Source organism: Scandinavium sp. UTDF21-P1B, from assembly GCF_040750395.1.
GTDB lineage: Bacteria > Pseudomonadota > Gammaproteobacteria > Enterobacterales > Enterobacteriaceae > Scandinavium.
In genome coordinates this window covers 1-170,146 of sequence record NZ_JBFLVD010000002.1, presented here as the reverse complement: position 1 = coordinate 170,146, position 170,146 = coordinate 1, and the positions used below count along the sequence as shown (strand labels likewise).

General features: G+C 55.7%; 150 protein-coding genes, 3 tRNA genes, 1 pseudogene, 1 riboswitch and 1 other annotated feature. Of the genes and pseudogenes, 77 read left to right on the top strand and 77 right to left on the bottom strand.

From position 1 onward, the window contains the following. The 4 genes from AB1287_RS01685 to AB1287_RS01670 all read right to left on the bottom strand — a co-directional run. Positions 1 to 2,364, bottom strand: a 2,364-nt coding sequence (locus AB1287_RS01685; protein ID WP_435616754.1) for an Ig-like domain-containing protein, incomplete at its 3' end; no start/stop codon positions are given. 9 nt (positions 2,365 to 2,373) lie between these two features. Beyond that, complete coding sequence (locus tag AB1287_RS01680; protein ID WP_435616753.1) at positions 2,374 to 3,255, bottom strand: OmpA family protein; 882 nt, start codon at positions 3,253 to 3,255, stop codon at positions 2,374 to 2,376. A 152-nt stretch (positions 3,256 to 3,407) separates the two neighbouring features. Next, complete coding sequence (locus AB1287_RS01675; protein WP_435616752.1) at positions 3,408 to 4,022, bottom strand: LuxR C-terminal-related transcriptional regulator; 615 nt, start codon at positions 4,020 to 4,022, stop codon at positions 3,408 to 3,410. After that, positions 4,019 to 4,435, bottom strand: a complete 417-nt coding sequence (locus tag AB1287_RS01670; protein ID WP_435616751.1) for a transcriptional regulator — start codon at positions 4,433 to 4,435, stop codon at positions 4,019 to 4,021. The genes AB1287_RS01675 and AB1287_RS01670 overlap by 4 nt, the downstream gene beginning before the upstream one ends. A 769-nt stretch (positions 4,436 to 5,204) precedes the next feature. On the opposite strand from AB1287_RS01670, the gene AB1287_RS01665 reads away from it, so the two are divergent. Beyond that, positions 5,205 to 5,990 (top strand): transcriptional regulator, encoded by a 786-nt coding sequence (locus AB1287_RS01665; protein ID WP_435616750.1) that lies wholly within the window; start codon positions 5,205 to 5,207, stop codon positions 5,988 to 5,990. Here AB1287_RS01665 and AB1287_RS01660 read toward each other — a convergent pair. The 5 genes from AB1287_RS01660 to leuO form a co-directional block, all read right to left on the bottom strand. Continuing rightward, the gene (locus tag AB1287_RS01660) at positions 5,948 to 6,535 is read right to left on the bottom strand and encodes a hypothetical protein (protein WP_435616749.1); all 588 of its coding nucleotides are present in this window, start codon (positions 6,533 to 6,535) and stop codon (positions 5,948 to 5,950) included. The genes AB1287_RS01665 and AB1287_RS01660 overlap by 43 nt on opposite strands. Before the next feature lie 19 nt (positions 6,536 to 6,554). Continuing rightward, the gene (gene cra / locus AB1287_RS01655; RefSeq protein ID WP_435616748.1) at positions 6,555 to 7,559 is read right to left on the bottom strand and encodes a catabolite repressor/activator; all 1,005 of its coding nucleotides are present in this window, start codon (positions 7,557 to 7,559) and stop codon (positions 6,555 to 6,557) included. A gap of 180 nt (positions 7,560 to 7,739) precedes the next feature. Beyond that, positions 7,740 to 8,231 (bottom strand): acetolactate synthase small subunit, encoded by a 492-nt coding sequence (ilvN, locus tag AB1287_RS01650; protein WP_097162857.1) that lies wholly within the window; start codon positions 8,229 to 8,231, stop codon positions 7,740 to 7,742. Between the two features lie 2 nt (positions 8,232 to 8,233). Continuing rightward, the gene (ilvI, locus tag AB1287_RS01645; protein WP_435616747.1) at positions 8,234 to 9,958 is read right to left on the bottom strand and encodes an acetolactate synthase 3 large subunit; all 1,725 of its coding nucleotides are present in this window, start codon (positions 9,956 to 9,958) and stop codon (positions 8,234 to 8,236) included. A gap of 384 nt (positions 9,959 to 10,342) precedes the next feature. Beyond that, positions 10,343 to 11,311 carry a transcriptional regulator LeuO gene (gene leuO, locus AB1287_RS01640; protein WP_312626126.1) on the bottom strand — a complete coding sequence of 323 codons (969 nt, stop codon included), beginning with the start codon at positions 11,309 to 11,311 and terminating at the stop codon, positions 10,343 to 10,345. A gap of 611 nt (positions 11,312 to 11,922) precedes the next feature. On the opposite strand from leuO, the gene leuL reads away from it, so the two are divergent. The 5 genes from leuL to leuD all read left to right on the top strand — a co-directional run bounded on the left by leuL (position 11,923) and on the right by leuD (position 16,783). Continuing rightward, positions 11,923 to 12,009 (top strand): leu operon leader peptide, encoded by an 87-nt coding sequence (leuL, locus tag AB1287_RS01635; protein WP_101706271.1) that lies wholly within the window; start codon positions 11,923 to 11,925, stop codon positions 12,007 to 12,009. Positions 12,010 to 12,101: 92 nt separating this feature from the next. Further along, a complete protein-coding gene (gene leuA, locus AB1287_RS01630; protein WP_312626125.1) occupies positions 12,102 to 13,673 on the top strand; it encodes a 2-isopropylmalate synthase in 1,572 nt (523 codons plus the stop codon). Beyond that, the gene (leuB, locus tag AB1287_RS01625) at positions 13,673 to 14,764 is read left to right on the top strand and encodes a 3-isopropylmalate dehydrogenase (RefSeq protein ID WP_435616746.1); all 1,092 of its coding nucleotides are present in this window, start codon (positions 13,673 to 13,675) and stop codon (positions 14,762 to 14,764) included. The genes leuA and leuB overlap by 1 nt, the downstream gene beginning before the upstream one ends. Positions 14,765 to 14,766: 2 nt before the next feature. After that, positions 14,767 to 16,167, top strand: coding sequence for a 3-isopropylmalate dehydratase large subunit (leuC, locus tag AB1287_RS01620; RefSeq protein ID WP_435616745.1), 1,401 nt, complete (start codon positions 14,767 to 14,769; stop codon positions 16,165 to 16,167). Positions 16,168 to 16,177: 10 nt separating this feature from the next. Next, positions 16,178 to 16,783 (top strand): 3-isopropylmalate dehydratase small subunit, encoded by a 606-nt coding sequence (gene leuD, locus AB1287_RS01615; protein WP_435616744.1) that lies wholly within the window; start codon positions 16,178 to 16,180, stop codon positions 16,781 to 16,783. Between the two features lie 93 nt (positions 16,784 to 16,876). Here the strand turns inward: leuD and AB1287_RS01610 are convergent, their stop codons facing one another. Then, entirely contained in the window at positions 16,877 to 18,055 is a 1,179-nt protein-coding gene (locus AB1287_RS01610; protein ID WP_435616743.1) for a sugar efflux transporter, read from the bottom strand. A gap of 110 nt (positions 18,056 to 18,165) precedes the next feature. Next, the gene (sgrT, locus tag AB1287_RS01605; RefSeq protein ID WP_435616742.1) at positions 18,166 to 18,312 is read right to left on the bottom strand and encodes a glucose uptake inhibitor SgrT; all 147 of its coding nucleotides are present in this window, start codon (positions 18,310 to 18,312) and stop codon (positions 18,166 to 18,168) included. A gap of 87 nt (positions 18,313 to 18,399) precedes the next feature. Here sgrT and sgrR point away from each other — a divergent pair, with 87 nt between their 5' ends. The 4 genes from sgrR to thiQ all read left to right on the top strand — a co-directional run bounded on the left by sgrR (position 18,400) and on the right by thiQ (position 23,489). Continuing rightward, positions 18,400 to 20,061 (top strand): HTH-type transcriptional regulator SgrR, encoded by a 1,662-nt coding sequence (gene sgrR, locus AB1287_RS01600; RefSeq protein ID WP_435616741.1) that lies wholly within the window; start codon positions 18,400 to 18,402, stop codon positions 20,059 to 20,061. 48 nt (positions 20,062 to 20,109) lie between these two features. After that, a riboswitch (TPP riboswitch) is annotated at positions 20,110 to 20,205 on the top strand. A 32-nt stretch (positions 20,206 to 20,237) separates the two neighbouring features. After that, on the top strand, positions 20,238 to 21,221 hold the full coding sequence (gene thiB / locus AB1287_RS01595) for a thiamine ABC transporter substrate binding subunit (protein WP_312626117.1): 984 nt from the start codon (positions 20,238 to 20,240) through the stop codon (positions 21,219 to 21,221). Then, entirely contained in the window at positions 21,197 to 22,807 is a 1,611-nt protein-coding gene (thiP, locus tag AB1287_RS01590) for a thiamine/thiamine pyrophosphate ABC transporter permease ThiP (RefSeq protein ID WP_435616740.1), read from the top strand. The genes thiB and thiP overlap by 25 nt, the downstream gene beginning before the upstream one ends. Then, positions 22,791 to 23,489: a thiamine ABC transporter ATP-binding protein ThiQ gene (gene thiQ / locus AB1287_RS01585; protein WP_312626113.1), complete on the top strand. Its 699-nt coding sequence runs from the start codon at positions 22,791 to 22,793 to the stop codon at positions 23,487 to 23,489. The genes thiP and thiQ overlap by 17 nt, the downstream gene beginning before the upstream one ends. A gap of 102 nt (positions 23,490 to 23,591) precedes the next feature. Here thiQ and AB1287_RS01580 read toward each other — a convergent pair whose 3' ends face one another. Beyond that, positions 23,592 to 24,359 carry a DedA family protein gene (locus AB1287_RS01580; RefSeq protein ID WP_312626111.1) on the bottom strand — a complete coding sequence of 256 codons (768 nt, stop codon included), beginning with the start codon at positions 24,357 to 24,359 and terminating at the stop codon, positions 23,592 to 23,594. A gap of 122 nt (positions 24,360 to 24,481) precedes the next feature. Then, on the bottom strand, positions 24,482 to 25,333 hold the full coding sequence (araC, locus tag AB1287_RS01575) for an arabinose operon transcriptional regulator AraC (protein ID WP_435616739.1): 852 nt from the start codon (positions 25,331 to 25,333) through the stop codon (positions 24,482 to 24,484). Positions 25,334 to 25,548: 215 nt separating this feature from the next. Here araC and araB point away from each other — a divergent pair, with 215 nt between their 5' ends. From araB to rluA, 6 genes are all read left to right on the top strand, one after another. Beyond that, complete coding sequence (araB, locus tag AB1287_RS01570; protein WP_435616738.1) at positions 25,549 to 27,246, top strand: ribulokinase; 1,698 nt, start codon at positions 25,549 to 25,551, stop codon at positions 27,244 to 27,246. A gap of 10 nt (positions 27,247 to 27,256) precedes the next feature. Beyond that, positions 27,257 to 28,759: an L-arabinose isomerase gene (gene araA / locus AB1287_RS01565; RefSeq protein WP_435616737.1), complete on the top strand. Its 1,503-nt coding sequence runs from the start codon at positions 27,257 to 27,259 to the stop codon at positions 28,757 to 28,759. 83 nt (positions 28,760 to 28,842) lie between these two features. Then, the gene (araD, locus tag AB1287_RS01560) at positions 28,843 to 29,538 is read left to right on the top strand and encodes an L-ribulose-5-phosphate 4-epimerase (RefSeq protein ID WP_435616736.1); all 696 of its coding nucleotides are present in this window, start codon (positions 28,843 to 28,845) and stop codon (positions 29,536 to 29,538) included. Positions 29,539 to 29,613: 75 nt separating this feature from the next. Then, positions 29,614 to 31,971 (top strand): DNA polymerase II, encoded by a 2,358-nt coding sequence (gene polB / locus AB1287_RS01555; protein WP_435616735.1) that lies wholly within the window; start codon positions 29,614 to 29,616, stop codon positions 31,969 to 31,971. A gap of 130 nt (positions 31,972 to 32,101) precedes the next feature. Beyond that, positions 32,102 to 35,008 (top strand): RNA polymerase-associated protein RapA, encoded by a 2,907-nt coding sequence (gene rapA, locus AB1287_RS01550; RefSeq protein WP_312626101.1) that lies wholly within the window; start codon positions 32,102 to 32,104, stop codon positions 35,006 to 35,008. Positions 35,009 to 35,018: 10 nt separating this feature from the next. Next, the gene (gene rluA, locus AB1287_RS01545; protein WP_435616734.1) at positions 35,019 to 35,678 is read left to right on the top strand and encodes a bifunctional tRNA pseudouridine(32) synthase/23S rRNA pseudouridine(746) synthase RluA; all 660 of its coding nucleotides are present in this window, start codon (positions 35,019 to 35,021) and stop codon (positions 35,676 to 35,678) included. Between the two features lie 97 nt (positions 35,679 to 35,775). Here the strand turns inward: rluA and djlA are convergent, their stop codons facing one another. Continuing rightward, positions 35,776 to 36,594, bottom strand: a complete 819-nt coding sequence (djlA, locus tag AB1287_RS01540) for a co-chaperone DjlA (RefSeq protein ID WP_312626097.1) — start codon at positions 36,592 to 36,594, stop codon at positions 35,776 to 35,778. A 261-nt stretch (positions 36,595 to 36,855) separates the two neighbouring features. Here djlA and lptD point away from each other — a divergent pair, with 261 nt between their 5' ends. Genes lptD through apaH form a run of 6 tightly spaced genes read left to right on the top strand, consistent with a single transcriptional unit; the run spans position 36,856 to position 43,589 of the window. After that, positions 36,856 to 39,207 carry an LPS assembly protein LptD gene (gene lptD / locus AB1287_RS01535; RefSeq protein ID WP_312626272.1) on the top strand — a complete coding sequence of 784 codons (2,352 nt, stop codon included), beginning with the start codon at positions 36,856 to 36,858 and terminating at the stop codon, positions 39,205 to 39,207. Positions 39,208 to 39,261: 54 nt separating this feature from the next. Next, positions 39,262 to 40,548, top strand: coding sequence for a peptidylprolyl isomerase SurA (gene surA, locus AB1287_RS01530; protein WP_435616733.1), 1,287 nt, complete (start codon positions 39,262 to 39,264; stop codon positions 40,546 to 40,548). Beyond that, positions 40,548 to 41,537 carry a 4-hydroxythreonine-4-phosphate dehydrogenase PdxA gene (gene pdxA / locus AB1287_RS01525; RefSeq protein ID WP_435616732.1) on the top strand — a complete coding sequence of 330 codons (990 nt, stop codon included), beginning with the start codon at positions 40,548 to 40,550 and terminating at the stop codon, positions 41,535 to 41,537. Before surA ends, pdxA begins: the two co-directional genes overlap by 1 nt. Next, the gene (gene rsmA, locus AB1287_RS01520) at positions 41,534 to 42,355 is read left to right on the top strand and encodes a 16S rRNA (adenine(1518)-N(6)/adenine(1519)-N(6))-dimethyltransferase RsmA (RefSeq protein WP_435616731.1); all 822 of its coding nucleotides are present in this window, start codon (positions 41,534 to 41,536) and stop codon (positions 42,353 to 42,355) included. Before pdxA ends, rsmA begins: the two co-directional genes overlap by 4 nt. 3 nt (positions 42,356 to 42,358) lie before the next feature. Further along, on the top strand, positions 42,359 to 42,736 hold the full coding sequence (apaG, locus tag AB1287_RS01515) for a Co2+/Mg2+ efflux protein ApaG (protein WP_312626090.1): 378 nt from the start codon (positions 42,359 to 42,361) through the stop codon (positions 42,734 to 42,736). A 4-nt stretch (positions 42,737 to 42,740) separates the two neighbouring features. Continuing rightward, a complete protein-coding gene (gene apaH, locus AB1287_RS01510) occupies positions 42,741 to 43,589 on the top strand; it encodes a bis(5'-nucleosyl)-tetraphosphatase (symmetrical) ApaH (protein ID WP_312626089.1) in 849 nt (282 codons plus the stop codon). Between the two features lie 114 nt (positions 43,590 to 43,703). On the opposite strand, the gene folA is transcribed toward apaH, so the two are convergent. The 8 genes from folA to AB1287_RS01470 all read right to left on the bottom strand — a co-directional run bounded on the left by folA (position 43,704) and on the right by AB1287_RS01470 (position 54,026). After that, complete coding sequence (gene folA / locus AB1287_RS01505; RefSeq protein ID WP_312626087.1) at positions 43,704 to 44,183, bottom strand: type 3 dihydrofolate reductase; 480 nt, start codon at positions 44,181 to 44,183, stop codon at positions 43,704 to 43,706. 113 nt (positions 44,184 to 44,296) lie between these two features. Further along, positions 44,297 to 46,162, bottom strand: coding sequence for a glutathione-regulated potassium-efflux system protein KefC (gene kefC, locus AB1287_RS01500; RefSeq protein ID WP_312626085.1), 1,866 nt, complete (start codon positions 46,160 to 46,162; stop codon positions 44,297 to 44,299). Then, positions 46,155 to 46,685 (bottom strand): glutathione-regulated potassium-efflux system oxidoreductase KefF, encoded by a 531-nt coding sequence (gene kefF, locus AB1287_RS01495; RefSeq protein WP_435616730.1) that lies wholly within the window; start codon positions 46,683 to 46,685, stop codon positions 46,155 to 46,157. The genes kefC and kefF overlap by 8 nt, the downstream gene beginning before the upstream one ends. A 104-nt stretch (positions 46,686 to 46,789) precedes the next feature. Beyond that, positions 46,790 to 47,023, bottom strand: a complete 234-nt coding sequence (locus AB1287_RS01490) for a YgdI/YgdR family lipoprotein (RefSeq protein ID WP_312626082.1) — start codon at positions 47,021 to 47,023, stop codon at positions 46,790 to 46,792. Positions 47,024 to 47,217: 194 nt separating this feature from the next. Further along, positions 47,218 to 50,442, bottom strand: coding sequence for a carbamoyl-phosphate synthase large subunit (gene carB / locus AB1287_RS01485; RefSeq protein WP_312626081.1), 3,225 nt, complete (start codon positions 50,440 to 50,442; stop codon positions 47,218 to 47,220). 18 nt (positions 50,443 to 50,460) lie between these two features. Further along, the gene (gene carA / locus AB1287_RS01480) at positions 50,461 to 51,609 is read right to left on the bottom strand and encodes a glutamine-hydrolyzing carbamoyl-phosphate synthase small subunit (RefSeq protein ID WP_312626080.1); all 1,149 of its coding nucleotides are present in this window, start codon (positions 51,607 to 51,609) and stop codon (positions 50,461 to 50,463) included. 455 nt (positions 51,610 to 52,064) lie between these two features. Further along, a complete protein-coding gene (gene dapB / locus AB1287_RS01475; protein ID WP_435616729.1) occupies positions 52,065 to 52,886 on the bottom strand; it encodes a 4-hydroxy-tetrahydrodipicolinate reductase in 822 nt (273 codons plus the stop codon). 132 nt (positions 52,887 to 53,018) lie between these two features. Continuing rightward, complete coding sequence (locus AB1287_RS01470) at positions 53,019 to 54,026, bottom strand: LacI family DNA-binding transcriptional regulator (protein WP_435616728.1); 1,008 nt, start codon at positions 54,024 to 54,026, stop codon at positions 53,019 to 53,021. 187 nt (positions 54,027 to 54,213) lie between these two features. On the opposite strand from AB1287_RS01470, the gene AB1287_RS01465 reads away from it, so the two are divergent. The 5 genes from AB1287_RS01465 to AB1287_RS01445 are packed head-to-tail and all read left to right on the top strand — an operon-like array spanning position 54,214 to position 58,519. Next, positions 54,214 to 55,959, top strand: a complete 1,746-nt coding sequence (locus tag AB1287_RS01465; protein WP_435616727.1) for a class I mannose-6-phosphate isomerase — start codon at positions 54,214 to 54,216, stop codon at positions 55,957 to 55,959. Between the two features lie 3 nt (positions 55,960 to 55,962). Continuing rightward, positions 55,963 to 56,391: a PTS sugar transporter subunit IIA gene (locus tag AB1287_RS01460; RefSeq protein WP_435616726.1), complete on the top strand. Its 429-nt coding sequence runs from the start codon at positions 55,963 to 55,965 to the stop codon at positions 56,389 to 56,391. Between the two features lie 10 nt (positions 56,392 to 56,401). After that, positions 56,402 to 56,896 (top strand): PTS system mannose/fructose/N-acetylgalactosamine-transporter subunit IIB, encoded by a 495-nt coding sequence (locus AB1287_RS01455; RefSeq protein WP_312626070.1) that lies wholly within the window; start codon positions 56,402 to 56,404, stop codon positions 56,894 to 56,896. Between the two features lie 10 nt (positions 56,897 to 56,906). Next, complete coding sequence (locus AB1287_RS01450) at positions 56,907 to 57,704, top strand: PTS mannose/fructose/sorbose/N-acetylgalactosamine transporter subunit IIC (protein ID WP_435616758.1); 798 nt, start codon at positions 56,907 to 56,909, stop codon at positions 57,702 to 57,704. Further along, a complete protein-coding gene (locus AB1287_RS01445) occupies positions 57,704 to 58,519 on the top strand; it encodes a PTS system mannose/fructose/sorbose family transporter subunit IID (protein ID WP_312626068.1) in 816 nt (271 codons plus the stop codon). The genes AB1287_RS01450 and AB1287_RS01445 overlap by 1 nt, the downstream gene beginning before the upstream one ends. Positions 58,520 to 58,598: 79 nt before the next feature. Here AB1287_RS01445 and AB1287_RS01440 read toward each other — a convergent pair whose 3' ends face one another. From AB1287_RS01440 to AB1287_RS01400, 9 genes and pseudogenes are all read right to left on the bottom strand, one after another. Continuing rightward, a complete protein-coding gene (locus tag AB1287_RS01440) occupies positions 58,599 to 59,381 on the bottom strand; it encodes a glucose-6-phosphate isomerase family protein (RefSeq protein ID WP_312626066.1) in 783 nt (260 codons plus the stop codon). Then, positions 59,374 to 59,937 carry a glucose-6-phosphate isomerase family protein gene (locus AB1287_RS01435; RefSeq protein ID WP_435616725.1) on the bottom strand — a complete coding sequence of 188 codons (564 nt, stop codon included), beginning with the start codon at positions 59,935 to 59,937 and terminating at the stop codon, positions 59,374 to 59,376. The genes AB1287_RS01440 and AB1287_RS01435 overlap by 8 nt, the downstream gene beginning before the upstream one ends. A 103-nt stretch (positions 59,938 to 60,040) precedes the next feature. After that, on the bottom strand, positions 60,041 to 60,955 hold the full coding sequence (gene rihC, locus AB1287_RS01430; RefSeq protein WP_435616757.1) for a ribonucleoside hydrolase RihC: 915 nt from the start codon (positions 60,953 to 60,955) through the stop codon (positions 60,041 to 60,043). 65 nt (positions 60,956 to 61,020) lie between these two features. Continuing rightward, complete coding sequence (gene ispH, locus AB1287_RS01425; protein WP_312626060.1) at positions 61,021 to 61,971, bottom strand: 4-hydroxy-3-methylbut-2-enyl diphosphate reductase; 951 nt, start codon at positions 61,969 to 61,971, stop codon at positions 61,021 to 61,023. Position 61,972: 1 nt separating this feature from the next. Then, positions 61,973 to 62,422 (bottom strand): FKBP-type peptidyl-prolyl cis-trans isomerase, encoded by a 450-nt coding sequence (gene fkpB / locus AB1287_RS01420; protein WP_312626058.1) that lies wholly within the window; start codon positions 62,420 to 62,422, stop codon positions 61,973 to 61,975. 114 nt (positions 62,423 to 62,536) lie between these two features. Then, positions 62,537 to 63,034, bottom strand: coding sequence for a signal peptidase II (gene lspA / locus AB1287_RS01415; RefSeq protein WP_312626056.1), 498 nt, complete (start codon positions 63,032 to 63,034; stop codon positions 62,537 to 62,539). After that, complete coding sequence (gene ileS / locus AB1287_RS01410; RefSeq protein ID WP_435616724.1) at positions 63,034 to 65,850, bottom strand: isoleucine--tRNA ligase; 2,817 nt, start codon at positions 65,848 to 65,850, stop codon at positions 63,034 to 63,036. The genes lspA and ileS overlap by 1 nt, the downstream gene beginning before the upstream one ends. Positions 65,851 to 65,882: 32 nt before the next feature. Continuing rightward, positions 65,883 to 66,821 (bottom strand): bifunctional riboflavin kinase/FAD synthetase, encoded by a 939-nt coding sequence (gene ribF, locus AB1287_RS01405; protein WP_312584546.1) that lies wholly within the window; start codon positions 66,819 to 66,821, stop codon positions 65,883 to 65,885. Continuing rightward, positions 66,818 to 67,020, bottom strand: a pseudogene (locus AB1287_RS01400) (DUF2575 domain-containing protein); the annotation flags it as partial. The pseudogene AB1287_RS01400 and the gene ribF, both read right to left, overlap by 4 nt. A gap of 118 nt (positions 67,021 to 67,138) precedes the next feature. On the opposite strand from AB1287_RS01400, the gene rpsT reads away from it, so the two are divergent. After that, complete coding sequence (rpsT, locus tag AB1287_RS01395) at positions 67,139 to 67,402, top strand: 30S ribosomal protein S20 (protein WP_312626051.1); 264 nt, start codon at positions 67,139 to 67,141, stop codon at positions 67,400 to 67,402. A 62-nt stretch (positions 67,403 to 67,464) separates the two neighbouring features. Here the strand turns inward: rpsT and nhaR are convergent, their stop codons facing one another. The 4 genes from nhaR to dnaK all read right to left on the bottom strand — a co-directional run bounded on the left by nhaR (position 67,465) and on the right by dnaK (position 72,914). Next, the gene (nhaR, locus tag AB1287_RS01390) at positions 67,465 to 68,361 is read right to left on the bottom strand and encodes a transcriptional activator NhaR (RefSeq protein ID WP_435616723.1); all 897 of its coding nucleotides are present in this window, start codon (positions 68,359 to 68,361) and stop codon (positions 67,465 to 67,467) included. A 57-nt stretch (positions 68,362 to 68,418) separates the two neighbouring features. Next, positions 68,419 to 69,597 carry a Na+/H+ antiporter NhaA gene (gene nhaA, locus AB1287_RS01385; RefSeq protein ID WP_435616722.1) on the bottom strand — a complete coding sequence of 393 codons (1,179 nt, stop codon included), beginning with the start codon at positions 69,595 to 69,597 and terminating at the stop codon, positions 68,419 to 68,421. Between the two features lie 180 nt (positions 69,598 to 69,777). After that, entirely contained in the window at positions 69,778 to 70,911 is a 1,134-nt protein-coding gene (gene dnaJ / locus AB1287_RS01380) for a molecular chaperone DnaJ (RefSeq protein WP_312626045.1), read from the bottom strand. Between the two features lie 86 nt (positions 70,912 to 70,997). Then, entirely contained in the window at positions 70,998 to 72,914 is a 1,917-nt protein-coding gene (gene dnaK / locus AB1287_RS01375) for a molecular chaperone DnaK (protein WP_312626043.1), read from the bottom strand. A gap of 296 nt (positions 72,915 to 73,210) precedes the next feature. Here dnaK and satP point away from each other — a divergent pair, with 296 nt between their 5' ends. The 3 genes from satP (at position 73,211) to AB1287_RS01360 (ending at position 75,753) form a co-directional block, all read left to right on the top strand. Then, a complete protein-coding gene (satP, locus tag AB1287_RS01370) occupies positions 73,211 to 73,777 on the top strand; it encodes an acetate uptake transporter (protein WP_312626041.1) in 567 nt (188 codons plus the stop codon). Positions 73,778 to 74,068: 291 nt separating this feature from the next. Beyond that, positions 74,069 to 74,983, top strand: coding sequence for an extracellular solute-binding protein (locus AB1287_RS01365; protein ID WP_435616756.1), 915 nt, complete (start codon positions 74,069 to 74,071; stop codon positions 74,981 to 74,983). A 14-nt stretch (positions 74,984 to 74,997) separates the two neighbouring features. Beyond that, on the top strand, positions 74,998 to 75,753 hold the full coding sequence (locus tag AB1287_RS01360) for a molybdate ABC transporter permease subunit (protein ID WP_312626268.1): 756 nt from the start codon (positions 74,998 to 75,000) through the stop codon (positions 75,751 to 75,753). Here the strand turns inward: AB1287_RS01360 and AB1287_RS01355 are convergent. The 3 genes from AB1287_RS01355 to tal all read right to left on the bottom strand — a co-directional run bounded on the left by AB1287_RS01355 (position 75,750) and on the right by tal (position 78,803). Beyond that, positions 75,750 to 77,039 carry an MFS transporter gene (locus AB1287_RS01355; RefSeq protein ID WP_435616721.1) on the bottom strand — a complete coding sequence of 430 codons (1,290 nt, stop codon included), beginning with the start codon at positions 77,037 to 77,039 and terminating at the stop codon, positions 75,750 to 75,752. The two genes, AB1287_RS01360 and AB1287_RS01355, sit on opposite strands and share 4 nt — an antisense overlap. A 112-nt stretch (positions 77,040 to 77,151) precedes the next feature. After that, positions 77,152 to 77,739, bottom strand: a complete 588-nt coding sequence (gene mog / locus AB1287_RS01350) for a molybdopterin adenylyltransferase (RefSeq protein WP_312626037.1) — start codon at positions 77,737 to 77,739, stop codon at positions 77,152 to 77,154. Between the two features lie 110 nt (positions 77,740 to 77,849). Next, entirely contained in the window at positions 77,850 to 78,803 is a 954-nt protein-coding gene (gene tal, locus AB1287_RS01345; RefSeq protein WP_312626035.1) for a transaldolase, read from the bottom strand. A 203-nt stretch (positions 78,804 to 79,006) separates the two neighbouring features. On the opposite strand from tal, the gene AB1287_RS01340 reads away from it, so the two are divergent. Both AB1287_RS01340 and yaaA read left to right on the top strand, forming a co-directional pair. Then, entirely contained in the window at positions 79,007 to 80,437 is a 1,431-nt protein-coding gene (locus AB1287_RS01340; protein WP_435616720.1) for an alanine/glycine:cation symporter family protein, read from the top strand. A 65-nt stretch (positions 80,438 to 80,502) separates the two neighbouring features. Then, positions 80,503 to 81,279, top strand: a complete 777-nt coding sequence (gene yaaA, locus AB1287_RS01335) for a peroxide stress protein YaaA (protein ID WP_435616719.1) — start codon at positions 80,503 to 80,505, stop codon at positions 81,277 to 81,279. 38 nt (positions 81,280 to 81,317) lie between these two features. Here the strand turns inward: yaaA and AB1287_RS01330 are convergent, their stop codons facing one another. The 7 genes from AB1287_RS01330 to yjjY all read right to left on the bottom strand — a co-directional run bounded on the left by AB1287_RS01330 (position 81,318) and on the right by yjjY (position 88,105). Continuing rightward, a complete protein-coding gene (locus AB1287_RS01330; RefSeq protein ID WP_312626030.1) occupies positions 81,318 to 81,611 on the bottom strand; it encodes a DUF2502 domain-containing protein in 294 nt (97 codons plus the stop codon). Positions 81,612 to 81,838: 227 nt separating this feature from the next. Continuing rightward, complete coding sequence (gene thrC, locus AB1287_RS01325; protein WP_435616718.1) at positions 81,839 to 83,125, bottom strand: threonine synthase; 1,287 nt, start codon at positions 83,123 to 83,125, stop codon at positions 81,839 to 81,841. A 3-nt stretch (positions 83,126 to 83,128) separates the two neighbouring features. After that, a complete protein-coding gene (thrB, locus tag AB1287_RS01320; RefSeq protein WP_435616717.1) occupies positions 83,129 to 84,058 on the bottom strand; it encodes a homoserine kinase in 930 nt (309 codons plus the stop codon). Between the two features lies 1 nt (position 84,059). Next, positions 84,060 to 86,522, bottom strand: a complete 2,463-nt coding sequence (gene thrA / locus AB1287_RS01315; protein WP_435616716.1) for a bifunctional aspartate kinase/homoserine dehydrogenase I — start codon at positions 86,520 to 86,522, stop codon at positions 84,060 to 84,062. Positions 86,523 to 86,545: 23 nt separating this feature from the next. Beyond that, positions 86,546 to 86,663 (bottom strand) — a sequence feature (Thr leader region). Beyond that, positions 86,602 to 86,670 (bottom strand): thr operon leader peptide, encoded by a 69-nt coding sequence (locus tag AB1287_RS01310; RefSeq protein ID WP_110510873.1) that lies wholly within the window; start codon positions 86,668 to 86,670, stop codon positions 86,602 to 86,604. (Overlaps the previous feature by 62 nt.) A 208-nt stretch (positions 86,671 to 86,878) precedes the next feature. Beyond that, positions 86,879 to 87,565, bottom strand: coding sequence for a tRNA/rRNA methyltransferase (locus AB1287_RS01305; protein WP_435616715.1), 687 nt, complete (start codon positions 87,563 to 87,565; stop codon positions 86,879 to 86,881). A gap of 399 nt (positions 87,566 to 87,964) precedes the next feature. Next, a complete protein-coding gene (yjjY, locus tag AB1287_RS01300; protein ID WP_086870418.1) occupies positions 87,965 to 88,105 on the bottom strand; it encodes a protein YjjY in 141 nt (46 codons plus the stop codon). A gap of 96 nt (positions 88,106 to 88,201) precedes the next feature. Between yjjY and arcA the strand changes: the two genes are divergently transcribed. Then, on the top strand, positions 88,202 to 88,918 hold the full coding sequence (gene arcA / locus AB1287_RS01295; protein ID WP_312626023.1) for a two-component system response regulator ArcA: 717 nt from the start codon (positions 88,202 to 88,204) through the stop codon (positions 88,916 to 88,918). Positions 88,919 to 88,971: 53 nt separating this feature from the next. On the opposite strand, the gene creA is transcribed toward arcA, so the two are convergent. Continuing rightward, positions 88,972 to 89,445: a protein CreA gene (gene creA / locus AB1287_RS01290; protein ID WP_435616714.1), complete on the bottom strand. Its 474-nt coding sequence runs from the start codon at positions 89,443 to 89,445 to the stop codon at positions 88,972 to 88,974. A 207-nt stretch (positions 89,446 to 89,652) separates the two neighbouring features. Between creA and robA the strand changes: the two genes are divergently transcribed. Continuing rightward, positions 89,653 to 90,522, top strand: coding sequence for an MDR efflux pump AcrAB transcriptional activator RobA (robA, locus tag AB1287_RS01285; protein WP_312626020.1), 870 nt, complete (start codon positions 89,653 to 89,655; stop codon positions 90,520 to 90,522). On the opposite strand, the gene gpmB is transcribed toward robA, so the two are convergent. Beyond that, a complete protein-coding gene (gpmB, locus tag AB1287_RS01280; protein ID WP_312626019.1) occupies positions 90,519 to 91,166 on the bottom strand; it encodes a 2,3-diphosphoglycerate-dependent phosphoglycerate mutase GpmB in 648 nt (215 codons plus the stop codon). The two genes, robA and gpmB, sit on opposite strands and share 4 nt — an antisense overlap. A 53-nt stretch (positions 91,167 to 91,219) precedes the next feature. Between gpmB and yjjX the strand changes: the two genes are divergently transcribed. Next, complete coding sequence (yjjX, locus tag AB1287_RS01275) at positions 91,220 to 91,735, top strand: inosine/xanthosine triphosphatase (protein ID WP_435616713.1); 516 nt, start codon at positions 91,220 to 91,222, stop codon at positions 91,733 to 91,735. Here the strand turns inward: yjjX and trpR are convergent. Both trpR and sltY read right to left on the bottom strand, forming a co-directional pair. Continuing rightward, entirely contained in the window at positions 91,726 to 92,055 is a 330-nt protein-coding gene (trpR, locus tag AB1287_RS01270) for a trp operon repressor (RefSeq protein ID WP_312626016.1), read from the bottom strand. The two genes, yjjX and trpR, sit on opposite strands and share 10 nt — an antisense overlap. 87 nt (positions 92,056 to 92,142) lie before the next feature. Further along, positions 92,143 to 94,080 carry a murein transglycosylase gene (sltY, locus tag AB1287_RS01265; RefSeq protein WP_435616712.1) on the bottom strand — a complete coding sequence of 646 codons (1,938 nt, stop codon included), beginning with the start codon at positions 94,078 to 94,080 and terminating at the stop codon, positions 92,143 to 92,145. 254 nt (positions 94,081 to 94,334) lie between these two features. Between sltY and ettA the strand changes: the two genes are divergently transcribed. Beyond that, positions 94,335 to 96,002, top strand: coding sequence for an energy-dependent translational throttle protein EttA (ettA, locus tag AB1287_RS01260; protein ID WP_312626012.1), 1,668 nt, complete (start codon positions 94,335 to 94,337; stop codon positions 96,000 to 96,002). Positions 96,003 to 96,539: 537 nt separating this feature from the next. Continuing rightward, entirely contained in the window at positions 96,540 to 97,148 is a 609-nt protein-coding gene (locus AB1287_RS01255) for a helix-turn-helix domain-containing protein (protein ID WP_312626011.1), read from the top strand. A gap of 42 nt (positions 97,149 to 97,190) precedes the next feature. Here AB1287_RS01255 and AB1287_RS01250 read toward each other — a convergent pair whose 3' ends face one another. From AB1287_RS01250 to tssF, 8 genes are read right to left on the bottom strand one after another with little or no spacing between them, the layout of a single operon-like run. After that, positions 97,191 to 97,667: a DcrB-related protein gene (locus tag AB1287_RS01250; RefSeq protein ID WP_312626010.1), complete on the bottom strand. Its 477-nt coding sequence runs from the start codon at positions 97,665 to 97,667 to the stop codon at positions 97,191 to 97,193. Between the two features lie 9 nt (positions 97,668 to 97,676). After that, positions 97,677 to 99,275: an OmpA family protein gene (locus tag AB1287_RS01245; protein ID WP_435616711.1), complete on the bottom strand. Its 1,599-nt coding sequence runs from the start codon at positions 99,273 to 99,275 to the stop codon at positions 97,677 to 97,679. A gap of 2 nt (positions 99,276 to 99,277) precedes the next feature. Then, positions 99,278 to 99,865 (bottom strand): hypothetical protein, encoded by a 588-nt coding sequence (locus tag AB1287_RS01240; protein ID WP_312626008.1) that lies wholly within the window; start codon positions 99,863 to 99,865, stop codon positions 99,278 to 99,280. Further along, entirely contained in the window at positions 99,859 to 101,205 is a 1,347-nt protein-coding gene (locus tag AB1287_RS01235) for a GlcNAc-transferase family protein (protein ID WP_435616710.1), read from the bottom strand. Before AB1287_RS01235 ends, AB1287_RS01240 begins: the two co-directional genes overlap by 7 nt. A gap of 18 nt (positions 101,206 to 101,223) precedes the next feature. After that, positions 101,224 to 102,249, bottom strand: a complete 1,026-nt coding sequence (locus tag AB1287_RS01230; protein WP_435616709.1) for a fimbrial protein — start codon at positions 102,247 to 102,249, stop codon at positions 101,224 to 101,226. 1 nt (position 102,250) lies between these two features. Further along, on the bottom strand, positions 102,251 to 103,285 hold the full coding sequence (locus tag AB1287_RS01225) for an ImpA family type VI secretion system protein (RefSeq protein WP_435616708.1): 1,035 nt from the start codon (positions 103,283 to 103,285) through the stop codon (positions 102,251 to 102,253). A 45-nt stretch (positions 103,286 to 103,330) separates the two neighbouring features. Continuing rightward, positions 103,331 to 104,350 (bottom strand): type VI secretion system baseplate subunit TssG, encoded by a 1,020-nt coding sequence (gene tssG / locus AB1287_RS01220; RefSeq protein WP_435616707.1) that lies wholly within the window; start codon positions 104,348 to 104,350, stop codon positions 103,331 to 103,333. After that, complete coding sequence (tssF, locus tag AB1287_RS01215) at positions 104,350 to 106,230, bottom strand: type VI secretion system baseplate subunit TssF (protein ID WP_312626003.1); 1,881 nt, start codon at positions 106,228 to 106,230, stop codon at positions 104,350 to 104,352. The genes tssG and tssF overlap by 1 nt, the downstream gene beginning before the upstream one ends. A gap of 302 nt (positions 106,231 to 106,532) precedes the next feature. Between tssF and tssH the strand changes: the two genes are divergently transcribed. From tssH to AB1287_RS01125, 18 genes are all read left to right on the top strand, one after another. Beyond that, the gene (gene tssH / locus AB1287_RS01210) at positions 106,533 to 109,181 is read left to right on the top strand and encodes a type VI secretion system ATPase TssH (RefSeq protein WP_435616706.1); all 2,649 of its coding nucleotides are present in this window, start codon (positions 106,533 to 106,535) and stop codon (positions 109,179 to 109,181) included. A gap of 98 nt (positions 109,182 to 109,279) precedes the next feature. Then, complete coding sequence (locus tag AB1287_RS01205) at positions 109,280 to 109,837, top strand: fimbrial protein (protein WP_435616705.1); 558 nt, start codon at positions 109,280 to 109,282, stop codon at positions 109,835 to 109,837. A 115-nt stretch (positions 109,838 to 109,952) separates the two neighbouring features. Beyond that, complete coding sequence (locus AB1287_RS01200; RefSeq protein ID WP_435616704.1) at positions 109,953 to 110,711, top strand: molecular chaperone; 759 nt, start codon at positions 109,953 to 109,955, stop codon at positions 110,709 to 110,711. 72 nt (positions 110,712 to 110,783) lie between these two features. Beyond that, positions 110,784 to 113,366: a fimbria/pilus outer membrane usher protein gene (locus tag AB1287_RS01195; RefSeq protein WP_435616703.1), complete on the top strand. Its 2,583-nt coding sequence runs from the start codon at positions 110,784 to 110,786 to the stop codon at positions 113,364 to 113,366. Continuing rightward, a complete protein-coding gene (locus AB1287_RS01190) occupies positions 113,351 to 113,917 on the top strand; it encodes a fimbrial protein (RefSeq protein WP_435616702.1) in 567 nt (188 codons plus the stop codon). Before AB1287_RS01195 ends, AB1287_RS01190 begins: the two co-directional genes overlap by 16 nt. Positions 113,918 to 114,042: 125 nt before the next feature. Continuing rightward, positions 114,043 to 114,576, top strand: coding sequence for a type VI secretion system contractile sheath small subunit (gene tssB, locus AB1287_RS01185; protein ID WP_312625996.1), 534 nt, complete (start codon positions 114,043 to 114,045; stop codon positions 114,574 to 114,576). Positions 114,577 to 114,605: 29 nt separating this feature from the next. Beyond that, the gene (gene tssC, locus AB1287_RS01180; protein ID WP_312626267.1) at positions 114,606 to 116,096 is read left to right on the top strand and encodes a type VI secretion system contractile sheath large subunit; all 1,491 of its coding nucleotides are present in this window, start codon (positions 114,606 to 114,608) and stop codon (positions 116,094 to 116,096) included. A gap of 133 nt (positions 116,097 to 116,229) precedes the next feature. Further along, positions 116,230 to 116,715, top strand: coding sequence for an Hcp family type VI secretion system effector (locus tag AB1287_RS01175; RefSeq protein WP_435616701.1), 486 nt, complete (start codon positions 116,230 to 116,232; stop codon positions 116,713 to 116,715). Positions 116,716 to 116,842: 127 nt separating this feature from the next. Next, entirely contained in the window at positions 116,843 to 117,361 is a 519-nt protein-coding gene (tssJ, locus tag AB1287_RS01170) for a type VI secretion system lipoprotein TssJ (protein WP_435616700.1), read from the top strand. A gap of 3 nt (positions 117,362 to 117,364) precedes the next feature. Next, positions 117,365 to 118,711, top strand: a complete 1,347-nt coding sequence (gene tssK, locus AB1287_RS01165) for a type VI secretion system baseplate subunit TssK (RefSeq protein ID WP_312625993.1) — start codon at positions 117,365 to 117,367, stop codon at positions 118,709 to 118,711. Next, positions 118,693 to 120,057: a type VI secretion system protein TssL, long form gene (tssL, locus tag AB1287_RS01160; protein WP_435616699.1), complete on the top strand. Its 1,365-nt coding sequence runs from the start codon at positions 118,693 to 118,695 to the stop codon at positions 120,055 to 120,057. The genes tssK and tssL overlap by 19 nt, the downstream gene beginning before the upstream one ends. Positions 120,058 to 120,079: 22 nt before the next feature. Beyond that, the gene (gene tssM, locus AB1287_RS01155; protein WP_435616698.1) at positions 120,080 to 123,886 is read left to right on the top strand and encodes a type VI secretion system membrane subunit TssM; all 3,807 of its coding nucleotides are present in this window, start codon (positions 120,080 to 120,082) and stop codon (positions 123,884 to 123,886) included. 151 nt (positions 123,887 to 124,037) lie between these two features. Continuing rightward, on the top strand, positions 124,038 to 126,716 hold the full coding sequence (locus AB1287_RS01150; protein ID WP_435616697.1) for a type VI secretion system Vgr family protein: 2,679 nt from the start codon (positions 124,038 to 124,040) through the stop codon (positions 126,714 to 126,716). Positions 126,717 to 126,783: 67 nt separating this feature from the next. Further along, positions 126,784 to 127,041 (top strand): PAAR domain-containing protein, encoded by a 258-nt coding sequence (locus AB1287_RS01145; protein ID WP_312629893.1) that lies wholly within the window; start codon positions 126,784 to 126,786, stop codon positions 127,039 to 127,041. Between the two features lie 2 nt (positions 127,042 to 127,043). Beyond that, positions 127,044 to 127,841 carry a TagK domain-containing protein gene (locus tag AB1287_RS01140; RefSeq protein ID WP_435616696.1) on the top strand — a complete coding sequence of 266 codons (798 nt, stop codon included), beginning with the start codon at positions 127,044 to 127,046 and terminating at the stop codon, positions 127,839 to 127,841. A 14-nt stretch (positions 127,842 to 127,855) separates the two neighbouring features. Next, a complete protein-coding gene (locus AB1287_RS01135) occupies positions 127,856 to 128,662 on the top strand; it encodes a type VI secretion system accessory protein TagJ (protein ID WP_312629897.1) in 807 nt (268 codons plus the stop codon). Between the two features lie 5 nt (positions 128,663 to 128,667). Next, positions 128,668 to 129,162, top strand: a complete 495-nt coding sequence (locus AB1287_RS01130) for a type VI secretion system baseplate subunit TssE (RefSeq protein ID WP_312629899.1) — start codon at positions 128,668 to 128,670, stop codon at positions 129,160 to 129,162. Positions 129,163 to 129,222: 60 nt separating this feature from the next. Then, positions 129,223 to 129,888 carry a hypothetical protein gene (locus AB1287_RS01125; RefSeq protein WP_435616695.1) on the top strand — a complete coding sequence of 222 codons (666 nt, stop codon included), beginning with the start codon at positions 129,223 to 129,225 and terminating at the stop codon, positions 129,886 to 129,888. 45 nt (positions 129,889 to 129,933) lie between these two features. Here AB1287_RS01125 and nadR read toward each other — a convergent pair whose 3' ends face one another. The 3 genes from nadR to serB form a co-directional block, all read right to left on the bottom strand. Continuing rightward, complete coding sequence (nadR, locus tag AB1287_RS01120) at positions 129,934 to 131,166, bottom strand: multifunctional transcriptional regulator/nicotinamide-nucleotide adenylyltransferase/ribosylnicotinamide kinase NadR (protein WP_312629902.1); 1,233 nt, start codon at positions 131,164 to 131,166, stop codon at positions 129,934 to 129,936. A gap of 110 nt (positions 131,167 to 131,276) precedes the next feature. Next, the gene (radA, locus tag AB1287_RS01115; protein ID WP_312629904.1) at positions 131,277 to 132,659 is read right to left on the bottom strand and encodes a DNA repair protein RadA; all 1,383 of its coding nucleotides are present in this window, start codon (positions 132,657 to 132,659) and stop codon (positions 131,277 to 131,279) included. 14 nt (positions 132,660 to 132,673) lie between these two features. Continuing rightward, on the bottom strand, positions 132,674 to 133,645 hold the full coding sequence (gene serB / locus AB1287_RS01110) for a phosphoserine phosphatase (protein WP_435616694.1): 972 nt from the start codon (positions 133,643 to 133,645) through the stop codon (positions 132,674 to 132,676). Positions 133,646 to 133,749: 104 nt separating this feature from the next. Here serB and AB1287_RS01105 point away from each other — a divergent pair, with 104 nt between their 5' ends. Together AB1287_RS01105 and lplA are read left to right on the top strand one after the other, a co-directional pair. Further along, positions 133,750 to 134,397: a YtjB family periplasmic protein gene (locus tag AB1287_RS01105; RefSeq protein WP_435616693.1), complete on the top strand. Its 648-nt coding sequence runs from the start codon at positions 133,750 to 133,752 to the stop codon at positions 134,395 to 134,397. Positions 134,398 to 134,433: 36 nt separating this feature from the next. Next, positions 134,434 to 135,450, top strand: coding sequence for a lipoate--protein ligase LplA (lplA, locus tag AB1287_RS01100; protein WP_435616692.1), 1,017 nt, complete (start codon positions 134,434 to 134,436; stop codon positions 135,448 to 135,450). A 90-nt stretch (positions 135,451 to 135,540) separates the two neighbouring features. Here lplA and deoD read toward each other — a convergent pair whose 3' ends face one another. The 4 genes from deoD to deoC form a co-directional block, all read right to left on the bottom strand. Continuing rightward, positions 135,541 to 136,260 (bottom strand): purine-nucleoside phosphorylase, encoded by a 720-nt coding sequence (deoD, locus tag AB1287_RS01095; RefSeq protein WP_014882458.1) that lies wholly within the window; start codon positions 136,258 to 136,260, stop codon positions 135,541 to 135,543. A 102-nt stretch (positions 136,261 to 136,362) separates the two neighbouring features. Further along, the gene (deoB, locus tag AB1287_RS01090) at positions 136,363 to 137,586 is read right to left on the bottom strand and encodes a phosphopentomutase (protein WP_312629909.1); all 1,224 of its coding nucleotides are present in this window, start codon (positions 137,584 to 137,586) and stop codon (positions 136,363 to 136,365) included. Positions 137,587 to 137,637: 51 nt separating this feature from the next. After that, positions 137,638 to 138,960, bottom strand: a complete 1,323-nt coding sequence (deoA, locus tag AB1287_RS01085; RefSeq protein ID WP_435616691.1) for a thymidine phosphorylase — start codon at positions 138,958 to 138,960, stop codon at positions 137,638 to 137,640. 132 nt (positions 138,961 to 139,092) lie between these two features. Next, the gene (gene deoC, locus AB1287_RS01080; RefSeq protein WP_312629911.1) at positions 139,093 to 139,872 is read right to left on the bottom strand and encodes a deoxyribose-phosphate aldolase; all 780 of its coding nucleotides are present in this window, start codon (positions 139,870 to 139,872) and stop codon (positions 139,093 to 139,095) included. Positions 139,873 to 140,099: 227 nt separating this feature from the next. Here deoC and AB1287_RS01075 point away from each other — a divergent pair, with 227 nt between their 5' ends. Both AB1287_RS01075 and AB1287_RS01070 read left to right on the top strand, forming a co-directional pair. After that, complete coding sequence (locus AB1287_RS01075) at positions 140,100 to 141,638, top strand: YjjI family glycine radical enzyme (RefSeq protein ID WP_435616690.1); 1,539 nt, start codon at positions 140,100 to 140,102, stop codon at positions 141,636 to 141,638. Beyond that, positions 141,610 to 142,473 carry a YjjW family glycine radical enzyme activase gene (locus AB1287_RS01070; protein WP_435616689.1) on the top strand — a complete coding sequence of 288 codons (864 nt, stop codon included), beginning with the start codon at positions 141,610 to 141,612 and terminating at the stop codon, positions 142,471 to 142,473. Before AB1287_RS01075 ends, AB1287_RS01070 begins: the two co-directional genes overlap by 29 nt. On the opposite strand, the gene AB1287_RS01065 is transcribed toward AB1287_RS01070, so the two are convergent. From AB1287_RS01065 to AB1287_RS01030, 8 genes are all read right to left on the bottom strand, one after another. Beyond that, positions 142,468 to 143,247 (bottom strand): TatD family hydrolase, encoded by a 780-nt coding sequence (locus AB1287_RS01065; RefSeq protein ID WP_435616688.1) that lies wholly within the window; start codon positions 143,245 to 143,247, stop codon positions 142,468 to 142,470. The two genes, AB1287_RS01070 and AB1287_RS01065, sit on opposite strands and share 6 nt — an antisense overlap. Then, complete coding sequence (locus AB1287_RS01060) at positions 143,244 to 144,338, bottom strand: patatin-like phospholipase family protein (RefSeq protein ID WP_312629915.1); 1,095 nt, start codon at positions 144,336 to 144,338, stop codon at positions 143,244 to 143,246. The genes AB1287_RS01065 and AB1287_RS01060 overlap by 4 nt, the downstream gene beginning before the upstream one ends. 118 nt (positions 144,339 to 144,456) lie before the next feature. Continuing rightward, positions 144,457 to 144,618 (bottom strand): DUF1328 domain-containing protein, encoded by a 162-nt coding sequence (locus AB1287_RS01055; RefSeq protein WP_007373037.1) that lies wholly within the window; start codon positions 144,616 to 144,618, stop codon positions 144,457 to 144,459. A 112-nt stretch (positions 144,619 to 144,730) separates the two neighbouring features. Then, on the bottom strand, positions 144,731 to 145,339 hold the full coding sequence (gene osmY / locus AB1287_RS01050) for a molecular chaperone OsmY (protein WP_435616687.1): 609 nt from the start codon (positions 145,337 to 145,339) through the stop codon (positions 144,731 to 144,733). Positions 145,340 to 145,677: 338 nt separating this feature from the next. Next, positions 145,678 to 147,267 (bottom strand): peptide chain release factor 3, encoded by a 1,590-nt coding sequence (gene prfC, locus AB1287_RS01045; RefSeq protein WP_312629919.1) that lies wholly within the window; start codon positions 147,265 to 147,267, stop codon positions 145,678 to 145,680. A gap of 91 nt (positions 147,268 to 147,358) precedes the next feature. Beyond that, a complete protein-coding gene (gene yjjG / locus AB1287_RS01040; RefSeq protein WP_435616686.1) occupies positions 147,359 to 148,039 on the bottom strand; it encodes a pyrimidine 5'-nucleotidase in 681 nt (226 codons plus the stop codon). Between the two features lie 14 nt (positions 148,040 to 148,053). Beyond that, positions 148,054 to 148,500: a ribosomal protein S18-alanine N-acetyltransferase gene (gene rimI / locus AB1287_RS01035; RefSeq protein ID WP_435616685.1), complete on the bottom strand. Its 447-nt coding sequence runs from the start codon at positions 148,498 to 148,500 to the stop codon at positions 148,054 to 148,056. Further along, on the bottom strand, positions 148,469 to 148,882 hold the full coding sequence (locus tag AB1287_RS01030) for a DNA polymerase III subunit psi (protein WP_312629922.1): 414 nt from the start codon (positions 148,880 to 148,882) through the stop codon (positions 148,469 to 148,471). The genes rimI and AB1287_RS01030 overlap by 32 nt, the downstream gene beginning before the upstream one ends. Positions 148,883 to 149,079: 197 nt before the next feature. On the opposite strand from AB1287_RS01030, the gene rsmC reads away from it, so the two are divergent. The 4 genes from rsmC to AB1287_RS01010 all read left to right on the top strand — a co-directional run bounded on the left by rsmC (position 149,080) and on the right by AB1287_RS01010 (position 150,604). Then, positions 149,080 to 150,108, top strand: coding sequence for a 16S rRNA (guanine(1207)-N(2))-methyltransferase RsmC (rsmC, locus tag AB1287_RS01025; protein ID WP_312629923.1), 1,029 nt, complete (start codon positions 149,080 to 149,082; stop codon positions 150,106 to 150,108). A 178-nt stretch (positions 150,109 to 150,286) separates the two neighbouring features. After that, positions 150,287 to 150,373 (top strand) — tRNA-Leu (locus AB1287_RS01020). A gap of 28 nt (positions 150,374 to 150,401) precedes the next feature. Then, a tRNA-Leu gene (locus tag AB1287_RS01015) sits at positions 150,402 to 150,488 on the top strand. A gap of 30 nt (positions 150,489 to 150,518) precedes the next feature. Further along, positions 150,519 to 150,604, top strand: a tRNA-Leu gene (locus tag AB1287_RS01010). 35 nt (positions 150,605 to 150,639) lie between these two features. Here AB1287_RS01010 and AB1287_RS01005 read toward each other — a convergent pair. After that, a complete protein-coding gene (locus AB1287_RS01005) occupies positions 150,640 to 150,921 on the bottom strand; it encodes a DUF1435 domain-containing protein (protein ID WP_435616684.1) in 282 nt (93 codons plus the stop codon). A 214-nt stretch (positions 150,922 to 151,135) separates the two neighbouring features. Here AB1287_RS01005 and AB1287_RS01000 point away from each other — a divergent pair, with 214 nt between their 5' ends. Together AB1287_RS01000 and fhuF are read left to right on the top strand one after the other, a co-directional pair. Further along, positions 151,136 to 152,200: a GGDEF domain-containing protein gene (locus AB1287_RS01000; RefSeq protein ID WP_435616683.1), complete on the top strand. Its 1,065-nt coding sequence runs from the start codon at positions 151,136 to 151,138 to the stop codon at positions 152,198 to 152,200. Between the two features lie 103 nt (positions 152,201 to 152,303). Then, positions 152,304 to 153,092, top strand: coding sequence for a siderophore-iron reductase FhuF (gene fhuF / locus AB1287_RS00995; protein ID WP_435616682.1), 789 nt, complete (start codon positions 152,304 to 152,306; stop codon positions 153,090 to 153,092). A gap of 66 nt (positions 153,093 to 153,158) precedes the next feature. On the opposite strand, the gene AB1287_RS00990 is transcribed toward fhuF, so the two are convergent. Then, positions 153,159 to 154,502, bottom strand: coding sequence for a PTS sugar transporter subunit IIC (locus AB1287_RS00990; RefSeq protein WP_312629772.1), 1,344 nt, complete (start codon positions 154,500 to 154,502; stop codon positions 153,159 to 153,161). Positions 154,503 to 154,842: 340 nt separating this feature from the next. On the opposite strand from AB1287_RS00990, the gene AB1287_RS00985 reads away from it, so the two are divergent. Then, entirely contained in the window at positions 154,843 to 155,301 is a 459-nt protein-coding gene (locus AB1287_RS00985; RefSeq protein WP_312629773.1) for a YbaK/EbsC family protein, read from the top strand. Here AB1287_RS00985 and bglJ read toward each other — a convergent pair. After that, positions 155,298 to 155,945 carry a DNA-binding transcriptional activator BglJ gene (gene bglJ, locus AB1287_RS00980; RefSeq protein WP_435616681.1) on the bottom strand — a complete coding sequence of 216 codons (648 nt, stop codon included), beginning with the start codon at positions 155,943 to 155,945 and terminating at the stop codon, positions 155,298 to 155,300. The two genes, AB1287_RS00985 and bglJ, sit on opposite strands and share 4 nt — an antisense overlap. Positions 155,946 to 156,832: 887 nt before the next feature. Between bglJ and AB1287_RS00975 the strand changes: the two genes are divergently transcribed. The 7 genes from AB1287_RS00975 to AB1287_RS00945 all read left to right on the top strand — a co-directional run bounded on the left by AB1287_RS00975 (position 156,833) and on the right by AB1287_RS00945 (position 163,032). Continuing rightward, entirely contained in the window at positions 156,833 to 157,609 is a 777-nt protein-coding gene (locus AB1287_RS00975; protein ID WP_435616680.1) for a threonine/serine exporter ThrE family protein, read from the top strand. Then, positions 157,600 to 158,073 carry a threonine/serine exporter gene (locus tag AB1287_RS00970; protein WP_312629776.1) on the top strand — a complete coding sequence of 158 codons (474 nt, stop codon included), beginning with the start codon at positions 157,600 to 157,602 and terminating at the stop codon, positions 158,071 to 158,073. Before AB1287_RS00975 ends, AB1287_RS00970 begins: the two co-directional genes overlap by 10 nt. Positions 158,074 to 158,162: 89 nt before the next feature. Beyond that, positions 158,163 to 158,702, top strand: a complete 540-nt coding sequence (dnaT, locus tag AB1287_RS00965) for a primosomal protein DnaT (RefSeq protein ID WP_312629777.1) — start codon at positions 158,163 to 158,165, stop codon at positions 158,700 to 158,702. A gap of 2 nt (positions 158,703 to 158,704) precedes the next feature. Continuing rightward, the gene (gene dnaC, locus AB1287_RS00960) at positions 158,705 to 159,442 is read left to right on the top strand and encodes a DNA replication protein DnaC (protein ID WP_435616679.1); all 738 of its coding nucleotides are present in this window, start codon (positions 158,705 to 158,707) and stop codon (positions 159,440 to 159,442) included. 61 nt (positions 159,443 to 159,503) lie between these two features. After that, positions 159,504 to 159,998 carry a DUF2501 domain-containing protein gene (locus AB1287_RS00955; RefSeq protein ID WP_312629781.1) on the top strand — a complete coding sequence of 165 codons (495 nt, stop codon included), beginning with the start codon at positions 159,504 to 159,506 and terminating at the stop codon, positions 159,996 to 159,998. A gap of 185 nt (positions 159,999 to 160,183) precedes the next feature. Further along, positions 160,184 to 162,475 carry a phosphatidylglycerol--membrane-oligosaccharide glycerophosphotransferase gene (opgB, locus tag AB1287_RS00950; RefSeq protein WP_435616678.1) on the top strand — a complete coding sequence of 764 codons (2,292 nt, stop codon included), beginning with the start codon at positions 160,184 to 160,186 and terminating at the stop codon, positions 162,473 to 162,475. Between the two features lie 41 nt (positions 162,476 to 162,516). After that, on the top strand, positions 162,517 to 163,032 hold the full coding sequence (locus tag AB1287_RS00945; RefSeq protein ID WP_435616677.1) for a GNAT family N-acetyltransferase: 516 nt from the start codon (positions 162,517 to 162,519) through the stop codon (positions 163,030 to 163,032). Positions 163,033 to 163,096: 64 nt separating this feature from the next. On the opposite strand, the gene tsr is transcribed toward AB1287_RS00945, so the two are convergent. Next, positions 163,097 to 164,764, bottom strand: coding sequence for a methyl-accepting chemotaxis protein (gene tsr, locus AB1287_RS00940; protein ID WP_435616676.1), 1,668 nt, complete (start codon positions 164,762 to 164,764; stop codon positions 163,097 to 163,099). A 339-nt stretch (positions 164,765 to 165,103) separates the two neighbouring features. On the opposite strand from tsr, the gene AB1287_RS00935 reads away from it, so the two are divergent. From AB1287_RS00935 to yjiA, 3 genes are all read left to right on the top strand, one after another. Next, positions 165,104 to 167,257 (top strand): carbon starvation CstA family protein, encoded by a 2,154-nt coding sequence (locus tag AB1287_RS00935; RefSeq protein WP_435616675.1) that lies wholly within the window; start codon positions 165,104 to 165,106, stop codon positions 167,255 to 167,257. A gap of 278 nt (positions 167,258 to 167,535) precedes the next feature. Beyond that, on the top strand, positions 167,536 to 167,739 hold the full coding sequence (locus tag AB1287_RS00930; RefSeq protein WP_312629788.1) for a YbdD/YjiX family protein: 204 nt from the start codon (positions 167,536 to 167,538) through the stop codon (positions 167,737 to 167,739). A 10-nt stretch (positions 167,740 to 167,749) separates the two neighbouring features. Further along, on the top strand, positions 167,750 to 168,706 hold the full coding sequence (gene yjiA / locus AB1287_RS00925; RefSeq protein ID WP_435616674.1) for a GTPase: 957 nt from the start codon (positions 167,750 to 167,752) through the stop codon (positions 168,704 to 168,706). Positions 168,707 to 168,775: 69 nt separating this feature from the next. Here the strand turns inward: yjiA and AB1287_RS00920 are convergent, their stop codons facing one another. Then, positions 168,776 to 170,116 carry an esterase-like activity of phytase family protein gene (locus AB1287_RS00920; RefSeq protein ID WP_435616755.1) on the bottom strand — a complete coding sequence of 447 codons (1,341 nt, stop codon included), beginning with the start codon at positions 170,114 to 170,116 and terminating at the stop codon, positions 168,776 to 168,778. Positions 170,117 to 170,146 lie beyond the last annotated feature (30 nt).

Below are 170,146 nucleotides of genomic sequence, written 5' to 3'. Positions count from 1 at the left end.
CACCGCCGCTACGGTGAACTCATGGGCTGAGCCTTCAGCCAGATCGGCCGCCGGAGTGAAGCTCCACCTGCCGTCTTCGTCCACCGGCACGCTGCCGATCAGCACGCCGTTGTCGTAGACATTAACGTGGTCAATATCTGCCGTGGCCTGACCCGCATAGGTCGGACGGAGATCGTTCGTGGTGCTGCCGTCCGCGATGGTGCCGGTGACAGGTGCCACGTCGTCGGTCAGGGTGACGGAGCCGTTTACTACACCAGAAGTCACGTTATCCGGCACGGAGGTGTCAACGGTGAAGCTCCAGCCGTCATCTTCGGTGCCGGACACCTGCGGGCCTTCATTGCCCGCTTTGTCCACGGCGGAGACGGTCAGCTCGTGATTGCCGTCGGCCAGATCGGTTTCCGGGGTGAAGCTCCACTTGCCGTCTTCGTCTACCGGTGCGCTGCCGATCAGCTCGCCGTTATCATAGATATTGACGTGATCGATATCCGGGGTAGCCTGGCCGGTCCAGGTCGGACGCGCGTCATCGGTGGTATCACCATCGGCAATCGGGCCCGTCACCGGGCCTACGTCGTCGGTCAGCTCTTCAGAACCTTTAACGATCCCGGAGGTCACGTTATCCGGCACGGAGGTGTCAACGGTGAAGCTCCAGCTACCGTCATTGGTACCGGATGTCTGCAGACCTTCATTGCCCGCCTTATCTACCGCGGAAACCGTAAACTCATGGCTGCCGTTCGCCAGATCGGTGGCAGGGGTAAAACTCCAGGTACCGTTTTTTTCCACCGGCGCGGAGCCGATAAGCTTACCGTTGTCGTAAATGTTGACGTGGTCGATATCGGCCGTCGCCTGACCGCTGTAGGTAGGACGTGCATCGTCGGTGGTGGCACCGTCGGCAATGGGGCCGGTCACCGGGCCTACGTCATCGGTCAGGGTGACAGCACCTTTAATAATGCCGGAAGTTTTATTGTCTGGCGGGAGGCTGTCGATGGTGAAGGTCCAGCTGCCGTCCTGGGTGCCGCTCATCTGTGGGCCTATGTTGCCCGCTTTATCCACCGCGGCGGCGGTGTACTCATGCGTGGAGCCTTCAGCGAGGCTGGTCGTCGGCGTATAGCTCCATTTGCCGTCCTGGCCAACCTTCGCGCTGCCCACCAGTTTGCCACCGTCGTAGATGTTGACGTGATCGATATCCGCAGTCGCTTTGCCCGAATAGAGCGGGCGCGTATCGTTGGTCAGTCCACCATCCTTGATGGTGCCGGTAATGGGCGCTACATCGTCATACAGGTTAAGCGAACCAGCCACCAGGCCTGACGTGACGTTATCCGGTGCGGTAGCATCCGGACGGCCGATGATCACAGGAGGGGAAACGTTTCCGGCGGGATCTTCTGCGACGATCGTCACGCCGCTGTCGCCTTCATGTATCGGGTTTGGGGAAATACTCCAGTTGCCTTTGTCGTCAGCGGTAACCGTGGTAGTTTCGCCAGTTTTTGGATCTGTAACGGTAACACTTGAGCCTGGCTCTGCGCTGCCGGATAGCCCCTTGTCATCATTCCCCGTCACGGTCGGCGCATCTGGCGCAGAGGTGTCTTTGTAGGTGGTATCGGCCGAACCACTGTTTCCGCTGGAATCTGTCACCGTTACGATTACAGTGCCATTGGGCTGAGAATTCGGGGCCTCAACGGACCAGTTGCCGTTGCCGTCAGTCTGGGTGGTGATCTTGCTACCGTCAGGCAGCGTAATGACCACAGTCGAGTCCGGGCTGGAGGACGAGCCAGAGAACTCCGGTCGACCGTCCTTATCCTTATCAGTCGCCGAATTAATGGTCACGGAAATACGGTGCGCGTCATCGTCATCGTGGTGGCCCTTGCCTGCTACCGCCGCCGCAATACCCGCCGCACCTGCGACGCCGCCGCCAATCAGCAGCCAGGGCAGCCAGCCAAATCCATAGCCGTCCGCCGCAGGATCGGCTACCAGGACGCCTTCGCCACCCAGTGCCAGCTCGCTACTGCCGCCGTCCGCCAGCGCTGGCGTATAGTCGGCTACGTCACCGGTAGTTGGAATAAATTCGTAATACTGACCGTTCTCAGCCCTGCCGATTAAGTGGAGCTCGTCGTTTTTATAATAATCTTCCAGAATGAGGTCAGCGTCCTCACGATCTTCACCCTCGAAGACCAGCACCAGGTCATTGCCAACGCGTTTAGTCACGATCACCTGCGGCGCATGGCCGGTCTGCTCGTCAATTAACTCAATATTAAAATGACCGCTTTGAGGCATCTGAATTTTCAGTGCAGCGTTTTTGCCAGCCTGAACCTCATGGGAGGAAACAATTCCTCCGCTTCCCCGAACATTTACCTTAATCGTCGTATCCATGTTGCTTCCTTATTTTGTCACGGAGCTGTCGAAAGCTACGTCCGTAGCCTTCCCATCCTTTGATTGTTCTGCGTTTTTGACGCCGTAAACTTCCACTTCGACTCTACGATTAGGTTGATTACAGCCAATGACATCGTCACGCTTTTTGTATTTATTGCAGTCCGTAATGGCCAGCGTCGTGCTGCCAACTCCGCGAGCGGAGAGCTTGCTGGCGGGTATTCCCGCCAGCATAAGCTGGTTCATTACCGTGCGGGCACGCTGCTCGGAAACAAACTGGTTTCGCTGCCAGTCCCCAAGCGGATCGGCGTGCCCCACCACTACAATTTTGTTAATGCTCTGATAGTCAGCATTAATTTTTCTGGCCAGCCGGTAAATGTTGTCAGTGGCTCCCGGCAGGAACCCCTCAACGTTATATTTGTCAAACATAAATAACGCCGAAACGTTAAGCATGTAGCTGGCGGAAGGACACTCCTGGTGCCCCTCTACGCGGGAAAGCGTATGCGCCTGAACTTTTACCGAAGCCAGCACCGCTTTCGCCTGCGCATCATCGACCCAGCGCCCTACGGCGTTACCTGACTCATCCATTGCAATCTGATAGAAATAGGTCTTACCGGCCTGCAGCGCCGGCGTGACCGCATTCGTTCCCTGTGCCAGGCCGACAATGCCGTGTTTACGGTTGCCCGGCGTTACCACCAGCGATGCCGCCCCCGGGCAAACAGAGACGCCCACTGCCTGATGTTCAGGATAAAGGCTGGCGTGATAGTCTTTATTAATAAAGACGTTCAACGGCAGCAGGGCGTAATTGTCATGGTTTCTTTGCAAGCGGAAAATAATGATCCGCGCACGCGTATTTTCCGCTTGCCACTGTGACGGCATAGCGGATAAATCCATTACCCACGGCGTTTCATTGACCTTTCCAGCAGCTGGTAATGCAGCGCTGGCATATCCTGTGCTCCCTGCAAAAGACAACAGGAGAAGCACGCAGAAAAATAACTTTCTGCTACCTGACATAAATTCATTCCTTATGGCTAAACATATATTATTTAAGAATGGCTGTTCCAGCCGGTATAACTTTCCTGATAATGACGCTGAGTCATTGATAAAAACACGGTCTTATTTAAATAATCGCTCACAAACAGCAACGACCTGCAGTTCATACGACAAACGCCCATTTTATTCAGAGCGTTAATTTTAATTCTGGAGATAGTTTTAACGGATAATTTCATCTTTGTGGCAATCAGCCCCGGTGGCTCACCGGCAAGCAGAGCGCGCAGAATAGCTGATTCTATCTCCGTCAGGCGATACAGCTCTCGCGACTCCTCACGCAGATACCGAAGCAGCCAGCTGACAACGCGGTTGCAGGCAATTCTGCGCGGTATAAAAATATTGAAGTAACCAAAATGGGCGTACTCTACGCTGTCATGGCGGGTAACAAACAGCAGTCGGATATTATGCGGTACGCCTTCGCTGAAAATACGGTTCAGACGCTCGCCGTCATTAATATCAATAATTGCCGTTGCACTGGCGGTTCCACAGACTTTCAGGCACGCCGGGCCGTCGCCCGGATTCAGTACCAACGCTTCATAACCCGCATTGATGAAGATTTCGCTGACGCCAAGGCTAAAAAAAGTATCATCAGATAGAATGTAAATTTTCATAGGCTACCAGCAAGATTAGCAATGGTTTTATCTTCGTTATAAAAATAAAACGGTCTGACGATGCCGGGCTTAAGGGAATAGCCCTTTACCTGAGAGGTCTCAATTCTCATTATAAAATCGTGTTCTATGCCAAAGGCCGACAGGCGGAATTTCAGAGCCTGCATAACCTGCCATAACCGCTGGTTTGATGATTTTAAGCCATGCAGATCCCACACATGATAAAGAATCTGCTCGTTACTAACGATCTGACCGTCAGCATTCTGCAGCAAGTATAAAAACAGCCTCAGCATTGTATCCCGGAAAATAAATGAACTTAGCTGACGACTTTTCGAGTCCAGGCTGCTTAATTTCTTATGAGCAATCTCAAGCTGAACGTTGCTTCCTATATAATAGCCAGCAAGTACCTTTTTCATACCAAACATTCCTATTAGAAGACAACTTCGGCATCTGGATCAATCAGGTCCATGATCGTGATGGTTACTCCGAATAATCCTATATTACCGAGAGCCAGTAAAAATTGAAGAATTTAAACCTGCAGCCAATACCTCAGCATGAATAGCTAGATTTAACTGTCCGCACAAATTTTTACACCAATTATTAACCTTGAGTGCCGCATAACATTCACATTTCAACAACAACACAAAGACTGTGGTTAAGGTTAATGCCTCAAAAAAGCATAAACATATTGAATCGTTTTTTATCAAGTTGCGGCACAATCAACTGGCAAACAGGAGTTACAATCTCATCACAGAATGAATAATAGGGATTTTGCAAAACCAGACAACCTGAAGCGTTTTATTAATAGCCTTTTATCAATTCAGAATCACCATTAAGAATGAATGCCATTTTCTTCATTAAAATCAACAAAATAAATCACCATCACCAATCTCTTAATACTGTGTATAATCCTCGTTAAGATTTTAAAGACAGGTGACAATGTTTGCTGTTTGTGTCTTTTTTTAATACAACCAGGCAAAAGTGAATTCATCTGCCGTCTGAAAGGTCTATTGCGCAACTGAAATGTAATTTCCATGTAACGGATAGCGTCTCCTACAGCGGCAGCTCAGAATATTCAAGAGAAAATTCCCAAAATAGTTGCCGTTGCCATTAATTGCATTTACCATACATTATTAATGCTAATAGTTCCCCCTCTGAATTATTTCCTCTACGGGTATTTGCGGAATGTGTTTTACCTATTTGCTAAATGACAGCGTTGAATTTCATCCCGATGAAAATTTGTTAATTAACAAACACAACACGCAGCAGCAGGTTTCTCTGTCAGCCTCAAGCGCGCGCTGTCTGCTTTTGTTGATCAAAAAAAGGGACATCGTTACACAAAATGAACTCTTCGAGTACGCATGGGGTAATAACGCCATATCCGCAACGCCTAACAATCTTTATCAAAATATCTCCTTACTACGTAAAGCGTTAAAAGGCCTGACAAGCCACAACAATAGCTGGATTGTGACGCTGCCACGTAAAGGCTTTCGCCTCGATGAAAGCGTAGTAGCAGAGGTAATAGTCGTTGAGAAGCATACTGAGACGGTATTGCCAGCAGTTAAAAACACGGTTCAGGAAAAACCGGGGAGTGGGGATTCTTTTTTTGCAAAATTCAGCCATCCGCAAACGGCTCACCTTCTCACGTATCTGGCTTTGGTTATCCTACTAATCCTTGGCGTGGTGACAGTTGATTATATGCTGTTTCCCAGAACCTCCATTGCCGAGAAATTTGTCTTTTATAAGAATGTCGGCGCCTGCAAGGTCTATTTTAATAAAGATACAAGAAGCTTCAAAACGCACTTCAAAATTCTGGACATGCTGGAGGCCAGTTGCCGTCGCAATCCATACACCTACATCACGATTTACCCTATTTTGCATACCGCCACAGTTCTCTCCTGCACGGTGCCAGTGGACAGCAAAGATCCTCAGTGTACCTCCAGCGTGATAAGAGGGTTTATATCACCATGATCCGGAAAATACTCTTTACCTTTCTGGCAATGGCGGTCTTTGGATCGGCAGGCCTCGCTATGCGGTTTTACCAGAAGCATCATTTTTCCTGCTCCGCCGAATATTATACCAATCTGAAAAGCCCCTATATGAAGGCCATATTTCGCCTTGTGTTCAATGGCGATGAGGGCGTCGCAACCCTGACAGGCGAAGTCAAGGACGAGCAGGACAGACATCTGGCATTGAGTCGACAGATTATCTTCACCTTTAAAGAGCAAAACTCGATTTACCTGATGCAGTCCGTCAAATCTATCCGAGAAAATTACGATGAGGTCGATAACAATACCCTGAGGCAGTTTATCAATGCCTTTTTCTATGAAGAACGGGCAACAATTCAGTACAGGATAACCCCGCAGCGCAACGGTGATTTCGTCATTCTTAACGGCAGACTGCCACTGGCTTATTGTCACCGATTCTAACCGAAAAACATCCGGACCTGAGCGGCCAGGTGCGTCCGCCAGTACAGGGGCTGGTATGTGTATAAGTGGAAAGGCAATCGTGAACATTGTCCTTTCCACTGGATGATTAGCGGCGGCTCAGGCTACCGCGGCGATAGAGGTTACGACGGATACGGCTCAGGCCAGGTTTTGGTTTACGCGGTTCGTCGAGGCTTGCCAGCACGATCTCCAGCACTCGCTCGGCAACGTCACGATGACGCTGAGCCACTGCCAGCACCGGACACTGAAGGAAATCGAGTAATTCATGATCGCCAAAGGTCGCAATCGCCAGTTCTGAAGGCAGCTTACCTTCACGACGTAACGTCACGTCCATCACACCCTGAAGAAGAGCAAAGGAAGTGGTAAACAGCGCCTGTGGCATTGGGTGAGTTTCCAGCCATTTTTCAAACAGCTGAGCGGCGGCTTCCCGCTCATAGCTGTTGGCATAAAGGAAATTCACTTCCCGCGGATCGTCCTTCCAGGCACTGCGAAAACCCTGTTCACGCAGGAAGCTAACCGATAGCTCAGGCAACGCGCCGAGATAGAGCACCGTATCGGCCGGGAATTTACGCAATTCAGCAGCCAGCGCTTCCGCATCTTCCTGGTCGGCACCCACAACGCTGGTGAAATGTTCACGATCCAGAGCACGATCGAGCGCAACGATTGGAAAAGAATCGTTAGCCCAACGCTGGTAGAAAGGATGTTCTGGCGGCAGCGAGGTGGATACGATAATGGCATCCACCTGGCGCTGCAAAAGGTGCTCAATGCAGCGCATTTCATTATCAGGCTGATCTTCAGAGCAGGCAATCAGCAGCTGATAACCACGCTGGCGCGCCTGACGCTCAAGATAGTTAGCAATGCGGGTATAACTGGTGTTTTCGAGATCGGGAATAACGAGGCCGATGGAGCGGGTTCGCCCCGCACGCAAGCCCGCGGCGACCGCGTTCGGATGATAGTTATGCTCACGTACAACGGCCATGACCTTTTCGACAGTTTTATCGCTGACGCGATACTGTTTCGCTTTTCCATTGATCACATAGCTCGCCGTGGTGCGTGACACGCCGGCAAGCCTGGCGATTTCATCCAGTTTCACAATTACCCCTTGCTTAAAATGTACGATCCATAACCATTGTTAAATCATGGAATAAATTCCATAACATCTAAACGCAGATTGCGTACAGCGGCAACCGCTTTTATCGGCACTGACCGACGAATTCGCAAAAAAAAGCCCGACGTCTGAGGCCGGGCTGAAATTTTCGGATGAAAGCCAGGCTTAACGCATAATTTTGTCACCACGCGACAGGCCGACGACGCCAGAGCGCGCTACTTCAACAATGCGTGCAACATCGCGCAACGAAGCCAGGAAGGCGTCGAGCTTGTCGCTGGTTCCCGCCAGTTGAACGGTATAGATAGACGGCGTGACGTCAATAATCTGGCCGCGGAAGATTTCAGTATTACGCTTCACTTCCTCACGTCCATAACCGCTGGCCTGGACTTTCACCAGCATGATCTCGCGCTCAACGTGCGCCCCCTGCCCCAGTTCACTGACGCGTAAAACATCCACTAACTTGTGCAGCTGTTTTTCGATCTGCTCGATCACTTTCTCATCCCCGACCGTCTGGATCGTCATGCGGGAAAGCGTGGGATCGTCGGTAGGCGCGACGGTAAGGCTTTCAATGTTGTATCCACGCTGGGAGAAAAGCCCGATCACGCGCGACAGCGCGCCCGATTCATTCTCCAGCAGGACTGATAAGATCCGGCGCATAATCAGGTTCTCTCCGTTTTGCTCAGCCACATTTCATCCATACCGCCGCCGCGAATATGCATCGGATAGACGTGCTCGCTGCCGTCAACGATCACATCCACGAACACCAGACGGTTGTTACGCACCTGCTCCAGCGCTTCGCCGAGTTTCGCTTCAAGCTCCGCAGGATCGCTAACGCGAATCCCCACGTGACCGTAAGCCTCTGCCAGACGAACGAAATCAGGCAGCGATGACATATAAGATTGCGAATGGCGACCAGAGTAGATCATGTCCTGCCACTGTTTCACCATCCCGAGGTAACCGTTGTTAAGGTTCAGCACCAGCACCGGCAGCTCGTACTGCAATGCGGTTGAGAGTTCCTGAATGTTCATCTGAATGCTGCCGTCGCCCGTCACACACACGACGGTTTCGTCCGGCAGTGCCATTTTTACCCCCAGCGCAGCAGGCAAGCCGAACCCCATCGTGCCCAGCCCACCTGAGTTGATCCAATGACGAGGTTTGTCGAACGGGTAATAGAGGGCGGCAAACATCTGGTGCTGACCGACATCAGAAGTCACGTAGGCTTCGCCTTTCGTCAGCTTCCAGATAGTCTCGATCACCGCCTGCGGCTTGATGTGTTCGCTTTGGGTGTCATACTTCAGGCACTGACGTGCACGCCATTGTTCAATCTGCTGCCACCAGTCACGGATATCGTCTAATGGCTGAGTCACAGTTTCCTGTTCGAGCAACTCAAGCATCTGCTCGAGTACCATTCGCGCATCGCCGACAATCGGTACATCTGCCGCCACCGTTTTGGAAATCGAAGTCGGGTCGATGTCAATGTGCAGCACCGTCGCGTTCGGACAGTATTTGGCGAGATTGTTTGTTGTGCGATCGTCAAAACGAACGCCAACGGCAAAGATCACATCGGAGTTATGCATCGTCATATTGGCTTCATAGGTGCCGTGCATCCCCAGCATACCAAGCGCCTGACGATGCGTTGCCGGGAAAGCACCCAGCCCCATTAAAGAAGAAGCCACGGGCAGATTCAGTTTTTCAATTAACGTACGCAGCTCACCTTCGCAGGCGCTATTGATCGCCCCTCCGCCGACGTACACCACCGGTTTTTTCGCCGCGACAAGCGTTTGCAAAGCACGCTTAATCTGCCCTTTATGGCCCGTGGTGGTCGGGTTGTAGGAGCGCATACTCACCGATTCCGGCCAGCTGTAAGGCAGCTTATTCGCCGGATTGAGAATATCTTTTGGTAAGTCGACAACTACCGGGCCCGGGCGCCCGCTCGCGGCGAGCCAGAATGCTTTTTTCAGTACGCCGGGAATGTCTTCAGTCTGCTTCACCAGAAAGCTATGCTTCACCACCGGTCGGGAAACGCCCACCATATCGCACTCCTGGAAAGCATCGTAACCAATCAGCGACGTGGCGACCTGGCCGGAGAGAACGACCAGAGGAACAGAATCCATATAGGCGGTAGCAATACCGGTAATGGCGTTTGTTGCACCGGGGCCAGATGTCACCAGCACGACGCCCACTTCGCCAGTCGCGCGAGCCAGGCCATCGGCCATATGCACGGCCGCCTGTTCATGACGAACCAGCACATGATCAATTCCGCCCACGGTATGCAGCGCATCGTAAATATCAAGAACTGCGCCTCCGGGATAGCCGAATACCTGTTTTACGCCCTGATCGATAAGCGATCGAACGACCATCTCGGCGCCAGACAACATCTCCATGGTTTGCCTCCAGGCTTAGTTAATGACGGCGGAACTCATTTCCGCATCGTCATACAACAGGGTGAATGTGCGCCCCGTTGATTTCAGAATGACAGCATTTCCTTAACATAACCGCTCGTCATCAGGCAGGCAATCGGCAGCCGGGCGGCACTGAAAGTGCCCGACAGCAGAAAAATGAGGCATCAGAAAGCTTATTAGTGGAATACTTCAGGAATAAGAAAAGTGAATGAAAAAAATTCGAAAGAAAAGGGACATCACAGGCGATCATGCATTTTTGATCCCTGACGCATCGACTCGCTGATTAAACATCAGTAGAAAATATTGATATGAAGATGATAATCAGAACAAACCAGATGCAAGCGCACCTGGTTTACATTCGGAAACTTAACGACGGCAAACAGAAACCAGCAACTCTTCCATCCACTGGTGTCCTTTATCGCGCCCCGCCGCTTCATGCCACGAAAGGAAACAGGTGCGGCTGTTTAATTTCATTGGCAGCGGCAGCATTTTTATATTCAGTTTTTCGGTGAATTCTTCCACCAGCCAGCGCGGAGCAATTGCTACCAGATCGGTTTGCGACACAACATTCAGTACGCTGATTAATGCCATCCCCTGGTAGGCAATGCTGGCCTGTTTTTCTGGCGTATCGTACCAGGGCTGACTAAATGAAGCATAGCGCTCCAGAGACACCACCGCGTGCTCTTCCCGGTAAATATCGCTTTCTTTCATTGGGCCCGTCAATCGTGGATGGTTTGCACTGGCAACCAACACCATCTCATCGCGGAATAATGGAAGACAGGTAAATTCAGGGCGACGGAACTCTTCATAGCCGATGACAAACTCAAGTTCCTGGTAGCGTAGCTGATGTTCAGTGTTTTGATTTAAGCAGGACTTAAATATTAAATGGATATTGGGTGCGACCTTATTCACATAATTAAGAATTGAAGAGGTCAACGCATTATCCAGAGGACTGCAAACGCAGAGATTAAACACCCGATCGCTGCTTACCGGTTCAAAACCCGAACCCGGCAGTTCATTCTGCACCAGTTGCAAGGCCTGACGAATGGAACCAAACAGCTGCGAAGCTCTGGCAGTAGGCTGAATGCCGCGGCCATAGCGTACGAACAACTCATCATTGAACATGACTTTCAGGCGCGAAACTGCATTGCTGACGGCGGGCTGTGACATCCCTAAAATATGCGCCGCTCGCGTAATATTCTGCTCCTGCATAACCGCATCAAAAACGGTCAGTAAATTCAGGTCAACTGAACGGAGCTGGGGGCAATTCTGCTCCTGGCCTGAACCTGTAGATGCGGCTTCTTTGTCAACCACCATAGTAGACTCCACTGTCATACGAACTCCCTTTTACCGGGTACAGCAACAAATATTAAGAACAGGATTTAACATGCATATACACAGGGAAGAAGATATGCAGAGATAATTAGGAATTTATAAAGGCGGGCCATTAAGTAACAAAAAAACAAGCATTCTGCCACGCTGGCTCCCCGCCAATCCATATACGAGACTTTATAGGCAAATTTTAATCATAAACCAGGAAAATAGACAACAATAGTTTGAGTCAAGAATAGTCTCAGAGATTTAAATTCTATTTCGGAAGCGATCTTATTCACATAACATTTTACTAGCAATTAACTATGAAAATTCCTAAAAATAGAAAACACACAACGTTAATTACCGCCATATCATCGCGTTACCCTTTCAGGCCTGGCATTGATGTCCTTTTCCAAATAAGAATATTCATGTTCAGCTGCTACATTTCATTAAAAAAAATAAGTATGAATTAAAACAATCTGCGAGAAAAAAAAGATTCATCAGAACAATCAGCTAAGGAATATTCTTATCTCAACAACAGAATACCTGGCATTTTCAGCAGAAAAGGTTGACATCGATCGGCATATCCAGTACCACTAAAAGCATATCGAATTCATCTGGGGCATGACGCAATGATCCGTACTACTCGTTTCACCGGTCTACTACTACTAAACGCATTCACTGTGCGCGGTAGACTGGTGGGCGACGTTTTACGTTAAGTCATCCCCTGGTAAGACTAAAAACCCGCGCCTTAGCGCGGGTTTTTTTATGCTCGTAGCAAGGCGACCTAAGACTGACAAGGACCAAAACCATGAGCCAACAAGTCGTTATCTTCGATACCACCTTACGTGACGGTGAACAGGCATTACAGGCAAGCCTGAGCGTGAAAGAGAAACTGCAGATCGCGCTGGCCCTCGAACGCATGGGTGTTGACGTGATGGAAGTCGGTTTCCCTGTCTCCTCACCGGGCGATTTCGAATCCGTTCAGACTATCGCTCGCACCGTGAAAAACAGCCGCGTCTGCGCCCTGGCTCGCTGCGTCGAGAAAGACATTGATGTGGCTGCAGAGTCCCTGAAGGTGGCTGAAGCTTTCCGTATTCACACCTTCATTGCCACTTCCCCAATGCACATCGCCACTAAGCTGCGCAGCACGCTGGACGAAGTCATTGAGCGCTCAATCTATATGATCAAGCGCGCCCGCAATTACACCGACGACGTTGAATTTTCCTGTGAAGATGCAGGCCGCACGCCGATTGAAGATTTGTCCCGCGTCGTCGAAGCCGCCATCAACGCCGGTGCGCGTACCATCAATATTCCTGATACCGTCGGCTACACCATGCCGTTCGAGTTCGCCAATATCATTTCCGGGCTGTATGAGCGCGTTCCTAACATCGACAAAGCGATTATCTCCGTTCACACCCACGACGACCTCGGCCTGGCCGTTGGCAACGCCATCGCCGCCGTACACGCAGGCGCTCGTCAGGTCGAAGGCGCAATGAACGGCATCGGAGAACGAGCGGGTAACTGTTCGCTGGAAGAAGTGATCATGGCGATCAAAGTCCGCAAAGACATCATGAACGTGCAGACGCGCATCAATCACAACGAAATCTGGCGCACCAGCCAGACCGTGAGCCAGATCTGCAGCATGCCGATCCCGGCGAACAAAGCAATTGTTGGTACCGGGGCCTTCGCCCACTCCTCCGGCATTCATCAGGACGGCGTGCTGAAAAATCGTGAAAACTACGAAATCATGACCCCGGAATCCATCGGCCTGAATCAGGTGCAGCTGAACCTGACTTCCCGCTCTGGCCGCGCGGCAGTGAAGCACCGTATGGATGAAATGGGCTACAAAGAGACCGATTACAGCCTGGATAACCTGTACGACGCGTTCCTGAAGCTGGCCGACAAAAAAGGCCAGGTCTTTGACTATGACCTGGAAGCACTGGCCTTTATTAACAAACAGCAGGAAGAGCCAGAGCATTTCCGCCTGGACTATTTCAGCGTGCAGTCCGGCTCCAACGATATCGCTACCGCCTCCGTCAAGCTCGCCTGTGGCGAAGAAGTCAAAGCCGAAGCGGCAAACGGCAACGGCCCGGTCGATGCGGTTTACCAGGCCATCAACCGTATCACCAACTTCAACATCGAGCTGGTGAAATACGGTCTGACTGCCAAAGGTCACGGTAAAGACGCGCTGGGTCAGGTGGATATCGTGGCGAACTATAACGGCCGCCGCTTCCACGGCGTAGGCCTGGCAACGGACATCGTTGAGTCCTCCGCTAAGGCGATGGTGCACGTGCTGAACAATATCTGGCGTGCAAACGAAGTCGAAAAAGAGTTGCAGCGCAAAGCGCAGAATAACGAGAACAAAAAGGAAACCGTGTAATGTCGAAGAATTACCATATTGCTGTGTTACCGGGCGACGGTATTGGCCCGGAAGTGATGGCACAAGCCCTGAAAGTCCTGGAAGCCGTGCGTAGCCGTTTTGACATGCGCATTACCACCAGCCACTACGACGTAGGCGGCATCGCTATCGATAAGCACGGTAAACCGCTGCCGCAGGCAACGGTAGAAGGCTGTGAGCAGGCCGATGCCATCCTGTTCGGCTCCGTCGGCGGCCCGAAATGGGAAAACCTGCCTCCTGCCGAGCAGCCGGAGCGTGGGGCGCTGCTGCCGCTGCGCAAGCATTTCAAACTGTTCTCTAATCTGCGCCCGGCAAAACTGTATCAGGGGCTGGAAGAGTTCTGCCCGCTGCGCGCAGATATTGCCGCCAACGGCTTCGACATTCTGTGCGTCCGTGAACTGACCGGCGGCATCTATTTTGGACAGCCAAAAGGCCGTGAAGGCAGCGGCCAGCACGAAAAAGCCTTTGATACCGAGGTGTATCACCGCTTTGAAATCGAGCGAATTGCGCGTATCGCCTTTGAGTCTGCCCGCAAGCGCCGTCATAAAGTGACGTCTATCGATAAAGCCAACGTATTGCAGACCTCCATTCTGTGGCGCGAAATCGTTAACGAAATCGCGAAAGAGTATCCCGACGTCGAGCTGGCGCACATGTACATCGATAACGCTACCATGCAACTGATTAAGGATCCGTCCCAGTTCGACGTGCTGCTTTGCTCTAACCTGTTCGGCGACATTCTCTCAGATGAGTGCGCGATGATTACCGGTTCGATGGGCATGCTGCCATCAGCAAGCCTCAATGAGCAAGGTTTTGGCCTGTACGAACCGGCTGGCGGCTCCGCGCCTGATATCGCTGGCAAAAATATCGCCAACCCGATTGCGCAGATCCTGTCGCTGGCGCTGCTGCTGCGCTACAGCCTGGACGCAAACGACGCGGCCACGGCTATTGAAAATGCGATTAACCGTGCATTAGAGCAAGGCGTACGTACCGGCGATTTGGCCCGCGGCAACGCGGCGGTCAGCACTGATGAAATGGGCGACATCATCGCCCGCTATGTTGCAGAAGGGGTGTAATCATGGCGAAGACGTTATACGAAAAATTGTTTGATGCGCACATCGTTCACGAAGCGCCAAACGAAACCCCGCTGCTGTATATCGACCGTCATCTGGTGCACGAGGTCACATCCCCGCAGGCGTTTGACGGCCTGCGCGCGCACCATCGTCCGGTGCGTCAGCCGGGCAAAACCTTCGCCACGATGGATCACAACGTGTCGACGGAGACCAAAGACATCAACGCCTCCGGTGAAATGGCGCGTATTCAGATGCAGGAGCTCATCAAGAACTGTAACGAGTTTGGCGTGGAGCTGTATGACCTGAATCACCCGTATCAGGGCATTGTGCATGTGATGGGGCCAGAGCAAGGGATTACCCTGCCGGGCATGACCATCGTCTGCGGCGATTCCCACACCGCCACCCACGGCGCGTTTGGCGCACTGGCGTTCGGTATCGGCACGTCCGAAGTGGAGCATGTACTGGCCACGCAGACCCTTAAGCAGGGCCGCGCGAAGACCATGAAAATTGAGGTTAAAGGCAAGGCTGCACCGGGCATCACGGCGAAAGATATCGTGCTGGCGATTATCGGCAAAACCGGCAGCGCGGGCGGTACCGGGCACGTGGTCGAATTCTGCGGCGACGCCATCCAGGCGCTGACGATGGAAGGCCGCATGACCCTGTGCAACATGGCGATTGAGATGGGCGCGAAAGCAGGTCTTGTTGCGCCAGATGAAACCACCTTCAACTACGTCAAAGGTCGCCTGCACGCACCGAAAGGCCAGCATTTTGACGATGCCGTTGCGTACTGGAAAACCCTGAAAACCGACGCCGACGCAAAATTCGATACCGTCGTGACCTTACAGGCCGAAGAGATCGCCCCGCAGGTCACCTGGGGCACCAACCCGGGCCAGGTGATTTCCGTCAACGACAGCATTCCGGACCCGACCTCGTTTGCCGATCCGGTTGAACGTGCAAGTGCTGAAAAAGCGCTGGCGTATATGGGCCTGAAGCCAGGCATCCCGCTGACCGAAGTGGCGATCGATAAAGTCTTTATCGGCTCCTGCACCAACTCCCGCATTGAGGATTTACGCGCAGCGGCAGAAATTGCCAAAGGGCGCAAAGTCGCACCAGGCGTTCAGGCGCTGGTCGTACCGGGTTCCGGTCCGGTAAAAGCCCAGGCGGAAGCAGAAGGCCTGGATAAGATTTTCATCGAAGCCGGTTTTGAATGGCGTTTACCGGGCTGCTCTATGTGCCTGGCAATGAACAACGACCGCCTGAATCCGGGCGAGCGCTGCGCCTCCACCAGCAACCGTAACTTTGAAGGCCGTCAGGGCCGCGGCGGTCGTACGCACCTGGTCAGTCCTGCAATGGCCGCGGCAGCCGCCGTGACCGGCCACTTCGCCGACATCCGTGGAATGAAATAAGGAGACCCTCATGGCAGAGAAATTTACCCAACATACCGGCCTGGTTGTCCCACTGGATGCGGCAAACGTCGACACCGATGCGATCATTCCGAAGCAGTTTTTACAGAAAGTGACCCGTACCGGCTTCGGTGCGCACCTGTTCAACGACTGGCGATTCCTCGATGACAAGGGAGAGCAACCGAACCCGGAATTCGTGCTGAACTTCCCGGAGTACAAGGGGGCGTCCATTCTGCTGGCGCGTGAAAACTTTGGCTGCGGTTCATCGCGTGAACACGCTCCATGGGCACTGACCGACTATGGATTCAAAGTCGTGATTGCACCGAGCTTCGCCGACATCTTCTACGGCAACAGCTTCAACAACCAGCTGCTGCCGGTCACGCTGAGCGATGAGCAGGTCGATGACCTGTTTAAGCAGGTGCAGGCGAATCCGGGCATGACTTTTGAAGTGGATCTGGAAGCGCAGGTGGTAAAAGCAGGCGATAAAGCCTACAGCTTTACGCTCGACGCCTTCCGCCGCCACTGTATGCTGAACGGTCTCGACAGCATCGGCCTGACGCTTCAGCATGAAGACGCCATCTCAGCGTACGAAAGCAAACAGCCTGCGTTTATGAGCTGAACCGGGTGCCGGATGCGGCGCCCCCTTAATCCGGCTTACAAAAAAATCAGTCCCCTGTAGGCCGGATAAGCTCTGCGCATCCGGCATTTCTACTTAAACATCCTTCACCCTGCAGGTCAGGCCAAACGCCATTAGCGAAATTACCGCAATCACCCAATAGACAAAGTGATGACCGAAGCTTTGCGCTACCGCGCCCTGAATCACGCCCGCCAGAATCACCCCCGTTGAAATGCTGTTAGTGAAAAGCGTCGTCGCGGAACCCGCTCGTCCCGGCATCAGATCCTGAAACCACAGCATGCCGATCCCGGCGATAATCCCGATAAACACCGCGTTGAATAACTGAAGGATCAGCAGCGCCTCGCGGCTGTGGAACACTATCAGCCCGGCGTAGAAAAGCACGCCTGCGGCCACGGCGGTCATCATCATCCGGCGTTTACCAAAGCGTTTGACGTAGTAGCCTGCAAGGATCATCGCCGGGATCTCAAGCCCGGCCGCCGTTCCCATCAGAATGCCCGCCAGGCTATCCGGCAGCCCCAAATCACTGCTGATCCACAAAGGCATATCGATGATATACATGGTGTTGCAGGTCCACATCAGCGTGGAAGCGATAAACAACATACGTACATTTTTATCGCCCCAGCCGCTGACCGCGGTCAGCGCCACCGTTGCGGGTTGCTCCACGCGCGCCACCGAAGGCAGCGCGAAGGCAATCAGCGCCAGACCCAGCACAAAAATCCCGGCGGCAATAGAAAACATCACGGTAAAGCCGTAATTCAGCGCCAGCATAAAGGCCAGCGGCGGACCGATTACCCACGCCAGCGAAAGTTGCGCGCGCATAACAGAGCTGAACATCACCACTTCACGGGCCGAACTGTCGGCGTATTCACGTGCCAGGGCGAAAAGCTGCGGCATAGCCGTGTTGGCGAGGGATGCCAGCAGCACGCCGCAGGTGATGAGCGTCAGATAATGGCGGTTAAAGGCGAACAGTAACGCGTTACCCACGGCCATCAGGCAGCAAAACATGATGAGCTTGCGCCTGTCGCCCTTGCGATCCGAACGTTTGGCGAGCCCAAGGCTCACGGCAATCCCGGCAATGGCGTTAACGGTGTAAAACAGGCCGACCCAGAACGGCTGTACGCCCACTTCCCGACTAAGAAACAGGCTCAGGGTCGGCGCCTGCAAAGCCCCGGCCACGCCAATCATGAACGCCACCAGCATAAAAGCCGCGTACACCCCGTTCAGGCGTCGTCCCATCGTCATCAGCCAGAGCATGATTGTTCCTTATCCACCAAAGAGAAACGAAAAAAGCCAGCAGAACGGTTCTGCTGGCGGGTGATTTTACACCAATACTCAGTCACACATGATCAGGCAAGTTAGTGGGATCAAGAAGCCGGCGTTGTAACTTCCCACTGCATCAGATCTTCCAGCATCTTCAGGCGCGTTCCTGCGACCAGGCGGGCCAGCCATGACGCTCCCTGCGTCGCCAAAAAGTACTGTTGATAAAACTGACGGACAGTTGGCTGCTTCATCGTCACCTCCTCACTTCATCGAAATGAATTATTGGCTTAATATGAGGATAAATAAATTGCTGAGTTTTCACCGGGAGTTCCCCTTTTATGTCCTCTGGTCGTCTGCAACAACAGTTCATCCGCTTATGGCAGTGCTGTGACGGAAAATCCCAGGAGACCACGCTCAACGAGCTGGCGGAATTGCTGAGTTGCTCACGCCGCCATATGCGCACGCTGCTTAACACCATGGAAGAGCGCGGCTGGCTCACCTGGCAGGCGGAGGCCGGACGCGGCAAGCGCTCACATCTCACCTTCCTTTATACAGGCCTCGCGCTTCAGCAGCAGCGGGCTGAGGACCTGCTCGAGCAGGACAGAATCGATCAGCTTGTGCAACTCGTCGGCGATAAAGCCACCGTGCGTCAGATGCTGGTGTCCCATCTGGGGCGCAGCTTCCGCCAGGGTCGGCATATTCTGCGGGTGCTCTACTACCGCCCGATGCGCAACCTGCTGCCCGGCACGCCGCTGCGCCGCTCGGAGACCCACATCGCCCGGCAGATTTTCAGCGCCCTGACGCGCATAAATGAGGAAAACGGGGAACTGGAAGCGGATATTGCGCACCACTGGCAGCAAATTTCCCCTTTACACTGGCGATTTTACCTCCGACCAGGCATCCATTTTCACCACGGACGTGAACTGGAAATGGAAGACGTTATCCATTCTTTGCAGCGCATTAACACTCTGCCGCTCTATGCGCACATCAGTCAAATTGATTCCCCGACGGCCTGGACGCTGGATATCCACCTCTCTCGTCCTGACCGCTGGCTCCCCTGGCTACTCGGCCACATTCCGGCGATGATCCTGCCGCAGGAATGGGAAACCATGCACAATTTTTCCAGCCTGCCGGTGGGCACCGGGCCTTATGCCGTTGTCCGCAACAACGAGAATCAGCTGAAGATCCACGCATTCGACGACTTCTTTGGCTTTCGTGCGCTGATCGACGAAGTGAACGTCTGGGTCTTACCAGAAATTAGCGACGAGGTGACCTGTGGCCTGACGCTGGAAGGCTCCAGTTCCACCGAGGGTGAAAAAGCGGTAGAAAGTCGCCTGGAGGAAGGGTGTTATTACCTGCTTTTCGACGCCCGAAGCCAGAAGGGCCTGGCGGACGATGTTCGTCGTTGGGTAAGCGAAATCCTCTCCCCTGCCAACCTGCTCTACCACGCCGACGAACAGTATCAGGGCTACTGGTTCCCGGCCTACGGCCTGCTACCGCGCTGGCACCACGCCCGCCCCGGCAAAGGCGAGAAGCCCCCCGGGCTGGAAACGCTCACGCTTACCTATTACCGGGAGCATCTGGAGCATAAGAACATTGCGCTAATCATGAGCCGACTGCTGGCTGAACATCAGGTGAAGCTGGTGATTCAGGAACTTGACTACGATGAATGGCACCGCGGCGAAGCGCAAAGCGATATGTGGCTCAACAGCGCCAACTTCACGCTGCCGCTGGACTTCTCGCTCTTCGCACACCTGTTTGAAGTGCCGCTGATCCAGCACTGCATTCCGCTGGACTGGCAACAGGCCGCCACCGACTGGCAGGCGGGGGAGATCAACCTCGCCAACTGGTCGCAGCAGCTGATTGCCCGGCGTGACATCGTACCGTTGATCCACCACTGGCTGCGCATCCAGGGGCAGCGCAGTATGCGTGGCCTGCGGATGAACACGCTCGGCTGGTTTGACTTTAAGTCAGCCTGGTTTGCGCCGCCCGACCCTTAATCCCCACCGCGAGGCTTCCTGAAAAGTCACAAACTCATTACAATAACGCCGTTCTCAACGGGGTGCTGCAAAACGCGGCTGAGATAATACCCGTCGAACCTGATCCGGATAACGCCGGCGAAGGGATTTGAGGCTCACTCAAAATCCTTTGCCACCCCTAATTTTTGAGGTGCAAAGTGCTGAAAAAACTCCTGCCGTTACTGGCGCTGGTTAGCGTGCCTGTTTTCGCCAAACCTGTTCTCACCGTTTATACCTACGACTCGTTCTCCGCCGACTGGGGCCCGGGCCCGGCAGTCAAAAAAGCCTTCGAAGCAGACTGTAACTGTGAGCTGAAATACGTCGCGCTGGAGGATGGTGTTTCACTGCTGAACCGTCTGCGCATGGAAGGCAAAAACAGCAAAGCCGACGTGGTGCTCGGGCTGGATAACAATCTGCTGGAGGCGGCAACGCAGACAAACCTGTTCGCCAAAAGCGGCGTGCAGACGGATGGGCTGACCGTGCCCGGCGGCTGGAAGAATGACACCTTTGTACCGTTTGATTACGGCTATTTCGCCTTTGTGTATGACAAGAACAAGCTGAAGAACCCGCCAAAGAGCCTTAAGGATCTGGTGGAAAGCCCGAATAAATGGCGCGTGATTTATGAAGATCCGCGCACCAGCACGCCGGGCCTTGGCCTGCTGCTGTGGATGCAGAAAGTGTACGGCGACAAAGCCCCGGAAGCCTGGCAGAAGCTGGCGGCGAAAACCGTCACCGTCACCAAAGGCTGGAGCGAAGCCTACGGCCTGTTCCTGAAAGGGGAAAGCGACCTGGTGCTGAGCTACACCACCTCTCCGGCCTACCACATTATCGAAGAGAAAAAAGAGAACTATGCGGCCGCTGATTTCGCTGAAGGGCACTACCTTCAGGTCGAAGTGGCTGCGCGTACGGCAGCCAGCAAGCAGCCTGCGCTTGCCGAACAGTTCCTGAAGTTTATGGTCAGCCCGGGGTTCCAGAAAGCGATCCCGACCGGCAACTGGATGTACCCGGTGACGCAGGTTGAGCTGCCGGAGGCGTTTAGCTCGCTGGTGAAACCGACAACCACGCTGGAATATACTCCGAACCAGGTCGCAACCGAACGTCAGGGCTGGATTGCTGCATGGCAACGCGCCGTCAGCCAGTAATTCCCGGCTGGCTGCTGCCGGGTATCACGGTTGCCACATTGATGGTGACCGTGGCGCTGGCCGCCTTTCTGGCCTTATGGTTAAACGCCCCGGCGGGAAGCTGGGGTGAGTTCCTGCACGACAGCTACCTGTGGCACGTAGTGAGATTCTCCTTCTGGCAGGCATTTCTCTCCGCCCTGCTGTCGGTTTTTCCCGCTATCTTCCTTTCCCGTTCACTGTACCGCCGCCGCTTTCCCGGACGTCAAACCTTGCTGCGCCTGTGTGCCATGACGTTGATCCTGCCGGTCCTTGTCGCGGTCTTCGGCATCCTGAGCGTGTATGGACGCCAGGGCTTGCTCGCGCAGCTTTTCGCGCTGCTGGGCTGGCACTGGTCGTTCTCGCCCTATGGCTTACAGGGCATTCTGCTGGCGCACGTCTTCTTCAACATGCCGATGGCAACGCGCCTGCTGCTGCAGGCGCTGGAGCAAATTCCCGGCGAGCAGCGCCAGCTGGCGGCTCAGTTAGGCATGCGTGGCTTTACCTTTTTCCGCTTTGTCGAGTGGCCGTGGATGCGTCGGCAAATTCCGGCCATCGCGGCGCTGATTTTCATGCTGTGCTTTGCCAGCTTTGCCACCGTGCTGTCGCTCGGCGGTGGACCACAGGCGACGACCATCGAACTGGCTATCTATCAGGCACTTAACTTTGACTATGATCCAGGCCGGGCGGCGATGCTGGCGATTGTCCAGATGATTTGCTGCCTTGGTTTGATGTTAATCAGCCAGCGTTTGAGCCGCGCTATTGCTCCCGGCAATACGCAGCACACGGGCTGGCGCGATCCGGACGACCGCTTGCACAGCCGAATTATCGATTCGCTGCTGATTATCCTCGCTTTGCTGTTACTCCTGCCGCCGCTTCTGGCGGTGATCGTGGATGGCCTGAATCGTAATCTTCCCCACGTTCTGACGCAGCCCGAGCTGTGGCAGGCTATCTGGACTTCGCTACGCATTGCCGTAGCCGCCGGTTTTCTCTCCGTCGTGCTAACGCTGATGCTGCTGTGGAGTAGCCGCGAACTTCGCGCCAGAAACCAGCACCTTGCCGGACAGGGGCTGGAGCTAAGCGGCATGCTGATCCTCGCCATGCCGGGTATCGTGCTGGCGACCGGCTTCTTTTTATTGCTCAGCAGCAGCGTCGGGCTGCCCACCTCCGCCGACGGAATCGTTATCTTCACCAACGCGCTGATGGCGATTCCTTATGCGCTTAAAGTGCTGGAAAACCCGATGCGCGACGCCACTTCACGCTACAGCCAGCTTTGTCAATCGCTTGGAATGCAGGGCTTCACCCGTTTTCGCGTAGTTGAAATGCGCGCGCTTAAGCGCCCGTTGGCCCAGGCGCTGGCGTTTGCCTGCGTTTTATCGATTGGCGATTTTGGCGTGGTTGCGCTGTTTGGTAATGAAGATTTCCGTACGCTGCCGTTTTATCTTTATCAGCAGATTGGCGCCTACCGCAGCCAGGACGGCGCGGTCACCGCCTTTATTCTGCTGCTACTCTGTTTCCTGTTATTTACCGTGATTGAAAAACTTCCGGGCCGCGATGCTAAAACTGAATGATGTTACCTGGCTGTACGAGCATCTGCCGATGCGTTTTACCCTCTCCGTTAAGCAGGGAGAGCAGATTGCCGTGCTTGGTCCAAGCGGCGCAGGGAAAAGCACGCTGCTGAACCTGATTGCGGGGTTCCTAACGCCTGCCAGCGGTACGCTTTTTATCGAGAACCAGCCGCATACCCTGACGCCACCCGCCAAACGCCCGGTGTCGATGCTGTTTCAGGAGAACAACCTTTTCAGCCACCTGACGATCCGCCAGAACATCGGGCTGGGGATGCATCCAGGGCTGAAGCTGAACGCCGCCCAGCAGCATAAGCTGAGCGTGATCGCCAGCCAGATGGGCATTGAGCCGCTGCTGGAAAGGCTGCCAGGGGAGTTATCAGGAGGCCAGCGTCAGCGCGCGGCGCTTGCACGCTGCCTGGTGCGGGAACAGCCAGTGCTGCTGCTCGATGAACCCTTTTCGGCCCTCGATCCCGCGCTGCGCCAGGAGATGCTCGAGCTGGTCAGTGACGTTTGTCGTCGCCAGCAGCTCACCTTACTGATGGTCTCTCACAGCGTAGAAGATGCGGCCCGTATTGCGCCGCGTTCGCTGGTGATTGCCGATGGACGTATCGCCTGGGATGGCGCAACCGATGAGCTGCTGAGCGGCAAAGCGAGCGCTTCGCATCTGTTGGGGATTCAGGCTTAAAACATAGCCGGGCGGCGCTGCGCTTATACGGCCTACAGGAGAAGTTTGTCGGCCCGGCAAACTCAGTGCCGCCGGGCAGTCTCTTGCCCAAAGAGAGAAAAACTAGCGGCTTACAACCTTACCTAAAATACCCAGATAAACCGGCATCAGCGGATGTCTGAACAGCACATACAGTGAGACCACCGTACCGATGCTCATCACGGGCATCAGCCAGAGCAGGCGAGCGCGCGGCAGGTATCTCGTCAGCCGGTCCGCGCCCGATTTGCCGCTGCGCCACAGCCGCCAGCCGAACCAGGCAGTAAGCCATACCAGTACCGCCGCCAGCAAAAGGAGCCATTTGAAGCTGCCACTTTGCGCATCAGCAGGAATGTCGATCGCGGCCCCGGCCAGAATGCCCGGCAGGAAATAGACCGGCGGCCAGAGCAGGCAGCCAATGATATTTGGCACGATAAATTTGGATACTGGTAAATCGAGCATCCCGGCAACCATCGGCACCAGAGGTCTCGTCGGGCCAACAAAGCGGCCAATCAGTACGGTAATCATGCTGTGCTGATGCAGCGCGTGTTCGGTTTTATCCAGCAGCGCTTTGTTCTTTTGCATGAACGACCAGCGGTGCAGCGGCTTTTTAAAGCGCCAGCCGATCCAGAAGGAGATCCAGTCCCCCAGCAGGCAGCCAATGATGCCCGCAAGCCACGCCTGCCAGAAGTTCACTTCCCCACTGCCAATAAGCGCGCCGAGCGCGGACATCATGATGGTGCCTGGCAGAATTAACCCCACCAGCGCCAGCGATTCCAGAAAGGCCACCAGTGCGACAGCAATCAGTGAATAGACGACCGATTGGGTAATGAAATGTTCCAGCAACGCTTGCATAGGGGTCCCGGTTGGAGAGCGAAGCAGCGATTCTGCGGAGGTGCTGCTGCTTCGTCAAGCCGACAATTGTCTGAATAGTTTACAGGTTATGACCCGCCATCACGCGCAGGGGTTCACTTTTTTCACTCATGGGTTACACCTGCCCGGAACTCGCTGGGGCTGGCGCCGGTGCATTTTTTGAAAACGCGGGAGAAGTAGAGCTGATCTTCGAAGCCTACATTCCGCCCGACGCTGGCAATCGGCATTCTCGTGGTGCTTAGCAGCAGCTTCGCCTGGCTGATTCGCTGATCTTCACGCCAGCTCAGAACGCTGACGCCGAGCTGCTGGCGGAACAGGTGCGAGAGCCGCGACGGCGACAGGCAAACGTGCTGAGCGACGCTGGCAATATCAAACTGGCTGTCCGCCAGGTGGTCGCTGATGTACTGACAGGCATCGCGCACCCGGTTATCCATCGGCGGGAGCAGCGATTCGTTAATCGCCTCCATGCGCCGCAGCAAAAGCTGCTCCAGCAGATTGATGGCCAGCAGTTCAGAATAGCGGCCCACACCCTGCCCGGCATCGATAATCTGCCCGAAAAGCTCCGCAAACCGCGACTGATGCGCTTCGTCCGGGCGGTAAAAACCGGTCTGTGCAAAAAGCGTCGGCCAGCTCAGCCACTCGTGCCAGTAAGCCCGTGGCCGGAAGTAAACCCACTGGTGATACCACTCGCTCGCCTGCGGGTGACGACCATAGTGGTGAATCTCCCCCGGTGGAAACAGCACGATATCCCCCGGACGACAGACAAACTGGTGCCCCTGATTGTTAATCACCCCTTCCCCACGCACCGTCAGGTTAAGGATATAGCCCTTCATGCCGAGCGGGCGGTCAATAAAAAAGTCGAGATAGCCGTCGGCTTCAATCGGCGTCAACCCCGCCACCAGATGGGCGTTAAAAGAGTAGCCGGGTAACAGCGGATCGTTCTGAAGTTCAGGCATAACATCGCTCGCTCAGCAGGATTATAAGGAAAGCATTTGTCCATATTGCCAGCGAAGCGAAAAAGCGATAAATAGCCTGTTATAATATTTGCACGCCGTCACACTTTGCGCTGGCACAGCATTATTGTCCATAAGATTAGCGGTTCACGCCTGACGCTTTTTTCCGCTAAAAACTACTGTTTCTCCATACCCGACCCTCTTCATGGAGCAGCACGATGGCAATAGCAATTGGCCTCGACTTTGGCAGTGATTCAGTGCGAGCGCTGGCGGTGGAGTGCGACACAGGAAAGGAAATCGCCACCCGCGTGGAGTGGTACCCACGCTGGCAGGAAGGGCGCTACTGCGACGCGCCGAACAATCGGTTTCGTCATCATCCAAGGGATTATATTGAATCCATGGAATCAGCGCTTAAAGGGGTGCTGAGCGATCTTGGCGAACGCCGGGCAGACGTCGTAGGCATCGGCGTCGACAGTACCGGCTCCACTCCGGCACCGATTGATAACGAAGGCAATGTCCTGGCTTTACGCCCGGAGTTTGCCGACAATCCCAACGCTATGTTCGTACTGTGGAAAGATCACACCGCCGTTGAAGAAGCCGAAGCCATCACGCGCCTGTGCCACCAGCCCGGAAAAACCGACTACTCCCGCTACATCGGCGGTATTTACTCCAGCGAATGGTTCTGGGCCAAAATCCTGCACGTCACCCGCGCAGACAGCCATGTTGCACAGGCCGCCGTCTCCTGGATTGAATTATGTGACTGGGTGCCCGCTCTGCTTTCCGGCACTACGCGCCCGCAGGATATTCGTCGCGGACGCTGCAGCGCCGGGCACAAATCACTGTGGCATGAAAGCTGGGGTGGCCTGCCGCCTGCCAGCTTCTTCGACGAACTCGATCCTCTTCTCAGTCAGCATCTGCCCTGCCCGTTATTTACCGAAACGTACACCGCCGATATTCCGGTTGGCACGCTTAGCGCCGAGTGGGCGCAGCGCCTGGATCTCACGCAAAGCGTGGTGATTTCCGGTGGCGCATTCGACTGCCATATGGGCGCGGTCGGTGCGGGCGCGCAGCCAAATACGCTGGTGAAAGTTATCGGCACCTCCACCTGCGACATTCTGATTGCCGATAAAACCAGCGTCGGAGAGCGCGCCGTGCAGGGAATTTGCGGCCAGGTCGACGGCAGCGTCACGCCGGGCTTTATCGGTATGGAGGCGGGACAATCTGCCTTTGGCGACATCTATGCCTGGTTTGGCCGCATCCTCGACTGGCCGCTGGAGCAGCTGGCCGCTCAGCATCCGGAGCTGAAGGAGCAGATTAAAGCCAGTCAAAAACAGCTTCTTCCGGCCTTGACCGCCGCGTGGGCGCAAAAGCCATCGCTGGAACATCTTCCGGTGGTACTCGACTGGTTTAACGGCCGCCGAACGCCGAATGCCAACCAGCGTCTGAAGGGCGTGATTACCGATCTGAATCTCGCCACCGATGCCCCTGCGCTGTTCGGCGGGCTGGTGGCGGCCACCGCTTTTGGCGCGCGCGCCATTATGGAGTGCTTCACCTCACAGGGCATTCCGGTGAACAACGTGATGGCGCTCGGCGGCATTGCCCGTAAAAACGTGGCGATTATGCAGGCCTGCTGCGACGTGCTCAATCGCCCGCTACAGATTGTGGCCTCCGATCAGTGCTGCGCGCTGGGCGCGGCAATATTCGCTGCCGTGGCCGCGGGCGTTCACGCCAACATTCCGGCCGCGCAGCAAAAGATGGCAAGCCACATCGAACACACGCTTGAGCCGCGCCCGACTCAGGCTCAACGCTTCGAACAGCTTTATCAGCGCTACCAGCAATGGGCGAAGAGCGCCGAACACCACTATCTCCCTTCTGCCACCTGCACGGAAAGACCGTCGGCAGCACTGACGCACTAAGGAAATGACAATGACGATTTTTAGCAATTATGAAGTCTGGTTTGTGATTGGCAGTCAGCATCTGTACGGCCCGGAAACCCTGCGCCAGGTGACGCAGCATGCCGAACACGTGGTGAACGCGCTGAACGCCGAGGCGAAACTGCCCTGTAAGCTGGTGCTGAAACCACTCGGCACCCGTCCCGATGAAATCACCGCCATCTGTCGCGATGCGAACTACGACGACAAATGCGCAGGTCTTGTGGTCTGGCTGCACACCTTCTCGCCCGCAAAAATGTGGATTAATGGCCTGACCATCCTCAATAAACCGCTGCTGCAGTTCCATACCCAGTTCAACGCCGCGCTACCGTGGGACAGCATCGACATGGACTTTATGAACCTGAACCAGACCGCACACGGCGGCCGCGAATTCGGCTTCATCGGCGCACGTATGCGTCAGCAGCACAGCGTGGTGACGGGCCACTGGCAGGACAAACGCGCCCACGAACGCATCGGCTCGTGGATGCGCCAGGCGATATCGAAACAGGATACCCGCCACCTGAAAGTGGTGCGCTTTGGTGACAACATGCGCGAAGTGGCGGTGACCGACGGCGATAAGGTTGCCGCGCAGATTAAATTCGGCTTCTCCGTGAATACCTGGGCCGTGGGGGATTTGGTGCAGGTGGTGAACGAAGTCAGCGATGGCGACGTCAGCGCGCTGGTCGACGAATATGAAAGCACCTACCGCCTGACTGCCGCCGCGCAGGTTCACGGCGATAAGCGCCAGAACGTGCTGGATGCAGCACGCATTGAGCTGGGCATGAAGCGCTTTCTTGAACAGGGCGGTTTCCACGCCTTCACCACCACCTTTGAAGATTTGCACGGTCTGAAGCAGCTGCCGGGCCTGGCGGTACAGCGCCTGATGCAGCAGGGCTACGGCTTTGCGGGCGAAGGCGACTGGAAAACGGCGGCGCTGCTGCGGATCATGAAGGTGATGTCGACCGGCCTCGCGGGGGGCACCTCCTTTATGGAGGATTACACCTATCACTTCGACAGCGGCAACGATCTGGTGCTGGGCTCGCACATGCTGGAGATCTGCCCAACCATCGCCACCGCCGAAAAACCGATCCTTGACGTGCAGTATCTCGGCATCGGTGGCAAAGCCGATCCGGCCCGTCTGATCTTCGACACCCAACCCGGACCGGCGCTGGTGGCAAGCCTGGTCGATCTCGGGGATCGGTTCCGCCTGCTGGTGAACACCATTGAGACCGTAAAAACACCGCACAGCCTGCCGAAGCTGCCGGTAGCGAATGCGTTGTGGAAAGCGCATCCGAATCTTGAAGTGGCTTCGGAAGCCTGGATTGTCGCGGGCGGTGCGCACCATACCGTCTTCAGCCATGCGCTGACCCTGGACGACCTGCGTCAGTTTGCCGAGCTGCACGATATCGAGCTGACCGTCATCGACAACGACACCCGCCTGCCAGCCTTTAAGGATGCGCTGCGCTGGAACGAAGTCTATTACGGGTCAAAACGTTAAGCATTGCCCGGCGACGTTCCGCTTGCCGGGCCTGCGGTTTTGTAGGCCGGATAAGCGAAGCGCCATCCGGCAGGGGGACAATAATGTTAGAAGATCTCAAACGTCAGGTGCTGGAAGCCAATCTCCAGTTACCCAAACACCACCTGGTGACCCTGACCTGGGGTAACGTCAGCGCCGTTGACCGCGAGAAAGGCCTGTTCGTGATTAAACCGTCCGGCGTGGAGTATGACGTGATGACAGCAGAAGATATGGTGGTGGTCAGCCTCGCTACGGGCGAAGTGGTGGAAGGCCGCAAAAAACCCTCCTCCGATACGCCCACGCATCGTCTGCTTTATCAGGCGTTTCCGACCATCGGAGGCATCGTCCACACCCACTCACGCCACGCGACAATATGGGCGCAGGCAGGCCAGCCCATTCCGGCGACGGGCACCACCCACGCGGACTATTTCTACGGCAGTATTCCCTGCACGCGCAAAATGACGGACGCCGAGATCAACGGTCAGTATGAATGGGAAACCGGAAACGTGATTGTCGAAACGTTTGAAAAACAGAGTATTGATGCGGCACAAATGCCCGGCGTTCTGGTGCATTCCCACGGCCCGTTTGCCTGGGGGAAAACGGCCGAAGACGCCGTGCATAACGCCATCGTGCTGGAAGAAGTTGCCTACATGGGCATTTTTTGTCGCCAGCTTTCCCCACAGCTGCCGGACATGCAAACAACGCTGCTGGACAAACACTACCTGCGCAAGCACGGTGCGAAGGCCTATTACGGGCAATGACACCTGTATAAAACCACAGCAATTCAGGGCAAACCAGGCTATACTCAGGCCTGGTTTTCTTTTTGAGTAGAGCTTGTGGCACAGGCGCGAGAAGGTTTTTTGTTAACCCGTCACTGGCGGGACACTCCGCAGGGCACTGAAGTCACCTTCTGGCTGGCAACCGACAACGGCCCGTTACAGGTCACGCTCCCGCCGCAGGAGTCTGTGGCGTTTATCCCGGAATCGCAGTGCCCGCAGGTCGAGCGCCTGCTGCGTGGGGAAAATGACGCACGCCTCGCCCCCTTAGCCCTGAAGGATTTTCACCGTCAGCCGGTGTTCGGCCTCTATTGCCGTTCGCATCGTCAGCTGATGCGGCTTGAAAAGCTGCTGCGTACCGAGGGCATCACCGTCTATGAAGCGGATATCCGCCCGCCGGAGCGCTATCTCATGGAACGCTTCATCACCGCTCCCGTATGGGTGGAAGGTGAAGCGCAGGGCAATACGCTGGTCAATGTGCGCATGAAACCCAGCCCACACTATCGCCCGCCGCTGAAGTGGGTGTCGCTGGATATCGAAACCACCCGCAACGGCGAGCTGTACTGCATTGGCCTTGAAGGCTGTGGGCAGAAAATTGTCTATATGCTCGGACCGGAAAATGGCGATGCGTCACATATTGATTTTCAGCTCGAGTACGTCGCCAGCCGCCCGCAGCTGCTGGAAAAGCTCAACGTCTGGTTTGCCGAACACGACCCTGACATCATCATCGGCTGGAACGTGGTGCAGTTTGACCTGAAAGTCCTGCAAAAACATGCCGAACGGTATCGAATTCCACTGATGCTCGGGCGTGACAATACGGAAATCGACTGGCGCGAACATGGCTTCAAAAACGGCGTGTTTTTTGCCCAGGCCACCGGTCGGTTGATTATCGACGGTATTGAAGCGCTGAAATCCGCCTTCTGGAACTTCCCGTCATTTTCTCTGGAAACCGTCTCGCAGGAGCTGCTCGGTGAAGGAAAATCCATCGACAATCCCTGGGACAGAATGGACGAAATTGACCGCCGTTTCGCCGAAGATAAGCCCGCATTAGCCAAATACAATCTGAAGGACTGTGAGCTGGTCACGCGCATTTTCCACAAAACGGAAATCATGCCGTTCCTGCTGGAACGCGCCACGGTAAACGGATTGCCGGTGGACCGCCACGGTGGCTCGGTAGCCGCTTTCGGGCACCTCTACTTCCCGCGGATGCATCGCCTTGGCTATGTCGCGCCCAACCTGGGTGAAGTACCGCCGCAGGCAAGCCCCGGCGGCTACGTCATGGACTCGCAGCCCGGTCTCTACGACTCGGTGCTGGTGCTGGATTACAAAAGCCTGTATCCGTCCATCATCCGCACTTTTCTGATAGACCCTGTCGGCCTGGTGGAAGGCATGGCGCAACCAGATGCGACACACAGCACCGAAGGTTTCCTGGGAGCGTGGTTTTCACGGGACAAACACTGCCTGCCGGATATTGTCGGGCAGATCTGGCATGGGCGAGATGAAGCCAAGCTGCATAACAACAAGCCGCTGTCACAGGCACTCAAGATCATCATGAATGCCTTTTACGGCGTGCTCGGCACCAGCGCCTGCCGTTTTTTCGATCCCCGCCTTGCCTCGTCGATCACCATGCGCGGCCACGCGATCATGCGCCAGACTAAAGCGCTGGTGGAATCGCAGGGCTACGACGTGATCTATGGCGATACCGATTCTACTTTCGTCTGGCTGAAACGCGCGCACAGCGAGGAAGAAGCGGCAAAGATTGGTCGTCAGCTGGTGACATTCGTCAACGAATGGTGGACTGAAGAGCTGCAAAAACAGGGGCTTACCAGCGCAATGGAGCTGGAGTTCGAAACCCATTTCTGCCGCTTCCTGATGCCCACCATCCGCGGCACCGAAACGGGCAGCAAAAAGCGCTACGCGGGCATGATTCAAAGCGGCGACGAGCAGCGGATGGTGTTCAAAGGGCTGGAGACGGTGCGCACCGACTGGACGCCGCTGGCGCAGGCATTCCAGCAAGAGCTGTACCGCCGCATTTTCCGCAACGAGCCGTACCAGGATTTTATTCGCGAGACGATCGCGAAGCTGATGGCGGGTGAGCTGGACGACAAACTGGTCTACCGCAAACAGCTCAGGCGCCCGCTGGCGGAGTACCAGCGCAACGTACCGCCGCACGTGCGCGCCGCCCGGCTTGCCGATGAACAGAATGCGAAGCTGGGACGGCCGTTGCAGTACCAGTCTCGTGGCAGCATTAAGTACGTCTGGACCACCAGCGGCCCGGAACCGCTGGCTTACAGGCAGTCTCCGCTGGACTATGAGCACTATCTGACGAAGCAGCTCGAACCGGTCGCCGACGGAATTTTACCCTTCGTCCACGACGATTTTGCTACACTACTGACAGGACAACTGGGGCTATTTTGACAGGTGACTAACACCCTGGCTTCCAGTACCATAGCGCCCTTTCCATTCCTGGACCCCAATTTTGCCTCTCCGTGGTTTTCTCCGCGGAGGACGATTATTGCCTGCAATTGAAGAATAGAGCTCAGAATATATGCCTTTTACACTTGGTCAACGCTGGATCAGCGATACAGAAAGCGAACTGGGATTAGGGACAGTCGTCGCGCTGGATGCGCGCATGGTGACTCTTCTCTACCCGGCAACGGGCGAAAACCGACTGTATGCCCGCAATGACTCCCCTATCACTCGCGTGATGTTCAATCCGGGCGATACCATCACCAGCCATGACGGCTGGCAGCTGCGCGTTGACGAAGTAAATGAAGAGAATGGCCTGCTGGCCTATACCGGCCTGCGTCTGGACACCGAAGAAGAAGGCGTGGTGCTGCGTGAGATCTTCCTCGACAGCAAGCTGATTTTCAGCAAGCCGCAGGACCGCCTGTTTGCCGGTCAAATTGACCGCATGGATCGCTTTGCCCTGCGCTACCGCGCCCGCAAATACCAGAGCGAAGAGTACCGCATGCCGTGGAGCGGCCTGCGCGGCCAGCGCACCAGCCTGATCCCACACCAGCTGCATATCGCTCACGACGTGGGCCGTCGTCATGCGCCGCGCGTACTGCTGGCCGATGAAGTCGGCCTCGGTAAAACCATCGAAGCCGGGATGATCCTGCATCAGCAGCTGCTCTCTGGCGCCGCCGAGCGCGTGCTGGTTATCGTTCCGGAAACCCTGCAGCACCAGTGGCTGGTGGAAATGCTGCGCCGCTTCAACCTGCGCTTTGCGCTGTTTGACGATGAGCGCTATGCCGAAGCGCAGCACGACGCCGACAACCCGTTTGAAACCGAACAGCTGGTGATTTGCTCGCTGGACTTCGTGCGCCGCAGCAAGCAGCGCCTGGAGCATCTGTGCGATGCCGAGTGGGACATCATGGTGGTCGACGAAGCGCACCACCTGGTATGGAGTGAAGATGCACCAAGCCGTGAATACCAGGCCATTGAACAGCTGGCCGAGCGCGTGCCGGGCGTACTGCTGCTGACCGCAACGCCGGAACAGCTGGGCCTCGAAAGCCACTTTGCCCGCCTGCGTCTGCTCGATCCAAACCGCTTCCACGATTTTGAGCAGTTTGTGGAGGAACAACAGAACTATCGCCCGGTCGCGGATGCCGTTTCTCTGCTGCTCAGCGGTGAAAAACTGAATAATGAGCAGATGAACGCCCTGAGCGAGCTCATTGGCGAGCAGGACATTGAGCCGTTATTGCAGGCGGCCAACAGCACCAGCGATGATGCCGAAAACGCGCGTCAGGAGCTGATTGCGATGCTGATGGACCGCCACGGTACCAGCCGCGTGCTGTTCCGTAACACCCGTCATGGCGTAAAAGGCTTCCCGAAACGCGAGCTGCACACCATCAAGCTGCCGCTACCGACTCAGTACCAGACGGCGATTAAAGTCTCCGGCATTATGGGGGCGCGTAAATCCTCGGAAGAACGCGCCCGTGACATGCTGTACCCGGAGCAGATTTATCAGGAATTTGAAGGCGATACCGGCACCTGGTGGAACTTCGATCCGCGCGTTGAGTGGCTGATGGGCTACCTGACCGCACACCGTTCCCAGAAGGTGCTGGTGATCTGCGCCAAAGCCGCCACGGCGCTTCAGCTGGAGCAGGTACTGCGCGAGCGCGAAGGCATCCGTGCCGCCGTGTTCCATGAAGGCATGTCGATTGTGGAGCGCGATCGCGCCGCAGCCTGGTTTGCCGAAGAAGATACCGGCGCACAGGTGCTGCTCTGCTCTGAAATCGGTTCCGAAGGCCGTAACTTCCAGTTCGCCAGCAACCTGGTGATGTTCGATCTGCCGTTCAACCCGGACCTGCTCGAGCAGCGAATTGGTCGTCTGGACCGTATAGGCCAGGCGCACGACATCCAGGTTCACGTGCCGTATCTGGAAAAAACCGCCCAGTCGGTGCTGGTACGCTGGTTCCATGAGGGTCTGGACGCCTTCGAGCACACCTGCCCGACGGGTCGCACCATTTATGACAGCGTTTACACCCAGCTGATTGAGTATCTGGCCGCGCCGGAAAACACTGACGGCTTCGACGATCTGATCAAAACCTGCCGCGAGCAGCACGATGCGCTCAAGGCACAGCTCGAACAGGGCCGCGATCGCCTGCTGGAGATCAACTCCAACGGCGGTGAAAAAGCGCAGCGGCTTGCCGAGAGCATTGAAGAGCAGGACGACGATACCGGGCTTATCAGCTTCTCGATGAACCTGTTCGATATCATCGGCATTAATCAGGACGATCGCGGCGAAAACCTGATCGTCCTGACGCCGTCGGATCATATGCTGGTGCCGGACTTCCCGGGCCTGCCGGAAGATGGCTGTACCGTCACCTTTGAACGTGACGTGGCGCTGTCCCGTGAAGATGCACAGTTCCTGACCTGGGAGCATCCGCTGATCCGCAACGGTCTGGATCTGATCCTCTCCGGTGACACCGGCAGCAGTACGATTTCCCTGCTGAAAAACAAAGCGTTGCCGGTCGGCACGCTGCTGCTGGAGCTGATCTACGTTGTGGAAGCCCAGGCACCGAAACAGCTTCAGCTCAACCGCTTCCTGCCGCCAACGCCGGTGCGTATGCTGGTCGATAAGAACGGCAACAATCTCGCGGCGCAGGTGGAGTTTGAAACCTTCAACCGCCAGCTGAGCGCGGTGAATCGTCATACCGGCAGCAAGCTGGTGAACGCGGTCCAGCAGGACGTGCACGCCATTCTGCAACAGGGCGAAGCGCAGGTCGAAAAAGCGGCGAAAGCCCTGATCGCTGCCGCACGCCAGGAAGCAGACGAGAAACTGACGGCGGAGCTGTCGCGTCTTGAGGCGCTGAAGGCGGTCAACCCGAACATTCGCGATGACGAACTGGAAGCCATTGAAAGCAACCGTCAGCAGGTGATGGAAGCCCTGGCGCAGGCCGGATGGCGTCTGGATGCGCTGCGACTGATCGTCGTGACGCATCAATAAGGAAAAGGTTATGGTTCTGGAGTCCTACAATCCGCCGCAGGATCCCTGGCTGGTGGTGCTGTATCAGGATGAGCACATTATGGTGGTCAACAAGCCGAGCGGCCTGTTGTCCGTGCCGGGCCGCCTTGCCGAGCACAAAGACAGCGTGATGACGCGCGTACAGCGTGATTTTCCGCAGGCCGAATCCGTGCATCGTCTCGACATGGCGACCAGCGGCGTGATTGTGGTGGCTCTCACCAAAGCGGCGGAGCGGGAGCTGAAGCGCCAGTTCCGCGAGCGTGAACCGAAAAAGCAGTATCTGGCACGCGTCTGGGGTCATCCGGAGAAGGCGGAAGGTTTAGTCGATCTTCCGCTGATTTGCGACTGGCCGAATCGCCCGAAGCAAAAAGTGTGTTTCGAAACGGGAAAGTCCGCGCAAACGGAATATGCAGTGCTGGAATACGCCGATGACAATACGGCTCGCATACAGCTGAAACCTGTCACCGGGCGCTCCCATCAGCTGCGCGTGCACATGCAGGCGCTGGGGCATCCGATTCTGGGCGACCGTTTCTATGCCACGCCGGAAGCCCTGGCGATGGCGCCGCGCCTGCTGCTTCACGCGGAGATGTTAACCATTACTCACCCGCAGTTTGGCAACAGCATGACGTTTAAGGCACCGGCGGATTTCTGATTTTTTGCCCGGTGGCGGCTGATGCCTTACCGGCCTACGAAAACGCTTCCCCGAGGGCCGGATAAGGCGCCAGCCGCATCCGGCAATTCATAGCACTTTATTTAAAACCTTTCTGATCTTTCACCAGCTCGTACGCACGCTGGATCTCCTGCGCTTTCTGCTTCGCCATTTCCATCATTTCTGGCGGCAAGCCTTTCGCAACCAGCTTATCCGGGTGATGTTCGCTCATCAGCTTGCGGTACGCACGTTTGATGGTTGTGGCATCGTCAGTGGGCTTTACGCCCAGTACGTTGCAGGCATCTTCCAGGGTCGGGCCTCGCTGTGACTGCTGCCAGCCACCGCCTGAACGTGACTGCTGCTGATAGCCGCCACCAAACTGCGCACCGCCCTGCATCATGCGTAAAAACTGATCGAACTGCGCGCGGGAGATGCCCAGCTCGTCGGCAATAACGAACAGCACTTCGCGCTCGTTCGGGTGCAGAGAGCCATCGGCAAACGCGGCCTGAATCTGAATTTCCAGAAACATCCGAATCAAATCAAAGCGGCCAAAGCAGACGCCGCGGAACTGGCGCATTTTCTCGCGCAGCGGGTAGTTATCTGCCTTACCAACGCGAAACGCCTGCTGCGCTGCAGTGCGGGAAGCACCATGCAGATTCATTCTGTCCATTAAAACGCTGGCGACCTGAATGTCCGCCTCGGTCACGCGCCCTTTGGATTTAGTCAGGTGTCCCATCACCTCAAAGGTGGTGGCAAAAAACAGCGACTGACGCTCCTGCTGACCCGCAAAAAAGTTGAGTCTTCGGCTTCGCGCCTTGTCAAACATGTGGCCAATCAGCAGGCCAAGCACCGCGCCCCAGAATCCACCGCCCATCATGAGCGCCACGGCCACACCAATCACTTTACCCCAATACTGCATAGACTCCCCGGATAGTCATTATCATCATGTCGCAGGTAATGGCTTGCGCCTTGATAAAAGGCGATTTTCACAGCACTCACCTGATGGTCAGTGCAGGACATAACCTATAATTTGCTTTATCATACTCGCCATTCTACACAGTGCCTAACGCCACTGGCTCGAAGCGGCAGGATTAACACTGGCGCGTTAACGATGAGTACGTTAGTCTCTGACCGTTTGCAAGCCGCGAAGCCACAGATGACGGAACAACAAATACAACGTATGAAAAAACGTATTCCCACCCTTCTGGCTACCCTGATCGCCAGCGCCCTGTACAGTCAGCAGAGCGCCGCCGCCGACCTCGCATCACAGTGTATGCTAGGGGTACCAAGCTATAACCGTCCGCTGGTTCAGGGGGATACTAATAGCCTGCCTGTCACCATCAACGCCGATCACGCCAAAGGGAATTACCCTGATGATGCCGTATTTACCGGCAATGTCGATATTAATCAGGCAAACAGCCGACTGCAGGCGGATGAGGTGCAGCTGCATCAGAAACAGGCACCGGGTCAGGCCGATCCTGTGCGAACTGTCGATGCTCTGGGTAATGTACACTATGACGACAACCAGGTGATCCTGAAAGGTCCTAAAGCCTGGTCAAACCTGAATACCAAAGACACTAACGTCTGGCAGGGCGATTACCAGATGGTAGGGCGTCAGGGCCGCGGTACCGCCGACGTGATGAAACAGCGTGGCGAAAATCGCTATACCATTCTGGATAACGGCACTTTCACCTCTTGTCTGCCGGGTTCAAATACCTGGAGCGTAGTGGGTAGCGAAGTTATCCATGACCGCGAAGAGCAGGTTGCTGAAATCTGGAACGCCCGCTTTAAAATTGGCCCGGTGCCGGTGTTCTACAGCCCTTACCTGCAGCTGCCGGTCGGTGACAAGCGTCGTTCAGGCTTCCTGATCCCGAATGCCAGGTACAGCAGCAACAACGGCTTTGAGTTCTATCTGCCGTACTACTGGAACATTGCGCCAAACTTCGATGCCACGATTACTCCGCACTATATGGACAAACGCGGCGGCGTCATGTGGGAAAACGAATTCCGTTATCTGACCCAGGCGGGCGCAGGCCTGTTTGAGTTTGATTATCTGAATAAAGACAAGGTCTACGAAGACGACTATCCCTCTGAAGATAACAGCCGTCGCTGGCTCTTCTACTGGAAACACTCGGGCGTAATGGACCAGGTCTGGCGATTCAATGCCGACTACACCAAAGTCAGCGATCCGCATTACTTCAATGACTTCGACTCCAAATACGGCTCCAGCACCGATGGCTATGCGACGCAGAAATTCAGCGTGGGTTACGCCGTAGAGAACTTTAACGCCACGGTTTCGAGCAAGCAGTTCCAGGTCTTCGATACGCAGAACAGCAACTCCTATGCGGCGCAACCGCAGCTGGACGTTAACTTCTATCAGAACGATGTCGGTCCATTTGACACCCGTATTTATGGCCAGGCGGTGCATTTTAAAAACACCAACGACAACATGCCGGAAGCCACGCGTGTCCACCTCGAGCCCACCATCGACCTGCCGCTGTCTAACGACTGGGGAAGCATCGATACCGAGGCCAAGCTTCTGGCCACGCACTATCAGCAGGACGATGTCGACTGGTATAACACCCGATATCGGACAGACCTGAAAGAGAACGTCAACCGCGTGCTGCCGCAGTTCAAAGTTGACGGCAAGATGGTCTTTGAACGCGATATGGACTGGTCTCAGGGCTATATCCAGACCCTGGAACCACGAGCCCAGTACCTCTATGTACCGTACAAAGATCAAAGCAATATTATGCAGTACGACTCCACGCTGCTGCAGTCGGACTACAGCGGTCTGTTCCGCGACCGCTCTTACAGCGGCCTCGATCGTATTGCCTCAGCAAACCAGGTAACGACTGGCGTGACAACCCGCGTTTATGATCAAAATGCCGTTGAACGTTTTAACGCATCCGTGGGTCAAATCTACTACTTCACGCCGTCCCGTACGGGTGATGAAAGTGATGACTGGTCTTCAAGCGATCAAAAAGGCTCGCTGGTATGGGCAGGTGATACCTACTGGCGCATGACCGATCGGTGGGGCCTGCGCGGCGGTATTCAGTACGATACTCGTCTGGATAACGTCGCTACCGGTAACGGTACGATTGAATACCGCCGTGATGAAAACCGTCTGGTTCAGCTGAACTACCGCTATGCAAGCCCGGAGTATATTAAGGCGACATTGCCGTCGAGTTACTCCACTGCGGCTCAGTATAAAGACGGGATTTCTCAGATTGGGACGACGGCAAGCTGGCCAATCGTCGACAGATGGTCAGTGGTGGGTGCGTATTACTACGACACCAACGTCAACAAGCCAGCGGATCAGATGTTGGCCGTGCAGTATAACTCCTGCTGCTACGCCATCCGCCTCGGCTATGAGCGCAAGCTCAACGGTTGGGATAACCAGAACGTGCAAGGGAAATACGACAACGTCATTGGCTTCAATATTGAACTGCGCGGCCTGAGTTCGAACTATGGCCTGGGCACTCAGCAGATGTTGCGTACGCCAATCATGCCGTATCAAAGCTCTTTGTAACGCCACAATTTAGAAACGTAATCCGCCTTTGCGGTTAATTGAAATGGAAAGAGTATGAAGAACTGGAAAACGCTGCTTCTCGGTATCGCCATGGTTGCGAATACCAGTTTCGCTGCCCCACAGGTTGTCGATAAGGTAGCAGCCGTCGTAAATAACGGCGTCGTACTGGAAAGCGACGTCGACAATATGATGCAGTCTGTGAAAGGCGGTGCCGGTCAGGCCGGACAGCAGCTGCCGGACGATGCTACGCTCCGTCACCAGATCCTGGAACGTCTGATCATGGATCAGATTGTCCTGCAGATGGGGCAAAAAATGGGCGTCAAAATCTCTGACGACCAGCTCGACCAGGCTATTGCCAACATCGCAAAACAGAACAACATGACCATGGATCAGATGCGCAGCCGTCTGGCCTATGACGGTATGAACTACAACACCTACCGCGCCCAGATCCGTAAAGAGATGATTATCTCTGAGGTGCGTAACAATGAAGTTCGCCGTCGTATCACCGTTCTGCCGCAGGAAGTGGACGCTCTGGCTTCCCAGATTGGCAACCAGAACGACGCCAGCACTGAACTGAACCTGAGCCATATCCTGATCCCGCTGCCGGAAAATCCAACGTCCGATCAGGTGAACGAAGCAGAAAGCCAGGCACGTTCTATTGTTGAACAGGCCAAAGGCGGCGCTGACTTCGGCAAGCTCGCCATCACTTATTCCGCAGACCAGCAGGCGCTGAAAGGCGGCCAGATGGGCTGGGGTCGCATTCAGGAACTGCCATCGATCTTCGCTCAGGCGTTAAGCACCGCGAAGAAAGGAGACGTGATTGGCCCAATCCGCTCCGGCGTCGGCTTCCACATCATCAAGGTGAACGATCTGCGCGGCCAGAGCCAGAGCATTTCCGTGACCGAAGTGCACTCTCGCCACATCCTGCTGAAGCCGTCACCTATCATGACGGACGATCAGGCTCGTGCGAAGCTTGAGCAGGTTGCTGCAGACATCAAGAGCGGCAAAACCACCTTTGATAAAGCCGCGAAAGAGCTCTCACAGGATCCGGGTTCTGCCAACCAGGGCGGTGACTTAGGCTGGGGCACGCCAGACATGTACGATCCGGCCTTCCGTGATGCGCTGATGAAACTCAGCAAAGGCGAAATGAGCGCCCCGGTTCACTCCTACTTCGGCTGGCATCTCATTCAGCTACTGGATACCCGCAACGTGGACCGTACCGACGCAGCGCAGAAAGATCGCGCTTACCGCATGCTGATGAACCGTAAGTTTGCCGAAGAAGCGGCCACCTGGATGCAGGAACAACGCGCCAGCGCTTACGTTAAAATTCTGAGCAACTAATGACGCAACACCAACGTGTGGTTATCACTCCCGGCGAACCCGCCGGGATTGGCCCCGACCTCGTGGTACAGCTGGCCCAGCTTGACTGGCCCGTTGAGCTGGTGGTGTGTGCCGATGAAACGCTTTTGACAGACCGGGCAGCAATGCTCGGTTTGCCTTTAACGCTCCTGCCCTATCGTGCCCACTGCGCACCTGTGCCGCAAAAAGCCGGTACGCTCACCCTGCTTTCCGTCCCGCTCCATGCCTCCGTGACGCCCGGTACGCTGAATGTGAAAAACGGTGCTTACGTCGTGGAAACGCTGGCTCGCGCCTGCGACGGTGCGACGAACGGCGAGTTTGCGGCGCTCATCACTGGCCCTGTGCAGAAAAGTATTATCAACGATGCCGGGATCCCGTTTATCGGGCATACCGAATTCTTTGAAGAGCGTTCAGGCACGCAAAAAGTGGTGATGATGCTGGCGACCGAGGAGCTTCGCGTTGCGCTGGCGACCACTCACCTGCCGCTGAAAGCCATCAGCGAGGCCATCACGGCCGATCTGTTGCGTGAGGTAATCGACATTCTCCACGACGATCTGCAAACCAAGTTTGGCATTAAAGCGCCACACATTCTGGTCTGCGGGCTGAACCCTCACGCGGGTGAAGGCGGCCACATGGGCATGGAAGAGATCGACACGATTATTCCGGTGCTAGATGAAATGCGCGCCAGAGGCATGAATCTGAGCGGGCCGCTGCCTGCTGACACCCTTTTCCAGCCTAAATATCTCGACCATGCCGACGCGGTGCTTGCGATGTACCACGATCAGGGCCTGCCCGTGCTAAAATACCAGGGTTTCGGCCGCGCAGTGAATATTACGCTCGGCTTACCTTTTATCCGTACGTCCGTTGACCATGGCACCGCGCTTGAACTGGCGGGCCAGGGGAAAGCGAACGTCGGCAGTTTTATTACGGCGCTTAATCTCGCCATCAAAATGATTGTTAACTCTCAATGAATAATCGAGTCCATCAGGGCCACTTAGCCCGTAAACGCTTCGGGCAAAACTTCCTCAACGATCAGTTTGTGATCGACAGCATTGTTTCGGCCATCAACCCACAGAAGGGTCAGGCGATGGTTGAAATCGGCCCCGGCCTTGCTGCGCTGACCGAACCGGTTGGCGAGCGCCTGGACAAACTGACCGTTATCGAGCTTGACCGCGATCTGGCTGCTCGTCTGCAAACGCACCCGTTCCTCGGGCCAAAGCTCACTATTTTTCAGCAGGATGCGATGACCATGAACTTCGGCGATCTGTCGAAGGAGATGGGTCAGCCGCTGCGCGTATTCGGCAACCTGCCGTACAACATCTCTACCCCGCTGATGTTCCACCTGTTTAGCTATACTGATGCCATCGCCGACATGCACTTCATGCTGCAAAAAGAGGTGGTTAACCGTCTGGTTGCAGGGCCAAACAGTAAGGCGTATGGTCGATTAAGCGTGATGGCACAGTACTACTGCAACATCATACCCGTGCTGGAAGTACCGCCAACCGCTTTTACGCCACCGCCGAAAGTGGATTCTGCCGTGGTGCGTCTGGTGCCACACGCCACGCTGCAGCATCCGGTGAAAGAGATTCGGGTGTTAAGCCGAATCACCACCGAAGCGTTCAACCAGCGTCGTAAAACCATTCGTAACAGCCTCGGCAATATCTTCTCCGTAGAGGTACTGACCGAGCTTGGCGTTGACCCGGCGATGCGTGCAGAAAACATCTCTGTCGCCCAGTACTGCCGCATGGCGAACTGGCTGTCAGACAATGCGCCCCCAAAGGAGAGCTAAACCATGATCAATTCGCCCCGCGTTTGTGTCCAGGTCCAGAGCGTTTACATTGAGGCGCAGTCCTCACCGGAAGATGAGCGCTATGTGTTTGCCTATACGGTCACGATCCGCAACCTGGGGCGAGGATCGGTGCAGCTGCTTGGCCGCTACTGGTTGATTACCAATGGCCACGGCCGGGAAACCGAAGTGCAGGGAGAAGGCGTCGTGGGCGTGCAACCGCACATCGCGCCTGGCAACGAATATCAGTACACCAGCGGTGCCGTACTGGAAACGCCACTCGGCACCATGCAGGGTCACTATGAAATGATCGACGCAGAGGGCAACCCTTTCAGCATCGATATTCCCGTTTTCCGTCTGGCCGTGCCAGCCCTCATCCATTGATACAATGAGCACATACCTTATTGGCGACGTTCACGGCTGCTACGATGAACTGATCGCGTTATTAAAGCAGGTGAACTTTCAGCCCGGTCAGGACGAACTCTGGCTGACGGGCGATCTCGTTGCACGCGGCCCGGCATCGCTTGACGTTCTGCGTTATGTGAAGTCGCTCGGCGAGAGCGTGCGCCTGGTACTCGGCAATCATGACCTGCATCTGCTGGCGGTATTCGCCGGGATAAGCCGTAATAAGCCGAAAGACAGATTAACCCCGCTGCTGGAAGCACCGGATGCCGACGAGCTGCTGAACTGGCTGCGCCGCCAGCCGCTGCTGCAGGTAGATAAAGAGAAAAAGCTGGTAATGGCCCATGCCGGGATCACGCCCCAGTGGGATCTGGAAACCGCAGAGCTGTGCGCCCGCGATGTTGAAGCGGTGCTGTGCAGTGACTCTTATCCTTTCTTCCTCGATGCCATGTACGGTGATTTACCCAACCACTGGTCGCCAGAGCTCTCCGGCCTGGCGCGTCTGCGCTTCATCACCAACGCTTTCACGCGCATGCGCTACTGCTTCCCGAACGGTCAGCTCGACATGTACACCAAAGAGTCGCCGGAAAACGCGCCTGCACCGCTGAAGCCGTGGTTCGCCATTCCGGGTCCGGTCACAGACGAGTACAGCGTGATTTTCGGCCACTGGGCATCGCTTGAAGGTAAGGGTACGCCGGAAGGGGTTTACGCGCTGGATACGGGCTGCTGCTGGGGTGGAGAACTGACGTGCCTGCGTTGGGAAGATAAGCAATATTTTGTGCAGCCGTCTAATCGCCATCTGGATTTAGGTGAAGACGAGGCTGTTGCTTCTTAATCGACTTGCCTGATGGCGCTGATTGCCAGGTGGCGGCTGATGCCTTACCTGGCCTACAAATCAGGCCTACAAAAAAGTAGCCCCGGTAAGCATCGCACCACCGGGGAAGACACCTTAACGCCTGTCTAAAATCTCAAAGCAGTAGCTATGTGAATTCTGCTCGTCTGCATCGTGAAACTCGCTGAACGTGGATTCCCAGTCGTCCGGATCGTAATCCGGGAAGTGAGTATCCCCTTCCACTTCCGCATCAATGTGCGTCAGATACAGTCGCTGCGCTTTCGGCAGGAACTGTTCGTACACGCGACCACCGCCGATCACCATGATCTCTTCGGCATCGCCGCAGGCCGCGATGGCTTCATCCACCGATTTGACCCACGTCACGCGATCGTCCGTACCTGCCTGACTGCTGATCACGATGTTTTTACGGCCTGGCAGCGGGCGACCAATGGATTCCCAGGTCAGACGCCCCATCACCACGGGTTTGTTTAACGTTGTACGCTTGAACCAGGCGAGATCGGCAGGAATGTCCCAGGGCATGGCGTTTTCCATGCCGATAACGCGATCCACCGCTAACGCCGCAATCAGACTGATCATTGAAAATTTCCCGGATGCAAAAATTGCCGCCACTATACGGAAAGCATAATCTTTCGTCGACTGGCGGCTGAGTAAAGAAGAGGAAATATTTTCCCCTTCTTTCTAAGTGCCCGTTAAACCGAAGGTTTCGTCTCCGGCTCGTCTGCCGGGTTGCCGGTATGTTTACCTTCTTCTGTTCCCTGCCAGCCGTGGCGCTGGATAATCGCCATATTGCTACGGTCTTCGTTGATGATATCGGTCAGCATCGCGCTGGTGCGTTTGAACGCCGCCGCGAACGACGCATCATCCTCTTCCGCCATATCCACCATCTCTTCAACCATGCGCACGTTAAAACGACGGAAAACATCCGCACGCTCACGCGCTTCATAGGCACCGAGCCCCAGCGCTTCCAGCGCCATGCGGCCTGACTTGAGTGCACCTTCGAACGTTTCACGCTCCGGTGCCTCAATGCCCGCCTGCCTCAGCTGAATATAGTGATCGATATCGCGGGCGCGGGCGATAATCCGCAGATGCGGGAAGTGCTCTTTCGCAAGCGTCGTCAGCTCGAGGTTCGATTTGGGATCGTCAATTGCGTTGATCAGTACTTCTGCTCGCGCAGCACCGGCTGACTCCAGCATATCGACCCGCGTGGCATCACCGTAAAACACCTTCATATCGAATTTACGCAGCGTATCGACATGATCCGGATCGTGATCGAGGATGACCATTTTAACGCCGCTGGAAAGCAGCATTCTCCCGGCTATCTGCCCAAAACGACCAAAGCCTGCAATGATGACGCGCGGCTGCTCCTCATCGATCTCATCGGCTTCACGCTCCTGACCACTGGCGGATTGTTCAAGGCGGGACAGCACCACCAGCAGGATCGGCGTTGATGCCATTGACAGCGCGACGGCAAGCGTCAGCGCCTTAGCCCATTCGGGATCCAGCACGTTGGCCATCTGCGCTGCGCCAAAGACCACAAACGCAAACTCACTTCCCTGCCCTAACAGCACGGCAAACCAGCGCCGCTGCGCTTTTGGCACGCCCAGAGGTCGGGCAATGAGCCACAGCATCACGGCTTTGATAATAAGGAAGCCCGCCAGCAGAATCAGAATCCGCAGCGGATGCGTAACCAGCGTCCCGAAGTCGATTGACATCCCTACGCCGATAAAGAACAGCCCCAGCAGCAGACCTTTGAACGGCTCGATATCGCTTTCCAGCGCATGACGATATTCGGAGCTTGCCAGCAGCACGCCCGCCAGGAATGCGCCCATCGCCATGGATAAACCGACTTCTTCCAGCAGCAGACCAAAGCCGAAGACCAGAAACAGCGCCACTGCGCTGAAGACCTCGCGCAGGCCGGAACGGGCGACAAAACGCAGCACCGGACGGGTGACATAGCGCCCAAGCAGAATAACCAGCACCAGCGCACCCGCCACTTTGAGCGCTGAAAGGCCAAAGGCAGCAAGCGTTGTTGAGGCCCCGCTTGTCGCCAGCAGTGGGATCATCGCTACCAGCGGAATCGCCGCAATATCCTGGAACAGCAGTACCGCAAAAGCGCTGCGCCCGAGCTGAGAAACCGTCAGATTACGCTCATTCATAGCCTGCATGGCAATCGCCGTTGAGGAAAGCGCCAGCGTCATACCGATAAGCTCCGCAACTTTCCAGTCGAGGCCAAGCAGCATGCAAAACACGCCAATAAGCGCGCCGCAGGCGACCATCTGTAATGCTCCACCGCCAAACACCGACGCGCGAAGCTTCCACAAGCGCTGTGGATCGAGCTCGAGACCAATGACGAACAGCATCAGCACCACGCCAATTTCGGCGAAGTGCAAAATAGACTCGGCATCCGTGACCAGACGTAAGCCCCACGGCCCGATAATGCAGCCAGCGATCAGATAACCGAGTACCGATCCCAGCCCCAGGCGCACCGCAATGGGCACGATTAATGCCGCCGAGCCGAGATAAATCAGCGCCTGAATGAGCGTATGACTATCCATGATGCACCTCCTGCCATTCCATCAGCCGTTGTTTATAGTGACGCGCCTGCGCAGCGAGGGTTTCATCATCGCAGATAAAGGTGCAGTGCATGGCGAACGGGGGGAGCCAGTTCAGACCGCAATAGATCGCAGTGGCCTGCAAAGGCTGGGCAAGAATGTCAAAACCTGGAAAGCTGCCAACGGCAAAGTGATCTTCCCCCCCGCCGGTGGTCACCGCCCACATCAGGCTTTTACCCTGCAGCGCCGTGCCGCCGTGCCCGTAGGCCCAGCCGTGAGAAAGGACTTTGTCGATCCAGAGTTTGAGGAGCGGCGGCACGCTGTACCACTGCATTGGGTGCTGCCAGATAACCAGGTCGGCGCGGGAAAGCGCCTCCTGCTCAGCGGCAACGTCGATGTTAAAATCGGGATAGAGGTGATAAAGAGAACGGATTTCTACGCCGTCGACTTCCCTTGCCTGCTCAAGCATCCGCTTATTCGCATGCGAGTGCTGCGGATAGGGATGTGCATAAATAATCAAAATCATCTGTTAGCCTGTTTTGCCTTACTTTGTGTTATCAGCAAAGTGTAGACAGTTCGGCCCCAGGCTAACAGTGAAGATTCGTGCCGTTAATGGTCGAGAAAACTGAATCAGTTATCTAATTCACCCATCGATTGCACCTGATCGCGGTTAATCTGTTCGGTTTTACCTGTTTCGGCGTTCTTGTAAGAGACCAGACCGGTGTCTTTATCTACCTCAGGCTTGCCATCGGTAACAATCGTTTTACCGTCGGTGGTTTTCACCGCCTGGTTTGAGGAACAGCCCGCTACGGTAAGCAAAGTGGCAGCGGCAAACAGTGAAGTGATCAGAAGGTTATTACGCATGGTGCTCTCCCGTGCTGTGTATTATTGATTCTCTCGCTAACCATTTTAGGCTAACTGACTGAACACAGATGGAAAACCAGAAGTTTCTTAAGATGAAGTGCGGAAGTGGCGGCATTTTGTCATGCCCGGCAAGCAGAACGCCGCCGGGCAATATTGCCGGGAGGCGACGACGCCTGACCCGGCCTGCTGCGAGATTACTTGTTAATCTGCGCGTGCATTTCCTGCACCGAAATCACCTTCTCGGTGGCGTCCGCGTTCAGCGCCATGGCCGTCGCGAAGCCGCCGTTCAGGGTGGTGTCGTAATGCACTTTGTACTGCAGTGCGCTGCGGCGAATCAGCTTAGAGTCTTCAATCGCCTGGCGGCCTGCGGTGGTGTTGATGATGTAGGTGTACTCGCCATTCTTGATACGGTCCTGAATGTGCGGACGGCCTTCATGCACTTTATTCACCAGACGCGGGTTGATACCGGCTTCACCCAGCACGACGGCGGTGCCGTGGGTGGCATCCAGCTCAAAGCCCTGCTTAAGCAGCTTCGCCGCCAGGTCCACCACGCGCTCTTTGTCACCTTCACGCACGGAGAGCAGCGCACGGCCCTGCTTCTTCATGGTGGAGTTGCTGCCGAGCTGCGCTTTGGCAAAGGCTTCCGCGAAGGTGCGACCAACGCCCATCACTTCCCCGGTAGAGCGCATTTCTGGCCCTAACAGCGGGTCGACGCCCGGGAACTTGTTGAACGGCAGCACAACTTCTTTCACCGAGTAGTACGGCGGGATGATTTCTTCAGTGTGGCCCTGCTGCTTCAGCGACTGGCCGACCATCACGCGCGCCGCCACTTTCGCCAGAGGCAGGCCGGTGGCTTTAGAAACGAACGGCACGGTACGCGCTGCACGCGGGTTCACTTCAATCAGGTAGACTTCGTTGTCTTTCACCGCGAACTGCACGTTCATCAGGCCGCGAACCTGCAGCTCGAAGGCCAGCTTCTGCACCTGCTCGCGCATCACGTCCTGAATCTCTTTGCTCAGGGTGTAGGCTGGCAGAGAACACGCGGAGTCACCGGAGTGAACGCCCGCCTGTTCGATATGCTCCATGATGCCGCCAATCAGCACGCTTTCGCCATCGCAGATGGCGTCAACGTCCACTTCCACCGCATCGTCCAGGAAGCGGTCCAGCAGTACTGGCGCATCGTTAGACACGCTGACCGCGGTCTGGAAGTAGCGGCGCAGGTCGGCTTCGTCATAAACGATTTCCATCGCGCGGCCGCCGAGTACGTAGGAAGGACGCACCACCAGCGGATAGCCGATGTCTTTCGCCTTCTCGACCGCCATGTCGATGGTGGTGACGGTGGCGTTCGCAGGCTGCTTCAGTTTCAGACGGTCAACCGCCTGCTGGAAGCGCTCGCGGTCTTCAGCACGGTCGATAGCGTCCGGGCTGGTGCCGATAATCGGTACGCCCGCCGCTTCCAGCGCACGCGCCAGCTTCAGCGGAGTCTGGCCGCCGTACTGCACGATAACGCCCTTCGGTTTCTCGATGCGTACGATTTCCAGCACGTCTTCAAAGGTCACTGGCTCGAAGTACAGGCGGTCAGAGGTGTCGTAGTCGGTGGAGACGGTTTCCGGGTTACAGTTGACCATGATGGTCTCATAACCATCTTCACGCAGCGCCAACGACGCGTGTACGCAGCAGTAGTCGAACTCAATACCCTGGCCGATACGGTTCGGGCCGCCGCCGAGGACCATGATTTTGTCACGGTCGGTAGACGGGTTCGCTTCGCACTCTTCTTCGTACGTGGAGTACATGTACGCGGTATCGGTAGAAAATTCTGCCGCACAGGTATCCACGCGCTTGTAAACCGGGTGCAGGTTGTACTGGTCGCGCAGTTTGCGCACTTCGGACTCGCGTACGCCGGCCAGTTTTGCCAGACGCGCATCGGCAAAGCCTTTACGCTTCAGGGCGCGCAGGAAATCAGCGTCAAGGCCGGTGATGCCGACTTCTGCCACTTTCTCTTCCAGACGCACCAGCTCTTCAATCTGCACCAGGAACCAGCGGTCAACGTTGGTCAGGTTGAAGACGCCGTCTACGGACAGGCCTGCACGGAACGCATCGGCGATGTACCAGATACGCTCGGCACCGGCGTCTTTCAGCTCGCGACGGATTTTTGTCAGCGCTTCAGGATCGTCCAGGCTCACTTTCGGGTCGAAGCCTGTTGCTCCCACTTCCAGACCGCGCAGCGCTTTCTGTAAGGACTCCTGCTGGGTACGGCCAATCGCCATCACTTCACCGACGGATTTCATCTGCGTCGTCAGGCGGTCGTTCGCGCCCACAAACTTCTCGAAGTTGAAGCGAGGGATTTTGGTCACAACGTAGTCGATGGACGGCTCGAAGGACGCCGGTGTACGCCCGCCGGTGATGTCGTTCATCAATTCGTCGAGGGTGTAACCTACCGCCAGTTTCGCCGCCACTTTGGCAATCGGGAAGCCGGTCGCTTTCGAAGCCAGCGCGGAAGAACGAGACACGCGCGGGTTCATTTCGATAACAATCAGGCGACCGTTTTTCGGGTTCACGGAGAACTGGACGTTGGAGCCGCCGGTTTCCACGCCGATTTCACGCAGCACCGCCATCGAGGCGTTACGCATGATTTGATATTCTTTGTCGGTCAGCGTCTGGGCAGGGGCAACGGTAATGGAGTCGCCGGTGTGGATGCCCATGGCGTCGAAGTTTTCGATGGAGCAGACGATGATGCAGTTGTCGTTTTTATCACGCACCACTTCCATCTCGTACTCTTTCCAGCCGATCAGCGATTCATCAATCAGCAGTTCGTTGGTTGGAGAAAGATCCAGGCCACGGGCGCAGATCTCTTCGAACTCTTCGCGGTTGTAGGCGATGCCGCCGCCGGTGCCGCCCATGGTGAAGGACGGACGGATGATGCATGGATAGCCTACGTCGGCAGCAACGGCCAGCGCTTCTTCCATCGTATGCGCGATACCGGAACGGGCGGTATCCAGGCCGATTTTCTTCATCGCCACGTCGAAGCGACGGCGGTCTTCCGCTTTATCAATCGCGTCGGCGGTAGCGCCAATCATTGTCACGCCGAATTCTTCCAGCACGCCCTGACGCTCCAGCTCCAGCGCGCAGTTCAGCGCAGTCTGGCCGCCCATGGTCGGCAGGACCGCGTCCGGACGCTCTTTTTCGATGATTTTACGTACCACTTCCCAGTGAATCGGCTCGATGTAGGTTGCATCGGCCATTTCCGGGTCGGTCATGATGGTTGCCGGGTTGGAGTTCACCAGAATGACGCGGTAGCCCTCTTCGCGCAGCGCTTTACACGCCTGGGCACCGGAGTAGTCGAACTCACAGGCCTGGCCGATAACAATCGGGCCAGCGCCGAGGATCAGGATGCTTTTTATGTCTGTACGTTTTGGCATGGTCTTCTCGGCTCCTGATTATTTAGCGGTCTTACGGTATTGCTCGATAAGTTCGATAAAGTGGTCGAACAGCGGCGCGGCATCGTGCGGGCCAGGGCTCGCTTCAGGGTGCCCCTGGAAACTGAACGCCGGTTTGTCGGTACGGTGGATGCCCTGAAGAGTGCCGTCGAACAGCGACTTATGCGTCACGCGCAGCGTGGCAGGCATTGATGCTTCGTCAACCGCAAAACCGTGGTTCTGCGCGGTGATCATCACCGTGTTGTTGTCGATGTCTTTCACCGGATGGTTGCCGCCGTGGTGGCCGAACTTCATCTTGATGGTTTTGGCTCCGCTCGCCAGCGCCAGCAGCTGATGGCCGAGGCAGATACCAAATACCGGAATATCGGTTTCGAGGAATTTCTCAATCGCGGTAATCGCGTAGTCGCACGGTGCCGGGTCGCCCGGGCCGTTGGAAAGGAAGATGCCGTCCGGGTTCATCGCCAGCACGTCTTCGGCCGGGGTTTTCGCCGGAACAACGGTCAGGCGGCAGCCGCGGTCTACCAGCATGCGCAGGATGTTGCGCTTTGCGCCGTAGTCATAGGCCACTACGTGGAACGGTAGCTCTTCTTCTTTCTTCGCTTCCGGTAGTTCACCCGCGAGCGTCCAGCTGCCCTGAGTCCAGCTGTAGGATTCCGCGGTGGTGACTTCTTTTGCCAGATCCATGCCGTTCAGGCCAGGGAAGGCTTTAGCCTTCTCCAGCGCCAGCTGAGCATCCAGGTTATCGCCTGCGATAATGCAGCCGTTCTGGGCGCCTTTTTCGCGCAGTAAACGGGTCAGCTTGCGGGTATCGATATCGGCAATCGCCACGATATTGTGACGCTTCAGGTAAGTCGAGAGGTCTTCAGTACTGCGGTAGTTGCTGGCAATCAGCGGCAGGTCGCGAATGATGAGGCCCTGAGCATGTACCTGGGAAGATTCTTCATCAGCGGCGTTGGTGCCGACATTACCGATATGGGGATAAGTGAGAGTGACGATTTGGCGGGAATAGGAAGGATCAGTGAGGATTTCTTGATAACCGGTCATTGAAGTATTGAAAACGACTTCCCCAACCGCCGAACCCGTTGCCCCTATGGCCCGACCGTGAAACTGGGTTCCGTCTTCCAGAACCAAAAGCGCTGACTTAATCAAAACATCCTCCAGAGAATATTCACTCAGTTTATCTGCATATTAATTCACTCAATACGATGAATCAATGCAAATCTGCTGCCCGCGAATTTCGTGCAAACGGCGGCATTCTGGAGATTAACGAGGAGAAAGTCAACGTAAAGACGGGTATTTTTTATGTTATTTCACGCCACTGGTGAATACGTCGCTGTAAGACAGGCAAAAAGATCATCTAACAGCCTTTCAGGAAACGCTTGCGCGCCAGGATAAGTGTAAAAATGAGGAGAGGGAAGTAAAAAAGTGGACCAGATGGTCAAAATTTACATTTACTCAACACATAATGAGATGATCACTTTATATTTTACCCTCTTAGAAATGAAAAACGATTCAAACAGATAAAATAAAAGGGCAATAAATTATTGCCCTCTGCAATCAACCAATTACGATTGCCACAACCACATCACGATGGGGTAAAACCTTTACAATCTGTTCAAATCTAGCACATCACGCATATCAAAAAGGCCATTACGTTTTTCTTTAAGCCACAAGGCCGATCTTACTGCCCCATTGGCAAAGGTCATGCGACTTGATGCTTTATGCGTGATTTCTATTCTTTCACCGATATCAGCGAACATCGCGGTATGTTCACCGACGATATCGCCTGCACGTACGGTAGCAAAACCAATTGTGCCCGGCTCGCGTTCTCCTGTGTGGCCTTCACGACTGTACACGGCACACTCTTTCAGATTTTTATCGAGCGCATGGGCAATCGCCTCGCCCATCGCCAGCGCAGTGCCGGAGGGGGCATCGACTTTATGACGGTGGTGCGCTTCAATAATTTCGATATCGGTGTAGTCGCCCATCACCTTCGCTGCCTTTTCCAGCAGCTTGAGCATGACGTTAACGCCGACGCTAAAGTTAGCCGCGAACACAATCGCAATGCTTTCTGAAGCGTCACGAATCGCCTGTTTACCCGCTTCGTCAAAACCGGTGGTGCCAATCACCATGCCTTTGCCGTGTTCGCGACAAAACGCCAGATGATGCAGGGTCCCTTCCGGGCGGGTAAAATCGATAAAGACGTCGAAATCATCCTTCACCGCGTCCAGGCTGCATTGCACCTTCACGCCTGTTACACCCATTCCCGCCAGTTCACCGGCATCTGCGCCCAGCAGAGAAGAGCCTTCACGTTCTAACGCCGCCCCGAGCTTTACGCCTTCCAGCTGCGCGGCGGCCTGAATCAGTTGCCGTCCCATACGGCCGCCCGCGCCAGCAATGGCGACGCGGATGTGTCCATCATGCATATCTATTCTCTTCGTTAATACAATGTAAATCGTTTTCAGAGTAACCAGCGCCTGAACACCCTGCCACCCAAAAACGTCGATAATTAGAATTTAACGTGAAACCACGATGAATATCAGTAAAAAGCATGGCGCTTAGCGAAAACCGCAGGAGCCCCGCACGACCAGCGTCGGCGGCAGGATCACCCGCTTCGGCGGTTCGTCGTTGCCCTGAATGCGGCTGAACAACAGCTCCCCCGCCTTGCGGCCAATCTCTTTTGCCGCCACCGATACCGTAGTCAGAGCCGGTTGCACCAGCGCAGCCTCGGTAATATCGTCAAAACCCACCAGCGCAAAATCACGCCCTGGTTCGCGCCCCGATTTGCGTAAAGCCTGCATAACGCCCAGCGCGACAATATCCTGATAGCATACGGCGGCGGTAATTTCCGGATAATGGCTTAAAAGCGCTTCCGCAACCCGCGCACCATCGCTCTGGCTCGCCTGAGAAGTGACAATCCACTCCGGCCTTGGCGAAACACCGCTTTCCAGCAGCTTGCTGGTAAAACCGCCAATACGCTGCGACCTTGTGCCGGAATTCTGACTGCCGCCGATAAAAGCGATGTTTTTGTGCCCGAGCTTCAGTAAATGCGCCGTCGCCATTTGCGTGCCAAGGAAGTTATCCGTGCCCACAAAATCAAAATCCGGATCGTCGAGCGGGCGCACCACCATAATGGCCGGAATATTGCGGCGCTTCAGGCCATCGAAAAAGGCCTGCGGCGTACCGCGCGCGGCACAGAGCACCATCCCGCAGGCGCTGTTGCGCATCAGCGAATCGACAAATTTCTGCTGCCTCTCCTCCGACTCTTCGCTGTTCGCCAGAAACAGCAGCATCTCGTGACGCTCCATTTCATGGCTCAGACCTGCGGTCATTTCACCGTAAAACGGGTTGGTGATGTCATGCAGCAGCAGGCCCACCTGGTTACTGCTGCGATTACGCAGATTCGCCGCAGTCTGGTTATAGACGTAGCCGGACTCATCCAGCGCTTTCAGCACTCTCTCCCGGGTCGCCTGCGAAATCCGCCCGCGGTTGCGCAGCACCATCGACACCGTTGCCGTAGACACTCCCGCCCGCTCGGCAACCAGGGCAAGCGTAATTGTTGTCATGGTTCCTCCTCTGTTCCGTACAGATTAATCGAATAACCTGATATTTGCATTACTCCCTGTGAGTTGCCTCACAGCCTGAATCACTAAACCCGGATTCTTGCTCCTTTTGCCGGGTTAATCGCGTTAACCACACTTTTCTCTTTCGGTTAATCGATTAATCTTAATGGACGCATTCAGGGAGATAAACATGACCGTAACCACCTATGATAAATTCCCGGAAGTCCCGGTTCAGGGCTTCGACAGCCAGGCCTGGCAGGGCTGGCGGGATATTATTGCCACGCTGAAAACCCGACTGACGCAAAAGCCCAAAATCGTGCTGGTGATTGACTGCTACCCGGGCGTGCGCCTCGCGGAGATTGAGCGAGAAATGACATCGCTGGATCCTGCACTGCTCCTCAACGCTGAAAACGCGCGCCGTGATGAGCAGTCATTACATGAGCTGCTGGCCCGCAATCTGACCGACGATCGCGTGTTTGGCGTGCTCTCCTGTCATCAGCTTCCGGAATTTTTTGACTCTGCCCGTCTGGAAACCCTACGCCGACAGGTCACCGATGTACAAGAAGGCCTGGTGATTGTTTACGGCCCCGGCGCTTCGCTGATACATCAGGGAGACGTGCTGATTTATGCCGATCTGCCGCGCTGGGAAATCCAGATGCGGATGCGCAGCGGCGAGCTTGGCAACTGGGGCGTCGAAAACCAACATGAAGATATTCTGCGCCGCTACAAGCGCGCCTTTTTCATCGAATGGCGGGTGTTCGATAAACACAAAACACCGCTGTTGAAACGTGCCGATTACCTGCTGGATACGACCCTTTCAGACGAGCCTGCGATGGTCAGCGGCGATGCGTTACGCGCAGGCCTGGCCCAAACCGCCGGACGTCCTTTCCGCGTAGTGCCGTTCTTCGACCCCGGCGTCTGGGGCGGCCAGTGGATGAAAAACCAGTTCGATCTCGATCCCTCGAAGCCTAACTACGCCTGGTGTTTTGACTGCGTGCCCGAGGAAAACAGCCTGTTGCTAAGGTTTGGCGACGTGCGGATCGAGATCCCTTCTCTCGACGTGGTTCTGCTGCACCCACGCGAACTGCTCGGTGAAAAAGTCCACGCCCGTTTTGGCGCAGAATTCCCGATTCGTTTCGATTTTCTCGACACCATCGGCGGCCAGAACCTCAGCTTCCAGGTCCATCCGCTGACCGAATACATTCAACAGCAGTTCGGCATGCACTACACCCAGGACGAGAGCTACTACATCCTGGAAGCCGAGCCGGACGCGGTCGTGTATCTCGGCACCAAAACGGGCACCGATCCCGTAGCCATGATTGACGATCTGCATCGCGCGGCGAACGGTGAAAAAGCCTTCGATGATGCGCGTTTCGTCAATCAGATCCCGGCCCGCAAGCACGATCACTTCCTGATCCCGGCGGGAACCGTCCACTGCTCCGGTTCCGGCACCATGGTGCTGGAGATCAGCGCCACGCCTTACATCTTTACCTTCAAGCTCTGGGACTGGGGCCGCCTCGGCCTCGACGGTTTGCCTCGCCCGGTGCATCTGGAGCATGGCGAACAGGTCATCGACTGGCAGCGGGACACAAAATGGGTCAATGAGCATCTGATCAACCGCATTGAGCCACTGGCCGAAGGCGAAGGCTGGCGCGAAGAGCGCACCGGATTGCATGAACGGGAATTTATCGAGACGCGCCGCCACTGGTTTACCGCCCCGGTAACGCATCACACTCACGGTGGCGTCAACGTGCTGAATCTCGTGGAAGGTGCAGAAGCCCGCGTGGAAAGCCCAACGGGGGCTTTCGATCCGTTCGTGGTGCACTACGCCGAAACCTTTATCGTCCCCGCGTCCGTCGGGGAATACCGAATTTCACCATGGGGCAAAGGCGTCGGACAACAGCTTGCCACCGTCAAAGCCTGGGTCAGGGGGTAAAAGATGATTTCCGTGATTGTCGCTTCACATGGCCCGCTGGCCGGCGCCTTACTGGAAAGCGCGAAAATGGTGTACGGCGAACTGCCGTACGTTCACGGCGTCACGCTCGGTGAAACTGCCGGAATAGAAGGCTTCCGGCATGATTTTTCCCGCACGCTGGCATCGGCAAGCGAAGGTGCAGACGGCGTGCTGGTGCTGTGCGATATGCAAAGCGGCACGCCGTGGAACGTGGCCTGTGAATACGCGTTTTCACCTCAAACCATGCCGCCCGTGGCGGTGCTGGCAGGGGTGAACTTGCCAATGTTGCTGCAAACCGACGACGTCCGGGCGCTGCAAAACGTTCATACCGCTGCTGCACTGCTGCTGGAGCTGACCCATCCGACGCTGGTGATTGCCGCTCCGGCATCGGTTACTCAATCTGATGATTTTTAAGGAGTCCGCCATGAGTCTTTCCTTTGTTCGTATCGACGACCGCGTCATTCATGGGCAGCTCGTCACGCGCTGGGCCAAAGAGCTGCCCTGCGACGGTATTGTGGCCATTGATGATGCCGTTGCGGCCGACCCCCTCCTCTCCTCAGTGATGAAAGGGGCCGTTTCCGATACCAAAGTCTGGCTGTTCGATACCGCCACGGCCATCGAAAAGCTGCCGAAGGTGATTGCGAGCGACAAGCGTTACTTCGTGATTGGTAAATCACCCGTCACCCTGCAGCGCATCGAAGAGGCCGGTATCAGCCTTAAAAACAACAACGGTAAAATCAACGTCGGCCCGATGAGCGCCCGTGCCAATACCACCACCATCGGCCCAAATCAGTCGGTGAGCGCTGAGGAAATTGCCGCATTCGAGTGGCTCAGCAACCACGGCCACCACGTTGAGTTTCGCCTGGTGCCGGACGCCAGCTGCTACAGCTGGCAGGATGCCCGGCAGAAGCTGAAATAAGGAGCCGATGATGATATTTGAAGCCACACTGATTGGCCTGCTGTGCTACCTCGGAGCGCTGAGCAGCCCCTGGCTGTTCGGCCTGACCGGCGGCTGGTACCTGATCACCCGTCCGCTGGTGTCGGGCATGCTGGTGGGCCTGATCCTTGGCGATCTCAAAACCGGGATCATGATTGGCGTTGCGGTACAGGCGGTCTATATCGCCATGGTCACGCCGGGCGGTTCGATGCCCGCCGACCTCAACTTTGTTGCATACCCGGCGATTGCACTGGGGATCCTGTCAGGTAAAGGGCCGGAAGTCGCGGTCGCGCTGGCGGCCACCATCGGCATTGCCGGAACCATTTTGTTTAACACCATGATGGTGCTGAACTCGTTCTGGAACCACCGGGCCGATAACGCGCTGGAGCGTGGCGACGAGCGAGGGCTTTACCTCAACAGCGCCATCTTCCCACAGGCGACCAACTTTCTTCTGCGCTTTGTCCCCACGTTTATTGCGGTCTACTTCGGTGCCCAGTACATCAGCGGCTTTATGGACAGCCTGCCGAAAGTCGTGATTTCGACAATGGGCGTGCTCGGCGGCATTCTGCCCGCCGTCGGCATCGCTATCCTGCTGAAGCAAATCATTAAAAACTACACCATGCTGATCTACTTCCTCGTTGGCTTCATTTGCATTGTTTTCCTGAAGCTGAACATGGTGGCGCTGGTGATCGTTGGTGCGCTGTTGGCGCTTATCCATTACAACTACAAGCCGGAAGCGCCGCAGCCCGCGGCGACCAGAGCGGCTGCGGACGATGAGGATGAATTCTGATGGAAGAACGTAAGCTGAACCGGGCCGATCTGCGCCGCTGCTGGCGGGCGTGGATGATGCACAACCTGTCGTCAATGAGCTTCGAGCGTCTGGAATCTTTTGGCTTCTGCCTGAGCATGCTGCCGGTAGCACGTAAGCTCTATCCGGACGCCACGCAGCGCACTGAAATGCTGCGCCGTCACGCCTCTTTCTACAACACCGAACCGCAAATCGGCGCGATCGTGAACGGCATGGCGCTGGGGCTCGAGGAGAAAAAAGCCAACGGTGAGCCCATCGACGGAGAGATGATCAACACCCTTAAGGTGGGGCTGATGGGGCCGATCGCGGGGATCGGCGACTCGATGATCCCCGGAATGCTGATCCCCATTCTGCTGAGCATTGGCATGGCGCTGGCAGCCGGGGGCAATATTCTTGGCCCTCTGTTTTACACCGTAGCGTGGCTGGCCATTATCTTACCCGGCTCGTGGTTCCTGTTTTTAAAAGGCTACCAGATGGGCTCGGGCTCGGTGGAAATGCTGGTCAGCAGTAAGTCTGCCCGCCTGCGCGAGGCACTGTCTCTGCTCGGCGTGTTCGTGATGGGCGGTGTGGCGGCAAGCTACGTTAAGCTCGGAACGGGACTTGAGTTCATCACCAAAGACGGCGTCAATATCCATGTGCAGCAGATGCTCGACGGCATTTTCCCGCAGCTGTTACCGCTGGTTGTCGTGCTGGGTACCTGGTATCTGATGGCGAAGCGTGGTGTATCGCCGGTAAAAGCGATGCTCCTGCTGCTGGTACTGGCGGCGATAGGTGTGGCTACAGGCGTGTTTGCCTGAGGTATTGCCCGGCAGCGTTGCATTTGCCGGGCCTGCAATATTCCGTAGGCCGGGTAAGCGTAGCGCCACCCGGCAATAATCATGGATGGAAGTTGTGCCACAGCGCAGCGGTTTTGTCCGGACGAGAGATAAACTGGAAACGCGCCGGATCGTCAATAAACTGCTGATAAATTGGCGCTTCAGTGATACCAAACTCATGGTACTGACGAGGCGTTATCGCCTGCAAACGCCCCGGCATATAGTGCGTATTATGCTGCCAGATAACCTGGTTATCCTGTAACAGCGGATACCATGCCAATCCTTTGTGCGCGCGCACAGCCTCATATTCAAAACCGTATTCCCTGTCGCACCACGCCCCAAACGTCAGTGGCTGCGACGGATCGGCAGAGATCGTGGCGTGCCCCCAGCCAGGCGGTACCAGCACCTTTTCACCAGGTCCGGCAATCACCGCAAAGCAGCGACCGGGATCGTCTGCCACGCATTCCTGCATGTAGATAATCGCCTTGCCCTGCCAGATCTCATACAGCTCCGGCGGCGACCAGCCGCTATGCTCGCTGATGCGATGAACATGCCCCTGGCTACGGATCGGCTCATCCCCTAATTTGCCCGCCGCGTAGGTCACGACCCCAAACAGCAACATCCTTTTTTTAAGCTCATCTCTGTCCTGCAGCCGGGCCACGTCCATGGCTATGGCGTAAACATCTTCCGGCCCGCCACATTCTGGATCGCGAAGGGAAGCGCGAATTTGATCGAGGTGGCGAATTTCAGGCATGGGACCCGTTACGTCTTCGCCGTAGGTGAAGCCTAATGGATCGCGATGGGCGACCATCGCCAGCCCGTAGGGCAAAACGGTCTCAGCCATTCTGCACCTCTTTCGCCATCCGCTGCAGGTTAGCCGTGGTGATACTTCTGGCAAATCCTCCCGCCAGGGATGCGTAATCATGCCCGGCGGTCGTTGGCCAGACGGCCAGCGCCGAGAGGATTTCGCTACCTGAATTAACCAAACGATGCGCAGTAAAGCCTGCGATGATATGCACGGATCCCGCCGTCACCTTTTCGAGGCGCGTCTTGCCCTGTTCGTCCTGTAGCAGCAGAAAACCTTCGCCGCACAGACCAAAGTAGACTTCGCCCTGCTCGCGGCGCGCGTGGAAATGCCCGCGGGTCATAAAAAGTTCATCGCCCACGCGCCCGGGGTTCAGATGCGTGACGCCGGTATACAGCTCGCCCGCTCCGGACGGAGAATCAAACATTTCTACGGTGTAAACGGGTAGAAGCGGGTCGCTCTGACGCCAGGCTTCATCGTCAGCAAAGACGCCAGCCAGATCGCCAAGATGTGTCGTTTTACGAATCAGCGGTTCGCCATGCAGCGCACCGGTTGCCCAGTCCACGTGACGTGGTGGGTTGTGAATTGGTTTCATGTCTATCTCCGGCCCGAGGAGAACAACACGACAAGTTTAGCAGGTTAATCGATTAAACCCGTATGATTTGCCCCGCGTTTGCAGGGCTTGTCACATTTCATTTTCAGGGAGCGAGGGCAATGACCTCCGCGACCCAGCGCCGGAAACCGTCGACGTCCAGATCCAGCGCAACCTGCGCATTTGCCGGACGCTCATAGCGGTTTTCGATATCCACAACCGTGGTGCCAGCGGTCCAGGTTCCCTGCGTTTCTACCGCCACAAAGCAAGGTTTCAACGTGAACAGCTCCGGACGCACCAGCCAGGCGATAGCACACAGGTCGTGCATCCGCAGACCACTGGTCATGCTGCCGCTGCGATAGTGGCTGAACAGCGAGTGCAGCATTTTTCCGGTTTTGTTCAGGCCTGGCAGCTGTGCGAGATATTCCGGTGTCAGCATCGCTTGATTGGTGACGTCGAGACCGCACATTACGATCTCAATCCCGCTACGGAATACACGTTCCGCGGCCTCCGGATCAATCGCGATATTAAATTCGGCATTTGGCGTGAAGTTACCGCGACCCGCCGATCCGCCCATGATCACCAGGCGGCGGATGTTGAATGTGCATTCCGGATAGTGGGTCAACAAGAGCGCTATATTCGTCAACGGGCCAATCGCCACGAGCGTCATCGGCTCCGGGGCGCTCATTAATGCATCACGAATAGCGATAAAGGCCGGCTTCGCCAGCGGCTGGCGCTGGTGTTCGACAAAATCATACCCTTCCATGCCGGATTCGCCGTGAACGTAGGCAGCATCGCGTAGCGGACGCAGCAGAGGCGTGGCGGCGCCTTGCGCCACCGACACGTCGGCCTGCCAGAAATGCAGCAGCTGCAGCGCGTTGCGGGTGGTTTTCTCCACGGAGACATTACCGGCTACGGTGGTAAGCAGCTGAAGGTTGAGCTCAGGGGCAAACAGCGCCGCCGCGATGGCAGCTGCATCATCAATGCCAGGATCGGTGTCGAGAATGAAAGATAAGGGCATCATTCCTCCATAAAAAAAGCCAAGTGTTTAGCCTGGCATTTTTTCATATCGTCGGGGGAAAAAACTTATTCCACTTCGCGAATGTCGAGACGCAGCTCTTTCGGCACTTCGAAAACGATGTTCTCTTCGCGGCCTTCCAGCGGCACCGCTTCACCGCCGCCAAGCTCCTGCAGGCGGGCAATGACGTTCTGCACCAGAATATCCGGCGCGGAAGCTCCGGCGGTGACGCCGACACAGCTCGCGGTTTTCACCCACTCTTCCTGGATATCGGTGGAATCATCAATCAGGAACGCGGATTTACCCATACGCTGGGCCAGCTCCGCCAGGCGGTTGGAGTTGGAGGAGTTTTTCGAGCCAACGACCAGCACAACGTCTGCACGCTGGGCTAAATCACGCACGGCTTCCTGACGGTTGGTGGTGGCGTAACAAATATCGTCTTTACGCGGCCCGACAATTTTCGGAAAACGGCTGCGCAGCGCGTCAATCACGTCTGAGGTATCATCGACGGAAAGTGTGGTCTGGGTCATAAACGACAGGCGAGCTTCGTTTTTCACGCTCAGCTTCCAGACATCTTCAGGCGACTCGACCAGATACATACCGCCCGCCGGATTGCTGTACTGCCCCATGGTGCCTTCCACTTCAGGGTGCCCGGCGTGGCCAATCAGAATCGATTCTTCGCCGCGACGGCTGGCGCGCGCCACTTCCATATGCACTTTCGTGACCAGCGGACAGGTGGCGTCAAACACCGTCAGGTCGCGGTTTTTGGCTTCGTTACGAACCGCCTGAGAAACGCCGTGCGCGGAAAAAATCAGGATGGTGCCGTCCGGCACTTCGCTGATTTGCTCAATGAAAATCGCACCGCGCTGGCGCAGGCTGTCTACCACGTAGCGGTTGTGCACCACTTCGTGACGAACGTAAATCGGCGCGCCAAAGATCTCCAGCGCGTTTTCAACAATGCTGATAGCGCGGTCTACGCCAGCGCAGAAGCCGCGCGGGTTGGCCAACAGGATCTGCATCTTATGCCTCCAGTGCCGGGTCTATCTCCAGCACTTCAATATCAAAATGAACGGTACGCCCCGCCAGCGGGTGGTTGAAATCGACGGTGATAGAATCGCCGTTAATTTCGCGAATAACCCCCGGCATTTCGCTGCCATCCATTGCGGTAAAGAGCATGATTGCGCCGATTTCCGGCTCGCCCGCATCCATAAACTCACGGCGTGAAAAATACTGAATCAGGTCCGGACTCGGCACGCCGAAAGCCGCGTCAGGCTCCAGCGAGAAAGTGGTTTTGTCGCCCTCTTTCAGGCCCAGCAGATGCTGCTCAAGCCCTTCGGACAGTGACGCATCGCCAAGACGGAACAGCGCTGGCTTGCCGTTGTTGCGGGTGGATTCAGCGGTGGAGCCATCGTCGAGTTTTAGCGTGAAGTGCACCAGCACCGCGCTGTTGCTCTGTACAGATTTAGACATGCAGGTTTGCTCTAAAGTTTAGGCTGTTTGCCCGGCGGCGCTAACGCTTACCGGGCCTACAAGGAGCGCAGTACATTTGTAGGCCGGATAAGCGCCAGCGCCATCCGGCCATGCTTATGCGACTTTTTTCTCTTTAGAAGGCAGGAAGCCTTCCAGCACGATCAACGCGGCACCGATACAGATGGCGGAATCCGCAAGGTTGAAGGTGGCAAAGTGCCAGTCGCCGACGTAGAAGTCGATCATATCGACCACGAAGCCGTGCCACAGGCGGTCAAACAGGTTACCCAGCGCGCCGCCAATGATCAGCGCATACGCAATGTTGTTCAGCTTCTGCGAGGCTTTCGAGCGGTACATCAGCACCGCCAGAATCACGCAGATGCCGATGGCTATTCCGGCAAAGAACCAGCGCTGCCAGCCGCCGCTGTCGGCGAGGAAGCTAAACGCCGCGCCATAGTTACGCGCATAGTGCAGATTCAGCGACGGGAACAGCGACACCGTATCCCCCAGCGCGAAATGCTGGAGGATCAGATACTTGCTGCCCAGATCGATAATCAGCACGACCACCACCAGCCACAGCCAGCGCAGACCGCTTTTACAGATTGATTGGCTCATCAGGCAAACTTACGTTTTTCACCGTCACCGGCGACGTTGCTGACACAGCGGCCGCAGATTTCTGCGTGTTCCGCCACCTGACCGACATCGGAGGTGTAATGCCAGCAGCGCGGGCATTTCTCACCTTCGGCTTTCTGCAACGCCACCTTCAGGCCTTTCAGCAGTTCGCTTGGCTGCGCGTCGGCGGTTGCCGCAGCATAATCCGCAACCGAGGCCCCGGAGGTCAACAGGACAAATCGCAATTCATCGCCCAGCGCGGTCAGCTTGGCCGCCAACTCAGGTTCAGCGTACAGGGTAACTGCCGCCTCCAGTGAGCCGCCAACTTTCTTATCCGCACGCGCCTGCTCGATGACTTTGTTCACTTCGCCGCGCACCTTCAGCAGCTCGTCCCAGAAGGCATCGTTCATCGCTTCGGTTTCACCCAGGCCAAACAGGCCGGTGTACCACTCGCCGGTGAAGACATACTTCTCACGGTCGCCTGGCAGGTAGCCCCAGATTTCGTCCGCAGTGAAGGACATGATCGGTGCCATCCAGCGAACCAGCGCTTCCGCAATGTGATACAGCGCGGTCTGGCAGCTGCGACGGGCAACGCTGTCGGCCTTCGCGGTGTACTGGCGGTCCTTGATGATGTCGAGGTAGAACGAGCCCATCTCGATGGAGCAGAAACGCATCAGGCGCTGCACCACTTCGTGGAAGTCGTAAGACTCATAGGCCTTCAGGATGTCTTCCTGCGCGGCCTGAGCACAGCCCACCGCCCAGCGATCCAACACGACCATCTCTTCCGGTTTCACCATGTCTTTTGCCGGATCGAAACCGTTAAGGTTCGCCAGCAGGAAGCGAGCGGTGTTACGGATACGGCGATAGCTGTCGGCAGCACGCTTAAGGATCTCATCGGAGACCGCCATTTCGCCGGTGTAGTCGGTAGATGCGACCCACAGACGCAGAATGTCGGCACCCAGCTTGTTCATCACGTCCTGCGGACTAACGGTGTTGCCGATGGACTTGGACATTTTGCGACCCTGACCATCGACGGTGAAGCCGTGGGTCAGTACCTGACGATAAGGCGCTTTGCCTTTCATCGCCGTGGAGATCATCAGGGAGGACATGAACCAGCCGCGATGCTGATCGGAACCTTCCAGATACATATCCGCAGCGTGACCGGCGAACTCAGGTCGCACGTCAACCACGGAGGAGTGAGTCGAGCCGGAATCGAACCAGACGTCGAGGGTATCCGGCACTTTTTCATAGGTGTCAGCGTCGTCACCCATGATGTCGCGCGGATCGAGATCCCACCACGCCTGAATGCCGTCCTGCTCAACGCGCTTCGCCACTTCTTCCATCAGCTCCAGAGTGCGCGGATGCAGCTCCTGAGTCTCTTTGTGAACGAACAGCGACATTGGTACGCCCCACGTACGCTGACGGGAGATACACCAGTCAGGACGGTTTGCGACCATGGATTCAATACGCGCCTGGCCCCAGTCCGGGATCCACTGCACGCCTTTGATCTCGCTCAGCGACTGCTCACGCAGGCCTTTCTGATCCATGCTTATAAACCACTGCGGCGTGGCGCGGAAGATAATAGGCGTTTTGTGACGCCAGCAGCACGGATAGCTGTGTACCAGCTTCTCAACGTGCAGCAGCGCGCCGCTTTCACGCAGCATGTTGACGATGACGTCGTTCGCTTTGAAGACGTTAACGCCGTCCAGAGACGGATAAGTGCCTGCCACATACGCGCCGTCCGGGCCAACCGGGTTAGCGATTTCCAGGCCGTATTTCTGGCTGATGGTGTAGTCGTCAGGACCGTGACCACCGGCGGTGTGCACCGCACCTGTACCCGCGTCGAGCGTAACGTGATCGCCAAGGATTGCCGGAACGTCGAAATCGAGGAATGGATGCTTAAAGCGCATCAGCTCCAGCTCGGAGCCTTTAACGGTGCCCAGCACGCTGTAATCAGCGATGCCTGCGCGTTTGGTGACGCTTTCCACCAGATCTTTCGCCAGGATCAGCGCCTGACCCTCGACCTGTACCAGCGCATACTCAAATTCTGGCGACAGGGAGATAGCGCGGTTAGCCGGCAGCGTCCACGGAGTGGTCGTCCAGATAACCAGCGATACCGGGCCGTTAACGGAAGTCACGCCAAATTTGGCTTTTACCGCATCCTGATCGACAGCGTGGAAAGCCACGTCGATAGACGGAGAGGTTTTGTCGTAATACTCAACTTCCGCTTCCGCCAGCGCAGAACGGCAGTCAACGCACCAGTGCACCGGCTTCGCGCCTTTGTGCAGGTGACCGTTACCGATGATTTTGCCCAGCGCGCGGATGATGTTGGCTTCGGTGTTGAAGTCCATGGTCAGGTAAGGACGAGACCAGTCGCCAAGCACACCAAGACGGATAAAGTCTTCGCGCTGCCCGTTAACCTGGGTAGCGGCATATTCACGGCATTTTGCGCGGAACTCTGCGGCGGTGAATTTCTCGCCCGGCTTGCCAAACTCCTGCTCAACCTTCAGCTCGATCGGCAGACCGTGGCAGTCCCAGCCAGGCACGTACGGCGAGTCAAAGCCCGTCAGGCCTTTGGACTTAACGATAATGTCTTTCAGAATCTTGTTTACGGAGTGACCAATATGAATGCTGCCATTCGCATAAGGAGGGCCATCATGCAGAATGAACGTCTTTTTGCCTTTTTTCGCTGCACGGATAACGCCGTAAAGGTCGTCATCAGTCCAACGGGCCAGCATTCCCGGTTCGCGTTTGGCGAGGTCGCCACGCATCGGGAACCCTGTTTCCGGCAAATTCAGGGTTGATTTATAGTCACTCATCAGATTCTCGTTTCCGTATTTTTACGTTGGCATTACGCCGGGTTTGATAGCCCGAATAACTCGCGAGCCGTTAATTCATCACGCGCAATTTGCGCTTTCAATTCGTCCAGCGACGCGAATCGCTGTTCGTTGCGTATTTTTTTACGCAGTATGACATCGATATGGCGACCGTAGAGGTCCATTACAACGTCTAGCAGATGTACTTCCAGCTGCTGGCGCACGCCCGCAACCGTCGGACGGGTACCAATATTGGCAACGCCTGGCAACAGTTTATCGCCAAGGCCCGCCACTTCCACCGCGTAGACCCCTTTCACCGGGGAAACCTGGCGACGCAGCGGCAGATTCGCCGTCGGAAAACCAATGGTGCGTCCGAGTTCATCTCCGTGAACCACTCGCCCGGCAATGCTGAAAGGGTGGCCCAACAGCGTTTCGGCGAGTTCAAGATCGTCTTCCGCCAGCGCCTGGCGCACGGCGGTGCTGCTGATGCGCAGCCCACCTTCACAGAAGGTTTGGGTGCTGGTGACGTCAAAGCCAAACTCATCACCGGCTTTCTGTAATAGCAAGAAATCCCCTTCGCGACCAGCGCCGAAGCGGAAATCATCGCCAACCGCCAGATACTGAACGCCGAGGCGTTTTACCAGCAGCTCGCTGATAAACTCTTGCGCCGTCAGCGCAGCAAAGCGGCGGTCAAAGCGCACGCAGAGCACGTAGTCCACGCCGCTTTCAGCAAGGTATCGCACTTTATCACGCAGTCGCGTCAGGCGAGCGGGCGCTTTATCGACGGCGAAAAGCTCAAGCGGCTGGGGTTCAAAAATCATCACCACTACAGGCAGCCCGCGCTCACGTCCTTCCGCAAGCAACCGCTGTAACAATGCCTGATGCCCACGATGCACACCGTCGAAATTGCCAATGGTCAGCACGCACCCATGCGGTGCCTGCCCCAGATTGTGTATGCCGCGTATCAGCTTCATGTCTGGCTCAAAACAGTGAAAATCGTCAAAGTATACCTTGTACGGCTGACGACGTTAACCGCCGATTGCACCTGAGGACGGAAAGATGCAAGGATTTCATTCACCTTGGCCAAAACCCGCCGTTCCTGACGATTTTTATCATGGAAAGGCTGTATTCGAGGGACGCAAGCTGGTAGAATCCTGCGCCATCACTACGTAACCAAGCGTTGTCACACTAACGGCGCTTATTTGCACAAATCCATTGACAAAAGAAGGCTAAGAGGGCATATTCCTCGGCCTTTGAATTGTCCATATAGATCATATTTGGGAGTTGGACCTTGGCTAATATCAAATCAGCTAAGAAGCGCGCCGTTCAGTCTGAAAAGGCCCGCAAGCACAACGCTAGCCGTCGTTCTATGATGCGTACTTTCATCAAGAAAGTATACGCAGCTGTAGAAGCTGGCGACAAAGCTGCTGCACAGAAAGCATTTAACGAAATGCAACCGATCGTGGACCGTCAGGCTTCTAAAGGTCTGATCCACAAAAACAAAGCTGCGCGTCATAAAGCCAACTTGGCTGCGCAGATCAGCAAACTGGCTTAATCGCCGCTTTGCTGTACTTTGTAGAAAAAACCCGCTTCGGCGGGTTTTTTTATGCCTGAATGTCAGCGCGGGAGCGTAAAGAGCGCCGAGTAATCCCGATTACAGATGCGCTGCACCGCCGGGTGCTGAATCATGCGCTCGGCAAAAATCGCGTGATACTCTTCCATCACGTTTTCCATCCGTCCAATCTCCACAATGTTGTCGTCCGCATATAAATCATGCGCGTAGAGCGTTGGCGCCACAAAAATCGCATTGTGCGCTGCACCGAAGGCTTTCATCAATGCCGCATCGTCAAACTCACCGAGCACTTCCACCTTCAGCCCCTGAGTGTTGATCCAGTTCAGCAGCTTGCGCCCGAGCATTGAGCGTCGGCCTGGAATCAGCAGGCGCCGCTCCTCCAGGCAGGCAGGGAATGGTTTTTCAGGCCTCGGATTCATGCACCAGAAGCTAACGCCGCATTCGCCAATCTTCACCGAAAAGAGCCCTTCCTGCTGCGTGGAATCAATGGGGCAGTCAGAGATAATCATGTCGAGCTTGTGCTGGCTAAGCTGCTCCAGCAGCATTTCATGCGTGGATTCAAAGCATCGTAAATGAATTTGTTCATCTTCCACTACCGCTGCGTCCAGCACGCCGCTGACCAGACGCTTTGACAACGCATCCGCTACGCCAACATCGAACAACAGATTCGACTCTTTGCGATAGTTGATGATGTCGAGCATCTCCTGGCTCAGGGTGAACATTTTATCCGCATAGCGAAACACCAGCTCTCCCAGCTCGCTGGGCTCAAGCCCCCTGCCCTTGCGCTTGAACAGTTTTCCCTGCAAACGTTCTTCCAGCGCCTTAATCTGTCCGGTGATAGTCTGCGGCGTCAGATACAGCGCTTCCGCCGCGCCGACCACCGAGCCCTCTTTATAGACATGCCAGAAGTAGTAAAGGTGGTTGTAGTTTATGTGCGACATAATTTCGCTCCCTGATGAATGTCAGAACGAGAGCCGCTCAGGGCTCTCTGTAAGATGTCAGACCGGGCTGGTCTGCTCCACTGAGGTACGCATCCGCAGCAAGGTATATCCAATCACCGCAGACAGCACCGACCCCGTCAGGATCCCCAGCTTAGCCCAGTTGATAAGCGCCGGGTCAACGCTGCCGAACGCCAGCGAGGCAATGAAAATCGACATGGTAAAGCCAATTCCGCACAGCACCCCCACCGCCATAATTTGCTTGCAGGTTGTGCCCACCGGCAGCGTGGCCCATTTCAGCTTCAGGGCAAGCCAGCAGAACAGGCTAATCCCCAGCGGTTTACCGATAAACAGCCCCGCGACAATCCCCAGCGGCAGCATCGACGTCAGCCCTTCCATCGTCACGCCCTGCAGCGATACGCCCGCATTGGCAAATGCAAACAGCGGCAGGATCAGGAACGCTACCCACGGATGCAGCACGTGCTCAAGCTGGGCGGCAGGCGATTTGCCATTCTGCTCTTTCAACGGAATGAAGAAGCCTACAATCACTCCGGCAAGCGTGGCATGCACGCCGGACTTCAGCACCGCCGTCCACAAAATCACACCAACCATAATGTAGATCCCGGTCCGCCGCACGCCAGTCAGATTCAGGACAGCCAGCACGGCAATGGCCGCAGCTGCGACGGCTAAAGAAAGCACGGAGAGATCGCTGGTGTAGAACAGCGCGATAATCACAATCGCCCCGAGATCGTCGATGATCGCCAGCGCCATCAGGAAAATTTTCAACGACGTCGGTACGCGACTGCCCAACAGGGCCAACACGCCGAGAGCGAAGGCAATGTCCGTCGCCGCAGGAATTGCCCAGCCGCCGCGCGCAACCGGATCCTGGTAATTAAACGCCAGATAGATCAGCGCAGGGACAATCATGCCGCCGAGCGCCGCGATAACCGGGAAAATCGCCTGGTGGCGACTGGCCAGGGAACCAACGACCAGCTCACGCTTCACTTCGAGGCCAATCAGCAGGAAAAACACCGCCATGAGCGCATCGTTGATCCACAGCAGCATGTTCTTGTTAATTTCAAGCGCCCCCACGCGCAGATGCACCGGGGTGTCCAGAAATGAGTGATAAAGTCCGCTGGTGGCCCCCATGTTCGCCAGCAGCATTGCCAGCGCGGCGGCAATAATCAGAATGATGCCTCCGGAAGCATCACCGCTAAAGAAGCGCTGTAAATGTTTCACTTTTACTCTCTCTTATTCATTAATACATCGATAAAACCATAATAACGGCCACAAAGATTCGTTAAAAACAGATTATCACTGCATTTTAGCTCGTTTTTATCGAGCAATAAAAGACAGGCATAAAAAAGCCCGGACCATACATACGACCGGGCTGTTTAGCGTAAAGCGATCTCAGACGAGTTAACGGGTTAAATCATCGAAGAATTTCTTCACACCGTCGAAAAAGCTTTTGGAACGCGGGCTGTTTTTCTCGCCCGTTGGGCCACCAAAGCTTTCCTGCAAATCTTTCAGCAGCTGTTTTTGCTTATCGTTGAGGCTGACCGGCGTCTCGACAACGACACGGCACAGCAGGTCGCCCTGTGCGCCACCGCGAACGGATTTAACACCCTTACCGCGCATGCGGAACAGCTTGCCGGTTTGCGTTTCACCCGGCACTTTCAGGTTTACACGACCGTCCAGCGTCGGGACTTCGATTTCGCCACCGAGTGCAGCCATTGCAAAGTTAATCGGCACTTCGCAGTACAGGTTATTGCCTTCGCGCTCAAAGATTGGGTGCTGTTTCACCTGCACCTGAACGTACAGATCGCCTGCTGGCGCACCGTGTTCACCTGCTTCGCCTTCGCCTGCCAGGCGAATACGGTCACCGGTATCAACGCCTGCCGGGATCTTCACAGACAGGGTTTTGTTCTTCTCGACGCGACCATGACCGTGGCATTTGTGGCACGGATCTTTAATCAGCGTGCCGCGACCCTGACAGTGTGGACAGGTCTGCTGCACGGCAAAAAAGCCCTGGCGCATCTGCACCTGACCCTGACCGTGACAGGTCGGACAGGTCTGTGGTTTGCTGCCCGCTTTCGCACCGCTGCCGTGGCACACGTCGCACTCTTCCAGCGTCGGGATGCGGATTTCTTTGGTCACGCCGCGAACGGCTTCTTCCAGCGTCAGATCCATGTTGTAGCGCAGATCCGCGCCGCGTGAAGCACGCTGACGACCACGCCCGCCGCCGAAGATATCGCCGAACACATCACCAAAGATGTCACTGAAATCAGCGCCGCCGCCAAATCCGCCGCCGCCGCCCATGCCACCTTGCTCAAAGGCCGCATGGCCGTACTGATCATAGGCCGCACGCTTCTGCGCATCGGTCAGGACCTCGTAGGCTTCTTTGATCTCTTTAAATTTGGCTTCGGCTTCTTTGTCTCCCTGGTTACGGTCCGGGTGAAACTTCATCGCCAGGCGCTTGTAAGCCTTTTTGATTTCACGCTCTTCCGCTGATTTGGAAACGCCCAAAATCTCGTAATAGTCTTTCTTCGCCATGTTTCTTTATCTGCCCTTAACATGCGAGCACGGGCGTGGAGTAAACTCCGACGCCCGTGCCAGTTAATTACCCTGCATCAGGGCGATTATTTTTTATCTTTCACTTCTTCGAACTCAGCGTCGACAACGTCGTCGTCTTTCGCGTTGTTCGCAGAAGCGTCAGCAGAACCCGCCTGCTGCTGTGCATGCTGCTGCTGAGCAATTTCCATCAGCTTCTGAGAAGCCTGGGCCAGCGCCTGCATTTTCGCTTCGATATCGGCTTTGTCTTCACCTTTCAGAGAAGTTTCCAGCTCGGTCAGCGCAGACTCGATAGCGGTTTTGTCTTCAGCCGGCAGCTGTTCGCCTGCTTCTTCAACCTGCTTACGGGTGCTGTGCAGCAGATGGTCGCCCTGATTGCGGGTCTGAACCAGCTCTTCGAACTTGCGGTCAGACTCAGCGTTGGCTTCTGCTTCGCGAACCATTTTCTGAATTTCTTCTTCATTCAGACCGGAAGACGCCTTGATGGTGATCTTCTGCTCTTTACCGCTGTTTTTATCCTTCGCGGACACGTGCAGAATACCGTCAGCATCAATGTCGAAAGTCACTTCGATCTGTGGCATACCGCGCGGAGCCGGGCTGATACCATCCAGGTTGAACTGACCCAGAGATTTGTTATCGCCGGAACGCTTACGCTCACCCTGCAGCACGTGGATGGTTACCGCAGACTGGTTATCTTCAGCAGTAGAGAACACCTGGCTGTGCTTGGTCGGGATGGTGGTATTTTTGTTGATGAGCGCTGTCATCACGCCGCCCATGGTTTCGATACCCAGCGACAGCGGGGTAACGTCCAGCAGCAGAACGTCTTTCACATCACCGGTCAGCACGCCGCCCTGAACCGCTGCGCCGATAGCAACAGCTTCGTCCGGGTTCACGTCTTTACGTGGCTCTTTACCGAAGAACTCAGCCACTTTCTTCTGCACCATTGGCATACGAGTCTGACCACCGACCAGGATAACGTCCTGGATATCGGACACGGACAGACCAGCATCCTGCAGTGCAACCTTCAGCGGCTCGATAGAACGGTTTACCAGGTCTTCGACCAGGCTTTCCAGTTTCGCGCGAGTCACTTTGATGTTCATGTGTTTTGGACCGGTCGCGTCTGCGGTGATGTACGGCAGGTTAACGTCGGTCTGCTGAGCAGAAGAAAGCTCAATTTTCGCTTTTTCTGCGGCTTCTTTCAGGCGCTGCATCGCCAGCGGGTCGTTACGCAGGTCAATGCCCTGATCTTTCTTAAATTCTTCAACAAGGTAGTTGATCAGGCGGCTGTCGAAGTCTTCACCACCGAGGTGAGTATCACCGTTGGTTGCCAGAACTTCGAAGGTTTTCTCGCCGTCAACTTCGTCGATTTCGATGATAGAGATATCGAAAGTACCACCGCCCAGGTCGTATACCGCGATGGTGCGGTTGCCGACTTCTTTATCCAGGCCGTAAGCCAGCGCGGCTGCGGTTGGTTCGTTAATGATACGTTTCACTTCCAGACCGGCGATACGGCCGGCATCTTTGGTCGCCTGACGCTGAGCATCGTTGAAGTAAGCCGGTACGGTGATAACAGCTTCAGTCACTGGCTCGCCCAGATAATCTTCAGCGGTTTTCTTCATTTTCTTCAGCACTTCAGCAGAAATCTGCGGCGGTGCAATTTTGGTGCCTTTTACGTCCAGCCATGCGTCGCCATTGTCGGCTGCCACGATTTTGTACGGCATGATAGCTTCATCACGCTGCACTTCTTCGTCCTGGAAGCGACGGCCAATCAGGCGTTTGATTGCAAACAGGGTGTTTTGCGGGTTTGTCACGGCCTGACGTTTAGCCGGCTGACCAACCAGAGTTTCACCGTCCTGGGTATAAGCAATAATAGAAGGCGTGGTGCGATCGCCCTCGGCGTTCTCCAGCACACGTGCAGTAGTGCCATCCATAATCGCTACACAAGAGTTGGTAGTACCCAGGTCGATACCAATAATTTTACCCATCTAAACGTCTCCACTAAAAATTCGATCAACATGTGGTTGTGAACCTGTAATAAGGGCGAAATGTGCTGTTTCAAGCGCCCCGCTACGTTTTTTTTCAGGCTCACCACTGCGGTTGCATACAAGATGGGGTCGTTAGATGGGGCATCAAGGGGGAGAGCGAAAAAATTTTTTAAAATCACCCTGCTCAGATCATAGACGGCAGGCACGGCTCTGATTATTATGCCGCGCCCCGCTGCCTGAGGATTGGCGCGAGGGTTTTACTTTTTCCCCTTTATTAATGAATTTTTTGAGGAAATATGGGCAACACTAAGTTGGCTAACCCGGCACCGCTGGGACTGATGGGCTTCGGCATGACCACCATTCTGCTGAACCTGACAAACAGCGGTCTTTTCCCGTTTGATACCGCCATTCTGGCGATGGGTATTTTTTACGGTGGACTGGCGCAGATTTTTGCAGGCCTGCTGGAGTACAAAAAAGGCAATACCTTCGGTCTGACCGCCTTTACCTCTTACGGTTCTTTCTGGCTGACCCTGGTCGCAATTCTGATCATGCCTAAAATGGGCCTGGCAGAAGCGTCTAACCCGCACTTCCTGGGCATGTACCTGGGCCTGTGGGGCGTGTTCACGCTGTTCATGTTCTTCGGTACCCTGACTGGCCCGCGCATGCTGCAGTTCGTGTTCCTGAGTCTGACCGTACTGTTTGCCCTGCTGGCGATTGGCCACCTGGCGGATAACGAAAGCATCGTTCACATTGCAGGCTGGATTGGTCTGGTTTGCGGCGCAAGCGCTATCTGGCTGGCGATGGGTGAAGTACTGAACGAGCAGTTTGGCCGCACCATCCTGCCGATTGGTGCAAAAGACTGATCGCCCCTCGACGTGCCTGCTCCCACAGGCGCGTCTCTCTATTCTGTAATTTGTCGCCAATAAAGATACATTGTAGAGGCTGGTCTTTTGGACGATAGGCAGCCTGGCACGCGCCTTATCCTGGGCATTTCCCTTCGCACTAACCAATAAGCCGGGAACCTCTCCGGCTTATTGCGTTTTATCAACCTAATCTCAACGATGCCCTTTCAGACATTGTCATCGCCGCCTCTTTCCAGGACACTCGTTATACAAAATAATATATAACGAGATAATTTTATGGCTAATGGAAAAATGAAATACACCCTGGCGGCGGTTGCGCTGCTGCAAATATCGTCCGTGGCGCTGGCGAAAGATATTCGCGTAACTTACGCCGGTTCAATGGGTAAGGTAATGGATCAGGGGTTAGGTCCGGCATTTGCCAAAGTGGATAACGGCGAGTACCAGGGTCAGGGACAAGGTGCCTATGGCATGGCACGCCTGCTGGCCAGCCACAAGATTGAGGCTGACGTGTTCGTCTCCATTACCCCGGGGCCGATGCAAATCCTCAAAGATGCGGGGCTCATCGATGATGCCGTCCCGGTCGCCAGCACCAGCATGGTGATAGCCTACAGCCCTAAGGGCAAACATGCCGCTCAGTTTGAACAAACCGGCCAGAAGAAAGACGGTTCATGGCTGAACCTGCTGGCGCAGAAAGATGTCTCCTTTGGCCGTACTGATCCTTACGTTGATCCTAAAGGGCAGAATATTGTCTTCAGCCTGATGCTGGCCGAGAAATACTACAAGATGCCTGGCATCGCCGATAAGATTTTAGGTTCGCTGCAAAACCCGGAACAGACACACCAGGAAGGCGGCCTGCTGGCGCGCCTTGAGAGTGGTCAGGTGGATGCCGCGGCTGGCTACGAGAGCGAAGTGCGCTCGGCTCATTTGCCTTATATTGCCCTGCCGGACGAGATCAACCTGAGCAACCCGGCGATGGCGAAACAGTGGTATGACACCGTCAGTTTCACTATCAAGGACGGCAAAGGTCAGGATCAAGTGCTCCACACCCAGCCAATGGTGTTCTACGCAGCGGTACTGAAAAATGCACCAAATGGTGTGGCACAGGGTCAGAAATTCGTGACATTTATGAAGGGTGCAGAAGGTCATAAACTGTTCAAAGAGTTTGGTTACGCTGAACCGAAAGGAGGTAGCGTATACGCGCGCTAAGACGTCCGGGCTGGATTGCGGGCTGGCTTTCGCTGCCCGCCATTCTGCTGCTGAGTATTCCCTTTATTACGCTGGTTAGCGTCACGCCCTGGCGCCATTTGCAGCTAGCCTGGCGGGACGACAACGCCATCGCGATTTCAATGGGGCTGGGGTTACTGGCGCTGGGGATCATTATCCTGATCGGCGTCCCGGTGGCGTGGTGGTTGTCGCAAGCCAGCGGACGTAAACGGATAATCGGCGAACTGCTGGTGATGATCCCACTTCTGACGCCGCCGCTAGCAATGGGGATTTTGCTGGTCTCGGCGTTCGGGCCCTACGGCGTTTTTGGTCGGTGGCTTTCAGTGCTTGGCGCAACGCTCGTCAACAACCCGGCCGCGTTTGTGCTGGCGCAGGTTTATGGTGCCCTGCCTTACTTTATCGTCGTGGCGCGATCCGCCTTTGCTACGGTACCGAAAAGCATTCTTGAAGCGGGGCAAACGCTGGGCGCATCAGGCTGGAATCGTTTTCGCTTTTTGACGCTACCGCTGGCATTACCCGGGCTGGCCTCCGCCGTAACGCTCGCCTGGGTCCGCGCGGTGGGGGAATTTGGCATAGTGATGATCTTTGCTTATTTCCCGCAGGGTATTCCGGTGAAGCTCTATACCAATCTGCAAAACGACGGCGTGGATGCGGTCTATACCCTGCTGTGGATGCTACTTATCGTGACGCTTCCCCTGCCGATGGTCTGCTTCGTACTGGGCAAACGGGCGGCAAGGGAGCAACGTCGCTAGCGAGCCAGCAACCTGACCTCTACCGGTTTCTGGCGTAGCCAGAAGCCTAACACCAACCCCACCAGCGACAACGCCAGCACGTACCAGGCAGGTGCCATCGGCGAGACGCCCATCAACAGCGTGACCGCAATAGGCGTCAGCCCGCCAAAAATCGCGTAGGAAACGTTGTATGAAAACGAGATTCCGGTAAACCGCACTTCTGCCGGAAACGATCTGACCATCACATACGGCACCGCTCCCACCACGCCGACGCACAGCCCCACTAAGCCGTACAGCATAAAAAGATGGGCAGAAGAGAGAGCTGCCAGGTGATAGAACGCCCAGCTCGAGGCCGCGAGCAGCAGGCTGCCAATAATAAAGGTACGGCTCGCACCGAATTTATCGACCGCCAGCCCCGCCAGCAAACAGCCCACACACAGCATAATGGTCGCAAGACTGTTGGCCTGAAGCGTCAGCGCAGGCGCAAAACCGTAATGCTTTTGCAGCCACACCGGCGACATCAAAATCACCACCACAATCCCCGCCGACAGCAGCCAGGTCAGCAGCATCGACACGACCACCGCCTTCTGATGCTTCACGACTACCGATTTCACGGGCAGCTCCTGCGCCAGCTGCTTGCGCTGCTGCATCTCAAGAAAGATCGGCGTCTCCTGCAGCCAGCGGCGCAGATACATCGCCACCAGGCCGAAAGCGCCGCCGAGCAGGAAAGGAATTCGCCAGCCGCCGTCATGAATAGCTTGCTGAGTCAGGCTGGTATTGATAAGCGTTGCCACGACAGATCCCAGCAAAATGCCTACCGTTAAACCAGCCGTCAGCGTGCCGCAGGCAATGCCAATACGCTGTGTGGGCACGTGCTCGGCCACAAACACCCATGCTCCAGGCACTTCACCGCCGATAGCGGCCCCCTGGAGCACGCGCATCAACAGTAAAAGCAGAGGTGCTACGATGCCCACCGAAGTGTAGGTTGGCAGCAAGCCAATCAGCAGCGTTGGCACCGCCATCAGCAGAATGCTCAGGGTGAACATTTTCTTGCGACCAACCAGATCGCCGAAGTGCGCCATGATGATGCCACCCAGCGGACGAGCCAGGTAGCCAGCTGCGAAGATGCCGAAGGTCTGCACCTGGCGTAGCCATTCCGGAATATCGGCCGGGAAGAAAAGCTCGCCGACGACCGCAGCAAAGAAAACGAAGATGATGAAATCATAAAACTCCAGCGCGCCGCCGAGGGCGGCCAGCGTCAGGGTTTTATAATCCTGTCGGTTGAGAGGTCTTGCAGAAGAGGACATAGCGGGCCATTTGTTTTAATTGATTTACAGTTTTCGTAAAGAAAAAATTACTACAGCGTAAATCATCGGTCAATCCGTGGCCCACAAAGGTTATGTCATAAATACACTATCTTCAGGAGATTGTTTCACGGCGGGCGCTTTTAGGGCGGAATGCCGCAACCACCTGCTCGTCTGTCTCCACGTACGGCCCCTCAAGAAGCTGTACACAATACGGTACACTTGCAAAAATACCGTGCACCAACACCTTGCCGTTTTCATCCTTCACGCCTTCGAGCGTTTCCTGAATGGATTTTGGCTGGCCCGGCAGATTGAGGATTAAAGCCTGTTTACGAATCACACCCACCTGGCGGGACAGGATCGCCGTCGGTACAAAGTGCAGGCTAATCTGGCGCATCTGCTCACCGAAGCCCGGCATTTCACGATCGGCAATCGCAAGCGTGGCGTCTGGCGTCACGTCGCGGCGCGCAGGCCCGGTGCCACCGGTGGTCAGCACCAGATGGCAGCTCATTTCGTCCACCAGCTCACACAGCGTCTGCTCAATGATCGCCTGCTCATCCGGGATCAGCCGCGTCTGCAATTCGAAGGGTGAAGTCAGTGCGCGAGCAAGCCAGGCTTCCAGCGCAGGGATGCCTTTATCCTGGTAAACGCCGCTTGAGGCGCGATCGGAAATGGAAACAAGGCCAATGCGAAGAGTATTCATATCAATTCCGTTAAAAAAAGGCGGTTAAGCGGAATGATACACGCAGAAAGGAAAGGGAGACAAACGAAGGCGGGAATAGGTGGCCGGGAGCCCGGCCACGCGGAATATGATTACAGCAGGTCGCCGATCATTTTTTCCAGTTTTTCCTGGTCGATAGCAAACTTACGGATACCTTCCGCCAGTTTGTCTACCGCCATTGGATCCTGGTTGTGCTGCCACAGGAACTGAGATTCAGTAATGCGTTCCGGACGCGCTTTCACTTCACCGGTGTAAACCAGTTTACGCTCGATGGCACCGTCAGCTTCGGCCAGCTCTTTCAGCAACGCAGGCGCGATGGTCAGACGATCGCAGCCAGCCAGTTCCAGGATCTCGCCAACGTTACGGAAGCTTGCGCCCATCACGACGGTTTCATAGCCGTGCTGTTTGTAGTAGCTGTAGATTTCAGATACGGATACCACGCCTGGATCTTCTGCCGGAGCATACTCTTTCTTATCCGTGTTGGCTTTGTACCAGTCGAGGATACGGCCCACAAACGGGGAGATCAGGAACACGCCCGCTTCTGCGCAAGCACGAGCCTGAGCGAAGGAGAACAGCAGGGTCAGGTTACAGTTGATGCCTTCTTTTTCCAGCTGCTCGGCGGCGCGGATGCCCTGCCAGGTGGAAGCCAGCTTGATCAGAATACGGTCGTTGCTGATGCCCGCATCGTTGTACAGCTTGATCAGGTGTTTTGCTTTGGCGATAGAGCCTTCGGTGTCGTAGGAGAGACGCGCGTCAACTTCAGTAGAGATACGGCCAGGGATCAGCTTGAGGATCTCCAGACCGATGTTCACGGCCAGCTTGTCGGTCGCGTCAACAATCTGCTGCTCGCGGTTGCTGCTCTGATCTTTCGCCCAGGCAATCGCTTCATCAATCAGCTTGCGGTATTCCGGGATCTGAGCCGCGCCCAGAATCAGAGAAGGGTTGGTTGTCGCATCCTGAGGCTGATACAGCTTCATTGCCGCGATGTCTCCGGTGTCAGCCACTACGGTTGTGTACTGACGCAGGGAGGTCAATTTATCCGTCATGATAGTGTTTCTCTTTAAACAGCTGTTAGGGGGATGTAACCGGTCTGCTCACGATGATATCACGCCCCGGTGTCAGCGCAACCGCGGACGGAACAAGAGCGCAGAGTATGATAAACTCAGATTATTCGCTGGCTACCCGATAATGGATTGTCTAAAAAATGGTAGCGCTTACACTGGTCTTTGGCATCGAAGAAGGACATTAAATGCCTGAGTTTCTCTCTTTTATCAATGACATACTCTGGGGCTCGGTAATGATTTACCTGCTGCTCGGCGCCGGGGTGTGGTTTACCTGGCGAACGGGGTATATCCAGTTTCGCTATCTTCGCCATTTTCGCAAAAGCCTTCAGCGCAGCGTCTCTCCGCAGCCAGACGGCCTGACCTCCTTTCAGGCGCTTTGCACCAGCCTTGCGGCCCGTGTCGGCAGCGGCAATCTCGCCGGGGTAGCCATAGCCATTACGGCAGGGGGTCCAGGCGCGATATTCTGGATGTGGATGTCAGCGATTATCGGCATGGCAAGCAGCTTTGCCGAGTGCTCACTCGCCCAGCTCTACAAAGAGCGCGACGCCAACGGACAATTTCGCGGCGGCCCGGCCTGGTATATGTCCCGTGGCCTCGGGATGCGCTGGATGGGCGTGATGTTCTCTATTTTCCTGCTGCTCGCCTATGGTTTGATTTTCAATGTCGTGCAGGCCAATTCCGTTTCGAAGGCCCTGCACTTCGCGTTTAATTTACCCGGGTACGTCACCGGGCTGGCGCTCATGGCCTTAACGCTGCTGATTATCGTTCGCGGGTTGCGGGGCGTGGCGAAGCTGATGCAGTGGATGGTACCGGTAATGGCACTGACCTGGGTCGCCGCCAGCGTCCTGATAAGCCTCTGGCACCTCAATGAAATTCCGGCGATTATCGAAACCATTTTTCGCAGCGCCTTTGGCTGGCAGGAAGCGGCTTCCGGTGCGGTGGGATATACCATCAGCCAGGCGCTGACCGCGGGTTTTCAGCGCGGCATGTTCTCCAACGAAGCGGGCATGGGTTCGACGCCTAACGCAGCAGCGGCAGCGGCGTCATGGCCACCACACCCGGCAGCTCAGGGTATCGTGCAGATGATTGGCGTGCTGATTGATACGCTGGTAATTTGCACGGCCACGGCAATTGTCGTATTGCTCGCCGGGAATGAATCCACTCACGCCACGGTCAATGGCATTCAGCTGGTGCAAAAGGCGATGATGAATTTTGCCGGGGGCTGGGGGGCAGAATTCGTCGCGGTTATCGTCATGCTGTTCGCGTTCACTTCTATTGTCGCCAACTATATTTACGCTGAGAACAACCTGATTTATCTGCGGATGAACACGCCTCGCAACGTCTGGCTGCTGAGGGGCATCACCCTGCTGATGATAATGCTGGGCACGCTGCTGAGCGTGTCGGTGGTGTGGCAGTTCGCGGATATCATCATGGCACTGATGGCTATCACTAACCTGACCGCCATCCTGCTGCTTTCGCCAGTGGTGCGCATCATCGCCAGCGATTACCTGCGTCAACGCAAGCTTGGGGTAAAACCGGTGTTTGACCCGGCACGCTACCCGGAAATCGAGCGGCAGCTGGCAGCCGGTAGTTGGGATGATGTGCCACGCCAATAGCAGCCATCGATCCCTTCCGGGCCATTTTTTGCTAAAGTCTCGAAAAATGCCCGGAAGGACTGACTATGCTGATTCTGATTTCTCCTGCTAAAACGCTTGATTATCAAAGCGAGCTGCCAACATCGCGCTACACCCATCCCGAGCTGCTGGACTACTCCCAGCAGCTGATTGCCGTCGCGCGCAAACTCACTGCGCCCCAGATTGGCAAGCTGATGAGCATCAGCGACAAACTCGCGGATCTCAACGCCACCCGCTTCCACGACTGGCACCCGGATTTCACGCCGCAGAACGCACGCCCGGCGATCCTCGCCTTCAAAGGCGATGTTTACACCGGTTTGCAGGCGGAAGAGTTCAGCGAAGCAGATTTCGATTTTGCCCAGCAGCATCTGCGCATGCTTTCCGGCCTGTATGGCGTGCTTCGTCCACTCGATTTGATGCAGCCGTATCGCCTTGAAATGGGCATTCGACTTGAAAATGCCAAAGGCAAAGATCTCTATCACTTCTGGGGCGAGGTCATCACGAACAAGCTGAACGAAGCGTTAAAGGCTCAGGGCGACGATATCGTCATTAACCTGGCATCCGACGAATACTTCCGCGCGGTGAAGCCGAAAGCGTTGAACGGACAGATCGTCAAGCCGGTGTTCCTCGATGAGAAAAACGGCAAGTTCAAAGTCATCAGCTTCTACGCCAAAAAGGCGCGCGGTCTGATGAGCCGTTACATCATTGAAAACCGTCTGACCACGGTGGAACAGCTGAAGGGATTTGACAGCGAAGGCTATTTCTTTGACGAAGACGCCTCAACCCACGAAGAACTGGTGTTTAAGCGCCACGAACAGAAGTGAAAACGCCCCTCACCCACAGCGGGTGAGGGGCTGAAAAGTCAGTGGTGCCAGCCGTGGTTGTCATGATGATCGTCGTGATGATCGTGGCGATCGTCATGATGGTCATAATGCGGCCCCGGGCGTGGACGCCAGTGATTGTTGTAGCGCTCGTAGTGATTGTTCCACCAGCCATGATCGCGCCAGTGGCCGCCATCCCAGTAGTTGCCGCGGTTGTCCCGATCGCCAATCTGCAGTTTCACTGCCGGCACCAGCGTAATTTCAGAGGCGTGCACCACCGCCGGAGCCACCAGCATCATTGAAAGCGCCAGTAGTACAGGTTTCAGGTTTGACATAGGTTACTCCTTTCACAACTTTGCCCGTTATGGGTCGATGGAATGAGAGTAACCGTCAGGAAGCGGACTTGTTATTCTCCGCAATCCTAATCTCTAAGTGCCCGCATTTTATGGGAATTCCTGCGCATTTCCTGCTTATTCCCTCCGTAATTTCTCCACTTTTCAGCCATAAAAAAACCGGGGTCGCGCGAGGCTAACCCGGTTTCTTTTGAGCCCTGAAACGAACGTTACGCTTTTTCCATCATCAGCTTACGCAACGCCGCAAAGTCGGCTGGCAGATGATGAGAGAGCAGCGGCAGATCTGCGCGATCCGCCAGCGCTTTTGGCAATGGCAGTTTGGTATCCAGGATCGCCTCTACGCTCTCGATGAACTTAGCCGGGTGTGCGGTACCGAGGAACAGGCCATATTCGCCTGGGTTCAGCTGGTCACGCAGCGCGCGGTAAGCAATGGCTGCGTGTGGCTCAGAAATATAGCCTTCGTCTTGCAGTTCGCGCATCGTCGCTTTGGTGGTTTCATCATCCACCGCCGCATAGCCAAGTTCGCTCAGGCGCCACACTTTACGACGGAACAATTCTTCCACTCGCGGCCAGTTGTTTGGCTGGCTGACGTCCATGGCGTTGGATAGCGTTGCCTGAGTAGCCTTCGGCTTCCAGCTGCCTTCCTGAAGGAAACGCGGCACGGTGTCGTTGGCGTTGGTGGCGGCAATAAAGCGTTTCACCGGCAGACCCAGCGATTTTGCCAGCAGGCCCGCCGTCAAATCGCCAAAGTTTCCGCTGGGGACGGAAATCACCAGCTGATTACGGGCTTCCTGCGGCAGCTGCGCAACGGCTTCGAAATAGTAGCAAATCTGCGCCAGCAGACGGCTAATATTAATCGAGTTAGCGGAGTTCAGGCCCAGCTCAGCTTTCAGCTCTTCGTCGTCGAAGGCCTGCTTGACCAGCGCCTGGCAGGCATCGAAATCGCCGTCAATCGCTACGGTTTCAATGTTGCCGCCGAGCGTACAGAACAGCTTTTCCTGCAACGGGCTGATTTTGCCGTTCGGGTAGAGGATCACAACGCGCACGTTTTTCAGGCCGTAAAACGCATGAGCAACCGCCGCGCCGGTATCACCGGAGGTAGCCGTCAGAATTGTGACAGGCTTTTCGCCGCTGATGTGCGTCAGCATTTGCGCCATAAAGCGGCCGCCGAAATCTTTAAACGCCAGCGTCGGGCCGTGGAACAGCTCCAGGCAGCCGACATCTTCCTGCACCTTTTTCACCGGAGCCGGGAAGGCAAACGCCGCACGCACGCGGGCTTCCAGCTCACTCTGCGGAATTTCATCGCCGATAAACGCCGACAGAATTTTGGCGCTGCGGGAAACGAAATCCAGCTTCAGCATCTCATCAACTTCAGTCAGGCTGAATTCTGGCAAATCGTGCGGAAAGAACAGGCCCTGATTTTTACCCAGCCCTTGCGTCACGGCCTGCGCGAAGCTGACCTGTTCGTTATGATCTTTTAAGTTATACAGTTTCATCGGTTATCCCACTACGCGTGCGCCCGCTGTATCCAGCCGACAAATATGAACGAAGCCTTCCTGATTTTGCAGATAGTGTTTACTGAGCCAGTCTGCGACTCGTTGGGCGGTGGCCGGGTTGTCGCACAGCGCGAACATCGTTGGCCCCGATCCCGAAATGCCGCTCGCCAGAGCGCCAATTTCCGCCACCGCCTGGCGCGCCTCGCCGAAGCCCGGCAGCAGTTTGGTGCGGTACGGCTCAGCGATAACATCTTTCATCAGTTTCGCTGCCAGCGCCGGCTGGCGGCTGTAACAGGCATGAATAAATCCAGCCAGATGGCGACCGTGGGCGATACAGTCCTGACGACGGTATTGCGCCGGTAGAATCGCACGAGCTTCCGCCGTTGAGACTTTGATTCCCGGATAGGCAAGCACCCACAGCCACTCGTCAAAGGCCGGAATTTGCTGGCTGATAATGCCGCTTTCCTCAAGCATGAGCTGAATGCCGCCAAGGAAGCACGGCGCGACGTTATCGTAATGCACGCTGCCGGAAATGCGCCCTTCCAGCTCGCCCATCAGCGCAAGCATTTTGTGATCGTTAAGCGGCTTGCCGCAATATTCGTTCATTGCCACCAGCGCGGCAACCACCGAGCAGGCGCTGGAGCCGAGGCCAGAGCCGATCGGCATATTCTTTTCGAGCGTCATCGCAACGGGCACGGTTTTGCCAATTTCCTGACAAAAGCGCTCCCAGCATTGATAAACAATGTTTTCCCGCGGTTCAACCGGCAGCTTGCTGGCAAAATGGCCGATGTTCTTCAGGCTGAAGGCATCTGCGGCCACCACTTCCACATTGTCACCAAGCAGCGTGCCATCCACCGGCGTTACCGCCGCACCCAGCACATCAAACCCCACGCTCATATTGGCGCTGGAGGCCGGGGCATAGACTTTCACCATCTTAAACTCCTAACTTCCAGGATAAGGTGCGTAACAGGTCAGCGAAGACCCCGGCAGCAGTCACGTCGTTACCCGCACCGTAACCGCGCAGCACGAGAGGCAACGGCTGATAATAGTGGCTGTAAAACGCCAGCGCGTTCTCGCCGTTTTTCACTTTATACAGGGGATCGTTGCCGTCCACTTCGGTAATTTTCACCCGGCACACGCCATCGTCCTCAATATTGCCGACGTAGCGCAGCACTTTACCCTCATCACGAGCTTTGGCAATGCGCGCGGCAAACTCATCGTCGAGCTGCGGCAGGCGCGCCATAAAGCTGTCGGTATCGCCGCTGTCATCGAAGCTTTCCGGCAGAACGGATTCCACAACGATGTCGCTTAGTTCAAGATGGCGGCCTGTTTCACGGGCCAGAATCAACAGCTTACGCGCCACGTCCATGCCGGACAGATCGTCCCGCGGGTCTGGCTCGGTATAACCCATCTCACGCGCCATTGTCGTCGCCTGTGAAAGGCTCATGCCTTCGTCAAGCTTACCGAAAATAAACGAAAGGGAGCCGGAGAGAATGCCGGAGAATTTTTGCAACTCGTCGCCCGCGTTCAGCAGGTTTTGCAGATTCTCAATGACCGGTAAGCCTGCGCCAACGTTGGTGTCATACAGGAATTTACGGCGCGACCCCGCCGCCGCCTGACGCAGCTCGTGATAGTAGTTCATCGACGAGGTATTCGCCTTTTTATTTGGCGTTACGACGTGGAAGCCTTCGCGCAGGAAATCAGCGTACTGATCGGCCACGGCCTGGCTGGAGGTACAGTCAACAATCACCGGGTTCAGCAGGTGATACTCTTTCACCAGGCGAATCAACCGGCCCAGATTAAACGGCTCTTTGGCTTCTGCCAGCTCGCTTTTCCACTCCTCCAGATTCAGGCCGTGGACGTTGGTCAGCAACGCGCGGGAGTTAGCCACGCCGCACACGCGCAGGTCGATGTGCTTATTCTTGAGCCAGCCCTGCTGGCGCTTCAGCTGCTCCAACAACGCACCGCCGACGCCGCCGACGCCAATCACGAACACTTCAATGACCTGATCGGTGTTGAACAGCATCTGGTGAACAACGCGTACACCGGTAACGGCATCATCGTTGTTTACCACAACGGAAATGGAACGCTCTGAAGAGCCCTGAGCAATGGCCACAATGTTGATGTTAGCGCGAGCCAGTGCCGCAAAGAATTTCGCCGAAATGCCGCGCAGAGTGCGCATACCATCGCCGACAACGGAGACAATCGCCAGACGCTCCATGATGGACAGCGGTTCCAGCAACCCTTCTTTCAGTTCGAGATAAAACTCATCTTCCATAGCCCGCTTTGCGCGTCCGCTGTCGCTTTGCGGCACGCAGAAGCTGATGCTGTATTCAGAAGAAGACTGGGTAATCAGCACGACAGAAATCCCGGCGCGAGACATGGTGGCAAAGACGCGGGCCGCCATGCCAACCATTCCCTTCATGCCCGGGCCTGAGACGTTGAACATCGCCATATTGTTCAGGTTAGAAATGCCCTTCACCGCCAGACCGTCTTCGTTGTGGCTGGCGCCGATAAGCGTGCCCGGCGCCTGTGGATTGCCGGTATTTTTAATCAGACAAGGGATCTGGAACTGAGCGATGGGCGCGATCGTGCGGGGGTGCAGCACCTTTGCGCCGAAGTAGGAAAGCTCCATTGCTTCCTGATAGGACATGGATTTCAGCAAGCGCGCGTCCGGCACCTGGCGCGGGTCGCAGGTGTATACACCGTCCACGTCGGTCCAGATTTCACAGCAGTCCGCACGCAAACAGGCCGCGAGCACGGCAGCAGAGTAATCAGACCCGTTACGGCCCAGCACCACCAGCTCGCCTTTGTCGTTCCCGGCGGTAAAGCCCGCCATCAGAATCATATGATCTGCCGGGATCTGGCTCGCTGCAATGCGACGGGTGGATTCCGTAATATCGACAGTGGATTCAAGATAGTGACCGACGGCAAGCAGTTTTTCGACCGGGTCAATCACGCTGACTTTGTGTCCGCGCGCTTCGAGCAGGCCTGCCATAATGGCGATGGACAGCTTCTCACCGCGGCAAATCAGCGCGGCGTTGACGCCATCAGGACACTGGCCCAGAAGGCTCACGCCGTGCAGCACATGTTTGATCTGGGCAAACTCCTGCTCAACAAAACCTTTGAGCTGGGCATGAGGAAAACCGGGCTGGAGATCGGCCAGCCCCTGAAGCAGGTCAGCAAAAATACGTTCACCATCAGCAATATTCGGGAGGGCATCCTGACCGCCAATGGTTTTTTCAATCATCGCGACCAGATGGTTGGTGATTTTGGCCGGGGCAGAAAGCACGGTAGCCACCTGCCCCTGCCTGGCATTACTTTCCAGAATATCGGCAACGCGCAGAAAGCGTTCTGCATTTGCCACTGATGTACCGCCGAACTTCAAGACTCGCATGGTTTACCCCTTGATCTTTGGTCGAAAAAAAAGCCCGCACTGTTCAGGTGCGGGCTTTTTTCTGTTTTTCCTGTACGCGTCAGCCCGCACCGATACCTGTGGTAATGGTGGTGGTAATAATGGTTGTCATGCGGCTGATGCGAATCATGGATGTTGTGTGCTCTGTTATTTTACTTGTCTGTCGTCTGCCTATATTGGTTAAAGGATTGGCCTGGTTAAGTCAACGAATTTTTACATTCGTCACGTTTTGTCACCCAATCAGGCTTCGCCCCTTAAGCGCTGTTAATCCCTCACATTCTCTGGCAGCAATCCAGGAGACAGCAGATATATCCATAAGAAAAACTTACGGCAGCACGTTAGTCGGCGATATTTTTTTCGATATCGTGCAGCAAACGGTGCAGCATAGCTGTGTCACGTTGGCCAAGCAGGCCAAGACGCTGCTGTAACCAGTCGGCAAGCTTCATGTCATCAGCAACCTGAAGTTTTGAGAGCAACGCCATTACTCTGAGCCGCAAAGCCTGCAGCTGGTTTTCATTATTTTCTGGCACGGGCGCAGCGGGCATTTGGGTAAGCGCCGAAAGCTGATAGCAGAAGACCATCACGGCCTGCCCCAGGTTCAGCGACGGATAATCAGCCACCATCGGCACACCGGTGAGTATATCTGCGAGAGCCAGTTCGTCGTTGGTTAACCCGGAGTCTTCACGGCCAAACACCAGCGCGGCATGGCCCATCCACTGTGACTTTTCCTGAAGGATAGGCACCAGTTCCTGCGGCGTCGCGTAATAATGGAACCGGGCACGGCTGCGGGCCGTGGTTGCGACGGTGAAATCAACGTCGTGCAAAGCATCGGCCAGCGTCGGGAAGGTTTTGATGTTATCGAGGATATCACCGGAGCCATGAGCCACCCATTGTGCCGCAGGTTCAAGGTGCGCCTCACTGTCGACGATTCGCATCTCCGTAAAGCCCATGGTTTTCATAGCCCGGGCTGCCGCACCGATATTTTCGGCTCTTGCTGGCGAAACCAGCACAATTGATAAGCGCATGTAATCTTCTCTTTTTTACTCTGTAACGACCACAATGTGATGCACATCATCATATTGCGCGCCGCGAATTTACTTAGTTGCAACAAAAAACGCCGAAATGGTGTTTCATAACATATCAATAAGACTAAACTATTACTTGAGAATCCTCTGAGGGCATATGTTAACAGAAGCTATATATCATCATGTTCTGTCAGGGTATTTGAATCCAGGTTACCACTCCTCTTTTGGATTCATTCTGCTAATCAGTTTATGATTGCAATCAATTGAGTTGTTGAAATTTTGTGACAAACGCTAGCATTTAGATGCGAGGATTTCACAAGACTGTTAACGTGCTACAATTGAACTTGATATATGTCAACGAAGCGTAGTTTTATTGGGTGTCAGCCATCTCTGAGCCTGTTATGTTGCTGTTAAAATGGTTAGGATGACAGCCGTTTTTGACACTGTCGGGTTCAGAGGGAAAGTACCCACGACCAAGCTAATGATGTTGTTGACGTTGATGGAAAGTGCATCAAGAACGCAATTACGTACTTTAGTCATGTTATGCCTGGCATGTTAATTTTCGACATGCAGCAGGCGGGTCAGGGACTTTTGTACTTCCTGTTTCGATTTTAGTTGGCAATTTAGGTAGCAAACATGCAGACCCCGCACATTCTTATCGTTGAAGACGAGTTGGTAACACGCAACACGTTAAAAAGTATTTTCGAAGCAGAAGGTTACGATGTGTTCGAAGCCACCGATGGCGCGGAAATGCATCAGATCCTGTCTGAAAATGATGTCAACCTGGTCATCATGGATATCAATTTGCCGGGCAAAAATGGCCTGCTGCTGGCGCGTGAACTGCGTGAGCAAGCCAACGTCGCCCTGATGTTCCTGACCGGTCGTGACAACGAAGTCGATAAAATCCTCGGCCTGGAAATCGGCGCAGACGATTATATCACTAAGCCATTCAACCCTCGTGAACTGACCATTCGTGCACGTAATCTGCTCTCCCGTACCATGAACCTCGGTACCGTGAGCGAAGAGCGTCGCAGCGTGGAAAGCTACAAGTTCAACGGGTGGGAGCTGGATATTAACAGCCGCTCGCTGATCAGTCCTAACGGCGAACAGTACAAGCTGCCGCGCAGTGAATTCCGCGCCATGCTGCACTTCTGCGAAAACCCGGGCAAGATCCAGTCACGCGCTGAACTGCTGAAGAAAATGACGGGCCGCGAGCTGAAGCCGCATGACCGTACGGTTGACGTGACCATTCGTCGCATCCGTAAACACTTCGAATCCACGCCGGATACGCCGGAAATCATCGCCACGATTCACGGCGAAGGTTACCGTTTCTGCGGTGAGCTGCAGGAATAATCGTTCCGAATTGTTGATGAAAAACGGCGCCAGGCGCCGTTTTTTTTCGCCCTTTACTTATTCCACGGCATGATTGGCACCGCACTGATGGCATTTTTCGGTGAACCGTCAACCACTTTGTCCGAGTAGGTCAGGTACACCAGCGCGTTCCGTTTGGCATCATAGAACCGCACCACCTGCAGTTTCTTAAACACCAGCGAAGTGCGTTTCTGGAAGACGACTTCACCTTCAGTTTTACCTTTCTTAATTTTCTCACTGAGCTCAATCGGCCCAACCTGCTGACAGGAGATTGCCGCGTCAGAGGTATCTTCCGCCAAACCCAGCCCGCCTTTAATACCGCCCGTTTTCGCCCGGCTGATATAGCAAGTGACATTCTGCACGTCCGGATCGTCAAATGCCTCGACGACAATCTTGTGATCCGGGCCGATCATCTTGAACACCGTATCGACGGAGCCAATCTGTTCCGCGTGAGCCGCGCTTCCTGCCAGCGCGAGCAGGAAACCCGTAATTAATTGCTTGTATTTCATATTGTTACCATTTCTGAACGTGCCATTAAGCCATTATTCGAGAATGAAGAAGAAAGTGTTTATAGATCACAGCTTTACAAAAATCACCCTCGTTTCGAATCTTTGATCGCACTTTTGAGCAAAAAAAACACCGAATGCTAAAACATCAAAAAGTGCTACTATCCGCTACCCTAGTTACAGGCACTTGCGAAAGGATGAGGACATTATATGGATCAGGCTGGGATTATTCGCGATCTTCTTAGTTGGCTTGAAGGGCATCTCGACCAACCTTTGTCTCTGGATAACGTGGCGGCAAAAGCGGGCTATTCCAAGTGGCACCTGCAAAGAATGTTTAAGGACGTTACCGGTCACGCTATCGGCGCCTACATTCGCGCCCGTCGTCTGTCCAAATCAGCTGTCGCCCTGCGCCTCACCGCACGTCCGATTCTGGATATTGCCCTGCAATACCGGTTTGACTCGCAGCAAACCTTCACCCGCGCGTTCAAAAAGCAGTTCAATTTGACGCCAGCGCTCTATCGTCGCTCGCCGGACTGGAATTCCTACGGCATGCGTCCGCCCTTGCGTCTGGGTGAATTTACGATGCCAAAATATGAGTTCATCACCCTGCCGGAAACCCATCTGGTCGGCGTGACCCAGAGCTATACCTGTAAGCTGGAAGAAATTTCAGCATTCCGCCAGCAAATGCGCGGCCAGTTCTGGCGCGAGTTCCTCGGCAATTCACCATCAATTCCACCGACGCTTTACGGTCTGCATGAACCCCGCCCAAGCCTTGAGCGAGACGATGAACAGGAAGTGTTCTACACCACCGCGCTGACTTCCGACATGGCTGACGGCCATTTGCAGGATGCCCAACCGGTGACGCTGGAAGGCGGTGAATACGTGATGTTCAGCTATGAAGGGCTGGGAAGCAGCTTGCAGGAATTTGTGCTGACGGTGTATGGCACATGCATGCCGATGCTCGGTCTGACGCGCCGTAAGGGTCAGGATATCGAACGCTTCTTCCCGGAGAAAGACGTGATGGATCAGGAACCGCCTATTCAGCTGCGCTGCGAATACCTGATCCCTATTCGTCGTTAACGCTGTAGCTCATCTAACGCAGGGGCGTCCAGATGCGTGACGTCACCTGCGGTCTCCACGATCCAGCCAGGCGCAAGCCACGGGCTTTGCTGATAATCCACTCGCGAAATCGAACAGTTACGCAGACGCAAACGACGCTCCGCATAAGCCGGTAAGCCGAGAATGGTGCTGACCAGACAGCCAAGCGCCATACCGTGACTCACCAACAGCGGACGGCTACCTTCCGGCAGCTCGAGGCAATCCTTCAGCGCCGCGTTCATCCTGTCGCCGAGCTCCTGCATAGATTCCCCTTCCGGGATACGTCCACCCGCCGTGCCATTGACCAGCGTACGACGCCAGCCCTCTTCTTCTTCCGTCAGGGAGTCAATAAGACGACGTTCAAGCACGCCCATATCGAGCTCGCGCAGGCGTGGATCATAGGTGACGCTACACCCGCAGGCTTCAGCGATAATCTCGGCGGTACGACGCGTACGGCCCAAATCACTTGCGATAATGTGAGTAATGCCGAGTGTGCGAACACGCTCTCCCACCTGCCAGGCCTGCTGCTCGCCCTTTTGGGTCAAAGGACTGTCAGACTGGCCCTGAATACGTCGCTCGGCGTTCCACTGCGTTTCACCGTGGCGAACAAGGTATACCTGTAACATGCTAATTATCCGTTATACTGCGATGATGATTTTTTGTCGTAAGTGTACTGATTATGCACAATGTTGTCGTAGCTACCACCAATCCCGCCAAAATTAAGGCAATTACGCAGGCTTTTGCCGAGATCTTCGGCGAAGGATCCTGCCATATTGATGCCGTTTCCGTCGAGAGCGGCGTACCGGAGCAGCCTCACGGAAGTGATGAAACGCGCGCTGGCGCACGGAACCGGGTCGAAAATGCACGTCTTGTCAGACCAGATGCGGACTTTTGGGTAGCAATAGAAGCCGGTATTGACGAAGGAAGCACCTTCAGTTGGGTGGTAATCCATAGCCGTGAACAGCGTGGCGAGGCGCGTTCGGCAACGCTGCCGCTTCCTGATGTCATCCTTGAACGCGTGCGGGCGGGCGATGCCCTCGGTCCGGTTATGTCACATTACACGGGCATTGATGAAATTGGCCGCAAGGAAGGCGCGATTGGCGTGTTTACCGCGGGCAAACTGACCCGCAGCAGCGTTTATCATCAGGCGGTGATCCTGGCGCTTAGCCCTTTTCACAACGCCGTTTATCGCTGAGTCTTCGGCAGCGCCTGCTCCAGCCACTGGCGGAGCTCCGCTGGCGCTGATTTCAGGCTGTTCGAGCCACGGGTGATTGTCGCAATCCCCGCGCCGAGCTCGCTTTTCAACTCCCTCTGGCTCATTTCACCGCGCAGCAATTCTTCGATAATACGCACGCGCGTACCCAGCGCTTCACGCTCGTCCGGGGTCATCATCAAATTTAGCAGCGGCAGATGCAGATCGGCGGCAAACGCCTGGCGCATCAGCTCCACAAAACGGAGCCACTCCTGGTGGCGCTGTTCTGCGTTTTCGGCCGAGTATGGAGATTGTTGAGTCATGTTACGCCACCCTGTTGGGGCGGACGGCACCGGCCGCCCGCTGAATGTACTCTTTAACGAGTACAAGCATAACATACCGGAAGCAAATCAGTAACGCTGCTTCCACTCAACGTCGGTGAGGATCTGCGGTTTCTCGCCCATGAAATAACGATAGTACGCATCATAGGCCAGCACGTTTTTCACGTAACCACGCGTTTCCGAGAAGGGAATACTCTCGACAAACGCGGCGGCATCAAGGCGACCGGCGCTGTTTCCCTGCCAGGTTCTTACCCTGCCAGGACCGGCGTTGTAAGCCGCTGACGCATAGATGCGGTTGTTATTAAACTGCTGGTAAACGTACTCCAGATAGCGGGTACCAATGTTGATGTTGGTTTCAGGATCCAGCAGCTGATTCGGCCCGCCGTATCCCGGAATCGCGAACATCTTCACCGTATGCGTCGCGGTGCCCGGCATGATCTGCATCAGCCCCGTGGCACCCACCGGAGAACGCACTTTCGGGTTCCACGCGCTTTCCTGGCGGGCAATCGCCATGGCGTAGCTTTTGGTGATCGCTTTATCGCCGGTATAGCGAACGAAAAGATCTTTATACGCCAGCGGGAAACGCTCCTGGAGATTATCCCACAGCTTACCGGCAATTGTGGCCTGCACGCTGAGATCCCACCAGTCCTGATCGAATGCGTATTTCGCCAGCTGCCCCTGCTCGCTGCGGGTCCGGCTGCTCACCAGGTTCGCCCACTCCGCACGCGCAGTATTATCTAGGTTCCAGTACATGAGCTCACGCACACGGTTCATTTCCGGACCGTTAACCAACAGCGGCGCAACGGTACCTTCCGGCTTCTCAACGCGAATGGGATACTCTTCCCCCAAACGCTGGGCCGCCACCATCGGGTAGAATCCGCGCTGCTGCATCAGCGAGTGCAGAATATCTTTCGCTTCCTGCTCGCGCCCGCGCTCCATCAGCAGATCGGCCTGCCAGTAGCGCCACTCGTCCTTCTCTTTGGCATCCATTGGCAAACGCGCAAGCCAGGTATTGAGGCCACGACGATCGCCGTTGCCGATAGCCATACGCACGCGGCGCTCCACCAGCGACGTCGACTGCGAACGCATGATGGCATCATCGCGCCAGCGGGCCTGATCGTCGGTCACGTCGGTACCCATCAGCCGCCAGGCCACGATATCGCGCAGCTCCTGAGTCTGATCCTCGTTCAGCTTCTGCGCCTGCACCAGCTGTGGAATAAGCAGACGGGCGTTTTCCACATCCTGGCGCGCCACGCTGGTAAACGCGACTGCCGCCATCTGGCGAGTGAAATCGGTCGCACCGGTGCTTTGAGCGAAGCTCAGCACGCTGTTTGGGTTGTTGGCGAGGCTTATCACCGCCGCAGAAATAGTCTGGTAGTCTGGCGGCATCTGATTCGCCAGCGACGTCACCAGGCGAGTATTACCGGCCTGCATCGCCAGGCGAATACGTTCAAGATACGCCAGCGGATCCTGGGTTCCTGATGCGCGCCAGGCGCTGAATAAGTTGTCACAGGCATTTGGCTGATTTTTTCCGGTTAGCCACAAATCTTTCGCACCTGCCCAGGCATCCTGAGTCTGGCCCACGCTATATTTGGCGTAGTAGTAGTTACATTGCGCTTCGGTCGTGCCGGGCTTGTCCGGGCTGAACGCCAGCAGCCCTCGCCAGTCTTCCCGGCGAGCCAGCTCGTTCACAAAACGGTTTTTGAGCGTGCGTGCTGAGGGCAGCGTTGGGTTGGCCTGCACAAACTGACTCACGCTGAGCGCAGGTTCAGTCATCAAATCATCGGTGAGTTGGCGGTATTCAAGATAGGGATAGAGCGGGTAATCTTTCAGCGTCGGCATCAGTTGAGCAACGACGTCCATCTGACGGTTGTCCCAGGCCTGTTTAATCTGTGCATAACGGTTGCGCTGCTCGTCCAGTGAATCGGCGTGGACCGCACTGCTTACGGTCAGCAGACAGACGCCCGCAGCCAGAAGACGCCACGTCATGGGTTTAGCATTTTCCACATGCGCTCCTTAAAAAGTGTGTCAATGCAGCATCATGCCGCGTAAAAAAGCCGTGTCCGGTCAATCTCTTCATCCTGAAGGCTCAACGGCCACAGCCTCTCTTTATGCTAATCAGACAACCGGAATTGCGCCACGTTGCGGACACTTTTTTACCTTTATCGTTATCACGGTCGCCTGGCTGGGATTAGCGTGTGAAAAAGGCTACACTTCGCCTCTGACTCCAATTCATCAAAATAAAAGAGGCGAAGTCCAACGTGGCTCAATTCGTTTATACCATGCATCGCGTCGGCAAAGTGGTCCCGCCGAAGCGTCATATTCTGAAAAACATCTCTCTGAGCTTCTTCCCTGGCGCAAAAATCGGTGTACTGGGCCTCAACGGTGCCGGTAAATCCACCCTGTTACGCATCATGGCCGGTATCGATACCGATATCGAAGGTGAAGCACGCCCGCAGCCGGGAACCAAAATTGGCTATCTGCCGCAGGAACCCCAGCTGAACCCGGAGCATACCGTTCGCGAATCCGTTGAAGAAGCGGTTTCGGAAGTGGTCAACGCCCTGAAGGGCCTTGAAGAAGTGTATGCACTGTACGCCGAGCCAGATGCCGATTTCGACAAGCTGGCCGCTCAGCAGGGCAAATACGAAGAGATTATCCAGGCGCACGACGGCCACAACCTGAACGTGCAGTTGGAGCGCGCCGCCGATGCGCTGCGTCTGCCAGACTGGGACGCGAAAATTGCGAACCTCTCCGGGGGTGAACGTCGCCGCGTTGCGCTCTGTCGCCTGCTGCTGGAAAAACCAGACATGCTGCTGCTCGACGAACCGACCAACCACCTGGACGCCGAGTCCGTGGCCTGGCTGGAACGCTTCCTGCACGACTTCGAAGGCACCGTTGTGGCGATTACCCACGACCGTTACTTCCTCGACAACGTGGCAGGCTGGATCCTCGAGCTGGACCGCGGCGAAGGCATTCCGTGGGAAGGCAACTACTCCTCCTGGCTTGAGCAGAAAGATCAGCGTCTGGCGCAGGAAGCTTCTCAGGAAGCGGCTCGTCGTAAGTCGATTGAAAAAGAGCTGGAGTGGGTACGTCAGGGCGCGAAAGGCCGTCAGTCGAAGGGCAAAGCCCGTCTGGCGCGCTTTGAAGAGCTCAACAACACCGAATACCAGAAACGTAACGAAACTAATGAACTCTTTATTCCACCTGGACCCCGTCTGGGCGATAAAGTCGTTGAGGTCAGCAACCTGCGTAAGTCCTATGGCGATCGCCTGCTGATTGACGACCTGAGCTTCTCCGTACCGAAAGGTGCCATCGTGGGTATCATCGGGCCGAACGGCGCGGGTAAATCGACCCTGTTCCGCATGATGTCCGGCCAGGAGAAAGCGGATGGCGGCACCATCGAGCTGGGTGAAACCGTGAAGCTGGCTTCCGTTGACCAGTTCCGTGATGCGATGGATAACAGCAAAACCGTGTGGGAAGAAGTGTCCGGCGGGCTGGACATCATGAAGATTGGCAACACCGAGATGCCAAGCCGCGCCTACGTGGGTCGCTTCAACTTCAAAGGTACCGATCAGGGTAAACGCGTGGGCGAGCTATCCGGCGGTGAGCGCGGTCGTCTGCACCTGGCGAAGCTGCTGCAGGTAGGCGGCAACATGCTGCTGCTCGATGAACCAACCAACGACCTTGACATCGAAACCCTGCGCGCGCTGGAAAACGCCCTGCTGGAATTCCCGGGCTGTGCAATGGTCATCTCGCACGACCGCTGGTTCCTCGACCGTATCGCTACCCACATTCTGGACTACCAGGATGAAGGTAAGGTGGAGTTCTTCGAAGGCAACTTTACCGAGTACGAAGAGTACAAAAAACGCACCCTCGGTGCCGATGCGCTTGAGCCAAAGCGTATCAAGTACAAGCGTATTGCCAAATAATTCGGCGGCTCTGCATATCCGCCACCCGATGGGTGGCGGATATTTTTTGTCTTTGCAGATGATTTCCCCAGGACCAGGATCGACTTCCGGCCGCGGCATCCAGCACCAAAGATTATCCTGTTCCTTTCACCCAACCGCCAGCAGGCATTAAGAATTACAAAGGAAAGACATTGATGTTCAATGCATGCATTGTTGAAGTGTAATTACGTGTAACAATTCTTAATTGTTAGTATTTATCAGAAAATCACCCTGGCAAGATTCTTATTTTTTTCATTCCGTGCAAAAGTATTTCTTTAGGCCACGCAATTATTGTTAAATACACGCAGTGATAATACTAAATCACGCAACGTAATTGTCCGAGACCGTCGCCAGGTTAATCTTTATTGCGTTGATTATTCACATCCCAGATCTTATGCAAACTGCAATTTTAGTGGACATAACAGGCTTCATTCATCTTGACGAAGCATGCGCGCCGCTACCTTAAACCTGCATCACAGTCGATCTCGAAAACGGAATAAAAGGGATAACCGTTACGATATGAAGAACATGACACACACTGTTTCACCATTGCTCAATAATGTAACCATCGTCAGCAATGACTATTTCTATAAATATGGATTACGGAAAATGATTACGCTTGTTGAACCTCCCCCAGATAATTCCTCCTCCACCTGGCACAGGAACTCACCGGCAGATATCACTTTTCGCAAGAGCGTCGTCAGCATTAATTATCATCTTAAACCGTCGCCTCCGGCAAAGCATCGACACAGCACCCCTTTTTCCATTGACATCCCTTTTAACTGTGACTCTCTGACCATTAATGAAGTCCAGGCCAAGCTTGAAAAAATTCTGTCACTGGCCCGACTTCCGCTTTCAGAAGAAAATAAAAAAGATATTTTCCAAAAAATCGGCGGCAGGCGATACCTGCAGCTCTCCGCCATGGAAAATCAGGTGCTGCACAATCTCGGCAAAGGCTACTGCGCCCAGGATATTGCGGCAATTCTCGGCTGCACCGACAAAACGGTAAGCACCCACTGCCGCAACGCCATGCGTAAGATGGGGATCACTAAAAAGTCTGAACTCTATCATTATGCTTCATGGATGGTGCAGCATATCGACAGTGAACGGATCACGCTTTGTCTTTAATATTTATTCCGTCCCCCGTCAGTGATGGGGGACGGAACCTGTTCAGACGCCAACCGAGGTATGGGGCTGGAATGTATTGATGGCCTGTACGTAATGCCGACGCTGATACTCTGTGAATTCCCCCACCGAGTGAAGGGTAAAGATAATGATTTCACGTTCGGTATGATTCATTACTGCATGCCACGGAAGCTTTATTATCGACTGAACCTGGCGAACCGTGTTTCCATCCTGCAGATAGCTATTCGATATTTGTAACACCGGCAGCTTTGCCGGACCTATTTCAGATTTCAGAGTTTTCCCTTCAATCTTAAACCCCGGGAGTTTATTTCTTAACTGTTCTATTTGTCGCTCACAGTACGCATCCAGAGACTCCTCTTCTTCCAGCGTCGCACGGTTGATCATAATGTTATATTCGTTATCTTCCGGGTCCCGAAACATAAGAACATTTACACTTCTGTCCAGCACCGGAGGGGAACTCAGGAAGTGGCCTTCAATTAATTTATAAGACAGCGAATTCATAATAAATATCTACTCATTAACGTTAAGGGAAGTAAAAGGGACAGGAATCACCTCAATCCGGCGGTTAATCTCGCGTCCTTCCACGGTACTGTTAGAAGTCAGAGGATAAAGGTCACCCACGCCCTTCAGCGTAAATCGCGACGCATCCGCATGGGCATGGGTGATTAACCAGTCGCGAACTGCGCGTGCCCGCAGCATAGACAACAGAATATTCTGCTGTCCGTCGCCGCTGTTATCGGAGTGACCGACGATCAAAAAATTCACGCCAGGATTTTGTTCGACTAACTTCGCCAGCGGTTCCAACCGATCTGCACGTTCTGGCAGAATGACGTAATTTCCCGAGGCAAATAGCGAACGGTTGCTGGCCGAAGAGAACACCACCCACCGGACATATTTTTTAAGCTGTTGCTGACTCAGAGAGAGCAGGGCATCACATTGCGCAAATCCCCAGTTCTGGAAGAAATAGCGCGTGGAACAGTGGCGAAGCGCAGCCTCAGACGCGCGGAGTTTGTCCACTGCAAGCCACTTTTTCCGGAGCGCGCTATCGTCTACCCGGTTGACCGCAAACACCTGCGCCTGAACCTCCATTTCCCGCTGCACTTCATGCCATTTTGCATAACACATCGAGCCTGCCAGCAGGCCTCCCAGAAGGCATGCAGGCCAAAGCGGCCAGCCCTTCGTTGGGTTTACTACAGCGACCCGCCCGCGCGTCTGTGGACGGGTCAGCTCCGGAAGCGCCAGCTCAATCCGTGATTTCGCCAGCCCAGGGAGCACCGCGTAGTGCTCATTCAGCCAGCGGGACCAGGCACCGTGACGGATAAACCCCCTGCCCGAATCAGCCAATAAGAAATGCGTCAACGTGAGGCTGGAACAGTTAAAAACGCTATTCATGGCGAGTAAAATCTGGGATTGCGCAAACCAGTTTCGCAAAGTGCCGAGGGTGGCCTGACGTTGCGCAAGCCAGCGATCGCCCCCGGAATTTTGTCGTGCAAACTTAAGCCACAGCGCCCCCATCAGCGCATCCAGCGATCCGCCCATCGGCAGCGAGTGCTTCTCCCCGGACCAGATGACTTCGTCCGGATCCCCGAGATAGCACTGCTCGCTACAGCGGCTGTAGAGGGCAAAAATGCAGGGCAACGGTTCCGGCAACGTGATGGTTTTCAGCGCGCTGGCCCACGACATCAGTGCTCCAATGGCCAGAGCCTCGGTATCATGCCCGTCAGGCAGGAACGGAAAAAAAAGCGTTATCCGCGTCTTTTCCGGGTTAGCGGAATGGTAATTCAGGTGCTTGACCAGCTCGCGTGCATCTCTTGCCGCCAGCCAGAGACGCTGACGGTCGTAGCGCAGCAAGCTTTCATCGTTATGGACGGTGAACCAGCTTGCGACATAAGGCCCAATCACAAGATACACATCCTGTACCTCCGTCCGATCCGGAGGAGGCGCTGGCGCTGCCGGGACTGGTCGCAAACACCAAAATGCGCAGGCTGCGACCAGCGCCAGACAAATAAACAACAGATTCCATCCCGTGGAGCTGTATATACCGCAGGCCAGCAGCAGCGCGGTAAGCATCAGCCCTCCCGCCAGCGGAAATAAATAACGTTCAGACATAATTACCAGGTCTTCAGATAGAACCACAGCAGCGTGAGTGCCATCAGCATCCCGCCGCAGACAAGAGGAAACCGCGCTTTTGAGCGAAGCGTTGGCGGAGCCACCGGCGGCGGCAGGATTTCGGCTTCCGCAGGTGGCGTCCATGCCAGCGGCAAGGGTGGCTCACACCAGTCGGCCATCAGCTTAGCCAGTTGCCCCTGCTCTTCCTCTATCGAAGGTAGCCAGACCAGCAGCATCTTGCTCAGCTTCAGTAGCTCACCCGTGGAAGTACTTAACAGCGCTTCCAGTTGCGTGCTGAACGGCTCCTGTGGCTCCTCAACGCCGTACAGATGCTGGGCAAGCGTTGGCCAGTAGCCAGGACTTCGCAGACTCCTGCCGCGAAGGCGCCAGTCGATAAGCTGGCAGAGCAGCGTGCAAAAATGCTTTACCTGAACCGGGGAGGTGGCGTTCTCACACAGCGCGGTGTCCAGCGCGACAATGATTCGCCCCATTCGATCCTGATACTGCGAGTGCGAGGGAATAATCCCGTCCATCGCCAGCAGAGAGTCGACGTAAAGCAGCTGCTGTAGCAGCGTTTCGGCGCTTACCATGGTTTCTCCAGTACCTCACCCCAGCCGCCGCTCTCGCTGAACGGACAGAGACGAACAACCGCCGGATCGAAACGTGGGGCAGTGCTGAACTGAATATCCAGCGAAAACTCGTCGTTTTTCGAGATATTGAGGGATTTTTCCAGCGCCTCAGGAGAGAGCTTTTTCTCGTCCATCAGTCGGTTGCCTGCGCTATAAACCCCCAGATACCACCAGTCAGTGGTTGGCATCAGGGCGGCAACAGTTTCCTTTTTCAACGTAACGGTTTTCCTGAACGGTGAGATAAGCCGCTGCACCCACTGCTCATCGTCAGGCCAGCTCTCAGGCGGAAATACGCTGGTTTTCTCCGCCCCCAGCACCTCTGGCAATACCGCCCGGCGCTTAAAATCCACGCCGATGAGACGCCCAAAATCACGTAAACTCCGCGCACTGCCGAGGCCGTAAATTCCGGGATCAACGGGAACGATTTCAAGATCGAACAGGCTGCGGATCCGCTTTTTCGAGATAGCATCTCTCTCCCACCACCCCATGGCCACTTCGCCGACGTTTTTGGCTTCCCGGGTGTGATCCCCCCAGATTTTGTTCGCCTGCTTGCGCCCGTAGTAGTGCCAGAGCAAAATTTTGTGCGGAGTATAGATGTCATAGCCGTGCGTCCAGGCTCGAGCGGCCATGGCGATCTCCTCCCCGGCAAAGAAGATCTGCGGATCGTTAGCGACTTCGCGAACAAAGCGGCCACCGGCAAACAAAAATCCGCCGGCAATATAGCTGCCGCGAACGGGCTGCTCGCTTTTTACCGGCACCGAGGAGAGCATCGGCAGCCCCTCCTTTGAGAATTCACGGAAAATAAGACGGCTGACAAACTGGCCCCGTTTTGCCGGATCGTCCTGCGGATCGTAGGCCGGTGGATAGGTCGACAGCACCGGTTTTTCACTGTGCCTGCGCAGCCCTTCCAGCATCGCGATCATCTCCCCATCCCAGTGGTGAATGAACCTGCAGTGCGAATCAATTTGCAGCGTGAAATCCTCATCGGCAAAGCGCGTTTCCGCCATATAACGGGCCCAGCAGGCCCCCTGGCTGTGGCGGTAGTCCACGGCAATCACCTCAAGCTGCACCTGACGCCAGTGAAAGCGAAACAGCGTGTAATCTTCCTCAACACGCTCTTCAACTAACTGCATCCCGGCGTCGGTGAACAGCGCGGACGTTGGGTTATCGTCCTGCCAGCACACCGCAATGTGCAGGTTTTGCGGGTATTGCGCCTCATCGATCAGGCTCTGCAAAGTGGGGATCAGCTCCGGATCACGGTAGCAGGCAATGCTGACAAACAGCGTACGGCTCTCAGTCATGGTCGTTATCCCTCCCACCTACTTGACCTGTAAGAGAATTTCCGCGTGCGCGGTGAAATCCCCTTCGGAAGGGTGCTTCTGCACGCCGGGCTGGGACATTAGCGCCGCCGTCCAGTGAAACTCCGCTGGCGCGTTACTGGCAAGGTTACTGAGCGTTTCGCTGCTGCTGCCATCGAGCTTAAGCCAGTTGCCGCTGCTGTCCTTGACCTTAATCGCCAGGCTGTCTTTCGCCCCGCTCTGATCCGTCACGGCGATATAGCTGGCATCGGCAGAAGCCGACTCGCTGGATAACGAAGCGGTTGAGGAATAGGAGCCGTAATCCGTGCGGCAGGTGATGGCAAAATTCAGCGGCCGCTCTACCTGCAACCCGCCGTTGATCATGTCACCGGTGACGGTGCCAAAATCCACCACTTTACTGTTTTCAAAGCGGCAGGAGGGGGTGCTGTTCACCTGGATGGTGCCGAGGTGCAGAACCTGCCCGGCATTGGCATACGAGTCGCTGGTCACCCAGTTATAGGCATAATTATTGGGCAGCAGGGCAATGTTTTGCCCCTGCGGCGTCAGGTTGAGCGTTTCGGCGGTCTTATACACTTCAACCCGATAGAAAGAGTTCGCCGGATAAACCCACGTACCCAGCGTACCACCGCCCTCTTCCGAGAAATCCATTGTCCCGGTGGTGGGAAATTGCCCATTACTGAAGGCTCCGCCGTTATTCCAGAGGATCTTGATGCCGATCCCCGGAATATTACTTGGGTAGATCCAGGCGCCCCCCTGAGGCCCGGGCATATTGATCGAACTTTTCCCGAAGAGATCGCCGGTATGGCACTGGTCAAATTTGACGTCATAGCCCTGCGGAGCGGCATCCTGAATGCTGACAGGATTAGTGGTATCGGCAGGCGCATCCGCATCGATATTGACCGTGATATCCGGGATGGAAAAGACGTGCGGCACCGGCTGACCGGACGAAGAACTGACCGTACAAACGGCCTGCGCATTCACCGCCACACCCGCCCCCAACAGCAGCAACCCTAATTGCAATTTCATTTTATTCTCTCCCGGCTGTGTTCAAATGAGAAACAATCTCGACAGGGAGCAACTGCATGAGTTCGGTAAAACTCTTCCCTGAAGTTTTAATGGCAAACTCCAGCAGCAAAATGATCGGGCTACCGGGCTCCATCGCCACGAACCACGCCTGAACTTCCCGCAGGCTGAGTAGCGCCTGGGCACGGCTATTCAGCCCCTGAACGGGCGAAGCAACGGCAGTGGAAGCAAGGGGGACCGGCAGCGATTCCTGGGACTCGGCTGGCCCGACGGTCGCTGGCACAGTAACCGGTGCGGACGTCTCGCTGGAAACCGCCTCCACAGCAGGCTGGCCCATGCTGGTAAACAGCCCCAGCAGATGCTCAAGCCGGGTGAAAACGGGTGACACATCGCCGAGCGACTCGCTCAGCATCTGGGTCAGGACCGTCAACGTCTGCTGCGCCTGCCAGGGTGCGGACATCTCCGGGTAGTTTTTCTCGCGCCACTCGTTCAGCATCGCTCTCACCGTCGCTTCCGGCAGAGCGGATTCATCGCGGGGAAACGCCAGCGCTTTTTCCAGATCCTTCACCGCGCACTGCACCCCAACCGCACGCGGCAGCATATGCTGGCGCACGTCGTTGATCAGGCCGTGCATATCCTCCAGCTCATGGAGCGCATTAGACCGCAACAGCGGTTCGAACTCGCCGTCCTCCAGCAGCTGAGGCCAGAGGTCATCGGGCCACTGTTGCAGCATAATCACGAGCGTTTTCAGCCCCTCTGCCAGCGCCGTCAGGCCGACGACGCGCAGCCTGCAGCGAATAAGCGTCACGATCAGACGAATATCCCGCGACTTTGCCAGCAGCGCCTGGCACTCCCGTTCGATTTCCGCCCAGTTCACCGGGTCGGCAACCTCGACAAATTCGCCATACTCGGCGCCGAGACGGGGTTGAAGTTTGGCCTGCAGCAGCAGAAATGCCGGGTCATAGTCCAGGTTCTCCCCGCAGGGGGAATCGCCGGACACGGGCTGCAAAAGATGTTGGTAGTAATCCATAGTGCTCATTATTCTTCCTGATACTCCTGGCGGTTCACGTCCCCGCCGCCGGGGTTAAAACTGGTAATATTCAGGTTCAAAACTCATGCCGGAGACGGCAGTGGCCTCATCATCGCGAGGCAGCCAACTGGTGTAGCCCAGCTGATGGCCACCGCTCAGGCTGGCCTGTGGGATCTCTTCGGCTTTCAGGATCAGCTGCACATCCCAGGCATACTCGTAGCCGATAAAATTCCGCACCCACTCGCACAGCACCGGCAGGTCTTCGCCCCAGGGGCTAAAGCGCTGGTACTGGGCGAGGGTCAGCGGCCCCAACGTCAGCCGGAATTTATGCTGTCGATCGGGCAATGTTTCCCCCAGCACCGCCCCATCGCCGAGCAACAGCGCTTCACCGCCTCCACCCAGTTGGCTAAGTTCATCCGGCGGAAAGCGTAGCCAGTGCGTGGCGAACTCCTCCAGCGATACCGGAATACCGAAGTAGTAATGCAAGGCGCTGATGAGTCCGTCCGGGTTGCGGGCCTCGCGGATCAGGTGCGCTGACGAAGCCAGGCGGGCGTGGATGGGCAGACGCCCTGCACGCAGCTCATCAGGATCCATACCGATCAGGCTGGCGATATAAAACGAGAAAGTCTCATCATCCGGCCTGTCCAGCGAGGCGGTATCCTGAGAAACAAACCACGAGCGCCAAATCAGCGAGAGCGCCCGGTGGTGGAAAATATCGACGAAATCGCCGAGCGCGTGATCCTGTTGTTCCGAACGGGACCAGGCCAGCTCGGAGAGGTGCAGCGGCATGGCCCCCTGCGCTCCCCAGACGCCCAGGCCGAAAAGCCGGATATCCAGCCGCGACGGCTGCAGGCTGAGGCTCGCAATTTCGCGAGGCGAAAACAGCATCTGGGCGCTCTGCCCGATGCGATGTCGCTCCTGCGACGGACGGCGGGCAGTACCAGGCACCGGCAGCGCAGGCGTGCGGGCCGCCAGAGTGCGCATCAGGCCAAAGAAGCCACTTTCCCACGGCGCATCCTCCTGACACCAGGCCCGCAGGCTATCGTGCAGCGAAGAGGGAGGCAGTTGAACCATTACAGCGCTCCCCTTTGGCCAGGGCGCGCAGGCCAGTTCGCCAGACTCCCCCTCTGCAGCGTACGCAGCTCAGTCTCGGTGAACACGTTGATCGATGCGTGGCGGGCGATATAGTTCTCCAGCACCAGGCCAAAGAGATAAGGGCTAATGCCGGAGAAATTCTCTTCATCCACTGTCAGGGTGCATTTCACTCCCCGGCCATACATCAGCAGCCCGTTTCCCGGTAGCCTGCGGATGACCGGTTCAGTCTGGCAGCCCACAAGACCGCGGATTTGGGTCAGCGTATCGTGATCGGTATTATCGACAAACAGCTGCAGCATCTGACGCAGCGCTTCACCGCCGGAGACGTGCGGCATCTCCGACAGCGGGAGGTAGTTGAAATTAAGCTGGCGGATCAGACGCCAGGCGGATTCACTGGCGACAAAAGGCGCACGCGGTGAGCCCGGCGGGGAAATAAAGCGCGCGGCCTCAACGGGAGCCGCATCCGACACCGAAAGCTCAAACTGGCCATTGCGGGAAATCAGGCGTGGCAAATCGCGATTGGTCACCATCGCCACCACAGACAAATAGCGAATATCGTCGCTGAACGGTGCTTCCTGCTGATCGACCAGCGAGATAAACACTTCTGTACCGTTATACAGCGTCTGCGAATGATATTTACGACGAGTGTGCCCCTTAATTCGCTGGCGTCGCGTCAGCGAAAAATAACGGCCGAAATTACCCTGGTCATTATGCTGGGTCTGATAGAGAGGATTAAATAGCACCTCTTTGCTGTTTTCCGCCTGTTGCCCGACAACCTGAGTCACCGAAAAAATTTCGTAATCAAGGGGGCGACTGCGGTCAGGAACAATATGCAATTCGTGGCTATTGCGTTTGACTTCCAGCTTATCCATGCGCTTTGGAAACAGATTAATCACCGGCGTACAAAAAAGCTGGAAACAGCCCGTGTCAATATGCCCGGCCATCTCCTGCGGGCTTCTGTCGAGCAGGATGATAATCTCCAGCTCATCGCTGTGATTATTTTTCGCGGCCTGCTCCAGTGCCTTCAGCGTGACGAAATAGAAGCGCTGGCGACAAGAAAAATACTCATGCACCAGATTATGCCCATGGAAAATATTCCATGCCATCGGCAACAAGCTCTGTTCTGGCAGCATCCCTTCAAAAGCCAAAGCCTCTTTACCCAATACGCAATCCTGCTGGCTTTCACCATTATGGTAACGAAGTATGGTGGCCAGACTGCCGGCATGCAGGAGTTCAAAAAGATGCGAGACAATACGTTCATCACCGTTCAAATATACCGGTAAGGAGGTAAATCCCTGAAGCTCAGAAAATTGCATGCCTTCCTTAAGACGCAGCTTAAGGCGAATAGCACCTTTAAGTTTTCCCACCGGAATACGGTGTCGCTCCAGATTAGGCAAATCCGGGGGTAAGGACGTCAGCTGAGCATCGACAATCGCCAGCGGCCACAGGCGAACCGACTGCCCGCTGCGAAACTCACAGCGCGTGGTTTCGCCGGGAAAAATGGGGGTGAAGAAGGCACTATCTTTAGCAATTTCATACCCCTGGGTGAGATCGCCCTCTTTCAGATTCGGGCGCAGCTGTACGACGCCCATTGATGGCGTCGGCGCATTATAATTGGGGTAAATAACGTCAAGCAGCCTTTGGGTAAAGGCCGGGAATTCAGCATCAAGCTTAAGCTGCATCCTCGCGGCAATAAAGCTGAATGACTCGATAAGACGTTCAACAAATGGATCGGCGACCTCGATACCATTCACGCCCAGCCGTCGGCCTATTTTAGGATGTTTTTGGGCAAACTCACTGGCCATTTCATGCATAAAAGTGAGTTCCCTGTTGTAATAATCAAGAAACTTGTGTTCCACAAATAAAGCCCCAATCCCTGCTGTTCCATTCCGCAAAAAGATACTCAACTCTTCACCGGGCGGCGACCATTAAAATTGTAATCCCCTTTTACGATTACCAATAAAAACAATGTAAATCATAAGGATATCCCTATATCGCCTTTTCCATTTAAGATAAGGACCCACGCCAAATTCCTATTTGGCCTATTATCCTCCGACAGCATATTTATTCTGACGGAAAGTTACGGTTAAATACGCTCATTCAAAAGCTCGTAATGCTATTACTGACTATTGCGAAATAACTTACCCATAAGGGAAATGGCGTGGCGATTACAAGAAAGAATCTGTTCAGTAAACTTAATAACACTCTTTTCCGCAGTATTGAAAGTGCAACCACCCTTTGCAAATTACGCGGGAATCCTTACGTTGAATTAGTTCACTGGTTTAATCAACTCTGGGCGCAGGACTCAGATAATGATTTTAAACATATCGTCCGTTATTTCGATGTCGATCCCGCGCAGATGGATAATGATCTGAACCGGGCGCTGGCTCGTTTGCCTAATGGCGCGAGCAGCATTGCTGATTTTTCTTACTGTATTGAGCTGGCGGTTGAACGTGCCTGGGTTTATTCAAGTCTCGAGTGTTCATCCGCGCGTATCCGTAGCGGTCATCTGCTGATTGCGATGCTGACCACCATGGAGCTGCGCCGCGAGCTGCTGGCTATGCTGCCAGGGCTGGACAAAATTGCGCTTGAACCGCTCACTAAAGAGCTCAGTTTTATCGTGCGGGACTCCGGCGAATCCGCTGAGGATTTACAGCTGGAGGGGTTTGCACGGGAAGACGCCCTTCCAGGTGAAGCCAGCGGTTCGCTCTCCGGCGGTGTCAACGCCAGCCTGGCCCAGTACACCACCGACCTCACCGCCCTGGCGCGGGAGGGAAAAATCGACCCGGTCGTCGGCCGTAGCCAGGAAATAGGCACGATGGTGGATATTCTGCTGCGTCGTCGGCAGAACAATCCCCTGCTGACGGGCGAAGCTGGAGTGGGTAAAACGGCGATTGTGGAAGGTCTTGCGCTGGCGATCGCAACCGGTGAAGTCCCGGCTGCACTGAGCGAAGTGCGCCTGTTGGCGCTCGATATTGTCGCGCTCTCGGCGGGTGCCAGCATGAAAGGCGAGTTCGAAGCACGTCTTAAGGCGGTGCTGGATAGCGCAATGGCTTCCCCACAGCCCGTGATCCTGTTTATCGACGAAGTGCACACCCTGGTTGGTGCGGGCGGAGCAGCAGGAACCGGCGATGCGGCGAACTTACTGAAACCCGCGCTGGCTCGCGGAAAGCTGCGCACCATCGGCGCAACCACCTGGAGTGAGTTCAAGCGCCACATTGAGAAGGATCCCGCGCTGACCCGTCGCTTCCAGGTTTTACAGGCTAATGAGCCGGACGAAAACGCGGCCGTCTCAATGCTGCGCGGGCTGGTTCCGATGCTGGAAGATCACCACGGGGTGTGGATCACCGATGGGGCACTGGTTTCTGCCGTTCGCCTGTCACACCGCTACATTCCGGCGCGTCAGCTACCCGATAAAGCCATTAGCCTGCTGGATACCGCCTGCGCGCGCGTCGCCACTGCCCAGGCTACGCCGCCGATGACGCTCCAGCTGCTGAAAGCTCAGCGCCAGGAAACCGAGGCCGAACTGGAGCAAACGCGTAAAGCGCTGAATTTCGGCAAAAGTGATGACGCCGCGATCGTGAAGCTGGAAGAGCAGATTGCCGAACTGAGCCAAAAAGAGGCTGAGTTTAGCCAGCGCTGGGAGCAGGAAAAAGCGTGCGTGGACGCCATTCAGGCACTTCGCCGCGAGCTGAGCGCTGACGACGAGATCGATGAAGAGAGCCGCAAGCAGCAGAGGGCTAAATTGCTCGAGATGGAAGAGACCCTCGCAACGTTGCAGAGTAAACCGTCGCTGGTGCCGACGGAGGTCAGCCATGACATGGTGGCTGCCATCGTGGCGGACTGGACCGGCATCCCGGTGGGGCAAATGCTTGAAGATGAAATCGATACGCTGGCCGGGCTGCCCGCTCGCCTGCAGGAGCGCGTTATTGGTCAGCCGCATGCCCTGGAACGCATTGCCGAACGAGTGATGGTTTCCCGCGCCGGGCTGGGCGATCCGAATAAACCGGTAGGCGTCTTTATGCTGGTCGGGACATCGGGCATTGGTAAAACGGAAACGGCGCTGGCGCTGGCCAGCTCGCTTTATGGCGGCGAGCAGAATCTGATCACCATCAATATGAGCGAATATCAGGAAGCGCATACGGTTTCATCATTAAAAGGTGCACCTCCGGGTTACGTAGGCTATGGCGAAGGCGGCGTATTAACCGAGGCGGTTCGCCGTAAACCCTACAGCGTGATTCTGCTGGATGAAATTGAAAAAGCCCATCCGGATATTCACGAAGTCTTCTTCCAGGTCTTTGATAAAGGCTGGATGGAAGATGGCGAAGGCCGCTATATCGATTTTAAGAACACCACGCTGCTGCTAACCAGCAACGTCGGTAGCGAATTAATCACTCAACTGTATGCCGACCCGCAAAGCGCGCCGGATCATGAAGGGCTGCTGGAAGCGCTACAGCCGGAACTCCTGAAAGCTTTCCCACCGGCGTTCGTGGGTCGTCTGGAAGTCGTGCCCTATATTCCGCTGCAGCATGCCTCACTGCTGGCCATTGTTGAGCTGCATCTGAATAAGATTGCACAGCGCCTGGACGATCACTATGGCATTAAGCTGCAGTATGAAACCACGGTAATGGAGGCCATTATCAACCACTGTGCAATTGAGCAAACAGGGGCCAGGGCACTTATCCAGTTTATTGAGAAATATATTACGCCGCAGATTGGGCGCTATGTTTTGCAGCATAAGGCGGCTATTCCGCAACAGGTTTTATATTTGAACTGTGAAGCTGAAAAACAATTCAGCGTCACATTTTAAACAATGAACTTATTTTCCTCCCTTCATTCGGGAAGGGATAAGTTCGAAAGGAAGGTCATAAGACCGATAAAGCAGTAATCAATATCTAAGGAACAGAAATGTCTAAACTGAATATTTCACTGTGCGCCATCGCTCTGGCGATGACCACATCCTCCGCGTTCGCCGCAGGCGAAGTCACTCAGGGTACCGTAACCTTTAACGGTAAGCTGATTGCCGAGACCTGTAGCATTGTCTCAGCCGACGTGGACAAGAAGGTCACTCTGCCAACCCTGTCTACCCAGACGCTGTCAACAGCAGGTGCCGTCGGTGGTTCAACCACCTTTGATATCAATGTGGAAAATTGCCCGGAGACCGGTGGCCCAGCGAGCGTCGCTGCCCACTTCGAAGCCATCAACAGCGATGGTTTCAATTCCGCAACGGGTAACCTGACCAACAGCACCGCGAAAGCCGATGGCGGCGCGGAAAACGTGGAAGTTCGCCTGTTTGATAAAGATGGCACCAGCCAGATCCCTGTAGGCGGCACCGGTGGTTTCTTCCCAATCTCGACCACCGATCACACCGCCAAGATGACCTATATCGGTGCCTACTATGCCTCAGCGGCCACCACCGCGGGTGACGTAACGGCAAAAGTACAGTACACGCTGGCCTATAAATAACAGTCAGTAAGCCATCGTTCGGCGTAATCATAATCTGTTGTCCGGATTGTCCGGTCCGACAGTGGGTTATTTTTGCGCCGAATCAGGGCCCAGGTCATTTTAACAGGATTCGGTTATGTCATTTTTCAAAAAGTTTTTTTTGTTATTGGTTTTATTTTCATACTGCCGTTTAAGTACTGCCGGGGTCACCATTTCAGGCACCCGCATTATTTTCCCGGGTAATGAAAAAGAATTAAGCATCAGAACCAACAACAAAGGAGATAAGCCTGCGCTGGTGCAAATCTGGATCGACGACGGTAAAGCCAATGCCAACCTTAATGAGGTTAAGGTCCCTTTTTTGGTGACGCCACCGGTGTACCGCGTGGAGCCGGGAAAAGGTCAGAGCCTGAGGCTTATCTATAACGGCATGGCGCTGCCGCAGGATCGTGAATCGTTGTTCTGGTTCAACCTGCTGGAAATTCCACCGGTAAATAAAAATCTTCCGGCAAAAAGCCGCCTGGAGCTGGCATTCCGCACCCGGATTAAGATTTTCTACCGACCGCAAAATTTAAAAGAGAACAGCGTCGAGGTCTTTAACCGACTGCAATGGAGCACCGTGTCGGATCCTAAAAAAGGTACCGGAATTAAAATTACCAACCCGACGCCTTACCATTTTTCGTTTGATACCGGCACGTTTACGATCGGCAATAAAAAATACTTTATGAATATGGATGTGGTTGCTCCCGGATATTCCGAAACCTTTTACGCCGATAAAAGTGCCGCACCTGGAGGCAACGTGAGTCAGCTAACGGTCTATTTACTCAATGACTACGGCGCTGCCGTGGAAAAAACGATGGTAAATCAGGCCGGCGCGTTCATTGAGAAAAAAAGCTAATTTTCTTTCGGTATTAACCACCGTACGGGATGGTTTCTGTCCGGTTCAACGGTGTCAGGGATAATAGTGATAATGGAACGATCAGCACAAAACTTTATTCACGAGAATAAGCGTTGCACGCTGCTGGCGACGTTAATTTTCGCTGCCCTGCCGGTGCACAGAGTTTGGGCTACGCAGAATAGCTCAGAGGCAGCGGAGTCCTCCTCTGAGATAGTGGATTACAACCCTGAATTTCTGCACGGCAAGGGAATTGACGTCACCCAGTTCAGCGAAGGCAATCCGGTTTCGCCAGGTGTTTATATGCTGACCGTTATCGTGAACGGCGAACAGCGCGGCCGCGAGGAGATTACCTTTGCACCAGTGAAAAATAAGCAAAACGCCGAAGCCATTTTTACACCGGAGCAGCTGCAAAAATTCGGCATTAAGACGGATAAACCCGTTGCGGACAGCGCATCGCCCTTCCGTCTGGGTGAGGTTATTCCTGACAGCCTGGTGACGTATAACGGCGGTGACCTGGAGCTGGACATCCGAGTCCCTCAGGCAAACCAGGTGAAATTCCCGCGCGGCTACACCGACCCGTCACGCTGGGAAAGCGGAATGCCTGCGGCCTTTCTGGACTACAACGCCAACTTTTATGGCAGTTCCACTGGCCCACGTAACGGTGAATCACGCAGCGATGGCCACACCAGCAATATCGGGCTGCTGTCGGGCATCAACGTCGGGCCCTGGCGATTACGTCAGCGCTCCAACGTCAGCTGGTACGACGGCAAAGACACGCCGCATACCGAAAGCCTGGCGACCTACGCTGCTACCGATATTTCGGCGCTGAAAAGCCAGCTGACGCTGGGGGACACCAACACGACCGGTAAAGTTTTTGACAGCTTTAGCCTTCGCGGGGTGCAGCTTAAATCCGACGATCGCATGCTGCCTGAAGGTCTGCGCAACTACTCTCCAATCGTGCGGGGCGTGGCGGAGTCGAACGCTAAAGTCAGCATCACCCAGCACGGGATGACCGTCTACCAGACCGTCGTACCACCGGGCCCGTTTGAGCTCACCGATATCGGGGCGATGGGTTACGGTGGCGATCTGCAGATGACCATAACCGAGGCCAACGGCTCGGTGCGCACCAGCACGGTGCCTTTCTCCGCACCGCCGATGCTGCTTCATAAAGATGTCAGCAGCTTCGAACTGCTGGCCGGTGAAATGAACGACGATACGCTCAAAGAGAAGCCAAAAGTGTTGCAGGGACTGCTGCAATACGGCCTGGGCAATAACTATACCGTTTACGGCGGGTCGCAGATCTCAAACCACTACTATGCCCTCTCCATCGGTAACGCGATCAACACCCTGATCGGCGGGCTCGGGATGGACATTACCCGCGCATGGAGTGAGGTGGAAGACGGCAGACACTCCAGCGGTAATAGCTACAACGTCAGCTTTACCAAATTCATGGAGCAAACCGCCACCAACCTGACCATGGCGGCCTATCGATACTCAACGAAAGGGTTCTATTCGCTGCGTGACGCCAGCATTGCCCGTGATGGCAGAACCAACGACGACTACGATGTGGATTATCGGACCAAAGAGCGCTTCACGGCCACCATTTCCCAGACGCTGTGGGACAACAGTACGCTCAATTTCACCGGCAGTCTTTACACCTACTGGAGCAGCGAGAGGACCGCGAAGCAGTACTCTATCAGCTGGAACAAATCGCTGCGCTATTTCTCCTTCGCGCTGACGGCGATGCGCACCAGCGATGAAAACGGCAAATATGAGAACACTTATCTGGCCTCGATCAACGTACCGATTGGGCGAAATACCAACAGCAGGCCGCTGTTTGATTCGCTCTATTCGACCTACAGCCACAGCTCGCCGAAAAGCGATCGCTTCCAGATGAACGCCAACGGCAGCCGCGGCGATCAGAATGAGCTGACCTATGGTATCGGCACTTCCGCAGAGAAGGCGTATCAGTCAGATTCTCGCGAAGCGGTATACGGCAACATGAACTATCGCAGCCCGGTCGGGCAGTTCGGGATGACCGCAGGCGTCGACAGCCAGGGCTCTTCCCGTCAGCTTTCGCTCTCGGCAATGGGCAGCGTTGTCGCGCACAAAGGCGGCGTGACGCTTGGCCCATCCGTAGGCGACATGCCATTTGCGGTCATCGGCGCGAAGGGTGCGAAGGGCGCGAAAATGTTTAACGGCCAGGGCTCGCAAATTGACGGTCGCGGCTACGCCATCGTCCCTTCCCTCACCGCGTATCGGGAAAACAACATTGCGCTGGATTACCGCAGCGTACCTGACAACGTCGACGTGCTCCAAAGCCAGCGCACCGTGGTGCCGCGCGAAGGCGCGATCGTTGGCGTGGATATGAAGACTATCGAAGGCACACCGATTGTGCTGGTGATCCGCGATGAGCAGCACAACCCGATTCCTGTGGGCAGCGAACTGGTGGATGACAAAGGGATCAATCAGGGCGTCAGCGGACAAGGCGGAATGGCCTTCGTACGCGGCTGGGACCCGGCGTCCGGCAACCTGTTCGCGGTGTCCGGGAAGGATAAGTGCCTCATTGTGCCGGCCAAAAATGCCCTGAATCAGGTCCTCGCAACGAAGAGTAACAGCGTCGTACAACTGGAGGTGACATGCTATCGTCGATAATGCCCAAAACCCTGGGATTTGCCTTCTGGCTATTGTCACCGCTGGCGCTGGCGCAATCCTGCGGCGTCTCGGACAATTGCAAAATCGATGTGCAGTTTAAAGGGTCTTATCTGGAAAATACCTGCGACCTCGCCATTAATAATGGCTCGGCTAACGAGACAATTGTTTTACCAGAGATTTCAACCACCACCTTAAATTACAACGGGGCAGAAGCAGGTAGTCAGACATTCTCCATTACGTTGAGCAACTGCCCGACGAATAAAGCAATTTCACTTTATTTTGGTTCGACGGCATCCGGCACGAATGCAGCCACGGGGAATTTACCTAATGCCACTGGCAGCGATTATAGCAAGAATGTTGAAGTGCGTTTACGTAAAGCAGATCAACAGCAAATGGTGATTGACGATCCGCTCAGTAATCAGGATTACGTCGTCAGCAGTACAGCAGGTATCAGTCATCAGTTTATTGCCAGTTATTATGCCACCGGTACCTCAGGTGCAAGCGTGGGTCTCATTAACACAGCTGCGGCGATTATAGTCGATTACAAATAAGATACTGAGTTCATTATCGGGAAAGCCAGCTATTGCTATGCGCTGAATAGCTGGCAACTTTTGTCGGGAAATATCATCACCTGATAAAAATAATATTATTCAGCGCTGAATTATTAAGGATTGATATGGCCGTAAGTAAAAGTAACTCTCAAAAATTCATTGCCAGAAATCGAGCGCCGCGCGTACAGATTGAATATGACGTGGAAATTTACGGCAGCGAAAAGAAAGTCGAATTGCCTTTTGTTATGGGCGTGCTGGCAGACCTTTCCGGTAAGCCGCTGGAGCCGCTCCCACCGATCGCCGATCGCAAATTCCTCGATATTGATATCGACAATTTCGACGAGCGCATGAAGGCAATGAAACCACGCGTGGCGTTTGCGGTGCCGAATACTCTGACGGGCGAAGGCCAGCTGATGGTCGATATCACCTTCGAAAGCATCAACGACTTTTCACCGGATGAGATCGCCCGAAAAGTGGATTCCTTATCCCAGTTGCTCGAAGCACGGTCCCAGCTTGCCAACCTGCAAACCTACATGGATGGCAAAGCTGGCGCCGAAGAGCTGGTGAGAAAGCTGCTCAAGGACAAAGCGCTGCTTAATACCCTTGCCGCTTCCCCAAAAGCCCAACCTGAAGTTGCTGACGTTCAGCCAGAAGAGTAATGAAAAAGAAAGGAACCCCTATGTCTGTTATGGATGTACAAGCCCAAAAAACGTCGAAGTCAACGGCGGAAACCAGCGATTTCAACCAGCTGCTGGCGAAAGAGTTTAAAGCCAAAACGGAACAGACCAAGGTCGCCGTCGAAGGTGCGGTAAAGACGCTCGCCGAGCAGGCGCTGGCCAATACGGTCACCATCTCGGATGACGCGTACAAAAGCATTGAGTCAATCATTGCCGGCATCGACAGCAAGCTCTCCGAGCAAATCAACCTTATCCTGCATCATCAGGAGTTTCAGGCGCTGGAAAGCGCCTGGCGCGGCCTGCAGTATCTGGTTTACAACACCGAAACCGATGAAAAGCTGAAGCTGCGCTTTATGGACATGTCCAAGGACGAGCTGCGCCGCAACATGAAGCGCTATAAGGGCATCGCCTGGGACCAGAGTCCGCTGTTTAAGAAGATCTATGAGGAAGAGTACGGCCAGCTCGGCGGCGAACCTTACGGCTGCCTGGTGGCGGATTACTACTTCGACCACACCGCACCGGACGTCGACCTGCTGGCTTCGCTCGGCAAAATCGCGGCGTCCGCACATATGCCTTTCATCTCTGGCGCATCACCGACGGTGCTACAAATGGAGTCCTGGCAGGAGCTCTCCAACCCACGCGACCTGACCAAAATCTTCACCCAGAACCTGGAATACGCCGCATGGAACTCGCTGCGTCAGGGCGAAGACTCCCGTTACATCGGCCTGGCGATGCCGCGTTTCCTCGCCCGTTTACCGTACGGTATTCGCACCAACCCGGTAGACGCCTTCCACTTTGAAGAGGTCACCGACGGCGCCGATCACAGCAAATACATCTGGTCCAACGCCGCCTATGCGATGGCGGTAAACATCAATCGCTCCTTCAAGGAGTATGGCTGGTGTACGTTGATTCGTGGCGTGGAGAGCGGCGGCGTCGTGGAAGGCCTGCCATGCCACACCTTCCCGACGGACGATGGCGGCGTGGACATGAAATGCCCGACCGAAATCGCGATTTCCGATCGCCGTGAAGCCGAGCTGGCGAAGAATGGATTTATCCCGCTGGTTCACCGCAAGAATACCGATTATGCCGCCTTTATCGGCGCACAATCCCTGCAAAAACCTGCCGAGTACTACGATGCGGACGCCACGGCCAACGCCAACCTCTCGGCACGCCTGCCGTACCTGTTTGCCTGCTCACGCTTTGCGCATTACCTGAAATGTATCGTCCGCGACAAGATCGGGACTTTCAAAGAGCGCGACGAAATGCAGCGCTGGCTGAACGACTGGGTAATGAACTACGTCGACGGCGACCCGGCCAACTCAACCGTTGAAACCAAAGCGCGCCGTCCGCTGGCGGCGGCAGAAGTGGTGGTGGAAGACGTTGAGGGCAACCCGGGTTACTACCAGGCGAAATTCTTCCTGCGCCCGCATTTCCAGCTGGAAGGGTTAACCGTTTCTCTGCGCATGGTGGCCAAACTACCTTCCGTGAAAGAAGGCGCCTGATAAAACAGGCTGACCACTCGCGCAAAACTATTTTTTGTGATGCTCACCATTACAAAAGGGAACGTTCTTCCGGGAAGGAAGAACATAATTTGTTGTTTTAAATTAGCTAAATAAGCACTGGAGAATATGCATTATGGCACAAGATATGTTTATTAAAATCGAAGGAATTGAGGGTGAATCTCCGGATGCCGTTCATAAAAATGAAATCCAGGTTTTATCCTGGAACTGGGATGTCGCACAGCATTCAAATATGCACAGCGGTTCCGGCGGCGGTTCTGGTCGTGCAACGGTTGATGATTTCTGCTTCGTCCACTATACCGACAAAGCCAGCCCGAACCTGCTGAACTACTGTCTGACCGGTAAACACATTAAGAACATTCAATTTGTGATCCGTAAAGCCGGTGGCGACCCGCTGGAATATCTGACCATTAAATTTACCGATGCCATCATCACTAAAGTAAATATGAATGGTTCTCACGATGACGAAACGCGTCCACGTGAATCCGTTCGCTTCTCATTCACCAAAATGACTCAGGATTACGTCATGCAGAATGCTGAAGGTCATAAGTCTGGCGTTATTTCCGCGACCTATGATGTGAAAGCTAACCTGCACGGTTAATTTTCATGCCCCGAAGGCTCGCTATTTGGCGAGTCTTCATTTCACCACCCAGCGTTATTACTGAATAGCCGTTTACATCGCGCAGCGGTTATTCAGGATAATACTGAAGGAAACAGGTAAGAGTTTGATGAAAAGGAAAGCTGCACAGTACGGTCTGAACCTGATCCTGGCTCTGATGCTGGCCGCATGCAGCACCAGGAATGAGCCCCAGCCCCCCCCAAAAAGGGTGGAAATGACATTCCACGCCAGCAAAAACAGCAATCCCGACCGGGACGGCCGCGCTGCACCGGTTCAGGTCATGCTCTATTCGCTCGTCAACGCGGATAATTTTGCCAACAGCGACTTTATTTCACTGACCAACGGAGCCGATCCTGCTCTCCTTAACGACATCAGGAATCAGCAGCAGCTGATCCTGAAGCCGGGCGAATCCCGCACGATCAAACTCGAGCCCCCCCGCGACGTCCATTTTTTCGGCATTGCCGCCGCTTTCCGCACGATCAATGACGCCAGGTGGAACGCCGTTTACGCCCTGCATCCACAGAATTCCCGCCCCTGGTATCACTGGCTAATCCCGTCAACGGATGAGCCTTTGAAGCTGGAGGTCGCCCTCGACAACGTATCCGTATCCATTAAAGAAGCGAACTGACCCGTGAGAACTAATAAAGTCGTGTGGAGTGAGGGACTCTTTTTGCGCCCTCAGCTCTTTCAACAGCAAGAGCGTTACCTTGAATATTACGCGCACAAAAGGGCCGCTACCCTCACCCCGTTCTTCTGGGGGTTTGCGCAATATGAGATAGATAACGAGGCGCTGGCCTATGGAAAACTGGTCCTGCGCACCTGCAAAGGCGTTCTGCCGGACGGCACGCCCTTTGATGTGCCCGCACACGCTGAACCGCCTGAACCGCTAACCATCTCCGCAGAGCACCTCGGGAAGGTGATCTGGCTGGCGGTACCGCTACGGCTCGACAACAGCGATGAGACCATTTTCGATGAGTACGATCGCAGCTCGCTGGCCCGCTTCTGCGCCTACGATGCCGAGCTGAACGACAGCAACGCCATCCGTCAGGGCGCGAAGCAGGTACAGCTTGGCCGCCTTCGCCTGAGATTAATGAGTGAAACCGAGATGACCGAATCCTGGATCGGTTTACCGCTCATGAAGGTGAAAGCCCTGCAGCCGGACGGCAGCGTGCTGCTGCACTTTGAAGATTTCATTCCACCGGTCACCGGCTACGGCGCAAGCCCGCTACTCGGCGAATGGCTGACCCACCTGAACGGGCTGGTGAAGATTCGTGCCGAAATGCTCGCCAATCGTCTGGGTAACAGCGACGGCAAGGCCAGCGCCAGTTCGGAAATCGTCGATTATCTGCTGCTGCAAATTTTCAATAAATACGAGCCGATACTCGATCACCTGCGCCATATTCCGGAGCTGCCGCCGATCGCGCTGTACCAGGAGCTGGCAAAATTTGCCGGTGAGCTGTCAACCTTCATCCGGGTTAACACCCGCAGGCCACGGCCCGCACCCGGCTACCACCACGGCGCGCTCTTCAAATCCATACGCCCGCTGGTCGAAGAGCTCAACGATCTCCTGAACCAGATTCTGGTCCGCGCCGGTCAAATGATCCCGCTACACAAAAAAGGCCAGGGCGTGTGGGCCGCATCGGTACTGCCGGAAGAACTACGCTCCTTCTCAAGCCTGGTGCTGGCGGTCAACGCGCAGATGGCCGCCGATATTCTGGCGCAACAGTTCGCCGCTCAGGCCAAGATAAGTTCTCCGCAGCAGCTGCATGAGCTGGTGCGTTCGCACCTGCCGGGCCTGGTGTTGCAAAACCTGCCGGTGCCGCCCCGCCAGATCCCGTATCACAGCGGCAGCGTCTATTTCGAACTGACCCGCAATGGCCCGTTCTGGGATCGCATTTTGCAAAGCGGGGCGCTGGCGCTGCACGTGGCGGGCGACCTGCCCGAGCTGCGGCTTGAGCTATGGGGGATTCGTCACTGATGAGCGACAGCATCGCAGAGATGACCGATGACAACGAGCAAAGCCTGCAGGCGCTGGGCAAGTTTTTGCTCGATGAGTCCGCAGAAAGTCCTCTGAACACGTCTGCCGTCAACGCCGGGTCGGGGCACGCTCCGGCGCAGCCGACCGTGAGCCTCGCCCTGAATGAAGCCAGCCTGAAGGGCGAGAGCATTCAGCAGCGGGTGCTGCGGGTAAATGCGGCCAGCAATCCGCTGCTGGAGGCCAGCCAACCGCTGCTGCGAGCGCTGAGTGAAATGCCGCTGGAGATCGCCGACAGCAGCCAGGTCGAGGTACTCAAACGTACGCTCGCCAGCGAAATCAACGTCTTCACGGTGATTTGTGAAGAGGTCGATATTCCATGGAAGAAAATGACCATCGTGCGTTACTGCCTGTGTACCGCGCTCGATGAAGCGGCGCACGCCTCTCCGTGGGGCATCAGCTCAGGCTGGGCGCGCAGCAACCTGCTTAACCATTTTGAAGGCGATAACGACGGCGGTAACAAATTCTTCCTGCTCGCCGGGCGCCTGTCGATGCAGCCTCACGACTACGCCGACGTGCTCGACATCATGTTGCGCATTCTGGCACTGGGCTTTGAGGGCCGTTACAGCATCGTCGAGGATGGCGATCGCCAGTTGATGCGCATTCGCCAGCGCCTGCTGGCCCTGCTGCAAAACACGCTCAGTAAAGTCTCGCCAGAGCTGTCGCCGCTCGGTCTGCCGGAGCGACAGGAGATCAAGCGCCGGGCGCGGATTTTCGTGCCCGTGCGGGGCACGCTGCTGCTGGTCACGTTGCTCACCGCTGGCACCTTTATCTGGTGCAAATACCATTTGCTGGTGAAAGAGCATGCGCTGACCGCGCGTATTGACGCCATGACCCGCATCGCCCCGGCAGCGCCTGTGCAACGTCTGCGCCTGGCCGTTCTGCTGAAAGCGGAGATTGCGAAAAAGCAGGTGGCGGTCGATGAAACCAGCCAGCAGAGCAAGGTCATCTTCAGCGGCGATTCAATGTTTGAATCAGGCTCCGTACAGGTGAAACCGGAAATGACGGCGATCCTCGGGCGCGTCGCCACGGAGATCCGCCGGGTCAACGGCGAAGTGTTGATCGTCGGTCATACCGACGCCATGCCGATCAACAAACCTGGCATCAGGAATAACCAGGCCCTGTCGGAGCAGAGGGCGAACAGCGTCGCTAACCTGTTGATCAGCGCGGGCATTCCTGCGAGCAAAATTCGTATTGAGGGGATGGGAGAACGGCAGCCGCTGCAAAGCAATCAGGATGCAGCCGGTCGGGCACGAAACCGTCGCGTTGAAATGTTTGTCACCTATTAAGAGCCACAACGGAATGTCTTACTTGAGTCGATTATTCTCCACCCACAACCTGAAGTTTCTGATGCTGTTGCTCTGCGCCCTGCTGGCGGCGGCGGCCATCTGGTATCTCGGCCCATTCTCCGGCTTCGGCGAGGCACATCCGCTCGAATCCGTCAGTGCGCGCTGCCTGTGTATCCTGGTGGCATGGCTTTGGATCGCCCGCCTGTGGTGGCGCATTCCGTTCTTCATCCCGCTGGCCCTGAGCGCCAGCGTGCTGGTTTGGGTGGCCGGACCGTGGCTGCTGGCCGGGAAAAGCTATCCGCTCACCGCGCCGTCGCGGCGGCTGGCGATCGTCGCCGTCATCTGGCTGGTGGTCCTGCTCTATGCCCTTTGGCTGCTGGTGGTGGCGCTTATCCACAATCCGGCGCTGTTGAATCGCCTGAAAGGCGTGGGAAAACCGGCGGTCAGTCCGGCGGAAAAATATACCTTTATTACCCGCCAAATCCGCCATGCCGTGGCGTTAACCAGCCGGGCCCGCACCCACTGGAAGCGCTGGTGGACGCTGCTGCTGCCAGGCATTCTGCCCGAAACGATCCCCTGGTATGTGCTGCTGGGCGATGAAAACTCCGGTAAGACCTCGCTGGTTATCGCCTCAGGGCAGGACTTCCCCTTGCCGGAGCAGCTCAGCCGCACCAGCCAACAGAACCCACCGACCGCCAGCTGCGAATGCTGGTTTGGCAACGACGCGCTGTTTCTGGATACCGCAGGCAAATACATCAGCAGCGAGGCCGCCGACGACGAATGGCAGCATCTGCTGAAAACGCTGCACAAATACCGCGCCCGCGACGGGATCAACGGCGCGATCGTCGCCGTTCCTGCGGCCGATCTTCTTCAGGGCTCAAAAGAGAGCAAGCTGGCGCTGGCAACGCGCCTGCGCGCCCGACTCGCCGAACTCCGCCAGCAGCTCGGCGTTCATTTCCCGGTCTACGTCACGATCACCAAAGTAGACCACTTGAGCGGCTTTGAGCCCTGGTTTCGCAGCATGACCCGCGAAGCCCGCGACCAGGTGTGGGGCGTCACTTTCCCGTGGGGTGAAATGGTCAACACCTCCACCAACGGGCTCCAGCAAAAAATTTCCAGCGAGCTGGACGTGCTGCAGCAGCGGCTGGCGAGCACCCTCCACCCTCGCCAGCAGGAGGAGTATTCACTTCAGGATCGCAAGGCGATGTACACCTTCCCGCTGGACTTTCAGCTGCTGTGCAACGAAGTGGCGGATTTTTTACAGCAGGCGTTTTTCAGCTCCCGCTATGACGAAACCCAGTTCTGCGCCAGCTTCCGCGGGGTCTACTTCAGCAGCAGCTGCCAGCAGGCTGATACCCGCCTGCACAATCACAAAACGGTGGTCTCTCGCTGGCGGCGCTATTTTGTCAGCGACCAGCCAGAAACCGCGGCGTTCAGCGCCGAGCAGGCAATCCCGGAGGAAGAGGTGCTTCAGAGTACGGTGTGGGGCAAACACTACTTCCTCAGACAGCTTTTTGCCGACGTGATCGTCAAGGACGCCACCCTCGCCACGCCAAACTTCCGCGAGGCGACGCGTTTTCGTATGCAGCGTCTGTTCAGCCATATCGCCCTGCTGCTGCTGGCGGTGATCCTGATCCGCGGGCTAACCCTGAGCTATGACAACAACTCGACTTATCTCGATGCGGTAATCGCCAAAACGCAGCAGCTGGAAAAAGCCGTCGCGCCGTTAAAACAGCTTCCGGAAGGCAAAATCCTCGCCGGCCTGCTGGCGATGGCCCGCGATTTGCCGGAGTTTGACCCCCTGAATCTGCTGGACCCGGCGCTGGACTATCGCTACGGGCTGTATACCGGTAAACCGGTGGCCGAGCACGCCAATGGTTTGTACCGCTATATGCTGGAGCGTTTTTTCCTGCCAGCGTTGCAGAACCAGGCAAGTGCATCGCTGAATGCAGCACTTCAGGATAAGAGTGAGAACGACGAACAGCTGTATCAGGCGCTCAAAATCTATCTGGGCATTTTTGGCCAGGGCCAGGCCAGCAACGAATGGCTTAGCGTAGCCTTAACTCAGCAATGGGACAGCCAGGACAAGCTGACGGCCTACGGCGATGAGAGCGTATTCCAGGCCCACCTGAGCGCCCTGTTCGCCGGAGAGAAGTGGCTGCAATATGGGCAAAAAGCGGATACCACGCTGATCGCTCAGGCCCGCGCAGCCCTGGGTCAGCGCTCGCTTAACGCCAGGCTTTACCAGCGCGTAAAGTCCGTGGAGCTCGCCCAGGCGCCAGAGCCGATGACGCTCGACAAAATGACCGGGGATAGCAGCGCGCAAATCTTTACCGTCACCGATGAGCAGCTGGCACGCGACGGTATCCCTGGTTTTTTTACCCGGGCCGGGTACCAGATGCTGATAAAAAAAAAGTTTCTCCTCCTCATCACCCAGCTACAGCGTGAAGATCAGTGGGTAATGGGTACGAAAACGGAAGCAGCACCCAATCCTTTGACGGTCCGCGAAGGAGTGCTTCGGCTCTATCTGCGTGAATACAGTAGCCTGTGGAGCCGTCTGCTGGACAGCATTCGGCTCATCCCGCTTGATGAGGTTTCCTCCGGCGGTTCCCCGCTGGCAGGCGATATCTATCTGTTGCGAATCCTCGCCTCACCGAACTCGCCGCTGGTCAACCTGGCCCGCGTCTCCGTCGAACAAACCACGCTGGTGCAGAAGGATAAAAACCTGCCGGAGCTGCTCGACGACGGTAATAACCGCCTCACCAACAACCGACTGGTCAGCCAGGCCAAAAAGCTGGATGACGCGGCCGATGCCTTAATTAAGAAGTTGACCCGGTCAGAGGTGGACGACCGTTTTCGCGCCCTGCATGAGTTCGTCAACGGCCAGGGCAACGCCCTCGCGATGGAAAGCAGTCTGCCAGGCTTGCCCGGCTCCCAGCTCAATAAGCTTTCGTCAACGCTTGGCGAGCTGTACACGCTGTTTGTTGTCACCAGCAACAACCTCAGCAACGGTGAAACGCCGGTGATGCCCGATACCAGCATGCGCATCGGCATTCAGGCGCAGACCTGGCCCACCCCGTTCCGCACGGTCGTTGAACCCTTCATTCGTGGCGCATCGCAGAAAGTGCAGGCTCAGGTGCTCGCCAGCAACAGTAAAAATGTGGACAGCAACCTCGGCGCGGTATGCCGGGAAACGCTGGCCAACCGCTATCCGTTCCGCGAGTCAGCGCAGGAAGTCACGCTTCATGATTTCAGGCAGTTCTTTGCCCGGGACGGGCTGGTCGACAGCTGGTTTAAGCAGAATCTGGCCGATAAAGTCGACACCTCGCAGCCCGTCTGGCGCTATAAGGGCACGCAGTCGGAAGGCAATCTGGCGTTTTTCCAGCAGGTAACCCGGATCCGTAACGCCTTCTTCAGCAGCGATGACGGCAAAAAGATGCAGCTGACGCCGACGCTTTCCGTTGCGTATATGGATCCCGCTATCGTGCAGCTCAATATGAACATCGGCGGCAGTCCGTTCCGCTACATTCACGGCCCGGTTGTTCCGTGGCTGTTTAACTGGCCAGGCACCAACGGCAGTACCAACATCAATATCAGCGCCCTGCCCGCGTTACCCGGCAGCGCCTCTCCGGTTTCACTAAATAGCCCATGGGCTCTGTTCCGCTGGATGGATCAGGCTGCGCTGCGCCAGACAGACGACAACGGAAATATCTTGCTGACTTATTTTGTCGATAAGCGCCGGATGGATATCACCCTCGGTGGAATGGTGTCTGATAACAGTACGCTCTCCAGCCTGTTAAAGGGTTTTGAGTGTCCCACTGATAATTAACAGGGATAGACAAGGTGATGGAAACATATTTCAGAGGGAGACGACCGCATGACGAAAAAATAGAGGCGTCGATCGCCAGTAAACAATCATCGTCCTGCTCACACGCCGTGTGCGCAGGGCTAAAATTATCTACAACGTTTCAGGTATTTACATGTCGCGTACAATCAGCCTGAGCAGCCCGGCAATGCCTTACTTGCTGGGAGAGCCTGCTCTAGTCCTGTCAAAGCTGGATGGCGAAGAAGCCTTTTCCACGCTTTATACATGGTCGATTACCGCCAAAACACCTGCTAATCCTGCGATCTCCTGGCAGTCCGCGTCCAATATTGATATCAAGGCGCTGCTCGGCAAAGAGATGACCATTGAAATCGAGCTGGATGGCAATGGGCTGGATGAAGTGAGCTATGTCGGTAAAGGCACCCGTGAAATCTCAGGAGTAGTCCAGAAAGCAAGATATATTGGCCGGGACGCCAACCAGGCCATGTATGAAATTATTCTGCGGCCCTGGTTACATATTACGGAGCTGACTTCAGACTTCAAAATATTCCAGCAGAAAAGTGTGGTGGATATTCTTGATGAGGTACTGGGTGAATATCATTATCCGGTAGAGAAACGCTTATCGGCCAATTACCCAAAACTTGATTTTCAGGTTCAGTACGGTGAAACCGATTTCGCGTTTATCGAACGGTTAATGGAAGAGTGGGGAATTTACTGGTTTTTTGAACACAGCGATCATAAGCATAAGCTTATCCTGGTCGATCACGTCGGTGCCCATCGCCCCTATTTCAGCGAGGCCTACCACACCATCAGCTACGTGCCGGACGACCCGAAGGCCGGTGAAGAGTATATCGACCACTTCCATCACCAGGAGACTATCGTCAGCGGAAGCTGGCTAACCAACGACTACGACTTCACCCGCTCCCGCGCCGATATTTCCGCCATCGACACGAAGCCGCGTAACACCGTCTACAACCAGATGGAAGTGTTCCACTGGCCCGGTGACTACGAGCAGCCCTCGGTGGGCGAAATGCTGGCCAGCGTGCGCATGGAAGAACGCGGCGCAGAAGGCTCACGGGCAACCGGCAGTGGAGAGGTTCGCGGCATCGTCTGCGGCTGCAACTTTACCCTGACGAACTATCCGCTCGAAAAGGCCAACCGGGAATATATGGTGCTGGCAAGCAGCCTGCGGATCACTGAGGTCCCGCAGGTCAGCGGCGTGGAGATATTCACCTACCACTGCGATTTTACCGTGCAGCCCACCAGCAAGATTTATCGCCACCCGTTAACCATTAAGCGTCCACGCACCCGTGGCCCGCAGACGGCCATCGTCGTTGGTCCGCCGGGCGAAGAGATCTGGACCGATGAATACGGGCGGGTCAAGGTACGCTTTGTCTGGGATCGCTATGGGCAAAACCGCGAATCGGACTCCTGCTGGCTGCGCGTCAGCCAGGCCTGGGCAGGCAATAACTTCGGAGGGATCTACATCCCGCGTATCGGCCACGAGGTGATCGTCGACTTCATCAACGGCGACCCCGATCGCCCGCTGATCATCGGCAGCCTCTACAACAACGTCACCATGCCGCCGTGGGATCTGCCGGTCAACAGCACCCAGAGCGGCATGATAAGCCGCACGGTCGGCGGCGGTCGCACCAACTACAACGGCATCCGCTTTGAAGACAAGCCTGGCCAGGAGCAGTACTGGGAACAGGCCGAGCGTAACATGGTGCGTGTGACCAAGAACGATGAGTCCCAGACCATCGGAGCAAACGCAGAAACGGTAATCGGTGCCAACCGTAACGTCAGCGTGGGGGCGAATTACGACAAAATCGTCAACGCGAACTACAGCAAAAGCGTCGGGGCTAACGCATCGGAAATCATCGGTGTCAGCCGCAGCATGAGCGTGGGGGCCGACTACTCAAAAATCATCGGTGGCGGCTACAGCAACACCATCGGGCTAACCTACGGTCTGGTCGTGGGCCTAGCACGTACAGAGGCCATTGGCGCAGCCAACAGTCTGAACGTCGGTGGGATGAATGCTACAAACGTAGGGGGCGCGAACTTAATCAACGTCGGCGGCTATCATGCCGAGTCCGTGGGAGGTGCCTGGCAGACCGCTGCCGGCGGCGCGTTAACGATGGTTGCGGGTGGCGCAATGGCCCTGGGTTCGGGCGGCATCCTGACGCTGAGCGCGAAAACCATCAAAATCATCGGCTCTGACAAAGTCATCATTCAGGGCGGTGAGGTACAAATCAACCCAGGTGACAATGACGACTGCTGCGGCAACGGCGGAGGCGGTGGTGCAGGCGGTGGCCTGGCCGCACTCTCCAGCCTGGCGGGATTAATCCCGGTCTTTGGCCTGATGGCTCTGCCGCTTCCGTTACCGCCGTTGCCGCCTGGACCACCACCTCCTCCGCCGCCTCCGCCACCAACGGATACGCCGACGGTGACGCCAACCGTTACGCCTACGGAAAGCCCAACTCAGAGCCCGACGGAAAGCCCAACCGAGAGCCCAACCGAGAGCCCGACGGAAAGCCCAACCGAAAGCCCAACCGAAAGCCCGACGGAAAGTCCGACCGAGAGCCCGACGGAAAGTCCGACCGAGAGCCCAACCGAGAGCCCGACGGAAAGCCCGACCGAGAGCCCAACCGAGAGCCCGACGGAAAGCCCGACCGAGAGCCCGACCGAGAGCCCGACGGAAAGTCCGACCGAGAGCCCAACGGAGAGTCCGACGGAGAGCCCAACGGAGAGTCCGACGGAGAGCCCAACGGAGAGTCCGACGGAGACACCGACGGAAACGCCAACCGTCACACCGACGAGGACTCCGCCACCCTGATCGTCACCCCTTTCCGCTCTCCGCTTCGGCGGGCGGATTTACCCTTAATCCATAAAGGAGAGGTTATATGCAAAATGCAGCACGCTTAGGCGATGCCATCTGTCACGGCGGCGCGGTCGTCAGCGGTTCCGGGAACGTCTTTATCAACAGCATACCCGCGGCCATGCTGGGAAGCGCCGCCGCATGCGCCCTTCATGGCGGAAGCGCCGTTGCATCCGGCTCCGGTACCGTGTTCATCAACAACAGTCCCGCGGCTCGGCTGGGTGACTGCACCGGCTGTGGTGCCGCCATCTGTAGTGGCTCGGGCGATGTGTTTATAGGCTAGGCATGATCACTTTAAACCTTTACTGGCCAGAACAGCGCTCGCGTCGGGTGCTGGGTGACAATGAAACCGTCATTTTCGATGTCGACAGCGGTCAGTTCTTCTCCCCTGCAAAAGCCCCCTGTGAGGAGGGGGTTATTTTCAGCCATGGCGCAGAGGGGCTTAGCCTGCTTAACGCTCAGCGGCTGCTGCCCTGCTATGTTGATGGCCACCCGCTGGCCTTTCAGGAACGTCATTCCCTGCGGATCCAGAGCAGCATTCAGCTTGCCCGCTATGGCATCACCGTGGAGGACGAGGAGACAGATAAAAGTCTGCTCCAGGAGCTGGGTTACGCCGACGGCTGCGGCAACGACGCCCAGTTACCGGAGCTGGTGGAGATCCTGCACAACAGCCTGCAGCACGTCACCGAGGCACCGGAAAACGAAAAAAGGGACATTCTTAAATCGCTTGAAAAAGAGTTTCGCCAGGCCCTGATCTGGGGCATCCAGCAGCCCCACGCCCGACAGTCCGGCCCGCGGCGCGACAACCGGTTCAACGAAAACGTGTTTCACTTCGACAGGGTTCAGGCGCAGGTCAAATCAGCCACCGTCACCCACTGTATTTTTGAAACGCCGGCGCTTATCCACAAAGTGTTTAACGAGCTGGAGATCGCCGAAAGTGACAGGATCCAGGCCGAAGAGCAGACAAAAACCGACGTCCTCAAGCTGCTGGCCCCTGAAGAAGTTCGCTACGACACCCAAAAACGGATCCCCGCTCTGCTGGTACAGGACATTTACCGGGCAGACCTGGACACTCTACTGTAATTAAAGGATTAACTATGATGCTGACAACTCCCCGTCTCAGGACCTTCCTGCAGGAAAATACCTTTGGTTCACTGACGGAAGACCTGCTTTCTACCCTAAAGAAACGCCCGGCCGACCGGGAATCTCGTTACGCGCTGGCAACGCTCTGGTGCATCGAAGAAGCATGGGATAAGGCGCTGACGCAGGTCGATACCCTGGCCGCCCTGTCGGATGCGACCTCCTCGCATAGCGAACTGCTGAAAAACCTGATCATGAGTGAGATGGTGCGTAAGCAGGTGCTCAACGGAGAACGCAAGGCCAGCCCGCTTGACGAGCAGGCCCCCACCTGGCTGGACATTCTGCACCAGGCAAACCAGGCCAGTGCCGCCCAGGAAATCGATAAAGCGGATGAGCTTCGCTTTCAGGCCTTCGAGCTTGCCCCGGTCACCGCAGGCCACAGCGAGCACGCCGGTGCGTTCGACTGGATTGCCGATGGCGATGGCCGTCTTGGGCCAGTGTGCGAATTTATCTGCGCCGGCGGGTATCGCTGGGTGCCGTTCGAGCAGATCCAATCGCTGACGGTGCAGCCACCTCAGTCGCTGCTTGACCTGATGTGGGCACCCGCGACGCTCGTCACCCCGTCGCGTAAATGGAGCGGCTATTTACCTGCCCGCTACCCGATCGACGCCAGCCAGAGCCTGAGCGTGAAGCTCGGCGACGAGACCCACTGGCAGCAGCAAAGCCTGGTATTGACCATCGGCGAAGGCCGTAAGATGTGGGTCACCGAGCAAAGCGAATTTTCGATCATGGAAACGGGCACCCTCACCTTTGAGACGGCCTGAACGCCATGAACAGCAAGCAGCAATATCTGCCCACCCTGCTCGATCGCCTGCTGGATGATGAGCCCAAAAAGCAGCAGGAGGCCTTTGACAAAGCCTTTTACGATGCGAGGACCCTCAGGCGTCTGGTGCAGCGGGATCTGGCATCGCTCCTCAACTGCAACAACATCGATCGCGAACTCGATCCCGTTAAGCACTGCCATGTGGCTAACACGGTGGTGAATTTCGGCATCACTCCGCTTCCGGGCATGCCGGTCAACCTGAACAACTGGCGGCAAATGGAGAAAAACATTCGTGATGCCATTCTGCGCTTCGAGCCCCGAATCATCCCCGAATCGCTGCTGGTGCATATTCTCCACGAGAAGGATAAATCCTTCAGCAGTACCAACATGCTGTTCGAAGTTCGCGGGCTGATCTACTGGGAGCCTCATCCCATCGATCTCTGTCTGAACGGCAGCTATGACCGCGAATGCGAACGCATTGAGCTATCTGGTGTGTCGTAATGTTATCCACGGGCAGCGCCAGCGCTGCCCGTGTTGTCGCCTGAATCACAAGGAAAAATCATGAAGGTGCTTTATGTTGGTAGCGGGCTTTCAGCCCAGCAGGCCACGGACGAACGCTACCGCGACCATATCAAAGTGTGTTTAAACAACGCCTGGCGAATCTTCCCCGACGAGGTATTTGATTACTGGATCCACCCCAACGACTTTCCTGCCGAAAACTATCCGCAGACGAAAAATTACCGCACGGAAATTCGGCACAAAGAGTACTCAGCCGCTCTGCATCAGGGAGCAGAAACGCTCGGTTTCGGGGAGCTAAGCGGTTTCAATCTGGAAAGAAAAATTGGCTATACCTCTTTCTTTCAGGGTCTCTACTGGATAATGCTGACCCTGGCGCCAGCGCGGATCGGGCTGCTCGGCTTCGATCACGACTATAACCCTGAGAAGGTGCAAAAATGGCGCGCCGAGGGCATGCCACAGGTCTGTAATGACTTTAATCAGAAAACGGAAAAAACCTTGCGGGAGTGGGCCGGGAACTATTTTTCCGGGCTGGAGCAGGATGCCTTTTACGGCCACGGCACGCCGGACCCATTACGCTTCGGGCCGGAGTATCTGGAGCAAAAAATGCATATTGCCGTCGCCAGCGCGAAAACGCTGGGCGTTGAAATCGTCAATTATTCGCAGCGCCCGTCGCCCTATAACATATTTGTGCGCGGTACGCCTGAGTGATCGGAGCGGGTTCGCGATCCTGAGGATGGCGAACCCCGTCACTTTTTAGCCCTGCTCGCCCATCATCTGCTTTACCAGCTCCACGCAGCGCAGGAATCGCGCGTCGTAGTCCGGTTCTTCAACATGGACATACTCGATGTTGTTCTCCTCGAGCATCTCTACCAGCATGGTCTGAAACTCTTTCCTGTCGACTGAACTGCCCAGGCTACGCAAGCCGTCGGCAACCCACGGGGTATTATTTTCCAGCACGATAACCAGGTCGAAGCGGTATTCATCAATCAGCGCCTGCACGAACGGGTGCTCGCGGCCTTCGTATTTCTTACAGAACGCCTGGGTGGTGACAAAATCGGTGTCGATAAACGCCACCTTATTGGCATATTTCACCGCAAAATCAATGTACTGTGCATGGCCAAGCGCGATTTTATCGTAGTCCGAATACTGTAACGCCATCTCGTCGCCGCCGAGATGCGAAAAGACGTAATCCCGGCCATATTCCCAGGCGCTGGTGGTATTGAAAATGTTAGCGAGCTTATTCACCAGCGTCGATTTACCGCTCGACTCGCCGCCGAGAATCGCCACCGTACGCACGAAGAACGGCTTCACTTCGGTCGGGATATATTCCCAGTAGCGCGACGGGTTTTCACGAATTTGCGCGCCGCTGATGCTCATGAACGTGCGCTGCGGGTCGATAAGCACCGTTTCGGTGCCCAGATGCTCGCGAAACTGCGGCGCATCAGCCTCTTCGGAGGTGTAAATGGTATTTGGCTGAATGCCCTTTTCTTCCATAAACGCCTTCACGCCGTTGCTCCACACGTCCCAGCCGTGGGGATACGGCTCCATGCCCTCTTCGTTAAAGGCATGAATACGAATGTTTTTCTGATATTTGAAGGTCTGCAACAGCCAGCGCAAACGATCGGATACCGTCGGCTGCTGCGACATCGCGCTGTCTTCAAACAGCTCGCGGTCGCGCTTTTCGTCATAGCCCATGATGATATGCAGCTCATCGACCTGGCTTACGGCGCGCTGGATAAGATAGATATGCCCGGTATGCAATGGGTAGAACTTACCGAACACCACGCCAACATTTTTCTGCTGGCGCGGAAACTCGAGCCCCAGGAAACGGTGCAACGCTTCGAGCTTTTGCGCACTCGGGCTTTTGATTTTGGCGTTCAGCAACTGGCTCAGATAGCCCTTCGTCATCCCGCTGGCGTCCGCCACCTGCTGCAAGGTACAGCCTTTCTGGCGAATAGCGGTTTTGATGTAATCGAATGATGACAAAGGAGCCTCCTGCCTGATGGGTTTGCCCGGCGGCGCTTAGGCTTGCCGGGCCTGGAAAAACGTAGGGCGGATAAGCAAAGCGCCACCCGCCAAAAGAGATAACGCAATGATTATAATTCGTCGAAGACGTTAAGTGCATCGGAAAGCTTTTTCACGCCAAACACCTTCATCCCTTCCGGTATTTTTTTCGGTACGTTAGCCGCGGGCACGATCGCCCGTTTAAAGCCATGCTTGGCGGCTTCAGAGATTCGCTCCTGCCCGCTTGGCACCGGGCGAATTTCACCGGAAAGCCCGACTTCGCCAAACACCACCAGATCCTGCGGCAGCGGCCTGTCGCGCAGGCTGGAGACCATCGCCATCAGCAGCGCCAGATCCGCACTGGTTTCGGTCACCTTCACGCCGCCGACCACGTTGACGAACACGTCCTGGTCGAACATCTGCAAGCCACCGTGACGATGCAGTACCGCCAGCAGAATCGACAGACGGTTCTGTTCAAGCCCCACCGCTACGCGACGCGGGTTGCCCATCATCGACTGATCGACCAGCGCCTGGATCTCGACCAACAGCGGCCGCGTGCCTTCCCAGACCACCATCACCGAGCTGCCGGAGGTGACTTCATCGCCCCGGCTCAGGAATATGGCAGAAGGGTTGCTCACTTCGCGCAGGCCCTGTTCAGTCATGGCGAAAACGCCAAGCTCATTGACCGCACCAAATCGGTTTTTGTGACTGCGCAGCGTGCGGAAACGGGAGTCCGCATCGCCGTCCAACAATACGGAACAGTCGATGCAGTGCTCCAGCACTTTAGGCCCCGCCAGCGAACCATCTTTAGTGACGTGACCGACCATGATAATCGCCACCCCGCGCGTTTTAGCAAAGCGGGTCAGGTAAGCGGCACTTTCGCGCACCTGGGCGACGCTGCCCGGCGAGGACTGTACGTCGGCCATATGCATAACCTGGATGGAGTCGATCACCATCAGCTTCGGCTGCTCTTCTTCGGCAATCTGGCAAATCTGCTCAATGCTGGTTTCTGACAGCATGTTGAGGTTAGCAGCCGGTAACCCAAGACGGTGCGCGCGCATCGCGACCTGCTGCAAAGATTCTTCGCCGGTGACGTAGAGGGTTTTCATCTGCTCGCTGAGCTTGCACAGCGTCTGCAACAGCAGGGTGGATTTCCCGGCCCCCGGATTGCCGCCAATCAAAATGGCGCTGCCCGGCACGACGCCACCGCCAAGCACGCGGTCAAACTCTTTAAAGCCGCTGGAGAAGCGCGGCAGCTCTTCGAGGCTGATTTCAGAAAGCTTCTGGACCTTCGAGCCACCAGAAGCCCCGGCGTAGCCGGTTAAGCGCTCATTGCGCGCCACGACGGGCGACGCGGCAATGCGCATTTCGGTAATGGTGTTCCAGGCATGACAGGCACTGCACTGCCCCTGCCAGCGCGGATAATCCGCGCCGCATTCGTTACAGACAAAGGCGCGTTTCGGTGCTTTCGCCACGGTTTACCTCGTTATTACTTTTGATTCAGGCTGCCGGACAGGATGCAAAATACGCCCATCAGGTCAGCGTGACGGATGGTGATTTCCGTCTGCTCGTTCACTTTCGGTTTGGCATGGTACGCAATACCGAGCCCGGCCGCTTTAATCATCGGCAGATCGTTGGCGCCGTCGCCAATCGCCACGGTTTGCGCCAGCGGAATTTCATGGCTTTCGGCCAGACGTTTCAGGGTGCTGGCCTTGTACTGTGCGTCCACGATATCGCCGGTCACGTTGCCGGTGAGCACGCCGTCGCGAATTTCCAGCTCATTCGCCACCGCGGCCGTCAGGCGCAGTTTTTCACGCAGATAATCGGCGAAGAACGTAAAGCCGCCGGAGGCAATCGCCACCTTCCAGCCCAGCGTTTCCAGCTTCAGCACCAGCGGCACCAGTCCCGGCATCAGCGGCAGCGTGTCGCGGACCTGACGCAGAATGCTTGCATCGGCGCCCTGCAGAGTGGCCACCCGCTGGCGAAGGCTGGCGGTGAAATCGAGTTCGCCGCGCATCGCACGCTCAGTGACTTCAGACACCAGCTCGCCGGTCCCCGCCAGTTTGGCGATTTCATCAATACACTCAATCTGGATAGCCGTTGAATCCATGTCCATCACCAGCAGGCCCGGCGTGCGCAGGTGCGGGATTTTCCCGAGCGGGGCGACGTCAAACCCGGCATCGTGTGCAAGGCGCGTCGCACGCGGCGTAAGCGAGCCTGCGAGGCGAATCACCTGATAATCTTCAACGCACCAGGCGGCAACAATCACCATCGCCGCCCCCAGCTTGTGCTGATAATCGGTCAGGCGCTGTTTATCGAGACGGCGGCCATACAGCAGCCAGCCGCTGCGTCCGGCGTGGTAATCCAGCGGCATCACTTCATCACCGCTCAAGGACAGCGGCAGCCCAGGCCATAAAGAGACATCGTCGGGCAGGTCGCACCAGGTCAGACTGTTCGGCATTACAGCTCCAGTTAATCGAGATTTGGCCAGGAAAATAACGCATGAGGCTACCCTGTATCCAGCGCTTCTGGCAACATTAAGCTGCAAATTTTCAAAGGTGGAATATGGTTCGCGCAAAACTGAAATTTCGGCTGCATCGTGCGGTGATCGTCCTTATCTGTCTTGCCCTGCTGGTGGCCCTGATGCAGGGCGCATCGTGGTTCAGCCAAAACCACCAGCGGCAGCGCAACCCACAGATGGAAGAGCTGGCCCGCTCCCTCGCCCATCAGGTCACGCTGAATCTTGCGCCGTTGATGCGTTCAGAAACGCCGGATGAGAAGAAGATCAATCAGTTGCTGACGCAGCTGACCACCAACAGTCGCCTGCTGGACGCCAGCGTCTATGACGAAGAAGGCAACCTGATCGCCCACAGCGGTGAGAGCGTGGACGTCCGCGACCGCCTGGCGCTCGACGGCAAAAAAGCCGGGGGCTATTTCAATCAGCAGATCGTCGAACCCATTCAGGGCAAGAATGAACCCCTTGGCTATCTGCGCCTGACGCTGGACACCCACACGCTGGCGACGGAAGCCAAACAGGTGGATAACACCACCAACATTCTGCGCCTGATGCTGCTGCTCTCCCTTGCCATCGGCGTGGTGCTGACTCGCACATTGCTTCAGGGCAAACGCACGCGCTGGCAGCAATCGCCGTTTCTGCTCACGGCGAATAAATCCGTTCCCGAAGAGGATGAGGGCGAAAACAAGGATAAGTGATAAATTGGCTGAATCATTAAAGAAAGGAAATCTGCCATGTCGACGCTGCGCCTGCTTATCTCTGATTCATACGATCCCTGGTTCAACCTGGCGGTGGAAGAGTGTATTTTCCGCCAGATGCCCGCCACCCAGCGCGTGCTGTTTTTGTGGCGCAACGCCGATACCGTCGTCATTGGTCGGGCACAAAATCCATGGAAAGAGTGCAATACCCGGCGGATGGAAGAGGATAACGTGCGCCTGGCGCGCCGCAGCAGCGGCGGCGGTGCGGTGTTTCACGATCTCGGTAACACCTGCTTTACCTTTATGGCCGGCAAGCCGGAATACGATAAAACCATCTCCACGTCGATAGTGCTTAACGCCCTGAACGCTCTTGGCGTGACGGCTGCGGCCTCCGGACGCAACGACCTGGTGGTCAAAACTCCGCAAGGCGATCGTAAGGTCTCCGGTTCGGCCTACCGTGAAACCCTGGATCGGGGATTTCATCACGGCACGCTGCTGCTGAACGCTGACCTCAGCCGTCTGGCGAACTACCTCAACCCTGATAAGAAAAAGCTTCAGGCAAAAGGGATTACCTCGGTACGCGGCCGCGTGGCAAATCTGATTGAGCTGCTGCCGGGTATCACCCATGAAAAAATCTGCGGCGCGGTAACGGAGGCGTTCTTCGCTCATTACGGCGAACGCGTTGAAGCAGAAGTGATTTCGCCAGACAAATCCCCGGATCTGCCAAACTTTGCGGAAACCTTTGCCCGCCAGAGCAGCTGGGAGTGGAACTTCGGCCAGGCGCCAGCCTTTTCACATCTGCTCGATGAACGTTTCACCTGGGGCGGCATCGAGCTGCATTTCGACGTCGAGAAAGGCCACATCACTCGCACCCAGGTTTTCACCGACAGCCTGAATCCGGCACCGCTGGAGGCGCTGGCGGCGCGCTTGCAGGGCTGCCTGTATCATCCTGACGTGCTTCAGCAAGAGTGTGATGCGCTGTTGGGGGATTTCCCGGAGCAGGAAAAAGAGTTGCGGGAACTGTCGGCGTGGATTGCGGGGGCGGTTCGATGAGGGAGAATAAAAAACGGCAACCTTTGGTTGCCGTTTTGCGTTGACTTCCCAGGCCGGGTCAGGCGAAGCCGCCACCCGGCACAACAACGTTTACTCTTTATCGCCCAGCAGAACGGATTCCAGCGCGATTTTGATCATGTCGTTGAAGGTCGTCTGACGCTCCGCAGCGGTGGTCTGCTCGTGGGTGCGGATGTGATCGGAGACGGTGCAGATGGTCAGCGCTTTTGCGCCAAATTCTGCGGCCACGCCGTAGATACCTGCCGCTTCCATTTCCACGCCCAGAATGCCGTATTTCTCCATCACGTCGAACATTTCGCCGTCCGGAGAGTAGAACAGATCGGCGGAGAAGAGGTTGCCAACGCGAGCGTCAACGCCCAGCGCTTTAGCCGCGTCAACGGCGTTACGCACCATGTCGAAGTCAGCAATCGCCGCGAAGTCGTGATCTTTGAAGCGGATACGGTTCACTTTGGAATCGGTGCAGGCACCCATGCCGATAACCACATCACGCAGCTTCACATCCATGCGCACGGCGCCACAGGAGCCCACGCGGATGATTTTCTTCACGCCGAAATCGGTGATCAGCTCTTTGGTGTAGATGGAGCAGGACGGGATACCCATACCGTGACCCATCACGGAAATCTTGCGGCCTTTGTAGGTGCCGGTGAAGCCCAGCATGCCGCGTACGTTGTTCACTTCACGCACGTCTTCGAGGAAAGTTTCAGCAATGTGCTTCGCACGCAGCGGATCGCCAGGCATCAGTACGACGTCAGCGAAATCACCCATTTCTGCGTTAATGTGTGGGGTTGCCATTTTATTTTTCCTTATTCGTTGTTGTTATGCCGGGTGGTGGCGTTGCCTTACCCGGCCTACAAATCCGTAGGCCCGGTAAGCTTGCGCCACCGGGCAATTGCATCACAGCATATTTTTGCCGTATTCCATCGGTGACGTACCAAAGTACGTTGCCAGGGTCTGACCGATATCCGCGAAGGTTTCGCGATGGCCCAGCGAACCTGCTTTCACTTTCGGGCCATAGACCAGCACCGGAATGTGTTCACGGGTGTGATCGGTCCCGGTCCAGGTCGGGTCGCAGCCGTGGTCCGCGGTGAGGATGATGATGTCATCTTCACCCACCAGCTTCAGCAGCTCCGGCAGACGGCGATCGAACAGCTCCAGACCTGCTGCATAGCCGGCAACGTCGCGGCGGTGACCCCAGGAAGAGTCGAAATCAACGAAGTTAGTGAAGACGATGGTATTGTCCCCGGCTTCTTTCATCTCTTTCACGGTTGCGTCAAACAGCGCATCCAGACCGGTCGCTTTCACCTTTTTGGTGATGCCGCAGTTGGCGTAGATATCCGCAATTTTGCCGACGGACACCACGTGACCACCCTTCTCATCGACCAGTTTCTGCAACACGGTTGGCGCTGGCGGCTCAACGGCCAGGTCGTGACGGTTGCCGGTACGCTCGAAGCTGCCCGCTTTGTCACCGATGAACGGACGCGCGATCACGCGGCCGATGTTGTAGCCGCCCTCAGTGAGCTCTTCACGGGCGATTTCGCACAGCTCATACAGCTTATCCAGGCCATAGGTGCCTTCGTGGCAGGCAATCTGGAAGACGGAGTCAGCGGAGGTGTAGAAAATCGGCTTGCCGGTTTTCATATGCTCTTCGCCGAGCTCGTCCAGGATAACGGTGCCAGATGAGTGGCAGTTGCCGAGGTAGCCCGGCAGGTTGGCGCGCTTAACCAGCTTATCCAGCAGCTCCTGTGGGAAGCTGTTGTGGTGTTCCGGGAAGTAGCCCCAGTCGAACAGCACGGGCACACCGGCAATTTCCCAGTGACCGGATGGGGTATCTTTCCCGGAAGAGAGCTCATGCGCCCAGGCGTATGCGCCAACCACTTCGGCATTACCGTCCATGCCAGCGGCAATGTTTCCGGTAGACCCTTCATGGGCTTTCACCAGACCCAGACGGGTCAGGTTTGGCAGGTTCAGCGGGCCCTGGCGGCCTTTATCGGCCTCGCCTTTCGCGCAGGCTTCTGCGATATGGCCCATCGTATCGGCACCGACATCGCCGAAACGCTCTGCGTCTTCGGTGGCGCCGATACCAAAGGAGTCCAGCACCATAATAAATGCACGTTTCATATTTTCTCCGTACGTTTTGCGCTGCAAAAAAGCGATCAGATCAGTATACCGCTATTGAGTGATTCGACGATAGACCGTTGGTGTTTCTTTTGGTGCCGTATCGTCCAGTTTAATTGCCGCTTTCACCGCTCTGGCGGCTTCCTGCCAGCTGGCTTCGTCTTTCGCGTGGACCACCGCCAACGGACGCTGCCCGTCAACGCTTTCGCCCAGGCGCGCCATGTCGGTAAAGCCGACGCTGTAATCCAGCTTATCGCTGGCCTGACGGCGACCGCCGCCCATCGCAACAACGGCCATCCCGAGCGCGCGGGTATCCATTGCGGAAACGAATCCTTCCGTATCGGCATAGACCGCTTTACTGAGCATCGCCGTTGGCAGGTATTTCGCGTAATTTTCGACGAAGTCCGCCGGGCCTTTCTGTGCCGCGACCATGCGGCCGAAGATCTCAGCGGCTTTACCGTTATCCAGCACCGCCTGCAGTTTGCTGCGCGCTTCCGCTTCGTCTTTCGCCAGATGACCGGAGATCAGCATTTCCACGCACAGCGCCATGGTGACGTCGAACAGACGCGGATTGCGGTACTCGCCGGTCAGGAACTGCACCGCCTCACGGACTTCAACGGCATTACCCGCGCTGGATGCCAGCACCTGGTTCATGTCAGTCAGCAGCGCGGTAGTCCGCACGCCTGCGCCGTTGGAGACGCCAACAATCGCTTCGGCGAGCGCTTCAGAGAGCTCGTAGGTCGGCATAAATGCGCCGCTGCCCACCTTCACGTCCATCACCAGCGCATCCAGCCCTTCGGCGAGTTTTTTCGCCAGAATGGACGCCGTAATCAGCGGAATAGAATCGACCGTGGCGGTGATGTCGCGGGTGGCATAAAAACGTTTGTCCGCAGGCGCGAGCGAGCTGGTCTGCCCGATAATTGCCACGCCTGTGTCCTTAATAATTTCGCGGAAGCGATTGTCGTCCGGGAAGATATCAAACCCCGGAATCGCTTCCAGTTTGTCGAGCGTACCGCCCGTGTGCCCGAGGCCTCGCCCGGAGATCATCGGGATGTAGCCGCCGCAGGCCGCCACCATTGGGCCAAGCATCAGGGAGGTCACATCACCCACGCCGCCGGTGGAGTGTTTGTCGACAATCGGGCCGTTTAAATTCAGGCTCTTCCAGTCGAGGACGGTGCCGGAATCCCGCATGGCCATCGTCAGCGAGACGCGCTCCGGCATGGACATATCATGGAAGAAAATGGTCATCGCCAGGGCCGCAATTTGTCCTTCGGACACGGTGTTATCACGAATGCCGTTGATGAAGAAACGGATCTCTTCGTCACTCAGCGCGTGACCATCGCGTTTTTTACGAATAATTTCTTGTGCGAGAAACACGGTAACCCCCTGAGGGAAAATCGAAAAGCCATCGTAGCTGTAGGCAGGATTTGGCGTAGCCGACATCCGGCACTTAAACAATTTGCCGGGCGGCGCTACGCTTACCCGGCCTACGTCCATTGATACGGTAAATCAGTAAGCGCTCGCGCTCTTGCCGTCGCCGTGACCCAGCGCTTTCAGCAGGCTTGCCAGCAGGCTGGACGCGCCAAAGCGGTAGTGACGGGCGTCGGCCCAGTCGGCGCCAAACAGGTCATCAGCAATCGCGAGGAATTTCTGTGCGTCTTCAGCGGTACGCACGCCGCCCGCCGGCTTAAAGCCCACGGTTTTTTCAACGCCCATATCGCGGATCACTTCCATCATGATGCGCGCGCTTTCTGGCGTGGCGTTCACCGGCACTTTACCGGTAGAGGTTTTGATGAAGTCCGCGCCCGCTTTGATGGCGATTTCAGAGGCTTTACGAATCAGTGCCTCTTCTTTCAGCTCACCGGTTTCGATGATCACTTTCAGCAGCACGTTCGCTGCCGCACAGGCGTCTTTACAGGCTTTCACCAGATCGAAACCGACCTGCTCGTTGCCCGCAATCAGCGCACGATAAGGGAACACAACGTCAACTTCATCTGCGCCGTAGGCGATAGCCGCTTTGGTTTCCGCCAGCGCGATGTCGATGTCATCGTTGCCGTGCGGGAAGTTAGTGACGGTTGCGATGCGAACGTCTGGCGTGCCCTGCTCTTTCAGCGCCTTGCGCGCGACAGGGATAAAGCGAGGGTAGATGCAGATTGCCGCGGTCGTGCCCACCGGCGTTTTCGCCTGATGGCACAGGGCGATCACTTTCGCATCAGTGTCATCGTCATTCAGGGTGGTCAGGTCCATCAGCTTTAACGCGCGCAGGCTGCTTGCAGTTAAATCAGTCATGTTATCTCCGGTGTGTAATTTTACCTTGCGGGTCTGTGACTATTTTAACACCGACCCGACGTTTCACTTCGATCCCCATCACAGTTAATGAAACGCACATGCAAATTTGCATTACCGTAATGAGATTTGAATCACTCTTTTAAGCGCCGACGAGGGATATGGATCAAGAGACTCGCCGCCGCTTTTCTCTACAATGCCCTCATCGCCAACGCGCCTGAGGAACGTCTATGTCTGACTCTTTTGCACAACGCTGCCAGAATATTGTGACAAGCAAAACGCTCAGCCCCGAGCAAAAACGCCACTTTCTGGCGCTTGAAGCGGAAAACGCTTTGCCCTATCCGACTCTGCCAGAAACCGCCCGTGCGGCGCTGGACGAGGGCGTGATCTGCGATATGTTTGAAGGCCACGCGCCGTTCAAACCGCGCTACGTTTTGCCCGACTACGCGCGTTTCCTGGCTAACGGCTCAGAATGGCTGGAGCTGGAGGGCGCAAAAGATCTGGATGACGCGCTCTCAATGCTGACCATCCTTTATCACCACGTTCCTTCGGTCACGGCGATGCCGGTTTACCTCGGGCATCTGGATGCGATCCTGGCTCCGTATGTTAAAATACTAACACAAGAAGAAGTCGATATCCGCATAAAACGTTTCTGGCGCTATCTGGACAGAACCCTGCCGGACGCTTTCACCCACGTGAATATCGGCCCGGAAGATACGCCCGTCACGCGCGCCATTTTACGCGCCGATGCTGAACTGAAGCAGGTTGCACCAAATCTGACGTTTATCTATGATCCGGACATTACACCGGATTCGCTGCTGCTGGAAGTCAGTAAAAACATCTGTGAATGCAGCAAGCCGCACATCGCTAACGGCCCGGTGAATGATAAAATTTTCACAAAAGGCCAGTATGGCGTGGTCAGCTGCTACAACTCACTGCCGCTGGCGGGCGGCGGTAGCACGCTGGTGCGTCTGAATCTGAAAGAAATTGCACGGCGCAGTGAATCGGTGGCCGACTTCTTCGACCGGGTTCTTCCGTTCTACTGCCAGCAGCAAATCGCCATCATTGATGCCCGTTGCACCTTCCTGTACCAGCAATCGCACTTCTTTGAGAATAGCTTCCTGGTGGCGGAAGGGTTGATTGACCCGCAGCGCTTTGCGCCAATGTTTGGCATTTATGCCCTGGCGGAAGCGGTGAACCTGCTCTGTGAAAAAGCCAACAGCCCTGCCCGCTATGGTCAGGATGAAGAGGCCAATGCGCTTGGCTGGCGCATCAGCGCAGAACTGGCGGCGTTTGTTGAAAGAACACCTGTGAAGTTCGGCTGGAACCAGCGCGCGATGCTGCATGCCCAATCCGGCATCAGCTCCGACAGCGGTACTACGCCCGGCGCGCGTATTCCTTACGGCAGCGAACCCGATCCGGTCAGCCACCTGCTGGCCGTTGCGCCTCACCATGCGTTTTATACCGCCGGGATCAGCGACATCCTGACGCTCGATGAAACCATAAAACGCAACCCACAGGCGATAATGCAGCTCTGCCTGGGCGCGTTTAATGCCGGAATGCGAGAGTTTTCAGCCAACGTCAGCGGCAACGATCTGGTACGCGTCACCGGGTATATGGTGCGGCTCTCAGACCTGGAAAAATTCCGTGCCGAAGGTTCACGCACCAACACCACCTGGCTTGGCGAAGAGGCCGCCCGCAACACCCGTATTCTGGAACGCCAACCGAGAGTCATCAGCCATGAGCAGCAGATGCGCTTCAGTCAGTAAAATCATCCCGTTCTCCTGCGTCGACGGCCCCGGTAGCCGTCTGACGCTGTTCCTGCAGGGCTGCAATCTGCGCTGTAAAAGCTGCCACAACCCCTGGACGATGGGGCGCTGCAACGACTGCGGAGAGTGTGCTGTTCATTGCCCACACGATGCGCTCTCCTTTCAGGCCGGGCGCGTCTACTGGCAGGAAACGCTCTGCCAGCAGTGCGACACCTGCCTGAAGATGTGCCCGCAGCAGGCCACACCGATGGCGCAAACAATGTCCGTCGAAGAGGTGATAAAGCAGGTCGCGCGCGCGGCCCCGTTCATTGAAGGCATCACCGTCAGCGGCGGCGAAGCCACCACTCAACTGCCCTTTATCTGCGAGCTATTCACGCAGCTCAAGGCCACGCCAGCGCTTTCACATCTCACCTGCCTGGTCGACAGCAACGGCGAGCTGGGCATTCCGGGCTGGGAGAAGCTGCTGCCGGTCTGCGACGGCGTGATGGTGGATTTGAAAGCCTGGAATAGCAGCGTTCACCAGCGTCTCACCGGGCGCGGGAATGAAAGGATTAAAGCCAGTATTCGCTGGCTGGCAGAACACCAGAGGCTTGCGGAGCTACGCCTGCTGACCATCCCTGAGGAGACGGACTATTTGTCATCCATTGAACCGCTGAGCGAGTTTATTCATTCCCTGGGAGAAATCACCGTGAGGCTGAATGCCTTTCATGCCCACGGCGTCTACAGTGAAGCACGAGAGTGGCGCAGCGCCCACGCCGGGGACGTTGAGCCGCTGGCACAAGCGCTGCAAAATCAGGGGATAAATCAGGTTATCCTCCCGGCGCTTTACTTATAGGGCGGTAAAAAGCTGACGGGTATTTTTCGCCAGCGCATCGGCGATATCTGCGGGTGATTCAGAACGTAGTTCACAAAGGGAGGTAAAAACGTCTGCTGCCCGTTCCGGGCGATTGGGCTGGCCCTGATAGCCGTTGAGCGGCATGTCCGGCGCATCCGTTTCCAGCAGCAGTGCGCTCAGGGGCAAACGCGCCATCACCTCACGCGTTTTGCTTGCCCGCGGGTAGGTTATCGTCCCGCCCACGCCAATTTTATACCCCAGTTGAACGAATCGTTCCGCCTGTTGCAGGCTTCCGGCAAAACCGTGGACAACGCCGGTGCAGGGTAAATTATGCCGCTTGAGGTGCATCGCCAGCTTATCGTGGGTCCGGCGTGAGTGGAGGATCACCGGAAGATCGTAGCGTTTCGCGAGCCTGAGCTGCGCATCCAGCACCGCCTGCTGTTTATCGAACTGCGGATTGTCGCGATACAGATCAAGGCCAATTTCCCCGATAGCCACAAGCTTCGGCAGCTTCAGGGCAAGCAGCGCCTCAAGCTTTGCCAGGCTTTCATCATGATGTTTTTCTATCACAATCGGATGCAGGCCCAGCGCGGCATACAGCGGGGCGTGATTTGCCGCAAGCTTCAGCACACCGTCGAAACGCGTCGCTTCGGTCGCGGGCACGATGATCTTCGATACGCCCGCGCGGGCGGCAAGGACCAGACTGTTTTCGATATCGTCGACAAAGGGCGGAAAATCAAAATGGCAATGGGTGTCGGTAAAGCTGAAGCTCACGCCAGCCCCTCGCTATCAAAACTCGCATCGTTGGCCTGTGGCGCGTCGATAAGCGGCGCATTGTGCAGATCGTTTGCCACCGCTGCGGGAGGAATAACCACCGCCGCAGGAGGGATAACAACGGCGGCAGGCGTGGCAACGCGCGGTTTGAAGCGATGCAAAGGAGGCTTATCGGCCAGCATTTTGCCCATCGTGGCAAGGAAATAGCGCCCACACTGACGGCCCACGTTGTAGTCTTCCAGCAGCGCAGGCAGGCGGCTACCGAGCGCCATACTTTTCAGTGGCTTAGGCGGGAAGATTTCCAGGATCCGCACGTTGCCCGGCGGTTTCTCAATGAACTGCTGAATGGCGTGGTAGGTTTTTTCGTGATGCTGAACCAGGTTCACAAACGGCTGCAGGCTGCTCTCTCCGAGCCAGCGTTCCATACGCTTGAACCACTGCGGGGTGTAGTACATCTGCGACGGCACGGTGCGGATCACCACGATTGTTTTCCCGCCGCGCTTCACCGCTTCCTGTACCGGAATGGCATCGCTCACGCCGCCATCCAGCCAGTTAATGCCGTCTAACGTCACGCCAGGCCGGTAAAAACCGGGGATCGCACTGGAGGCCCGAATCTGATCCATCCAGGTTTCACGCGTTGGCGAGAAGTAGCCCGGCGAGTAGTCATCCGCCCGGGAGGCACACATGTAAAACGCTTTGCCGTCATCAAACTGGCGCGCGGCCACATCCATCGCCAGCGGCATTTTGCTTGAGGTGGCCTCTACCAGCCAGTCGAGATCGATAAGATTGCCGCCGCGCACAAAGCGCATCGGATCGAAAAAATCTCGGGAAGTCGTGTAGCGGGTGATCACTTTTCGGGCATAGCCGGGCTGATTGCAAAGGTAGGCAGAAAGATTCTGTGCCCCGGCAGAGGTGCCTAAATAGAGATCGAATGGATTAAATCTGGCGCGCATAAATTCATCCAGCACGCCTGCCGTAAAGATGCCACGCTGCCCGCCGCCCTCACAGACTAATGCCAGCTCGCCTGGGTGAAAGGGTTTCACTGCAAGTGGCGCAATGTTACCGAGCGTCACCGGAATTCGCTGTCCCACACTGCTTTCCCTTTTTTGATTGTTCTGTCCTATAACCATAACGCAAACAAGGATTGTCTGAAAACAATAAAGCCAGCCCGAAGGCTGGCTTTGTGTTACGAAAATTTAACTTAGCAGGCTAAGGACGTCGGCGCCCCATAAACAGGCTGACCAGGAACAGGATGATACCGACGATGAAAACAATTTTTGCGGCACCCGCTGCCGTACCCGCCAGACCACCAAAGCCCAGAGCGGCGGCAATTAATGCGATGACCAGAAAGATAATGCCCCAACGAAACATACGATTCTCCTTTACCATAGTGAATGTCGTCCGCTTTGATGAACGCTCAGGCACTCAAAACGACAGACTCGTTTCCCCGGCGCTGGCCGGGGAAGGTAGTGTCAGAACAACGTTATTTAACTTTCAGATCGTTCTTGACACTTTTTACGCCATCAACTGCTTTGGCGATGCTCTCCGCGCGTTCACTCTGCGCATGAGAATCGACCGTACCGGAAAGCTGCACCACGCCGTCGGTGGTTTCTACTTTCACTTTGCGGGACGGTACAATATCGTCCGCCAGCAGCTTGGCTTTGATTTCACTGGTGGTTGCGGTATCACCCGCATACCCCTGCATGCTTTGCGTTTTGCTGTCACGCACGTGGAGCTTATCGCTGACTGACGCCACGCCTTCCACACCTTTCGCGACTTTCACCGCCTCTTCGGCCTGGGCCTGGCTTTCAACAAAGCCGCTCAGCGTGACGACCTTGTTATCGGTTTTCACCGAAATACCGGTACTTTTGATGGAGTCATGATCGACCAGTGCCGCTTTCACCTTCGCCGTGATGCTGCTGTCATCCATGAAGCCGCCGACTTTGCTCATTGAGCTGTCGACTTTTTGCCCTGCGCTTTCCGCAGCGGATTGGGTTTTATCCATGGTGGATTCCGCCAGAGCAGAACCGCTCATCATTGCAGTACCCAGCATGATTGCCAGCAGCGTTTTGGACATCTTATGGCTCGTCATTGTCTCGATTCCTGTAGTTTGCTCAGAATTTGAGCTCAGGCGATCTTCATGATCGCATTGCTGTAGGGGTGAATATCACCACAATTTCACAGTTTTTAATCTTGATAATGACAAATAAACCGGGCTAATTCGCTAATGAACACGCATTGAGTAGCGAGTTAAGCCAGACAACTTGTCATCACTTTGTTAAATATAGCCAACAATTTTTAACTCGCCCGGCCAACAGGTTAAAAAGTGACCTTTCCGGCGGGAATCGGGCTCATTTAAGAACTTTCTGCAAGGGAATCAAGAGGGAGGCAAAGTGACAGAGCACGGCGCGGGCCGTGCTCTGGAGAGGATTAGTGCTCGCGAGTTTTACGGAACTGAACGTCAGGGTAACGTTCCTGAGTCAGGTTCAGGTTTACCATCGTTGGGGCGATATACGTGAGGTTGTCACCACCGTCCAGCGCAAGCTGTACTTCGTTTTTGCGCTTGAACTCTTCGAATTTCTTCACATCGCTGCTTTCTACCCAGCGTGCCGTCGCCACGTTCACCGATTCGTAAATCGCTTCGACGTTGTACTCGCTCTTCAGACGCGCAACCACCACGTCGAACTGCAGCACACCGACCGCGCCAACGATCAGATCGTTGTTGGCAATCGGGCGGAAGACCTGCACGGCACCCTCTTCCGACAGCTGAACCAGCCCTTTGAGCAGTTGCTTCTGCTTGAGCGGATCCTTCAGGCGAATACGACGGAACAGCTCCGGCGCGAAGTTCGGAATGCCGGTGAACTTCATCATTTCGCCCTGGGTAAAGGTGTCACCAATCTGAATGGTGCCGTGGTTATGCAGGCCAATGATGTCGCCCGGGAAGGCTTCTTCCACGTGCGAACGGTCGCCCGCCATAAAGGTCAGCGCGTCGGAGATAACGACATCTTTCCCGGTGCGCACCTGACGCAGCTTCATGCCCTTTTCATATTTACCGGACACCACACGCATGAACGCTACGCGGTCACGGTGTTTCGGGTCCATGTTGGCCTGAATCTTAAACACGAAGCCTGAGAACTTCTCTTCTTTCGCTTCGACTTCACGGCTGTCGGTTTTACGCGGCATTGGCGCTGGCGCCCATTCCACCAGACCGTCCAGCATGTGATCCACGCCGAAGTTACCGAGTGCGGTACCGAAGAACACCGGGGTGATTTCGCCTGCCAGGAACAGTTCCTGATCGAACTCGTGAGACGCGCCCTGAACCAGCTCCAGCTCTTCACGCAGCTGTGCCGCCAGCTCTTCGCCTACGGCCGCGTCGAGATCCGGGTTGTTCAGCCCTTTAACAATGCGAACTTCCTGGATCGTATGGCCTTTACCGGTCTGGTACAGATAGGTTTCATCTTTGTAGAGATGATAAACGCCCTTAAACAGCTTGCCGCAGCCGATAGGCCAGGTGATTGGCGCACAGCCGATTTTCAGCTCGCGCTCCACTTCATCCAGCACTTCCATCGGATCGCGGATGTCACGATCGAGTTTATTCATGAAGGTCAGGATCGGCGTATCGCGCAGACGGGTCACTTCCATCAGCTTACGGGTACGATCCTCAACGCCTTTTGCGGCGTCGATAACCATCAGACAGCAGTCCACCGCCGTCAGGGTACGGTAGGTATCTTCGGAGAAGTCTTCGTGACCCGGGGTATCAAGCAGATTCACCAGGCAGTCGTGATACGGGAACTGCATCACGGAGGTGGTGATCGAGATCCCACGCTGCTTTTCCATCTCCATCCAGTCGGATTTCGCATGCTGGCTGGAGCCACGGCCTTTGACGGTACCGGCGGTCTGGATCGCCTGTCCGAACAGCAGCACTTTTTCAGTGATGGTCGTTTTACCGGCATCCGGGTGAGAAATGATGGCAAAAGTGCGGCGTTTGGCCACCTCTTGCAGATAAGGAGACAACGTCATAGTCAATTCTTCTTAAGTAAACGCGGCGTCAATCCGCGCATGTTGAATACGAAAAATGCGGCTATTTTACCCGTAAGGCGGGGCCTGACAATCAATGTTTACACAGGAGCTGCTCCAGTTCGGCAAGCGATGTCACGGTCCAGGTTGGCTGGATATGTTCCGGCAACACCTGCTGGTGCGCATTCAACCAGCAGGTTGAGAGCCCGGCGTTCATACCGCCGAGGATGTCAGAGGCGGCGGTGTCACCCACCATCAGCACCCGGGAGCGATCCGGGTTGCCCGCCTGCTCCAGCGCATAATCAAAGATGCGCGCATCCGGTTTGGCCACGCCGACTTCTTCGGAAATAATCAATAAATCAAAGTGTTCACGCAGGCCAGTGCGCTCAAGGCGAATCTGCTGAAGCGAGGTGAAGCCGTTGGTGATGATCCCCATCTTCACTTTGCCTTTGAGTGAATCCAGCAGCGAAACCGCGCCCGGCAGCGGTGCGCAAATCTCGGCCATCGCGTTCATAAAGGCGTCATTCAGATCACCCGGGTTGGCGTTCAGGCGCGCCGCCCAGCCTTCAAAACGCTGATGCTGAAGCTGCAAAGAGGTGATCGCCCCATTCTGGTAATCCACCCACAGCGGCTTATTCACGGCCTGGTAGTCCTGGAAATCTTCAGCGGTGAAGGTCACGCTATAGTCAAGAAACATCCGCTGTAGGCCGCTGAACGAGTCGAAGGTAAACAGCGTCTCGTCGGCATCAAAGAAAATCCAGTCCCACTTCTTCATCGTAAACCCTTGTCTTACATACTGACAGGCAGCGCCATGATCAGAGCATCTTCGCGCCCGTCTGCCGTTGGATAATAGTTGCGGCGAATCGTCGCTTCGTTAAAACCTACGCTTTCATACAATGCGATTGCGGCGGCGTTCGAGGCCCGAACCTCCAGCCACAGCGTCGCCACGCCACGCTGTTCCACTTCGTCGATGACCCGCTCAAGCAGCTCGCGCCCGAGCCCCCGGCGCTGAAATGCCGGGTCGACCGCGATATTGAACAACGTAGCCTCATCAAGCACGATTTGCGTGATAGCGAAGGCCGCCATTTCACCGTCGACGGTCAGCTGCAGGTTGAGATAGCGTTCGCCCTGATTGCTGGCGAGCGTCTGCTCGCTCCACGGAAACGCATGAGCGCGCTGTTCAATGCGCAATGCGCGCGGTAAATCAGTCTGACTGAGGGAAGAAATCGTGTTCATGAGCACAAATTTGTTGCCAGAGCTCAGCGCGAGCCGCCGCGCTGGTCTGTAGTTGTTCGAATACCGGGCTCGTCACCTGCGCGCCTTCCAGCGCAACGGGCTCGTCTTCGCCAAGACGCCAGCTGTTGCAGCGTCCGCCTTCCGGCAGCATCGCTACGCGATCGGGCGTCAGCTGTAATACCTGATCTGGCGTGACGGCAAACGCACGCAGAATGTCGTTCAGCAGCGGTTCGGTCAGCGCGGGCAGCGTTTGCGCCACCATCACCAGGCGGATATGTTCAGGCAGCGAGATAGCGATTTCGCCCTGCAACACCGAAGGGCGGCGCAAAGACCACTGGGTAATGCCCAGCTGCTGTAGTTGCCAGTCTCGTCGGGATGTCATCGCGGGTTTCTCCTGTCTGTCAGGCGCGGAAATATAGCAAATTCGGCGAAGTTGCGCCAACAAAGCGAGGCCGCCGCCTTGTTATATAGCCTGAATAATTCGAGTGACAGCAAGCGCAGCCAACGCAGATGTAACTTGAAGTATGACGGCTATAAACGTGTATAATCCCGCCCGTCTTTAATCAATGGTGACTTTTTATGTCTGCTTTATCTCCGGCAAGTGAAGTCTTGCTGCGCCACAGTGATGATTTCGAACAAAGCCGCATTCTGTTTGCCGGTGATCTGCAGGATGACCTGCCCGCTCGTCTGGATACCGCCTTTAGCCGCGCCCATACGCAACAGTTTCACCACTGGCAGGTGCTGAGCCGCCAGATGGGCGAGAACGTGCGCTTCAGCCTGACGGCGGAAGCCGCCGACGTGGCCGACTGTGACACGCTGATTTACTACTGGCCGAAAAACAAGCCCGAGGCGCTGTACCAGCTGACCAATATTCTGTCGCTGCTGCCGGTGGGCACCGATATTTTTGTCGTCGGTGAAAACCGCAGCGGCGTGCGCAGCGCCGAGCAAATGCTCGCGGAATTCGCTCCGTTGAATAAAGTCGACAGCGCTCGCCGCTGTGGCCTTTACCATGGTCGACTGGAAAAGCAGCCGTCGTTTAACGCCGAAGGTTACTGGGGCGAATATCAGCTCGACGGCCTGACCATTAAAACCCTGCCGGGTGTCTTCAGTCGCGATGGTCTGGACGTTGGCAGCCAGCTACTGCTTTCCACCCTGACGCCGCACACCAAAGGCAAAGTGCTGGACGTCGGCTGTGGCGCGGGCGTTCTGGCGACCGTACTGGCGAGCCATTCGCCAAAAGTTCGCCTGACGCTATGCGACGTGAGCGCACCTGCGGTAGAAGCCAGCCGTGCAACGCTTGCTGCGAACGAACTTGAAGGCGAAGTTTTTGCCAGCAACGTTTTCTCCGAAGTCACCGGCCGCTTCGATATGATCATCTCCAACCCGCCGTTCCACGACGGGCTGCAGACCAGCCTGGAAGCCGCACAGCAGCTGATTCGCGGCGCGGTGCGTCATCTGAACAGCGGCGGCGAGCTGCGAATCGTGGCCAACGCCTTCCTGCCTTACCCGAAAGTGCTGGATGAAGTCTTTGGCTTCCACGAAGTGATTGCCCAGACGGGCCGCTTCAAAGTCTACCGCACGGTAATGACCCGTCAGGCGAAAAAATAATCTTTACCCACCCTGCAGGCTCTACCCTGCGGGGATTTTCCCTCTCTTTTCTCCGTTCCGTTAAAGCGCCCAATTTTAGAGCGATCGGCAAATTCGGCTGCAATTAACTGTTGACGAAAACCCTGAATCCACTAGAATGCGCCTCCGTAGTAGCGATTCTTTACAGAGTCGATGGTATGCGAAGGTGGCGGAATTGGTAGACGCGCTAGCTTCAGGTGTTAGTGTCCTTACGGATGTGGGGGTTCGAGTCCCCCCCCTCGCACCATATACTACGAAGATATTGCTCACACTGGGCGAAGGTGGCGGAATTGGTAGACGCGCTAGCTTCAGGTGTTAGTGTCCTTACGGATGTGGGGGTTCGAGTCCCCCCCCTCGCACCAAAGAGGGCAATATCACGATAAGATTTCTGTGCGAAGGTGGCGGAATTGGTAGACGCGCTAGCTTCAGGTGTTAGTGTCCTTAGGATGTGGGGGTTCGAGTCCCCCCCCTCGCACCAGCATTCTTATCCCTCTCTCTTCTCTCCCTGTTTTCTTACTGTCCCATCAGCTTTAAATTCATCAACACCAGCATCATGCCGCCGATAAGCGCAAACGCCGATGGCAGTAAAACGAAATGCCGCAGCTGTCGATGCCAGATCATGATGCAGGAAAGCAGCAGGCCCATGGCAATCAGGCCCCGCCAGATATCGGCAGACAGGCCCGCAAAAGCCAACCCGGCCAAAACTACGCCAGGAATCAGCACCCCCCATCCACTGCCCAACGCCCGTTGCAACATGGTGTCAGCTCTCAATCCGATAATGATAACCAATATCATATGATAATTTTTATCATTTGCAAGTTCCTGCCGGAAACCGTCGCACTCTTTACTTGCATGCTGATGACAGTACTGTCGGAAGGTGATAAATTGCGAGAAAAATCCGAATAGATTAGCGATCCTGATATTTTCATGCGCCTCGTTCCCGCGTGAGAATTGTCATTCCTGATCGCCGGCATCTCTCTGACCGTATAATAAATAAAGATTTCCTCACATGACATCAAAATCCTGGCGTTCACTGCGCATTAAAAAATATCAGTTTTCACTACGCCTGTTTTTATTTCTTAATTTAACATCTTCACTATTTTCCATGCTGAGTCCGGTCTATCACGTGGCGGCGATAACCCTGCCGCTGATGCTGATCATGCTGACCAGCACCGGATTGCTGCTGGGTCATTGGGCATGGGCGGAAAGAAAAATCAATATTCCTGCCATCTCCATTCTTTTTGGCTGTTTATGGGCATGGCACATTGCAGTCAAATCCCCGTTAATGCCTCAACCCCAATTTAACTATCTGGTGATTGCGTTATTAAGCGTGCTGTTTATCGGCGCCATTGCTTTTTCTAATAATATCATTGCTTTTACGCTGCATTCATTGCCGGTGCTTATCACTTGTCTGGTGCTTGGCGACGGCGATCAGTGGCTGCGGATGATTTATTACTTCGCCCTGCCCGTTATCGGTATCGCCATTCAGAGCGTGATTCAAAAGCGTAACGACAATTTTGCCCATGGGTTGATGTACAAGCTGCTGGAAGAGCGCCAGACCCTGAACGATCTGAGTATGCTCGACCCGCTGACTGGCCTCTACAACCGCCGCGGCCTGCAAAATCGACTGGAAACGTTGATGACGCTGGATGCCAGCGATCATTACGTGCTGCTGCTCGATATCGACTACTTCAAAGCCTACAACGATCATTATGGCCATATGATGGGGGATCAGGCGCTGATTCAGGTCTCCGCGGCCATTCGAAATGCCGTGCGTTCGAGAGACGTTGTGACCCGCTATGGCGGTGAAGAATTTATGGTACTGCTGACCTCGACAACGCCCGAATGCGCAATGCAAACTGCAGAGCGCATTCGTCAGCGAGTGTACGACCTGAAAATCCCTCATATGTTTAACCACAGCGTAGCCACCAACGTGACGGTGAGCATCGGGATCGCTCCACTGGTGGGAGAAGACATTGAAGACGCGCTGACCAAAGCCGACAAAGCGCTGTATGAAGCCAAGCATCTTGGCCGCAACAACATTCTGTCGAGCGCTACGCTACAGAATGCGTAATAGCAAGCTTTGAGCGGCAGCTAGCATGAAATGTGTTGCGATTCCCTGTAGCTACAGCTAGGATTAGCAATCATTATCATTTAGATTTGTATCCCGTTCACACATGGCCTTACGTTCCGCACCGATTACCGGCGATCTTATCTGGCGAGCCCCGCTCTTCAGCCATGAGCCCGTTCTGGCACAGTCCGTGCGGGACAGCATTGCGGAGCATCGCCCGCATCTGCTCGATTTTATCCATCTTGATGAGCCTCATCCGCATCACGCCATGACGCTGGCAGAGTGGTCTCGCGGCAGCGAACTGACTTCCCTGATGGCGTGCTATGCCGATCATATCTACCGTAATCAACCCAGCCAGAAGCGTGAAAATAAGCCGCTGCTATCCCTTTGGGCACAGTGGTATATCGGTTTACAGGTTCCGCCGCTGATGCTGGCGCTGCTCACCGAAAAGCGCGCACTCAGCCTGTCTGCGGAACATTTTCACGTGGAGTTCCATGAAACCGGACGCGCCGCCAGCTTCTGGGTCGACGTCCATCAGGATCATGCCCTGACGCAGCGCTCTTCGCTGCACAGAATGGAAAGCCTCATCACGCAGACGATCATGCCCGTCATCGATGCGCTGGAAGCCACCGGGGAGATTAACGGCAAGCTCATCTGGAGCAACACCGGCTATCTCATGAACTGGTATCTTGGCGAGATGAAAACGCTTCTGGGCGATGAGCAGGTTAACGCGCTGCGTCAGCATCTGTTCTTTGCTAAACAGTTTTCAGACGGATGCGATAACCCGCTGTGGCGCACCGTGGTCCTGCGGGATGGCCTGCTGGTACGACGCACCTGCTGCCAGCGCTATCGCCTTCCCGACGTTCAGCAGTGCGGTGACTGCACGCTAAAATAACCTTCTGCTAACAGCAAAAAGCCCCGGTAACGTTACGCTACCGGGGCTTTGTTATTTCAGGACAGATTACGCCGCTTGTTCAGTCTCTTCAGACGAGCGCTGTGCTTCTTCCGCTTCCTGTGCCAGCAGCTGCTTCTCGTAGACTTTGAAGAACGGGAAGTAAATGATGGCGGAGACGCAGGCCAGCACCACCACCAGGATGACCGCACGGAAATCCCAGCCGAGGGCCCAGGCCGCACCAACTGGCGCAGGCGCAGTCCACGGCACTACGGAGATGACGCGCCCAATCAGATCAAGCTTCATTGCCGCCCAGGCAAGCGTGGCGTTCACCATCGGGGCCAGCAGGAACGGGATAAAGAAGACCGGGTTCATCACAATCGGCGTACCGAAAATAACCGGTTCGTTGATGTTAAAGATGCTTGGCACCACGCCCAGACGACCGATGGAACGCAGGTGCGCGGACTTACTGCGCAGGTAGCAGAACACCAGTCCCATGGTGGCACCAGAGCCGCCGATCACGATGAAGAAGGTCCAGAACGCTTCCATAAAAATATGCGGCAGCGGTGCGCCCTGTGCCAGCGCAGTCTGGTTCAGGCCCAGGTTTGTCAGCCAGAACATTTGCAGCATACCGGAGACGATAGCAGCGCCGTGGATCCCCGCAAACCACAGCAGGTGGCCAATCAGCACGGCCAGCAGAATGGCCGGCAGGGAATCCGCCGCGGACACCAGCGGTTTAAAGATGGACATGATCGCCTGTGGGATCAGCATATCGAACTGGCTCTGAATAAACAGGCTCAGCGGATACAGCGTCAGCACCACGACCAGCACCGGAATCAGCAGGTCGAAGGAGTTCTTAATCATCGGCGGCACCTGATCCGGCAGGCGAATACCGATATTGCGAACCTTAAGGAATCGCATCATCTCCACGCAGTAGACGGCCACCAGGATAGCGGTGAAGATCCCGGTACCACCGAGGCTATGAACGGGTAGCGTACCGTCCGTCTTCGGTGCCGCAACCAGCAGGAACGCCATGATAGACAGCATAGAGGCCATGAACGGATCAAGCTGAGCGCTCTTTTCATAATGCTTGCCGAGGTTATAGGCAATGGCGGCGCAGATGTAGATGGACATAATGCCCATCGTCATATCGAACGGCGTCAGGATACGGCCTTCAAATTGCTTAGCCATGTCCAGCCACGCGCGGGCAAAGCCCCAGGTGGTATCCGGCGAGAAAGGCGGGTAAGCAAACACCAGCAGGAAGGAGCCGACAATCATGAATGGCATCGCAGAGATAAAGCCATCACGGATTGCCATGACGTGGCGCTGGGACGAAATTCGCCCGGCGACAGGACTGACGTAGTTTTCTACAAAGCGGAATATCAGATTAAACGCAGCATGGTTAGCAGACATAGCAGCTCTCCTGACGGGCTATAGACGTTAGCACAGCAACGGTTAGTGTGCCGTGATGTGCAATCCTGAACTGTGAGTTCACTACCACGCCGGGGTGTTGGCCCGATTGACAGCAGATAACGTTACATTTCATACACGGCTCTTATTTTTTAGCGATACAGAGGAAGTTACGCATCCAGTATGAATCGGCTTCAACCGTTCCTGCAACCGGTTACTGTAACCGGTTGCAGTGAATGTGAGGGGGATCGTGAAATCCATGAAATGAAGGGATTACGCTTACTCTTATTTACAGCGGAATTCGCCTGTGACAGATTGATTTTGTCTACGTCAGGAGAGAACGATGAGTCTGCAAACCGTACGGCAATTTTTCGCTGATCGCGCGCCGGATATTGAGATTATAGAACTAAATCAGAGTACTGCGACCGTGGCGCTCGCCGCCGCAGCGCACAACGTTGCGCCGGGTCAGATAGCCAAAACGCTCTCACTCAAAGTGAAAGATGAAGTGATTCTTGTGGTCGCAAAAGGCGATGCTCGTCTCGACAATAAAAAGCTGAAATCGGCCTTTGGCGCAAAAGCCCGCATGCTGAGCAGTGACGAAGTGGTCACCTGGACCGGTCATCCGGTGGGTGGCGTCTGCCCTTTCGGTCTTGAAAACCCGCTGACGGTTTACTGCGATATCTCTTTAAAGACCTTCGATGAGGTTCTCCCGGCGGCGGGCGCTACGCACAGTGCAGTACGTATTTCCCCTGAACGCCTGGCCGAACTGACTGATGCCACCTGGATTGACGTCTGCCTTTAGGCGCCGTTCGTCAACGGCAGCGGCAGATAGTCCAGAACGTCTGCCGCACATATGAGCCAGGCGTCACTTTTTACGCCCAGCTTGCTCATGACGTTAAACTTGTGCGCGCGAATGGTTTTGATATTGCGCCCCATCTGAGCAGTAATTTCAGGTGTGGAATATCCCCTGCCCATATAATGCAGGATCCTGCGCTCCGTGGGGCTCAATCCATGAGCATTGGTGCCTTGAACCAGGGTCTGCCGGTGCTCTTGCTTCATTACCGAATGAATCTGGGCGCCAAGCTGCTCCATTGATGAGGACTGGCAGAGCACAGCATGCAGCGCAACGGGCAGCAGGGGCTGAATAAAGCTGGCTTGCCTCTCGTTCTCAGCCAGCAAAACCCTTTTGGTCTCAGGTAGCGCAGCGGCCAGTCGGGAAAGAAAGTGGCCACTTTGCTGGCGCGAATAGCGTCCTCCCGCAACGGAATAGATAACGATGTCATACGATTGATGTCCGCATTGTGAAAACCACACCTGTCCGCTGCTGAAAAATCGAAGCTTATAAATTCCCCCCTCTAAAGCGGAAAAGAGATGCTGTAAACCCAGCGTCGTCATGCCACAGCTGTCAATCACCGCAACACGCCTGCTTTTGGCATATTGTTCCATTCTTCAGCCTCTCTCCACGACGTCATCGGCTCAGTGCTTCATCTCCTGAACCGCGGCAAATCCGCAAAGAGAGGCGCTGATGAAGTAACCCCGTTCGCCCTGTTGACGAATCGCAGTAATAAGTGCTGCAACGAGATCTTTTTTCCCTGTGATTTTTACTATGCTGAGCGCATCGCGCCTTATTTAATAAATATTATGGATATGCTTTTGTGAATTATTAAATATTTCAGGAAATCTCTACCCTCAATTATTAAGAACTTTTTCCCAATACACGTGTTATATATCACCCGAACAGGCAAAGTTGCGCTGAATAAAAATCAGTACGATCAGACTAGCATAATAAACATGACTGTTTCAATAACACGCTATTCCGCCAAACACTAACAAGCATCCGTAAATACATTTAATTATTATGTATTTCCTTTATTCATTCTTTTCCTGAATATTCCAGGTGAGGTTCCGACATAGCGACGAAAAAAAACGAGAGGAGCAGGTTGCACCACTAAACCCTGACTAATCAGACCGTTGTGTGATCGGCATGCTGGCGTATTGTAAATTACACTTTCCCTCAAATATTAACCGATAATGTAACGCGTTCAATGTATTGCCGTTGTGAAATTCCCGGCATAAATATTTTTATTGCGTCACAGAAATTCCGGCCTCAAGGGCATATTCGGATGCGGAAAGGTGTTCGCGGAGGTGGTCCTCAAAGAAGGGCATAAATCGTGCTCTTTTCAACAATCTTGCAAAAGTGTGGAGCGGTTCAAAAAACGCTCAACGCGCACCTGAGGTTTGCAGATAATTTGATCTCGCCGGGCCATAGCCCGCGCGGGCTTCAGGTAAAACCGGAGATCAGGCCTGACATTGAGTGAACAAGACCCGCCGTTATGGAAGCCGATCGCACTGAGCAAAGAAAAGTCACCCGGTTATGCATTCAGTGCGCGCTGCTGCTGTTGCAACACGGAGCAGAAAGCGCGCTGGTGGAAGAACTTTCCACGCGCCTTGGGCTGGCGCTGGGCATGGACAGCGTGGAAAGCGCCATCTCTTCCAACGCCATCGTGTTGACCACGCTGCTCGACGGAGAGTGTCTGACGTCGACCCGCAAGAACAACGATCGTGGTATTAACATGCACGTCGTCACGGAGGTGCAGCACATCGTCATTATGGTGGAGCACAAACTGCTGGATGCAAGGGACATTGAAAAACGCTTCTCGCAGATCAAGCCGTTGCGCTACCCACGTTGGCTGGTGGTCACCCTGGTTGGCCTCTCCTGTGCCTGCTTCTGCAAGCTCAACAACGGCGGCTGGGACGGTGCATTTATCACCTTCTGCGCCAGCACGATCGCCATGTACATTCGTCAGGTGCTGACCCACCGATCGATGCACCCGCAAATCAACTTCTGCATCACCGCTTTTGTGGCAACGACCGTCTCCGGGCTGATGCTGCGCCTGCCGCTTTTCCAGCAAACCTCCACGGTGGCGATGGCCGCCAGCGTTCTGCTGCTGGTGCCGGGTTTCCCGCTGATCAACGCCGTCGCCGACATGTTTAAAGGCCATATCAACACCGGGCTTGCCCGCTGGGCTATCGCCAGCCTGCTGACCCTCGCCACCTGCATCGGCGTGGTGATGGCAATGACGCTGTGGGGGCTACGAGGATGGGCATAATCGAATTTGTACTGGCGCTGCTACAGGACATGCTGCTGTCCGCCATTCCCGCCGTAGGGTTTGCGATGGTCTTTAACGTACCGCACCGCGCGCTGGCCTGGTGCGCACTGCTGGGTGCGATTGGCCATGGCTCCAGAATGCTCCTTATGCAGGCGGGCATGAACATCGAATGGGCAACGTTTATCGCCTCAATGCTGGTTGGCAGTATTGGCATTCAGTGGTCACGCTGGTATCTGGCGCACCCAAAAATTTTTACCGTCGCTGCGGTGATCCCCATGTTCCCCGGTATCTCAGCCTACACCGCGATGATCTCCGCCGTGAAAATCAGCCACTTTGGCTACAGCACCGAGCTGATGGTGATGCTGCTGGAGAACTTCCTCAAGGCCACGTCGATTGTCGGCGCGCTTTCGGTGGGACTCTCCATTCCGGGGCTCTGGCTGTACCGGAAACGCCCTCGCGTGTGAGCGAGCACCTTGAACTCTCCTCGCAGACACGGGTCTGTGCTACTATCAGCCCATAGTGTGCCCGTCGTTGTCCTGTTTGAGTAATAGCTATGTCCTCCAGAATTCTGACCTCCAGCGTCATTGGGATCGATGCCTTTTTGCACGATCCTGATGGTGTATTAAAGAATGCCGAAAGCGGTGCCGTCGCGGTGTTTGCTAATAATGCGCCTGCGTTTTACGCCATTGCGCCCACGCGCCTGGAACAGCTGCTGGAGCTGGAAGCCCGCCTTTCTCGTCCCGGCAGCGACGTCATGCTTGACGGTCAGCTCTTTGATGAGCCGGTTACCGCACCGGTAGCGGTGCCGATGGGTAAATTTGCGATGTATGCAGACTGGCAGCCGGATGCCGACTTCCAGCGCATGGCCGCGCTGTGGGGCATCGCGCTTACCCAGCCCGCTACGCCGGAAGAGCTGGCGTCTTTCACCGCATACTGGCAGGCAGAAGGTAAAGTATTCCATCACGTGCAGTGGCAGCAAAAGCTGGCGCGCAGCCTGCAAATTGGCCGGGCCAGCAACGGCGGACAGCCGAAGCGCGATCTCAACACGCTCTCCGAGCCAGACAACCAAATTCCCCCGGGCTTTCGAGGTTAACGATGAAGAACGTTGGCGATTTAATGCAGCGCCTGCAAAAGATAATGCCGAAACACATCGAACCGGCATTCAAAACCGGCGAAGAACTGCTGGCGTGGCAAAAAGAGCAAGGACAGCTGCGCTCTGCGGCGCTTGAGCGTGAAAACCGGGCGATGAAGATGCAGCGCACCTTTAACCGTTCGGGCATTCGCCCGCTGCATCAGAACTGCTCCTTCGACAACTACCGCGTGGAGTGCGACGGTCAGATGAACGCGCTGTCAAAAGCGCGCCAGTACGTCGAAGAGTTTGACGGCAACATCGCGAGCTTTATTTTTTCCGGCAAGCCCGGCACCGGTAAAAACCATCTGGCCGCCGCTATCTGTAATGAACTGCTGCTGCGCGGCAAATCCGTGTTGATCATTACCGTCGCCGACATCATGTCCGCGATGAAAGATACCTTCACCAACCGGGAAACCACGGAAGAACAGCTGCTGAACGATCTCAGCAACGTCGATCTGCTGGTGATCGACGAGATTGGCGTACAGACCGAATCCCGCTACGAAAAAGTGATCATCAATCAGATCGTTGACCGCCGTTCATCTTCCAAACGCCCTACCGGCATGCTCACCAACAGCAATATGGACGACATGAACAAGCTGCTGGGAGAACGCGTAATGGACAGAATGCGCCTTGGCAACAGCTTGTGGGTCATCTTCAACTGGGACAGCTACCGCAGCCGCGTCACAGGCAAAGAGTATTAAGATTTATCCCAGCCCGGTCAGCGCTATACTGGCCGGGTTTCCGTTTAACCAGGTCAATCTTATGAAAATTGCTAAACGTCTTCTGTGTTCCGCCGCGCTGACCAGCGCCCTGCTCTCCACCAGCACCTTTGCGCTTTCCCTGAGCGATACGCTCTCCAGCGCCGCCAGCGAACTGAGCGGTTCTGGCTCAGGTTCCTCTCAGGGCGGAATGTCGATGTCATCGCTGACCAGCCTGCTTAACGGCGGCAGCAAAGGACTGAGCGCCGACAACATGAACAACGCCGCGGGCATTCTCAGCTACTGCGCCAAGCAGAAGCTGACCTCCGTGACCAACGCCGATAACGTAAAAAATCAGGTACTCGATAAGCTCGGCCTGAACACCGCGCCGGAACAGAAAGCCGATACCAACTACATGGACGGCATCCAGGGCCTGCTCAACGCCCAGAATGGCCAGCAGCTCAATCTGAGCGCTCTGGGTGATACCCCGTTAGGAAAACAAGTCAAAACCAAGGCTTGCGATCTGGTGCTGAAGCAAGGCGTTAATTTCCTCTCCTGATCGGCGACAAACACCCGCGTACCCTGGCGGTGCGCGGGTTAAAAATCGTCCACTTCTGATACAAATCTGAAACACAGCACATTTTAATGACGCTACAATTGCAGCATTATTGCACTGCAATTACAGTGTACGGTCAAAATTTAAGTATCTGGTCAGCAAATGACCAGGCTGACTGAGGATGTGCTGTGTCTGAGCTTGTTTCAATTGCTCTGTTTTTCGCTTCCGTCGTTATCTACGCATGGAAAGCGGGCCGAAACACCTGGTGGTTTGCCTCCACCCTGACGGTGCTTGGCCTGTTTGTGGTCCTGAACCTGACCCTCTACGCCAGCGACTATTTTACCGGCGACGGCATCAACGACGCCGTGCTTTATACGCTCACCAACAGCCTGACCGGCGCAGGTATCAGCAAGTATATTCTGCCCGGCATAGGGCTGGTGCTGGCACTGGTGCTGGTTTTCGGCGGACTCGGCTGGGTGCTGCGCCGCCGCCGCCATCATCCTCATCACTTCGGCTACAGCGTGCTGGCGCTGGGGCTTGCGCTGGCCTCCGTCGATGCGAGCCCGGCATTCCGTCAGATAACTGAGCTGGTGAAATCTCAGTCTCGCGACGGCGATCCGGATTTTGCCGCGTATTACAAAGAGCCGTCGAAAACCATTCCGAACCCTAAGCTGAACCTGGTTTACATCTACGGTGAAAGCCTCGAGCGCACCTATTTTGACAACGATGCCTTCCCGAACCTGACCCCGGAACTCGGCAAGCTGAAAGATGACAGCATCGATTTCAGCCACACCATGCAGCTGCCGGGCACCGATTACACAATCGCGGGAATGGTCGCCTCGCAGTGCGGCATCCCGCTGTTCGCGCCGTTTGAAGGCAACGCTTCCGCGTCGGTATCGAGCTTCTTCCCGCAGAACATCTGCCTTGGCGACATCCTGAAAAACTCCGGCTACCAGAACTACTTCGTGCAGGGCGCAAACCTGCGTTTCGCCGGCAAAGACGTGTTCCTGCAATCCCACGGATTCGATCATCTCTATGGCGCGGAGGAGCTGAAAGCCACCGTTGCCGACCCGAACTACCGCAACGACTGGGGCTTCTATGACGACACCGTCCTCGACGAAGTGTGGAAAAAATACGAAGACCTGTCGAAATCCGGCCAGCGCTTCTCGCTGTTCACCCTGACCGTCGACACCCATCATCCGGACGGATTTATCTCCCGCTCCTGCAATCGCAAGAAATATGAGATTGACGGCAAAACCAATCAATCCTTCAGCGCGGTCACCTGTAGCCAGGAGCACATTGCGGCGCTAATCGAAAAGATAAAAGCCTCGCCGTACTTTAAAAACACGGTCATCGTCGTCTCTTCCGATCACCTGGCGATGAAAAATACCGCCTGGGATTACCTCAACAAGCAGGATCGCAACGATCTGTTCTTCGTCATACGCGGCGACAAGCCACAGCAGGAAGTGATGGGCGTGAAGCGCAGCACCATGGATAACGGCGCGACGGTGCTCGATATTCTCGGCGGCGATAACTTCATTGGCCTGGGCCGCAGCAGCCTTTCCGGCCAGTCGCTGGCGGAAGTGTTCCTCAACATGAAAGAGAAGGTGCTGGCCTGGAAGCCGGACATCATTCGCCTGTGGAACTTCCCGAAATCGATCAAGGATTACACCATCGACCAGCAGAAAGGGATGATCGCATTCTCCGGCTCACACTTCCGCCTGCCGCTGCTGCTGCGGGTGTCCGACAACCGCGTCGAGCCGCTGCCGGAAAGCGAATATTCCGCCCCGCTGCGCTACCAGTTGGCGGACTTCGCCCCGCGCGACAACTTTATGTGGATTGACCGCTGCTACAAGATGGGCCAGCTATGGGCACAGGAATTTGCGCTCTCTACCGACTGGTGCGTATCTCAGGGCCAGCTTGGCGGCGAGCAAATCGTGCAGCACGTTGATAAAGCCCAGTGGAAAGGCAAGGCCGCATTCAAAGACACGGTCATCGACATGGAGCGCTACAAAGGCAACGTCGATACGCTGAAAATCGTCGACAACGACATTCGCTACAAAGCGGACAGCTTCGTCTTCAACGTGGCGGGCGCGCCGGAAGAGGTCAAACAGTTCAGCGGCATCTCGCGCCCGGAAAGCTGGGGCCGCTGGTCGAATGCGCAGTTGGGCAACGAAGTGAAGATTGAGTACAAGGAACCGCTGCCGCCGAAGTTTGATCTGGTGATCGTCGCGAAAGCCTTTGGTCCAAACGCCAACAAACCGATCCCGGTTCGCGTAGGCAACAGCGAGCAGACGTTGACGCTCGGCAACGACGTCACCACCACCACGCTGCATTTCGACAATCCGACGGGCAGCAACCTGCTGACCATCGTCCCGCCGGATCCGCAGACCACCAACGAGGGCAATATCCTCGGCCATTCCCCGCGCCAGCTGGGGATTGGCATGGTGGAAATAAAAGTGGTGAAATCAGAAGGATAATCCCAGGGGAGCACAGGCTCCCCTTTCTTTTGGCAGAACGCATGAAACCGATCATTATTCGCCCCACACAAACTGCCGATGTGCCTTTGCTGCCTGCGATTGAACGCGCTGCGGCGCAGGCTTTTCTCGTTCTTCCCGAGCTGGCCTGGCTGGCTGAAGGTGACGGCATCTGTGAGGAAGAACATCGTCAGTTCGTGAGCACAGGAAAGAGCTTCATTGCGCTGGAGGGTACGATACCTGCTGGCTTTTTACTGGCGGAACGGCTGGATAACGCCCTCTATATCGTGGAACTCTCTGTCGCTCAGCATGCGCAAAATCAGGGGATTGGCCGCCAGATCATCCATTTTCTGGCAGAGCGAGCACGTGATGAAGGTTACCCGGCACTGACGCTGACCACCTTCAAAGCGGTGCCGTGGAATGCCCCTTTTTATGCTCGCCTGGGATTTGAGAACATTGAGGAAGCTCAGCTCACGCCGGGTTTACGGCAGAAGCTGGAAAATGAAGCAGCGCATGGGCTGCAACGAGAAACTCGCTGCGCCATGCGCAAGATTTTATAACGTCTTTGCCTGGCCTGTACGCGTAGGCCGGGTAAGGCGAAGCCGCCACCCGGCACTTTCACACTCAGAACGTTTCCCAGTTATCACCGCTTTCTGTCACTGCGGCTTTACGCAGCATCGGAGCCGGAGCGCTGGCTTTTACCACTGAAGCTTCACGTTTTGCCGCAAGCTGCGACTGCTGAATGCGGAACACCGCCACCGCCTGGGTCAGACGGCTCGCCTGCTCTTCCAGCGCGGCCGCAGCGGAAGCAGATTCTTCCACCAGCGAGGCGTTCTGCTGCGTGACGCGATCCATTTCAGCCACCGCCAGACCGACCTGATCGATACCGCGGCTTTGTTCATCAGACGCGGAGGCAATTTCCCCCATGATATCGGTCACGCGCGTAACGGCATTGACGATCTCTTCCATAGTCTCACCCGCGCTTTCGACAAGCGTGGAGCCCAGATCGACGCGGCTCACTGAGTCCTCAATCAGGCTCTTGATTTCACGAGCGGCCTGGGCGCTGCGCTGGGCGAGGTTACGCACCTCTCCCGCAACAACCGCAAATCCACGGCCCTGCTCGCCCGCACGCGCCGCTTCAACCGCGGCGTTCAACGCCAGGATGTTAGTCTGGAAGGCAATACCGTCGATCACGCTGATAATATCGGCAATTTTCTGCGAACTCCCGGCGATATCGCGCATAGTCTGCACCACGTTATCGACCACTTTACCGCCCTTCTGCGCGGTTTCCGACGCGCTCAGCGCCAGATGGCTCGCCTGACGGGCGTTCTCGGCGTTCTGCTTCACCGTCGCGGTCAGCTCTTCCATGCTCGCCGCCGTCTCTTCCAGGGAAGCGGCCTGCTGCTCGGTACGCGAGGAGAGATCGTTGTTACCCATCGCAATTTCGCTGGCGCCGCTGTAGATCGCGTCCGCGCCATTGCGCACTTCACCGACGGTCCGCACCAGCTCACTTTGCATATGGCGCAGGGAATCGGCCAACTGGCCCATTTCGTTGCTGCCCTGCACGTCGATAGGCTTCACCAGATCGCCACCGGCAATATGACGAATGCTGTCGATAACGCGCGTCAGCGGCTGGATCAGCGCTTTGTGGATGCCGAACCAGACGGCAACGATCACCGCCAGCACCGCCGCCAGCACGCCGATCAGCACCCAGATAGCCTGGTCGTAAGAGCCGCTGTTATCTTTTACCGCCAGTTCGTACAGATGATCGTTCTGCGCCAGGTAGTCGACGTAGGCTTTCTCAAACCCGTCCTGATAACCCTGGGTTGGCTGGTCGAAGAAGTCGTTGATTTTCCCGGCCCCAAGCAGCTGAATCAGCTCCGCCAGTGCGCCGTGGTAAATGTCGTAATTGCGTTTAATATCGAGCGTCGCCGCCTCGCTCTGACGCGGATCGCGCGGCAGAGACTCGTACTCCGCCCAGCGTTTTTCCGCCTCATCCAGCGACTTACTGGCGATCTGCATCAGATCCGCCACGGTCGCACCGCTGCCGATGTGGTTCTGATCCATCATATAGCGGATCCCGGCGCGGTTAAGGGTGTTACGGGTTTGCAGAAGCGCCACCCAGCTGCCGTTCAGCGTGGACTGCTGCTGGCGAATGGTTTGCAGGACGGTGAAGTTCTCTTTGTCGTGCTTCAGCGCGTTAAAGAACAGGCCGCCGGATGTCAGTTGTAAAAGGCCGAAAAGGACCAAAACCAGCACGAGGCTGGTGACAATTTTAATACGGTTTAGCATTTTTTCTCTTTCCTGAGCGAAGGTCTCTGGTTGATCGGCCTGGAAAGCAAAAACTTTAAAGAAAATCCTGTTGCATAAGGCGAAGCGGTACTTCGAATCCTCTGATTAATGCAGACTCACTCCGCACAGCCCAGTGTGACGCCCATCACATTTATTTATTATTCAGTCGGTTACTCCAACCGCTTACCCGCGCAGATGACCGTTTAACATCCGATACGGCCGCTCGCTGATTTTCCTCCCGCTGCGCGCGCGTGGCTCTGGCACCATAAGTCCAGCATCAATACCTCCAGGTGCAGTTCCAGTACTCAACTCATTCTTATAAACGCCAGGTTTTTAACTATGGATATGAAGAAACTTCTCAAGCATGTGCCGTGGGCCATTATCGGGATTATCGGGGCATTCTGCCTGTCGGTGGTCGCCCTGCGCCGCGGTGAACATGTCAGTGCTCTGTGGATCGTGGTCGCTTCCGTCTCGGTCTATCTGGTGGCTTATCGCTACTACAGCCTTTACATCGCCCAGAAGGTGATGAAACTCGACGAGAGCCGCGCCACGCCTGCGGTGATCAACAACGATGGTCTGAACTACGTACCGACTAACCGCTACGTGCTGTTCGGCCACCACTTTGCCGCTATCGCAGGCGCAGGTCCGCTGGTCGGCCCTGTGCTCGCGGCCCAAATGGGCTACCTGCCGGGCACGCTGTGGCTGCTGGCGGGCGTCGTGCTGGCGGGGGCGGTGCAGGACTTTATGGTGCTGTTTATCTCCTCGCGCCGTAACGGTTCGTCTCTGGGCGAAATGGTGAAAGAGGAAATGGGCCGCGTGCCGGGCTCCATCGCCCTGTTCGGCTGCTTCCTGATTATGATCATCATCCTCGCGGTGCTGGCGCTGATCGTGGTGAAAGCTCTGGCCGAAAGCCCGTGGGGCGTGTTCACCGTCTGCTCCACCGTGCCGATTGCGCTGTTTATGGGCATCTACATGCGCTTTATTCGCCCGGGACGCGTGGGCGAAGTGTCGGTCATCGGCATCGTGCTGCTGGTTGCCTCCATCTGGTTCGGTGGCGTGATTGCCCACGACCCGTACTGGGGCCCGGCGCTGACCTTCAAAGACACCACCATCACCTTCGCACTGATTGGCTACGCGTTTGTTTCTGCGCTGCTGCCGGTGTGGCTGATTCTGGCCCCGCGTGACTATCTCGCCACCTTCCTGAAAATCGGCGTTATCGTCGGCCTGGCGCTGGGGATCGTTATCCTCAACCCTGAGCTGAAAATGCCTGCGGTTACGCAGTATATCGACGGTACCGGCCCGCTGTGGAAGGGCGCGATGTTCCCGTTCCTGTTTATCACCATCGCCTGCGGTGCGGTGTCTGGTTTCCATGCGCTGATCTCCTCCGGCACCACGCCGAAGCTGCTGGCAAATGAGAAAGACGCCCGCCTGATTGGCTATGGCGCGATGCTGATGGAGTCCTTCGTGGCGATCATGGCGCTGGTTGCGGCGTCCATTATCGAACCGGGCCTGTACTTCGCGATGAACACCCCGCCTGCGGGCCTCGGCATCACCATGCCAAACCTGCATGAGATGGGCGGTGAGAACGCCGCGATGATCATGGCGCAGCTGAAAGACGCGAGCATTCACGCCGCGGCAACCGTCAGCTCCTGGGGCTTCGTGATTTCGCCTGAGCAGATCATGCAGACCGCGAAAGATATCGGCGAACCTTCCGTACTGAACCGCGCAGGTGGCGCACCTACGCTGGCAGTAGGTATCGCGCACGTGTTCCACAAAGTGCTGCCGTGGGCGGACATGGGCTTCTGGTACCACTTCGGTATTCTGTTCGAAGCGCTGTTTATCCTCACCGCGCTGGATGCCGGTACGCGTGCGGGCCGCTTCATGTTGCAGGACCTGCTCGGCAACTTCGTGCCGTTCCTGAAGAAAACCGACTCACTGGTGGCAGGTATTCTGGGCACGGCGGGCTGCGTGGGTCTGTGGGGCTACCTGCTTTATCAGGGCGTGGTTGACCCACTCGGCGGCGTGAAGAGCCTGTGGCCGCTGTTCGGCATCTCTAACCAGATGCTGGCCGCCGTGGCGCTGGTGCTCGGCACCGTCGTGCTGGTGAAAATGAAGCGTACCAAATACATCTGGGTAACGGTTGTCCCGGCGCTGTGGCTGCTGCTGTGCACCACCTGGGCGCTTGGCCTGAAGCTGTTCAGCACCAACCCGCAGCTGGAAGGCTTCTTCTTTATGGCGAACCAGTACAAAGAGAAGATTGCTAACGGCAGCACAGACCTTACCGCGCAGCAGATTGCCAACATGAACCATATCGTGGTGAACAACTACACTAACGCGGGTCTGAGCATTCTGTTCCTGGTGGTGGTCTACAGCATCATCTTCTACGGCATTAAGACCTGGATGAAGGCCCGCAACATCGACTCGCGTACCGACAAAGAGACGCCATATGTGCCGGTACCTGAGGGTGGCGTGAAGACCTCTTCACATCATTAATTACTGTTATCCCCCTCTCCCTAACCCTCTCCCTCGGGGAGAGGGAACTGCATCGTGCGGTCTTCTCCCTCTCCCACAGGGAAAGGGAACTGCATCGTGTGGTCTTCTCCCTCTCCCACAGGGAAAGGGAACTGCATCGTGTGGTCTTCTCCCTCTCCCACAGGGAAAGGGAACTGCATCGTGTGGTCTTCTCCCTCTCCCTTTGGGAGAGGGCCGGGGAGAGGGAAATCGCCCGACCTGCATCACAACATCGGGCTTCATCATTTCTGGACAGCACAATGTTTGGTAACTTAGGGCAGGCAAAAAAATACCTCGGCCAGGCGGCGAAGATGCTGATTGGCATCCCGGACTACGACAACTACGTCGAACACATGCAGACCAACCATCCAGACAAGCCGTACATGACCTACGAAGAATTCTTCCGCGAGCGCCAGCAGGCGCGCTACGGCGGCAGTGGAGAAGGCGGCATGCGCTGCTGCTAAAGGAGAAACGATGACCCAGATTGCAGTCACCCTGCTGACCGGATTTCTCGGCGCAGGCAAAACCACCCTGCTGCGCCACATCCTCGACGAACAGCACGGCTTTAAAATTGCCGTCATTGAAAACGAATTCGGCGAAGTCTCGATAGATACCCAACTGATCGGCGACCGCGCCACGCAGATCAAAACCCTCACTAACGGCTGCATCTGCTGCAGTAAATCTAACGAACTGGAAGACGCGCTACTGGATCTGCTCGACGCCCGCGATCGCGGTGATATCGAGTTTGATCGGCTGATCATCGAATGCACCGGCATGGCCGATCCCGGTCCGATTGTGCAGACCTTTTTCTCCCACGAGATCCTCTGCGAGCGCTATCTGCTGGACGGCGTGATCGCCCTGGTTGACGCCGTACACGCCGAAGATCAGATGAATCAGTTCACCCTGGCGCAGTCCCAGGTGGGCTATGCCGATCGGATCCTGCTGACCAAAACCGACGTCGCAGGCGATACCCAAAAGCTGCGCGAACGTCTGGCCCGTATCAATGCCCGCGCGCCGATCCACACCGTCACGCACGGCGAGATCGACCTGAATCAGCTGTTTAACACCAACGGCTTTATGCTCGAAGAAAACGTTATCCAGCCGAAGCCGCGCTTTCACTTTATGGCGGAAAAGCAGAACGACATCTCATCGATTGTGGTGGAGCTGGATTACCCGGTGGACATCAGCGACGTCTCCCGCGTGATGGAAAACCTGCTGCTTGATTTCGCCGATAAGCTGCTGCGCTACAAAGGCATGCTATGGATTGACGGCGAGCCGAATCGTCTGCTGTTCCAGGGTGTCCAGCGCCTCTACAGCGCCGACTGGGACCGCCCATGGGGCGAAGAACCGCCGCACAGCACGATGGTGTTTATCGGCGTGCAACTGCCTGAGGATGAGATTCGGGCGGCTTTTGCGGGGTTGAAGCGCTGACAGAGGGCGTAGTTTACTCCCTCTCCCTTTGGGAGAGGGGTGGGGAGAGGGGATCAGGCCGCACAACCTTTACATCAACGGCTCCGGCAGCGTCACCACCCAAAGCTCGCTGTCCGACTCCGGTTTTTCCAGCGGCTTAATGCCGATCGTCGTGGCAACCCCTTCACCGTCGACGGTCAGCTTACCCTGATCGTTAACCCGATAATCCTTCAGCTTTTTGCTCTCAACCGGATCCTTCAGCGTGGTCTTCACGCCAAAGTCGTTGTCATTCGCCACGGCGATCGTTTTGCTGTCGATCAGCGCCAGGCCTTCGGCTTTCTCCTGCTGCCAGCCGAGCTTGCGCAGATCGACGGCCAGCGTTTTCGACGCTAACTGGATCCCGCGCTTCGCCAGCTTATCGGCATCATCAAATTCCGGATACTCACCCGGCTTATCGAACGCCGCCAGGTCGCTGGCCTTGCTCAGGTCGACCTTATAGACGTTATTGCGCATCACGTCGTGCTTATCGCCGCCCTGCTCTATCAACAGAATGTGCTGATTATCCAGCGCCACGATGTCGCCGATTTTGGCATCGCTGTTCTTGCTGTAGACGTCGTCAATCGGGTAGCCGTACATCGCCGTTTTGCCGTTCGCCGGGTCGAAGCTCACCAGACGGGTGAACAGCGCTTTTTTCTTACTCTTGCCGTCGATGTCCAGCGTGCTTTGCACCGCCGCGATAATGCGACCGTCCGGCATCCGCGTGATGCCTTCAAAGCCGCGGTTCGGCTGGCGCCACTTGATGATATTCGGCAAGCCGCCCGCAATTGCTTTTTCGCCAGCCTGCGCCTGTGGGCCATGCATGACGAGGATCTTGCCCGTCGCGTCGATGTTGATCAGGAACGGACCGTATTCATCACACAGCCAGAAGCCGCCTTTGCCATCGGGCGTGATGCCTTCGGTATCCAGCCCACGATTATCGCCAGTGAGGCTTTTCAGCGTGTCGCTGAGCGCCACTTCATTCGTCGAGCCGATCACATCACTCTGTAATGGCAGGCCGTTAATCTGGCCCTTGTCGTCATGCAACGCGCGAACATCCGCTGCCTGTGCCTTACCGTTTTCCACGCGAATGGATAGCAGCAGCGGCGCAAACTCTGGTGTGACGAAAATCTTCGCTTCCTGCTTGCCGACGTTCGGCGCATCCGCGTTCGGGCCGCGATCCGTCACCGTCGCAAACGTCAGCGCGTCGCCCTGCTTGCCGGTAAATAGCAGTCCAGAACCAATGCCAACAGGCAACCCATTCGGAAACGCTGAAGCAAATGCTCCGCTGTATTTCACGTGTGAGCCTTCCGGGAAGCTCACCACATAGCGTTCTGCGGTAGGTTCCGCAGCGTGGGCCTGTAAAGCGAAGGTGGTGAATAAAGCCAGAGGAATTAATTTGAGTGAATCGCCACAGGTTTAACA

Bases quoted from the DNA above. Each gene is read 5' to 3' on its own strand.
- fhuF (WP_435616682.1), top strand. From the start codon at position 152,304: ATGGCCTTACGTTCCGCACCGATTACCGGCGATCTTATCTGGCGAGCC.
- AB1287_RS01340 (WP_435616720.1), top strand. From the start codon at position 79,007: ATGCCTGAGTTTCTCTCTTTTATCAATGACATACTCTGGGGCTCGGTA.
- tsr (WP_435616676.1), bottom strand. From the start codon at position 164,764: ATGCTAAACCGTATTAAAATTGTCACCAGCCTCGTGCTGGTTTTGGTC.
- folA (WP_312626087.1), bottom strand. From the start codon at position 44,183: ATGATCAGTCTGATTGCGGCGTTAGCGGTGGATCGCGTTATCGGCATG.
- AB1287_RS01660 (WP_435616749.1), bottom strand. From the start codon at position 6,535: ATGTTCACGATTGCCTTTCCACTTATACACATACCAGCCCCTGTACTG.
- lptD (WP_312626272.1), top strand. From the start codon at position 36,856: ATGAAAAAACGTATTCCCACCCTTCTGGCTACCCTGATCGCCAGCGCC.
- araA (WP_435616737.1), top strand. From the start codon at position 27,257: ATGACGATTTTTAGCAATTATGAAGTCTGGTTTGTGATTGGCAGTCAG.
- robA (WP_312626020.1), top strand. From the start codon at position 89,653: ATGGATCAGGCTGGGATTATTCGCGATCTTCTTAGTTGGCTTGAAGGG.
- AB1287_RS01330 (WP_312626030.1), bottom strand. From the start codon at position 81,611: ATGTCAAACCTGAAACCTGTACTACTGGCGCTTTCAATGATGCTGGTG.
- AB1287_RS01305 (WP_435616715.1), bottom strand. From the start codon at position 87,565: ATGCGCTTATCAATTGTGCTGGTTTCGCCAGCAAGAGCCGAAAATATC.
- AB1287_RS00975 (WP_435616680.1), top strand. From the start codon at position 156,833: ATGGAAGCCGATCGCACTGAGCAAAGAAAAGTCACCCGGTTATGCATT.
- AB1287_RS01465 (WP_435616727.1), top strand. From the start codon at position 54,214: ATGACCGTAACCACCTATGATAAATTCCCGGAAGTCCCGGTTCAGGGC.
- AB1287_RS01675 (WP_435616752.1), bottom strand. From the start codon at position 4,022: ATGAAAATTTACATTCTATCTGATGATACTTTTTTTAGCCTTGGCGTC.
- pdxA (WP_435616732.1), top strand. From the start codon at position 40,548: ATGACGCAACACCAACGTGTGGTTATCACTCCCGGCGAACCCGCCGGG.
- AB1287_RS01470 (WP_435616728.1), bottom strand. From the start codon at position 54,026: ATGACAACAATTACGCTTGCCCTGGTTGCCGAGCGGGCGGGAGTGTCT.
- lspA (WP_312626056.1), bottom strand. From the start codon at position 63,034: ATGAGCCAATCAATCTGTAAAAGCGGTCTGCGCTGGCTGTGGCTGGTG.
- tssC (WP_312626267.1), top strand. From the start codon at position 114,606: ATGGATGTACAAGCCCAAAAAACGTCGAAGTCAACGGCGGAAACCAGC.
- dnaK (WP_312626043.1), bottom strand. From the start codon at position 72,914: ATGGGTAAAATTATTGGTATCGACCTGGGTACTACCAACTCTTGTGTA.
- fkpB (WP_312626058.1), bottom strand. From the start codon at position 62,422: ATGTCTAAATCTGTACAGAGCAACAGCGCGGTGCTGGTGCACTTCACG.
- ilvI (WP_435616747.1), bottom strand. From the start codon at position 9,958: ATGGAGATGTTGTCTGGCGCCGAGATGGTCGTTCGATCGCTTATCGAT.
- yjjG (WP_435616686.1), bottom strand. From the start codon at position 148,039: ATGAAGAAGTGGGACTGGATTTTCTTTGATGCCGACGAGACGCTGTTT.
- AB1287_RS01070 (WP_435616689.1), top strand. From the start codon at position 141,610: ATGAGCAGCAGATGCGCTTCAGTCAGTAAAATCATCCCGTTCTCCTGC.
- AB1287_RS01235 (WP_435616710.1), bottom strand. From the start codon at position 101,205: ATGACTGAGAGCCGTACGCTGTTTGTCAGCATTGCCTGCTACCGTGAT.
- AB1287_RS01145 (WP_312629893.1), top strand. From the start codon at position 126,784: ATGCAAAATGCAGCACGCTTAGGCGATGCCATCTGTCACGGCGGCGCG.
- leuL (WP_101706271.1), top strand. From the start codon at position 11,923: ATGATCCGTACTACTCGTTTCACCGGTCTACTACTACTAAACGCATTC.
- AB1287_RS01205 (WP_435616705.1), top strand. From the start codon at position 109,280: ATGTCTAAACTGAATATTTCACTGTGCGCCATCGCTCTGGCGATGACC.
- yjjY (WP_086870418.1), bottom strand. From the start codon at position 88,105: ATGACTAAAGTACGTAATTGCGTTCTTGATGCACTTTCCATCAACGTC.
- AB1287_RS01365 (WP_435616756.1), top strand. From the start codon at position 74,069: ATGAAATACACCCTGGCGGCGGTTGCGCTGCTGCAAATATCGTCCGTG.
- AB1287_RS01030 (WP_312629922.1), bottom strand. From the start codon at position 148,882: ATGACATCCCGACGAGACTGGCAACTACAGCAGCTGGGCATTACCCAG.
- AB1287_RS01125 (WP_435616695.1), top strand. From the start codon at position 129,223: ATGAAGGTGCTTTATGTTGGTAGCGGGCTTTCAGCCCAGCAGGCCACG.
- thiQ (WP_312626113.1), top strand. From the start codon at position 22,791: ATGCTAAAACTGAATGATGTTACCTGGCTGTACGAGCATCTGCCGATG.
- tssJ (WP_435616700.1), top strand. From the start codon at position 116,843: ATGAAAAGGAAAGCTGCACAGTACGGTCTGAACCTGATCCTGGCTCTG.
- thrB (WP_435616717.1), bottom strand. From the start codon at position 84,058: ATGGTGAAAGTCTATGCCCCGGCCTCCAGCGCCAATATGAGCGTGGGG.
- serB (WP_435616694.1), bottom strand. From the start codon at position 133,645: ATGCCGAACAGTCTGACCTGGTGCGACCTGCCCGACGATGTCTCTTTA.
- kefF (WP_435616730.1), bottom strand. From the start codon at position 46,685: ATGATTTTGATTATTTATGCACATCCCTATCCGCAGCACTCGCATGCG.
- rimI (WP_435616685.1), bottom strand. From the start codon at position 148,500: ATGAACACGATTTCTTCCCTCAGTCAGACTGATTTACCGCGCGCATTG.
- leuA (WP_312626125.1), top strand. From the start codon at position 12,102: ATGAGCCAACAAGTCGTTATCTTCGATACCACCTTACGTGACGGTGAA.
- AB1287_RS00935 (WP_435616675.1), top strand. From the start codon at position 165,104: ATGGATATGAAGAAACTTCTCAAGCATGTGCCGTGGGCCATTATCGGG.
- AB1287_RS01445 (WP_312626068.1), top strand. From the start codon at position 57,704: ATGGAAGAACGTAAGCTGAACCGGGCCGATCTGCGCCGCTGCTGGCGG.
- apaG (WP_312626090.1), top strand. From the start codon at position 42,359: ATGATCAATTCGCCCCGCGTTTGTGTCCAGGTCCAGAGCGTTTACATT.
- AB1287_RS00990 (WP_312629772.1), bottom strand. From the start codon at position 154,502: ATGTCTGCTAACCATGCTGCGTTTAATCTGATATTCCGCTTTGTAGAA.
- AB1287_RS01175 (WP_435616701.1), top strand. From the start codon at position 116,230: ATGGCACAAGATATGTTTATTAAAATCGAAGGAATTGAGGGTGAATCT.
- arcA (WP_312626023.1), top strand. From the start codon at position 88,202: ATGCAGACCCCGCACATTCTTATCGTTGAAGACGAGTTGGTAACACGC.
- araC (WP_435616739.1), bottom strand. From the start codon at position 25,333: ATGCCTGAACTTCAGAACGATCCGCTGTTACCCGGCTACTCTTTTAAC.
- leuD (WP_435616744.1), top strand. From the start codon at position 16,178: ATGGCAGAGAAATTTACCCAACATACCGGCCTGGTTGTCCCACTGGAT.
- nhaR (WP_435616723.1), bottom strand. From the start codon at position 68,361: ATGTCGCACATAAACTACAACCACCTTTACTACTTCTGGCATGTCTAT.
- AB1287_RS00930 (WP_312629788.1), top strand. From the start codon at position 167,536: ATGTTTGGTAACTTAGGGCAGGCAAAAAAATACCTCGGCCAGGCGGCG.
- deoC (WP_312629911.1), bottom strand. From the start codon at position 139,872: ATGACTGATTTAACTGCAAGCAGCCTGCGCGCGTTAAAGCTGATGGAC.
- AB1287_RS01195 (WP_435616703.1), top strand. From the start codon at position 110,784: ATGGAACGATCAGCACAAAACTTTATTCACGAGAATAAGCGTTGCACG.
- AB1287_RS01190 (WP_435616702.1), top strand. From the start codon at position 113,351: ATGCTATCGTCGATAATGCCCAAAACCCTGGGATTTGCCTTCTGGCTA.
- rluA (WP_435616734.1), top strand. From the start codon at position 35,019: ATGGTTCTGGAGTCCTACAATCCGCCGCAGGATCCCTGGCTGGTGGTG.
- AB1287_RS01240 (WP_312626008.1), bottom strand. From the start codon at position 99,865: ATGGTAAGCGCCGAAACGCTGCTACAGCAGCTGCTTTACGTCGACTCT.
- AB1287_RS01225 (WP_435616708.1), bottom strand. From the start codon at position 103,285: ATGAGCACTATGGATTACTACCAACATCTTTTGCAGCCCGTGTCCGGC.
- thrC (WP_435616718.1), bottom strand. From the start codon at position 83,125: ATGAAACTGTATAACTTAAAAGATCATAACGAACAGGTCAGCTTCGCG.
- AB1287_RS01150 (WP_435616697.1), top strand. From the start codon at position 124,038: ATGTCGCGTACAATCAGCCTGAGCAGCCCGGCAATGCCTTACTTGCTG.
- tssG (WP_435616707.1), bottom strand. From the start codon at position 104,350: ATGGTTCAACTGCCTCCCTCTTCGCTGCACGATAGCCTGCGGGCCTGG.
- dnaJ (WP_312626045.1), bottom strand. From the start codon at position 70,911: ATGGCGAAGAAAGACTATTACGAGATTTTGGGCGTTTCCAAATCAGCG.
- djlA (WP_312626097.1), bottom strand. From the start codon at position 36,594: ATGCAGTATTGGGGTAAAGTGATTGGTGTGGCCGTGGCGCTCATGATG.
- AB1287_RS01075 (WP_435616690.1), top strand. From the start codon at position 140,100: ATGTCTGACTCTTTTGCACAACGCTGCCAGAATATTGTGACAAGCAAA.
- rsmC (WP_312629923.1), top strand. From the start codon at position 149,080: ATGTCTGCTTTATCTCCGGCAAGTGAAGTCTTGCTGCGCCACAGTGAT.
- sgrR (WP_435616741.1), top strand. From the start codon at position 18,400: ATGTCCTCTGGTCGTCTGCAACAACAGTTCATCCGCTTATGGCAGTGC.
- rsmA (WP_435616731.1), top strand. From the start codon at position 41,534: ATGAATAATCGAGTCCATCAGGGCCACTTAGCCCGTAAACGCTTCGGG.
- AB1287_RS01490 (WP_312626082.1), bottom strand. From the start codon at position 47,023: ATGCGTAATAACCTTCTGATCACTTCACTGTTTGCCGCTGCCACTTTG.
- AB1287_RS01455 (WP_312626070.1), top strand. From the start codon at position 56,402: ATGAGTCTTTCCTTTGTTCGTATCGACGACCGCGTCATTCATGGGCAG.
- AB1287_RS01245 (WP_435616711.1), bottom strand. From the start codon at position 99,275: ATGTCTGAACGTTATTTATTTCCGCTGGCGGGAGGGCTGATGCTTACC.
- thrA (WP_435616716.1), bottom strand. From the start codon at position 86,522: ATGCGAGTCTTGAAGTTCGGCGGTACATCAGTGGCAAATGCAGAACGC.
- mog (WP_312626037.1), bottom strand. From the start codon at position 77,739: ATGAATACTCTTCGCATTGGCCTTGTTTCCATTTCCGATCGCGCCTCA.
- AB1287_RS01055 (WP_007373037.1), bottom strand. From the start codon at position 144,618: ATGTTTCGTTGGGGCATTATCTTTCTGGTCATCGCATTAATTGCCGCC.
- leuO (WP_312626126.1), bottom strand. From the start codon at position 11,311: ATGACAGTGGAGTCTACTATGGTGGTTGACAAAGAAGCCGCATCTACA.
- AB1287_RS01230 (WP_435616709.1), bottom strand. From the start codon at position 102,249: ATGAAATTGCAATTAGGGTTGCTGCTGTTGGGGGCGGGTGTGGCGGTG.
- kefC (WP_312626085.1), bottom strand. From the start codon at position 46,162: ATGGATAGTCATACGCTCATTCAGGCGCTGATTTATCTCGGCTCGGCG.
- AB1287_RS00985 (WP_312629773.1), top strand. From the start codon at position 154,843: ATGAGTCTGCAAACCGTACGGCAATTTTTCGCTGATCGCGCGCCGGAT.
- lplA (WP_435616692.1), top strand. From the start codon at position 134,434: ATGTCGACGCTGCGCCTGCTTATCTCTGATTCATACGATCCCTGGTTC.
- deoB (WP_312629909.1), bottom strand. From the start codon at position 137,586: ATGAAACGTGCATTTATTATGGTGCTGGACTCCTTTGGTATCGGCGCC.
- AB1287_RS01130 (WP_312629899.1), top strand. From the start codon at position 128,668: ATGAACAGCAAGCAGCAATATCTGCCCACCCTGCTCGATCGCCTGCTG.
- osmY (WP_435616687.1), bottom strand. From the start codon at position 145,339: ATGACGAGCCATAAGATGTCCAAAACGCTGCTGGCAATCATGCTGGGT.
- AB1287_RS01250 (WP_312626010.1), bottom strand. From the start codon at position 97,667: ATGAATTCGCTGTCTTATAAATTAATTGAAGGCCACTTCCTGAGTTCC.
- AB1287_RS01610 (WP_435616743.1), bottom strand. From the start codon at position 18,055: ATGCTCTGGCTGATGACGATGGGACGACGCCTGAACGGGGTGTACGCG.
- AB1287_RS01000 (WP_435616683.1), top strand. From the start codon at position 151,136: ATGACATCAAAATCCTGGCGTTCACTGCGCATTAAAAAATATCAGTTT.
- AB1287_RS01355 (WP_435616721.1), bottom strand. From the start codon at position 77,039: ATGTCCTCTTCTGCAAGACCTCTCAACCGACAGGATTATAAAACCCTG.
- surA (WP_435616733.1), top strand. From the start codon at position 39,262: ATGAAGAACTGGAAAACGCTGCTTCTCGGTATCGCCATGGTTGCGAAT.
- tal (WP_312626035.1), bottom strand. From the start codon at position 78,803: ATGACGGATAAATTGACCTCCCTGCGTCAGTACACAACCGTAGTGGCT.
- ileS (WP_435616724.1), bottom strand. From the start codon at position 65,850: ATGAGTGACTATAAATCAACCCTGAATTTGCCGGAAACAGGGTTCCCG.
- AB1287_RS01255 (WP_312626011.1), top strand. From the start codon at position 96,540: ATGAAGAACATGACACACACTGTTTCACCATTGCTCAATAATGTAACC.
- AB1287_RS01005 (WP_435616684.1), bottom strand. From the start codon at position 150,921: ATGATATTGGTTATCATTATCGGATTGAGAGCTGACACCATGTTGCAA.
- rihC (WP_435616757.1), bottom strand. From the start codon at position 60,955: ATGCCCTTATCTTTCATTCTCGACACCGATCCTGGCATTGATGATGCA.
- dnaC (WP_435616679.1), top strand. From the start codon at position 158,705: ATGAAGAACGTTGGCGATTTAATGCAGCGCCTGCAAAAGATAATGCCG.
- AB1287_RS00945 (WP_435616677.1), top strand. From the start codon at position 162,517: ATGAAACCGATCATTATTCGCCCCACACAAACTGCCGATGTGCCTTTG.
- AB1287_RS01200 (WP_435616704.1), top strand. From the start codon at position 109,953: ATGTCATTTTTCAAAAAGTTTTTTTTGTTATTGGTTTTATTTTCATAC.
- sgrT (WP_435616742.1), bottom strand. From the start codon at position 18,312: ATGAAGCAGCCAACTGTCCGTCAGTTTTATCAACAGTACTTTTTGGCG.
- tssL (WP_435616699.1), top strand. From the start codon at position 118,693: ATGGGGGATTCGTCACTGATGAGCGACAGCATCGCAGAGATGACCGAT.
- AB1287_RS01580 (WP_312626111.1), bottom strand. From the start codon at position 24,359: ATGCAAGCGTTGCTGGAACATTTCATTACCCAATCGGTCGTCTATTCA.
- rapA (WP_312626101.1), top strand. From the start codon at position 32,102: ATGCCTTTTACACTTGGTCAACGCTGGATCAGCGATACAGAAAGCGAA.
- AB1287_RS01435 (WP_435616725.1), bottom strand. From the start codon at position 59,937: ATGAAACCAATTCACAACCCACCACGTCACGTGGACTGGGCAACCGGT.
- AB1287_RS01450 (WP_435616758.1), top strand. From the start codon at position 56,907: ATGATATTTGAAGCCACACTGATTGGCCTGCTGTGCTACCTCGGAGCG.
- AB1287_RS01135 (WP_312629897.1), top strand. From the start codon at position 127,856: ATGATGCTGACAACTCCCCGTCTCAGGACCTTCCTGCAGGAAAATACC.
- thiP (WP_435616740.1), top strand. From the start codon at position 21,197: ATGGCAACGCGCCGTCAGCCAGTAATTCCCGGCTGGCTGCTGCCGGGT.
- yjiA (WP_435616674.1), top strand. From the start codon at position 167,750: ATGACCCAGATTGCAGTCACCCTGCTGACCGGATTTCTCGGCGCAGGC.
- gpmB (WP_312626019.1), bottom strand. From the start codon at position 91,166: ATGTTACAGGTATACCTTGTTCGCCACGGTGAAACGCAGTGGAACGCC.
- deoD (WP_014882458.1), bottom strand. From the start codon at position 136,260: ATGGCAACCCCACACATTAACGCAGAAATGGGTGATTTCGCTGACGTC.
- yjjX (WP_435616713.1), top strand. From the start codon at position 91,220: ATGCACAATGTTGTCGTAGCTACCACCAATCCCGCCAAAATTAAGGCA.
- AB1287_RS01665 (WP_435616750.1), top strand. From the start codon at position 5,205: ATGTGTTTTACCTATTTGCTAAATGACAGCGTTGAATTTCATCCCGAT.
- dnaT (WP_312629777.1), top strand. From the start codon at position 158,163: ATGTCCTCCAGAATTCTGACCTCCAGCGTCATTGGGATCGATGCCTTT.
- dapB (WP_435616729.1), bottom strand. From the start codon at position 52,886: ATGCATGATGGACACATCCGCGTCGCCATTGCTGGCGCGGGCGGCCGT.
- bglJ (WP_435616681.1), bottom strand. From the start codon at position 155,945: ATGGAACAATATGCCAAAAGCAGGCGTGTTGCGGTGATTGACAGCTGT.
- ilvN (WP_097162857.1), bottom strand. From the start codon at position 8,231: ATGCGCCGGATCTTATCAGTCCTGCTGGAGAATGAATCGGGCGCGCTG.
- prfC (WP_312629919.1), bottom strand. From the start codon at position 147,267: ATGACGTTGTCTCCTTATCTGCAAGAGGTGGCCAAACGCCGCACTTTT.
- AB1287_RS01440 (WP_312626066.1), bottom strand. From the start codon at position 59,381: ATGGCTGAGACCGTTTTGCCCTACGGGCTGGCGATGGTCGCCCATCGC.
- ispH (WP_312626060.1), bottom strand. From the start codon at position 61,971: ATGCAGATCCTGTTGGCCAACCCGCGCGGCTTCTGCGCTGGCGTAGAC.
- leuB (WP_435616746.1), top strand. From the start codon at position 13,673: ATGTCGAAGAATTACCATATTGCTGTGTTACCGGGCGACGGTATTGGC.
- araB (WP_435616738.1), top strand. From the start codon at position 25,549: ATGGCAATAGCAATTGGCCTCGACTTTGGCAGTGATTCAGTGCGAGCG.
- AB1287_RS00970 (WP_312629776.1), top strand. From the start codon at position 157,600: ATGGGCATAATCGAATTTGTACTGGCGCTGCTACAGGACATGCTGCTG.
- creA (WP_435616714.1), bottom strand. From the start codon at position 89,445: ATGAAATACAAGCAATTAATTACGGGTTTCCTGCTCGCGCTGGCAGGA.
- apaH (WP_312626089.1), top strand. From the start codon at position 42,741: ATGAGCACATACCTTATTGGCGACGTTCACGGCTGCTACGATGAACTG.
- araD (WP_435616736.1), top strand. From the start codon at position 28,843: ATGTTAGAAGATCTCAAACGTCAGGTGCTGGAAGCCAATCTCCAGTTA.
- yaaA (WP_435616719.1), top strand. From the start codon at position 80,503: ATGCTGATTCTGATTTCTCCTGCTAAAACGCTTGATTATCAAAGCGAG.
- AB1287_RS01140 (WP_435616696.1), top strand. From the start codon at position 127,044: ATGATCACTTTAAACCTTTACTGGCCAGAACAGCGCTCGCGTCGGGTG.
- satP (WP_312626041.1), top strand. From the start codon at position 73,211: ATGGGCAACACTAAGTTGGCTAACCCGGCACCGCTGGGACTGATGGGC.
- trpR (WP_312626016.1), bottom strand. From the start codon at position 92,055: ATGACTCAACAATCTCCATACTCGGCCGAAAACGCAGAACAGCGCCAC.
- AB1287_RS01670 (WP_435616751.1), bottom strand. From the start codon at position 4,435: ATGAAAAAGGTACTTGCTGGCTATTATATAGGAAGCAACGTTCAGCTT.
- AB1287_RS01460 (WP_435616726.1), top strand. From the start codon at position 55,963: ATGATTTCCGTGATTGTCGCTTCACATGGCCCGCTGGCCGGCGCCTTA.
- leuC (WP_435616745.1), top strand. From the start codon at position 14,767: ATGGCGAAGACGTTATACGAAAAATTGTTTGATGCGCACATCGTTCAC.
- tssB (WP_312625996.1), top strand. From the start codon at position 114,043: ATGGCCGTAAGTAAAAGTAACTCTCAAAAATTCATTGCCAGAAATCGA.
- AB1287_RS01105 (WP_435616693.1), top strand. From the start codon at position 133,750: ATGGTTCGCGCAAAACTGAAATTTCGGCTGCATCGTGCGGTGATCGTC.
- AB1287_RS01680 (WP_435616753.1), bottom strand. From the start codon at position 3,255: ATGGATTTATCCGCTATGCCGTCACAGTGGCAAGCGGAAAATACGCGT.
- ribF (WP_312584546.1), bottom strand. From the start codon at position 66,821: ATGAAGCTGATACGCGGCATACACAATCTGGGGCAGGCACCGCATGGG.
- AB1287_RS00955 (WP_312629781.1), top strand. From the start codon at position 159,504: ATGAAAATTGCTAAACGTCTTCTGTGTTCCGCCGCGCTGACCAGCGCC.
- carB (WP_312626081.1), bottom strand. From the start codon at position 50,442: ATGCCAAAACGTACAGACATAAAAAGCATCCTGATCCTCGGCGCTGGC.